Source organism: Streptomyces sp. NPDC001700 (assembly GCF_053596435.1).
On sequence record NZ_JBSFGE010000016.1, the window covers coordinates 1 to 200476 of the forward strand.

Below are 200476 nucleotides of genomic sequence, written 5' to 3' on the forward strand. Positions count from 1 at the left end.
TGCACAAGGGCGTGCTGCTCGCCCATCATCTGGGGCGGCGGATGGACGCGGGACGGCTGCGGCCGGAGCAGGTCAGCTTCGGCAAGCTGAACAACGTGCGCGAGGCGATCGAGATCTGCCGTACGGCCCGGACGATCCTGGGGGCCAACGGGATCTCCCTGGAATACCCGGTGATGCGGCACGCGACGAATCTGGAATCGGTGCTCACCTACGAGGGCACCGTCGAAATGCACCAACTGGTCCTCGGCAAGGCGCTCACCGGACTGGATGCCTTCCGGTGAGACGGCCTTGCCGGACTCAGCTCTGGTTGAAGAACCCGCCGATGCCGCGGGTGGACTCCCCGCTGACGATCTGGTAGTCGGCGGGGGTGAGGAGGAAGACGCGGTTGGCGACGCGCTCGATGGAGCCGCGGAGCCCGAACGTCAGTCCGGCGGCGAAATCCACCACGCGCTTGGCGTCGGCGGGTTCCATGGTCGTCAGGTTGACGATGACCGGGATGCCCTCCCGGAACATCTCACCGATTCCGCGGGCGTCCCGGAAGCCGTCCGGGGTGACCGTCGCGATCCGCGTGCCCTGGTCCTGTGCGGCCTGGTCGGCCACCCGCACCCGCGGGTCGGTCACCCAGGCGTCGCCGGGCTCGGGTCCCTCGGCGTAGTCGTCGTCGTAGTAGCGCTCGTCATCGCTGTCGTCGACGAGGCCAAGCCAAGCGCTCGCCTTGCGCACCGATCCCATGGACGCCTCCTCTCCTCTTAACGGTGTGTACTGTCCGCCCCTCTATGGTCGTCCATGATGCGGATGGTGTGCCACGTGGATTGCGGCCGCACAGCGGATTTGTGACGTTACCGGTGCACAACGTTTGGCGCCATATCAGGGTTGCACCTGATGAAGGGGGCTGACGGTGCGCTGGGTAGACTCCGCAGGCCGGACGGGTGACACCGGGGACGTACGGGTGAACGGGGACAGTTTTGTTTGGCATTATCCGGCCTTGTCGGCACCGGCTGTCGCAAAACCTGCGGACGGAATGGATGGCGCATCTGTGCGGGTTGTGCCTCGCGCTGCGCGGTGACCACGGTCAGTTTGCCCGCGTGGCCACGAACTATGACGGACTCGTCATATCCGTTCTGGTGGAGGCTCAGGCCGGTCGCTCCGAGGGCTGGCGGCGCACCGCCGGGCCGTGTCCGCTGCGCGGGATGCGCACCGCGTCGGTCGCCCGGGGCGAGGGGGCGCGGCTCGCGGCGACCGTCTCGCTGGTGCTGGCCTCCGCGAAGGTACGGGACCATGTGGCGGACGGGGACGGGGCGTTGGCCCGCCGGCCGGTCGCCGCGGCGGCCCGCCGGGTGGCCGGGCGATGGGACCGGGCGGGGGCCCGCAGCGGTGCCGAGGTCGGCTTCGACACGGCCGTACTGCTGGACGCGGTCGGGCGGCAGCAGGAGATAGAGGAGCTGGCCGGGACCGGTACCTCGCTGCTGACGATCACCGAGCCGACCGAGACCGCGACCGCCGCGGCCTTCGGACACACCGCCGTACTGGCCGGAAAGCCCGGCAACCGGGCGCCGCTGGAGGAGGCGGGACGGCTCTTCGGCAGGCTCGCGCATCTGCTGGACGCGGTCGAGGACCTGGTCGAGGACGCCGATACGGGTGCCTGGAACCCGATCGCGGCCACCGGGGCGGACCTCAGCGAGGTGCGGCGGCTGTGCGACGACGCGGCGCACGGGGTGCGGCTGGCCCTCAAGGACGTCGAATTCGCCGGTAAGGGGTCGGGCAGGCTGGCCCACGTGCTGCTGGCGCATGAGCTGCCGCGCGCGGTGGACCGGGCGTTCGGCACCACGAGCTGTACCCACACCGGGCAGGCCACGGACACCCCCGAGTCGTCCCAGGGCGCGCCGCCGCCGCAGTCGCCGTGGGTCACCCCGCCGGGGCCGGGCGGTCCCGGCGGCACGCCGCCCGAGCCGCCGGACCGGGGCAGGCGGCGCGGGCTGATGGCCGGGTGCGCGGTTTGGGCCGGGCTCTTCTGCACCTGCCAGGTGTGCTGCCGGGACCCGTACCACGACCCGTGGTCGGGGGAGCCGCGCGAGGGCTGGTGCCAGAAGTGCGATGACTGCTCGGACTGTTGTGAGTCGTGTGACTGCTGCTGCAACTGTGGTGAATGCTGCGGCAACTGCTGTGACGGGTGTGACTGCGGCTGCGATTGCGGCTGCTAGCCGACGCCCCGAAACAGACGGTGCTGAATCAGGCGGTGCTGAAACAGGTCGTGCCGAGGGGAGGGGTGGAGCGCTGAAGCGTGTGTGAGGGCGCGTGACGACGCGGACGTAACGGCCACACCGGCACGGCCGGTGGGCAGGCGAAGCCTCAAGAGCCCGAGGGGCAGCGGAGGCGGGCTGAGTTAGCCCGAACAGGACGACGACCACACCCGACCGAAGTCGATGTGGTCGCGCGTGACCAGTCGCTGCCATGAGTACATGGGGTAAGTGGAGCAGCCTTCCGCTTCCGCGTCAACCGCCGTGGGACGCGCCGCTCACATTCCGGACGGCCTTGACAACGGGCCGTGGAGAAGCCGTAGCCTCAGCGTCACGCCGTGCTGAGGGGCCCGGCTTTACGTGTGTGTGAAGGCAATGCGTGTGTTCACTTACGAACTCACGGAGCCTACGCATGTCCGCCACCCCGGACCTCCCTCCCCCATCGCCGCACGCCGTCGTCATCGTCGGCGCGGGCCCGCGCGCCACCGGGCTCGTGGAGCGGATCGCGGCCAACGCGCCGGAACTGTATGGCGACGGCGCCCCGGTCACCCTCCACCTGGTCGACCCGCATCCGTCCGGCGGCGGCCGCGTCTGGCGCCCCGACCAGTCCCCGCTGCTGTGGATGAACTCCATGGCCGAGGACGTCACCATGTTCACCGACGAGTCGGTGGAACGGGACGGTCCGGTCCGCCCCGGCCCCTCCCTCGCCGAATGGGCCGACCGCGTCCGTAGCGGAACCCTGCCCGCCGCCGAACTGGCCGCTCTGCCACCGGAGATCGTCGCCGAGGCCACCGCGCTGACCGGCCGGAGCTTCGCCACCCGACGGCTGCAGAGCGCCTATCTGCGCTGGGTGTACGAGCGCTCGGTGGCCGCCCTGCCGCCCGGGATCACCGTGGAGGAACACCGGTGCCGCGCCGTACGGGTCACCGGACCGCGCGACGGACGCCAGCAGGTGTGGCTGGAAGGGCGCGCCACCCCGCTCGTCGGGGACGCCGTGGTCCTCGCCTTCGGCCATCTCGACGCCGAGCCCGACCCCGAGCAGCGGGCGCTGGCCGCGTTCGCCGCCGAACACCATCTCGTCCATCTGCCGCCCGAGTTCACCGCCGACAGCGACCTGAGCCGACTGCGGCCGGGCGATCCGGTCATCGTCCGTGGCTTCGGCCTCGCCTTCATCGACCTGATGGCGCTGCTCACCGAGGGGCGCGGCGGACGGTTCGACCGGGGGCCCGACGGAGCGCCGGTCTACCGGCCCTCCGGGCGCGAACCCGTGCTGTACGTCGGCTCGCGCCGGGGCGTCCCGTACCACGCCAAGATCGGCTACCAGCTGACCGGCGAACGGCCGCCCGTGCCCCGCTTCTTCGGCCCCGCCCAGGTCGACGCGCTGCTGCGGCGCTCCGCTCCGCCCGACTTCCGGCGCGACATCTGGCCACTGATCGACAAGGAACTCGGGTTCGCCCACTACCACCGGCTGTTCACCGTCCACCCGGAGCGCACGGCCGCCGACTGGAGCGACTTCGAGGAGACGTACGCCGCCAGCCCGCCCGGCAGCGCCGAACTGCGGGCCGTGGTGGCCGCCGCCGTCCCCGACCCGGCCGACCGGCTCGACCTCGACGCCCTCGACCGTCCGCTCGACGGGCTGCGCTTCCCCGGCCATGACGCCCTCCAGGAGGGGTTGCGCGGCTACATCGAGGCCGATCTCGCCCGCCGCCACGACCCCGCGCACAGCACCGACCTGGCCGTCTTCCTCGCCCTGCTCTCCGTCTACGGCCAGCTCACCCGGCTCGGGGACCTCGGCGACAGCGGCTGGTGGCACGGCTTCTTCAGCTATCTCGCCTCCGGTCCGCCCGGACCGCGCCTCGAACAGCTCCTCGCGCTGTCCCGCGCCGGGGTCGTCCGCTTCCTCGGCGCCGGGCTGACCGTGGAGACCGACCCGCGTCGCGGGGTGTTCCGGGCCCACAGCGCGAGCGCCCCCGGGAGCGGCGTCGAGACCCGCGCCCTGGTCGAGGCCCGGCTGCCGGAGCCGACCGTCGACCGCTCCCGCGATCCGCTGCTGCGCGCGCTCCACCGGGACGGCGCGGCCGCCACCGGCGCGGGGCTGCTCGCCGTCAGCCCGGACGACGCCCGCGTCCTGGACCGGGCCGGGCGCCCGCACCCGCGCCGCTTCGCGCTCGGCCCGCACACCGACGGCCGGTCGTCCGGTGCCTTCGCCCGGCCCCGTACCAACGCCCCCGCGTTCCGGCAGAACGACGCGACCGCGCGCGCCCTGCTGCTGAGCCTGCGCGAGCTGTCCTGTCGCGCCTCGCTCACCGTCTGAGCCTTTCGAAAAACCTCCCCGCTCCCTTTCGAAAAACCCGCTGCCCCTAAGGACACCCGTGTCTCTGACCTCCGACCCACCCCTCAGCAAAGCGCCCGAACGCGCCGACCCCGAGGACTACTCCGCGCTCAAGGTCGTGCCCGTACGCCACCCCTGGCGCTGGGTCGCCGTCGCCGTGACGGCCGTACTGGTCGCCCAGTTCGCCCACGGGCTGATCACCAACCCCGGCTGGGAATGGGACGTCTTCGCCGCGTTCTTCACCACCGAGACCATCCTCAAGGCCGTCTGGATCACCCTTCAGCTGACGTTCTACGGCACCGCGCTCGGCTTCGCCCTCGGTATCGTCCTCGCCTTCATGCGGCTCTCCAGGAGCCCGTTCCTGAAATCGGTCGCCTTCACCTACATCTGGGCGTTCCGCTCCATCCCGCTCATCGTCCAGCTGCTCTTCTGGTTCAACCTCACGTATCTCTACAAGAAGCTCGACTTCGGCATCCCGTTCGGGCCCGGCTTCTTCTCCTTCGACACCGCAGGACTGGTCGGCGCGATGAGCGCGGCCGTCCTCGGACTCGCCCTGCACCAGGCGGCGTACGCGGCCGAGATCGTGCGCGGCGGCGTCATCGCCGTCGACGCCGGACAGCTGGAGGCGGCCGCCGCCCTCGGCATACCCAGGCTGCGGCAACTGCGCCGCGTCGTACTGCCGCAGGCGATGCGCTCGATCCTGCCGAACGCCGCCAACGAGGTCATCTCCCTGTTCAAGGGCACCTCGATCGTCTCCGTCATGGCGATCGGCGAACTCTTCTACCAGGTGCAGGTCGTCTACGGGCGCAACGGCCGCGTCGTGCCGCTCCTGATGGTCGCGACCGTCTGGTACATCATCCTGACCACCCTGCTCTCGATCGCCCAGTACTACGTCGAGCGCCACTTCTCCAGGGGAGCCACCCGATGACCGCCATGGTCGACATCCGCTCCGTCCACAAGAGCTTCGGGCCGCTGGAGGTGCTGCGCGGCATCGACTTGGAGGTACGTACCGGAGAGGTGGCCGTCGTCCTCGGCCCGTCCGGCTCCGGCAAGTCCACGCTGCTGCGCACCATCAACCACCTGGAGAAGGTGGACAGCGGCTGGATCAGCGTCGCCGGTGCGCTGGTCGGCTACCGCCGGAAGAACGACAAGCTGTACGAGCTGCGCGAGCGCGACATCCTCAAACAGCGCACCCGGATCGGCTTCGTCTTCCAGAACTTCAACCTGTTCCCGCATCTGACCGTCCTGGAGAACATCACCGAGGCCCCGGTGTCCGCCCTCGGCCGCTCCAAGAAGCAGGCCGTGGAGACCGCAGAGACCCTGCTCGCCCGGGTCGGCCTCGGGGACAAGGCGTCCGCGTACCCCCGGCAGCTCTCCGGCGGGCAGCAGCAGCGGGTGGCCATCGCCCGCGCCCTCGCGCTGGAGCCGGAGCTGCTGCTGTTCGACGAGCCGACCTCGGCCCTCGACCCCGAGCTGGTCGGGGAGGTCCTCGACGTCATCAAGGACCTGGCCGACCAGGGCACCACGATGATCGTCGTCACCCATGAGATCGGCTTCGCCCGCGAGGTCGCCGACACCGTCGTCTTCATGGACGACGGCCGGATCGTCGAGCAGGGCCCGCCGTCCGAGGTGCTCGACCACCCGCGGCACGACCGCACCAAGGCGTTCCTCTCCAAGGTCCTGTGAACGGTCCTGTGAACCATCCCATGCGGAACCATCCCCTGCACGCAAGGAGCACCCCCGTGACCACCCGCCGCACCCTTCTCGCCGTCCTCGCCGCCACCGCCTCCTCGGGCCTGCTCGCGGCATGCGGCGACGGCGACGCCCAGCAGACGGTAGGGGCGAAGGGCAAGGGCGGCGGCCTCAACATCGGCCCCGACCAGCACCGCATCAGAGGCAAGAAGGTCGACGCGATCGCGGCCAAGGTGCCCGAGAAGATCCGCCGCCGTGGCACGCTGCGCCTCGGCGGCAGCGCCGACGCCTCGCCGCCGCTCGGCTTCTACGCGACCGACGACAAGACCCGGATCGGCGTCGAGATCGACCTCGCCACCCTGGTCGCCGACACCCTCGGGCTGAAGATCCACTTCGAGGCGGTCTCCTGGGAGAACCTCTTCGTCGGCCTGGACAGCTCCAAGTTCGACGCCGTCTTCTCCAATGTCACGGTCACCGAGGAGCGCAAGGAGAAGTACGACTTCGCGACCTACCGGCTGGACGACCTCGCCTTCGAGGCCACCAAGGGCACCAGCTGGCGGGTGAAGGGCCCGGCGGACGTCGCGGGCAAGACCATCGCGGTCTCCTCCGGCACCAATCAGGAGAAAATCCTGGTCGACTGGAGCAAGCAGAACCAGAAGGCGGGCCGCAAGCCCGTCGACATCAAGTACTTCCAGAAGGACACCGACTACTACCTCGCCCTCCAGTCCAAGCGCATCGACGCCTATCTCGGCCCCCAGCCCAGCGCCGCCTACCACGTCGCCTCGGCCGGTCAGACCCAGATCGTCGGCCATATCTCCGGCGGTGGAGACCAGATCCAGGGCAAGATCGCGGCCACCACCAAGAAGGGCAGCGGGCTGGTCGACGCGTACGCCGCCGCCATCGACCACATCATCGAGGACGGTTCGTACGCCCGGGTGCTGAAGCGGTGGGGGCTCTCCCGGGAGGCGGTGAAGAAGTCCGAGATCAACCCGCGCGGCCTGCCCACCAGCTGAACGCCCCCGACCGGTTCTGACCGGTTCTGAGCGCTCTGACCGGCTCTGACCCACGAAAGGCCCCTGACCATGGCCCCTCCCACCGGCCCGCTGCATCTGGCCGCCGCCATCGACGGCACGGACCAGTACACGGCGCCGTACTACATCGAGCTGGCGCGGCTCGCCGAGCGCGGTGTGCTCGACTTCGTCACCCTGGACGATACGTTCGGCCCGCCGGGGGACGGGCAGGGCAGGCTCGACGCGCTCGCCGTCCTCGCGCGCGTCGCGCCCGCCACCGAGCGCATCGGCCTGGTGCCGACCGTCACCACCACCCACACCGAGCCGTTCCATGTCTCGTCCGCCGTGGCCACCCTGGACTGGGTGAGCCGCGGCCGGGCGGGGTGGACCGTCGCGGTGTCGGCCACGGTGGCGGAGGCGCGGCTGGTGGGCCGCCGTCCGGCCGCACCCGCCCCCGAACTCTGGGCGGAGGCGGGCGAGGTGGCCGATGTGTCCGCCCGGCTGTGGGACAGCTGGGAGGACGACGCGGAGATACGCGACACCGCCACCGGCCGCTTCGTCGACCGCGACAAGCTGCACTACGTCGACTTCGAGGGCACCACCTTCCGGGTGCGCGGCCCGGCCATCGTGCCCCGGCCGCCCCAGGGCCACCCGGTGGTCGCCGTCGCCGCCACCGACCCGGCGACCTGGGACACCGCGGCCCGCCACGCCGATGTGGTCTCCGTACGGGCGACCGACGCGGGCGAGGCGGGGCGGATCCGGGACGAACTGCGGCGCCGCGCTGCGGAGTACGGCCGGGACCCGGACGCGCTCACCGTGCTCGCGTCGGTCGCGGTGGACCTGGGCGGCGGCGAAAGCGCGGCCGAACCCGGCCCGGCCCAGGGCTCGTTGACCGCCTGGGACGGCGCTCCGCCGCTGTACCGCGGAGGGCCGGTCGACCTCGCGGACCTGATCGCCGGATGGCACTCCGCCGGGGCGGTGGACGGCTTCCACATCACTCCCGTCGTCCCGCGCCGCGACCTGGAGCGGTTCGTCAACGGCACGGTCGCGCTGCTCCAGCACCGCGGGCTCTTCCGCACCTTCTATCCCGGTACGACGCTCCGCGAGCACCTGGGGCGGCCGCGCCCGGCCAACCGCTACGCCCGCGCGAGGGAGGACGCACGATGACCGACCACCAGCCCCGGCAGCTCCACCTCGCCGCGCACTTTCCCGGCGTCAACAACACCACGGTGTGGACTGATCCGGGGTCCGGAAGCCAGATCGAGTTCTCCTCCTTCGAGCAGCTGGCGCGCACCGCCGAGCGCGGTCTGTTCGACTTCTTCTTCCTCGCCGAGGGGCTGCGGCTGCGGGAGCACAACGGCCGCGTCCACGACCTCGACGTGGTCGGCAGGCCCGAGTCGATCACCGTGCTGAACGCGCTCGCGGCCGTCACCGACCGGCTGGGCCTGGCCGCCACCGTCAACGCGACCTTCAACGAGCCGTACGAACTCGCCCGCCGCCTCGCCTCGCTCGACCACCTCAGCGGGGGCCGCGCCGCCTGGAACGTCGTCACCTCATCCGACGCGTTCACCGGCGAGAACTTCCGGCGCGGCGGCTATCTCGACCGGGCCGACCGCTACACCCGGGCCGCCGAGTTCGTCGCCGCCGCGCGCGAGCTGTGGGACTCCTGGCCGGACGGCGGTGTGCCACGGCCGTTCGCCCACCGGGGCGAGCAGTTCGACATCGAGGGGCGGTTCGGCGTACCGCGCTTCCCGCAGGGCCATCCGGTGGTGATCCAGGCCGGAGACTCCGACGAGGGCCGGGAGTTCGCGGCCTCCGCCGCCGACATCATCTTCACCCGGCACGGCACCCTGGAGGCGGGCCGCGCCTTCTACGCCGACGTCAAGCGGCGGCTGGCGGCGTACGGCCGGGCGCCCGGCGATCTGAAGATCATGCCCGGGGTGACCTTCGTCCTCGGCGACACCGCGGCCGAGGCCCAGGAGAGGGCCGCCGAGATCCGGCGGCAGCAGGTCTCGCCACAGAACGCGATCCTCGCCCTGGAGCAGGTCTGGGGCGTGGACCTGTCCGGATACGACCCGGACGGGCCGCTTCCGGACATCGACCCGGACCCCGGCTCCCAGCTCGTCCAGGGCCGGGTGCGGCACGCCGATCCGCTGGAGATCGCCGCCAAGTGGCGGGCGCTGTCGGAGGAGAAGGGACTCTCCATCCGGCAGACCGTCATCGAGACGACCGGTCGGCAGTCGTTCATCGGCACTCCGGACGCGGTCGCCGGGGAGATGGCGCGATTCGTACGGGAGGAGGCCGCCGACGGCTTCATCCTGGTGCCGCATCTGACCCCCGGCGGGCTCGACGACTTCGTGGACCGGGTAGTTCCGCTGCTGCGGGAACGGGGCGTCTTCCGCACCGCGTACTCGGGCCGCACCCTCCGCGACCATCTGGGGCTTTCCCTCCCGGCCGCCCCGGAATAGGCGGTACCGGAGCGGTCGCCCGGTGGCGGGACCATCCGGTCGGCCGCCAAGTGGAACCCGGCCGCCGCTGTGCCCGTCCCACTGGGTGTCCGAGGGACGGGCGCATTGCCCCGGCGGCCGAAAGGTGCCGGGGCCATGTGGCGTGTGCCCGGTGGGTTTCCGAATTGTCCTCTTGCCCTTTGCCGCCGCGTCCGCGAATACTTCCGGGCAGCGCTTGTCAGGGGCACGTCGGAAAATTCCCGTCCGGTGTGCTCGCTGACTGCGCCTCACGGGCCTGCCCACCCAAGCAGACCCCCGATTCCCTCGGAGGAAGAGTTGAGGATCAAGCGCACTACCCCCCACGGCCCCCAGGCGAGACGCATCGCCCTCCTCGCCGCCACCTCGGCCCTCGTGGCCGGAACGGCGCTCGCGGCCCCCGCCGCCTACGCGGGGAACGACGCGGCCCGCACCTTCACCGCGGCCGAGGCCAAGGCGGCGGGTGACGCCGTGCTGAGCGCCGATGTCGCGGGCACCGCCTGGTATGTCGACAAGGCGACCAACACCCTGGTCGTCACCGCTGACAGCACCGTCTCCCAGGGCGAGATCGCCAAGATCAAGGACGCGGCGGGCAGCAGCGCCGACGCGATCGAGGTCAACCGCACCCCCGGCAAGATCAACAAGCTGCTCTCCGGCGGCGACGCGATCTACGCGAGTAGCTGGCGCTGCTCGCTCGGCTTCAACGTGCGCAACAGCAGCGGGGCGAACTACGCCGTGACCGCCGGACACTGCACCGACGGTGCGGGCACCTGGTGGTCGAACTCCGGCAAGACCACCGTCGTCGGCCCGACGTCCGGCTCCAGCTTCCCGACCAACGACTACGGTCTGGTCCGGTACAGCGGCACCGCCACCCCCGAGGGCACCGTCGGCAGCCAGGACATCACCCGGGCCGCCAACCCGACCGTCGGCCAGACGGTCACCCGGCGCGGCAGCACCACCGGCACCCACAGCGGCCGGGTCACCGCGCTGAACGCCACCGTCAACTACGGCGGCGGCGACATCGTGTACGGCATGATCCAGACCACCGTCTGCGCCGAGCCCGGCGACAGCGGCGGCCCCCTGTACTCCGGTTCCACCGCCCTCGGCCTCACCTCCGGCGGCAGCGGCAACTGCTCCTCCGGCGGCACCACGTTCTTCCAGCCGGTCGTCGAGGCGCTGAGCGCGTACGGCGTGAGCGTCTACTAGACCCCTACGCGTACCCGCACGAAGACACGTCTTTCGCACCACCTGACGCGCACCCCCGCCCGGGCTTCCGGGCGGGGGTGCGGAACTGCTGCCGCTTGTGTACGAGTGCGTTTTTGCAAGCATGAGTGAGCGCTGGTACCTAGCGGTCGCGACGTGTGTGGAGGGCCTCGGGTTCATGGGAACGGAAGTCTGTGTGTCGAATGGGTGACCTTTGTGGATGGGGGTCGTCGGACGGGGCGAGAGGTTCTTCGATGGCGGCCGGGGGCGAGAGGTTTGGGCGGGGTGCGGGAAGCGGCGACGCCATTTGTGGTGCCCGGTCCTTCCGGGGTGACTGTCCGGGCCCGGCTGCGCGTGTCGGAACGTGATGCGGCGGTGCTGGCCGAGGTGGGGGCGTTCCTCGGTGGACTGGCCGCACGTGATCTGGCGGTGCGTTCCCGGCAGGGTCTGGAGCACGGCGGTCAGAGTTGGGCGGTGCGGAAGCGGGAGCTGACCGGGGTCTCGTCGGCGAGGTGGGCGGGCAGCATTACCAAGGCGACCCATGACCAGTGGGCCTTGGCTCGGCGCGGGCAGGCAGCCGAGATGGCGTGGCTGCGCAAGCAGATCGCGTCACTCGAGGCGCGGCTGGCGCGTCCGCTGGGCGCGAAGGCGGACAAGCGGGAAGGCGTGCCGCGCGGGTACGGTTCGCGGGCCGAGTGGCACGCCAAGTCCCGCCGTAGGCACGCGCTGCGAGCCCGGCTGGCCGGGGTGGAGGCGGACTGGGCGGCGGGCCGCGTGCGGGTGGTGCGAGGCGGGAAGAAACTCGTGCACCTGCGCCAGCACTTGGATCAGGCCGGGCTGAGTGAGCAGGCGTGGCGGGGGCGGTGGCGGGCGGCGCGGATGTTCCTGGCCGCGGACGGCGAGTCCGGCAAACGTCTGGGCAACGAGACGATCCGCATCACCGCCACCGGCCAGCTCTCGATCAAACTCCCCGCGACGTTGGCCCGTTTGGCCAACGCTTCGCACGGGCGGTATGTGCTGGACGCGACCGTGGCGTTCCACCACCGGCGTGAGGAGTGGCGGGACCGGATCACGAACAACCGGGCGGTGGCCTACCGCATCCACCACGATGTGGCCCGGGGCCGCTGGTACGTGACCGCCTCCTGGCAGCGCGCTCTTGTTCCTGCGCTGCCGCTGGAAGCGGCGCTTTCCCGGGGTGTGGTCGCCGTCGACATGAACGACGATCACCTGGCCGCTTGGCGCCTGGACATCCACGGCAACCCGGTGGGCGATCCCCGCCGCTTCTTCTACGACCTGTCGGGGAGCGCCCAGCGCCGGGATGCGCAGATCCGGCACGCGCTCACCAGGCTGCTGCACCACACTCGCGCTACCGCGGCGGGGGCGATCGCTATCGAGGACCTGGACTTCACCGACGGCCGGTGCCGGGAGAAGTACGGCCGCAACAAACGCTTCCGGCGCCTGATCTCCCGCTTCCCTACCGCGAGGCTGAAGGCCCGGCTGGTGGCCATGGCCGCCGAGCAGGACATCGCCATCGTCGCGGTCGATCCGGCCTATACCTCCCGGTGGGGCGCCCAGCACTGGCAGCAGCCCCTCACCACCAGCAACCGCAAGGTTTCCCGGCACGATGCGGCCAGCATCGCGATCGGGCGACGCGCCCTCGGACACCCGATCCGGCGACGGACGGCACCGCCCCACGACGACCAGAGCGATCGCCGTGGGCATCGGACCGCCCAGGCCCGACCGGACACCCGACGGTGTGAGGAACCCCGCCCCCGCCCTCCCGGACCACGGACAAGATCCGTGCCGCCTGGCAGCGGAGCGAACGCGGGCGACCAGCGAGCCCAACACCGTTCGGGGCACGCGGCTGAGCATGGGTTCTGGAATCAGGACTCACTCCCGCTCAGTCTTTAGGAACGGTTCTCCGGGTTATCCACAGGTCTCCCGGGTCGGGCGGAGCGGGACTATCGTGGACATCGGTATCCCGGGTGGGGCATCGTTCGCGATTTGGACGGCAGGTGGCCGTGATGCTCGATGCACTCGTGACAGTGGTGGTGATCCTGGCCTGTGCCGGTGCCGTCTGCGCCATGGCGGCGGCCCGCGTGGTCAAGCAGTACGAGCGGGGGGTGGTCTTCCGGCTCGGAAGGCTCCGCTCGGATGTCCGGGGGCCCGGCTTCACCATGATCGCTCCGGCCTTCGACCGGCTCCGCAAGGTGAACATGCAGATCGTGACGATGCCCGTGCCCGCCCAGGAGGGCATCACCCGCGACAATGTGACCGTGCGGGTCGACGCGGTCGTCTACTTCAAGGTGGTGGACCCGGCCGAGGCGATCGTCGCGGTCGAGGACTACCGCTTCGCGGTCTCCCAGATGGCCCAGACCTCGCTGCGTTCGATCATCGGCAAGAGCGATCTGGACGATCTGCTCTCCAACCGGGAGAAGCTCAACCAGGGGCTGGAGCTGATGATCGACAGCCCGGCCATCGGCTGGGGCGTCCATATCGACCGCGTCGAGATCAAGGACGTGTCGCTGCCGGAGACCATGAAGCGGTCGATGGCCCGGCAGGCGGAGGCCGACCGGGAGCGCCGGGCCCGGGTGATCAACGCGGACGCGGAGCTGCAGGCGTCGAAGAAGCTCGCCGAGGCCGCCAAGCAGATGTCCGAGACCCCGTCCGCCCTTCAGCTGCGGCTGCTGCAGACGGTGATGGCGGTCGCCGCCGAGAAGAACTCCACGCTGGTCCTGCCCATACCGGTGGAGCTGCTGCGCTTCCTGGAGCGGGGCTACCAGCCCCCGGGTGCGGCCCGGCCGGACGGCGGCAGCGCCAAGGAGCAGGTGCCCGCCGAGCAGGAGGCCGCGCCCGCCGTGCAGGAGGCCGCGCCCGCTCCGGCCGTCCCCACGCTGACGGAGCGTGAACCGGAGCGTGCCGTGGAGCGGTGATCCGTCGGCCGTAAACCCCGTGCCCGCGTGCCCGATAGAGGTGCGCGGGCACCGTCATGTCCGGATATGAGGATCGACGCTCCATAAATTTCATGCAGATGACGTGAACGCGGTCTTGTGCGCCCCCGGCGGCGCTGGGAATACTCGGCGGCGCAATTTGGCATGGACGCGCTCCCGTACGGGCAGGCGCGCCCCGTGCCGTACGCCCTCCGGGCCGGGCACCCCACTGCCGACGGCCCAACCCCCCACTGGAGGACAGAGAGTTGAAGCACCGCCGCATACCCAAGCGCCGTGCAGCCATAGCCGGGACCGGAGCCGTGGCACTCGTCGCCGCCGCGCTCACCCTGCAGAACGCCAATGCCGCCCCCGCCGAGCCGCAGCCGCACACGCTCTCGGTGAACGCCGCGGGCAAGCTCGCGGGCACCCTCACGTCGGCGCTCAAGGGTGACACCGTCGGTTCGTACTACGACGCCAAGGCCAAGAAGCTCGTGGTCAACGTGGTGAACAAGGCCGCCGCCGAGCGGGTCGCCGACGCGGGCGCCGAGGCCAAGGTGGTCGAGCACACGCTGGCGCAGCTCAAGCAGGCGCGCATCACCCTGAAGGACAAGGCCACCATCCCCGGCACCTCGTGGTCGGTCGACCCCAGAGCCAACAAGGTCGTCGTCACCGCGGACAGCAGCGTCAAGGGCGGCCGGTTGGCCACGCTCAACAAGGTCGCCAAGAGCCTGGGCGACAAGGTCGAGGTGAAGCGCTCGGCTGGTAAGTTCTCCACCTTCCTCGCGGGCGGCGACGCCATCTGGGGCGGTGGCGGGCGCTGCTCGCTGGGGTTCAACGTGGTCAAGGGCGGCGAGCCGTACTTCCTGACCGCCGGTCACTGCACCGCGTCCATCGACAGCTGGTCCGACTCGCAGGGCGGTGACGAGATCGGGGCCAACGAGGGCAGTGAGTTCCCCGGTAACGACTACGGCCTGGTCAAGTACACCAAGGACGTCCCGCACCCGAGCGAGGTGAACCTCTACAACGGTGACACCCAGGCCATCTCCAAGGCCGGTGAGGCCACCGTCGGCCAGAAGGTGACCCGCAGCGGTTCCACCACCCAGGTGCACGACGGTGAGGTCACCGGCCTCGACGCGACCGTCAACTACCAGGAGGGCTCGGTCAGCGGGCTGATCCAGACCAACGTCTGCGCCGAGCCCGGCGACAGCGGCGGCGCGCTCTTCGCGGGCGACACCGCGCTCGGTCTGACCTCGGGCGGCAGCGGCGACTGCTCCTCGGGTGGCGAGACCTTCTTCCAGCCGGTGCCGGAGGCGCTGGAGGCGTACGGAGCCGAGATCGGCTGACCTGCTGACCTGCCGACCTGCCGCGACAGGGACAGGCCCCCGGACACCCGTGGACGGTGTCCGGGGGCCTTCGCGCGGCCGCTCAGAAGCAGCGGCTCAGAACTCGAAGACCTGGGTCAGGGCCGCGTTCTTGAGGCAGTTGTTGGCGAAGGTGTGCTCGTACGCCACCCGCTGACCGTCCCAGATCCCCTCCGCGGTGACGGTCACCGGCCGCCACTCCTTGGTGCACACCCGGCCGGACTCGGTGCCCTCGGTCAGGGTGGAGAACTCGCCGTTCACGGCGCGCAGTTCGGCGCAGGCCCGGGCGGGCGCCGGGTGGGTACCCGAGGGGGTGGGCTGACAGCTCACCGTCACCGCCCGCTGGACGGCCATCGAGGACGCGTCGGGTCCGTGGCCGATGCTGAGGACCAGCGCGGAGGGCGGATACAGGCTCTTCGGCGTCGCGGACTCGGCGTGTGCCGTGCCGCTGGCCCCCAGTCCGAGCGCGGCGCTCATGGCCAGCGCGGCGCCGAGGCCACCGATCGCCCCTGTCGTCTTCCGCATATCGAACACTCCCTTGCTCGTGCTTGCAGATACCGGACGGAGTTCTACGCCCCGCAAGTCGGGAACGCACGTTGATCGAGCACTTCCGGTCGCTACAAGTAGTCATTCGGTGGCTCATTGTCGCGTGTGCGGGGTGTGGCCCAGCGGAACGCCGCGTGTCGACCGGGTGCGTGCTGGTGTGCGGGCCGGGGGAGTGCGGTTGCCTCGCCGCGTTGTCGAACGACAGTTCAGGGCCGCTCAAATCGATTCAGAAATGCTCAGATGTGAGGCATGCCGAGAGTGTCGGGGTGCGAGTGGCGCCAGGGCGAGAACCTGCCAGGGCAAGCCGACCGTAAGGGGACGAAGTCGGTGGCTTTTCGGCTGCCTGATTCAGGTGAGGGGGAGTGTCAGTCCAGTGCGCCGGTGAGCGGGCCGGTGTTGCGGCCCCAGCCGTACGCGCGGTCGGCGCGCAGCCGCACCACCAGCCGCCGGTCGGCCACCATCGCGGCGCGAAACTCCTCCCAGTCCGGGTGGTCGCCCTGGATGGCGCGGTAGACCTCGACCAGCTCGTCGGCGGTGGCGTCGTGCGGATCGGTCGTCACGGGCGTCAGCTCGGCGTTGCCCTCGGCCACCAGATAGGAGAAGCGGTCGCCGCTGGTGACGTAGAAGCTCGCGCGCGGGTCGCGGCGCAGATTGCGGGTCTTGGCGCGGTCGTCGGTGACCGAGACGCGGATGAGGTGCTCGGCCGGGTCGTAGCTGTAGGCGACGTTGGACAGCTGGGGGCGGCCGTCGCGCTTGAGGGTGACCAGCGCGCCGGTGTGCTGTTCCCGCAGCAGGTCGAACAGGGTCGGCTCCGTCATGGTGATCAGGATACGGGCGCCGATGGCCGATTTCCCGGGATGCGACACGCGGAATGAAGGGGTGATTTGTTCGCTTATGGTGTATATGGAAACGCCGCGAGGGGCGCTCGGTGCCCGTTCGAGGTCACTCGCACGCTTGTTCGAGAATGGGGTTAAGGTGGGGGCCGGGGAGGACGACCAGAGCAGGACCGGCCAGGGGGTGTGAGCAGTGGGAGGTGCGGATGCCAGGCTTCACGCATCTGCACACCGCCTCCGGGTTCTCCATGCGGTACGGCGCCGCACACCCGGAGCGGCTGGCGGCGCGCGCCGCCGAGCGCGGCATGGACGCCATCGCGCTGACCGACCGCGACAGCCTCGCCGGAGCGGTGCGATTCGCCCGGGCGAGTGAGGCCGCGGGCGTCAGGCCGCTCTTCGGCGTGGATCTGGCCGTCCAGGCGGCACCCCCGGACCCGGGGCGCACGCACCGGCGGCGCACGCCCGTGCGCGGCGGGGCGTTCATCGACGAGTCCACGCCCCGGGCGGTCTTCCTCGCCCGGGACGGCGCCGCCGGGTGGGCCGCCCTGTGCGGGCTGGTCTCCGCCGCCCACGCCGGGCTCGGCCACCCCGGCACCGCCCGTACGAACGGCGACGGACCGCCCCTGCTGCACTGGCGCGACCTGGTCGACACCCCCGGGGCGCTCGCCCCCGTGACCCCGCTCCTCGGCCCGGACTCCGACGTCGGCCGCGCCCTGGCCGCCGGGCGCCCCGACCGGGCCGCCCGGCTGCTCGCCCCCTGGCGCGAGCTGTTCGGCGACGCGCTGCGCCTGGAGGCCGTATGGCACGGCCGCACCGGCACCGGGCCCGGCTCGCTGCGGCTGGCCGCCCGTACCGTCGGCTTCGCCGCCGACCAGGGCGTGCGGGCCGTCCTCAGCAACGCCGTCCGCTACGCCGACCCCGGCGAGGGCCCGGTCGCCGACGTCCTGGACTCCGCCCGCAGGCTCGTCCCCATCGACCCGCGCGACCCCGCCGCGCTCGACAGCGGTGAGCGCTGGCTCAAGGGCCCGCGCGATATGGCGCGCGCCGCCGAGCGGATCGCGGAGGCGGCCGGGCTGCGGCGGGACGGCGCGCACCGGCTGCTGGAGGAGACGGCGCGTACCGCCGCCGCGTGCCTGGTCGACCCCGAGGACCACATCGGCCTCGGCACCGTCCACTTCCCCGAACCGCGCCTGGTCGGCGCGGGGCGGCGGAGCGCCGAGCGGGTGCTCCGGTCGCGCTGCGCCGCCGCCATGGTGCTGCGGGGCTACGACCGCGACCGGGCACGCTGGGAGCGGCTGGAGGACGAGCTGCGCACCATCGAACGGCTCGGCTTCGCCTCGTACTTCCTCACCGTCGCCCGGGTCGTGGACGACACCCGGGCGCTCGGGGTGCGGGTGGCCGCCCGGGGCTCCGGCGCGGGCTCGTTCGTCAACCATCTGCTCGGCATCGCCCACGCCGACCCCGTGGCCTGCGGTCTGCTGATGGAGCGCTTCCTGTCGGTACGGCGGGCCGCGCTGCCCGACATCGACATCGACGTGGAGTCCGCGCGCCGCCTCGACGTCTACCGCGCGATCTTCGACCGCTTCGGGCCGGAGCGGGTCGCGACCGTCTCGATGCCCGAGACCTACCGGGTGCGGCACGCCGTACGGGACGTCGGCGCGGCCCTCGGCATGGACCCGGCCGAGGTGGACCGGCTCGCCAAGGCCTTCCCGCACATCCGCGCCCGCGACGCGCGGGCGGCGCTCGCCGAACTGCCCGAGCTGAAGGAGGTCGCGGCCGAGCAGGATCGTTTCGGCAAGCTCTGGGAGCTGGTCGAGGCGCTCGACGGCCTGCCCCGGGGCATCGCCATGCACCCCTGCGGGGTGCTGCTCTCGGACGCCGGGCTGCCGGGCCGTACGCCCATCGTGCCGACCAGCGGCGAGGGCTTCCCCATGTCGCAGTTCGACAAGGACGACGTCGAGGAGCTGGGGCTGCTCAAGCTCGACGTCCTCGGCGTACGGATGCAGTCCGCGATGGCGCACGCGGTCGCCGAGATCCGGCGGGCGACGGGTGAGACCGTGGACCTCGACGACCCCGCGCAGGTCCGGCCCGGCGACCCGGCGACCTACGACCTGATCCGCTCCACCGAGACGCTCGGCTGCTTCCAGATCGAATCGCCCGGCCAGCGCGATCTGCTCGGCCGCCTCCAGCCCACCTCCTTCCATGACCTCGTGGTCGACATATCGCTCTTCCGGCCGGGCCCGGTCGCCGCCGACATGGTGCGCCCCTTCATCGACGCCCGGCACGGCCGCCACCCCGCCCGCTATCCGCATCCGGACCTGACGGACGCGCTGCGCGAGACCCATGGGGTCGTCGTCTTCCACGAGCAGATCATCAAGATCCTGTCGATCATGACCGGATGCGAACGGGACCTCGCCGACGAGGCGCGCCGCGCCCTGTCCGACCCCGAACGGCAGGGCCGGGTGCGAGCCTGGTTCCACGCGGAGGCGGGCCTGCGGGGGTACTCGGCGGAGGTGCTGGGCCGTACCTGGGAGATCGTCGAGGCGTTCGGTTCGTACGGCTTCTGCAAGGCGCACGCGGTCGCCTTCGCGGTCCCGACGTACCAGTCCGCCTGGCTCAAGGCGCACCATCCGGCGGCCTTCTACGCGGGGCTGCTCACCCACGACCCCGGGATGTACCCGAAGCGGCTGCTGCTGGCGGACGCGCGGCGGCGGGGCGTACCGATCCTGCCGCTCGATGTGAACCGCTCGGGCTCCGACTATCGAATCGAACTGATGTCTGGGGGTCGTGATGGTGATGGTGATGGTGGTGTGGGGGTCCGGCTGGCGCTGAGCGACGTCCACGGCATCAGCGAGGCCGAGACGCGGCGGATCGCCGCCGGGCAGCCCTACTCCTCGCTCCAGGACCTGTGGCTGCGCGCCCACCCCGGGCGGCCGGTCGCCGAACGGCTGGCCCAGGTCGGGGCGTTGGACGCGTTCGGTACGGGCCGCCGCGATCTGCTGCTGCATATCGCCGAACTGCACCGGCAGCGGGGCGGGGCGCACGACGAGGGTCAGCTGCCGCTGGCCGAAACCGGCCCGCCCGCCCCCGCCGGGCTGCCCGACCTCGACGACGGCGAACGCCTCGGCGCCGAGCTGGGCATCCTCGGCATGGACGTCTCCCGCCATCTGATGGCCGACCACCGGGCCTTCCTGGACGAGCTGGGCGCGATGCCCGCGAAGCGGCTGCGGTCGGCCCGGCACGGTGAGACGGTGCTCGTCGCGGGCGCCAAGGCCGCCACCCAGACCCCGCCGATCCGCTCCGGCCGCCGGGTCATCTTCACCACCCTGGACGACGGTACGGGCCTGGTCGACTGCGCCTTCTTCGACGACAGCCACGCCGCCTGCGCGCACACCGTCTTCCACTCCTGGCTGCTGCTGGTGCGCGGGGTCGTCCAGCGCCGTGGGCCGCGCAGCCTCAGCGTCGTCGGATCGGCCGTCTGGAACCTCGCCGAACTGGCCCGGCTGCGCAGCGAAGGCGGTCTGGAGGCGGTCGCCGCCGAGCTGGCGGGCGCGGGCGCGGATTCGGCCTCGGGCGAGAGCGAGGCCGAGGCCGACTCCGGTCGCCGCATCCAGCTGTCCACCGGCTACGCCCTGCACCCCTGGGCCGACCTCCAGCCCGCGGGCGACCAGTCCGCCACCGGCCGCAAACTGTGGCACTCGAGCCCGGGGAGCGCGGGATGACGGCTGAGCACCCCCATGTGCTGTACGTGCGCTTCCAGGGCGACGGCGCGCTCGCCGAGGACGTCTATCAGGGGCTGCTCGCGCTGCTCGGCGAGGTGACGCCCGTCGTGGAGGCGCTGCCGCCCGATGCCGCGCTCGCCGATGTCCGGGGCGCGCTGCGGTACTTCGGGCGGGACGCGGCGGGGCTCGCGGAGATCGTACGGGTACGGGCGCTGGCCCGGTACGGCGTCGACTGCACCGTGGGCGTCGCCGCCAACCCCATGCTCGCCCGCATGGCCGCCCACGACACCCCGCCGAACACGCCCGGCACGGTCCGTACCGTGCCCGGTGACCCCGACGCCGTCGCCGGGTTCCTGGCCCGTAAGCCGCCCATCGCCCTGCCCGGGGTGGGCGCCGCGACGGCCAGGGCCCTGTGTGCGTACGGCCTCGACAGCACCGAGCGGATCGCCGCCGCGCCGCTGGGCACGCTGCAGCGGATCCTCGGTGCGGCGACCGCGCGCCGGGTGCACGCGTGGGCGCACGGCATCGATCCCGCGCCCGTCACCCCGAACGCCCCCGCCCGCGCCGTGGGCGCCGAGCACCGCTTCGACCGCGATGAGCTGGACCCGGTCCGGCGGCGCCGGGCGCTGCTGACGCTCGCCGACGGGCTCGGCATCCGGCTGCGGACGAGCGGGCAGATCGCGTCCCGGCTCAGCCTCACCGTCCGGTACGCGGACCGCTCCTCGACGACCCGTACCCGGACCCTGACCGAGCCGACCGCCCACACCCCGGTGCTGACCGCCGCCGCGTACGCGCTGCATGACGCGCTCGGGCTGCAGCGGGCCCGGGTGCGGTCCGTCGCGCTGCGGGCCGAGGGGCTGATGGGTGCCGAACTCGCCGCCCATCAGCTGTCCTTCGACGCCGAGGACGACAAGGCCCGCCGGGCGGAGGCCGCCGCCGACCGGGCGCGGGCCCGCTTCGGGGTGTCCGTGGTCCGGCCCGCCGGATTCCTGGACGTCGCGTAAGGCGTGGCGTTAGTCCTGGACGTCGCGTAAGGGCTGGGTGAACTTTTCTTCACCGGCACATGGCTGGAAGTCCCCGCTACTCACGCGTAATTTGATCCTCGCGCCACGCTTTTGTGATCCGGGTCACAGGGTGCGCCGTCAGTGCGACTCCATCCCCACCGCGAGGAGTTCATGTGATGCTGCCCTGGAGGCATATCCGTACCTTAGTGCCCGCCCTGGCCCTGGCGGTCGCGGCGGCGACCGCGGCCCCCGCCGCCGCGGCCGCCCGGTCGTCGCAGTCGTCGCAGGCCAGCAGCAGTGGCTGGAACGACTACTCCTGCAAGCCCTCCGCCCAGCACCCCCGGCCCGTCGTCCTCGTCCACGGCACCCTCGGCAACTCCGTCGACAACTGGCTCGGGTTCGCCCCGTATCTGGTCGACCGAGGCTACTGCGTCTTCTCCCTCGACTACGGCCAGCTCCCCGGCGTGCCCTTCTTCCACGGGCTCGGCCCCGTCGACCGGTCCGCCGGGCAGCTGTCGTCGTACGTCGACCGGGTGCTCGCCGCCACCGGGACCTCCGAGGTCGATCTGGTCGGCCACTCCCAGGGCGGGATGATGCCCCGCTACTACCTCAAGTTCCTCGGCGGCGCGGCGAAGGTGAACGCGCTGGTCGGCCTCGCCCCGTCCAACCACGGCACGACCCTGCTCGGGCTGACGAAGCTGCTGGACTTCTTCCCGGGGCTCGACGAGGCCATCGCCAAGGCGGCCCCGGGGCTGCGGGACCAGGTGGCCGGGTCGGACCTGCTGAACCGGCTCAACGCGGGCGGCGACACCGTGCCCGGGGTCCGGTACACCGTCATCGCCACCCGGTACGACGAGGTGGTCACGCCGTACCGCAGCCAGTTCCTGACCGGCCCGGACGTCAAGAACATCGTCCTCCAGGACCTGTGCGCCACCGATCTGTCCGAGCATCTGACCATCGCGATGACGGACCGGCTCGCCTTCCATGAAGCCGAGGGCGCCCTCGACCCGGCGCACGCCACCCCGACGACCTGCGCCTCGGACGACTGAGGCTGCCCATCGGGCCTATTCGGAGATCAGCTCGACCTCGACATTGCCCTTCGTCGCCTTCGAGTACGGGCACACCTGGTGCGCCTGCTCGACCAGCTTGCGGCCGGTCTCGTTCTCCAGGTCGCCCGGCAGCTCGACGCGCAGCGTCACCTTGAGGGCGAAGCCGCCGTCCGACTCGTCCTTGCCGATGCCGACCTCGGCGGTGACGGAGATGTCCTTGGTGTCCACCTTGGCCTGGCGGCCGACGAGGCCGAGGGCGCTCGCGAAGCAGGCGGCGTAGCCCGCGGCGAACAGCTGCTCCGGGTTGGTGCCCTCACCGTCGCCGCCGAGGGCGGGCGGCATGGCGAGGGGCAGGTCGAGGCGGCCGTCGGAGCTGACGGCGCGTCCGTCGCGGCCGTTCGCCGTGGCCACCGCGGTGTAGAGCGCGTCCATGAAGATCAATCCCTTTCGAGTCCCGGCGGCCGGGGGTTCCGGCCAGGTCCGGCAGTGGCCTCAGTAGAGCACACAATTAAATTGTGCACAACTAAGAGGTACGCTGGTCATATGTCATCTCAGCCCGACCCGCTTCCCGCGCAGAGCGGAGCCGTCACGGCGGACGATCCGCTCCGGCTCGACCTCCAGCTCTGCTTCGCCCTGCACGCCGCCTCGCGCGCGTTCGGCGGCGTCTACCGACGGGTGCTGCGCGAGACGGAGCTGACGTACCCGCAGTACCTGGCGCTGCTGGTGCTGTGGGAGCACGGCGAGATGCCGGTCAAGCAGCTGGGCGAGTTCCTGCGACTGGACTCGGGTACCCTCTCGCCGCTGCTCAAGCGCATGCAGTCGGCCGGACTCGTCACACGCGAGCGCAGCGCGCACGACGAGCGCTCGGTGACGGTCCGGCTGACGGCGGAGGGCGAGGCGCTCAAGGAACAGGCCCGCGAGGTCCCCCTGAAGGTGATCCGGTCGACCGGCCTGGACCACAAGGAACTGGCCGATCTGCGGTCGCAGGTGCAGCGGCTCACGGCCGCGCTCGACGCGGCACTGGCCGACGAGGAGGGCGCCGAGAGCGGTTGAGCGGTGTCGCGTGCGTGGAAGGTGTCAGGCATGACCGAATCTCATCGCCGCGTGGGTGCCCGCCACGCCCGTAAGTCCGCCATCGAGCTGGTCGAGACCTTCCTCGACCCCGGCAGTCGGCGCGGCTGGGACCAGCCGGTCGAGATCACCACGGCCGACCCCGACTACCGGGCCGACCTGGAGCGGGCCCGCGAGCGCACCGGGCTCGACGAGTCGGTGATCACGGGTGAGGGGCGCATCGAGGGGCGCCGGGTCGCCTATGTGGCCTGCGAGTTCCGCTTCCTCGCCGGTTCGATCGGGGTCGCGGCGGGGGAGCGGCTGGTGCGGGCCGTCGAGCGCGCCACGGCGGAACGGCTCCCGCTGCTGGCCGCCCCGGCGTCGGGCGGGACCCGGATGCAGGAGGGCACGGTCGCGTTCCTCCAGATGGTGAAGGTGGCGGCGGCGATAACCGATCACAAGGCCGCGGGCCTGCCGTATCTGGTGCACGTACGCCACCCCACCACCGGCGGCGTCCTCGCCTCCTGGGGCTCACTGGGCCATGTCACCGCCGCCGAACCGGGCGCCCTCATCGGCTTCATGGGCCCCCGGGTGCACGAGGCCCTGTACGGCGAGGAGTTCCCGGCGGGCGTCCAGGTCGCCGAGAACCTGATGAACCACGGCCTGATCGACGCGGTGCTCCCGACGAGCCGCCTCGCGGAGGTCGCGGCGCGGGTGCTGCGGGTCCTGTGCGGCGACCAGGACGCGTCGGCTGGGGTCGGTTTCCGGCCAGGCGCCGAGGCTGGTGAGTCCGCCGAGCCCGGCGGCGCCGTGCAGCTCGGGGGTGGCGGGGCCACGGCGGTCGGGCCCTCGACCGAGGAGTCGATCCGGGCCTCGCGGCGGGAGGATCGGCCCGGGGTGCGGGATCTGCTGCGGGTCGCCGCGGAGGACGTGAGTCCGCTCAGTGGGACCGGCGCCGGGGAGCACGACCCCGGGCTGTTGCTCGCCCTCGCCCGGGTCGGCGGGGTGCCCTGTGTGGTGCTCGGGCACAACCGGCGCGGGCGCCGCGGCGGCGAGCGTACGTCGACTGAGCCCGCGTCGACCGAGCCCGCGTCCACCGACCGCGCGTCGGCCGAGGGGCAGCCGCTGGGGCCCGCCGGGCTGCGTACCGCGCGGCGCGGCATGCACATCGCGGCCGAGCTGGGGCTGCCGCTGCTCACCGTCATCGACACCGCGGGCGCGGCGCTCAGCCGCGAGGCCGAGGAGGGCGGGCTGGCGGGGGAGATCGCCCGGTGCCTCGCGGACATGGTGACGCTGCCCGCGCCCACCCTCTGCCTGCTGCTCGGCCAGGGCGCGGGCGGGGTCGCGCTCGCGCTGCTGCCCGCCGACCGGGTCGTGGCGGCGCGGCACGCCTGGCTGTCGCCGCTGCCGCCCGAGGGCGCGTCGGCCATCCTCCACCGGACCACGGACCGGGCGTACGAGGTCGCCGACCGGCAGGGGGTGCGCTCCGCCGACCTCCTGGCCAGCGGAATCGTCGATAGAGTGGTGGAGGAGGACGGGGAGGAGAGCGACGGCTTCCTCGAACGCCTCGGGCACATCCTCGGCGCCGAACTCGCCGCCCTCCGCGCCCAGGACCCCGCCGAGCGGATGGCCGCCCGCCGGGCGCGGCACCGCCGGATCGGGCTGCCGAGCTGACGGCGTGGACGGCGTTGACGGCGTAACAGGGCCAAACGGGCGGCCCGGCCAGCCGAATTGGCAGTCTTAGGTATACCTAACCTAATCTCGGCTCGTGAACGAGAATGATCTCGGCACGGCACCCCGGCCGTTCTCCACCCCTGCCCCTGCCCACTCCGCGCGAATCCACTTTCTCGCCCTCAACCCCACCGACTCCGTCACCGAAGGCTTCCTCCCCGCCGCCGCCCGCCTCGGACTGCCCGTCACCCTCCTCACGGACCAGCCCGAGGCGCACGAGCGCGCGTACGCCCGCTACGCGGCCCTCGGCGGGCGGCTCCCCGCCGCGCTTGACGTCGCCCCCTGCGACGTACGGGACTTCCGCGAGGTCATCAGCCGGATCGCCGCCGCCCCGGACACCCCAGCGCCCCGGGCCGTCTTCACCAACAGCGACCACCTCCAGACGCAGGCCGCTCTCGCCGCCGCGTACTTCGGCCTCCCCGGCAAGGACTGGCGCGCCGCCCTCCGCGCCAAGAACAAGGCCGAGCTGCGCCGCGCCCTCGCCGCGGCCGGTGCCGACACGGTGTGGTCCACCGAACTCGGCACCGGCGACGACCCGTCCACCCTCGCCGACCTCGACGCGCCCTTCCCCTGCGTCGTCAAGCCGCGCGAGGGCGTGGCCAGCGAGGACGTCGTCCTCGTCGCCGACGCCGCCGAACTCGTCCGCAGCTGCCACGAGATACGCGCCCACCGGCCCGGCGCGGCGCTGGTGATCGAGGAGTACCTGCACGGCGAACTGCGCACCCTCGAAACCCTCGGCGACGGCCACACCCTCCACGTCCTCGGCGCCTTCCGCACCGACGTCTCGCCGCCCCCGCACTTCATCGAGGAACGGCTGCACCTGCTGCCCGCCCCGCCCCCGCAGCCCCACACCGGCCAGGTGCTGGCCCAACTCCGGGCGCTGGGAGTAGGATTCGGCGCTTGCCATACCGAATACGTCGTCCAGGGCGACCGGGCCCGCCTCATCGAGGTCAACTACCGCGCCATCGGCGACCAGTGCGACCTGGTGCTCGCGGAACTCCTCGGCATCCCGCTCTTCGAGCACATTCTCCGTACCCACCTCGGCGAACCGCTCCCGGCCGACCTCGGCGCCCGCACGGATGGGCGGGTCCGCATGGAGTACGTCATGGCCGACCGCCCGGGCCGCCTCGTCGCCGCCCCGGCGGCGAGCGTGACCGAACGCGACGGCGTACGGCTCGACTACCGCCCGCTGCGCGAGATCGGCGAGGACCACCCCCTCTACCGCACCAACCGCGACTTCCTCGGCGTCCTGCGCGCGACCGGCACCGACCAGGGCCGGATCGACGCGGCCGTGACGGAGTTCCTGGCGGCCCACCGGTGGGAGATCGCGTCATGAGCCGCGCGGAAGGGGAGGAGGCCGAGGAGGAACTCCTCGGCCGGGTGCTCGACACCCTGCTCCGGGAGGACGCGTACCACGTGCGCGGCCGCGCCCGCACCGTGCGCCGCGCCGACGGCGACTGGCTGCGCATCGCGCTGAGGGAGGGCGGAAACGTGCTGCTGCCGGTGGAACCGGAAGGCTTCCAGTGCGAGATCCGCGCCCGCAGGCCGGTGACCCTGGAACACGAACCGCCACCCCCGACCGGGGTTTCCACCCCCGGACACGGAGCTGCGACGCCCCCCGCGCCACACCACGCCGTCGCCCAGCCCGGACCAGCCCACCCCGACGCCGGGTCCGTTCCGCACCGTGCCGTCTCCGAAGCCGGGTCGGCCACCGTGGTCCGGGGGCTCGGCGCCGTCCTCGGGCGGCTGCGGGGAGCGGTGGCGGAGGAGGACCGGGAGCTGTACGACGTCTTCGTGGGGGAGTGCCACCGGGCGCTGGACGCCACGCGGCTGCACGACCGGGTCCGGCCCGGCGTCGTGCGGGGGCTGGCCGTGCGGTACGGGGAGAGCGGGCGGTGGGCCGGGATGGCCGGGGCCGTCGCGTACGACACGCTGGCCGCCTTCCGCGACCACCCCGTCTACCCGACCAGCCGTGGCCGGTCCGTGTTCACCGAGGACGCCCTGCGCGCCCACGCGCCCGAGTTCGCGCCCGGCTTCGGCTTGCGCTGGCTGGCCCTCCCGCGCGCGGCGGTCGGCGGGGATCCGGAGCGGCTGCCCGCGTGGTGGCCGAGCCCCGGGGAGCTGGGGCTGCCCGCGCGGCTCGACGCCGACCACCTCGCGTTCCCCGTCCATCCGCTCACCGTCGGCCGCTCCCTCACCGACGCCCTCGACGCGACCGGGCTCCGGCCACGGGCGCAGCTCGCCGAGGGGCCGTGGCTGGACGTGCGGCCCACGCTGTCGATGCGGACCGTCGCCGTCGACGACGACCCGCTCACCCACCTCAAGCTGCCGCTCACCACCGCCACCCTGGGGATGCGCAACCGGCGGACCGTCAAGCCGGGCACGCTCGTCGACGGCGAGGTGGCGCAGCGCCTGGTGGAGGAGGTGATCTCGCGCGAGCCCCGGTTCAAGGACACCGTGCTGCTGGCCGACGAGACCACCCATCTCCACGCCGGGCACGAGCTGCTGGCCACCCTCGTCCGCCGCTATCCGCCGGGTCTGGAGAACGCCCAGGTCGTGCCGGTGGCCGGGCTGCTGGCCCGGACCCCGGACGGCAGGCTCGTGGCGGACGTGCTCGCCGAGCGGCACTACGGCGGGGACCTGCTCGCGCTGTTCGACGCGTACCTCACCCTCCTCTTCGACTTCCACACCACCCTCTTCGCCTACGGCATCGCGCTGGAGTCGCATCAGCAGAACACCTCCCTCGTCTTCGACGGCACCGGCGGCCCGGCCACCCCCCGCCTGCGGCTGCTCATCAAGGACCACGACGGCCCGCGCGTCCACGCGATACGGCTCGCCGCGATGATCGGCGGGGGCGACGCCGCGGACCTGTGCGGATTCGACGACCGCCGCATCCTGACCGGCGGCGACGGCCCGGTGGCGGACGTGTTCACCACCATCACCGTCCATCTGTGCGCCGCCGCGCCCGCCTTCGAGCTGGCCGCCCTCGGCCGCGCCCCCCTGGACGCCCTGCTGCGGCGGCTGCGCGACCGGCTCGGCGAGGCCGTCGAACGGACCGGCGCGGTGTACCCCGGGCGGGCCGCCGCCGTGCTGCGCGCCCGGGTGCTGGGCGCGGACCGGCTGCCGGTCAAGGCGATGGTGAGCGCGGGCACGCTGTTCACCAAGGCCCGGTCGGGCGCCGCCGACGTCAACAAGCACTACGTGACCGGGCCCAACTACCTTCTGCGGGGGCGCGGCAGATGACGGCCGCGACCTCCCTCTCCCTCTTATCCCGCCACATTTCTCCTCTCCGCACCCGCTGGAGCCGCTCCATGCCTACGACCTCCTCGCCCTCCTCGGCCGTCTCGCCGGTCTCGCCGGAAGCGCCCGCCACGGCGCCGGTTTCCGCCGACCACGCGACCGCCCACACCCTGCTCAACTGTCTGCTGCGCGAGGTATCGGGCCCGGAACACCAGACCGTCGTGGCCGACGGCCGGCTGCGGCTGCGGCTGCCCCGCAGCGGGGTGCTGCTGCGGGTGGGGCTGCGCCGTACGTCGCTGATCGGCGCGCACCGGTTCACCGGACCGGTCAGCGAACAGCGCGACGGCGGCTGGGCGGAGGTCTCCTGGCGCGGCCTGGCCGAGCGCGTCCAGCGGGAACTCCAGCTGCGCACGGGGGTCCGCAACGACGAGTTCCTGGCGCAGGTCGCCTCCAGCCACGCGGGCATGACGGCCGCCCTCCAGGAGCGCGAGAAGGCCACGGCGAAGCCCGCCCCCGACGCCTATCTGGCCTCCGAACAGTCCCTCTTCTTCGGCCACCGCTTCCACCCCACCCCCAAGGCCCGCACCGGAAGCCCCGCCTCCTGGTCGCTGTTCGCGCCCGAGGCCGGTGCCCGCTTCCCGCTGCACCACCTCGCCGTGCGCCGGGAGTACGTACGGGAGGAGACCGCGCACCCCGGGGCGCTGGCGGCCCTCGACCGCCAGCGGCCGGTGCCCGACGGCTACCGGCTGCTGCCCGCCCACCCCTGGCAGTACGCCATGCTCCGCGAGCACCGGGTGCTGCGGGCCGCGCTCGACCGGGGCGACGTCCTCGACCTGGGGCCCGGCGGGCCGGACTTCGCGCCGACCGCCTCGGTCCGCACGCTCTACGACGGCCGGGACTTCCTCAAGTTCAGCCTGAACGTGCGCATCACCAACTGCCTCCGCAAGAACGCTGACTACGAGCTGTCCGGCGCCATCGCCCTCACCCGGCTGCTGGAGCCGGTCGCCGCCGACCTCGCCGCCCGCTTCCCCGGCGCCGACCTGCTGCGCGAACCCGGCTACCGCACCCTCGACCTCGCCGACCGCCATCTCTCCGAGGGCTTCGGCGTGATCGTCCGCGAGGGGCTGGCCGCCCGGCTGCGGCCGGGGCTGACCGGGCTGCTGGCGGCGGCCGTCGCCGACGAGTACCCGACGAGCGGCGCCCAGCTCTCCCATCTCCTCGGCGGCACCGGGCCCGAGCACGCGCTCGCCTGGTGGCAGGCGTATCTCGACCTCCTCGTACCGCCCGTGCTGGCCGCCTACTTCGACCACGGCGTGGTCCTCGAACCCCACCTCCAGAACGTGGTCGTCGGCGTGGACACCACCGGCACCCCGCGCCAGGTGCTCTTCCGTGACCTGGAGGGCACCAAGCTGGTGCCCGGCCACCACACCGCCGCGCTCGCCGCGCTGCCCGAGGCGGTGGCCCGCCCCATGACGTACGAGCGGGAGCGCGGCTGGGACCGGGTGGTGTACTGCCTGCTGGTCAACCACCTCGCCGAGATGGTCGCCGCCCTCGCCGACCGCCACCCCCGCCTGGAGCCCGACCTGTGGTCGGCGGTCCGCCGCGTCCTCGTCGAACGCTCCGCCGCCCACGACGACCCGCCCGCGCTGCGCGCCCTGGTGGCGGGCGTCCCGCTGCCCGCCAAGGCCAACCTGCTGACGCGCTGGGGCCGCAAGGCCGACCGCGACGCCGGTTACGTCCGTATCGCCAGCCCGCTCGCCTCCGACCTGCTGTCCGAGGCGGCCCGTGTCATCGCCCCCGGGAGCGCCCGTTGAACAACGCATACCTCACCCCCTCGGCCGCCGCCCTCGCCGAGCGGCTGACCGGGGACGGCCTCCCCGCGTACGTCTACGACCTCACCGCCCTCGCCGCCCACGCCCAGGAGATACGGGCCGCCCTCCCGCCGCGCGTCGAGCTGTACTACGCGGCGAAGGCCAACCCGGAACCCCCGGTCCTGCGCGCGCTCGCCCCGTACGTCACCGGCTACGAGGTCGCCTCGGGCGGCGAGCTGGCGCACGTCCGCGAGGCCGTCCCAGAGCGCCCGCTCGCGTTCGGCGGACCGGGCAAGACGGAGGCGGAGCTGCGGCGGGCGCTGGCGCTGGGGGTGGAGCGGTTCCACGTGGAGAGCGAGCACGAACTACGCCTCCTCTCCTCCCTCGCCGACCGCCCCGTGGACGTCCTGCTCCGCGTCAACCTCCCCCTGACCGACGAGGCGCTGGGCGGCGCGGCGCTCGCCATGGGCGGCCGCCCCAGCCCCTTCGGCCTCGACCCCGAGCGGGTCGAGCACTGCCTGCCGCTGTTCACCCCGGACGGCCCGCTCCGCCTGCGCGGCATCCACGCCCACCTGGCGAGCGGCCTGGACGCCCCGGCCCAGACCGCCGTGGCCGCGCGGATCGCCGCGTGGACGAGCGAGCTGTCGGACCGTCACGGCCTCGGCCTGACCGAGGTCAACGTCGGCGGCGGCATGGGCGTGGACTACACCCGCCCCGACACCCGCTTCGACTGGAAGGCGTACGGCGCGGGCCTGGCCGACGTCGCCGACCGGCACCCCGGACTGACCCTGCGGATCGAACCGGGCCGGGCGCTGACCGCGTACTGCGGCTGGTACGTCACGGAGGTGCTGGACCTCAAGCACAGCCGGGGCGAGGCGTTCGCGGTGCTCCGCGGCGGCACCCACCACCTGCGCACCCCGGCCGCCAAACAGCACGACCACCCCTTCCAGACGCTCCCCACCACCGATTGGCCCCACCCCTGGCCCCGCCCCGCCGCCCGCGACGAACCGGTCACCCTGGTCGGCCAGCTGTGCACCCCCAAGGACATCCTGGCCCGCGCCGTCCCGCTCACGGAACTGCGCGCGGGCGACCGCGTCGCCTTCGCGCTGGCGGGCGCGTACGCCTGGAACATCTCGCACCACGACTTCCTCATGCACCCGGAGCCGGGCTTCCACTACCTCGGGGAGTGATCAGGCCCCGGGCCCGTGCTGTGGCGGACCACCAGTTCGGTGGGGATGGTCACGCGGACGCCGGGCTCCGGGGAGCGGTCGAGCTGGTCGAGGGTCAGGGTCAGGCAGCGGCGGCCGATCTCGGTGAAGTCGGTGCGGACCGTGGTGAGCGGCGGGAGCAGATGGGCGGCTTCGGGGATGTCGTCGTAGCCGACCACGCTGACGTCCTCGGGGACCCGGCGGCCCGCCTCGTGGAGGGCGCGCAGGACGCCGACGGCCATCTGGTCGTTGGAGACGAACAGCGCGGTGAGGCCGGGCTGCCGGGCGATACGGCGGCCCAGGTCGTAGCCGGAGTCCGCGCTCCAGTCGCCGAGGAGCGGTTCGTGGACCTCGGCGCCCGCGTCCGCGAGGGCGGCGCGCCAGCCGTCGACGCGGGCCTCGGCGGCGATCCAGCCGGTGGGGCCCGCGATGTGGCGGACGGTGCGGTGGCCGAGGCCGAGGAGGTGCGCGGTGGCCTGGCGGGCGCCGGAGGCGGAGTCGCCCGCGACGACGGGGATGTGCGCGCCGAAGCTCTTGTCCAGGGTGACCATGGGGACGCGGTGGCCCGCCTCGACCGCCTCCACCAGGGCTTCGCCGACCGAGCGCTGGGGTGCGATGGCGATGATGCCGTCCGCGCCCTGGCCGAGCAGGCGGTCCACCGCGCCGGTGACGGCGGCCTGGTCGGCGGCGGTGAGGGCGATCGTGCTGACGAGGTATCCGGCCTCCTGGGCGGCCTCGTTGATCCCGGCGAGGGTGGCGGCCGGGCCGAAGCGGGCCGCGTCGAAGGAGATCACGCCGAGGGTGCGGCTGCGGCCGCTGGCCAGGGTGCGGGCGCTGGCCGTGGGGCGGTAGCCCAGCTCGCGCATGGCGGCGCGGACGCGTTCGCGGGTCTCGGCGCGGACCCGGGGGTGGTCGTTGAGGACGCGGGAGACGGTCTGGTCGGAGACGCCCGCGAGCCGGGCGACGTCCGCCATCACCACACCGCCGCCGGTGGTGGGGCGGCGTCGGCGGGTGGGGGTGCGGGATGGCTCCGCCATGCGGTCTCGGTTCCTTTCGGGGCGAGCCCCGGGGCGCGGTGCGGTCCGCGCCCCGGGGCTCCGGGCCTTGGGGGTCAGTCCTGCGCGGTCCAGCCCAGGTCCGGTTCGCCGACCAGGCGGGCCACCCGGGTCGTCGCCGACTGTAGCTCCAGCAGGGTCAGCTCGTTCTCGCCCGCCTTCAGCACCGGCGACGGGACGTACAGCCGCCGCTGCGGGCCGCGCGACCAGTAGCGGCCCAGGTTGAAGCCGTTGACCCAGGCCAGGCCCTTGGTCCAGCCCGGCAGGTCGAGATACGCGTCGGCGGGCGTCTCCACCGTGAACGTGCCGCGGTGGAAGCCCGGGCCCGCGACGGGGGTGTCCGTGGTGCGGAAGGGGAGTTCGGGCAGCCGGTCCAGGGGGAGGCGGTGGCAGGTCCAGTTCTCCAGCGGATCACCGTCGAGGGTGACGGGGCCGGTGATGCCCTTGGGGTCGCCGATGCGGACGCCGTAGTTGGCGCGGCCCATGTTCTCGACCAGGACGTCCAGCCGGGCGCCGTATTCGGGGCTGCGCACATGGATGCTGTCCTCGTGGCGCTCGCGCTCGATGACACCGGCCGGGGCGCCGTTCACGAACACCTGCGCCCGGTCACCGACCCCGCCCGTGAAGTGCAGCACGTGGTCACCGATGACGGGCAGTTCGGCGCCGTAGAGGACGAACCCGTACGACTGGCCGAGCGCTTCCATGGTGGGCGGGTCGGTGAAGTGCTCGGCCGGGGCCAGGAATTCGGCGCTGACCAGGGCGTTCGCCGAGGCGGTCAGCCGGACCTCGGTCGGCGGCAGCTTGGGCGACGGCTCCGGAAGGGGCTCGTCCGGTACGGCCGCGTGGCGGGCGATGACCTCGCGGAACGCCGCGTACTTGGGGCCCGGGTCGCCGCACTCGGTCAGCACCGCGTCGTAGTCGTAGGAGGTGACGGCGGGCGCGTAGGCGTGATCGTGGTTCGCGCCGCTGGTGAAAGCGAAGTTGGTGCCGCCGTGGAACATGTAGATGTTCACCGACGCGCCCGCCGACAGCAGCGCGTCCAGATCGGCGGCCGCGTCGTCCGCCGCCCGCGTGTGGTGCGGCTCGCCCCAGTGGTCGAACCAGCCGATCCAGAACTCCGCGCACATCAGCGGCCCGCTCTCCTGATGCGCGCGCAGCACCTCCAGCGCGTCGCCGACCCGGCCGCCGAAGGTGCCGGTGGCGAGCACCCCGGGCAGGCTCCCGGCGGCCAGCTTCGCCCGGTCGGCCTGGTCGCAGGTGAACAGCAGCTCCTCGACGCCGCGCTTGCGCAGGGCGTCGGCCAGATGGGCGAGGTAGGCGGTGTCGTCGCCGTACGCGCCGTACTCGTTCTCCACCTGCACCGCGATGACCGGACCGCCGGACTCCGCCATATACGGGGCCAGCGGCGGCAGCAGCAGATCGAGGTACGCGTCCACGGCGCCGGTGAACCGCGGATCGCTGCTGCGCTGCCGGATCCGCCGGTCCGAGGTCAGCCAGGAGGGCAGCCCGCCGCCCTCCCACTCGGCGCAGATGTACGGGCCGGGGCGCAGCAGGACGTACAGCCCCTCGGCCTGGGCGAGTTCCAGGAAGCGGGGGAGGTCGAGCAGGCCGTCGAGGTCGAGCGGGCCGTCCGGGGTGGGCTGGTGCAGATTCCAGGGGACGTACGTCTCGACCGTGTTGAGCCCCAGCAGCCGGGCCTTGCGCAGCCGGTCGGCCCACTGGTCGGGGTGGGTGCGGAAGTAGTGGATGCCGCCGGAGAGGATCCGGAAGGGCTTGCCGTGGAGCAGGAAGCCGTCACTGCTGAGTGTCAGGGCGGGCATGGGCCGATGTCCTTTCGACCGCACGGGCGGGAGCGGGTGCGGTGGGGGAGGTGTTCGTAGGGGATACGGACGAGGACGTAGCGCGGATCAGCCAGATGGTGGTGATCAGGCAGACGGCCGAGACACCGCCCAGGATGAGCGGTACGGAGCGGATGCCCGCCCACTCGATCGCCTTGCCGAGCACGGGCCCCGCGGCCACCCCGCCGATCATCGAGGCGGCGATCACCAGCGCCCCGGCCCGGCGGGCCCGTGGCGCGGCCTGACCCAGCCAGGGCAGACCGGTCGGGAAGATCGGCGCGATGAACAGGCCGACGCCCGCGTACGCGTACGGGGCCACGGCCGGGATCGTGGCGAGCAGCAGGCAGACGGTCATGCCCGCACAGCTGACCGCGATGATCGCCGGGGCGGACCAGCGCAGCGCGAGCGGAACGGCCAGGAAGCGGCCGACGGTCATCATCAGCCAGTACACGGAGGTCGCGGAGGCGGCGGCGGTCGCGCCGTACCCGACGGTCTCCAGATGGGTGGGCTCCCAGCCCCCGACCCCGGCCTCGACGCCCACGTGGAGGACGTAGAGCAGCACGAACGCGCCGAGGACGGTGGCCAGGCTGCGGTTACGGGCCCCCTTGTCGTTGCTCTGCGGCTTGGCGTGGTCATGTGCCGGGGCCTCGTTCCGCACCCCGGTCAGACACAGCACCAGCGGCAGCGTGAGCACGGCGAAACCCAGGAACACCGCGGGGTAGTGCTCCGCCCCGACCAGGCCGATGAGGGCCGGGCCGAGGATCGCGCCGATGCCGAAATGGGCGTTGAGGACGTTGAGCATGGCGGCGCTGCGCCGCCCGAAGCCGACCGCGAACAGCTGGTTGAGCCCGTAGTCGATACCGCCGAAGCCGAGCCCCGCGATCAGCGCCATGACGAGGGCGAGCGGCCAGTTGGGGGCGAGCGCGAACCCGGCCGCGCCGCCCGCCATGAGCAGATACGAGCCGCCGAGCACCGTACGGTTGCCGACCCGGCCGAAGAGCCGGTCGAAGCCGAGGACGCCCGCGACACCGCCGACGAAGTGCGCGCTCAGGCCCAGCCCGGCGGCCGAGGGCGACAGCCCGTGCGCGTCGCGGAAGGCGGGGATCGCCGGGCCGTACAGGGCCTGCAGCGCGCCGATGAGGATGAAGCCGACGCAGGACGCGACCACCGCGGCGCGGCTGAACAGCGGTGACGCGGCGTCGGGTGGGGAGGGATCCGGACTCTGGCCTACGTGCTGGTCCACGTTGTCGACGTTGTCCACCAGGCGAGTGTTACCGCTAACATTTCCGCCGTCAAGACACCGCCGGGCCGACGATCAGGCTCCGTTACGCCGCGCCCCACCCCACGACGAGATCCACGACATACGGCTCGTTGAGCACCCCGTCCGGGAACAGCGCCAGCAGCTCCGCCCGCTCCGCGTCCAGCACCGCCTCGGCCTCCCCGGCGTCCATCACCGCCAGATAGGAGTGGCTGCCGAGGGAGCGCAGCTGGTCCTCGACGGTGATGGCGCGCGACCAGCGCACCCTGCGGCCCGTCGTCCGCACCCCGAACGGCGCGAGCCGCCCGGCCACCGTGCTCGGGAAGCCGGGAGGCCGATAGGCCGGGCAGCGGGCGGCGAGCCGCTCGTCCTGCCGCGCCATCCAGGGGACGTCGAGATCCGGCTGGTTCCACCACATCGCGAGCGCCCCGCCGGGGCGCAGCACCCGCAACGCCTCGGGGACGGAGCGCCGGGGATCGGTCCAGTGCCAGGACTGGGCGTACGTGATGAGGTCGGCGGCCCTGTCGCGGAAGGGCAGGGCGTCGGCGTCGCCCCGGACGAGCCGGACGTCCGGCACGGAGGCGCGCAGCTGCGCCGCCATGCCCGCGCCCGGCTCCACGGCGGTGACGCGCGCGCCGCGCTCGGCCAGCAGCCGCGAGGCGATGCCCGTGCCCGCGCCCACGTCCAGCACCTCCGCCCCGGCCAGCGGGCGGCCCGTGACCTCCTCCACCGCCTCGAACAGCGGGGCAGGATACCCGGGCCGGGCGGCCGCGTACTGCGCGGCGACGGCGTTGAAGGAGGAGGCGAGGGCGGCGTGCGGTGGTGAGGCCATGCGCCCATGGTCGTCCGGGAACCCGGCGTTGTCAGCGCCTGTGGATAACCGGGTCGGACGGGAGCGGGCGTTGTCAGTGGCGGATGCGACGATTCGCGTCATGTGCGCTGAGGGAGCAACCGCCGGTCACGGAACCGCCGGTCACGGAACCGCCTCCGTCCGGGATGCCGACTACTGGGACGCCGCCGCGGCCGGGTTCGACGACGAGCCCGACCACGGGCTGCGCGATCCGGCCGTGCGGGAGGCATGGGCCGGGCGGCTGCGGGACTGGCTGCCCGGGCGGCCCTGCGATGTGCTCGACCTCGGCTGCGGCACGGGCAGCCTGGCCCGCCTCGCGGCCGAGCAGGGCCACCGGGTGACGGGCGTCGACCGCTCGCCGCGCATGGTCGAGCACGCCCGCGCCAAGCTCGCCGGTACGGACGCCACCGTGCTCGTCGGGGACGCGGCGGCGCCGCCGGTGGGGGAGGGCTGCTTCGACGTCGTCCTAGCTCGCCATCTGCTGTGGCTGCTGCCCGGCCAGGAGGCGGTGTTGCGGCGCTGGGCGCGGCTGTTGCGCCCGGGCGGGACGCTGGTGCTGATCGAGGGGCGCTGGGGCGAGTCGGATCCGGTCGGGCTGGCGGCGGGCGACCTGCTGAGCATGGTCGAGCCGCTGGCGTCCCGTACGTATGTCGAACAGCTGGCGGCGGACGCGGCGCTCTGGGGGCGTCCGGTGCGCGACGAGCGCTACGTACTGCGCGCGACCCTCGCCCCGCCCCGCCGCCACGCCGAGATCGTCGACGTCCATCTCCTGCTGCGGCGCGGCGCAGAGATCCTGCTCGCCCGCCGCGCGGGCACGGGCTACGCGGACGGCCTGCTGCACGCCCCGTCCGGCCACGTGGAGGACGGCGAGGACGTACGGACCGCGATGCTCCGTGAGACGGCGGAGGAGATCGGCATCCGGCTCGCCCCGGACGAGGTGCGGGTGGCGCTCGTCATGCAGCACAAGTCACCCACGGGCTCGGCCCGTACGGGCTGGTTCTTCGAGGCGCGGCTGCCGGACGGCGCCCCGCAGCCGGTGAACCGCGAGCCGGACAAGTGCTCGGAGATCGGCTGGTTCGCCCTGGACGCCCTGCCGGACGACATGGTGGCGTACTGCAGGGCGGGCGTGGAGGCATACCGCGCCGGGGAGCGCTTCGCCACGCACTGGCACGAGCCGGGGGACGACATCGCGTTCACCCCGGACGGCCCGGACCGCCTGGTGGCGCTGGAGGCGTCGGGGTGACGGCTGACCCGCGTCAGTGGCGCAGCTCGCGCACGTAACGCCACTCCACGGAGGCCAAGCCGTAGCCCAGCCCCGCGTTGATCGCCAGCATCGGGCCGTTCTCGCTGTCGTTGCCCGTGAATGCCTCGGCGCATCCCGCCGCGCGCGCCCGGTGCAGCGAATCGGTCTTGGCCAGCTTGGCCAGGCCCCGGCCCCGGTAGGCGCGCAGCGTGCCGGTCATGCCCGACCAGTAGCGCCCCCGGCCGTCCGTATGGGCGAGGCTGAACGCCGCGACCTGGCCGTCCACGACGGCCAGCGAGGTCAGTTCGTGGTCCAGCGAGGGATGGTCCCAGGTCCGGGCCAGCCACTCGGCGTAGGGCATGCCGCCCTCCACCACATCGCCCGGCTCGTCCTCCATCACGTCGACGTCCGTCTCATACAGCGGGCGCGGATCACCGGCGAGGTCCGCCGCGGACCGCAGCGCCACGCCGTCCGGCAGGGCGTCCGCGTCCAGCGGCGGCAGGGCCGCGGTCGCGAGGTCCAGCCGCAGGATGCGGCACGACCGGCTGCGCCGGTAGCCGCGGTGCTCGGCGAAGGCGACGCAGGCGGGCTCGTCCATGGTCCACGCGAACACCTTGGCGGCGCCCAGCCCCGCCGCGTACTCCTCCGCCGCGGTCACCAGCGCCGAACCGGCGCCCCGGCCCCGCGCGTCGGCGCGTACCGAGGTGTTGGCGCAGGCCACGCCAGGACCGTCGCCGTCCTCGCCCGGGAAGAGGCCCACTTCGCACGCGCCCACCACCCGGCCGTCCGCCTCCGCGACCAGCAGCCGGTGGCGGCGGGCCTCCGGCGCGCTCGCCACCTCCCAGGCCACGGTCCGGTCCGTGGTGACCAGATGCGGGTAGGCGGAGCGACGCGCCTCCACGACGGCGGCCGCGTCGGCGGCCCGGAAATCGCGCACGGTCATGGTCATGGACGCGCAGATTACGGCTTGGTGCACTCGGCCCGCCTCCGAATTTCCGGCGGTGATTTCCGGCCGGGCCCGGAGCGGCACACAATGGGTGCGACAAACCGTGCCCGTACCCCCTGGAGCCCCACGTGGCCTTGCAGATCACCGTCGACCCCGATGTGGCGACCGCGCCCTTCGAACAGATCCGCGCGCAGATCGCCGAGCAGGCGCGCTCCGGCCAGGTGCCCGTGGGGTACAAGCTGCCCACCGTGCGCGGCTTCGCCGAGGAGCTGGGGCTGGCGGCGAACACCGTCGCCAAGGCGTACCGGGCGCTGGAGGCGGACGGGGTGGTCGAGACGCGTGGCCGCCACGGCACGTTCGTCGCGGCGGCCGGGGACGCGGCCGGGCGGCAGGCCGCCGAGGCGGCGCAGACGTACGCCCAGCGGGCGCGGCGGCTCGGGCTGGACCGCGCGGCGGCGCTCGCCGCCATCGAGGACGCGCTGCGTGCGGCGTATGACGGGGAGGCGCTGTGAGCAGCCGTATCGCCCTGGTGCGACGGCCGAGCCCACGGCTGGCCGACGGGCTCGTCACGCACATCGACCGCAAGCCGGTCGACGCCGCGCTCGCGCTGCGGCAGTGGGAGGCGTACGTCACCGCCCTGCGGACCCACGGCTGGGAGACGGTGGAGGCGGATCCGGTCGACGCGTGCCCGGACGGGGTCTTCGTCGAGGACACGATGGTCGTCTACCGGAATGTCGCGCTGATCGCGCGCCCCGGCGCCGCGTCCCGCCGCCCCGAGACCGAGGCCGCCGAGGCGGCCGTGACGGCGCTCGGCTGTTCCATCAACCGGGTGCGGGAGCCGGGGACGCTGGACGGCGGCGATGTGCTGAAGATCGGCGACACGGTGTACGTGGGGCGCGGCGGCCGGACGAACGGCGAGGGCGTGCGGCAGCTGCGGGCCGCCTTCGAGCCGCTGGGCGCGCGGGTGGTGGCCGTGCCGGTCAGCACGGTGCTGCACCTGAAGTCGGCGGTCACGGCGCTGCCGGACGGGACCGTGATCGGATACCCGCCGCTGGTCGACGACCCGGCCGTCTTCCCGCGCTTTCTGCCGGTGCCCGAGGAGTCCGGGGCCCATGTGGTACTGCTGGGCGGCGGCAGGCTGCTGATGGCGGCGAGCGCGCCGCGCAGCGCGGCGCTCTTCGCCGACCTCGGATATGAGCCGGTGCTGGTGGACATCGGCGAGTTCGAGAAGATGGAGGGCTGCGTCACCTGTCTGTCGGTGCGGCTGCGGGAGCTGTACGGCTAGCGAGGGCGTGTCAGAGGTACAGGCCCGCGTCCGTCTCGCCCGGCTGGATGGGCACCGAGGCGGGGCGGGTGCCACGGCGCAGGGCGAACAGCTCCGCGAGCGTCGCGCCGTCCCGGCCGAGGCCCTCCTCCGTACCGAGCCAGTTGGCCGCCTCCGCGCGGTTCAGCTTGCCGACCTCGATACGGGCGAGACAGCGGCCGGGGCGGACCACCGCCGGGTGCAGCCGCTCCAGGTCCTCGTTGGTGGTCACCCCGACCAGGACGTTGCGCCCCTGGCCCAGCAGACCGTCCGTCAGGTTGAGCAGCCGGGACAGCGCCTGGCCCGCCGTGTGCTTGGCCTCGCCGCGGATCAGCTCGTCGCAGTCCTCCAGGAGCAGCAGCCGCCAGCGGCCCTTGGCGGAGCCGTCGTCCTCGCCGATGGCGATGTCCATCAGATAGCCGACGTCGGTGAACAGCCGCTCCGGGTCCAGGACGCAGTCCACCTGGCACCAGTCGCGCCAGGAGCGGGCGAGGGTGCGCAGCGCGGAGGTCTTGCCGGTGCCGGGCGGGCCGTGCAGCAGCAGGAGGCGGCCCGCGATGTCGTCCGGGGTGACCTTCATCAGCCCGTCCATGGCCTCGGCGACCGGCGCGGTGTAGTTGTCGCGGATCTCCTCCCAGGTCCCGGCCGCGATCTGGCGGGTGGTGCGGTGCGGGCCGCGGCGCGGCGAGACGTACCAGAAGCCCATGGACACGTTCTCCGGCTGGGGGTCGGGCTCGTCCTCCGCACCGTCGACCGCCTGCCGCAGCACCCTTTCGGCGAGGTCGTCCTCGATCGCGGTCACGGTCACGTCCGCGCCCCGGTTCCACCGGGACACCAGGAGGGTCCAGCCGTCGCCCTCGGCGAGCGTGGCGCTGCGGTCGTCGTCGCGGGCCGCGCGCAGCACGGTCGCGGCGGGCGGCAGCAGCGTGGCGCCCGACTTCACCCGGTCGACGGAGTGGCTGCGGGCATACGGCTGCTCTCCGGTCGCGAACCGGCCGAGGAAGAGCGCGTCGACGACATCCGACGGCGAATCGCTGTCATCGACGTTCAGCCGGATCGGAAGGGACTGTTCGGCGGGTGTAGCGGGCAGGGTCTGCCTCCTGAGAAAGCGGTCCGGTGCGGCGATCGGCGCACCCGGCCCCATGATCCAGCACGAGGGGCGTCGGCGCACCGGGGTTTACGGCCGTTTACCGAGCTGTTCCGAAGAAGCCCACCGGAATGGGGGCGTTCAGGGATACTCTTACCCTTTGTGTGACGTCAAGGACGGAAACGGGGCGGGGCGCGGGTGGGATCCAGGGTGGGAATGCCGGTGGGATCGCGGGCGGGGTTACCAGGAGCGCGGCGGTGGCGGATCACCACGCTGCTCGCCATCGGCATGGGCACGCTGGCCCTGCTGCTGACCACCTGCACGGTCTGGCCGGGTGACAGCGCGGGGCGGCCGGGGGCATCGGCCTCGGCCCGGGAGCGAGCGGCGTCGGCCGGTCTCGGCTGGGGCTTCACCCACACCCAGTACAGCGCCGACCGTGGCACCGACAGCGCCAGGAAGACCGCCGAGTCGCTGCTGTCCGACCACCCGATGCCGCAGAACCAGCACATCATGGGGTGGGGCGCGGGCAACCCCGAGCCGTCCCCGGGCCGCTACGACTTCGCGGACCTGGACCGGCGCGTCGCCCTGATGCGCGAGACCGGCACCGAGCCCGTCCTCACGCTGTGCTGTGCGCCCGACTGGATGAAGGGCGGCGACCCGGGGGACACCGACTGGTCGCAGGACGCCCTGGAGACCGCGCCGACCCCCGACCACTACAAGGACTTCGCGAAGCTCGCCGGGAAGGTCGCCGACCGCTACCCCGAGGTGCGCCACTTCATCGTCTGGAACGAGTTCAAGGGCTTCTTCGACGAGTCCAAGAACCGCTGGAACTACGAGGGCTACACCAAGCTCTACAACCTCGTCTACGAAGAGCTGAAGAAGCGGAACCCGAAGAACCTGGTCGGCGGGCCCTATGTGGTCGCCGACAGCGACCCGCCGGGCGCGGCGGGCGGCGACGACACGGTGAGCGGCCCGTGGGGCTCCCTCGACCGGCGCTCCGCCGACGCCATCACGTACTGGAACGAGCACAAGACGGGCGCCGACTTCGTCGTGGTCGACGGCTCCAGCTACACCCGCGAGGGCGACCGGCTGATCCCGGACGCGTTCCGTGCCACCGAGAAGTTCGAGGACGTCACCCGCTGGCTCGACGGGCTCACCAAGCTGCCGGTGTGGTGGGCCGAGTGGTATGTGGAACCGGCCGCCGACACCAGCGGGGAGAGCACCGGCGGCAGCTGGAGCGAGGCGCACCGCGTCGCCGTCCAGGCCACCGCGCTGACCCGGCTGGCCCGTGGCGGCGCCGCCACCGCCTTCTACTGGAACCCGGAGACGACCGGTGCCTCCTGCCCCGGCTGTCTGTGGCGCCCCACCGAACTGGACGACGGCGGCGCCGCGCTGCCCATGATGGAGCTGCTGAGCCGCTTCGGCCGCGAGTTCCCGCCGGGCACCCGCTTCCGCTCGGTGGACATCGCCGCCGACGACCGGCCCAACGTCCAGGTCCTCGCCGACGACGACGCGACGCTGGTGGTCAACACCCTGGACCGGTCGATCAAGGCGAAGGTCGACGGCCGGTCGTTCGACCTGGACGCGTACGAGGTGCGCTGGTTCAAGCGGTGACGGGCGTCTCACACCATCGTCAGGAACCGCTGCGCCAGCGACGCCAGCACCACCACCAGCAGGGGAGCCGCGAACCAGTACGACGCCTGCAGCAGGCGCAGCCGCCGCACGCTCGGCCGCACCGCCACCCGCACCACCTCGCGCGCCGCGAGCAGCACCATCAGCACCACCGCCGCCAGCGCGCCGGTCACCGACCACGGCGTCCAGGTGATCTGCGGCCCGGCCGGGCCCGGCGTCGGCTCCGGCACCGCACCGCGCGGCGGCGACGCCAGCTCGTACAGCGACGCGTCCTCGTTCGACAGCACCCGGCGCAGCTCCGGGCGGTGGTCCAGGGAGCGCAGCAGCCGCTCCTGCCAGCGCGCCCCGTAACCGGAGTCCATCTGCAGCGAGATGGACTGGCCGCGGCCCACCATCAGATACGAACGCGGCCCGGCGTCCCGCAGCGCCGTCACCAGCCCGCCCACCAGCACCGGGTCACGCGGCGCGAGCGTGGGTTCGTACGCGACCCGCTCCATGTCCCGCGCGCCCCACGGCATCGCGGGGGTGACGCTGTTGACGGGGTCGTCGCTCATCCACAGCACCCGCGCGGTCGGCTTGTCGTGCGCGTAGAGGTACTCCATGGCCGCGACCTCGCCGGGCCGCACCCGCTCGAACGCCTCGTTGCCCCAGCGGGCGACCAGGAAGCCGGACATCAGCGTCAGCCCCGCCACCAGGGCCGCGAGCGGCGCCAGGCCACGGCGGTCCGGCCGCACCCGAGGGAAGATCGCCAGCGCACCGAGCACACAGGCACCCGGCAGCGCGAACATGAAGACGCGCAGCGCCATCTCACCGCCGTAGGACTGCATGCCGAAGCCCAGGAACGGCACGAAGGTCAGCACCAGCAGCGCCCGCTCGGTGAAGCCCGCCGCACGCCGCCGCAACACTCCCCAGCAGGCGAACGCCAGCACCCCGCCCGCCAGCGCCACCCGTACGTACAGCACCAGCTTGTGCACACTGCTGCCGCCCTCGATCCGGCCGGAGACGGACGACGACACATTGCCGCCCACCCCGCCGACCCCGCCGAACAGCTCGTCCCAGTGGCCCGACCAGTACGGCTCCGCCAGGAAGCCGATCCAGACGACCACCATCACCCCGCACAGCAGCGGCAGCCCGTACAGATCGGAACGCCGCACCAGGACCAGCGCGGTCACCACCCCGAGCATCACGAACGGGGTCAGCTGATGCGCCGCAACCGACGCCGCGAAGAACGTGATCAGCAGCCCGAGCAGCGCCGCGCGCTGCCCGCGCGTCGCTTCCGCCACCTCCGCCTCACCGGGCCTGCGCTTAGCCCCCAGCACCCGGGGCTCGCGGAACCACACCAGCAGCACGGCGACGAACACCAGATAGAAGAGGTACGTGAACCCCTGCGGCGAGAAGTAGTCCTGCCCCACCCAGCCGCTCAAGCCGAACAGCCACACCGCCGTCCACTTGGCCCGCCAGCTCGCCCGCACCGCGCGCATCAGCACCATCAGGGGGGCGAGGTAGAGCAGCTGGATGACCGTCGGCCACCAGCGCAGCAGCGCGGAGAAGTCCCGTACGCCGCACGCCTCGGCGAGGAACGCGGCCCCGGCGAAGAAGCCCGGCCAGCTCCAGCGCGCGTCGAGGTCGGGCACGGCGTCGCCGGTCCGGCCGATGTAGTCCAGGAACCCCAGATGCTGCCAGGCGGTCGGGAACCTCGGATGGGTCTCCAGCACGCCGGGCACGGCGTGCAGCGAGACGACGGTGGCCAGCAGGGTGACCGCGAGGAGCGCACGGCGCTGTCGGCCGAGCCCGAGCGCACCGGCGAACACGGCCACGAGCAGCGCGGCCCCCACCAGCGTCGGCACCGGCAGCACCGAGACAAGCCCGAGCCCGCCCATCCGGTCCAGGTCGGCGTCGTCCAGACCGAACAGCGGCAGCCAGTAGAGGACGAGCCCGGCGGCCAGGGCCGCCCAGAGGACGGCCGTCACGGCCTGCGGCCGGGACGTGCGCGTATCGCGCGGCGGCGGCGCTGCGGTGGTGGTGTCAGGCATGGGCATGGAAGGCACGGGCATGGAAGGCACGGGCTTCTCGGTTGGCGGGGGCGTTGGCGGGGGCGTTGTAGGTGGCGCTTCGGGCTGCGGGCCGTACCGCGCGTCGGGGCGGCGCTCCGGGTGGTCGAAGTCCATCCGGACGCCCAGCACCAGCGTGTCCGCGTCCAGCGCCGCGCGCAGCGCCCAGCGGGTGCCGTAGCGGGGATCGTGGGTGCCACGAGGCCGCCTGGCGCGACGGTCGCCGTCCACCGCCAGATCCGCCAGATCGCCGTCGGGCGCGGTGCCGCGCTCCCACACCGGGGTCGGGCCGGGCGGCGGCGGAATCCGGGCCGGAGCGGGGGCCGGAGCCGGGGCCGCGGGCTGGGCCTTGACCACCCGGTACAGCTTCACCGACGCGATCGAGGCGATCACCGCAAGGCTGGAGATCTCCGCGATCCCCGCCCCCACCAGCCCCATCCGCGGCAGCAGCAGCAACGTCAGCCCCAGCACCAGCACACACAACAGCCCCTGGAGATACGCCAGCCCCGAGGTGCGGCTCTGCGCCCGCAGCACCGCGAAGTACACCTCGATGACGACCCGCAGCGCCGCGCCCACCGCGAACCAGCGCAGCAGCGGCGCCGCCGCGTCCGCGTAGCCCGCCCCGAACACGCCCAGGATCCTCGGCGCGAAGACGAACAGCCCGAGGCAGACCGGCACCATGATGCGCGCCATCCGGCGCAGCGCCGCCCGGCAGTTCTCGGCGAGCCGGGCCGGGTCGTGCGCGCCCTCGACGGTCAGCGACGCGCCCATGTTGATGGCGAGCAGATTGACCGTGCCGCCGATGGTGGTGGCGATGTAGAAGTACGCGTTGTCGGCCGAGCTGACCTGCGAGGCGACGATGACCGGCACCGCGTACACCACGGCCAGCGAGAACAGCGACCCCGTGTAGTCCCCGGCGAGGAAGCGGCCCATCTCCCGGTACGACGCGGGCCGCGCCCGGTCCTTCGTCGTCTTCGCGTGCCGTGGCACCAGCCGCCGGAAGACCAGCCAGCCCAGCGGCAGAACGGACAGCGCGATGGAGATCACCCACGAGACGAACACCCCGGCGGTCGGGATCGTGGACGCGAGCGCGAAGAGCAGCAGGAGCTTCGCCGCCAGGAACACCGTATTGCCCACCGGCACCCAGAGCGCGCTGCGCAGCCCGGTGAGCACCCCGTCCTGCAGGGTCAGCAGCGACCAGCCGACGACCGCCACGACGAAGCCGACGCCGTGCACCGGGCCCTGCAGGAAGCGGTACGAGGGGCCCCAGAGGTCCAGCGTGAGCAGGAAGACCACGGCGGCGCACGCTACGACCACAGAACTGCCCGCGTACGTGACGCCCACCAGCCGCCCCGTCGTCCGACCGGCGACCGGGATGAACCGGGCCAGGGCGCCGGTCAGCGTCACCGCGGTGAGCCCCGCGAGGAGCTTCATCGCGGCGATGGCCGCCGAGCCCTGGCCGACCGCGTCGTCCGCGTAGTAGCGGGCCGCGACCAGCCAGAAGCCGAGGCCGAGGACGGCCGAGATGCCCGTGTTGAGCATCAGCGCATAGGCGTTGCGGAACAGCTGGCTGCCGCCGCCGGAGCCGGTCGTCGGCGGCTGCTCGGTGGCCCCGGTGGCCTCTGCGGCCCCTGCGGCCCCTGCGGCCTCGGTCCGGGTGGTCGTGTCGGACACGGGCTCAGCGCACCTTCCCTAAAAGCTGGCGTGATCTGCGGACGAGGGCATAGCCCTTGGTGAGCGCCCGGTCCCGGGCGAAGGCACGGCCCACGGCCCGGCCGTGGACCAGCCGCTCGAACTCCTCGATACGGGTGGTGCGGGCGACCGTCACCCGCCGCAGCGCATATGGTCCCTGGCGGCGGTCCGCCAGCGCGTTGCCCACCGCGAGCGACACCCCGAACCCGGCCTCCCGCACCACCTGCCGGACCCGGCGGTCGGAGTAGCCGTAGGGGTACGCGAACGACACCGGCGGACGGCCCAGCTCGGCCGCGATGATGTCCCGGCAGCGCACCACCTCGAAGCGGAGCCGCTCGTCCGCGAGCTGATCGAGCTGCGGATGGGTGTGGCTGTGCCCGCCGATCTCCACCCCGGACGCGGCGAGTTCGCGCACCTGCCCCCAGTCGAGCATCAGGTCGAGCGCGCCGTCGGTCTCGTACCGGCCGCGCAGCCACCCCGTCGAGGCGAACAGGGTGGCCGCGAAGCCGTGCCGGTCGAGGACGGGGAGGGCGTGCCGGTGCACGCCCTCGTAGCCGTCGTCGAAGGTGATCAGCACGGGGTCCGGCGGCAGCTCCGGGCCCCCGCGCCAGGCCTGGGCGAGCCGTTCGCTGGTCACCGGGGTGAAGCCGGACGCGCCGAGCAGCTCCATCTGCTCGGCGAACGCCTCCGGTGAGACCGACAGCGCGTGCGTCGCCCGCGCGGGGGAGTGGGCCACGGCGTGGTACATCAGTATCGGCACCGGTCGTGTCGTCACGGGGACGGTCATGCCGCCCCCTCGCGTCTCGACTCGGTCGGTCCCTTGTCGGTACGGGCGCCGGGCCCCGAAGCGCCGGATGGCTCAGCGTCGGACGCCGAGGGGCCCGGTACCGCCGCGATCGTGAAGCGGGCGCCGCCCGCCCGGCGGGCCCGGGCGGTGCCGATCAGATAGCCGCCCGCCGCGGCCGCCACACCGGCCACGATCGCGCCCGCGCGACCGGCCCCGCCCGCCCGGCCGAGCAGCGCGTCCCGCACCCCCCGGGCGACACCCGCGGGCAGCACCCGAGTGGTGTAGCGGCGCTCGGTCGCCAGCCCGGCCTGGGCCCCCACGCTGCGGGCGACCAGGGCCTTCGACAGCCCCTCGGCATACGCCCGGCTGCGGAAGTAGCCGAACCGCTCCCGCGCGGCGGGCACCTTGTGGTGGATCACCGCGCGGTCGTCGATCAGCAGCACCGCGTCCGGCCGGGCGCGGGTCAGCCGGATGCACAGCTCGGTCTCCTCGCAGCCCAGCGGCCGCTTGTCGCCGTCCCGCCCGATGCCGCTCGCGAAGCCGCCGACCGCGTCGAACGCCTCCCTGCGGAACGAGGCGTTCCCGCCGAGTACGTTGCGCACCCGGACCCGGCCGGGCGGCAGCCCCCGGTACGTACACCCCACGACCCAGTCGAACTCCTCCGGGAACCAGGCCGGGCGGCGCCGGGACGCCCACACCGGTTCGGTGCGCCCGCCGACCGCCAGCACGCGCGGATCGGCGTACCCGGCGGCGAAGTGGCGCAGCCAGTCCCGCTCGGCGACCGCGTCGTCGTCGAGGAACGCGATCACCTCGCCGGTGGACGCGGCGATGCCGGTGTTACGGCCCGCGGACAGGCCGCGGGGGCCCGCGTTGGCGAGCACCCGCACCTCCTCCTGCCGGTAGTGGTCCCGGAGCCGCCGCAGCAGCGCCGGGTTGTGGTCCACCACGAGCAGCGTCTCCTCGGCGGGCCGCGACTGGTCGCGCACCGAGGCCACCGCGGCGAGGATGTCGTCCCAGCGGTCCTCGGTGTAGACGCAGATCACCACCGAGATCGCTGGTCGCGGTCGGGCGAGCGTCAAGACACCTCCCCGCGGACCGCCGGGGGCGCCACGGCCGGGCGGCCGGGCCGCCGGACGCCGCGCTCGCGCAGGATCACCTTGAGCACCCGCAGCCCGTCGCGGACGGCCCGCAGATTGCTGGCGCCGTGGATGCGCTCGTACTCATGGCTGGGGATCTCCTGGACCCGCAGCCCGGCCTTGACCACCCGGATGTTCATCAGCGTCTCCACCTCGAACCCGGCGCAGTCCAGCGCGATCTCGTCCAGGCAGCGGCGCCAGAAGGCGTTGTAGCCGTAGCACAGGTCGGTGTAGCGGGCGCCGAACTTGCGGTTGACGATCGTGGTGAGCGCGCGGTTGCCGAGCTTGCGGATCGGCGTCATGTCGTCCGTGCCGCCGCCGTTGGCGAAGCGCGACCCCTTGGCGAAGTCGGCGCCCGACACCAGCGCGGACACATAGCTGACGATCTCGGACCCGTCGGCGGAGCCGTCCGCGTCCACCATGACCACGATTTCCCCGGTGCAGGCGGCGAATCCGGTGATCAGCGCGTTCCCCTTGCCCTTGCCGCGCTGCGGGACCACCTTCACGTCCGGCCACAGTTCACGGGCCACCCGGACCGTGTCATCCGTGGAATTGCCGTCCACCAGGACGACTTCATGAATCCAGTCCGGAAGGGTCTTGAAGACGTACGGAAGATTCTCGGCCTCGTTCATCGCCGGAATCACGACGCTCACCGGCGGCGCGATCGCGAGATGCGAGGTGATGGGCCGGTATCGGGATGATCCGGCGGACGGTGCGATGTCGGTCGTGGCCGGTCGCACAAAAGAACTCATGACGATGTTTCCCTCTCGTCCGGTGGACCACCGTCCCCACGGCGGTCCTTTGGTGTATCCGGTTCGAAAGGGGGGTCCTCATCCGCGCATGACGACATGGACGTATCGGCACACCGTGCAGAGCAGATGAGCTGGCTGTTACTGGCCTCGCGGCCCGCGCCCCGGCCGTCTCCTCACAACAGGCAGGAAAAACCGGACGCGGCACCCCCCTACCGCGTCCCGCTCGGAATCCATCGCGGCGCTCGAGCCCTCCCCTTGAGCCGCGTTGAATGATGGTCCGATGCGGGTTGAGTAACGACGGTATTGCTGCTGCTACATCTCTGGAGCCTCTTGACCCTAGGGCAAGACGGCGGTGGCGACACCTCTTTCAGAAACGTTGCCCGTCATTTCTCTTTCCCTTTCTTCCCGGCCGCTCGCACACTCCCCATGCGTTTCAGTAGCCGGTCGGCCGGACCGAAAAGCTCCGGCCGGGAAAGCACCGTGTTCCGCAGCGCCCGCACCGGGGCACGCCGTGCCCGATGCCCCAGCGCCACCGGGTGGCGGCGCATCACCCACCCCTCCGACACGCTGAGATCGCGTGTCTTCAGGGAGTCCTTGTACTGCTTCTCACCGCGCCCGAGATCCAGATAGTCCACGCCCTGGGCGGCGGCTCCCTCCGCCATCCGCAGGTGCAACACCAGACCGGGCGAGAATTTGGCGAAGTCCGGGTCGTACGCGGGAAACCAGCACGCCAGGACGCGATCCGAGCGCAGCCCGAAATGCGCGGCGACCGGCCGCCCGCCCGCGTACAACACCGACAGCATCCCCGCGAAGGAGTCACCCCGGGTGTGGAACAGCTGCCGCAGCAGCCGGATGATCCACGGATGGGCGAAGCGGTCGCTCCGCCCGGTCCTGCGGTACTGCGCGGACTTCCACCCCATCAGCGTGCGCAGCACGGCCGGGTCGCGCTCGTCATGGACGTACGACACCTCGCCGACATCCCGGCCCAGCTTGCGCTCCTTGGCCAGCGTCGAGCGCATGAACTTCGGCGAGCGGGAGCGCAGTTGGGCGAGATACGCCTCGTACCCCCGGTCGACGTCGATCACCGGGGAGCCGTACGCGCCCCGCGCCGCCATCTCGAACGGCTTCTGGCCCTCCACCAGGTGGTCGAACTCCCACACCGCCAGCCCGCAGGCCCGCAGCAGCTCCCGCGCGTCCCACTGGAACCCCGGGCGGTGCACAAGACCCTGCGCGTCCGACAGGCCGAGGCCGATCGCCCGGCCCACCCCGAACCGGGTCCGCTGGAACGGGAAGAAGCCCACCGGCTCGCCGTCCTCACGCAGGACCGCGATCCGCACCCCGCGTCGGCAGTGGCCGAGCGCGAGCGCGAACTCGGGGGACAGGAAGGGGTTCGCCAGCTGCGGCGCGCCCTGCAGATGCGCCTGGGTCTGCATGGCCGTCCAGATCGCCCGGTCCGCGGCGGTCAGCTCGCCCGGCCGGTACACACGGATGTCCACGGGTCAGCAGCCCCCGCCATCTTTGAGGGCCCGGGGTCGTTTTTCGCCGGAGCGCCGGGCGCGCGTGAGGAGCGCCGGGGTCAGTATCAGCAGGCTCAGCAGCCCCACGGCGGCCACTCCGCCGCGCACCGACCAGACGTGCAGCGCGAGCATCGTCTGCGCCACCAGCAGATCGAGGGCGAGCGCGCCCGCCACCCCCAGCACCGCGCGGGCCGCTGCGTCGAGCCCGCGCAGGGCGCTGCCGAGCGCCGCGGCGGGCGCCGCCAGAAGGAAGAACAGAGTGAACGGCGCGCGCAGCGGCGAGTCGAAGTCCGCCAGCGTGAGCGCGGCGCCGATGGCCGCGATGCCGACGGCCGCCCCCGCGGCCACCGGCACTAGTTCGGCGCGTGCCGATCTGTTGTCAGTGTTGGTCTGCATTGGCGACTTTGCCCCCCGAAGCGCCGGATGCCGGGCTTCAATGTCGCGCAGGGCGCCAAGGCCCGTCAAGACGGGAAAAGTGTGCGAACGAACCATGCGAGAGCGCGTGGTTGAGCGCCCACCAAGGGTTTTGCGCGCTCCGCGCGCCAGGCGCGCGCCGGAGGATGCGTGCAGGATTCACCCTTTTGAGTGATCGAAAGATTTTGGACAGCTACACGCATAGATCATGATTCTGGGCGGCATGACATAGCCATGTCATGCCGCCGATATATGCACGGTGGCGTGATTGACGGTTTCGAACGTGATTGCCCCGCTTCGGGGTGATTGCGCCTCACATCGGCACAGGAGTGATCCTGCTAGGGAGATTCGAATGAAACTGTCCAGACTCACGGCGACCTTAGGCGCGTTCGTCGTCGGCGCCGTCCTCGCCCTCACCGGGGCCGGTGCCGCCCACGCCACCGGGCAGAGCGCCGGGCCCGCCTATGTGGCGCTCGGTGACTCCTACTCATCCGGGGTCGGCGCGGGCAGCTACGACAGCGCCAGCGGTTCCTGCAAACGCAGCACCAAGGCGTACCCCGCGCTCTGGGCCGCCGCCCACTCCCCCTCCAGCTTCGCCTTCACCGCCTGCTCGGGCGCCAAGACCGGTGATGTGCTCAGCGGTCAGCTCGGCCCGCTCAACTCCGGCACCGGACTCGTCAGCATCAGCATCGGCGGCAACGACGCCGGTTTCGCCAGCGTGATGACCACCTGCGCGCTGTCCGGCGAGAGCGGCTGTCTCACCGCCGTCGCCAACGCCCGTACGTACGCCGAGAACACCCTGCCCGGCAAGCTCGACCAGGTGTACGACGCCATCAGCGCCAAGGCCCCGTCCGCCCATGTCGTGGTCCTGGGCTACCCGCGCTTCTACAAGCTGAAGGGCTCCTGTCTGCTGGGCCTCAGCGAGGCCTCGCGCGCGGCCATCAACAACGCGGCCGACCTCCTCAACTCCGTCACCGCCAAGCGCGCCGCCGACCACGGTTTCGCCTTCGGTGACGTCACCCCGACCTTCACCGGCCATGAGATCTGCTCCGGCAGCGCCTGGCTGAACAGCGTCACCTTCCCCATCGAGGATTCCTACCACCCGACCGCCGCCGGTCAGTCCGGTGGCTATCTCCCGGTGTTCACCTCAGCTGCTTGATCGGTTCCGTTCCCCGAGGCTTCCACGCAGAGGAGGAGGCCCCGTCCGTCGGGGCCTCCTCGCACGTCGTGGTGAAGTCGACGCGCGAGGACGTGGCGGATGTGGCGCCCTTCTGGCCCCTGGTCTCCACGGCGATCCAGTCCTTGTGCGCGCCGCCCGGCTGATAGGACAACTCGGTGTGGCGCACCGTCTCGGACGTGGTGCCGTCGCCGAAGTCCGCCCACTTCCAGCCGCCGTCCACGACCTTGCCGCTGCCGGTGATCCAGCGGTATTCGACCCTCGCGGGGGCGCGGTTCACGGAGAGCGTCGCGGAGAAGGCCGGTGCCTCGCCGGTCGGGGGCGGGCACGCTCCCCGGTAGTCGGCGCGCTCTGCCTTGATGACGACGGTGACGGTGAGGTCGGGCGCGGTGGTGCTGGTGGTCGTGCTCGCGGGGCGGGAGGCCTCGCCGTCCCCGCTGCCCTTGGTGGCATCCGTGGCCTCCGTACGGTGCGTGCCGGTGGCGGTCGTACGGCCGCCGCTGCCACCGCCGCTCTTGTCGTCCTGGCCGTCGTCGTTCAGCAGCGCCCACGTCAACCCGCTCAGCGCCAGGACGCCCAGCAGCGCCCCGGCCGCGATCGCCGCCACCGCGCGGCGGGGGTGCGGCGGCGGTGGCTGGTCGTCGGCGGGTCCGGGGCCGGGCCCGGGGGATGGGGTGGCCGACGGCTCCGCCGCCACCGGGGGAGGGGGCGTGGCGGTCGTGCCCGATCCCGGCCGTACGTCGCCGGGCGCGCCGCCCGCGGCCACCAGCCGCAGCTGCCGTTCCGCCTCCGCCGCCGTCGTCCGCCGCCGTGGATCCTTGTGGAGCAGCCCCTCCAGTACGGGCCTCAGCGGCCCGGCCCAGCGGGGCGGCGGTAACGGCGCGTCCACCACGGCCCGTAGCGTCGACAGCGGCGTGTCCTGCCGGAACGGCGAGAAGCCCTCGACCGCCGCGTACAGCGTCACGCCCAGCGACCACAGATCCGCCTCCGGGCCCGGCGGCGCGCCGAGCGCCCGTTCCGGGGCGAGGAATTCCGGCGAGCCGACCAGTTCCCCGGTCAGCGTCAGCTCCGTCGCGTCGCCCTCCACCATGGCGATCCCGAAGTCGGAGAGCACCACATGGCCGTCGTTCGCGAGCAGTACGTTGCCGGGCTTGACGTCCCGGTGCAGGACGCCCACCGCGTGCGCGGCCCGCAGCGCCGCCAGCACCTCGGCGCCGACGAACGCGGCGCGCGCGGGCGGTACCGAACCCTCCGCCTCCAGTACGTCCGCGAAGGACAGCCCGCGCACCAGCTCCATGACGATCCATGGGCGGCCGCCCTCCATCGCCACGTCGTACACGGTGACCACGTTGCGGTGCGAGACCCGTGCCGCCGCCCGGCCCTCCCGCTCAAGGCGGGCGAAGAGCCGGTCGACCTCGCGGGCGGCGAGCCCGGACGGAGCCAGCACCTCCTTGATGGCGACTTCGCGGCCCAGCGCCTCGTCGTACGCCCGCCACACCACGCCCATGCCGCCGCGGCCCAGCTCGCCGAGGAGGCGGTAACGCCCCCCGGCCAGCCGCTCACCCCGCCCGCCGAAACCCTCTTCGCTCATGGCCGAGCCCTCCCCCCAACCGAGCAATTCGGGCTGAATTTACCTCAACCGAGCGTTGTTGCCGCCCCCCTGAGCACCAATCCGCAGCCGAGGACGAGGACGACGGCGGCCGTACCGAACGGCGACGCGCGGTGCAGCACCCCCAGGACCTTGTGGCCCCGGCCCGCCCGCTCCCGGCGGGCCATGAGCCGCTCGGCGGCCTCCTGGCCCACGCGTACCGCCGTGAACCCGGCCGCCGTGAGGGTCAGCGCCAGCCCGAGCCCGTACGCGATCACCAGCACGACCCCGAACCAGGCCTGGCCGAGCGCGGCGGCGCCGACGAGCACGACGACGGCGGAGGGGCTGGGGACCATGCCGCCCGCGAAGCCCATCAGGAGGGTGCCGCGGAGGGTGGGGCGGAGTTCGTGGGTGTGGGTGTGGCCGTCTCCGTGGTCGTGGGTGTGCGTGTGCGTGTGGCTGTGCCCATGCCCATGCCCATGATCGTGACCGTGATCATGGGCGTGGTGCTGATGCTGATGGGCCTTCACATGCCGATGCCTGCGTACGGCCTTGCGCAGTAGCCCCGCGCCCGTCAGCGCGACCAGCGCGCCGCTCGCGATGCCCAGCCAGGAGATCACCGAGGGCGCGGCCGCCGAACCCGCCGTGACCAGCAGCCCCAGGGCGAACACCCCCATCGTGTGGGTGACCGTCACCGACGCGCCCAGCGCCAGCACATCGCGCATCGCGCTGCGCCCGCCCGCCGCGGCGGCCGCCGCCATCATCGTCTTCCCGTGGCCCGGGGCGAGCGCGTGCATCGCGCCCAGAAGGACCGCGATGCCGAAGGCGGTCATCGCGAAGCCGAAGGTGATGTCGTGCCGCGCCACCATCGAGGTGAGCGCCTGCGTCCAGCGGTCCGCGCCGCGCGGCAGCACCGACGAGCCGACCGCGTCGTCCCGGTCGGACGCTGCGGTGGCGGCGAGCGCGGGGCCGCCCGGCTCGACCCGGAGGGTGGCGGCGCGCTGGTCGAGCGGCGAGGACAGCTGGCCCTTGGGGTAGCTGACCAGCCGGTGGGAGACCGAGCGGGCGGGGACGGTCGAGTCGGCGAGCGTCATCCGGTCGCCCTGGGCCGTCAGCTCACGCCAGCCGGGACCGGCGCCGACGTCGTGGGGGCGGTAGGTGATGGCCGCCTCGCGCGCCTGCGCCAGGTCGGCGGTCAGACGGCAGTCCACGCGCAGGGTCGGCAACCCGGCCTGCCCGGGCCGGTTGCGGGCCGTGCTGCTTTTGACGCGTACGGCGGTCTTACGGCCGTCCACGGTCAGCCGCGCCTTGTCCGCGGCGGTCGCGCAACGGGTCTCGGCCCAGGTGCTCAACTCGCTCCGGGAGAGGGTGTCGTCGCCGTTCCGGTCGATCTGGGCCTTCGCCTGCGCGGACGGGATCTCGGCCAGGTCCTCGACGTGGTCGACGCGGACGGCGTCCTGCGCGATGACGATGCCGTCGTAGCGGTTGACGGTGAAGTTGCCGAGGGGGTGGGCCTCAGCGGTCCCGGCGGGCAGCATCACCGCCGCCACGGCCCCCAACAGCACCCCGGCAGCCACCACCCGCCGCCGCAACCGCCGCCGCGCCGCCACATCCCGAGGATGCCCGGAGCGGGTGCGCTGCCGCGTGGCTGCGGGCCGGTGGGTGGTTTTGTTCCCCCACCCCGCCCCTCCCCGAACCCGGGACTCCGCCCCGGCCACGGCCGGGTGGCTCGGCGCGGGGTGCGCGGTGCGCGCTGCCCCAGGCTGCGTCGGAAGCTTCACCCCGGCTCCCGCCGCGCGCTGCGCCTTGGCTTCCGCCGGGAGTTCCGTCTCGGGTGCGGCTGGGTGGTTCGGTGTGGGGTGCGCGGTGCGTTCTGCCCCGGGCTGTGCTGGGAGCTTGGCCCCGGCTCCCGCTGTGTGCTGCGCTGCGGGCTCCGCCTCGGCTTCCGCCGGGAGTTCTGCCCCGGGCTGTGCCGGGTGGTTCGTCTCCGGCTGCGCCGTGCGCTCCGCCTTGGCCTCCGCCGTGTGCTCTGCTGGAGTTCCCGTCGTGTGCTGCGCCTCGGCCCCTGCTCGGGGTTGCGCCCCAGACCCCGCCGCGCGCTGCGCCTTGGCCCCTGCTCGGGGTTGTGCTCCGGCCCCCGCTGGGTGCTGCGCTCCGGGCGCTGCCGGGGGGTTCGCCTCGTGCTTCGCGGGGCGCTTTGCCTCGGGGCCTGTGGGGCGGTCCGCCCCGGGCCTCGCGCGGTGCTGCGTTGCGGGTTCTGCCGGGGACTGCTCCCCGGACCTCGACGGGTGGTTCGCCTCGGGGATGGGGTTGGCCGGGGCGTCGGCGGGCTTCCCGGCCGGGAGGCAGGGGCGGAGCGCCGGTGGGGGTTCGGGGGCGGAGCCCGCGTGGGGGGCCGGGGGCTTGCCCTCGGGGCGGGTAGGGGCGGGGTGGGGAGAGGTCATCGGGCACCGCCCAGTTGCTTCAGGGTCTCCTTGGCGTCGCGCGCGCCGGTGGGGGAGAAGCCCGGGTTGAGGTCGAGGGCGGCCGAGAGATGGTCGCGGGCGGACTTCTCGTCGCCCAGGGACTTCTCGATCATGCCGCGGTGGTAGAGGAACGCCGCGTTGCGGTAGCCCGGTTCGGCGGCGCGCTTGGCGGCGGTGAGGGCCTCGCGGTCCTTGCCGTTGCGGTGGAGGGCCCAGGCCAGGGCGTCGGCGGTGTGGACGGTCTCGCGGCGGTCCCATTCGGCGCGGGCGGCCTTCAGGGCCTCCTTGACGTCGCCGTGGTCGGCCGCGACGAGGGCGCTGTCGAGGTCGGTGGCCACGCCGTTCGCGCGGGCCAGGGTGATCCAGGTGTCGACGACCGCGTACTGCTGCTTGGCCTTCTTGGCGTCGCCGCGCGCCTCGTACGCCTCGCCCAGCGCCGCCAGTTGCGCGGGCAGCGGGGAGCGCCGTACGACCGCTTCCAGGTCGCGCACACCGGCCGCCGTACGCCCCTGGGCGACCGCCGTGCGGCCGCGGTACTCCAGGGCCGGGAGGTAGCCGGGTACGGCGCGCAGGGCCGTGCCGAAGGCCTGCCGCGCGGTGTCGTACCGGCCCTGACCGAAGGCGAGTTGGCCGAGGGAGGTGGAGACGTAGGCGATGTCGCTGGGCGAGGTCGCGGACTCCCGCGCGCTGTCCAGGACCCGGCGCGCCCCCTTCGTGTCGCCCCGCAGCTCCATGACGTAGGCGAGCCGGGTGAAGACGGGGATGCCGGGCCGCACCGTGTCGGCGTGCTCGGCGGCGGAGAGGGCGTCCTTGTAGCGGCCCAGCTCCACCAGGGCGTCGATGCGGACGGCCATGGCCGACTGGCTGTAGGAGTTCACCTTCAGCGCCTTGTCGGCGTCCCGCAGCGCGCTCGTGAAGTCGTGCCGCGCGGCGGCGAGGGAGGCTCGCCCGGCGAGCGCCTCGTCGTTGTCGCGCGGCTGGACGGCGAGCGAGCGGGCGAAGGTCTTCTCCGCCTGCGGATAGCGGGTGGGGTCTCCGGTGCTGCGGGCCTGTTCGATGTAGGCGGCCCCCAGCCCGGACCAGCCCGAGGCGTCCTTCGGCTGGGCGCGCAGATGCTTCTGCAGGGCGCTGATCCGCCCGGCGAGACCGTCGGCCGAGACCTGCTGGAGCGAGGCAGGCGCCCCGGCGGCGCGCAGCGTCACCGGTTCGGCGGGCCGCTCGGCGGGCGTTCCGCTGAGTACGGACGAGGCGGCGGTCAGACCCACCGCGAGGGTGCAGACGACGGCCGCCGTGCGGACCGTGCGGGGGAGGGGTGGCCGGAGAGCCATGGGTGACAGCTGCCTTTCGCCATAACGGCCGTAACGGTGGAAAGGGGGGCGCGGGCCCGCACGGCTCGGAGCGTGGGGGGTACGAGGGGCGGGACCGCGCCCGCGGGGTGGTGCGAGAGGAGACGGGCGCGGGTCAGTGCCTGCGCGCGCGGGCGGTGGCCGGACGCCGCGACTTGCGCAGCCAGAGGAGCCCGAGGCCCACCAGCAGGACGGCGCCGCCGCCACCCGCCGCGGACCCGGCGAGCAGCATGGTGTCCTCCGAGGAGCCACCGGTGCCGTTGCCACCCTCCAGCAGGGACGAACCGGCGCTCTTGGAGACGGCCTTGGCGTCCGAACCGGAGCTGGGCAGCGCGAGGAACGGGAAGGCGCCGTAGAACTCCTGGTCGTTCTTGTCGACCGCGTCGCCCAGGTCGTTCTTCTTGCCGAGGAGTTCGCCCTCGACGGCCTGCAGCGAGATGTCCAGGACGTCATCGAGCGGACGCCGCCCGTTCGGGAACCCGGCGTTGTCACCGTCGAGCACACCGAGCCGCTTGGGGTTCTTGGCGGGCTCGATGGAGGTGTTCAGGCGCAGCATCTCGGAGGGGCGGACGTGCGGCGGCTGGTTGAGCTTCGGCACACCGGTCAGGAAGACCTGAACGAGGTCGTCACGCGGGGTGTCGGGGGCCTCGATCTTGTAGATCTGCTCGATCAGCTCGGGCAGCTCCGGCTCCGTGACGGACTTCAGGAACTGGCCGTCGTCCCACGGGGCCGAGGCGTTGAACCTGTCCTTGTCCTTGCGCGGCAGGACCACCTCGTTGACCAGCGGGTTGCCGAGCCGGGAGACCTGGGCCCAGTCACCGCGCGCGGTCTTGCGGTGGACCGTGGACCACACGCCGATCACCGGCTGCTCCTTGGACTCGACCAGCGCGCTGGTCGGCACCTGGAGGGCCAGGGACTGGACGTTGTACCCCTTGAGGGTGTCGTTGCCGATCTCGGACATGTCGCCGCCGTAGAGCAGGTCGAAGACCCGCAGATCGGCGAAGAACGGGTCGTCGGCCTGACCGGCGAAGCTGGTCGAGCCGCCGCTGTAGCCGATCTCCTGCACCGCCTGGTCGCGGAGCTTCTTGTAGTCGGGCATGGACGCCTTGCCGACGTTCGACGGGGCGACCGGGAGGTCGTTGGCGAGCTTGGCCCGGTCCACGGCCCGCTGGTTCTTGAGCTTGAAGACCTCAAGGTCGTAGCTCTGGGTGAAGTTGAGGTCCGGGTCGTCGAGCGATTCGACCGGGCCGGTGTTGTAGAGGAACGTGTCCCCGTTCTTCACATGGTCCTCGAACGTCCACCGGAAGAGCAGATCGCCCTGACCGTCGCCGTCGTTGTCGACGTGCAGGTCGTACCGGGCGTCCGTGCCGAACTTGTAGAAGTTCGGGCCGCCGGCCGGGTCCTGGAACGGCAGGAAGTTCGTGACCAGGGTGGTCGTGTCCGACTTGTCGGGGCTCTGGAACGCGTACACGTCCGTCGCGTCGTACTGCGGCTGCCCCGAGATCAGTGGCGCCTCGCGGTGGCTGGAAGCCTCGGCCGTCTGCGGCTGCAGCGCCGCGACGCCGGCGGCCGTGAGCGCGCCCGCCGCCAGCGAGCAGCAGACGAGCCCTGCCAGGCTCCTGGTGATTGCGGTCATCGTGTCGGTCCTTCGCACCTTGCCGGATGTTCCTTCATGCGGCTATTCGGGGCGGAGGGCCGAATGGCTTGGCGCGTTCTGTAATTTGTCACGAATCGCAAAGGGGCTCCCACCGGGGCCGATCTTCACTGTATGGGCGTCAACGCCCTTGACGTGGTGGTGAATCAGCGACCTGGGATGCGCGGGTGACGGTTCGGGGAGGTAGGGTTACTCTGCCCGGGGCGGGTGCCCTCGTACGGGTGGGGAGTGACATGGAGCAGATAACAGTACGTAGCAGGCCTCGAGTGCCTGCCATTCATTGCGGGAGCGGTGCGTCCAGCGCGCGCCTCGACCGCCATCTCGCGGTGCTGGGCGGTCCGGCCGTCCCCGAGCGGGAGGCCGAGAGCGCGACCGTGCTGATGCAGGAGCTGATCGCACGCGATCACGCACGCGCGAAGAACAGCCGGGGCGCCCGGGTGTCGCTGTTCGCGCCGCTGCGCCGACTGCGGCGCTCGCTGTTCGGCAACCACGCCTGACCCACCGCGCCTGGACCGCCCCGCCAGGCGCGTCACGCCCGCGCACGCTCGCGCCCGCATCCCGGGCAGGCACCGGACGAACCGGCCCCGCTCCCGCCGGTGAGTCCGCGCTGTGAGGACACCCGCGGCCGCCGTGTGCGACACGGCGCGCCGCCGTCCTACCGGGACACACCGCGCCACAGCGCCGCCGCAGATCACGCGGTAGATCACGCCGCAACTCACGCCGTAGATCTCAGCGCTTCTCACAGCAGCGCGAACTGCCCTTCCGGCCCCTCCTCCTGGTGATCCAGCACCGACGCCGGGCGCCGCGCCGCGGCGGGCACCGGCAGCACCCCGGCGGCGCGCAGCTCCTCCGGGCCGACCACCGGCCCTCCGGCCACCCGGTCCGCCAGCGCCTGCCGCGCCGGGCGCAGCTCGGCCAGCAGCGCCAGCACGGTGATCAGCTCCAGCAGCTCCGACGTCCAGGCCCGCGGCCATCCGGCCGGTGCTCCGACCGCCTCCAGCGTGCCCGGCTCGGCAGGCGCCGTACGCCGCTCGAACCACGCCTCCAGCACCCGCACCCCGCCCGCATGGGCCTCCCACGCCGCCCGGGGTACGGGGGAGATGCGCCCCTCGCCCAGCAGCAGGGCCGCCTCGTCCGGGTCGTAACCGATCGTGTCCGGCAGCCCCCGCTCGGGCAGCGGGGCGCGCACATACGGGCGCTGGCCACCCGGCATGCGCGGGCGCTCACCACTGTGCGCCCCGCGCGTATGCAGCCACAGCGCACGGCGGCCCAGCTCCACGCCCGTCTCCCAGGTCTCGGGATCGGCGGTCAGCGGTACGGCGCACGGCGCGCCCCGGTGCGCGGCGGCGGCCCAGGCGAGGAAGTCCTCGGCGGTGACGGGGTGGCCGAGCGATGCGCCGAGGTGGGCGAGGAGCCCCGGCGCGAGATTGGGCTCGCGCCCGCCGGGGCGGCGGTAGAACGGGCGGATCAGCCCGGGGCGCCCGGCCGGGGAGTGGCCGTCCGGCAGCAGCGCCGAGAAGGTGAGCACCGGGTCGGGGCCGGGCCCGCCCGCCTCCACCACATGGATCTGCCGGTCGTCCGCGACCCGCCACAGCTCCGGGCGGGCGGCGTCGATCACACGGTGATCCGGTATCAGCCACTGCTGGTCGAACGGCCCGTGCGCGATCCGCACCGGCTCCGGACACGGGCCGTCCTCGCGGGCCAGCCGGGCGGTCGAGGTGGCCTGGCCGGGCAGCTGCGGTACGGAGGTGTGCAGCGTACGGGCCCGGCTCGGCCGGAACAGCGCCGCCCGCTCGGCCTCGTCCCCCGCACCCACCAGCCGCGCCCAGCGCGCCCGCAGCGCCCCCGCGTCCGGCCCCGCGACCCAGCCCCGCCCGAACCGTGGCGGCCGCACGGACCAGGGCATGAGATCCGCCAGCAGCGCTGCGTCTCGGGTAGCCGTCACCCTGCCGCCTTTCACCCGGCACGTACGTCGGTCAGCCCGGGCATCGTAGCTGTGTCCTCGGGGTGGTCAGTCGGCGTCCACCGTCACCGAGAACGAGAAGCGGTCGCCCCGGTAGTGGATGCGGGCCACGTCGACCACCCGGCCCGTGTCGTCGTACGTCACCCCCGTGTAGTGGAGGATCGGGCTCAGCAGCGGGATCTGGAGCAGGCGGGCGGTCTCCGGGTCGGCCAGGCGCGCTTCCACCGTGTCGGTGATGCGGCTGATCCGTACCCCCACCGCGTCCCGCAGCACCTTCGTCATCGGCCAGCGCGCCAGATCGGCGAGGTCGATACGGGCGGCCAGCTCCGGGCGGACCAGGTTCTCGGCCCAGTTGGTGGGCTCGTCGGAGCGATCGTCCCGGCGCAGCCGACGGTACGAGGCGGCCTCCTCCAGGCCGGGGAAGTACCCGGCCAGCTCCGCCGGGACCGGCGCCGGGCCGTGCTCCAGCACCGTGGTCCGCTCGCCGGACTGCTGGGCCACGATGGCGTCCACCGAGCCCAGCAGCCGCACCGGCGTGCCGCGCCGCGCGCTCGGCTCGATGAAGGTGCCGCGCCGCCGGTGGCGGCTGATCAGGCCCTCCGACTCCAGCTCCTTCAGCGCCTGCCGCATCGTGAGGACACTGACGCCGTAGTGCTCGGCGAGCCGGTCCTCGGTCGGCAGCCGCAGCGGCTCATCGGGCCCACGGCCGAGTATGGAGGCGCGCAGCGACTGCGAGACCTGGTACCAGAGCGGCAGCTTGCGGTTCAGGGCGAGGGAGTCGGGGGCGAAGGTGGTCACAACGCGGTTCTCCGGTCACGGACGGTCTTGAGCATCAGGCGCGGAAGTGGCGCTCCAGACCCTGCCACACCGTGTCATAGCCGCTCTGGAGCCGGTCGGACTCCATCGCCTGCCGGGTGGCCGTCACCGGCCAGCGCGTCTCGAACATGAACGCCAGCCCGTCGTCCAGCTTCCGGGGCGTCAGCTCGGCCGCGCTCGCCGCCTCGAAGGTGTCGTGGTCGGGGCCGTGCGCCGACATCATGTTGTGCAGCGAGCCGCCGCCCGGGACGAAGCCGCCCGGACCGGCCGTCTTGGCGTCGTACGCGCCCTCGATCAGGCCCATGTACTCGCTCATCACATTGCGGTGGAAGTACGGCGGCCGGAAGGTGTCCTCGCCGACCAGCCAGCGCGGCGCGAACACCACGAAGTCGACGCCCGCGAGCCCCGGGGTGTCGGACGGCGAGGTGAGCACCGTGAAGATGGACGGGTCGGGGTGGTCGTAGCTGATGGTGCCCATGACGTTGAAACGGCGCAGGTCGTATACGAACGGCACATGGTTGCCGTGCCAGGCGACCACGTCGAGCGGGGAGTGGTCGTACGTCGCGGACCAGAGGTTGCCGCAGAACTTGTTGACCACCTCCACCGGGCGCTCCACGTCCTCGTACGCCGCGACGGGGGCCAGGAAGTCGCGGGCGTTGGCCAGCCCGTTGGCGCCGATCGGGCCGAGGTCGGGGAGGACGAAGGGGCGGCCGTAGTTCTCGCACACGTAGCCGCGCACGCACGCGTCCAGCGGCTCGACCCGGAACCGCACCCCGCGCGGGATGAGCGCGATGTGGCCCGGCTCGGCGCGCAGCAGCCCCAGCTCGGTGTGGATCAGCAGCCCGCCGCGCTCGGGGACGATCAGCAGCTCGCCGTCCGCGTCGCTGAAGACCCGGTCGGTCATCGGCGCGTTGGCCACGTACAGGTGGATGGCCATGCCGGTGCGCTGGGTGGCGTCGCCGTTGCCGCCGAGTGTCCACAGGCCGGACAGGAAGTCGGTGGGCCCGGCGGGCTCGGGCAGCGGGTCCCAGCGCAGCCGGTTGGGGTCCGGGACGGAGCCGGTGAAGGGCGCGCCGCTCAGGGTGCCGTTGCCGACCCGGACGAACGGCGGGTGCGCGGCCGAGGGGCGGATGCGATACAGCCAGGAGCGGCGGTTGTGGGCGCGCGGCTCGGTGAAGGCGGTGCCGCTCAGCTGCTCCGCGTACAGCCCGAGGGGGGCGCGTTGGGGTGAATTGCGGCCGACGGGCAGTGCGCCGGGGACCGCCTCGCTGCTGTGCTCATTGCCGAACCCGGAGGTGTAGGCCAGCCCTTCGGCGGCCTTGCGCGCTCGCTCGATCCCCGTGCCCTCGCCCATGGCGTGCTCCCGACGCTCCGACGAATCCTCTGTCCTACGATAGGAATCGAAGACGGGCCACGTCAATGATCGGGCAGGATGGTGGCGTGCCCATACCGCCTCTCCGCCGCCCCCCGGTCCAGCGCCGCAGCGCCGAACGCCTCGGCCGGATCCTCGACGCCTGCGCCGAGCTGCTCGACGAGATGAGCTATGAGCAGCTGAGTACCCGCGCCGTGGCCGAGCGCGCCCAGGTGCCCATCGGCTCCGTCTACCGCTTCTTCTCCAACAAACGGGCGATGGCCGAGGCCCTGGCCCACCGCAACCTCGACGAGTACGCCACGCGCATCACCCGGCGGCTGGCCCTGGCCGGGGCGGACGGCAGCGACTGGCGCGCGGCGATGGACATCGTCGTGGACGAGTACCTGGAGATGAAGCGCGGCGCGCCGGGCTTCGCGCTCGTCGAGTTCGGCATGCCCGTCCCCGCGACCGGCCTGCCCGACCAGCCCAACCACCTGGTGGCCGACCGCCTCCGCGCCCTCCTCGCCGAGCCGCTGGGCATCGACGGCACCGCCGAGGCCGACGAGCGGCTGCGGGTCGCCTTCCTGCTCGCGGTCGAGACGGCGGACGCGCTGCTGCGGCTCGCCTTCCGGGTGCACCCGGAGGGGGATCCGGCGGTCGTCGCCGAGACGAAGGAGCTGCTGCGGGCGTATCTGGCGCGCGTGCTGGATTAACGGCCCGCGCGACCGGTACCCCGGCGGCATACCCGTCGGTATGGTGAGGCGTCGTCGCAGCCGTACCGTCCCCGGGAGGGACCGATGAGCCGTACCGCACTGCGTATCTGCCCACTGTGCGAGGCCACTTGTGGGCTCACCCTGACCATCGAGGACGGCGCGGTCACCCGGGCGCGCGGCGATGCCGAGGACGTGTTCAGCCGGGGGTTCATCTGCCCCAAGGGCGCCTCGTTCGGGGAGCTGGACGGCGACCCCGACCGGCTGCGGGGACCCCTCGTACGACGGGACGGGCAGCTGCGGGAAGCGTCGTGGGACGAGGCGTTCGACGCCGTCGCGGAGGGGTTCGGGACGGTCCTCCGGGAGTACGGACCGCAGGCCACCGGGGTCGTCCTCGGCAACCCCACGGTGCACACCGTGGCCGGGGCGCTCTCCGTGCCGGTGCTGCTCGGCGCCCTCCGGACCCGCAACGTGTTCACCGCGAGCACCCTCGACCAGATGCCCAAGCACGTCTCCAGCGGGCTGATGTACGGGGACGCCTTCGCCATCCCGGTGCCCGATCTGGACCGTACGGACCACCTCCTCATCCTCGGCGCCAACCCGCTCGACTCCAACGGCAGCCTCTGCACCGCCCCCGACTTCCCCGGCCGCCTGCGCGCCCTGCGGCGGCGCGGCGGCAAGCTGGTGGTCATCGACCCGCGGCGCACCCGCACCGCCAAGGTGGCCGACCGGCATGTGGCCATCCGGCCCGGCACGGACGCGCTGCTGCTGTTCGCGATGGTGTGGGTGCTCTTCGACGAGGGGCTGGTGGACCCCGGGGCGCTCGGCGCGCACCTCAGCGGCATCGAGGAGGTGAAGGCCCTGGCCGAGGGCTTCACCCCGGAGGCGGTGGCCGACGCGTGCGACGTGCCCGCGGCCGAGATCCGCACCCTGGCCCGCGAATTCGCCGCCGCGCCCCGGGCCGTGGCGTACGGGCGCGTCGGCTCCAGCACGGTCGAGTTCGGCACGCTCACCAACTGGCTGGTCGATGTGCTGGGCGCGCTCACCGGCAATCTCGACCGGCCCGGCGGCATGATGTTCCCGCTCTCCGCGACCGGCGGATGGAAGCGCCCGGCGGCGCCCGGAAAGGGGTTCGCGCTGGGCCGCTGGCACAGCAGGGTCAGCGGCCACCCGGAGGCCAAGGGCGAGCTGCCCGCCGTCGCGCTCGCCGAGGAGATCGAGACGCCCGGCGACGGGCGGATACGGGCGGTGCTGGCGATCGCGGGGAACCCCGTACTGTCCGCGCCGGACGGCGACCGGCTCGACCGGGCCCTGGCCGGGCTCGACTTCATGGTCAGCGTCGACCCGTATCTGAACGAGACCTCGCGCCACGCCCATGTCGTGCTGCCGCCGCCCCCGCCCAGCCAGAGCCCGCACTTCGACTACGCCTTCAACGGCTTCGCCATCCGCAACCAGGTCCGCTACACCCGCCCGGCGGTCCCGCTCGGCCCCGGCCGGATGGCCGAGACCGAGATCCTGGCCCGGGTGGTGCTGTGCCTGAGCGGTCAGCACGGCGCCGACCCGGCGGCGGTGGACGCCATGGTGATCGATGCGACGCTCGGCAAGGCCGTCGCCGACCCCACCGCACCGGTCTACGGGCGCGTCGCCGCCGAACTCGCCACCCAGCTGACCGGGGACACCGGCGCCGAACGGCGGCTGGACATGATGCTGCGCCTCGGCCCGTACGGCGAGGGCTTCGGCGCCGACCCCGACGGCCTCACCCTGGACCGGGTGCTCGCTCATCCGCACGGCATCGACCTCGGCCCGCTGGGCCCCCGGGTCCCCGCGCTGCTGAAGACCCGCAGCGGCACGGTGGAGCTGTGCCCGGAGCCGATCGCCGCCGATGTGGGGCGGCTGCGCCGGGCGCTGGACGAGCGGCCCGGTGAACTGCTGCTGATCGGCCGCCGCCATCTGCGCTCCAACAACAGCTGGATGCACAACGTCCCGGCGCTGATGGGCGGCAGCAACCGCTGCACGCTCCAGGTGCACCCGCGGGACGCGGCGCGGCTCGGGCTGGCGGACGGCGGGCTCGCCCGGGTCACCGGCGACGGGGGCGAGCTTCAGGTGCCGGTGGAGGTGACGGACACGGTGCGCACCGGAGTGGTGAGCCTGCCGCACGGCTGGGGCCATGCCCGCCCCGGCACCCGGCTCACGGTCGCGCAGTCCGACCCGGGGGTCAACGTCAACCAGCTCATCGACGGCTCCCGGCTGGACCCGCTGTCCGGTACGGCGGTGCTCAACGGATGTCCGGTGCGGGTGACGGCCCTTCCGCTCACCGTGACCATGGCCGCCCAACCGGACTGACCTGGGGTTTTGCGCTTATTGCTCACACGTCAAGACCTTGTTAACGCTGAGTTGCGGCACCTAGCGTCGCCTCGACCGCCAAATCTGGGGGAGTTCAAAGGCGAACGTGAGGTAGCCACATGCTGACAATCCTCGGTTTCGTCATGATCGCTACATTCCTTGTTTTGATCATGATGAAGAAGATGTCCCCGATGGGTGCGCTGGTGCTCATCCCGGCGCTCTTCTGCGTCCTCGTCGGGAAGGGGGCGCACCTCGGGGACTACGTCCTCGACGGCGTCGGCGATCTGGCGCCTACCGCGGCCATGCTGATGTTCGCGATCATCTACTTCGGGGTGATGATCGACGTCGGTCTGTTCGACCCGATCGTCCGGGCCATCCTGCGGTTCTGCAAGGCGGACCCGATGCGGGTCGTGGTCGGCACCGCGGTGCTCGCGGCGATCGTCTCGCTCGACGGTGACGGCTCCACCACCTTCATGATCACGGTGTCGGCGATGGTGCCGCTCTACCGGAAGCTGAAGATGAGCCTGGTGATCATGACCGGTGTCGCCGCGATGGCCAACGGTGTCATGAACACGCTGCCCTGGGGCGGTCCCACCGCCCGCGCCGCCGCCGCGCTCAAGGTCGACGCGAGCGACATCTTCGTCCCGATGATCCCCGCCCTCGCGGTCGGTCTGCTCTTCGTCTTCGCCCTCTCGTACGGTCTCGGACTGCGCGAGCGCAAGCGCCTCGGCGTGCTCACCATCGACGAGGTCACCGCGGGCGACCCGGAGACGGTGCTGGTCGGCGCGGGTGGCGGCAGCGGCAAGGGCGTCAGCCTGGGCAAGCCGGGCAAGGGCACCGGCGGCGCCGGTGGCGGTACGGACGCGGAGGCCCCCACGGGCGGCCCGGCGGCGAGCGGCCCGGCCGAGGACGACGAGTTCAAGGGCCTCGACCCGAACCGCGCCACCCTGCGCCCCAAGCTCTACTGGTTCAACGCGGCGCTCACCATCGCCCTGCTGGCCCTGATGATCACCGAGACGCTGGACATCCCGGTCCTCTTCCTGCTGGCCGCAGCCATCGCGCTCACCGTGAACTTCCCGCACATGGCCGACCAGAAGGCCCGGATCGCCGCCCACTCCGAGAACGTCGTCAACGTCTCCGGCATGGTCTTCGCCGCGGCCGTCTTCACCGGTGTCCTCACCGGCACCGGCATGGTCGAGCACATGGCCCGCTGGCTGGTCGACGGCGTCCCCGAGGCCATGGGCCCGCAGATGGGCCTGGTCACCGGCATTCTGTCGATCCCGCTCACGTACTTCATGTCCAACGACGGCTTCTACTTCGGCATCGTGCCGATCCTCGCCGAGGCCGGTCACGCCCATGGCGTCTCCGCGCTGGAGATCGCCCGCGCCTCGCTCGTCGGCCAGGCCCTGCACATGTCGAGCCCGCTCGTCCCCGCCGTCTATGTGCTCGTCGGCATGGCCAAGGTCGAATTCGGCGACCACACCAAGTTCACGGTGAAGTGGGCGGTGCTCACCTCCCTGGTGGTGCTCGCCGCGGGAATCGCGTTCGGCATCATCTGACCGTGACGACTTCGGAGCCCGGTAGGGGCTGGCTGCTGCGCCTGGTCATCGCCTTCTCCTTCGCGCAGGGGGCGGTGAGCATGGCCAGACCGGCCGTCTCCTACCGGGCTCTCGCGCTGGGCGCCGACGCCCGCGCGGTCGGCGTGATCGCGGGCATCTACGCGCTGCTGCCGCTGTTCGCCGCCGTACCGCTCGGGCGGCGCACCGACCACGGCCGGTGCGCTCCGCTGCTGCCGGTCGGCGTGGTGCTCATCGCCGCCGGATGCGGGCTCAGCGGGACGGCGGACTCGCTGCCGGAGATGGCCGCGTGGAGTGGGGTGATGGGACTTGGTCATCTGTCATTCGTCATCGGTGCGCAGTCACTCGTCGCCCGGCAGAGCGCCCCGGCCGACCAGGACCGCAACTTCGGTCACTTCACCGTCGGCGCCTCGCTCGGCCAGCTCATCGGACCGATCGCCGCCGGACAGCTCGTCTCCGGCCATGACGGCGCGCTGGCCCGCACCAGCGCCGCCGCGCTCTTCGTCGCCGCCGCCGTCGCGGCCTGTTCGGTCACCTCGCTGTGGCGGATCGAGCACCGCCCGGCCGATGGGCCGGTGAAGGAGCGATCCCCCTCCCGGCGGGTGCCGGTGTTCGGCATCCTGCGCACCCGCGGGGTCGCCTCCGGGATCTTCATCAGCCTCGCCGTGCTCTCCGCCACCGACATCCTCACCGCCTATCTGCCCGTCGTCGGCGAACAGCGCGCCATCTCGCCCGCCGTCGTCGGCGTGCTGCTCAGCCTGCGCGCCGCCGCCACCGTCGCCTGCCGCCTGGTGATGACCCCGATGATCCGGCTGATGGGCCGTACCGTGCTGATGGCCGTCAGCTGTCTGGGCGCCGGGCTGCTGTGCGCGGCCGTCGCCCTGCCGCTGCCCGCCTGGGCGCTCGGCGTACTGCTCGCCGCGCTCGGCTTCTGCCTCGGCGTCGGCCAGCCGCTGTCGATGAGTACGGTCGTCCAGGCCGCGCCCGACGAGGCGCGCAGCACGGCCCTCGCGCTGCGGCTCACCGGCAACCGCCTCGGCCAGGTCGCCGCCCCCGCCTCGGCCGGACTGCTCGCCGGGGTCGCGGGCACCGCCGCGCCCTTCGTGATGCTCGGCGTGCTGCTGCTCGCCTCGGCGGCGATAGCCGTACGGCCTCTCCGGCGCACCCCCGGTGACGCGGCCGTTCCGGCCCCGCGCGCACCCGAGGTGACGCGGCACGGACCCGGGGCGGAGCGGAGCGCGGTTTCGGGGAGGTACGGGCCGGGGGAGGAAACACCGGCCCGCACCGACCCCGAGGAGCCCACGCCATGACCCGCGCCGCCGTCCTTCCCGCCATCGGCAGTCCGCTCCGCGTCCAGGACATCGAGATCCCCGACCCGGGACCCGGACAGGTGCGGGTGCGGCTCGCCGCGGCCGGGGTGTGCCACTCGGATCTGTCGCTGTCCAACGGAACGCTCCGCCAGCCCGTCCCCGCCGTCCTCGGCCACGAGGGATCGGGCACCGTGACGGCGGTCGGCGACGGTGTGAGCGGGATCGCCCCGGGCGACGCCGCCGTCCTCAACTGGGCCCCGTCCTGCGGTACCTGCCACTACTGCGGCCTCGGCGAGCCCTGGCTGTGCGCCAGGGCCGGGGATGCCGCGACCGCCCCGTACGCCACGCTCGCCGCCGACGGCAGTGCGCTGTACCCGGGTCTTGGCACCGCCGCGTTCGCCGAGGAGACCGTCGTACCGGCGCACGCCGTGCTCCCGCTGCCGGACGGCGTCCCGCTCACCGACGCCGCGCTGCTGGGGTGCGCGGTGCTCACCGGCTACGGCGCCGTCCACCACAGCGCCCAGGTGCGCCCCGGCGAGTCCGTCGCCGTCTTCGGCATCGGCGGGGTGGGCCTCGCCGTGCTCCAGTCGGCGCGCATCGCGGGCGCCGGGACGATCGTCGCGGTGGACGTGTCACCCGGGAAGGAGGAGCTGGCCCGCGCGGCGGGCGCGACCGAGTTCGTCCTGAGCGGCGAAGGCGACCCCGCCAAGCGCATCCGCGCCCTCACCGGCGGCCACGGCGCCGACGCCGCCGTCGAATGCGTCGGCCGGGCCGACACCATCCGCACCGCCTGGTCCGCCACCCGCCGAGGCGGCCGGACGACCGTCCTCGGCATCGGCGGCAAGGATCAGCCGGTCACCTTCTCGGCGCTGGAGCTGTTCTACTTCGGCCGCACCCTCTCCGGCTGCGTCTACGGCAACAGCGACCCGGCCCGCGACCTCCCCGTCCTCGCCGAGCACATCCGCGCGGGACGGTTCGACCTGTCGGCGATGGTGACCGAGCGGATCGGCCTGGACGGCATCCCGGCCGCCTTCGACGCGATGCTCGCGGGCCGCGGCGGCCGGGCGCTGGTGGTCTTCTAAGCTTCGATCCCGTTCGTCACCATGGCCAGCCACGGCTGGTACGCCTTCCCGAACGGTTCGGCGCCGCCCTTGACCGCCTCCATCAGCCACTGCCCCGCCGCCTCCGCCCGCGCGATGACCTCGGCCGGATACCCGTACTTCACCTGGTGCTCCGCGAACTCGTCCTCGTCCACCAGCAGCGTCGCCCCGTCGGCCCGCTTCCGGAGCACGTCCAGATCCAGGTCGACCATCTCGACCTCGTCCGGCGAGACCCACTCCACCGGAGTGGTGATGTCGCAGTACACCTCGGTCGAGCGCGGCGGCGCGTTGAACACCGCGGTCCACCACGTCCCGCGCGGGAAGAGGATCACATGGGCGCACTCGATGGTCACCTCGGGGCCGTGCCCCTTGCGCATCACCGAGTCGGCGGGCAGCCCCAGCCACACCCCGTGCTCGTCCTCACCCAGTCTGCGCATGCGCAGATTCCAGTGCAGAGTGCCGTCGTACTTCCGGTAGTTGACCTGGACCTGAGATGGCATGGCAGCGATCCTAACGTTCGGCCGGAGACGGGTCCTAAGCGCTTGCTCACCCTGCGTGTAGGGTGTGCGCCATGGACGTGGAGCGGAAGAACGCCGGGGGCCGGGCCGAGGCGTGGGGAGACATTACGCCGGACGCTGCCCGGCGGCTGGTGAGCGCCGCCGTGCACGCCTTCGCGGAACGCGGCTATCACGCCACCACCACGCGGGACATCGCCGGACGCGCCGGGATGAGTCCGGCCGCGCTCTACATCCACTACAAGACCAAGGAAGAGCTGCTCTACCAGATCAGCAAGGTCGGCCACCGGCTCGCGCTGGACATCCTGGAGGAGGCGCGGGACGGGGACGGGGTCCCCGCCGAGCGGCTCGCCACGGCGGTGCGCGGCTTCGTGCGGTGGCACGCCGAGCACCACACGACCGCGCGAGTGGTGCAGTACGAGCTGGGTGCGCTCGGCGAGGAGCACCACGCCGAGGTCATCGCGATCCGGCGGGACACGGACGCGGCGGTGCGCTCGATCATCGAGGACGGCGTGCGGGCGGGCGACTTCGACGTGGCGGACGTACGGGGCACCACGGTCGCGGTGCTGTCGCTGTGCATCGACGTCGCCCGCTGGTTCAACGCCCGGGGGCGCAGCACGCCCGACGAGGTCGGCGACCTCTACGCCGGGCTGGTGCTGCGCATGGTCGGCGCGGAAGGCGCGGGCTCCTAGCGGAGGCCCGGGCTCCTAGGGAAGGCCCGGGCTCCTAGAGGTAGAAGCGGGAGACCGATTCCGCCACGCACGCCGGTTTGTCGCTGCCCTCGCGCTCGACGGTGACCGTGAGCGTCAGCTGGATCCCGTCCTTCACCTCGGCCACCTCGGCGATGCGGCCCGTGGCGCGCAGCCGGGAGCCGACCGGGACGGGGGAGGGGAAGCGGACCTTGTTCGAGCCGTAGTTGACGCCCATCCGTACGCCCTCGACGCCCAGCAGCTGCGGGCTGAAGTGCGGCAGCAGGGACAGGGTCAGATAGCCGTGGGCGATGGTCGTGCCGAAGGGGCCCGCGGCGGCCTTCTCGGGGTCGACGTGGATCCACTGGTGGTCGCCGGTCGCCTCGGCGAACAGGTCGATCCGCTTCTGGTCGATCTCCAGCCAGTCGGTGGGGCCGAGTTCCTCGCCGACCGCGGCTCGCAGTTCCTCGGGCGAGGTGAAGATCCTGGGCTCTGCCATGTGTACTGCCTCCCGGGCGACGCGCGATGCGGCTAAGCGACTGCTCAGCATGCTCGGGTGGCCCGGGTCCTGTCAACGTTCCCGGGGTGCGCGCCCTCCGTTAAGCCCTTCCGTGGAGCCGTGCCGTTCGGGCGCGCCCGCCGCTCCCGGCGAGCGCGCCCCCGGCCCGGGGCCGGGCCTCAGGCCGCCGCGTACCGCGTCGTCACGCAGCCGGTGCGCCGGGAGGCCGACAGCGCCTCGGTGGTGAGCAGCGGGACCGGCACCACGATGCCGCAGTCCTCGCAGACCGGTCCGGCCACGGGATAGCGGTCCAGTTCCTCGCGCCAGACCAGCCGGTCCTGGGCGCAGACCGGGCAGGCCGATCCGGGTCCCGCTTCCATGGCCACGATCAGCCGCCGCAGCACGTCGGCGAGGCGGCCGTCGGGATAGGTCGAGGGAGATTCGCACGGCATGATGTCGCAGCCGCCCCAGGTGTGCAGGTGCCAGTCGTCGACGGCGCTGGGCTGCCGGATGCCGTGGTGTTTCTCCAGCCTGCGCCGGGCGGCGAAGTCCGCCTCGTACGCGAGCCACAGGGTGCGGGCCTCCTCGAGTTCCTCAAGTGCCGTGATCAAACGTGTGGGTTCAGGACGACGGTCCTCCGGGAGGATCCCGGTCCTGGTGCACAGATGGTGCCAGGTCGCCCGGTGCCCGTACGGCGCGAACCGTTCCAGGCATTTGCGCAGCGATGTGCGCCGGGCGGTGACGTGTCTGCGTGGATTGCGAACCTCTCGTGCGAGTGCTCTGAAACCGGCCACTTCTTACCACCTCCGCGTTGTGCGGACCCGACTCGTTGTCGAATGGACGTAACGCAGCGCGATCCGGATCCATCGTGTTTCCAGAAAGTCGCGAGGCAATCGGAAGAAGGAAGTTGACGGCCGCTCATCTTCCGGGGTTGTTGTACCGCCGGTAACCTCGCTCTCAACTGCATCCGGGAGGAGCGGATATGCGTTTAAGAACCGGCAGGCTCACCCGTGTCGCGGTCGCCGCGGCCGCGGTATTGGCGCTCGGCGCCACGTTCGCGGCCCCGCTGCCGCAAGAGGCCCAAGCGGCACCCGCCGCCGAGGCCGCCACCGACTACTGCGGGGGGCAGTGCTCCGACATCCTGCCCCCCGGTGCGACCGGCAACGCGACCCTGGCCGACATCCTCGCCAACCGGGTGTTCGGCACCCGCCCCGCGCACAGCGCCGACCAGCTCGGCCCGTACAACAACCTGGCCCAGGGCTATCCGTCGCTCACCGACGACAAGCTGAACACCTTCTTCAACGACTCGTCGTTCGGGGTCCCCGCGGACCAGGTCGAGTCGGTCACCAAGCCCCGCGACGACGTCACGATCACCCGGGACAAGAAGACCGGCGTCCCGCACATCCAGGGCACCACCCGCGAGGGCACCGAGTTCGGCGCCGGATACGCCGCCGCCCAGGACCGGCTGTGGCTGATGGATCTCTTCCGCCATGTGGGACGCGGCGAGCTGACCTCCTTCGCCGGGGGCGCCCCCTCCAACCAGGGCCTGGAACAGGACTTCTTCCGCCAGGCGCCGTATGCCGAGGCGGACTATCAGGCGCAGATCGACTACATCCTGGCCACCGGCGGCGAGCGCGGAAAGCAGGCGCTGGCCGATGCCCAGGCGTATGTCGACGGGATCAACGCCTACGCCAAGAAGGCGAAGGACGCCCGCAATTTCCCCGGCGAGTACGTGCTCACCGGGCATATCGACGCGATCACCAACGCCGGTGAGATCCAGCCCTTCAAGCTCACCGACCTGATAGCCCTGGCCTCCGTCGTCGGCGCGCTCTTCGGCAACGGCGGGGGCGGCGAGGTGGAGGGCGCGCTGTCGATGCTGGCCGCCCAGCAGAAGTACGGCATCGAAGAGGGCGCCAAGGTGTGGGAGTCCTTCCGGCAGCGCAACGACCCGGAGGCCGTACTGACCGTCCGCGACGGCAAGGGCTTCCCGTACGCGGACAAGCCCGCCTCACCCAAGGGCACCGCCATGCCCGACCCCGGCTCCGTCAGCCCCGAACAGCTCGTCTACGACCGCGAGGGCGGCGCCACCGCCGCCGGTGCCAAGGCCCGCACCACGGTCAAGGCGCCCGCCAAGCTCGACAAGCTGCGCGGCATCTACGACGACGGGGTGCTGCCCCGCGATCTGCTCAGCCGCAAGAAGGGCATGTCCAACGCGCTCGTGGTGTCCGGCAAGTACACCGCCAGCGGCCACCCGGTCGCCGTCTTCGGCCCGCAGACCGGCTACTTCGCCCCGCAGCTGCTGATGCTCCAGGAACTCCAGGGCCCCGGGATCAGCGCCCGTGGCGCCTCCTTCGCGGGCGTCGGCATGTACGTCCAGCTCGGGCGCGGCCAGGACTACGCGTGGAGCGCCACCACCTCCGCCCAGGACGTCACCGACACCTACGCGGTCGAACTGTGCTCACCGGACGGCTCCACGCCCTCCAAGGACGCCACGTACTACCGCTACCACGGCGACTGCCTGCCCATGGACAAGCTGGAGCGGCGCAACGCCTGGAAGCCCACCGTCGCCGACTCCACTGCCGCCGGTTCCTACCGGATGCAGGTGTACCGCACCAAGTACGGCCTGGTGACCCATCGCGCCACGGTCGGCGGCAAACCCGTCGCCTACACCTCGCTGCGCGCCACCTACCGCCATGAGGCCGACTCGATCGTCGGCTTCCAGATGCTCAACGACCCGGGCTACGTGACCGACGCGAAGTCCTTCCAGAGCGCCGCCCAGCACATCAACTACACCTTCAACTGGTTCTACGCCGACTCCAAGCAGGCCGCCTACTACAACAGCGGGCTCAACCTGCGGCGCGCCGACGGCGTCGATCCTTCGCTGCCGGTCAAGGCCGAACCGGCCTACGAGTGGCGGGACTTCGACCCGGCGCACAACACCGCCGCGTACACCCCGCCCGCCGAACACCCCCAGTCCATCGACCAGGATTACTACATCAGCTGGAACAACAAGCTCGCCAAGGACTACAGCGCGGCGGGCTTCGGCAACGGCTCCGTGCACCGTGGCGATCTCCTGGACGACCGGGTGCGCGCCCTGGTCGACAAGGGCGGGGTGACCCGCGCCGCGCTCACCCGGGCGATGGCCGAGGCCGCCGTCACCGACCTGCGCGGCGAGGACGTACTGCCCGAGCTGCTGAAGGTGCTGCGCAGCAAGCCGATAGACGACCCGGCGGTGGCCTCCGCCGTACAGCGGCTGGACTCCTGGGAGGCGGCGGGCTCACAGCGCCGCGAGACCGGCGCGGGCTCGAAGACCTACGGGCACGCGGACGCGGTGCGCATCATGGACGCGTGGTGGCCGCTGCTGGTCGAGGCCGAGTTCAAACCGGGCCTCGGCGACGAGCTGTACGACGCGCTGCGCACCAACCTGAGCGTGGACGAGTCGCCCTCGGCGGGCCACGGGCCGACCGGTTCGCACGCCGGATCGTCGTTCCAGTACGGCTGGTGGTCCTACGTCGACAAGGATCTGCGCGCGATCCTCGGCGAGGACGTCAAGGGCCCGCTCGCCAAGCGGTACTGCGGCGGCGGCGACCTGAGCGCCTGCCGTGACACCCTGCTCAGCAGCCTCAAGCAGGCCGCCGCCAAGCCCGCCACCGAGGTCTACCCCGGCGACGAGAACTGCGCGGCGGGCGACCAGTGGTGCGCCGACTCCATCATCCAGCGCACGGTCGGCGGACTGACCCACGACAAGATCAGCTGGCAGAACCGTCCCACGTACCAGCAAGTGGTGGAGTTCGCGCGGCACCGCTGAGCGCGTCCTTCCGGTATTTCCCGTTGTTTCCGTCGTGAATTCCGGAATAGCCCCGCCGGGCCCTCCCGTCGGGCCGCCGGACAGGAAATGCGCTGCACTATGCTCGGAATGGTCAGGGGAGCGTTTTCTTGTACGGGGGAGCAGCAGACCGGAATGTCCTCAAGCGATCGGTGGCAGTACCCCGCGGCGCTGCTGGACACCACGATGGATCAACTGCGCACACTGCTCGCGGTCCACGAGACCGGTACGGCGCTCGGCGCCGCCCGGCTGCTGGGCCGCGAGCAGTCCAGCGTTCAGAAACAGCTCGACACGATGAACCGGAACTTCGGCACCCTCTGCGGAGAACCGCTCGTCCTCAAACGCGGCCGCAGCCGGAATGTGCTCTTCACCGCCACCGGGGAGAGCCTCGCCGAACTCGCCCGTGGCACGCTGCGCGGCTGGCAGGAGGAACTGCGCGACTGCCGCCGACGGCTCGGCGGCCGCCTGGCCGTCGGCTCCACCCGCTACACCCTCGGCTTTCTGCTGAACGCGGTGGAACTGGTCACCGAGGACTTCGGGCGCCGCGGCGTCGAGCTGAAGGTCGAACACGTCCGCACCAGGGACCTGCTCGACCGGCTCGGCTCCAAGGAACTCGACCTGGTCTGCGGCAGCGTGCTGACGGGCGGAAGCGAGAACCGGGGGCTGGACGGGCTCGAGGTGATGGAGTGGCGGCGCAGCGGCCTGTCCCTGGTCACCAACCTGGGCGCCGGGGAACTGCCCGGACCGTCCGTCGCGGTGAGCGCCCTGCCCGGGGTGCCGCTCGCGGTCTCCGCGGACGGCCTCATCCCCGGCTTCCTGCGCGGCTGGTTCGGCGGCCGCTACCGCCAGGAGCTGGACATCGCGGCCGAGATCGACACCGTGCAGTACGGCCTCGAACTGCTTTCCTCTGGCGTGCTGAACGGCGGGGTGCTGGTGACCCAGGGCATCGGCGACGCGGTGGCCGACGGGCGGCTGCGGACCGGCGCCGGGCTGCGCACCCTGGAGCTGGCCGACGACCTCGCCCCGGAGCTGGACGTGCTCGTCGGGGTCTTCGTACGGGCCGGGGAGCGCGCCGCGCAGGACGACGACCACCCGCTCAACGTGCTGTGGAACGCCCTCGCGGGGGAGAACGCCCGCTGGCGCCGGGTCATCGGCGACCAGCGCCCCCGGACCCCGCGCGACCGGTAGCCCCCGGAGCCCGCGCGACCGGTAGCCCGGCTCCGTGCGGTCGATGGCCGCTCCGTACGGTCGCCCCGACATCATCCGCCAGTCAGCCCCGCGCCCTCTTCCCTTCAACATACCGACTGGTTAGTCTGCCGGTGCGGCCGGGCCGATCCGGGCCGACGGCCGCGCCGCATCCGAGGAGCGTCTCAATCGTGGATACCGTGCGTGGAGCGCGAGTTGTCGTCACCGGGGCGGGCGGCGGCATCGGCGCCGCCCTGGCCCGCCGCTTCGCCGCCGAGGGCGCCCAGGTCGTGGTCAACGACCTCGACGCGGCCCGGGCGGAGGCCGTCGCCGCCGAGATCGGCGGCACCGCCGTCCCCGGCGACGCCTCCGAGGTGGTGCCGGACGCCCGGGACGCGCTCGGCGGCACCATCGACATCTTCTGCGCCAACGCGGGCGTCGGCCACGGCGGCGGCCCCGAGGCCGACGAAGCGCTGTGGGCCGAGTCCTGGGACGTCAATGTGATGGCCCATGTCCGGGCCGCCCGCGCGCTGCTCCCCGACTGGCTGGAGCGCGGGGAGGGCCGTTTCGTCTCCACCGTGTCCGCCGCCGGGCTGCTCACCATGGTCGGCTCGGGGCCGTACAGCGTCTCCAAGCACGCGGCGCTCGCCTTCGCCGAATGGCTCTCGGCCACCTACCGCCACCGAGGCATCCAGGTGCACGCCGTCTGCCCGCAGGGCGTGCGCACCAGCATGCTGGAGGACAGCGGAGCCGCCGGGGAGCTGGTGCTCCAGCCCACCGCGATCGAACCGGAGGAGGTCGCCGACGTGGTACTGAAGGGCATCGCCGAGAACCGGTTCCTGATCCTGCCGCACCCCGAGGTGTCCGACTTCTACGTCGCCCGCGCCACCGACACCGACCGCTGGCTGCGGGGCATGAACCGGGTGCAGCGCACCCTCGAAGAGACCGAAGAGAGGCCGCCCCGATGACGTCGTACCAGGACCAGCCGTGGCTCGCCCAGCTCACCGCGAAGCAGCGTGAGCCGATCACCCCGCGCCCCAGCGTGCTGCACGCCTTCCGGGAGGCCGTGCGCGACGCCCCGGACCACCCCGCGATCGCCTACTTCGACGGCCGGGTCACCTACCGGGAGCTGGACGAGCTGTCGGACGGGCTGGCGGGCCACCTCGCCGGACGCGGCTTCGCCCCCGGCGACCGGCTCGCGATCATGCTGCAGAACACCCCGCACTTCGTGATCGCGCTGCTCGGCGCGTGGAAGGCGGGCGGGGCCGTGGTCCCGGTCAACCCCATGTACAAGGGCGGCGAACTCACCCACATCCTGACCGACGCCGAGGTCACCGCGCTGGTGTGCGCCCGCACCGGCTGGGAGGCGTACATACGGGAGACGGCCGCGGGCACCCCGGTGCGCATCGCGCTCACCGCCGACGCGTACGACTTCCAGACCCGGAACGACGAGCGGGTGCTGCGCGACGAGCACGTCCCGGCCCCCGAGGACACCGACGACCTCCTCGCGGTCGCCCGCGCCGGTGCCCGGCCGCCCGCCGTCCATGAGCCCGCGCCCGGCGACACCGCGCTGATCAGCTATACGTCCGGCACCAGCGGCACGCCCAAGGGCGCCATCAACACCCATGGCAACGTGTCCTACAACGCCGACCGGCAGCATCTCCTCCACGAGCTGCCCCCGGGCTCGGCGATCTTCGCGCTGGCGCCGCTGTTCCACATCACCGGCATGGTCTGCGAGCTGGGCGCGAGCCTCGCCGGGGCGGGCACGCTCGCGCTGGCGTACCGCTTCGAGACCGGCGTCGTGCTGGACGCGTTCGCCGAGCACCGGCCCGCGTACACCGTCGGCCCCTCCACCGCCTTCATGGCGCTGATGGCCCATCCGCAGGCCACCCGCGACCACTTCTCGTCCTTCCGGATCATCTCCTCCGGCGGCGCCCCGCTGCCGCCCGCGCTGGTCGACCGCTTCGAGGCGGCCCTCGGCCCGTATCTGCACAACGGTTACGGACTCACCGAGTGCACCGCTCCCTGCGCCAGCGTCCCGCCCGGCGTACGGGCCCCCGTCGACCCGAAGTCCGGCACCCTCGCGGTCGGTGTGCCCGGTGCGGACACCGTCGTACGGATCGCCGGTGACGACGGCCAGGACCTGCCGTTCGGCGAGCCCGGCGAGATCGTGGTGAGCGGCCCCATGGTCGTCCCCGGCTACTGGCGCCGCCCCGACGCCACCGAGGCCGGAATGCCCGGGGGCGAACTGCGCACCGGGGACATCGGCTTCATGGACGAGGACGGCTGGCTGTATGTCGTCGACCGCAAGAAGGACATGATCAACGCCTCCGGGTTCAAGGTGTGGCCGCGCGAGGTCGAGGACGTGCTCTACACTCACCCCGCCGTCCGAGAGGCGGCCGTCGTCGGCAAGCCGCACCCCTACCGGGGCGAAACGGTCAAGGCGTACGTGAGCCTGCGGCCCGGGGCCGAGGTGACGCCGGATGAGCTGGCCGCGTACTGCGCGGACCGGCTCGCCGCGTACAAGTACCCGCGGGAGGTCGACATCCTGCCCGAGCTGCCGAAGACGACCAGTGGGAAGATCCTCCGACGAGAACTGCGAGGATGAGAACGGAAGAGAAGCGGGTGGCGACCATGGCCAGAACGACGAACGGTGACGGACAGCCGGTGCCGAGGCGGCTGCTGGCCGCCGCCACCCGCCTCTTCGCGGAGCGCGGGTTCGACCGGACGTCCGTCCAGGAGATCGTCGAGGCGGCGGGGGTCACCAAGGGAGCCCTGTACCACTACTTCGGCTCCAAGGACGATCTGCTCCACGAGATCTACAGCCGGGTGCTCCGCCTCCAGCAGGAACGGCTCGACGCCTTCGCGGACGCGGACGCACCCGTCGAGCGGCGGCTGCGGGACGCGGCGGCCGACGTCGTCGTGACCACCATCGAGAACCTCGACGACACCACGATCTTCTTCCGGTCGATGCACCATCTGAGCCCGGAGAAGTACAAGCAGGTGCGCGCCGAGCGGCGCCGCTACCACGAGCGGTTCCGCGCGCTCGTGGAGGAGGGCCAGCGCACCGGGGTGTTCGCCGCCGACACTCCGGCGGACCTGGTGGTCGACTACCACTTCGGCTCGGTGCACCACCTGGGCACCTGGTACCGCCCCGGCGGCCCCCTGGCCCCCCAACAGGTGGCAGACCACCTGGCCGACCTCCTGCTCCGCGCGCTGCGGCCGTAACACTCGGGGCTCCGCCCCGGACCCCGCACGCCCTCCGGGCGTGTGTCCTCAATCGCCGGACGGGCTGGATTTTCCAGCCCGTCCGGCGATTGAGGACCGGGGTCCGGGGCGGAGCCCCGGTTCGGGAAGGGGCGGGGTGGGGAAAAACCCCGCCCGGCCCCGATCTACAGGTACCGCTTCAGCTCACGCCGCGCCAGCGACCGCTGATGCACCTCATCCGGCCCATCGGCCAGCCGCAGCGTACGCGCCGCCGCCCACAGCTCCGCCAGCGGAAAGTCCTGGCTCACCCCACCCGCACCGTGCAACTGCACCGCCTGGTCCAGGATGTCCACCACGGTCCGCGGCGTGGCGATCTTGATGGCCTGGATCTCGGTGTGCGCCTCCCGGTTCCCCACCGTGTCCATCATCCAGGCCGTCTTCAGCACCAGCAGCCGCAGCTGCTCAACGGCCACCCGCGCGTCCGCGATCCACTCGTGGACCTGCCCCTGCTGGGCGAGCGCCTTGCCGAACGCCTGCCGCCCCACCGCCCGTCGGCACATCAGCTCGATCGCCCGCTCGGCCATGCCGATCAGCCGCATGCAGTGGTGGATACGGCCGGGGCCCAGCCGGGCCTGGGCGATGGCGAAGCCGCCGCCCTCCTCGCCGATGAGGTTCGCGGCCGGGACCCGGGCGCCGTGGAAGACGACCTCGGCGTGGCCGCCGTGGTAGTGGTCCTCGTAGCCGTACACCTTCATCGCCCGCCGCACCTCGACCCCGGGCGTATCGCGCGGCACCAGCACCATGGACTGCTGGCGGCGCACATCCGCGCCGTCCGGGTCGGTCTTGCCCATCACGATGAAGATCTTGCAGTCGGGGTTCATCGCCCCGGAGATGTACCACTTGCGCCCGGTGATGACGTAGTCGTCGCCGTCCCGCTCGATGCGGGTCTCGATATTGGTCGCGTCGGACGAGGCCACCTCGGGCTCGGTCATCGCGAAGGCCGACCGGATCTCGCCCGCGAGCAGCGGCTCCAGCCACCGCTTGCGCTGCTCCTCGCTGCCGAACTGGGTGAGCACCTCCATGTTGCCGGTGTCCGGCGCGGCGCAGTTGAGGGCGGTGGGGGCGAGCTGGGGGCTGCGGCCGGTGATCTCGGCGAGCGGGGCGTACTGGAGGTTGGTCAGCCCGGCCCCGTACGCGGAGTCGGGCAGGAACAGGTTCCACAGCCCCTGCTTACGGGCTTCCGCCTTCAGCTCCTCCACGATCGCCGGGGTGTCCCAGGGCGAGCCGAGCTTGTCGCGCTGCTCCCCGGCGACCTCCTCGGCCGGGTAGACGTGCTCGTCCATGAAGGTCAGCAGTTTGGCGCGGAGTTCTTCGGTGCGGGCGTCGAATGCGAAGTCCATGAGGTGTCTCAGCTCTCCTGGAGGGTGGTGAGGCCGTTTTCGATGAAGGCCGGGACGATCGCGCCGATGCGGTCGAAGCCCGCGCCCAGGGTCTGTCCGAGGGTGAAGCGGTAGTGGATGCCCTCCAAGATCACCGCGAGCTTGAAGTAGGCGAAGGCGGTGTACCAGGCGATGCCGCTGACGTCCCGGCCCGAGCCCTCGGCGTACCGCCGGACCAGCTCGTCGGTGCCGGGGTGGCCGGGGGCGCCCTGGGTGGAGGAGATGGGCGCGTCGTCGAGGGTCGGATGTTCGCTGTACATCACGATCAGACCGAGGTCGGTCAGGGGATCGCCGAGCGTGGACATCTCCCAGTCGAGAATCGCCTTGATCCGGTCGTCGGCGCCCACGAGGACGTTGTCCAGGCGGTAGTCGCCGTGCACCACGGTGGGCGCGGGGGAGGCGGGCAGCGCCTTGGCGAGCTGGGCGTGCAGCTCGTCGATGCCGGGCAGTTCACGGCTGCGCGAGGCCTCCAGCTGCTTGCCCCAGCGCCGCAGCTGCCGCTCCAGGAAGCCCTCCGGCCGCCCGAAGTCGCCGAGCCCGACCGCGCCGGGGTCGACGGAGTGCAGCGCGACGAGCGTGTCCACCAGGGACAGCACCACGCCCCGGGTGCGCTCCGGGCCGATGACGGCCAGCTGCTCGGCCGTACGGTACGGAGTGCCCTCCACGTGCTCCATGACGTAGAACGGCGCCCCGGCCACCTCCTCGTCCTCGCACAGCAGCACCGGCTCCGGCACCGGCACGCTGGTCGGGTGCAGCGCGCTGATCACCCGGTGCTCGCGCCGCATGTCGTGGGCGGTGGCCAGCACATGCCCCAGCGGCGGACGGCGGACCACCCAGCGGGAGGTGCCGTCGGTGACGGCGTAGGTGAGATTCGACCGGCCGCCCTCGATCAGCTCCGCGCCGAGCGGGCCGCCCACCAGCCCCGGGCGCTCGCGGTCGAGATGGGCGCGGAGCCGCGTCAGGTCCAGTCCTGGTGGATTGCCTGCGTTCATCGAATCTCTTCTTCCCTGGGAGGCGGGCGGCGGATGGGGTCACTCCATGTCCACCTCATGATGCCGACCAGTCGGTATGCCGTCCAGTGTCCGACCCCCACGGGTTCCCTCCCGCCCGGGCTGGATTTGCGGTGGCGGTTCGTGAGCAGGAGCGTCGTAGGGGGAAACCGGGGGAGTGGGGGCAACGACACCAGGAACCGCGAGGAGCAGCCACCATGAAGGCCATCAGCTACCGCCGCTACGGCGGCCCCGAGGTCCTCGAATTCGGCGAGGTCCGGGACCCCAAGGTCGGGCCCGACTCGGTGCTGGTCAGGGTCAGGGCCGCCGCCGTGAACCCCGTCGACTGGAAGGCGCAGGCGGGCTATCTCGACCCCGTCCTGGACGCCGTCTTCCCGGTCATCCCCGGCTGGGACGTCGCCGGGGTGGTGGAGCGGACCGGACCGGCGGTGACCGGGTTCCAGGAGGGGGACGAGGTGATCGGGTACGTACGCGAGGACTTCCTGTCCCGGGGCACCTGCGCCGAGTACGTGGCCGCGCCGGTGCGCACGCTCGCCCGCAAGCCGCGCAACCTCACCTTCGAGCAGGCGGCGGGCATCCCGCTGGCGGGGCTGACGGCCTACCAGACGTTGGTCGGCGCGCTGCGGGTCGGCGAGGGCGACACGGTGCTGGTGCACGCGGCCGCCGGGGGCGTCGGCTCGATGGCGGTGCAGCTGGCCCGGCACCTGGGCGCCCGGGTCATCGGGACGGCCGGTGAGCACAACCACGACTACCTGCGGACGCTGGGCGCCGAGCCGATCGTGTACGGGGAGGGGCTCGCCAAGCGGGTGCGGGCGCTCGCCCCCGATGGGGTGCGGGCCGCGTTCGACCTGGTCGGCGGCGACGCCCTCACCGCCTCCGAGGAGGTGCTCGCCCCCGGCGGACGGCTGGCCTCCATCGCCGACCCGGCGGTTCTCGGCCTCGGCGGCCACTATGTCTTCGTACGCCCCGACCCCGACGACCTCCAGGACCTGACCGACCTCGCCGAACGCGGCGCGCTGGGCGTCGAGGTGTCGGCGACGTACCCGCTGGAGCGGACGGCGGAGGCGCAGCAGCGCAGCGCGGAGGGCCACACCCGGGGCAAGATCGTCATCACGGTCGGCGAGTGAGCCGAAGGGGCGCGCCGCTGTCGAAAGGGAGACGCGCGCAGGGAGCGAGGTACGAGCGACCGAGCACGTCGACCGTCGACAGGGGCTTTTGCGCCCCGGAGGCGAACCGAGCCCCAAAAAGGGTGGACTAACGCAGCATCGCCGCGCCGCACACCGCCGCTCCCAGCACACACCCCACCGCCGCCACCGCCGCGCGCGGCGTCAGGAGGGGCGGGCGCGGGGCGTGCAGGTGGCGGACGCGGTGGTGGGCCACGGCCGAGAAGGCCAGCCAGGACAGGACGACCAGCGAAAGGGCGAGCACCGGCAGCGGCCCGAGGCCCGCGTGCAGGGTCTGGCGCCCGGCGAGCGAGGCGGTCACGGCGCAGGCCAGCGTCGTACGCCGCCACGCCAGCCGGGTGCGCTCCGGCTGGAGCCCGGGGTCCCGTACCGGCTCGGTCACCCGTCCCACCCCACGGCGACGACGATCACCATCAGCAGCGCGACCACCCCGACGGCGAGGCCCAGCATCGCCGGGAACCGCGACACCGGCAGATCCTCGCCGCGCCGCATGGCCCGCTCGCAGCGGATCCAGTGGTTGATGGCGCGCAGGGCGCACACCGCGCCGCCCGCGAGCAGGGTGAGCGCGAGGGCCAGCCGCAGCGGGCGGCCGGTGTCCGGCAGGAACTGGTCGACCGCGAAACCCCCGCCCACCAGGGCCATCGCGGTGCGCAGCCAGGCCAGGAAGGTGCGCTCGTTGGCGAGCGAGAAGCGGTAGTCGGGGGTGTCGCCCTCCTCGCGGAGCCGTTCGGGCGCGAACCACAGCCGGGCGCTGGCCACGGCGTCCGCGAGTCTGCCTCGGGTCACGGGGAGGGCCTCTCGCGGCGCCAGTCCAGCAGCCGCCGGTACGCTTCCGCGCCGTCCGGCACCCACTCCCATTCGGTGAGCCGCCGCCCCAACTCCTCCTCGGTGAGGAAGGCGTGCCAGGCGATCTCGTCTTCCTGCGGGGCGACCGGGAGGTCGCAGCGGACCTCGTAGACCCGGCTCCACCAGGTGTGTTCGGGCGTGTCGTAGAGGAAGGAGAACAGCGGTACGGGCGCGGGGAGCCCGTGGACCCCCAACTCCTCCTCCGCCTCCCGCAGCGCCGCCTCGTCGTAGCTCTCGCCCGCCGCGACGACCCCGCCGACGAACATGTCGTACAGCGAGGGGAAGACCAGCTTCCGGTCGGTGCGGCGGTGGACGAAGACGCGGTCCTCGGCGTCGCGTACGAGGATGAAGGCGCAGCGGTGGCGCAGCCGGTGGGCGGTGGCGTCACCGCGGCGGGCCTGGCTGATCACCCGGTCCTGCTCGTCCACGATGTCCAGCAGTTCGTCGGCGGAAAGCGGCTCCTGATCAGGCATACGGCCATACAAGCAGATGGCGCCGCCGTCAGCGCGAGGGGCCACCGCCGTGGGGGCCGCCGTAGCCGCCCTGCCCGCCCTGCCCGCCGTACGGGCCGCCGCCGGGGTAGCCGCCGTTCCCCTGGCCCTGGCCCTGGCCGTTCCCCCAGCGCCCCTGACCCTGGCCGCCAGCGGGCGGCTGTTCGGCCTGCTGCCGGGCCTGCTGCTGGCGGGCCTGCTCGGCCCAGCGCTTCCAGGCCTCGGCCCGCTTCTGCCACTGCTCGGCCCGCTCCGGCCAGGACGGGGCCGGGTCGGAGCGCTGACCGGACGACGGGGTGCGGGACTCGGCGGCGGGGGCGGCCGGGGCCTGCGTGGCCGGTTTCGCGGCGGGCGCTGGGGCCGCGGGCTCCGTGGTGCGCGAGCCGCGCAGCGGCTTGTCGCCGACGGCCGACTCGGCGAGCGCGGCGGTCTTCGGCTCGGGCGCGTCGGGCGTGGCGGCCGAGGAGTCGCGCCCCGGGGCGGCCTGCGCCTCGCGCGCGTCCTTGCCCATGAGCATGAAGAGCGCGGTGGCCGCGCCGGTGGCGGACAGCAGGATCGCCCCGGCGGCCGCCTTGCGCCGCGGGTCGATGCCACGGCGGCGGGCGCGGGCGTGCCGGGGGCCGATGACCTCGCCCTGGAGGATGTGCGGGGTGACGGCGTCGCCCGCCTCGAGGGGCTGGGGGCCGGGGGTGACAAGTGTCGGATTCACGATGCGCTTGTCCGCCGGATACGGCGGCCCGGATTGCTCAACGGAGCGGTCAGCCATGGTCGTTGATGATGCCGGTTTGGCCGAACCCTGTCCAATAATGATGGGGGATTGTTCCCATTTGCTGCACAAGAGAGTTATAGCCTGAGGATGACGGTGTCCGGAAAGCGCTCTCCCCCTGGGTTTCCGACCAGTTGACGCCGTACTGACCGGTAGGCAGGATCGCACCCGACGACACTGTCGACCGGCTGACGAGGACGGGATACCACCAACCATGGCGTACGACGCGGATGTGATCGTGGTCGGGGCGGGCCTGGCGGGGCTCGCGGCCACCGCCGAACTGGCCGACGCGGGCCGCAAGGTCATCCTGCTCGACCAGGAGCCCGAGCAGTCGCTCGGCGGCCAGGCCCACTGGTCCTTCGGCGGCCTCTTCCTCGTCGACTCGCCCGAACAGCGGCGGCTGCGCGTCCGCGACAGCCGCGACCTCGCCTGGCAGGACTGGCTGGGCACGGCCGGTTTTGACCGCGACGAGGACCACTGGCCGCGCCGCTGGGCCGAGGCGTACGTGGACTTCGCGGCGGGCGAGAAGCGGTCCTGGCTGCACGCCCAGGGGCTGCGGCTGTTCCCCCTCGTCGGCTGGGCCGAGCGCGGCGGCTACGACGCGACCGGCCACGGCAACTCCGTACCCCGCTTCCACATCACCTGGGGCACCGGGCCCGGCGTCGTCGCCCCCTTCGAGCGCCGGGTGCGCGCCGCGGCCGCCCGTGGCCTGGTCGACCTGCGCTTCCGGCACCGGGTCACCGGGCTCTCGCGGAGCGCGGGCGCCGTCGACACCGTCACCGGCGAGGTGCTGGAGCCGAGCCGCGCCGAGCGGGGCACGGCCAGCAGCCGCGAGGTGACCGGCTCCTTCGAGCTGCGCGCCCAAGCCGTGATCATCACCTCCGGCGGCATCGGCGGCAACCACGACCTCGTACGCGCCAACTGGCCCGAGCGGCTGGGCACCCCGCCCGAGCGGATGATCTCCGGCGTCCCCGCGCACGTGGACGGCAAGATGCTCGGCGTCGCGGAGGCCGCCGGTGGCCACCTCATCAACCGCGACCGGATGTGGCACTACACCGAGGGCATCGAGAACTGGAACCCGATCTGGCCCCGGCACGGCATCCGCATCCTGCCCGGCCCCTCGTCGCTCTGGTTCGACGCGCGCGGACGGCGGCTCCCGGTCCCGCTGTTCCCCGGCTTCGACACCCTGGGCACCCTCGAACACATCATGCGGACCGGGTACGACTACACGTGGTTCGTCCTCACCCGGAAGATCATCGAGAAGGAGTTCGCGCTCTCCGGCTCCGAGCAGAACCCGGATCTGACGGGCAAGAGCGTCCGCGATGTGCTGGGGCGCGGGCGGGCCGGGGCGCCGGGTCCGGTCCAGGCGTTCATGGACCACGGCGCGGACTTCGTCGTCGAGCGCTCGCTGCCCGCCCTGGTGCGGCGGATGAACGAACTGACCAAGGACCCGCTCATCGACGAGGCCGAGCTGCGCCGCGAGATCGTCGCCCGGGACCGCGAGATCGCCAACCCGTACACCAAGGATCTCCAGGTCACCGCCCTGCGCGGAACCCGTAAGTACATCGCCGACCGGCTCATCCGCACCGCCGCCCCGCACCGCATCCTCGACCCCAAGGCGGGCCCGCTGATCGCCGTGCGGCTGAACATCCTCACCCGCAAGACCCTGGGCGGGCTGGAGACGGATCTGTCGTCGCGGGTGCTGACCGAGGGCGGGGAGCCGCTGCCGGGCGTCTACGCGGCGGGCGAGGCGGCGGGTTTCGGCGGCGGGGGCGTGCACGGCTACCGCTCGCTGGAGGGCACCTTCCTCGGCGGCTGCCTCTTCTCGGGACGGACGGCGGGCCGCGCGGCGGCCAGGGCGGTGTCGTAGCCCCGGGCGCGTTCACATCTGACGGAAGTCTGACGAAAAGCCACAGACGATGGCGCGCCACGCCGCCCGGTGGTCTCATCAGCACATGGACGCAACCCCCGGTGACGGTGACGGCGGCGACGACCACGGCGCACCCGTCGGCCGCCGCATCCTCCTCGGCATGCTCGGCCTCGGCGCGGCTGGTATGGCCGTCGCCCCCTGGGCGCAGCGCGGGCTGGAGAAGACGCTCGGCGCGGTGTCCGACAAGGACCCCACCGGGGTGACCGGGCTGCTGCCCAACGGCGGCGGTTTCCGGTACTACTCGGTGACGTCCTCCGTGCCGCACAAGGACGCCGCGAACTACCGCCTCACCGTCGGCGGGCTCGTCGACAAGCCCGCCGACTACCGGCTCGCCGAACTGCGCGCGCTCCCGCAGGCCCGGCTCGTCCGGGACGTCCAGTGCGTCACCGGGTGGCGGGTGCCGAAGACGCCGTTCGAGGGGGTGCGGCTGTCCACGCTGCTGGACGCCGCCGGGGTGAGCCCGCGCGCCAAGGCCGTCCGGTTCACCTGCTTCGACGGCGCGTACTCGGAGAGCCTCACGCTCGACCAGGCGCGCCGCCCGGACGTGCTGGTGGCGCTGCGGATGCGGGACAAGCCGCTGGGCCACGCGCACGGTGGCCCGGTCCGGCTCTATGTCGCGCCCATGTACTTCTACAAGTCGGCGAAGTGGCTCTCCGGTATCACCGTCACCGACGAGGTGCGCCCCGGCTACTGGGAGGACCGGGGGTACGACGTGGACGCCTGGGTCGGCAAGTCGAACGGACGCGACGATGCCCCCACTGTCTGAATCCCCCCTGCCTGAGAAGTCCCAGGTCGCCCCGGCCGCCGCCCGCCGGGTGCGCCGCTTCACCCCCGCCGAGCGCTGGATCCACCGCACGACGGCCGCCCTCCTGGGCGTGTGCGTCGTGAGCGCGGCCTGTCTGTACGTACCCGAGCTGGCCCAACTCGTCGGCCGCCGCCTGCTCGTGGTCACCGTCCACGAGTGGACCGGCATCCTGACGCCCGTACCGGCCCTCCTCGGCCTCGCCTCCCGTGCCTTCCGGTCCGACCTGGGCCGCCTCAACCGCTTCGGGCCGCACGACCGCCGCTGGCTTCGGGCCGCGCTGCGCCGCGACCACAGTCCCGCGGAGCGCCCGGCGGGCAAGTTCAACGCGGGCCAGAAGGTGTACGCCGCCTGGACAGCGGGCGCGGTGCTGGTGATGGCGGTCACCGGATCGCTGATGTGGTTCACCGGGCTCGCCCCGCTGATGTGGCGCACCAGCGCCACGTTCATCCATGACTGGCTGGCGCTGGCCGTCGGCATCGTGGTGATCGGGCACATCGGCAAGGCGCTCGCGGACCCGGAGGCGCGGCGCGGGATGCGCACCGGGCGGGTCGACCCGCGGTGGGCCGCCCGCCAGCATCCGCTGTGGCGCACGGAGGACGACGGCGGCGACAACGACGGCGGCGACAACGACGGCGGCGACAACGACGGCGGCGACAACGACGGCGGCGACAACGACGACCGGGGACACCCCGCACGCGGCGTCCGCTGAACCGTCGGCACTCGGTGCCATGATGCCTCGCATGCGCGAAAAAGGTCCAAAAAAGTCGGTTATGCGGCGATTGGTGACGATCGCCGCATGCAGTGTCGTGGCGATGGTGCCGCTCTGCGGATGCCAGATGTTCGACTCCCCGCGGCGGGACGGGCTCTGGGTGAACCCGGACGGCCCGGCCGCCCGGCATGTCCGTGCGCGGGAGGAAGAGGGGAAGAACGGAGGAAAGAACAACGACGCCGAGCTGATCCGGCGGATCGCGCAGCGGCCGGTCGCCGAATGGCTCGGCCCGCAGCCCCCTCGCGAACGGGTGCGCTTCATCACCGAATCCGCGGCCCGGACCGGCACCACCCCGGTGCTGGTCGCCTACAACATCCCGCACCGGGACTGCGGCGGGCACTCGGCGGGCGGCGCGGCGAACGGCGCGGCCTACCGGAGGTGGATCGAGCAGGTCGCCCTCGGCATCGGCGACCGCAAGGCGATCGTCGTGCTGGAGCCCGACGCGGTGGCGCAGGTCGTCGACCGCTGTGTGCCCCGCCGCGTGGTCGGCCCCCGGCTGGCGATGCTGCGCGACGCGGTGGCCGCGTTCGCCGCGCTGCCCCACGTACGGGTGTATCTGGACGCCGGGCACGCGGGCTGGATCAAGAACCCCGCCCGGCTGATGCTGCCGCTGCTCAAGAGCGGCATCGAGCAGGCGAACGGCTTCTCCCTGAACGTCGCCAACTTCCAGCGCACCGGCCGCACCAAGCGGTACGGCCACCGGCTGTCCCGCGCGGTCGGCGGAGCGCACTTCGTCATCGACACCAGCCGCAACGGCAACGGCCCGCTGCGGCGCGGGGGCAAGGCCCGGCACGGCGCCCGGCCGGGGGAGGCCTGGTGCAACCCGCCGGGGCGGGCGCTGGGCGAGCCGCCGAGCACCCGCACGGGCGATCGGCTGGTGGACGCGTATCTGTGGATCAAGCGGCCCGGCGAATCCGACGGGACGTGCAACGGCGGGCCCCCGGCGGGCCGCTGGTGGCCCGAGTACGCGCTCGGCCTGGCCCGGAACGCCGACGGCCCGGGCCGTGACGCACACGGTCCGGGCCGCCACTGAGGCGCGTCGGGTATCGGTATCACAGCGCGCACACCGCGTCCTGGTCCTTCGCCGGGGCGCACGGTCCCTCGCTGTCCGCGCGCGCGGTCGGTACGGCCGGCGCCGCCACCGGGCGGCGCCGGCCCCGCAGTACCCCGCCGTACCAGATGGCCACCGGCGCCAGGCACAGCGCGAGCGCGAGGACGGCCCAGGTGCGCATCGCCGCGTGCGTATGGCCGAGGAAGAACGAGGCCGCGAGCGAGGTGCCGAAGAGCCCGCCCCACAGCAGATGGATACGGAACGTGGAGAGCCGGTCCGGGCTGGACGAGTCGCCCTTGGGCGTGACCACGAACCGGCTCTTGCGCCGCAGCACCGCGTCGAACAGCGACTTGACGTAGATCGGCGCGGACAGGGCCGAGAGCGCCATCCCGGCGAGTCCGCCCGACCCCTCGGGTTCGTGCGGGGAGACATTGTGGCGGCGGTTCCAGATGTACAGCCCGATCTGCAGCATGGCGGCGTCGCTGTAGAGCATCATCCACAGCTCGGCCGGGATGTCGAGCCCGGCCGCGCCCAGCATCAGGAAGAGCGTGCAGGACAGCGCGGAGAGCACCCAGTTGACGGCGGTCATCGGGTAGTACGTGATGAGCAGCGTGTAGTTGAGCAGCTTCCCCGGGGACAGCGTGAACGGGGCCTTCCAGAACTGCTTGAGCACCGTCTCGTAGGTGCCCCGGCTCCACCGCATCTGCTGGGTGAAGAAGTCCGTCCACGAACTGGGGCCCTCGCCGACCGCGAGCACGTCCGGGGTGTAGACCGAGCGCCACTTCCTGCCGGTGGCCGGGTTGCGGTGGCGGTGCAGCTCGAAGCCGGTGGCCATGTCTTCGGTGATCGAGTCGTACAGTCCGCCGATGGTGCGCAGCGCGCTGATCCGCACCGCGTTGTTGGTGCCCACGAACATCGGGCTCCCATAGGCGTTCCCGGCCCGCTGGATCAGCGCGTGGAACAGGAACTGCTGGCTCTCGGCGGCCTTCGTGACGGCGCCGTCGTAGTTTCCGTACACCTGCGGTCCCACGACGAACGAGACATCCGGATCACGGAAGTAACCCAGCATGCGCTCCAGGAAGTTCGGCAGCGGCACATGGTCGGTGTCCACACACGCCATGAATTCATAATCGTCGCCGTGCGCGTCCAGCCAGGCGTTGTAATTGCCGTGCTTCGTCCGCGCCCGGAAAGCGCCCTTCGGCTGGTTCCACTTCTCGATTCCCTTGCGCGAGAAGTGCCGTACGCCGAGCCGCGCGCACAGGTCCTTGACCTCCGCGTCGTCCCCCTCGTCCAGCAGCCAGACGTCCATCGTCCCCTGGTGCCGGATGCGCACCGCGCCCTCCAGCGTCGCCCGGACCATCGCGATCGGCTCCTTGCCGGGCACGAAACTGGTCAGGAACGCCACCCGGGTGCCGCGCTCGGCCGTCACCGGCACCGGATCCCGCGCCACCAGCGTCGCGTGCGCGTTGGAGACGACCGTGACCAGCCGGAACGTCTCGATCAGCGCGATCGAGACCAGCATCGCGACATCCGCCGCGGTCTCCCACGCCGTCACATAGTCGCGCCGCGCCCAGTGGTCGGGCTGCAGCAGCCAGAACAGCAGCAGCGCCGAGCACACCGGCGCCCCGCACAGCAGCAGCGCCGCCCGGAACCGGTGCGGCTCCTGCGCCAGCAGACTGCGGCTGCGCACCCGGTACGGGCGGCCTGCGGGCGGCTCCGTCAGCGGGCCCGCCAGCTCGCTGTACCGCTTGTACTCGTACACCCCGGCCGGGCGGGGGTGCGCGGCATCCGGGGCGGGGCGCGCGTGCGGGGGTGCGGCGGCGTGCCCGGCGGTGCGCGCGGCGGGGGCGGCGGGGGCGGCTCCCCGGCGCGCATGGGGTGCGTCTCTCGAATTTCTGACGGGGGTCTGTGCAGACATGGGCACTCCCGCGGGCTGTCTTGAACCGAATATCGCGCCGCGATGACCCGGACGGACCACATTCGTCATGTCATCGCGCGAGATGAGAAGGTAACAATCGGATGTGGCGGTATCGCGCACATCGGATTTTCGGCGCGCCCCTGGCGATAGGCCGCGAAAGAGCCACCCTGACGGCCCATCAGCGCGCGTCTTACGTGATTTACATCCCGGCCTCTGGCAAGGTCGGATATCGCGTGAAAGACGGACACCACGCGAAACCACGGCGGAACAACGGAGGATGGGGCGGGGTCGCCCGATGAGAGTCCTGCACATCATCTCCCGCCTCGGCGCGGGCGGCGCCGAGCAGCAACTGCGGCTGCTGCTGCGCCACGTACCGGTGCGCTGCGACGTGGTCGTCCTCGCCGCACCGGGCAGAACCGCCCACGGCATCCGCGCCGACGGCATCCCGGTCACACAGCTGCCCCTGGACGGCCGCGCGGGCGAGCTGCGGGCGCTGCCCGCCCTCGTGCGCACCATCCGCTCCGGCGGCTACGACCTGGTGCACACCCATCTCTACCGGGCCTGTGTCTACGGCCGGATCGCCGCCCGGCTGGCGGGCGTACGGGCCGTCATCGCCACCGAACACGCCTTGGGCGAGCGCACCGTCGACGGCCGCCCCCTGAACCCCGCCGTCCGCGCCCGCTATCTGGCCGCCGAACGGCTGGGCTCGGCGACCGTCGCCGTCTCGGCCGCCGTCGCCGACCGGCTGCGCGACTGGGGCGTGCCCAACCACCGCATCCATCTGGTGCCCAACGGCATCGACGCCCGCCACTTCCGCTTCACCCCCGCCGCCCGCACCGCCGCCCGCGCCCGCCTGGCCATCCCCGAACACGCCTTCGTCGTCGGCGCGGTCGGCCGCCTGGTCCCCGCCAAGCGGTTCGACACGGCGGTACGGGCCGTAGCCAACGTCCCCGGCGCCCGGCTGCTGCTGGTCGGCGAGGGCCCCGAGCGCCCCGCCCTGGAGGACCTGGCCGCCCGGCTCGGCGCCGCCGATCGCGTCCGGCTGCTGGGCGAGCGGGACGGCGCCGTCGCCTCGCCCGACGACCGGCCCGCCGGGCTGCCGGGGCTGCTGGCCGCCATGGACGTACTGGTCTCGCCGTCCGCCGAGGAGGCGTTCGGACTCGCCGCGCTGGAAGCCCTCGCGTCCGGACTGCCGGTGCTGCACACCGCCTGCCCGGCCCTCGACGAACTGCCCGCCGAGGCCGCCCCCGCCGCCCGCCGCATCGCCCCCGGCGCGGCCCCCCTCGCCGACGCCCTGCGCCGCCAACTGGCCACGGGCCCCCGCCGGTACCCGGTGCCGGACGCGGTCGAGCGCTACGACATCGCCCGCGGCGTCCGCCGTCTCATGGACCTCTACGACCGCACCACCACCTGCGGCCCGGACGGCTGCCTGCGCGGCCCCGCAGCCGGAATGCGCCCAGTACGCGGCGGAGAACACGGCGCGACCACGGGCTGAGCCCGGCGTCTCCGTACGGACCGCCGGTCAGCTCGCGGTCGGCGCGGGACCGTGGGCGCGGTGGTCGCGGGGGCTGATGCCGCGTTCGCGCTTGAACGCCGTGGACAGCGCGAACGCGCTGCCGTACCCCACCCGCCGGGCCACCGCCGCCAGCGTCGCGTCCGGCTCGCGCAGCAGATCGGCGGCGAGGGCCAGCCGCCAGCCGGTCAGATACGCCATCGGCGGCTCGCCCACCAGCGCGGTGAAGCGGCGGGCCAGCGCCGCCCGCGAGACGCCCGCCTTCGCGGCCAGCCCCGCCACCGTCCACGGATGCGCCGGGTGGTTCTGCAGCAGCCGCAGCGCATGGCCCACCACCGGATCGCCCAGCGCCCGGTACCAGGCCGGGGCCCGCGCCTCCGGCCGGGCGAACCAGGCCCGCAGCACGGCGATCAGCAGCAGGTCCAGCAGCCGGTCCAGCACCGCCGACTGCCCCGCCTCGTCCCTCACGATCTCCTCACCGAGCCAGGGCATCAGCGGGCAGTCCCACACCTCGCCGTCCAGCACCAGCAGCGGCGGCAGCGCATTCAGCAGCCGCCCGCTGATCTCCCCGTCCAACAGGTAGGTGCCGATGAGCAGCGTCGTCGAGCCGTCCGCGCTGTTGCCCCAGGTGCGCACGCCCAGCGCCATCGCCTCGGCCAGATCCCGGCCGTCCGCCGTGCGGCACTCCTCGTCCGGCAGGATCCACGCGTGCGGCGCGGTGTCCGGAGAGTCCGCCACGGTGTACGGGTCCGGGCCGCGCACGACCGCCACGTCCCCCGGACCCAGCCGCCGTGGCGCGCCTTCGCCCGGCACCACCCACGCCTCGCCGCGCGCCACCGTCATCAGACACAGCGGGGCCCGGTCCTCGATCCGCACCGACCACGGCGGCTCCATCACGGCCCGCAGCAGGAAGGCATCCCGGGCCCGGGGCCCGTCCAGCAGGTTCGCCAGCGCGTCCATGCCGCACAGCGTAGACGCGCGCTTATGCGGATGAGCCTCTCGGCCATGGCCCGTCTCACCGCAGCCCAGTTGACTGTCCGTATGACCACAACCGAGAACACCACACTGGTACTCGGCGGCACCGGCAAGACCGGCCGCCGGATCGCCGAGCGGCTGACCGCCGCCGGGCGGCCGGTCCGTATCGGCTCCCGCACCGGCGAGCCGCGCTTCGACTGGGAGGACCGCACCACCTGGGCGCCCGCGCTGCGCGGCACCGGCGCCGCGTACCTCGCGTACTACCCCGACATCGCCGACCCGGGCGCCGCCGCCACCCTCCGGGACTTCGCAGAACAGGCCGTCCGCGGCGGCACCCGGCGGCTGGTGCTGCTCTCCGCGCGCGGCATGGACGCGACGCTGCCCGCCGAGCGGGCCATGGCGGTGGACGGCGCCGAGTGGACGGTCCTCCGGGCCAGCTGGTTCTTCCAGAACTTCAGCGAGGGCATCCTGCGGGACGGCGTGCTCGGCGGCGAGATCGTCTTCCCCGCCGGGGACGTGGAGGAGCCCTTCATCGACGCCGACGACATCGCGGACGTCGCGGTCGCGGCCCTGACCGGAGACGGGCACGCGGGGCGGATCCACGACCTCACCGGCCCCCGGCTGCTGACCTTCGCCGAGGTGGCCGGGGAGATCGCCCGCGCGACCGGACGCGAGGTGCGCTACACACCGGTCTCCGTCGAGGAGTACGGGGCGATGCTGAGCGGTTACGGGCTCTCCGACGACCTCGTCGCCTTCCTGGCCGAGCTGTTCGGCGCGCTCCTGGACGGCCGTAACGCACAGCTGACGGACGGCGTCCACCGAGCGCTGGGCCGCCCGCCGCGCGACATCGCCGACTTCGCGCGGGAGGCCGCGGCGATCAGTCTGTAGAGATCAGCTGGCGGCGAGCAGCTTGTCGAGGGTGATCGGCAGATCGCGCACCCGCACACCGGTCGCGTGGTGCACCGCGTTGGCGATGGCCGCGGCCGTGCCGACGATGCACACCTCGCCGACCCCCTTGGCGCCCATCACATTGGTGTGCGGGTCCGCCGCGTCCACCCAGTGCGCCTCGACCGCGTGCACATCGGCGTTGGCGGCGATGTGGTACTGGGCGAAGTCCTGGTTGACCACATGGCCGAAGCGCGGGTCCAGCACGCTGTGTTCGTACAGCGCCATCGACATGCCCTGCGTCATGCCGCCCAGCAGCTGCGAGCGGGCGGTTCTCGGGTTGATGACCCGGCCCACGTCGAACATCCCGAGCAGCCGGGGCACCCGGATCTCCCCGGTGTCCGCGTCCACCCGGACCTCGGCGAACTGCGCGCCGAAGCTGTGCATCGCGTAGCGCTCGGCGGCGGGGTTCGCGGGCATGTCGGCGGTGACCTCCAGGCCGTCCGGCGGGATCACACCGCCGTGTTCGGTCTCCAGGAGCGTCCCCAGCTGGGTGGCGGCCTCCGCGATCGACGAACCCCAGCTGTTGATGCCGGAGGAGAAACCGGCGGGGGAGGCGCTGGGCAGGGTGGTGTCCCCGATGCGCAGCTCCACCCGCTCGACCGGCACGCCGAGCGCGTCCGCCGCGATCTGGGTGAGCGCGGTCCAGGTGCCGGTGCCGAGGTCGGCGGCGGCGATCAGCACCGTGCAGTGCCCGTCCGGCGCGATCCGGACCGTCGCCGCGTTCCCCGGGAGGCGCGGCGAGGGGTACGTGGAGACGGCCACCCCGGTCCCGATCAGCCAGCGCCCCTTGCGGCGCGCCCGGGGCGTCGGATCGCGGCGCTCCCATCCGGCCCGGCGGGCGCCCTCGCGCAGACAGGCCACCAGATGGCGGCTGGAGAACGGCAGCCCCGACTCCGGGTGGACCTCCGGCTCGTTGCGGATACGGAACTCCACCGGGTCCATGCCGCACGCGATCGCCATCTCGTCCATCGCCGACTCCAGCGCGAACATGCCCTGCGCCTCGCCCGGCGCCCGCATGATCGTCGGCACCGGGATGTCCAGCGGGGCCAGCCGGTGGGTGGTGCGCCGGTGCGGGGCGGCGTACAGCAGCCGGGTGCAGACGGCGGTCTGGTCGGCGTACCCCTTGGCGCGGGCGGTCTGCTCGACCACGTCATGGGTGATGGCGGTGAGCCTGCCCTCGGTGTCGGCGCCCAGCCGGATGCGCTGGATCGACGCCGGGCGGAAGCCCACCAGCGCGAACATCTGCTGGCGGGTCAGCGTGAACTTCACCGGTCTGCGCACGGTCCGCGCCGCCATCGCGGCGAGCACCGCGTAGCTGTGCGGATAGACCTTCGAGCCGAAGCCGCCGCCGACATGCGGGGACACCACCCGCACCCGGCCCGGTTCGAGCCCCAGAGTGGCGGCGATCAGATCGCGGCTCATGGTGGCGCCCTGCGTGGAGCAGTACACCAGCAGCTCGCCGTCGGTCCAGGTGACCACGGCGGTGTGCGGCTCCATCGGATTGTTGTGGTGCATCGGCGTGGTGTACGTGGCGTCCAGCGTGGTGTGCGCACCGGCCAGCGCCGCGTCGGGGTCGCCGAGAACGCTGTCGGCGGGGGAGCCGTCCTGGAGTTCGCCACCGCCCTGGCCGAACTGGGCCGCGTCCAGCGGCTTGTAGAGGTCGTCGCGGTCCTCGCGCAGCGCGGTGTCCGGCGGGCGCTGCTCGTACGTGAACCGCACCAGGCCCGCCGCGTACCGGGCCGTCTCCGGGGTCTCCGCGACCACCGCGCCGGTGAACTGCCCGCGCCAGGCGACCTCGTCGGACTGCAGCACCGCCAGCTCCGGATCGTCGGGGATGGTCAGCCGTGGCGCGGTGAGATGGGTGAGCACGGCCAGCACCCCCGGCTCGGCCTCCGCGGCGGACGTGTCCACCCCGGTGATCCGCCCGGCGGCGATGGTGGACTGCAGCGGATGGAGATAGGCGGGGTGCTCGACGGGCCACTCGAAGGCGTAGGTGGCGGTGCCGGTGACCTTCAGCGCGCCGTCCACCCGGCGCAGCGGCGTGCCGACCGCCCGGGGCCGTTCCCTGACCTCCTCGCTGGCCTTGCTCATCGGGCCACCTCCAGCAGATCGAGCAGCGTGGCGACGAGGGTGTTGCGGGCGAGCGCCACCTTGAAGGCGTTGCCCGGCAGCGGGTCCGCCTGGGCCAGTTCGGCCGCGGCGGCGTCCCGGAAGCTGTCCCACGTCGCGGGCGCGCCGCGCAGCGACTCCTCGGCCTTCCACGCCCGCCACGGCTTGTGCGCGACTCCGCCCAGCGCGATGCGTACGTCCCGTACGGTCCCGCCGTCCGCGACGTCCAGCGCGGCGGCGACCGACACCAGCGCGAACGCGTACGAGGCGCGGTCGCGCACCTTGCGGTAGCGGGAGGTGGTGGCGAAGTCGGGCGGCGGCAGCTCCACGGCCGTGATCAGCTCCCCGCGCCGCAGCACCGTGTCCTGCTCGGGGGAGTCGCCGGGCAGCCGGTGCAGCTCGGTCAGCGGGACGCGCCGCTCGCCGTCCGGGGTCTGGCCCTGTACGCCCTGGACACAGACCACCGCGTCGAGCGCGGCCAGCGCGACCGCCATGTCGGAGGGGTGGGTGGCCACACAGGAGGGCGAGGCGCCGAGGATCGCCATATCGCGCTGATGGCCCTCCAGCGCCGAACAGCCCGACCCCGGCGCGCGCTTGTTGCACGGGGTGGTCACGTTCTGGAAGTACGGGCAGCGGGTGCGCTGCAGCAGGTTCCCGCCGGTGGTGGCGAGGTTGCGCAGCTGGCCCGAGGCGCCCGCCAGCACGGCCTGCGAGAGCACCGGATAGCGCCGCCGGACCCGGCGGTCGGCGGCCAGATCGCTGCCCGTGACGGCGGCGCCGATGCGCAGGGCCCCGTCCGGCAGCTCCTCGATCCGGTCGGAGGTGAGCCGCCGGACGTCGATCAGGACCTCGGGGGTCGCGACCTCCAGCCGCATCAGGTCCACCAGGTTCGTCCCACCGGCCAGATACGCCGCCCCGGGCTCCTCGGCCAGCGCGGTCACGGCTGCCGACACGGTGTCGGCATGCTCGTAGCGGAAGGGTTTCATCGGCGCCCCTCCTGATGGCGTGCGGCCTCGTCCCGGTGCGCTACGTCGGCGATGGCCGGGACGATGTTGGCGTACGCGGCGCAGCGGCACAGGTTGCCGCTCATGCGCTCGGCGATCTCCTCGTCGTCCAGCACCACATCGGCGGCGTTCGGATCCTTGGCCACGGCGCTCGGCCAGCCCTCCGCCGCCTCGCGCAGCATGCCGACCGCCGAGCAGATCTGGCCGGGGGTGCAGTAGCCGCACTGGAAGGCGTCATGGGCGATGAACGAGCGCTGCAGCGGATGCAGACCGTCGCCCTCCCCGGCACGAGACCGGCGGCCGTGACGATGTCGGCGCCCTGGTGGGCCACCGCCAGCGCCAGACAGGCCAGCGCGCGGCGGCCGTCGAGCAGGATCGTGCAGGCGCCGCACTGGCCATGGTCACAGCCCTTCTTGGGGCTGGTGTTCCCCAGCCGCTCGCGGAGGGCGTCCAGCAGCGTCGTACGGGTGTCGACGGTGAGCCGGTGCTCCGTACCGTCCACCCGGAGCGTGATCTCCACGTCCATGCTTCACATCATCGGACATATGTGCACTGATCGCCCGTTCTAGGTCATACGAACGGCCTTCGGCCAGGTGCACGAGATCGCCGACGGCGCGGTGGGCTCAGCTGACCGTCCCGCCGCGCCATCGGCGCCACCGGCTCCGCGCGCCGCTCAGGACCGCTCGGCGCCGCCGTCGACGGACGACAGCACGCCGTCCAGATGCGGCAGGTAGTGGTCCATCCGCTCCCGCTTGGTCAGCAGGTACGGCAGGTTCTCCTCGCACGGCTGGATCAGCAGCGGAACCTGCTCGCTGATCTTGATGCCGTGGCGCAGCAGCGCCTCCCGCTTGCGCGGGTTGTTGGAGAGCAGCCGTATGGAGCGCACCCCGAGGTCGTGCAGCATCTCCGCCGCCACCTGGTAGTCGCGGGCGTCGTCCGGGAGGCCGAGGGCGAGGTTGGCCTCAACCGTGTCGAGCCCTTCCGCCTGCAGCTGCATCGCCTGGAGCTTGGCCAGCAGGCCGATGCCCCGGCCCTCGTGGCCGCGGAGGTAGACGAGGATGCCCCGCCCCTCGCTCACGATGGCGCGCAGCGCCGCGGAGAGTTGGTCGCCGCATTCGCAGTGCCGGGAGCCGAACGCGTCTCCCGTCAGGCACTCGGAATGCACGCGCGTCAGTGCGTCCTCGCCCTTGACGTCGCCGTATACCAGCGCGATCTGTTCGTCTCCGCGATTGTGGTCCTGGTAGCCGAAAGCGAGGAAATCGCCGTGCACGGTGGACAGCCGGAGATTCACCACTCGTTCGACATCCGATCGACGTGCGCTGTCGACCAACACGCTATCACTTGCTGTCATGTTGCAACCCTATCTGGTAAACGCCGGGTGGCGTAGGGGAAAATGGCAAAGTCGGCCGGGTGATTGGCCGCGCATCCCGTAGCACGAAGAACGAAAGGCCCGAAGAACATGAGCGATTCGGAAACGCCGGACCAGTGGGCCTCGGGGCTCCTGCCGCCGACGACCACCGAGGAGGTGCGGGACCTGCGGGCCGGCGTCGCCGTCCTGCCCATCGGCAGCTTCGAGCAACACGGCGCGTATCTCCCGCTGGTGACGGACACGGTCATCGCCTGCACCATCGCCAGAGAGATCGCCGCGGCGTATCCGGTCCAACTCCTCCCGCCCGTCACGGTGTCGTGCTCGCACGAGCACGCGGACTGGCCGGGCACCGTCTCCATATCCGCCGCGACCCTGTACGCCGTGGTGCGCGACATCGCAGGATCGCTGCGCCGCTCCGGTATCGGCTCGCTGATTCTGGTGAACGGACACGGCGGAAATTACGTCCTGCGCAACATTGTTCAGGAATCCGCCGGGACCGGTACCCGCATGGCCCTTTTCCCGGGCTCGGCCGACTGGGACACGGCCCGCACCAGGGCCGGTGTCCAGACCCCGTCGTACAGCGATATGCACGCGGGGGAAGTGGAGACCTCCATCCTGCTGCATGCCCATCCCGAACTCGTCCGTCCCGGTTATGAAACCTCCGATTGTCTCGCCGACGACCGGAAGCATCTGCTGACTCTCGGTATGGCCGAGTACACCGAGTCCGGTGTCATCGGCCGCCCTTCCCTGGCATCCGCCGGGAAGGGAAAGGAGCTTCTCGCCGCACTCACCGAATCCTTCGCCGAGTATCTAAATTTGGTCGGCGACCGGCAGAAAGTGTGCGACCGGCAGGAAGCGGGGGAGACGCGATGACGACCCTGGATACGGCACAGGCCTGGGAGCGGCTGCTCTCCGTACGGACCGTGGCCGAGGCCCGGGCCGCCGGGCTGACGCGCGGCGCGGACGGCGCGGTGCGCTGGCGGCAGGACGCCACCGAGGAGGCGGACGAACTCGCCGACCGCTATCTGCCGCTCTGCCTGGCCGGGCCCCGGCTGACGATCGCCCAGCTCGGCCAGAGCCTCGACGGGTTCATCGCGACCCGCACCGGCGACGCCGACTACGTCACCGGCGAGGAGGACCGGTGCCATCTGCACCGGCTGCGCGCCCTCACCGACGCCGTGGTCGTCGGGGCCGGGACCGCCATCGCGGACGACCCCCAGCTCACCGTGCGCGCCTGCGCCGGACCGCATCCGGTGCGCGTCGTCCTCGATCCGCACGGCCGGGTACCTCACCATCGCCGGGTCTTCACCGACGGCTCAGCGCCGACCCTGTGGGCGGTGGGAGCGGACGCCCGGGACGGGCGGCCGGCGCCGGACGGAGTTGACGTACTGACCCTGCCGGACCGTGCCGCGTTCGCGCCGCAGCGCCTGGTGGAGGCGCTTGCGGCGCGCGGACTTGGCCGGGTGCTGATCGAGGGCGGCGGCGTCACGGTGTCGCGCTTTCTGCATGACGGCGCGCTGCACCGCCTCTATGTCACCGTGGCACCGGTTCTGCTCGGCGACGGCATCCCGGGGCTCCGCTTCGACGGCACCCCCGTCATGCGCGACGCCCTGCGGCCCCGGACCCGCCGGGCCCGCCTCGGCGAGGACACCCTCTTCGAGCTGGACCTGGGGACGCCGCAGCCCGACGGCCCACTGACCGACCAGCACACCGAGACCGGGCAGGCTCGCGGCGAAGGTGAGCACCCCGTACACGACGGAGACCGTCAGCCCCTGGGCGGCACCCAGGCCCGCGGTGCCGAAGGCCCAGGCGGTGACGCCCTCGCGGGGACCCCAGCCGCCGACGTTCAGCGGCAGCGCCATGGCGAGCAGGGCCAGCACCATGATGGGCACCAGCTCGGCCGCCGGGGCGGTTGATCCCGCCGCCCGCGCGGCCAGCAGGAACGTTCCGAGATAGCCCGCCAGCACCACGGCGGACGAGAACACGACCCCCGGCCAGCTCGCGCGGGCCAGCAGCCCGAGCCGCGCCTCGGTGAGCGCGGCGCGCAGCGCCCGGCGCCCCCGCGAGGTGCCGGGCCTGCGGCGCAGCCGTACGACGGCCACGGCCCCGAGCCCGCACACCGCGATCAGCGCGGGTGCGGCGCCGGGCGTCGTGGCCACGGCGTGGAGCGCCTGGCGGGCCTCCGCGAGAACGAGCGAGGGCCGGGCGAAGAGAACCGCCACGCCGACCATCACCAGCACCACCTGACCCGCCGTCCGCTCCAGCACCACCGCGCGCACGCCCCGGGCGACATCGCCCTCGGTGCGCCCGTGCCGTACCGCGCGGTGCACATCGCCGAGGACGCCGCCGGGCAGCGCCGCGTTGAGGAACTGCGAGCGGTAGTAGTCGGCGACGGCCTGGCGCAGGGGCAGCCGGATGCGCAGCGCCCGCGCCACCACGCACCAGCGCCAGGCGCTGAACACGGTGGTCAGCAGGCCGAGTCCGAGCGCGGCCAGCAGCGTGAGGCCGTCGATGCGGCGCAGCCCGTCCAGGAAGGCGCCGGTGCCCATCTGCCACAGCAGCACCGCGATGATGGCCGCCCCGGCGAGGGTGCCGAGCCGCGCCCGGATCGTCGCGCTCATGACACTCCGCCCGTCGGTCCGGCGCTCACCGGACGCGGCAGTGCCAGCAGGTCGTCGTGGTGCACCACCACCCGCAGCCCGCCCGCCTCGCACTCCGCCAGCCTGCGCCGCAGATACGTCTCGGCGCGCGGCTTCAGCTCCGGCCGGTGCTCCACCGCCGCGCCCACCCAGCCCCGCAGCCACTCCGCCGCCAGCGCCGACTCCCCGGCGCCCAGCAGCCAGGGGCTGCCGTGCGTCCGTACCGTCGCACCGTGCCGGGCGAAGGCCTCGGACGCCACCGTGACCGCGTCCGGACCCAGCAGACCGGAGCGCCGCTGATGGGCGTTGAACGCCTCCGCGATCTCCGCGTCCAGCGGGTCCTCCGGGGTCAGATCGACCCGTCCCGCCACCGACAGCGCCAGCAGCACCGGACAACCGGCCCCGGCACTCGCCGCGGCCAGCCCCTCCACTTCCTCGGCGGTGAGCACGTCCAGCAGCGCGGAGGCCGTCACCAGCGAGGCACCGGCCAGATCGGCCGCGGTCAGCGAGCCCAGGTCACCACGGCGCGTGCGCACCGTGACCGGGCTGCCGTCGGCGGCCGTACGCGGCGCCCGCTCGGCCGCCAGCTCCAGCAGAGCCGGGTCGTGGTCGTGCAGAACCCACTGCTGCGGGCCGTCCAGCCGGGGCGCCAGCCACCGGCCCAGGGAGCCGGTGCCGCAGCCGAGGTCATGGATCACCCGCTCGGTGCCCTCGGGCGCCTCGGCGAACCGGGCCCGCAGCGGCACCACGAGTTCGGGCGCGCGGGCGAGAGCGTCCGCGCCCTCGCGCAACTCCAGCCACTCGGGTGCGTACTGAGGCGTATCGGTGGTGGTCACGCGGCCCTCCGGGGTTCGCGGCGAAGTCGTTCCAGCGCACCGGCCAGATCCCGGACGGTCGTCTGCCAGCCGTCCAGCGCGGTGCGGCGGCCGCGGGCGGCCGTGATCAGCCGGCGGCGTACATCGGGGTCGCCCAGCCAGCGGCGCAGCGCCGCCCTGAGCGCGGCCGGGTCGTCCGGGGCGACGAGCAGGCCCGGCACACTGCCCTCGGGCGCGTGCCCGAGCGCCTCCGGAACCCCGCCCACGGCGGTGGCCAGCACCGGGACGCCGTGCGCCAGCGCCTCGGTCACCACCATCCCGTAGGTCTCGGCGTACGAGGCGAGCACCAGCAGATCGGCACCGGCGAAGCTCGCCTCCAGCTCCGCGCCTTGGCGTGGCCCGGTGAGCCGTACCCGGTCGCCGAGGCCGGTCGCCGCGATCAGCTCGCGGACCCGTTCCACATAGCCGGGGTCCTGGCCGAGACCGCCGACGCACTCCAGCGTCCACGGCAGATCGGTGACCTCGGCCAGCGCCTCCACCAGCCGGTGCTGGCCCTTGCGCGGCGTCACCGAGGCGACGCACAGCAGCCGGGTGCCCTCGTCCGTGCCGGACGCCTGCGACGCCACATCGGCGCCGGGCGCGGCCACATGGACCCGGCCCGGGTCCAGCCCGTGGTGCGCCACGAGCCGCCGGGCCGCCCAGCCGCTGGTGGCCACGACGGCGGGCATCGCGGCCAGCGTCTTGCGCTCCAGCGCGTCCAGGTCCGCCGCCCGGCCGGGGGCCAGCCCCGTCTCCTCACCCAGCGGCAGATGCACCAGCACCGCGAGCCGCAGCCGCTCCGCCTCGGGAACGACGAGATAGGGGAGCGCGCAGGCGACGAGGCCGTCGAGGAGGACGATGCTGCCGTCCGCCAGCTCGGCCAGCAGCCGGGACAGTTCCGCGCGCGTCGCGGGCCCGGGCTGCGGCCAGCTGCCCGCGATCGTGTGCTCGTGGACGTCCCAGCCGATGCCGGGCAGCTCCCGGCAGATCCGCCGGTCGTACGTATTACCGCCGCTCGGCGCGGCCGGGTCGTCCACCCCGCCGGGCATCACGACATGCACCCGGCGCGCCGGCGGCGGGGCGGCACCGCCGCCGAAACTCATCAGGCTCCCGGGGCTCTCCAGATGGGCGGTCACACGTCACGCTCGTAACTCGCCCAGGCGACATGCGACTCATGCAGGGTCACCTGAATCCCGGCCAGGCCGCGCGCGCCCTCGCCGAGCGCCCCGGCGTGCACCCGCTCCGCGAGCCGGTCGGCGATGACCTTGGCCAGGAACTCGGTGGAGGTGTTGATCCCCTTGAAGGCGGGCTCGTCATCGAGGTTGCGGTAGTTGAGGTCGCCGACGACCGAGGACAGTTCCTGGGTGGCCAGTCCGATGTCGACGACGATGTTGTCGTCGTCCAGCGCGGCGCGCCGGAAGGTGGCGTCCACCAGAAACGTGGCTCCGTGCAGACGCTGCGCGGGTCCGAAGACCTCTCCGCTGAAGCTGTGGGCGACCATCAGGTGATCGCGGACGGTGATGCTGAACAACGGCCCTCCCGGTCCGGCGGCACATCTCGGCTACTAGTACGGCCGATGCCTTCCCCATGTTCAGCCGCAGCTCAGCCTTGTTCAGACGGGTTTACGCAGACCCCTCCAGATGGCCTTACGCAGACCCCTAGTACCGCACCCGGTGGCACAGCCCCGGCAGCTCACCGGTGGCGATCCGGGCCATCACCCCCGGCAGTTCCTCGAACGCGCACTCCCCGGTGACCAGCGCGTCCAGCGCGGGATCGGCGAGCAGTTCCAGCGCGACCGCCAGCCGGTCCGCGTAGCCGCGGCGGCCGCTCCGGGCGGCCGGGGACACCGTCCCCACCTGACTGCTGCGCACGGTCAGCCGCCGGGAGTGGAACGCCTCGCCCAGCGGCACGCTGATCCGGCGGTCGCCGTACCAGCTCAGCTCGATGACCGTGCCCTCCGGAGCGAGGAGTTCCAGGGAGCGCGCGAGGCCTGCCTCGCTCGCGCTGGCGTGCACCACCAGATCGCGGTCGCCCTCCGCCTCCTCCGGCAGCGCGAAGTCGACGCCGAGCGCCTTGGCGATCTCGGCGCGCGCCGGGTCGGCGTCCACCAACTGCACCCGTACGGCCGGATAGCGGGCCAGCAGCGCGGCGACCGACGCCCCGACCATCCCCGCCCCGACCACCGCGATCCGGTCGCCGAGCAGCGGCGCCGCGTCCCACACGGCGTTCACCGCGGTCTCCACCGTCCCGGCCAGCACCGCCCGCTCGGCGGGCACGCCCTCCGGTACGGGGGTCACGGCTCCCGCCGGGACCACGTACCGCGTCTGATGCGGGAACAGACAGAAGACCGTACGGCCCGCCAGCTCCTGCGGCCCCTCCTCGACCACCCCCACATTGAGGTAGCCGTACTTCACCGGCCCGGGGAAGTCGCCCTCCTGGAACGGCGCCCGCATCGCGCCGTACTGGCTCTGAGGCACCCCGCCCCGGAACACCAGCGCCTCCGTGCCACGGCTCACACCGGAGCACAGCGTCCGCACCACCACCTCACCCTCCGCGGGCTCGGGCAGCACCACATCCCGTATCCCGCCGTGACCGGGGGAGTTGAGCCAGAAAGCACGGGCGGCGCGCTCCATGAGCGTCCTCCATAAGGATCGAGCGGAAACTCCGCGCGGAAACAATGGGCCGCATCTCGCGCTGAACAAACGGGAGACGCGCCACGTACGGGACATCATCAAGCCGCGCACACGCTACGCGGCGCCATTCGACACTGTCACACAGCCGGAGGGGTGCCCGGTGGCCCTGAACACCACATACAACGCGAGGCTGTTGCGGCAGGAGACTGCGGCGGGAGCGGGCGTACAGCTCCTCCTGCTCACGCTTCTGGGCGCCTCGCTCGGCCTGGGTCCCGCAGGCTGGCTCACCGGCCTCGTCTTCGCGGCCGTCACCTGGGCCGTACTGACCCGCGCCGTCTCCCGCTCCTGGCTGTCCTCCTTCGGGCCCGCCAACCGCGTCACCCTGGCCCGCGCCACCCTCGTCGGAGGCGTGACCGCGCTGGTCGCCGACTCCTTCACGAGCCCGCCCCGGGTCGCGGTCCTCACCGCGCTCACCGCGGTGGCCCTGATCCTCGACGCGGTCGACGGCCAGGTGGCGCGCCGCACCGGCTCCTCCTCGGCGCTGGGCGCCCGGTTCGACATGGAGGTCGACGCCATCCTCATCCTGGTGCTCAGCGTCTACGTCGCCACCGCGCTGGGCCCCTGGGTGCTGCTGATCGGCGGCATGCGCTACGCCTTCGTCGCCGCCGCCCGCTTCCTCCCCTGGATGAACGCGCCGCTCCCGCACAGCATGGCCCGCAAGACGGTGGCCGCCCTCCAGGGCGTCGCCCTCCTCCTGGCCGCCACCGGCCTCCTCCCGGCCCCCGCTACCCTCGGCGTGGTCCTGCTGGCCCTGACCTCGCTGGTCTGGTCCTTCGCCCGGGACATCGGATGGCTGTGGACCACCGGTAAGGCCACCCGCGCCGAGCAGCGCCCCGCTGCCGTAGCCCGTGTAACCCGCCTGGCCCGCCCGGTCCCCCGAGTAACCCCCGAAGACGCCCCCCTCCCGGCCCGCAGCGCGTAGGAAGCGGGCCGACGCGGCGTCAGGGGGCAGCAAGGTCGCCGATCGGTTTGCACAGCAACTGACCACATCACATTCACTTGCACTCGTCAGCTGATCCCTGCATGCACCTAAATGGCTACTCGGACATCAATTTTGGTTATCCAAGGGCAACGCCATGCCCGGGAAGCCGCCCGATCTTACAGTCCTGAGTGACCGGTTCATCATCAAAGGGGGGCTTGGCGTGATCGATTCGGCCCGTGACGTATACGAGCAGTGAGTGCCGCCTTGAGCTGGGCAATCACGCCGGATGGGCTCGATCAGCGGCGGGTGGTCCAGATCGTCACCACGCGCCGCGCGAAGGAGAGATGGCGTGGGTCGGGTTACCAGGTGACCCGGAATCTGGTGCTCACGGCCGCGCATGTGGTGTGCGACGCGACAACGGTTCAGGTGCGCTTTCTCACCGAGAATCGCGGGACGTGGAAAACGCGGGAGCTGTACGCCACGCCGGTCTGGACGAACGCCGACTCGGATATCGCGTTGATCAGCATCGCGGACGACGTGAGCGCCGACGGACCGGCCGCCGCCGAGGTTTCGTGGTTGCGGTTCGCCCGTATCGAGCTGCCGATGGACTGCGAAGCGCTGGGATTCCCAAGGTTCAGGCTGCGCGTGAGTACCGCGTCGTCGGATAGCGGTGTGAATGTGTCGTACCGGGACTCCCACCATGCGCGCGGTGAAGCCGCCCCGCTGTCGAACTATTTCGAGGGCAGTCTGGAGATCACCCTGAAGGCTTCCCCGGAGCGCGATCCCGAGCAGGGCCGTTCGCCTTGGGAGGGCATGTCGGGAGCCCCGGTGTGGAGCGGCGGGTACGTGATCGGGGTCATCACCAAGCATCATTCCTCCGACGGGCTCAGCACGCTCGCGGCAAGCCCGGTGGACCGCTGGTATGAACAGCTGACACCGGACGAGATCAACGAACTGAGCTGTCTGATCGGTCTGCCGCCCCGTCCTGACCAGCTTGAGCGTCTTCCTCGTTCGTCGCCGCTGGGCGCGCCGGAGTTGCGGGAGGCATCCGAGCTACTGGCGGCCCGGGTCACCACGCAATGGGGGAAGGAGGAGCGACGGCGGAATGTGCACGACCCGTTCCCGCTCCCCGTACGCTTCCGGAACGCGGACACGTGCTTGATCGATCACTGGTCCAAGATCCGCGATGCCCCGCCCGGGACGGCTCCGGGGCCGCTCGCACTGGCCGGCCGCCTCGACCAGATCGTGCGGGTATACCGGTCCGTCCCGTCCCGTCGGCTGGTGGTGCTCGGCGCGGCCGGGTCGGGCAAGACGATCCTGGCCCTGCGCTTCGTCCTCGACTGGCTGGAGGCCGACCGCTCCCCCGATCGCCCCGTGCCGGTGATCTTCAGTCTGGGGTCATGGGACCCGACCGCCATTTCGCTGCGCGACTGGATGTGTCACCAACTGGTGCGTGACTACGGCCTCGCGGCTCCCACCGCGCAGGGAGGGAATCTGGCCGGCGCCCTGGTCGACACGGGCCGGATCCTGCCCGTTCTGGACGGGTTCGACGAGATCGCCGGCGGCCTGCGGTACGCGGCGCTCAAAGAGCTCGATCGCACGACCACATCGCTGCTCCTCACCAGCCGCCCCGGGGAATACGCCGAGGCCGTGATGGAGAGCCGTCCGCTCCCCAAAGCCGCCGTAGTCGAACTGGATGACCTCACCGTGGAGGACATCGCTGTCTACCTGCCCCTCACCAGCCGTCCGGGCGAAGGCGGCGGCGGGCACAACACCAGGTGGGAACCCGTCCTGGCCGAGCTGCGCAAGCAGCGGCGCGGCCCGGGTGCGGAGAACGTCGCCACGGTCCTCACCACCCCGCTGATGGTCGCCCTGGCCCGCACCGTCTACAGCGACGCCTCTGGGCGCGAACCGGAAGCACTCCTGAACACCGGCACGTTCGCAACCCCCGAAGCCCTGCAGAAGCATCTCCTGGCCGCGTTCACCCCGGCCGCCTACGAGCCTTCGCCGACCGACAGTGACAGCGATGCCGACCGTGGCCGCTGGCGCCACTGGGACCCCGACCGTGCCCAGCACTGGCTCGGCTACCTCGCCGCGCACCTGGACCGACTCGGCAGAGAGAGCACGGGCGTTCCCGCACGTGATCTCGCCTGGTGGCAACTGGGCACCACCATGCGCCGCTCTTCCCGCATGCTCGTGATCGGGTTCCTGGCCGCGCTGGCCCTCGGCGTGACGACCGCGATCGGAAACGTGCCCGCGAACCTGATCGCGACATCGCACCCGCTCGAGTTCGCGCTCGTGCGGGGGCTGGTGGTCGGGCTCCTGCACGGGCTCGTGAACGGGCTGTTCTTCGGGGCCGTGTACGGGTTCGTCTCCCGGGGGGCGGCAGAGCCGTCGCGCGTACGGATACAGGTCTTCGGCAGGACCGGAGGGAGGCGTGCGAGCTTCCTCCCCCGATTCAAGCTCGGGCTCATGTGCGGGGCTTTGGGCGCGCTCGTGATTCTGTTCCTGGACAGGGTCGTGGTCGAGTCGCTGGGGCTCGCGGACGGTCTCGATGGCGGGCTCATGGGGGCCCTGGTGTTCGGGCCCGGGCTCGCGCTCGGGGTCGGACTGGTGCTCGGACTCATGGCGTGGCTGGAAGTTCCCATCGATATCAGATCGGGCGTCAGCTCTTCTGACCTGTTGAGTCAAGATCGCAGAAACGTGATCTTCTATTTGCTTGTGTGGGCGCTCGTGTTCGGAACAGGGGCCGGATTTGCCAACGGGCTCAAGGACGGGCCTGTGTGGGGGCTTCTGGTCGGGATCGCGTTCGGGATCGAAGCCGCGTTCGGGGGCGGGCTCGCGTACGGACTCAGTTTCACCGCTTGGGGGCAGTGGGTGGCCCTCGGGCGTATGTGGCTGCCCCTCACAGGGCGATTACCATGGCGACTGGTCGCTTTCCTCGATGACGCGTGCGAACGAGATGTCTTGCGCCAGGCCGGTGCGGTCTACCAATTCCGTCACGCTCAACTCCAGGACCACCTGACCCAGGACTTTCTGGGAGACCGCGACCACACTTATTGACGGGTATGTAAAATCCACAAAGACATTCACATACTCTGACGGGGGTCAGGATGAGAATCGGCGAGCGAATCCAGAGCCTGCGCGAGCGGCGCGGGTTAGGACATTCCGTCCCGAGCGGCCCACCGCTTCGCAATCTCGTTCAAACGGCGATGGCTTTAGCGATTGCGGGCGGCATCGTGGGATTCCCAGGAGCCGGACCCGCCGCCGCGGACCCGGTGTCACGCACGCTGCGGTACAAGTGCTCAGCTCAGGGTTTCGAGATCCAGCCTGTCAAGGTGAGGATCGACGCGCATTTCCCCAAGTCGGTCGTGGCCGACGACCCCACCCCGGAAATCGCCGTCAGGGCGAGGGTGCTGGTGAACGCGGGCATGACGAAGATGCTGCGCGGAATCCGCGTGAAGACCATCGAGGGTGAGGTGGCGGCGAAGGGCCACGTGGCCGTCGCCCCGGAGGGCGACACCGACGTCACAGTGCGGGTCCCGGTGAACGCCAACATCCCGGCGTCCGGGGCGTTCTGGGTCCAGGCGCCCGGCTCCACGCCGTCACTCACATTCAAGCAGCCGGGTCGCGCGAAGGTCACCATCGGCGACCTTGTCGCGCACCTCACCCCGAAGAACGCGAAGGGCGACGCATTCCTGGGCCGGATCAACGCGCGGTGCGAGCTGAAGCCCAACCAGAACAACGTCATCGGATCGTTCCGCATCACTGAGACCAAGGGGACGACCGGCCCGTCCACTTCCGGGACCGCGGGTTCCGGGGTCGCGGGTTCTGGGACCGCGGGTTCCGGGGTCGCGGGCACGACCGATACGGACCCCTCCGGCAGATTGGCAGCCGATGAGCCCGCGTTAGGCGCCACCGCGCCGAAGGCGAAGGGTGCGCTCCCCCATGCCGGAGCCGTCGCCAGCCCGTGGCTACTCGGCAGTGCCGGCGTACTGCTGGCCGCCGGTACAGCCGCGATCTTCGCCGCACGCCGAATCCGCATGGGTGGCGGCGCCGGCGATGCCACCGCGACCTGACACTGACGGCGGAGCATAACCTGTTGGCGGACTTCGGTGGCCACTGCTACTTTTCCGGAGGCCGTGCGAGAGAACGAGGAGGTGGTACCCGTGAACACAGTATCGACATGGGTGCTCCCCTCAGGGGTCACGGTCGGGCGATAGGCAGGTCGTCCGGGAGCGCCGTTCACGAGCGCTCCCGAAAGGCATGACCATGCGATTCACTTCCGAACAGCGCCTCGACGACGGCGTCGTCGAGCGCGAATTCACCCTCGGCGAGATCCCCGGCATCCTGTGGACGCCCGGATCCGGATCCGGACCGGCGCCGCTGATCCTGCTCGGCCACCCCGGCGGACTGCGCACGATGTACCCCCGACTGGTGGCCCGGGCCCGGCACTCCGCGGCGGACGGCTTCGCCACGGCCACCATCGAGCTACCCGGAAGCGGTGACCGGCCCCGTTCCGCCGCCGCCGAGCAGGCCCGCGCCGACCTGCGCCGGGCGCTGGAGGCCGGCGAGCCGGTCGCCGAGGAGACCGTGGACCGGCTCGTCCTCCCGCTGGTCGACAAGGCGGTCCCGGAATGGCGGGCCGCCCTGGACGCCCTCCTTTCGCTGCCCGGGATCGGCGGCCCGGTCGGGTACTCGGGGGGAGTGATCTCCATCGGGATCCGGTTGGCGGTGGTCGAGCCGCGCATCTCGGCCGCCGTTCTGTTCGCCGGGAGTTTCGTGCCGCGCGCCCTGTTCGAGGAGGCACGGCAGGTCACCATTCCGCTGCACGTCCTGCTCCAGTGGGACGACGAAGGGAACGACCGGCATCAGGCCCTGGACCTGTTCGACGCCTTCGGCTCCAGGGAGAAGACGCTGAACGCCAACATGGGCGGGCACACCGGCGTCCCGCAGTCCGCGGGGGACGCCGCGGCCCGGTTCTTCACCCGGCATCTGAGCTAGCCGCCGATCGCATCCGGTAGGGACCCGAACAACGACAAATCCCCACGGTTGACGAGCAACCGTGGGGATTTGGTACGTGTCCGAGGGGGGACTTGAACCCCCACGCCCGATAAAGGGCACTAGCACCTCAAGCTAGCGCGTCTGCCATTCCGCCACCCGGACTAGGTGTCTGCCGTCCGGCCTGCGGCCGTTCCGACGTGGAAAACCATAGCAAACATCCGGGAGTGCTCGATCACGTGAGGTCGGGGGCGGGGAGTGTGCGAGGGGGCACGCGGTGTGTACGGGATATGACAGCCCTATTGCGGCCTTGGGCTGCGGCGTCGGTAGGTGGAGGATGGCGGGATAGCCCCGCGGCGGGCCGGTCCGGGTGGACCCGCCCCGGGGGCAGGGAATGATGAGGAGGCAGCGTGAGTGAGTCGCAAGCGGGCGGGACGAAAGCCGGAACGGTCAGCGGCGAGGACGAGGTCGTCGATCTGTGCCGTGATCTGATCCGGATCGATACCAGTAACTACGGCCCCGACCACTCAGGACCCGGTGAGCGGGCCGCCGCCGAGTACGTCGCCGAGAAGCTCGCCGAGGTGGGGCTCGAACCGCAGATCTTCGAGTCGCGCAAGGGCCGCGCCTCGACGGTGGCCCGCATCGAGGGCGAGGACCCGTCCCGGCCCGCGCTGCTCATCCACGGCCACACCGACGTCGTACCGGCCAACGCCGAGGACTGGACCCACCACCCCTTCTCCGGCGAGATCGCGGACGACTGCGTCTGGGGCCGGGGCGCGGTGGACATGAAGGACATGGACGCCATGACGCTCGCCGTCGTACGGGAGCGGCTGCGCACCGGCCGCAAGCCCCCGCGCGACATCGTGCTCGCGTTCCTCGCCGACGAGGAGGCGGGCGGCGTGTTCGGGGCGCGGCACCTGGTCAACAATCACCCGGACCTCTTCGAGGGCGTGACGGAGGCGATCGGCGAGGTCGGCGGCTTCTCCTTCACGGTCAACGAGGACCTGCGGCTGTATCTGATCGAGACCGCCCAGAAGGGCATGCACTGGATGCGGCTCACGGTGGACGGCACCGCGGGCCACGGCTCCATGACCAACAACGACAACGCCATCACCGAGCTGTCGGAGGCGGTCGGGCGGCTCGGGCGGCACAAGTTCCCGATCCGGGTGACCAAGACCGTACGGTCCTTCCTGGACGAGCTGTCCGACGCGCTCGGCACCCCGCTCGACCCGGACAACATGGACGAGACGCTGGCCAAGCTCGGCGGGATCGCGAAGCTCATCGGGGCGACGCTGCAGAACACCGCCGCGCCGACCATGCTCGGCGCCGGGTACAAGGTCAACGTCATCCCCGGGCAGGCGACGGCCCATGTGGACGGCCGCTTCCTGCCGGGCCTGGAGGACGAGTTCCTGGCCGACCTCGACCGGATCCTCGGCCCGAAGGTCAAGCGCGAGGACGTGCACGCGGACAAGGCCCTGGAGACGACCTTCGACGGGGCGCTGGTCGAGGCCATGCAGACGGCGCTCAAGGCCGAGGACCCGATCGCGCGCGCCGTGCCGTACTGCCTCTCCGGCGGTACGGACGCCAAGTCCTTCGACGACCTCGGCATCCGCTGCTTCGGCTTCGCGCCGCTGAAGCTGCCCCCGGAGCTGGACTTCGCCGGGATGTTCCACGGCGTGGACGAGCGGGTTCCGGTGGACGGGCTGAAGTTCGGCGTACGGGTCCTGGACCGCTTCCTCGACGGGTGCTGAGGCCTGCCTGAATGGCCTAATCGTTCACACATACTGAATGGATCACAAAAGGGTGAATGGTGTCGTAGCTTGATAGCTTGATTGCTCCCTCCTCGTTACATGGGGTGTGCGGCTCGTGACCGAGCCGCGAAGCCGAAAAGGGGGCGGGACGATGAACCCCGGCCTTCGGCGACTACCGCATCGATCACGTGACGTTGAGTCACGGTCCACCGGAACGTGATCCCGGCGGCCCGGAGTGCGTGCCACGCGCTCCGGGGCCGTCCGGGCATGGGGGTTCGGGCGAACACCGCCCGCACGCGTTCCGGCCGGGCCACCGGCAGGGGAGACGAAGAGTTATGCGACAGGTTGCGAAAAAGGGCCTGATCACCGTAGCGGCGGCGAGTGGCGTTCTGGCCGTGACCGCGGGCTACGCACAAGCCGATTCGGGGGCGAACGGCAGCGCCGGGTACTCACCCGGGGTGGTGTCGGGCAACAACATCCAGGCTCCGGTGCATGTGCCGGTGACCCTGTGCGGAAACACGGTGAACGTCCTCGGGTTCCTCAACGACGCGCAGTGCGGCGGCGGGGCGTCGCAGGCGGGCTCCGGCTCGGGCGGCTCGGGCAGTTCGTCCAGCACGTCCGGCACCTCCAGCTCCCAGGCGGGTAGCTCCTCCGCCGAGGGCGGCACCGAGTCCTCGCCGGGGATCGCCTCCGGCAACAACATCCAGGCCCCGGTGCACGTCCCGGTCAACGTGTGCGGGAACGGCATCGGGGTGATCGCGGCGGGGAACAGCAGCTCGGGCGGCTGCGGCGTGGTCGAGGCCGTACCGAACAACCCGGGGAATCCCGGGAACCCCGGCAATCCGGGAAACCCCGGTAACCCTGGCAACCCGGGGAACCCTGGTAACCCCGGAAACCCTGGCAACCCCGGTAACCCGGGTGAGCCCGGCACCCCGGGCAACCCCGGGAACCCTGGTCAGCCCGGTAACCCTGGCAACCCCGGCAACCCCGGTCAGCCGAACAACCCGGGAGATGACACCCCCGGCGACAACGGTGACAACGGCGACGGCGGCGGCAACGGGAACGGGCAGCACCAGAACGGATCCCACGGCGCCGACCCGGCCGCGAACCTCGGCGGTTCCCACCTCACGGGCAGCGAGCAGCTCGCTCACACCGGTGCCGGACCGGTGGAACTGGCCATTCCGGCCGCCGCGGGCATGCTGCTCGCCGGTACGGTGCTCTACCGCCGGGCGCGCACCGCGCGGCGCTGACCCACACCCGGTCCCCGGGCGCCTGACCTGGTCTGATGGTCCGGTCTGAGCCGGTCCGATCCGGTCCGATCACTGCGGGCCCCGCCTTGTGCGGGGCCCGCAGCGCGTCACCAGGTAGCGCGGAGCTGGCGGATGATACGACGTCGCAGCCGCACTCTTCGGCTGCCGTCGGGGTTGAGTCTTAGTCGATCCAACTCCCAGTGTCCGTATTCGGCATGGTCCGTGAGCAGGCGGGTAGCGGCGTTGCGGGACACCCCGCGTGGCACGTACACGTCGCAGAATTCGTATTCCGGCATCGCATCTATTGTGCGGGAACTGCCCTGGTACGGATAGCGTCTGCACTATGTCTGATGCTGCGCAGCCATCCGCTGCCGAGGTACGCGCCGCCGCTGAAGCGGTGAAAGCCGCACTGGACCGTCACCTCGACGCCGTCGAGCGCCGGTCAGGGGAAGGCGACCCGGCCGTCTACGCCGCATTCAACGAACTGGCGGCGGCAGCCGAGGTGTACGACGAGCTGCTCTACGACACCTACGACGAAGTGACGCCCTTCGAGATCCCGGGCGACGACAGCCTGCCCGCCTATGCGGGTCCGGATGAACCCAGCGCGCTCAGTGTGCTGATCCGCCGGGACTACGCGGTGGTCGAACCGCAGCGGCTGCTGTCGCAGGCCCAGCGCATCGTCGACCTTGATCCGGACCTCGACACCGGCAACGGCCGCCTGGGCGGTGGGGCGGCTGGTTCCGGTGCCGGTGCCGGGGAAAGCGTCCATGCCGCGCTCGGCGTGGTGTTCGGTGAGTTCGAGCCGGACGAGATCGCCTCCCGGCACAAGGAGTTCGGCCTGGAGGAGGGCGACTCGACCCTCTGGGTCGCGGCCGTCGAGGAGCCCGCCGAACCGGGCGAGTGGCTGTCCGCCCCGTTCGACCAGGCCGATCCGGAGCAGATCGTGTGCCGCTTCGACGTCAGCTCGGTCTTCGATGAGGAGCTGGACGACGAGGACGAGGACGACCTCGAGGTGCTGGGCCCGGGGACCTGACCCGGCCGCACCCCGGTCCCTCCGGCCGCGCCCCGCGGCCGGAGGCCGTACCCACGAAGCCCCCCGTCCCCGCGCGCCCGGCCCGCCGCCCCGGCGACGACTGGGGCCGCACCCGGCCCCCGGGGTTCCATCCGGGAGATGCCCCGCGAGGAAGCCCGTCGCCTTGCAACCGCACGCCTTCCCGGCTGCCGCTGGGAGGCGCGCCCTCTCGCCGCGTTGCCGGGCTCGCCCGAGGAGGCCCGTCCCCGGATTCCGTCCGGGAGGTGCTCCGCGAGGCCGCCTGGCCGCCATGAGGTCGCACGCTCTCCCGGCTATGGCTGGGAGCCGCACCCGGCTCGCCCGTGGAGACCCCCAGGCTCCGTCCGAGCGGTGCCTCGCGAGGGCGTCCCTTCCGCCATGCGATCGCACCGCCCCGGCTCGCCTGAGGAGGCCCCCCCCGGGGCTCCGTCCGGGAAGTGCCTCGCGAGGATGCCCGGTCGCCAGTGATCGCACGCTCTCCTGGCTACGGCTGGGAGCCGCACCCGGCCCGCCCGTGGAGGCTCGCCCCGGGACCTCGTCCGGGAGGTGCCTCGCGAGGGCGGCCCACCACCTTGCGGTCGCATGTTCCCGCCCGCTGCCGCGGTGAGGCGCACCCGGGGCGCCCGAGGAGGTCCGTCCCCGGGTTCCGCCCCGGAGATGCGTCGCAAGGGCGCTCCTTCGCCTTGCGGGCGCCCGGCACCCGCCCCCGTCACCCCGTCGTGGGCGGGATCTGGCCCTGGAGCAGGGACCGCAGGCGCGTGGTGCGGTCCTTGAAGGGGATCTCCGCGACCGCCCGCGGCAGCGCCGCCTCCACGCCGTGCACCACGGACAGATGCCGCTCGCCCCGGCTGAAGGCGGTGTAGACCCAGGCCCGGGTCAGCCCGGCGCCCGCGTCGCCCGGCAGCACCACGACCGCCGCGGGCCAGCGCATTCCGGCCGCCTGATGGGCGGTGAGGGCCCAGCCGTGCCGTACCAGGTCGCCGACCTGCTCACGCGGCACCACGACCGGCGCACCCGCGCAGTCCAGCCGCAGCCCCTCCGCGTCCGCCGAGACCACGGTGCCCGGGAGGGCACGGCCCGGCGCCGGGGTGTAGGCGACGCGGTCGCCGGGGTCGAAACCGGCGAACCGGCCGGGGCCGGGGTTCAGCCGCTCCTTCAGCGCGGCGTTGAGCGCCCGCGTACCGGCCGCGCCACCATGGCCCGGCGTGATCACCTGCGTCTGCTCCGACGGCACGCCGATCGCGCGCGGCACCGAGTCCGCGACCAGCTGCACCGTGCGGTGCACCGCCTCGCCCGCGTCGCGCGCGGGGACGATCACGACCTCCTTGCCCGGCGCCTCCACCTGGTTCAGCTCACCGATGCCGATGCCCGAGACCAGCTCGCCGATCGGCCCCGGGTCGGGCGTACGGGAGACCACCTGCGGGCAGCGGCGGGCCGCCAGCAGATCCGCGAACACCCGGCCGGGCCCGGCCGACCACAGAACGCCCGGGTCCCCGCTCAGCACGAGCCGGGCGCCGTCCGGCAGGGACTCGACGAGCATCGCCGCCGTCTCCACGTCCAGCTGGGGCGCGTCCAGTACGGCGAGCAGGTCGAGCGCCAGCGCGCCCTCCTCGTCGCGCCCCGGGCCCTCGCCGCCGGAGAGCAGCCCGGCGACGGTCACGGCCGCGTCGGCGCCGACCTCCTCGGCCAGCCGCCGCCTGCCGTCCTCGCTGTGCGCGGCGGCGCAGACCCGCAGCCCCATCGACCGCGCGGCGGCGACCAGCGCCGCCGGTTCGGCGCGGGCCGCCTCGCCGCCGCTGTGCGCGACCAGGCCGTGCGCCGCGACGGTACGGATCAGCTCTGCGGCGGACGGGGACGGCGCGGCGGTGGCGGCCGCGCCCCAGTCCGGCGCGGGCTTGTGCACATCGGCGAAGGTGCTGATCAGCCGCGCGAACCCGTCCGCCAGGCTCTCCTCCGCGAGCGCGTACCGGTCGAGGCCGAGCAGCACCCGGACCGGCTGCTCGGCGTCCTCCTCGTCGTCGGACGCGGCGGACGCGGCGGGTGCGGGCGGCTGGGCGCCCGGGGGCGACTCCAGGGCGTCCTGGAAGACCAGTACGCCGCCGCCCGCGATGGCCGACCGCAGCGCCTCGTCCGGGTCCGGTACGGACACCTTGGCGAGGGCGGCGCGCAGCGCGGAGGACTCCAGCGCGGTGTGCCCTTCGAGGGCGGCGCGCTCCAGCAGCCAGCCGGTGAGCGCCTGCGAACGGCGCTCGTCGCCCGGCTCGCAGTCCGGGCCCAGCAGGGCGCGGGCGAACCCATCGGCCTGGTCGGGGCGCACCCCGGGGACGGCCAGCAGCTGCCAGGGATCCTCGCGCAGCGCCTCGGCGGCGCGCTCGCCAAGTGTCTCGGCGACCGATACGGCCAGCGCCTCGGGCGCTCCGCCCGCCGCCAGCACCTCCCGGACTCCGGCCACCCCCGCCGCCGCGGGCCGCGCCGGTGGCGGGACGGGAGCGGCGGCACGGGCCGGTTCACGCGGGGGAGCGGCGGCGGGCTGCGGCCGTGCGGGGGCTGGTCGGGGCTCGTTGAAGAACGAGGCCGCCGACCGCTCCCCGCTCTCCACGGCCCGCACGGCGGCAGCCAAAGCCTCAGCCGCCGCCGACCGCCCACCCCCCGCCGCCCCAGGGCTCCCGCCGGATGCGTCGGCCCCCGACATGTCCCGCGCGGCGGGCCGCTTGGCCCCCTGCGCGGCGTCGCCCCCCGACGGCTCCACCCCGGCGGCAGCGCCGCCCGAGGCCGGTGCACCGGTTCCGGGTGCTGCCTGCTCGGGCGCCTGCCCGGCGGCGTCTGCCGGAGCCGGGCGCACGGTGGCCCTGGCCCCGGTCTCGGCGTGCGCGTCGGCCCCGGCCGGGCCGGGCTGCTCGGGGTCCCCCGAGGCGGCGGCTGATGCCGGTGCGGCCGGTGTACCGGCTCCAGCGGACGCCTGCCCGGGGGCGCTTGCCGGTGCCGGGTGCTCCGGTGCGGCGTTGCCCGTTCCCGTCGGCTCGGCACTGATAGCGGTCTCGGCGTCCGTGTCCGCCCTCGGGGCGGCGCTTCCGGCGCCGGGCTGCCTGGCTTCTGCGGCAGCGCCGCCCGAGGCCGGTGCACCGGCTCCGGGTGCTGGCCGCTCGGGGTCTGCCGGGGGAGCGGTCGACGTCGCCGCGTCCGGCGATTCGGCTCCGGCGGCCGCCTGCACGGCGGCGTCTGTCGGAGCCGGGCCCGGCGCGGTGGCACCGGCCCCGGTCTCGGCGTGTGCGTCGGTCCCGGCCGGGGCGGGCGCGGGGCTCTCGGGGGTGGCGGCACCGGCGGCGGGGTGTTGCGAGTCTGCCGGGGTGCTCTCGCCGGGCTCTGCCTCGGGCCCGTCGCCCGGCCCGTGGGCTGACGCCTCAGCGGGGGCCGGGGCCCCGGCCCCATCCGGCTCCGGCGCGGCGGCGGGCGCGGCGTCCGCGCTCGCCCCGGTGGCCTCCTCGGGCGGGGGGTCGCCGGCGAGGTGGTCGGTTGTCACAGCGTGCTCCAGTCCTGATCGGGATAGCGGTGCACGGGCGCCGACACATCGTCGAGCGCCTGGCAGATCTCGTCCGGAAGACTAAGGGCCTCCACCGACAGCGCCGCGCGCAACTGCTGGGCGTTGCGCGCGCCCACGATGGGCGCGGTCACGCCCGGGCGGTCGCGCACCCAGGCGAGCGCGACGTGCAGCGCGCTGGTGGCCAGGCCGTCGGCCGCGATGGCGACGGCGTCGACGATCCGGCTCGCCTCCTCGTCGAGGTACGGGGCGACGAAGGCGGCGAGCTCGGAGGCGCCACGGGAGTCGGAGGGGGTCATGTGGCGGTACTTTCCGGTCAGTACGCCACGCCCCAGCGGCGAGGACGGCAGCAGGCCGATGCCCAGGTCCAGGGCGGCCGGAAGCACCTCGCGCTCGATGCCGCGCTGGAGCAGCGAATACTCCATCTGGGTGCTGGCGAGCCGGGTGTGGGACCCGGAGGAGGCCAGCTGCCAGGTGGCGGCTTTGGCGAGCTGCCAGCCGCAGAAGTTGGACACGCCGACATACCGCGCCCGCCCGCTGCTGACGGCTATGTCCAGCGCCTGCAAGGTCTCCTCTAGCGGGGTGACGGGGTCGAAGGCGTGCACCTGCCACAGGTCGACATGGTCCGTGCCCAGCCGCTCAAGCGAGGCGTCGAGCGCCGCCAGGAGGTGGCCGCGCGAGCCGTCGAAGCGGCGGTACGGGTCGGGGACGCTGCCCGCCTTGGTGGCGATCTGCAGATCGCGGCGCGGCACCAGCCCCTCCAACAGCCGCCCCAGCACATACTCCGCCTCCCCGTCCGCGTACACATCGGCGGTGTCGATCAGCGTCCCGCCCGCCTCCCAGAACGCCTTGAGCTGGTCCGCCGCCTCGTGTTCTCCGGTGTCCCGCCCCCAGGTGAGCGTGCCGAGCCCGAGCCGGGATACGCGCAGGCCGGTGCGGCCCAGGTGCCTTAGCTCCATGTACGTCGCTCCATGAACATCGAGATTACTGGCCGGAAAGCGGACCGTGTCAGCCTGTGGATAACCCACCATCAGCCCTCGGTGGATCACCCACGAGCTGCCCCCGGCCTACCCCGGACCCACCCCTGACGTACCGGGGTTCCGCGCGCTAGAGTCCCCGGAACAGCGACGTTACTGATCAGTAAGAGGTGTGGCATGGGTATGCGGCTCGGAATCAACCTCGGCTACTGGGGCGCCGGGATGGACGCGGACAACCTCGCGGTCGCCCGCGAGGCCGACCGGCTCGGCTACTCGGTCTGCTGGGCCGCGGAGGCGTACGGATCGGATGCGGCCACCGTGCTCTCGTGGGTCGCCGCGCAGACCGAGCGCATCGACGTCGGCTCGGCCATCTTCCAGATCCCGGCCCGTACGCCCGCGATGACGGCGATGACCGCCGCCACCCTCGACTCCCTCTCCGGCGGCCGGTTCCGCCTCGGCCTCGGCGTCTCGGGGCCGCAGGTCTCGGAGGGCTGGTACGGCGTGCGGTTCGACAAGCCGCTGGCCCGCACCCGCGAGTACGTGGAGATCATCCGTAAGGCGATGTCCCGCGAGCGGCTGACCCACGAGGGGGCCAACTGGACGCTGCCGCTGCCCGGCGGCCCCGGCAAGCCGCTCAAGCTCACCGTGCACCCGGTGCGCGAGTACATCCCGCTCTACATCGCGGCCATCGGCCCCAAGAACCTGGAGCAGACCGGCGAGATCGCCGATGGCGCGCTGGTCATCTTCTTCGCCCCCGAGCACGCCGAGGCGACCACTGTCGGCTCGCTGCGCGCGGGCCGGGAGAAGGCGGGCAAGACCCTCGACGGCTTCGACCTGGTGCCCACCGTCCCGCTCGCGATCGGCGAGGACGTCCACGCCCTCGCCGACCAGTTCCGCCCGTACACCGCGCTCTACGTGGGCGGCATGGGCAGCGCCAAGCAGAACTTCTACAACAAGCTCGCGCAGCGCATGGGGTACGAGAAGGAGGCCGCCGAGATCCAGGAGAAGTACCTGGCCGGGGACAAGCAGGGCGCCGCCGCCGCCATCCCGCACGAGCTGATCGACTCCACCACGCTGCTCGGCCCGGTCGAGCGCGTCGCCGACCGTATGAAGGCGTACGCCGAGGCCGGTGTCACCACCCTGTCGCTCACCCCGGCGGGCTTCACGCTGGAGGAGCGGGTGGCCGGGCTGCGGGCCGGTGTCGAGGCGCTGGAGCGCGCCGGGCTCGCGTAGCCGACGCGCGGAGCCGATGCGTACGGGGAGGTTCCGCGGCCGTGGTGGGGGCTCGGGGGTCTTCCCCGCCACGGCCGTCACGGAGCACAACGCCTCCGGTGCCCCGGGGTTACGCGCCCGGCGGGACCCTCCGTATTCGCTCGTGATTCCCTCGTACGGATGAGCCGGACGTCCCACCTGTTGCCACTTCCGATACCCGGCATTTGACTCATTTCACGGAGGTGGCCATCGTGCTCTCGGCGAAAAGCGTCTTCCAGGAGATCCTCGGCAACGACGAGTCGTTCCGGCTGTTCTGCTCCATCGCCGCCAGCGGCGAGGCGCAGGGCGGCTGGGAGAACGGCCGGATCGCCGCGCTCGTGCCCGACACCCAGCGCGCCCTCGCCCCCAAGATCACCCGCCATGGCGCGGACGAGGACAAGCACGGCCGGATCTTCAACGCCCTGCTCCGCAAGCGCGGCCTGGAGCCGGTCGAGGTGCCGCGCGAGGCGGACTACACCATGCTGCTGGAGGCCCGCGGCGTCGGCCTCGCCCACGAGAAGCTGCGCCGCGACGAGCCGCTCACCGAGCACGACATCGTGATCTACCTCGCCCACAGCCGGGTCACCGAGCAGCGCGCCGCCGCGCAGATGGCCATGTTGTGCGGCTGCTTCGGCGACCATCCGGAGGTCGGCCGGGCGGTCACGATGATCTCCAAGGACGAGGAGAGCCACCTCGCCTACTGCCACGAGGAGTTGCTGCGGCTGGCCGCCGCCGGGTACGGCCGGACCATCCAGCGCGCGCTGCGCGAGTGCGCGCTCGTCGAGATGGAGGTCCACCGGTGCGTCAGCCTCGCCGTGATGCGGCACATGGGGCGCATCCTCGGCTGGTCGCAGCGGAAGTCCGCGGTGCTGACGGCGGGCGTCAAGGCCGGGTACGGGTACGAGCGGCTGGGCGGCTGGCGCCGCATGGCGACGCTGCGGATGCCCGAGCGGCGGGACGCGCTGGGCGGCGGCGGTACGGAGACGGCCACCCCGGAGGAGCCCGAGTTCGCCTGAGCCCCGCCTCGGCCTCAGCTCAGGCGTGCGGGCCGTTCAGAGCCAGCCGCGGCGCTTGAACATCCGGTACAGCAGTCCGATCACTCCGGCCATCAGCCCCACCACGGCCGGGTAGCCCCATGGCTGCCGCAGCTCCCACATGTGCTCGAAGTTCATGCCGTAGATACCGGCGATCAGCGTCGGCACCGCCGCCATCGCCGCCCACGCCGAGATCTTCCGCATGTCGTCGTTCTGCCGCACCCCCATCTGCGCCAGATGGGCCGAGAGGATGTCCGACAGCAGCCGGTCCAGGCCCTCCACATGCTCGTTCACCCGGGTCAGATGGTCATGGACGTCCCGGAAGAACGGCCGCGACCCCTCGTGTACGAACGGCACCCCGGCGCCCGCGAGCCGGGTCATCGGCTCCGCCAACGGGCCCGTGGCGCGCCGGAATTCGAGCACCTCGCGCTTGAAGGCGTAGATCCGGCCCGCCGTGTTGTGGCCACCGTTCCCGTCCGGCGCGAAGACCTCCGTCTCCAGGCTGTCCAGGTCCTCGTGGAGCCCGTCCGCGACATCCAGGTAGTGGTCCACGACCGCGTCGGCGACCGCGTACATCACCGCCGTCGGCCCGTGCGCCAGCACCTCGGGGGTGTGCTCCAGCCGCTCCCGTACCGCGCTCAAGGGGTTGGCCTCGCCGTGCCGTACGGTCACCACGAAGGAGTCACCGACGAACACCATCAGCTCACCGGCGGTGACGGTCCCGGCCTTCTCCTCGTACTGGACCGGCTTGAGCACGAGGAACAGCGAGTCGTCATAGATCTCCAGCTTCGGCCGCTGGTGCGCGGTCAGCGCGTCCTCAACGGCCAGCGGGTGCAGCCCGAATTCGCTGGTGACCAGCCCGAACTCCTTCTCCGTCGGCTCGTGCAGCCCGATCCAGAGGAACGAGTCCCCGGCCGCGCGCGCCTGGTCGAGGGCGTCGGAGAAGTCGGCGGGGCCCTCGGTGCGGCACCCGTCCTGGTAGATGGCACAATCCACGATCACGCGGGGCATTCTGCCTCGCCCGGGTAAGAAAGCGCACAGGGGGACGTCACAAGACGGCCGAAGACGGGCGCATACCCACCCTGAGCGGGCCCGGAGGGGTCGTAGGGTGGCAGGCATGCCCACGCTGATCCTCGTCCGGCACGGCCGGTCCACCGCGAACACGGCAGGCGTCCTCGCGGGCTGGACGCCCGGTGTCGCCCTCGACGAGCGCGGCGCCGCGCAGGCCGCGGAACTGCCCGGGCGGCTCGCCCGGCTGCCGCTCGCCGCCGCCGTCACCAGCCCGCTCCAGCGCTGCCAGGAGACCCTCGCGCCGCTGCTCGCCGCCCGCCCCGAACTGCCGACGCACACCGAGGAGCGGATCGGGGAGTGCCACTACGGCGACTGGTCGGGCCGCAAACTCGCCGAGCTGAGCGATGAACCACTGATGAACATCGTCCAGCAGCATCCGTCCGCCGCCGCGTTCCCCGGGGGCGAGTCCATGCGCGCCATGCAGGCACGCGCGGTCGACGCGGTGCGCGACTGGAACGCCCGCATCGAGGCGGAGCACGGCGCCGACGCGCTCTATCTCATGTGCTCGCACGGCGACATCATCAAGGCGATCGTCGCGGACGCGCTCGGTCTCCACCTCGACCTCTTCCAGCGCATCTCGGTCGAGCCCTGCTCGGTCACCGCGATCCGCTACACCCCCGCCAGGCCCTTCGTCGTACGGCTGGGGGACACCGGCGACTTCGCGGGGCTCGCGCCCCGGGAGGACGCCCCGGCCGACCGCGGCGGGGACGCGGCGGTGGGCGGCGACGCGGGGGCACCATGATCTCCGAGCGCAGTAGGGTGGTGCCGCGGCGCGGCCGCGCCGCCACAGCCGCGACCGGGCGGTCGTGACCCCCGGCAGCCCCGCCGGAACCACCCGCCGCAGCAGTCAACCAGCCGACCAGTCGACGTAAATGGAGCAGGACGTTGTCCCGTCAGGTGTTCCTCTATGACCCGCCGGACCGCTTTATCGCCGGTACGGTCGGGCTGCCTGGCCGCCGTACCTTCTTCCTGCAGGCGTCCGCGGGTGGCCGGACCACCAGCGTGGCACTGGAGAAGACCCAGGTCGCGGCGCTGGCCGAGCGGATAGACGAGCTGCTCGACGAGGTGGTGCGGCGCACCGGCGGCAACGCCCCGGTACCGGCCGTCGCCCCCTCCGATCTCAGCGACACCGCACCCCTCGACGCCCCCGTGGAAGAGGAATTCCGCGTCGGCACCATGGCCCTCGCCTGGGACGGCGAGGAACAGCGCATGATCGTCGAGGCGCAGGCGCTCGTCGAGCTGGAGGCGGAGTCCGAGGAGGACCTCGCCGAGGCCGAGGAACGGCTTCTGCAGGACGACGTGAACGGGCCGCCCATGCTGCGGGTGCGGCTCACCGGCACCCAGGCCCGCGCCTTCGCCAAGCGGGCGCTGGACGTCGTCAACGCCGGCCGGCCGCCCTGCCCGCTGTGCAGCCTGCCGCTCGACCCGGAAGGACACGTATGTCCGCGCCAGAACGGATACCGCCGCGAAGCCTGACGCCCCCGGAGCCGTCCGAGCTGCTGGCCCTGGGCGAGCTGACGGTGCGCGGCCGGGTCCGGGAGGCGTCCAACGCGGTGCTGTACTGCACGGTCGAGTACGAGGGCCACAGCGCCCCCTGTGTCTACAAGCCGGTCGCCGGGGAGCGGCCGCTGTGGGACTTCCCGGACGGCACGCTCGCCCAGCGCGAGGTCGCGGCGTACGAGATCTCCGAGGCGACCGGGTGGGGTCTGGTCCCGCCCACCGTGCTGCGCGACGGGCCGTACGGGCAGGGCATGTGCCAGCTGTGGGTCGAGGTCGCGGATGATGGCTCCGGCGATGCCGGTGACTCCGACGAGCCCGAGCTGCTCGCGCTCGTCGAGGGCGACGAGCCGGGGCCCGGCTGGAAGGCGGTCGGCTTCGCGGAGGTGGGCGAGGGCCGCACCGCGCTGCTGGTGCACGCCGATGACGTACGGCTGCGGCAGCTGGCCGTACTCGACGCGGTGATCAACAACGGCGACCGCAAGGGCGGCCATCTGCTGCCCGCCGCGGGCGGTCGGCTCTATGCGATTGATCACGGTGTGACCTTCAATGCCGAGGACAAGCTGCGCACCCTGCTGTGGGGATGGGCGGGGGAGGCCCTGCCGGACGACGCGCTGGACGTGCTGCGCGGGCTGGCGGACCAGCTCGCCGACGACGGGCCGCTCCGCGCCCGGCTGGCGAAGCTGATCACCGGCGCCGAGATCGAGGCGCTGCGGGCCCGGGTGGCGGCGCTGCTGCGGACCGGGGTGCACCCCGCGCCCAGCGGTCAGTGGCCCGCCATTCCGTGGCCGCCGGTCTGAGCCGACCGCTGCGGAAGGGTGGCTAAGCAGCTCACGGGCGACAACGCAAGACCGCCTATCCGGCCAACAAACGGTCAGCAGGGCCGGTCCGGTTCGTATCCGGAACCGGCATCCGGTTACGCTCATTGCATGTATGCCTGGCCCGCTTCCGAGGTTCCCGCCCTGCCTGGCAGTGGCCGCGACCTCAGGATCCACGACACCGCGACCGGGGGACCGATCGCCCTCACCCCCGGCCCCGTCGCCCGCATCTACGTCTGCGGCATCACGCCGTACGACGCGACCCACATGGGTCATGCGGCGACCTACAACGCGTTCGACCTCGTTCAGCGCGTGTGGCTCGACACCAAGCGCCAGGTCCATTACGTCCAGAACGTCACGGACATCGACGATCCGCTGCTGGAGCGGGCCGTGGCGAACGGCGACGACTGGACGGCCCTCGCCGAGCGCGAGACCGCCCTCTTCCGCGAGGACATGACGGCCCTGCGGATGCTGCCCCCGCGCCACTACATCGGTGCCGTCGAGTCCATACCGGGGATCATGCCGCTCGTGGAGCGGCTGCGGGACGCGGGCGCGGCGTACGAGGTCGAGGGCGACATCTACTTCTCCGTGGAGTCGGACCCCGCCTTCGGCTCGGTCAGCCGCCTCGACGCCGAGGCCATGCGGCTGCTGTCCGCCGAGCGCGGCGGCGACCCGGAGCGCCCGGGCAAGAAGAACCCGCTGGACCCGATGCTGTGGGTGACCGCCCGTGAGGGCGAGCCGAGTTGGGACGGCGGCTCGCTCGGCCCCGGCCGCCCCGGCTGGCACATCGAGTGCGTCGCCATCGCCCTCGACCACCTCGGCATGGGCTTCGACGTCCAGGGCGGCGGCTCCGATCTCGCCTTCCCGCACCACGAGATGGGCGCCTCGCACGCCCAGGTCCTCACCGGCGAGCGGCCGTTCGCGCAGTCGTACGTGCACGCCGGGATGGTCGGGCTGAACGGCGAGAAGATGTCCAAGTCCAAGGGCAACCTGGTCTTCGTCTCCGCGCTGCGGCGCGACGGCGTCGACCCGGCGGCCATCCGGCTCGCCCTGCTGGCCCACCACTACCGCTCCGACTGGGAGTGGACCGACGGCGTCCTGCGGGACGCCGAGGCCCGCCTCGCCCGCTGGCGCGCCGCCGTCTCGCGGCCGGACGGCCCGTCGGCGGACGCGCTGGTGGAGGAGATGCGCGAGGCCCTGGCGAACGACCTCGACTCCCCGACGGCCCTCGCGGCCGTCGACCGCTGGGCGGCCGCGCAGTCCTCGACCGGCGGCGAGGACGAGGGCGCGCCGGGCCTGGTGTCACGCGCGGTGGACGCCCTCCTGGGCGTAGCCCTGTAGGGACGCCCGCCCACCTCGAACCCGAGGCTGTCGCCCCGGCCCCCGCTACCCGGGGGCCGGGGCGACATGGCTGAGGGGGCGCCGCTGGGCGTGGTGCCGGAGGGCTTTCCCCAGCCCCGCCCCTTCCCGAAACCGGAGGCTCCGCCCCCGGACCCCCGCCCCCGCTTGGGGCTGCGTCCCCGGCGCCCCGTTCGGGCCCCCGGGCCAGGGCCGCATGTTGGACCCGTTGTGGGCAATCGTTCCGCGGAGGGGGCACCTCCCAGCGGTAGCTGGGGGAGGAACGGGTGGGCACAACCCGGCCACCGGGCCGCGGTCGGCGGCGAGAGCTCAGGGGGCTGCGGACCGCTCCCGCCGCGCGTACCCGCCGGGCGGACCGCAGGATCGGTCCGCCCGGCGGGTACGCGCAGCGGGCTCAGCCCTGGTCGTCCGGGCGGTCCTCCGCGTCGGTGCTCTCCGCGTCCTCGGCGCCCGCGCCGGACTCGCCGCTCCCGCCAGGGGCCTCGCCGCCCTCGTCGTCCTTCGCGGACGGTTTTCGGGGGCGGGGGTGGGCACTTCCGGGGTCGCGGAGGTACGGGCCGTCGGCCACCCCGCCGGTGCCCGTCTCCGTCGCATGACCCCCCGGCGCCCCCGGCGACCCATCACGCCGCCGCAGATAGCGCTCGAACTCGCGCGCGATCGCCTCGCCCGACGCCTCCGGCAGTTCCGCCGTGTCCCGGGCCTCCTCCAGCGACTGGACGTACTCGGCGACCTCGCTGTCCTCCGAGGCCAGTTGGTCCACGCCGAGCTGCCACGCGCGCGCGTCCTCGGTCAGTTCGCCGAGCGGGATGCGGACGCCGATCAGGTCTTCCAGGCGGTTCAGCAGGGCCAGGGTCGCCTTCGGGTTCGGCGGCTGGGAGACGTAGTGCGGGACGGCCGCCCACAGGCTCACCGCGGGGACCCCGGCGTGGGTGCAGGCCTCCTGGAGGATGCCGACGATGCCGGTCGGCCCCTCGTAGCGGGTCTCCTCCAGGTCGAGGCTGCGGGCCAGGTCCGGGTCGGAGGTGACACCGCTGACCGGCACCGGCCGGGTGTGCGGGGTGTCGCCGAGCAGTGCCCCGAGGACGACGACCATCTCGACGCCCAACTCATGGGCGTAACCGAGGATCTCGTTGCAGAACGACCGCCACCGCATACTCGGCTCGATCCCGCGCACCAGCACCAGGTCGCGGGTCTTCTCGCCGCCCTCCGCGCGGACCACGGAGAGCCGGGTGGTCGGCCAGGTGATCTTTCGGACCCCGTTGTCCAGAGCGACGGTGGGCCGGTTCACCTGGAAGTCGTAGTAGTCCTCGGCGTCGAGAGCGGCGAAGACGTCGCCCTTCCACTCCCGGTCCAGGTGCCCGACCGCGGTGGAGGCGGCATCTCCGGCGTCGTTCCAGCCCTCGAAGGCACAGATCATGACCGGGTCGATCAGCTCGGGAACCCCCTCAAGCTCGATCACCCAGCGCCTCCTTCCGACCGGGGCGGACGGCTTCGTACCGCCTCCGGCTGCAGTTCGTTTACGTGCGCCCCAAGCCTACGGCTTCAAGGGGGCCCCGCCGCAGCCCCCGTACAGCAACCCACAGTGATTCATCCGACCTGTTTCCCGAAAGTTGCGGTACACCTCTGGACGAGACCCCCAAGCCAGCGCTATACATCGGATCACCGCTAAAGGTCCGATGTTCTATCGCGCGTCGTTCAGGGAGCCCCCATTGAGTTTGCGCCCGACCGTCACTGAGTTCGAGGTCCATGACATCCGGTTTCCCACCTCGGAGCAGCTCGACGGCTCGGACGCGATGAATCCGGACCCCGACTACTCCGCTGCGTATGTGGTGCTCCGTACGGACGCCGATGACACCTCCGGAGCCGAAGGACACGGCTTCGTCTTCACCATCGGCCGCGGCAACGACGTGACCGCCGCCGCCATCCGCTCCCTGCGCCCGCAGGTCGTCGGCCGCCCCGCCCCGCTCACCGCGGCCGGGCTGGCCGATCTCTACCGCGACCTCACCCACGACTCGCAGCTGCGCTGGCTCGGCCCCGAGAAGGGCGTCATGCATATGGCGGCCGGTTCGGTGGTCAACGCCGCCTGGGACCTCGCCGCCCGGCACGCGGGCAAGCCGCTGTGGCAGTTCCTGGCCGACATGTCGCCCGAGGAACTGGCCGACCTCGTCGACTACCGCTACCTCAGCGACGCCCTCACCCGCGACGAAGCGCTGCGGATCCTGCGCGCCGCCGAGCCCGGCCGCGCCGAGCGCGCCGCGCGGCTGCGCGAGCGCGGCTATCCCGCCTACACCACCTCGGCGGGCTGGCTCGGCTACTCCGACGACAAAATGATCAAGCTGGCCCAGGAGGCGGTCGCCGACGGCTTCGGCCAGATCAAGCTCAAGGTGGGCGGCGACCTCGACGAGGACCTCAGAAGGATGCGGCTGGCCCGCGAGGCGGTCGGCCCGGACATCCGGATCGCCGTCGACGCCAACCAGCGCTGGGACGTCGCGGAGGCGCTGCGCTGGATGCGCGCCCTGGCGCCGTACGACCCGCACTGGATCGAGGAGCCGACCAGCCCGGACGACGTCCTCGGCCACGCCGCCATCCGCGCCGGACAGCCGGTCAAGGTCGCCACCGGTGAGCATGTCGCCAACCGCGTCATCTTCAAACAGCTCCTCCAGGCCGAAGCCGTCGACTTCGTGCAGATCGACGCCGCGCGCGTCGCCGGGGTCAACGAGAACCTGGCGATCCTGCTGCTCGCCGCCAAGTACGGAGTGCCGGTGTGCCCGCACGCGGGCGGCGTGGGCCTGTGCGAACTGGTGCAGCATCTGGCCATGTTCGACTTCGTGGCCGTTTCGGGCAGCTGGGACGACCGGGTCATCGAGTACGTCGACCACCTCCACGAACACTTCGCCGACCCGGCGGTGGTCGAGGCGGGCCGGTACCGCACACCGCTCGCCCCCGGCTTCTCCGCCCGGATGCTGCCCGAGTCGATCGCCGCCTACCGCTACCCGGACGGGCCCGAATGGCAGGCCCGCAACGCCGCACCACAGCACGCCGCACCCCGGAACGCACGACTGGAGGAGACCTCTTGAGCCCCACCGGCGACTTCGAAGGGCTGGCCGCGCTCGTCACCGGCGGCGCCTCGGGCATCGGCGCCGCCATCGCCGCCACGCTGCGCGACCGCGGTGCGCGGGTCGCCGTACTCGACCGGGACCCGACGGGCGCCCCGGCCGGGACCCTGCCGGTCAAGACCGACGTCACCTCCGACGAGGGCGTACGGGCCGCGGTGGACGCGGTGGTGGCCGAATTCGGCGCCCTGCACACCGTCGTCGGCAACGCGGGCATCGGCGCGATCGGCACCGTCGAGGACAACTCCGACGAGGAGTGGCAGCGGCTGCTGGACGTCAACGTGCTGGGCCTGGTGCGCACCGCGCGCGCCGCGCTGCCGCATCTGCGCGCCGCTGCGGCCGACCGGCCCGGCGCCGTCTCCATCACCCACACCTGCTCGATCGCCGCCACCGCGGGACTGCCGCAGCGCGCCGCGTACAGCGCCAGCAAGGGCGCGGTGCTGTCGCTGACCCTCGCCATGGCCGCCGACCACGTACGCGAGGGCATCCGCGTCAACTGCGTCAACCCCGGCACCGTCGACACCCCGTGGGTCGGGCGGCTGCTCGGCCAGGCCGCCGATCCGGCGGCCGAACGCGCCGCCCTGGAGGCCCGTCAGCCGACCGGGCGGCTGGTGTCCGCCGAGGAGGTCGCCGCGGCCGTCGCGTATCTGGCGAGTCCGGCCGCCGCGGCCGTCACCGGCACCGCGCTGGCCGTCGACGGCGGGATGCAGGGCCTGCGCCTGCGCCCCGCCACCTGAGCACCGCGTCGTACGCACCGCCACCCGAGCACCACGCCGTACGCACCGCCCGCCGCGCACAGGACCGTACCGCCGCACGACGTACCGTCGCGCCCGCACCACGCACCGCACCCGCACCGCCGCACCTCGTAACCGCACGCCCGCACCACGCACGTCGCACAACTCGACTTAGGACGGGACTCGATGACGAGACTCCGCACCACCGGAGCCGCGGCCTGCGCCGTGCTGCTCGCCGTCGCCGGGCTGGCCGGCTGCAACCGTGAGAGCAACGGCGCCAGCGGCGGCAAGGTCGGTATCGACATGCCGCGCACCGACACCGACTTCTGGAACTCCTACCAGCAGTACCTGGAGAAGGGCATCGACAAGGGCACGGTCTCCGCGCTCCCCCTGTCCAACTCGCAGAACGACATCTCCAAGCTCGTCTCCAACGTCCAGGCCTTCACCGACCAGGGCGCCAAGGCGATCGTCATGGCCCCCCAGGACACCGGGGCCGTCTCCTCCACGCTGGAGCAGCTGGAGGAGAAGAAGATCCCCGTCATCAGCGTGGACACCCGCCCCGACGCCGGGAAGATCTACATGGTGGTGCGGGCCGACAACCGGGCGTACGGCACCAAGGCGTGCGAATACCTCGGCCGGCAGCTGGGCGGCAAGGGCCGGGTCGCCGAACTCCAGGGCGACCTCAGCTCCATCAACGGCCGGGACCGCTCGCAGGCGTTCGCCTCGTGCATGAAGAAGAAGTACCCCGGCATCAAGGTGCACGAGCTGCCCACCGACTGGAAGGGCGACGTCGCCTCCGCGAAGCTGCAGAGCCTGCTGGCCCAGCACCGCAAGCTCGACGGCATCTACATGCAGGCCGGCGGCGCGTTCCTGCAGTCCACCCTGGCGCTGCTGGAGCAGAAGAAGCTGCTCAAGCCCGCGGGCTCGGCGGGGCACATCACCATCATCTCCAACGACGGCATACCGGAGGAGCTGGACGCGATCCGCGCCGGAAAGATCGACGCGACCCTCTCCCAGCCCGCCGACCTCTACGCCAAGTGGGCGCTGAACTACGCCAAGGCGGCGCTTGAGGACAAGACGTATCGGCCCGGCCCGACCGATCACGGCTCGGAGATCGTGAAGATCGAGAACGGCCTGGAGGACCAGCTTCCGGCGCCGCTCGTCACCAAGAAGAACGTCGACGACCCGAAGCTGTGGGCCAACCAGCTCGAAAAGAAGTAGCGATGGCAGCGGCAGCAGAGCCCACCGTGGTCCGGGCGGAGGGCATCGTCAAACGCTTCGGACCGACCGTCGCCCTGGACCACGCCCACCTGGCCGTGCGCCCCGGGGAGGCGCACGCCCTCGTCGGACGCAACGGGGCGGGCAAGTCCACGCTGGTGTCCGTCCTCACCGGTATGGAACGCCCAGACGAGGGCGAGGTGACCTTCTCCGGCGAACCCGCCCCCGGCTACGGCGACACCGCGGCCTGGCAGCGCCGGGTCGCCTGCGTCTACCAGAAGTCGATGGTGGTCCCGCATCTGACGGTCGCCGAGAACCTCTACCTCGGCCGCTTCCAGGGCACCGGGCGCATCCGCTGGCGCGCGCTGCGCGAGGACGCGCGGGCGCTGCTGGGGGAGTACGGGGTGGACGTGGACCCCCAGACCCGGGCGAAGGACCTCGGCGTCGAGCAGCGGCAGTTCGTGGAGATCGCCCGCGCGCTGTCCTTCGGCGCCCGGCTGATCGTCCTCGACGAGCCCACCGCGCAGCTCGACGCGGGCGGCATCGACCGGCTCTTCACCAAGCTGCTCGAACTGCGCCGCCAGGGCGTCGCCTTCCTGTTCATCTCGCACCACCTGCAGGAGGTCTACGACCTCTGCGACACCGTCACCGTCTTCCGCGACGCCCGCCATGTGCTGACCGCCCCGGTCGCCGACCTCCCCAAGGAGGACCTGGTCGCGGCGATGACGGGTGACGGCGAGGCCGCCGCCGAGGCCCGGGCCGCCGTCCACGCGCCCGTCACCGTGCGCAAGGCCGACCCCGGGAGCGAGCCGGTGCTGCGCACCGAAGGGCTCACCCTGGAGGACGAGTTCGCGCCGCTGGACCTGGTGGTGCGGCCGGGCGAGGTGCTGGGCCTGGCCGGGGCGACCGCCAGCGGCAACACGGCGATCGGCGAGACTCTGGTGGGCCTGCGGCAACCGGGCGGTGGCCGGGTCTGCGTACGGGGCAGGCCGGTGCGTCCCGGCAGCGTGCCGCACGCCATCGACGCGGGCATCGGCTACGTCCCGGAGGACCGCCACGACCAGGGTCTCGTCCTGGGCCGCAGCGTGGCCGAGAACGCCACGCTGACCGTCACCGACCAGCTCGGGCCGTACGGGACGGTGCTGCCGTCCCGGACCCGCGCGTTCGCCCAGCGCATGATCACCTCGCTCGACATCAAGACCTCGGGCCCTTCGCAGCCCGTCTCGGGCCTGTCCGGCGGCAATCAGCAGAAGGTCGTCATCGCGCGGGCGCTGGCCCGCGAACCGAGCGTGCTGGTCGCCATCCGGCCGACCGCCGGGGTGGACGTGAAGTCCAAGGACGCGCTGCTCGGCGTCGTACGGGATGTCGCGGCGGCCGGGAGCGGCGCGCTGATCGTCTCCGACGAGCTGGACGACCTGCGGGTCTGCGACCGGGTCCTGGCGTTCTTCCACGGGCGGGTCGTCGCCGAGTTCGGCAGCGGCTGGAGCGACCGCCAGCTGGTCGCCGCGATGGAAGGCATCACGGAACCGGGCACGACGGGCACGGACGGCACCACGCACGGCACGGCCGGTGGAACCGAAGACCGCACAGGAGGACCACAGACATGATCGGTACCGCACGGCAGCAGCCCGCCGAGGCGGTGGCGGACGGACCGGCGGGGGCCCGGGGGCGTCCGCGGATCGACATCGCCCGCTGGCGCGATCTGTCCCTGGTCCCGGTGATCTTCGTCCTGGGCGTGATCGGCTTCATCGTCTCGCCCGCCTTCCTCACCGAGGACAACCTGATCGGCGTCGTCCAGCAGTCCACCGAGCTGGGGCTGCTGGTGCTGGGCGAGGCGCTGATCCTGATCAGCGGCCGGATGGACCTCTCCCTGGAGTCCACCATCGCGGTGGCGCCCGTGATCGCCCTGTGGCTGGTGCTGCCGTCCCACGGCGCCCGCTTCGAAGGGCTCGGGCTGCTGCCCGTATGGACCGCGATCCCGCTGTGCCTGGCGGTCGGCGCGCTGATCGGGGCGGCCAACGGCTTCCTGATGCTCAAGCTGCGCGTCAACGGCTTCATCGCGACCCTGGGCATGCTCACCATGCTGCGCGGGCTCCAGGTCGGCATCGCCGAGGGCCAGTCCATCGTCAACGTCCCCGAGTCCTTCCGTTACCTCGGCAAGGCCGACTGGCTGGGCGCGCCCGCCGCCGTATGGCTGTGCCTGGGCCTGTACGCGCTCGGCGGCCTGGCGCTCGGCTATCTGCGGCACGGCCGCTCCCTGTACGCGATCGGCGGCAACCCCGAGGCGGCGCGCGCCGCCGGTATCCGCGTCGACCGCGTCACCTGGATCGTGCTCGCCGTCGGCGGGCTGCTGGCGGCCTTCGCCGGAATCCTCTACACCGGCCACTACGGCTCGGTCGCCGCGACCCAGGGCAACGGCTGGATCTTCCAGGTGTTCGCCGCCGCGGTCATCGGCGGCATCAGCCTCAAGGGCGGCCGCGGCACGCTCTTCGGAGCCCTCACGGGTGTGCTTACGCTGCAATTGGTCGTCAATGTGATGACTCTCGGCGGCGTGCCGCCACTGTGGAACCAGTTCATCAACGGCTCCATCATCATCGTCGCGCTGATCATCTCCCGCTACGCGAGCGGCGAGAAGCAGGACTGAGCCGCGGCACCGAGAACAGGAAACAGAGGCGAGAAGTCATGGCGCAGCTACCGCGCGGACCGCGCGAACTGGGGCGCTCGGGCGTCCACGTACCACCCCTCGGGCTCGGCTGCGCCCCGCTGGCGAATCTGTACGCCGCCGTGCCCGAGGAACGCGCCCTGGCGACCGTCGAGGCCGCCCTGGAACTCGGCTGCACCTACCTCGACACCGCGCCGCACTATGGCGTCGGGCTGTCCGAGGAGCGGCTGGGGCGCGCGCTCGCGGGGCGCGAGCGCGGCTCGTACACGCTCTCCACCAAGGTCGGGCGGCGGCTGCGGGACCGGGCGCCCGGCGAAGCCGTCCAGGCGGACGGCTTCGCGGACACCCCCGACCGCGTCCGCGAGTGGGACTTCACCCGGGACGGCATCCGGGCCTCCCTGGAGTCCTCCCTCGAACGCCTCGGGGTCGACGCCCTCGACATCGTCTACGTCCACGACCCGGAGAACCACATCCGCGAGGTGTACGAGACGGCCTTCCCGGCGCTCGCTGAACTGCGCGACCAGAAGCTCGTCCGGGCCATCGGCTTCGGCATGAACTACAGCGACATCCTCGCCCGCTTCGTCGCCGACCTCGACGTGGACGTCGTGCTGTGCGCCGGGCGCTGGACCCTGCTGGAGCGCACCGCGTACGACGACCTGCTGCCGGTGTGCGAGCGGCGCGGCACGTCGGTCGTGGTCGGCGGCGTCTACAACTCCGGCCTGCTCGCCGACCCCCGCCCCGGCGCGCGCTACAACTACGAGGAGGCGCCCCCCGAGATCGCCGAGCGGGCCCGGCGGCTCGCCGCCGTCTGCGCCGAGTTCGGGGTGCCGCTGCGGGCGGCCGCCCTCCGCTTCCCCTTCGGCCACCCGGCCGTCGCGTCGGCGGTCGTCGGCGCCGCCGGGCCCGACGAAGTGCGGGACAACGCCGAGATGTTCGGCTACGACATCCCCGACGAGCTGTGGCACGCGCTGGTCAGGCGCGGCCTGCTGGACGACGACATCCCGCTGCCGGTCTGAGGAGAGCCTGTGTCGCGCCGAATCGACGCCCACCACCACCTGTGGGACCTGTCCCGCCGACCGCAGCCGTGGATGGACGGCCCCTGGGCCGACCCCATCAACCGCACGTACACCCCGGCGGACCTCATCCCCCACCTCGACGAGCACGGCATCGACGCCACCGTCATCGTCCAGTCCAGCTCCTCGTACGACGAGACCCGCGAACTCCTCGCCCTGGCGGGCGCCTCCGACCGCGTCGCGGGCGTCGTCGGCTGGGCCGACCTCACCGACCCCGGCCTGCCCGACGTGCTCGCCGCCCTGGCGGCTGGCCCCGGCGGGGACCGGCTGGTGGGCCTGCGCCACCAGGTGCAGGACGAGCCGGACCCGGACTGGCTGGCCCGCCCCGACGTACGCCGAGGCCTCACCGCCACGGCCGCCGCGGGCTTCGTCTACGACCTGCTGGTCACCCCGCGCGAACTCCCCGCCGCGATCACCGCGGCGCGGGAGCTGCCGGAGGCGCGCTTCGTCCTCGACCACGCGGCCAAGCCCCCCATCGCGACCGGAGCCCGCGCCCCCTGGACGACTCTCCTGACCGACCTGGCCGCCCTCCCCAACATCGACTGCAAGCTCTCGGGCCTGGTGACCGAGGCCGACTGGGAGTCCTGGAAACCGGACCAGATCCTGCCCTACGCCCGCCACGTCCTGGACACCTTCGGCCCTGCCCGGGTCCTGTTCGGCTCGGACTGGCCCGTATGCGAACTGGCCGCCCCGTACGAGGACGTCGTAACCCTCGCGACCCAGGCCACCGCCCACCTGACCCCCGACGAACGCGCGTCAGTCTTCGGCAACACGGCCGCCCGCGCCTACACCCTGCCCACGCAGCCAGCCCCCTGAGCCCGCCGAGCAGCAGCGGCAACCCCCCTGGCGGTTTCCCCACCCCGCCCCTTCCCGAACCGGGGCTCTGCCCCGTCCCCCGGTCCTCAAGCGCCGGACGGGCTGGGGTGTGGGGGTTGTCCGGCGGTCCCGAGGCCCCACCTCTCCGTCGCTGGCGGTTTTCCCACTCGGTCCGTTCCCGTTTCGGGGCTCTGCCCTGTGCCCCGGTCTTCAAGTGCCGGATGGGCTGGGGTGTGGGGCTCGTCCGGCAAATCCCAGCCCCCGGCCCGGACGTCCCCACGTCCCAGCCCCCGGCGCCTGCGGCCGCCCAGCCACGGCCGGTCGCGTCTCACCACCAGCCTCGGCCGGCAAAATCCAGCCCCTCCGGCGCTTGAGGAGCGGGGGACGGGGCAGAGCCCCGGTTCGGGAAGGGGCGGGGTGGGGAAAGGCCCCGTCAGAGCGTCGACCGCAGCCACTGCTCCACGCTCGCCACATGCACCGTCGCCCAAGACCGCGCCGCCTCCGCGTCACGGTCACGGAGGGCGGACAGGATCGCGCGGTGTTCGTGGAGGGTGCGGCTCACCGCGTCCTCCTGGGTGAGGCCGCGCCAGACGCGGGCGCGCGTCGTGGGCCCGGACAGGCCGTCCAGGAGGGAGCACAGCACCGAGTTGCCCGACGCGGCCACGATCCCCCGGTGGAATTCGAGGTCGCAGGCGACCAGCTCCTCCACCGACGGCGTCTGCCCCAGCGCGTCCAGCTGCGCGCCGAGCGCGTCCAGCTGGGCATCGCTGATCCGGGTGCAGGCCTGCGCCGTGGCCGCGGGCTCCAGGATGCGCCGTACCGCCAGGAACTCCAGGACGGTGTCGTCCCGGTGGAAGTCCACGACGAAGCTCAGCGCCTCCAGCAGCAGCTGGGGATCGAGGCTGGTGACGTACGTACCGTCGCCCTGCCGCACATCGAGGATGCGGATCAGGGACAGCGCGCGCACGGCCTCGCGCAGCGAATTGCGGGACAGGCCCAGATCCGCGGCCAGCTCGCTCTCCTTGGGAAGCCGGTCACCCGGGCGCAGCGCACCCGAGACGATCATGCCCTTGATTTTTTCGATCGCCTCGTCGGTGACCGCCATGATGGACCTCCGGGTCAAACATCCGATGTATGGGTCCATTATGACGCGCGCGGACCGGCGGCGTCTTCGGGGGACGCCGCCGGTCCGTTATCGGTCCTCGCCGCGTGGGCTCAGAAGGTGAAGGGGCCCGGGGACTGGGCGGTGGTGGCGGTGCAGTTCACCGTGATCAGGCCGAAGACCACCAGCTTCAGCGACTTGGCCTCCAGCACGTCACCCGCGGCCACGGTGCCCTTGAGCGGGCCGGTGGTCACGTCGGCGCCGGTCTTGATGGCCGGGTTGGCGTTGCCGGTGAACGTCGTCGTGCCGGAGCCGTTCTTCGACAGCGTCAGGGTCGAACTGACCGCGCCCGCCGGAATGTCGATCGGCGCCTTGACGGCCGCCGAGGACAGAGTGATCGTCGCGGCGGTGCCGCTCTGCGTGGCGGTCAGCGTCGCCAGGCCGGAACCGTACGTTCCACAGTCGGCCGTCAGGGTCGCGGTGGTCGGGGTGACCGCGACCGCGCTCGGCGCCAGCGTGAGCGCGCCGGCGGCCAGTGCTGCTGCTCCCATTGCCGTGCCGATCCCGAGCTTGATGCGTCTCATGGGGGACTGCCTTCCGGGTGGGGGAAGTGAGCGGTGGGCTTGTGGGGGGTACGTCCGCGCTTCCTGACTGTCCGTCACGCGTGGACGGAAAGCTATTGATACGCGTGCCGCCGAAGAAGGCAAGAGTGATTCCGCGAATTTTTAACTGACGAGTAAGTTCGCGCCCCGCGTACAGCCCCCGCGCACACCCCGCACAAAAGGGCGGCCGGGTGAGAAGAAACGTGTCTTCTCACCCGGCCGTCCGCGCATCGACCAAACAGCAGCCCTCAGCCCCGCTTGGCCAGCAGCTCCTCGACCCGCCCCCGGATACCGTCGTCGTCCAGCCCGCGGATCGTCAGCGTCGTACGGCGCCGCAGCACGTCGTCCGCCGTCTGCGCCCACTCGTGGTCCCGGGCGTAGACGACCTGCGCCCAGATCTCCGGCGCGTCCGGGTGGATCCGCTCGGCGAGCGCCGCGTCACCGCTCGCCAGCCGCGCGATGTCGAAGGAGAGCGAACCGTAGTGGGTCGCCAGATGGCGCGCGGTGTCCGCGGCCATGCGCGGGCCCGGCGTACCGCCGTCCACCAGCAGCCGGTGGGCGACCGCGTGCGGATTGGCGAGCCCGGGCAGCGGCATGTGCTTGGGCAGCTGCCCGATCGGCTCCATGTCGTCCGCGAGCGGACGCCCCGGCAGCTGAGCGAGCTTGCTCATCACGGTGCGGCCGATGTGGCGGAAGGTCGTCCACTTGCCGCCGGCTATGGAGAGCATTCCGCCCTTGCCCTCGGTGACGACCGTCTCCCGCTTGGCCTTGGCGGTGTCGCCGGGACCGCCCGGCAGCACCCGCAGCCCCGCGAACGAGTACGTGATCAGGTCGCGGGAGAGCTGCTGGCCGCGGATGGAGAAGGCGGCCTCGTCCAGGATCTGGGTGACGTCCGCGTCGTTGACCGCGACATCGGCCGGGTCGCCCTCGTACGGCTCGTCGGTCGTGCCCAGCAGCAGCATGTCCTCCCAGGGGAGGGCGAAGGTGATGCGGTACTTGTCGATGGGCGTCGCCAGCGCCGCCCGCCACGGGGAGGTCCGCTTGAGGACCAGGTGCGCGCCCTTGGAGAGCCGGATGGACGGAGCCGCGCCCGGGTCCTCCATCCGCCGCAGGTGATCCACCCAGGGGCCGGTGGCGTTGAGCACCAGCCGGGCGTTCACGCCGAACTCGGTGCCGTCCGTGCGGTCCCTCAGCTCCGCCCCGGTGACCCGGCCGTCCGTCTTGCGCAGCCCGGTGACCTCGGCGTGGTTGAGCACGGTGGCGCCCGCGTCGGCCGCCCCCCGGACCGTCATCAGGGCCATGCGGCTGTCGTTCATCTGCCCGTCGCCGTACACGGCGACCGCCCGCAGCCCCTCGGTGCGCAGCTCCGGGACGTCCCGCGCGGCCTTCTCGGCGTTGATCACATGGCCGACGCCGTCGCGGAACGCGGACAGCGCCGAGTACGCGAAGACACCCGCGCCCAGCTTGGCCGCGCCGTGCGGGCCGCCCTTGTAGACCGGCAGGTAGAAGGTGAGCGGGTTGGACAGGTGCGGCGCGACGCTGCGCGAGACGGCGCGCCGCTCGAAGTGGTTCTCGGCGACGAGCTTGACCGCGCCGGTCTGGAGGTAGCGCAGGCCGCCGTGGAGCAGCTTGGAGGAGGCGGAGGAGGTGGCGCCGGCGAAGTCGCCGGCGTCCACCATGGCCACCCGCAGTCCGGACTGCGCGGCGTGCCAGGCAGTGGTGATGCCCAGGATGCCGCCGCCGATCACCAGGAGGTCGTACGAAGCCTTGGACAGCTGTTCCCGGGTTTCGGCGCGGGTCGGGTACGAACCGGCAGCCGGGTGCGTCCCGAGGGAAGGAACGCTCTGCAGGGGGGTCATTGAGATTACTCCTCGTCCTCGATCCAGCCCATGGTCCGCTGCACGGCCTTGAGCCAGCTCTTGTACTCGCGGTCCCGTACGTCCGCTTCCATACGGGGGGTCCACTCGGCGGCCCGGCGCCAGTTGGCGCGCAGCGCGTCGGTGTCCGGCCAGAAGCCGACGGCCAGACCGGCGGCGTAGGCGGCGCCGAGGCAGGTGGTCTCGGCGACCATCGGGCGCACCACGGGTGCGTCGAGGGCGTCCGAGAGGGTCTGCATCAGCAGGTTGTTGGAGGTCATTCCGCCGTCGACCTTGAGCGCGGTCAGCTCGACGCCGGAGTCCTTGGTCATCGCGTCGACGATCTCGCGGGTCTGCCAGGCGGTGGCCTCCAGCACGGCCCGCGCGATGTGCGCCTTGGTGACGTAACGGGTCAGCCCCGCGATCACGCCGCGCGCGTCGTCGCGCCAGTACGGGGCGAACAGCCCGGAGAACGCGGGCACGAAGTACGCGCCGCCGTTGTCCTCCACCGAGCTGGCCAGGGTCTCGATCTCGGCGGCGCTGTTGATCAGCCCCATCTGGTCCCGCATCCACTGCACCAGCGAACCGGTGACTGCGATGGAGCCCTCCAGGGCGTACACCGGCTTCTGGTCGCCGATCCGGTAGCCGACGGTGGTCAGCAGGCCGTTGTACGAGTTGACCGGCTTGTCACCGGTGTTCATCAGCAGGAAGGTGCCGGTGCCGTACGTGGACTTGGCCTCGCCCTCGGCGAAACAGGTCTGGCCGAACAGCGCCGCCTGCTGGTCGCCCAGCGCGGAGGCGACGGGCACGCCCTGGAGGATGCCGTCGGCGCTGCGCCCGTAGACCTCGGCGGACGAGCGGATCTTCGGCAGCAGCGCGGCCGGGATGTTCATCGACGTCAGGATCTTGGGATCCCAGTCGAGGGTGTGCAGGTTCATCAGCATGGTGCGGGAGGCGTTGGTGACGTCGGTGACGTGCACCCCGCCGTTGACCCCGCCGGTCAGGTTCCAGATGACCCAGGAGTCCATGGTGCCGAAGAGGATGTCCCCGGCCTCGGCGCGCTCCCGCAGCCCCTCGACGTTGTCGAGCAGCCAGCGGATCTTGGGCCCGGCGAAGTAGGACGCCAGGGGGAGACCCGTCTCGCGGCGGAAGCGGTCCTGGCCGACGTTGCGGCCCAGCTCCCGGCAGAGGGCGTCGGTGCGGGTGTCCTGCCAGACCAGCGCGTTGTGCACCGGCTCACCGGTGTTCTTGTCCCACAGCAGGGTGGTCTCGCGCTGGTTGGTGATGCCGATCGCCTTGACGTCGGCGGAGGTGATCTCGGCCTTGGTGATCGCGCCGGTCACGACCTCTTGCACGTTCTGCCAGATCTCGGCCGCGTTGTGTTCGACCCAGCCCGGCTTGGGGAAAATCTGTTCGTGCTCCTTCTGGTCGACCGAGACGATGCGCCCGTCCCGGTCGAACACGATGCAGCGGCTGGACGTGGTGCCCTGGTCGATGGCGGCGATGAACGGACCGTGTCCGTGGGAGGAGGCGCTCGTGGTGTGGGTGTCGGTCATGGTGGGTTGCTCTCCTGCGAGTCCGATGGGGTGGGGGCTAGGCGAAGGCGATCTCGTAGATGCCGCCGGCGATGGCTCCGCCGAGGAGCGGGCCGACGACCGGGATCCAGGAGTAGCCCCAGTCCGACCCGCCCTTGTTGGGCAGCGGCAGGAGGGCGTGCACGATGCGCGGTCCCAGGTCACGTACCGGGTTGATGGCGTAGCCGGTCGGGCCGCCGAGCGAGAGGCCGATGCCGACCACGACCAGCGCCGTGATCAGGACGCCGATCACGCCCAGACCCTTGCCCTCGCCGTTCAGGCCCTGGGTGAGGATGGCGAGGACCAGCACGGTGGTGGCGATGACCTCGGTGGCCAGGTTCTGAACGGTGTTCCGGATCTCCGGGCCGGTGGAGAAGACCCCCAGCACCGGGCCCGCGTCGCCCGCCTGCGCGGCGTCGGCCTTCTTCGTGTCCTGGGCGCCAGGACCGCCGACCAGCTCGCGGTCGGTGAGATGCGCCTGGAAGTGGCCCACGTACGCGATCCAGACCAGCACCGCGCCGATGATGGCGCCGGTGATCTGCGCGAGGAAGTAGATCGGGACGTCGCCCCACTCGATGCCGCCCTTGATGGCGAGACCGAGCGTGACCGCCGGGTTGAGGTGCGCGCCGGAGAGCGGCGCCGATATGTACGCGCCCGTGAGGACGGCGAAACCCCACCCGAAGGTGATGGCCACCCATCCGGCGTCGAACGCCTTGGATCGCTTCAAGAGAACGCCTGCGACGACACCACAGCCGAGCAGGGTGAGCACGGCGGTACCGATGGTCTCGCCGATGAAGATGTCGGAGCTGGACACCCGCGACTCCTTTGTCCTTCGTCCAGGGGAAGGCGAACCCCCGGTCCCGCCGGGGATCCGCGCCCTCGTGGGAGGGCGTTGGTCGGCCCGCGGCGAGTCCACCATAGCGAATATTGTCGTCAGGTGTTCGACAATGCCGACCGATGAACGGCAGTTTTCTTCACGGCGAATGCCCCGTCAAGGGTCGGGTGGAGGAAAACTCTGGAGGATGTGAAACCGTGATGAATGACCATAGACCTGGCCAAAGGTCCTGGTCAGAACGGACGATCAGCCTCCAGGCCAGGCCAGGCCCAGGTCGGGCGCGGTCCGGGCCGAGTCCGGCTCGGGGCCGGTGCCGGGGCCCCGTCAGAAGCGCCCGGCGCCAAGGTCGCGGGAGACCGCCCGCGCGCAGTCCCGTACGGCGGCGATCAGCTCGGAGCGAAGCTCCCCGTCGTCGCACACCCGCTCCACCGCGCCCGTGATCCCCACCGCGCCCACCGGCAGCCGCCGCCGGTCGTGCACCGGGGCCGCGACCGAGGCGACGCCCTCCCAGGTCTCCTCCACATCGGCGCCCCAGCCGCGCGCCCGGGTGAGCGCGAGGACGCCCTCGAAGGCGTCCTCCTCGGTCACCGTGCGCTTGGTGAACGGCTCCCGGTCGCCCTCGGCCGCCTCGCTGTGCGCCACCGGGTCGTACGCGGACAGCACCTTGCCCAGGGCGGTGGAGTGCAGCGGCTGCATGGCGCCGACCTCCAGCACCTGGCGGCTGTCGTCCGGCCGGAAGACGTGGTGGACGATGAGCACGCCCTGCTGGTGCAGGACGCCGAGGTAGACGCTCTCGCCGCTGGAGCGGGCCAAGTCGTCCGTCCACACCAGGGCGCGGGCGCGCAGCTCGTGGACGTCCAGATAGCTGTTGCCCAGCCGCAGCAGCTCGGCGCCCAGCTGATAGCGGCCCGAGTTCTCGTCCTGCTCGACGAACCCCTCCTGCTGGAGGGTGCGCAGGATGCCGTGGGCGGTCCCCTTGGCGAGTCCGAGGGTGGAGGCGATGTCGGACAGTCCCAGCCGTCGCTCGCCCCCGGCGAGCAGGCGTAGCATCGCGGCAGCCCGCTCCAACGACTGGATGTTCCGTGCCATCGCCAACCTCCTGACTGCGGTTCGACAATGCTGAACACTATCGGTCCATGTCGACTCCGCGGTACACACAGCCAAACGTAAATGATCACCAGGCCGCCGCGGCTGACCGGAGGATGTTCGTCCGGCTGATGGGACGCCCGCCTCTCCGCGGCCCTTGGCAGCTAGGCTGGCCTGGTGCGCCTTCTGAAGTGAGGGCGCAAAGCCGACAGCCGTCGCACTCCAGGGAGCACATCCATGGCCTCGCACACGTCATCGTCCGCATCCGCCGCCCGAGTCGACGCCCTCCGCGAGGCACTTGCCTCCCGCGTAGTGGTCGCCGATGGTGCGATGGGCACGATGCTCCAGGCGCAGGACCCCACTCTTGATGACTTCCAGCAGCTCGAGGGCTGCAACGAGATCCTGAACATCACCCGCCCCGACATCGTCCGCTCGGTCCACGAGGAGTACTTCGCGGCGGGCGTGGACTGCGTCGAGACGAACACCTTCGGCGCCAACCACGCGGCGCTGGGCGAGTACGACATCCCCGAGCGGGTCTTCGAGCTGTCCGAGGCGGGCGTCCGGATCGCCCGCGAGGTGGCGGACGAGTTCACCGCCTCGACCGGGCAGCAGCGCTGGGTGCTCGGCTCGATGGGCCCCGGCACCAAGCTGCCGACGCTCGGCCACGCCCCGTACACCACGCTGCGCGACGCCTACCAGCAGAACGCCGAGGGCATGATCGCCGGTGGCGCGGACGCCCTCCTGGTCGAGACCACCCAGGACCTGCTGCAGACCAAGGCCTCGATCCTCGGCGCCCGCCGCGCCCTGGACGCCACCGGCGCCAACCTCCCGGTGATCTGCTCGGTCACCGTCGAGACCACCGGCACCATGCTGCTGGGCTCCGAGATCGGCGCGGCGCTGACCGCCCTGGAGCCGCTCGGCATCGACATGATCGGCCTCAACTGCGCGACCGGCCCCGCCGAGATGAGCGAGCACCTGCGCTACCTCGCCCGCCACGCGCGCGTCCCCCTGTCCTGCATGCCGAACGCGGGACTCCCGGTGCTCGGCAAGGACGGCGCCCACTACCCGCTCACCCCGGGCGAGCTGGCCGACGCCCAGGAGACCTTCGTCCGCGAGTACGGGATGTCCCTGGTCGGCGGCTGCTGCGGCACCACGCCCGAGCATCTGCGCCAGCTCGTCGAGCGCGTCCGCGACCTGACCCCGACCCCGCGCGACCCGCGTCCCGAGCCGGGCGCGGCCTCGCTGTACCAGACGGTGCCGTTCCGCCAGGACACCTCGTACCTGGCCATCGGTGAGCGGACGAACGCCAACGGGTCGAAGAAGTTCCGCGAGGCCATGCTGGACGGCCGCTGGGACGACTGCGTGGAGCTGGCCCGCGAGCAGATCCGCGAGGGCGCCCACCTCCTCGACCTGTGCGTCGACTACGTCGGCCGCGACGGCGTCGCCGACATGCAGGAGCTGGCCGGACGCTTCGCCACCGCGTCCACCCTGCCGATCGTGCTGGACTCCACCGAGGTGGACGTCATCCAGGCCGGTCTGGAGAAGCTCGGCGGCCGCGCGGTCATCAACTCGGTCAACTACGAGGACGGCGACGGCCCCGAGTCCCGCTTCGCCAAGGTCACCAAGCTCGCCCGCGAGCACGGCGCCGCGCTGATCGCGCTGACCATCGATGAGGAGGGGCAGGCGCGTACGCCGGAGAACAAGGTCGAGATCGCTCAGCGGATCATCGCCGACCTCACCGGCAACTGGGGCATCCACGAGTCGGACATCCTCATCGACACCCTGACCTTCACCATCTGCACCGGTCAGGAGGAGTCCCGCAAGGACGGCATCGCCACCATCGAGGCGATCCGCGAGCTGAAGCGCCGCCATCCGGACGTGCAGACCACGCTGGGCCTGTCGAACATCTCCTTCGGCCTCAACCCGGCCGCCCGCATCCTGCTCAACTCCGTCTTCCTGGACGAGTGCGTCAAGGCCGGTCTTGACTCGGCGATCGTGCACGCGAGCAAGATCCTGCCGATCGCGCGCTTTGACGAGGAGCAGGTCACCACGGCCCTCGACCTGATCTACGACCGCCGCGCCGAGGGCTACGACCCGCTGCAGAAGCTGATGGCGCTCTTCGAGGGCGCCACCGCGAAGTCCCTCAAGGCGGGCAAGGCCGAGGAACTGCTGGCCCTTCCGCTGGACGAGCGTCTCCAGCGGCGCGTCATCGACGGCGAGCGCAAGGGCCTGGAAGCCGACCTCGACGAAGCCCTCACCGAGCGGCCCGCCCTCGACATCGTCAACCAGACGCTGCTGGAGGGCATGAAGGTCGTCGGCGAACTCTTCGGCTCCGGCCAGATGCAGCTGCCGTTCGTCCTCCAGTCCGCCGAGGTGATGAAGACCGCGGTGGCCCACCTGGAGCCGCACATGGAGAAGACGGACGACGACGGCAAGGGCACCATCGTGCTCGCCACCGTCCGCGGCGACGTCCACGACATCGGCAAGAACCTTGTCGACATCATCCTGTCCAACAACGGCTACAACGTGGTCAACCTCGGCATCAAGCAGCCGGTCTCCGCGATCCTGGAGGCCGCCCAGGAGCACCGCGCCGACGTCATCGGCATGTCCGGCCTGCTGGTGAAGTCCACGGTGATCATGAAGGAGAACCTGGAAGAGCTGAACCAGCGCAGCATGGCCGCCGACTACCCCGTCATCCTCGGCGGCGCCGCCCTCACCCGCGCCTACGTCGAACAGGACCTCCACGAGATCTACGAGGGCGAGGTCCGCTACGCCCGCGACGCCTTCGAGGGGCTGCGCCTCATGGACGCACTGATCGCCGTCAAGCGCGGCGTCCCCGGCGCCGAGCTGCCCGCCCTCAAGCAGCGCCGGGTGCCCAAGCGGGACACGGTGGTGAGCGAGCCGGAGCCGGAGGGTCCGTCCCGCTCCGACGTCGCCATCGACAACCCGCTGCCCACCCCGCCGTTCTGGGGCACCCGTGTCGTCAAGGGCATCCAGCAGGTCGACTACGCCTCCTGGCTGGACGAGGGCGCGCTGTTCAAGGGGCAGTGGGGGCTCAAGGAGGCCCGCAAGGGCGACGGCCCGAGCTACGCGGAGCTGGTGGAGTCCGAGGGACGGCCGCGGCTGCGCGGCTGGCTGGACAAGCTGCGTACGGAGAACCTGCTGGAGGCCGCCGTGGTCTACGGCTACTTCCCCTGCGTCTCCAAGGGCGACGACCTCGTGCTGCTGAACGAGGACGGCAGCGAGCTGACCCGCTTCACCTTCCCGCGCCAGCGGCGCGGCCGCCGCCTGTGCCTGGCCGACTTCTTCCGGCCCGAGGAGTCGGGCGAGACCGATGTGGTCGGCCTCCAGGTCGTCACCGTCGGCTCGAAGATCGGCGAGGCGACCGCCGAACTGTTCGCCGCCGACTCCTACCGCGACTACCTGGAGCTGCACGGGCTGTCCGTACAGCTCGCCGAGGCGCTGGCCGAGTACTGGCACGCCCGGGTCCGGTCCGAGCTGGGCTTCGCCGGGGAGGACCCCGGCGACATCGAGGACATGTTCGCGCTGAAGTACCGCGGCGCCCGCTTCTCGCTCGGCTACGGTGCCTGCCCCAACCTGGAGGACCGCGCGAAGATCGCCGATCTGCTGCAGCCCGAGCGGATCGGGGTGAAGCTCTCCGAGGAGTTCCAGCTGCACCCCGAGCAGTCGACCGACGCGATCGTCATCCATCACCCGGAGGCGAAGTACTTCAACGCCCGGTAATCGGTGGGCGCCCGCCAGAGGCGCCGCGACGCGCCGCGTCGTAGACTGGTCGATCCGGTAGAGGCCGGTCGTCTTCCACATCGTGGAAGGGGGCCGGCCTTCGTGCCCCGTATCCGGAGGTGTTTGGATGACCAGCAGCATCCCCGCCGTCGACACCCGTACGGCCGAAGGCTCCGCCCTGCAGGCGGTCCTGCTCGACATGGACGGCACCCTGGTGGACACCGAGGACATCTGGTGGGACGCGGAAGTGTCCATCTTCGCCGAGCTGGGCCACGCCCTCGCCGAGGAGTACCGCGAGGTGGTGGTCGGCGGCCCGATGGCCCGCAGCGCCTCGTTCCTCATCGAGGCCACCGGCGCCGACATCGCGCTCGCCGAGCTGTCCGGCCTGCTGAACAGCCGTTTCACCGAGCTGCTGGACGGCACCGTGCCCATGCTGCCCGGCGCGCGCCGGCTGCTGACCGAACTGGGCGCGCACGGAGTGCCGACCGCCCTGGTCTCCGCCTCGCACCGGCGGGTGATGGACCGGCTGCTGCGGTCGATCGGACGTGAGAACTTCGCGCTGACGGTCGCGGGCGACGAGATCGGCCGTACCAAGCCGCACCCCGACCCGTATCTGTTCGCCGCCGCGGGGCTGGCCGCCGACCCGGCGCGGTGCGTGGTCATCGAGGACACCGCGACCGGCGTACGGGCCGCCGAGGCGGCCGGGTGCCGGGTGGTGGCGGTGCCGTCCGTCGTGCCGATCGAGCCCGCGGCGGGCCGCACCATCGTCGGATCGCTGGAAGAAGTCGATCTTCCATTTCTGCGCGGACTGGTCACAGGAATGCACTGATCGCGTACTCAGCGTATTTCTGAAAATTGCAGTCTGAATAACGCGCTCCCCGTTTTTGTGTGGCGGCAGCGGCATTTCGGGCGTGATGTTTATCACTGCATATGCCGTCGACAGATGAGGTGGGTATCTGCTGCGCGTCCCGTTTGGTGTGATGTGGGCGAGCCCTTGTGTCCGGATTGGTGACATCCCGTACGATACGCGACCGCGTTCGGATATCGGGCGGACCTTTCGCGTTATCGGTGCGTGATATCGCCTCAACTTCGTTGTGTCTGAGCATGGCTGGCGCCTCGGACTAATCTCGTCGCGAGTGGTTGATCGATCGCAGGGAGACTCCCGACAATGAAGCGCAAGTCGCTCGCGCTGCCGGCCGTGGCGGGCCTACTGACGTCAGCGCTCACCGCGTGCGGTGGATCCGACGGCTCGGGCGCTGAGGGTGGCGCCATCGTGCTGGGGAGCACCGACCGGATCGAGGCCTCGAAGGCCGCGCCCGCCCCGCTGGACCCCGCCCAGGCATACGACTTCGCCTCGTGGAGCGTGCTGCACAACAGCCTCCAGACGCTGATGCGGCTGCCCCGCTCGGGAACCGAGCCGATACCGGACGCCGCGCAGAAGTGCGGCTTCCAGGACCGGCAGAGCGAGCAGTACCGCTGCACCCTGCGCAGCGGTCTTGAGTTCTCCAACGGGCACGCCCTCACCTCCGAGGACGTCAAGTTCTCCCTCGACCGGATGCTGCGGATCAAGGACCGCAACGGCCCGGTCTCCCTGCTCTCGAACGTGGACAAGGTCGAGACCCCGACCGCCCGCGAGGTCGTCATCCACCTGCGCGCGCCCGACGCGACCTTCCCGTCCAAGCTCACCACCCCGGCCGCGGCCATCCTGGACAGCGAGGTCTACCGGGGGAACGCGCTGCGCAAGGGGTTCGACCTGGTGGGCTCGGGCCCATACCAGGCGAAGACCGAGGTGCGCGACGACCGGCTGGTGAAGGTGGTCTTCACCCGGAACCCGAACTACCAGGGCGATGTGAAGCCGGACAACGACAAGGTCGAGATGCGGTTCTTCGACTCCGCCTCGGCCATGGAGAAGGCGCTCACCAAGGGCGACATCGACGCGGTGCACCGCGGCTTCTCGCCCGGCCAGATCGACAAGCTCAACAAGGGCGAGGTCAAGGGCGTCCGGCTCTTCGAGTCCTCCGGCCAGGGCATCCGCTACCTCGTCTTCGACACCGACAACCCGTCGGTCAAGGCCAAGGCCGTCCGGCAGGCCATCGCCCATCTGGTGGACCGGCAGGCGCTGGTACGCGACGTCTACAAGCGGACCGCCGAGCCCCTTTACTCGCTGATCCCGAACAACGTCGCCTCGCACACCAACTCGTTCTACAACGAGTACGGCGATCCTGACCCGGACGCCGCCCGCAGCGCCCTGCAGGGTGCGGGGATCAGCACCCCGGTGAAGCTGACCCTGACGTACACCACCGACCACTACGGTCCGGAGACCGCCCAGGAGTTCAAGGAGCTGCAGGGCCAGCTCAACCGCAGCGGCCTCTTCAAGGTCAAGATCAAGGGCGTCCGCTGGACCGAGTTCCGCCCCAACCTCCCCAAGCGCGCGTACGCCGCCTACGGCATGGGGTGGCTGCCGGACTTCCCGGACCCGGACAACTACATCGCGCCCTTCCTGACCAAGGACAACTTCCTCAACTCGCCGTACCGCAACAGCGCCGTGCAGGACGAGCTGATCCCGCGGACCCGGCAGGAGAGCCAGCGCACCCGCACGGCCGGAGACTTCCAGGCCATCCAGAACACCGTCGCCGACGATGTGCCCTATCTGCCGCTGTGGCAGGGGAACACCTATGTGGCGGCCCGAGAGAACATCACCGGGGCCGAATACGCGTTCGACTCCTCGACCATGCTGCAGCTTTGGGAGCTGGGCCGAGGCGCCGGCAGCTGACACAACGCCAGACGGGGGCCGGATAAAGAGACGACGAAACTGTGAGGAAACCACCCGTGAGGAAACGTGATCAGTGGCTGGCAGCTCCCCTTGGAGCTGGAATCGCCGCCGCCCTGCTCACCGGCTGTGGGAGCGAGGACGGGGACACCGCGGGCAGCGGTGAGCACGTCGTCATGGGCATGTCGGACGAAGTCCTGGCCACCGACCCCGCATCCGGTTACGACCCGGGCTCCTGGCTGTTGTTCAACAACGTGTTCCAGTCGCTGCTGAGCTTCCCCAAGGGCGGCACCACCCCGCAGCCCGAGGCGGCGGAGAAGTGCGGCTTCAAGGACAACTCCAGCCAGGTGTTCACCTGCACCCTGCGGAACGACCTGAAGTTCTCCAACGGACATCCGCTGACCTCCGAGGACGTCAAGTTCTCGTTCGAGCGCACCATGCGGATCAACGACGAGAACGGCCCGGCGGTGATGCTCACCAGCATCGGGAGCATCAAGACCCCGGACGAGCGGACCGTCGTCTTCAACCTGAAGACCCCGGACGCCACGTTCCCGCAGAAGATCGCCTCCGGCGCCGGGTCCATCGTGGACCACGCCGAATACCCGGCCGACAAGCTGCGCACCGACAACAAGGCGATCGGCTCCGGCGTCTACAAGCTGGACTCCTTCAGCAAGAAGGAGGCCGACTTCTCGGTCAACGGCTCGTACAAGGGCCCCGCCGAGGCCCAGAACACCGGGATGACCCTGAAGTTCTTCGAGGGCCGCCAGCAGGAGCTGAAGGACGCCGTCCAGAACGGCGACGTCGACCTGGCCTACCGCGGACTGGCCATGAAGGACCTGGCCGACCTCCAGGCCGAGTCGCTCAGCGGCGGCAAGAACCTGAACGTCGTCGAGGGAACCGGCGCCGAGGTCCAGCACCTGGTCTTCAACATGAAGGACCCGGTGGCCGGAAAGCTCGGCGTCCGCAAGGCCATGGCGTACCTCCTCGACCGCTCCACCCTGGTCCGGGACGTCTACAAGCGCACCGCCGAGCCGCTGTACTCGGTCGTCCCCGCCGGGATCACCGGCCACAACACGGCCTTCTTCGACAAGTACGGCGACCGGCCGCAGCCCGGGAAGGCCGAGCAGGCGCTGCGCGACGAGGGCATCACCGGCAAGGTCAAGCTGACCCTGTGGGGCACCCCGATCCGCTACGGCCCCGGCACCATGCCGGGTCTGAACGAGATCGCCAAGCAGCTCAACGCCAGCGGGCTGTTCGACGTGGACGTGAAGAGCACCGACGTCGCCACCTACGAGAAGGGCGTGGCCGCGGGCGACTACCCCGTCTACGTCAAGGGCTGGGTGCCCGACTACCCGGACCCGGACAACTTCGTCGCCCCGTTCTTCGGCGCCGGCAACGTCCTGGCGAACAACTACACCCAGGCCCAGCTCACCGGGCAGCTCATCCCGGCCACCGCGGGCCAGCCCAGCCGCACGGCCACGGTCGGCGACTTCAAGAAGATCCAGGACCTGGTCGCCGACGACGTGCCGATGCTGCCGCTGTGGCAGGGCAAGCAGTACGCGGTGGCCCAGGAGTCCATCTCCGGACTGCAGTGGACCCTGGACGCCTCCACGGTCTTCCGCTTCTGGGAGATCAAGAAGTCGCCCACGGACTGACGATCCGCGGGCCGACCCCTCACGGACTGACGCCCGTAACCGCTCCGGCGCGCGCCTCCTGGCTACTGCGCGCCGGGGCGGACCAGCCCGCTCTCGTACGCGTACACCGCGGCCTGCACCCGGTCCCGCAGCCCCAGCTTGGTCAGCACATGGCCCACATGCGTCTTGACCGTCGTCTCGCTGACGAACAGATCCGCCGCGATCTCCGCGTTCGACAGCCCCCGGGCCACCAGCTTGAGCACCTCCACCTCGCGCTCGGTGAGCGTGTGCAGCGTGTCCGGAACCGGCTCCTCACCCGACGGCAGATGCCCCGCGTACTTGTCGAGCAGCCGCCGCGTGATGCTCGGCGCCAGCATGGCCTCGCCCGCCGCCACCACCCGGATGGCCTGCACCAGCTCGGTGGCCGGCGCGTCCTTCAGCAGAAAGCCGCTGGCCCCGGCGCGCAGCGCCTCCACCACGTACTCATCGAGGTCGAAGGTGGTCAGCACCAGCACCTTCGCCGGGCCGTCCCGCCCGGGACCGGTGATCTGCCGGGTCGCCTCCACCCCGTCCATCCGCGGCATCCGGATGTCCATCAGCACCACGTCGGGCTGGAGCGCCCGCACCTGGTCGAGGGCCTGCAGACCGTCCCCGGCCTCGCCGACGACCGCCAGATCCTGCTCCGCCTCCAAAATCATCCGGAAGCCGGTGCGCAGCAGCGGCTGGTCGTCGACCAATAGGACGCGGATCGCCACGGAATCTCCTTCGCTAGACCGCGTCCATTCTGCCGGAGCCGTCGCCCCCGGAGGGAGCCGGGGACGGAGCCGGGGACTGGGCCGGGATGACGGGCAGCGGATACGGCGGGGGAGTGCCACCGAATTCCGGACAGCGCTCCTGGTGGTCGCACCAGCCGCACAGCTTGGTCCGGCGCGGCAGGAAGTCCCCCGACTCCGTCGCCAGCCGGATCGCCTCCCACAGGGCCAGCACCTTGCGCTCCACCCCGAGCAGATCCCGCTCCACCGGGTCGTACGTCAGCACATCGCCGCTGCCCAGATAGACCAGCTGCAGCCGCCGAGGCACCGTGCCGCGCAGCCGCCACAGCACCAGGGCGTAGAACTTCATCTGGAAGAGCGCCTCGCCCGAGTACTGCGGCGCGGGCGCCTTGCCCGTCTTGTAGTCGACGATCCGCACATCCCCGGTCGGCGCGATGTCCACCCGGTCGATGATCCCGCGCAGCGTCAGCCCCGACTCCAGCGCGGTCTCCACGAACAGCTCCCGCTCGGCGGGCTCCAGCCGGGTCGGGTCCTCCAGCGAGAACCACCCCTCGACCAGCCGCTCGGCCCCCGCCAGCCACTCGGCCAGCCGCTCCGGGGACTCCGCGCCGTCCTCCTCCCGGAATAGCTCCGCCAGCTCCGGCTTGGCCGCCAGCAGCCGCTCCCACTCGCCCGGCACCATCGCCCGTGCGCGCGGCGCGGTGCGCTCGGCGGCGGGCGCGTCGAACAGCCGCTCCAGCACCGCGTGCACCACCGTGCCCCGGGTCGCGGCCGCGCTGGGCTTCTCCGGCAGTTTGTCGATCACCCGGAAGCGGTACAGCAAGGGGCACCGCATGAAGTCCGCCGCCCGGGATGGCGAGAGCGACGCGGCGCGGCCGGACTGCGGTGCCCCATCCGCCTGTTCGGGCTGCCCTGAGGTGATTCCCATGGCGACGACCCTACGACCCGCCACCGACAGCCGGACGCATACCATCGACGTCCGAGCCCCTCGCACTGCATGATCGTGGGGACCGTATCAAAACAGGGTGCGACGGACGCATCCGACGAGGGGACACCGTGGACAACAGCGGGCAGCGGCAGTCCGGCGACGGGGGAGCGGACCGCACGACCGAGCCCGAGGCGGACAAGCCGCGCCGACCACGCGAGGTGGGCGGCGGCATCCTCATGGGGCGCCCCTTCGGCGTACCCGTCTATGTCTCGCCCAGCTGGTTCCTCGTGGCGGCCCTCATCACCTGGGTCTTCGGCGGCCAGCTGGAGCGGGTGCTGCCGGAGCTGGGCGCCACCCGGTATCTGGTGTCGCTCTTCTTCGCGGTCGCCTTCTACGCCTCCGTCCTGGTGCACGAGCTGGCCCACACCGTGGCCGCGCTGCGCTTCAAGCTGCCGGTGCGCCGGATCCAGCTGCAGTTCTTCGGCGGCGTCTCGGAGATCGAGAAGGAGTCCGAGACCCCCGGCCGGGAGTTCGTCCTCGCCTTCGTCGGCCCGCTGCTCTCCCTGATCCTCTCCGGGGTCTTCTACGTCGGGATGCTGTTCGTGCGGCCCGACTCGGTGCCCGGAGTGCTGCTCGCCGGGCTGATGATCTCCAACCTCATCGTGGCCGCGTTCAACCTGCTGCCCGGCCTGCCGCTGGACGGCGGGCGGATGCTGCGCGCCGTCGTCTGGAAGGTCAGCGGCAAGCCCATGGCCGGAACCGTCGCCGCCGCCTGGACCGGCCGGGCGCTCGCCGTCGCCGTCCTGGTGGGGCTGCCCTGGCTCACCCAGGCGGGCGGCCTCGGCGGGGAGCCCAAGGACTTCGGCAGCGTCGACTCGCTCACCGACGCGCTGCTCGCCGCCATACTGGCCGCGATCATCTGGACCGGGGCGGGCAACAGCCTGCGGATGGCCCGGCTGCGGGAGCGCCTGCCGGACCTGCGCGCCCGTACGCTCACCCGGCGCGCCGTGCCCGTCGCGTCCGACACCCCGCTGTCCGAGGCGCTGCGGCGGGCCAACGAGGCGGGGGCGCGCGCCCTGGTCGTGGTGGACGGCCACGGCGCCCCGACCGCCGTGGTGCGGGAGGCGGCCATCGTGGGCGTCCCGGAGCACCGGCGCCCCTGGGTCGCGGTCAGCGGCCTCGCCCAGGACCTCAAGGACGGCATGCGGGTCTCCGCCGAGCTGACCGGCGAGGAGCTGCTGGACACCCTGCGCGCCACCCCCGCGACCGAGTACCTGGTGGTGGAGGAGACGGGCGAGATCTACGGCGTGCTCTCCACGGCGGACGTCGAGCGCGCCTTCGTCAACGCCATGGCACGCACTCCGACGGCCTGACACCAGGGCTGCCGGACGGGCCGCCGAGGCCCGCCGTCCCGGGCAGGCTCCCGGTCCCGGTAGGCTGTTCACATGTCCGAACCGACCGGTGCCGCCCGCCGTCGCGGGCCCTTCCAAGTCGGGGACCAGGTCCAGCTCACCGACCCCAAGGGACGCCACTACACGTTCACGCTCGAAGCCGGGAAGAATTTCCACACCCACAAGGGTTCCTTCCCCCATGACGAGCTGATCGGCGCCCCCGAGGGAACTGTCGTGCGCACCACGGGAAACGTCGCGTATCTCGCGCTGCGTCCCCTGCTCCCCGACTATGTCCTGTCCATGCCACGCGGTGCCGCTGTGGTCTACCCCAAGGACGCGGGGCAGATCCTGGCGATGGCCGACATCTTCCCCGGCGCCCGTGTCGTCGAGGCGGGCGTCGGCTCCGGGTCGCTCTCCACCTTCCTGCTGCGGGCCATCGGCGACCAGGGCATGCTGCACTCCTATGAGCGCCGGTCCGACTTCGCCGACATCGCCTCGCAGAACGTCGAGCGCTACTTCGGGGCCCCGCACCCCGCCTGGCAGCTGACCGTCGGCGACCTCCAGGACAACCTGTCCGACACCGACGTCGACCGCGTCATCCTGGACATGCTCGCCCCCTGGGAGTGCCTGGAGGCCGTCTCCAAGGCGCTCGTGCCCGGCGGCATCCTGTGCGCCTACGTCGCCACCACCACCCAGCTCGCCCGCACCGTGGAGTCCATCCGCGAGCACGGCACCTTCAACGAGCCGTCGGCCTGGGAGACCATGGTCCGCACCTGGCACGTCGAAGGCCTGGCGGTCCGCCCCGACCACCGCATGATCGGCCACACCGGCTTCCTGCTCACCGCCCGCCGCCTCGCGGACGGCGTGGAGCCGCCGCTCCGCCGCCGCCGTCCCGCCAAGGGCGCGTACGGCGACGACTACCCGGGCTACGGCAGCGGGAAGGACACCTCGGCCGACCGCGGCTGACGCCTCCCACTGACGCCCCTCGTATCAACGACTCGGCGCGGCCACCGACTTCCCCCGTGCGGGGCGGTGGCCGCGCCGGTGTGAGATGTGGCACGATGCGGAGCACCCCCTCCGCCGCAGCCATCTCATGGAGTCATCCCGCGTGCAGCCTCTGGGCCCGGATCTCGCGCACACTCGTCCCCGTCCGGTGCACTGGATCGCGACCGCGGCCGCCGTGGCCGCCGTCGTCGCCGGAGCGTCGGCCTTCCAGCCCGCCGACGCCAAGGCCAGCGCGGCCCCCACCACCCTCTCCGCGCCCAGCGGCGATCTGCCGCTCGCGAAGGCGAAGGCCCCCGACCCGCGGGCCGCGCACTATCCGATGGACTGCGGCCGGGCCGAGGTCGGCGTCGTGGACCGCGCCTCGGGAGATCTGGACGGCGACGGACGGCCGGAAACGGTCGCCGTGGTGCGCTGCGAGACCGCGGCCGGAAACCCGCCCAGCGGGGTCTACGTCCTCGCGCAGCCGTCCCGCCCGGGTGCGGCCCCCCAGATCGTGGCGACCTTCGTCGACCCGAAGGAGGGGATGAGCATCCAGGATTTCGCGGTGCGCGGAACGAAGGTTTCGGCCACTTTGCTGGGCTACTCGTCGACGAAGGTCCCGCGGTGCTGTCCCGATCTGCAGCGCAAGGTCAACTGGCAGTGGCGGGACGGCGAGTTCGTACTGAAGGCACTGCCCGTGCCGGGGAGTGTCTGACCGCTCACGCAGCGTCCCGCGCGGGTCCTCCGCCGCGCGGCGCCCGGGCGCTACTCGGCGTCCGGGCCGTACACCTCGACCTGGTCCGCGGCGCGCCGCACATGGATGCAGTCGCCCGGGCATTCCTTGGCCGAATCCACCACCTCGGTGAGCAGTGGCAGCGGCACCTTGGTGGTCGCGCCCTTGTCCTGCAGAAGCTCGTCGTCGGCGCTCTTGACGTAGGCTAGACCGTCGATGTCGAGTTCGAAGACCTCGGGCGCGTACTGGGCACAGATCCCATCCCCCGTGCACAGGTCCTGGTCAATCCAGACTTCAAGATCGCCGAGCTCCTCGTTCCGCACGGTGCGTCGCCTGCCGTTCCCTCGATACGCGATTCAACATTGACTAAATATCGCCAGCACTGGCGGGTGTTGACCGGGTCGACGATACAACCGCTCGCTTTCCGATGTTGTTGGGTGGGTATTCACCTGGCGTGAGGGAGTGCGCAAGGGTGAAGATCGGACACACGCCGACCGGGTTTGTGATCTAGGGGTTTCAACCCGCACCGGCCCAGGTAGGGTCAGGAAGCGTCCAGCTCCCCTTGGAGGAGGTGAGGACCGTGGCAGCCCACGACGACGACATCAACCGCGGCATCCGGCCGGGGCGGGGGTCTGATGACCCCGCCGGTCAGGTTGCCTATCTCGAGCAGGAAATCGCCGTCCTGCGCCGCAAGCTCGCCGACTCTCCGCGTCACACGAGGATTCTCGAAGAGCGGATCGTCGAGCTGCAGACCAATCTGGCGGGAGTCTCCGCCCAGAACGAGCGGCTCGCGAACACCCTCCGTGAGGCCCGCGACCAGATCGTGGCCCTCAAGGAGGAGGTCGACCGGCTCGCCCAGCCGCCGGCCGGTTTCGGTGCCTTTCTGCAGGCGAACGAGGACGGCACAGCCGACATCTTCACCGGAGGCCGTAAACTCCGCGTGAATGTCAGCCCAAGCGTCGAGCTCGATGACCTCCAGAAGGGCCAGGAGGTCATGCTCAACGAGGCGCTCAACGTGGTCGAGGCCATGGAGTTCGAGCGCGCCGGGGACATCGTCACCCTCAAGGAGGTCCTTGAGGACGGCGAGCGGGCCCTGGTCATCGGGCACACCGACGAGGAGCGCGTGGTGCGGCTCGCCGAGCCGCTGCTGGAAACCACCATCCGCCCCGGTGACGCCCTGCTGCTGGAGCCCCGCTCCGGCTACGTCTACGAGGTCGTGCCGAAGAGCGAGGTCGAGGAACTCGTCCTCGAAGAGGTTCCGGACATCGACTACACCAAGATCGGCGGCCTGGGGAACCAGATCGAGCTGATCCGGGACGCGGTCGAGCTTCCGTACCTCTACCCCGACCTGTTCAAGGAGCACGAACTGCGGCCGCCCAAGGGCGTGCTGCTGTACGGCCCGCCCGGTTGCGGCAAGACGCTGATCGCGAAGGCCGTCGCCAACTCCCTTGCCAAGAAGGTCGCCGAAGTCACCGGCAAGCCCGCGGGGAAGAGCTTCTTCCTCAACATCAAGGGCCCCGAGCTGCTCAACAAGTACGTCGGTGAGACCGAGCGGCACATCCGGCTGGTCTTCCAGCGGGCCCGGGAGAAGGCCAGCGAGGGCACTCCGGTCATCGTCTTCTTCGACGAGATGGACTCCCTGTTCCGCACCCGCGGCTCCGGAGTCAGCTCGGACGTGGAGAACACCATCGTCCCCCAGCTGCTCTCCGAGATCGACGGTGTCGAGGGCCTGGAGAACGTCATCGTCATCGGCGCCTCGAACCGCGAGGACATGATCGACCCGGCCATCCTGCGCCCCGGCCGCCTCGATGTGAAGATCAAGATCGAGCGTCCGGACGCCGAGGCCGCCAAGGACATCTTCTCGAAGTACCTGACCGCCACCCTGCCGGTCCACACGGACGACCTCGCCGAGCACAGCGGCTCGGCCAAGGCAGCCGTCGCCGGCATGATTCAGTCGGTCGTCGAGCAGATGTACGCGGAATCCGAGGAGAACCGCTTCCTGGAGGTCACCTACGCCAATGGTGACAAGGAAGTCCTCTACTTCAAGGACTTCAACTCCGGCGCCATGATCCAGAACATTGTGGACCGGGCGAAGAAGATGGCCATCAAGGCATTCCTCGACCACAACCAGAAGGGCCTCAGGGTCTCCCATCTGCTCGCCGCGTGCGTGGACGAGTTCAAGGAGAACGAGGACCTGCCCAACACCACGAACCCGGATGACTGGGCCCGCATCTCCGGTAAGAAGGGCGAGCGGATCGTCTTCATCCGTACCCTGGTCACCGGAAAGCAGGGCGCGGACACGGGACGCTCCATCGACACGGTGGCCAACACCGGTCAGTACCTGTAAGACCGCTGTCCGGCTGCGGATGTCCTGGACGGGGCATCCGCAGCCGGATGCGCTTTTCGGACGGCATTCATCGTATGAGTCCTACGAGCCGCGCAGCGGTACTTGAGCGTCGGCCCCGGCTTGGGGCGGCGTCGGGCTAGGAGGGCCGCATGACCGTACGGCGCGTAATGGGTATCGAGACGGAGTACGGGATCTCCGTCCCGGGGCACCCGAACGCCAATGCCATGCTCACCTCATCCCAGGTCGTCAACGCCTACGCGGCGGCGATGCACCGGGCGCGCCGCGCCCGCTGGGACTTCGAGGAGGAGAACCCGCTGCGGGACGCCCGCGGCTTCGACCTCGCGCGTGAGTCCGCGGACGCCAGTCAGCTCACGGACGAGGACATCGGCCTGGCCAACGTCATCCTCACCAACGGTGCACGGCTCTACGTCGACCACGCGCATCCCGAGTACTCCGCCCCCGAGGTCACCAACCCGCGGGACGCGGTGCTCTGGGACAAGGCGGGCGAGCGCATCATGGCCGAGGCCGCGAGGCGCGCCGCCGAGCTGCCCGGCGCCCAGCCGATCCACCTGTACAAGAACAACACCGACAACAAGGGCGCGTCCTACGGCACGCACGAGAACTACCTGATGAAGCGGGAGACCCCCTTCTCGGACATCGTGCGCCATCTGACGCCGTTCTTCGTCTCCCGCCAGGTCGTCACCGGCGCGGGCCGCGTCGGCATCGGCCAGGACGGGCACGAGCACGGCTTCCAGATCAGCCAGCGGGCGGACTACTTCGAGGTCGAGGTCGGTCTGGAGACCACCCTCAAGCGGCCCATCATCAACACCCGCGACGAGCCGCACGCCGACGCCGAGAAGTACCGCCGCCTGCATGTGATCATCGGCGACGCCAACCTCTCCGAGCTGTCGACCTACCTCAAGCTCGGCACCACCGCGCTGGTGCTGTCGATGATCGAGGACGGCTTCATCGCCGTCGACCTGGCCGTCGACCAGCCGGTCCGCACGCTGCACCAGGTCTCGCACGACCCGACGCTGCAGCGCCTGATCACGCTGCGCAGCGGCCGTACGCTGACCGCCGTACAGCTCCAGATGGAGTACTTCGAGCTGGCCCGCAAGTACGTCGAGGACCGCTTCGGAGCCGACGCGGACGACCAGACCCGGGACGTGCTGACCCGCTGGGAGGACGTGCTCAACCGGCTGGAGCGCGATCCGATGTCCCTGTCCGGCGAGCTGGACTGGGTGGCCAAGCGCGAGCTGCTGGAGGGCTACCGCAGGCGCGACGGCCTGGAGTGGGACGCCGCCCGGCTCCATCTGGTCGACCTGCAGTACGCCGACGTACGGCCCGAGAAGGGCCTGTACAACCGGCTGGCGGCGCGCGGCAAGATGAAGCGGCTGCTGGACGACTCCGACGTGGCACGGGCCCAGAACAAGCCCCCGGAGGACACCCGCGCCTACTTCCGCGGCCGCTGCCTGGAGCAGTACGCGGACGACGTGGCCGCGGCCTCCTGGGACTCGGTGATCTTCGACCTCCCGGGCCGTGACTCTCTGCAGCGGGTCCCCACGCTGGAGCCGCTGCGGGGCACCCGCAACCACGTCAAGGAGCTGCTGGACCGCTGCCGCACGGCCGAGGACCTGGTCCGGGTGCTGTCCGGAGGCTGAAATGGGCTCCGACCGGGAATCATGGTGGTGGCCTCCACGCGTTGTAGCGAGTGGGAGGCCGATGTCGGACCCTGCTTGTAGGGTCTGATCTTGAGACCGATCGAATCAGCGGGCGAACCGAGCGGGGTGAGGGACATGGCGACCAAGGACACCGGCGGCGGTCAGCAGAAGGCGTCGCGCCAGACCGAGGAGGTCGAGGAGCAGGCGCAGGACGCACAGGCCGCGGAGGATCTCAAGGAGCGGCAGGAAAAGCTCTCCGACGACGTCGACTCCGTGCTGGACGAGATCGACGACGTCCTCGAGGAGAACGCGGAGGACTTCGTGCGGTCCTTCGTGCAAAAGGGCGGAGAGTAAGGCGCGTCCCCCTCCGTCCTGTGTCCTCATCGAGAGGACGCAGGACGGATGACTTCCATGGCCAGGGGTAAGGTCCGAGCAGTATTTCAAGATCTGGTGGAAGGAATCGTGTGGAAGCCAACACTCGAAGCACAGGGCGTCTGCCGGCTGCCTTCCTGACGCCCGGCTCCTCGTCGTTCATGGACTTCCTCGGAACGCATCAGCCCGAGCTGCTGCCGGGCGCCCGCCCGCTGCCCCCGGTGCAGGGCGCCATCGAGGCACCGCATGGCACGACGATCGTGGCGGCGACGTTCGCAGGCGGGGTCGCGCTCGCCGGTGACCGGCGCGCGACCATGGGGAACGTCATCGCGCAGCGCGACATCGAGAAGGTCTTCCCGGCGGACGAGTACTCGGCCGTCGGTATCGCGGGCACGGCCGGTCTCGCCGTGGAGATGGTCAAGCTGTTCCAGCTGGAGCTGGAGCACTTCGAGAAGGTCGAGGGCACCGTCCTCTCGCTGGAGGGCAAGGCCAACCGGCTCTCGACCATGATCCGCGGCAATCTCGGCATGGCGATGCAGGGCCTCGCCGTCGTCCCGCTCTTCGCGGGTTACGACGTCGACCGCGGGAAGGGCCGCATCTTCTCCTACGACGTGACCGGCGGGCGCTCGGAGGAGCGCGGCTTCGCGGCCACCGGCTCCGGCTCGACGTTCGCCCGCGGCGCGCTCAAGAAGCTCTACCGCGAGGACCTGACGGAAGAGCAGGCCGGCACCGCCGTGATCCAGGCGCTGTACGACGCCGCGGACGACGACTCCGCGACCGGCGGCCCCGATCTGGCCCGGCGCATTTATCCCATCGTCACGGTCATCACCGAGGACGGTTTCAGGAAGTTCTCCGAGGCAGAGGTGGCCGACATCGTCCGCGCCATCCACGAGCGGCGGCTCGAAGAGCCGGACGGCCCGCGCGCCGCCCTGCTCTGAGGGGACGGTTGACCCGGAATGTATTCGCCAATGACAGAAAGGGACGGATAGCCGGTGACGACGCCGTTCTATGTATCGCCCCAGCAGGCCATGGCCGACCGCGCGGAATACGCCCGCAAGGGCATCGCGCGCGGCCGCAGCGTGGTAGTGCTGCAGTATTCCGACGGCATCCTCTTCGTCGCCGAGAATCCGTCCCGTGCCCTGCACAAGGTCAGCGAGATCTATGACCGGATCGCCTTCGCGGCGGTCGGCAAGTACAACGAATTCGAGAACCTGCGCATCGGCGGCGTCCGGTACGCCGATCTGCGCGGCTATACCTACGACCGGGACGATGTCACGGCCCGCGGGCTCGCCAACGTCTACGCGCAGACGCTGGGCACGATCTTCTCCAGCGCCGCCGAGAAGCCGTACGAGGTCGAGCTGATCGTCGCCGAGACCGGGGAGAGCCCCGCCGACGACCAGATCTACCGGCTGCCGCACGACGGCTCCATCGTGGACGAGCACGGCTCGGTCGCCGTCGGTGGCAACGCCGACCAGATCAGCACCTATCTCGACCAGCGCCACCGGGACGGCATGACGCTGGCCGAAGCCCTCAAGCTGGCCGTCGACTCGCTGTCCCGGGACAACAACGGCGGCGAGCGCAGCCTCACCGCCGAGCAGCTGGAGGTCGCGGTCCTGGACCGCAAGCGGCCTCAGGCCCGGAAGTTCAAGCGCGTCCTGGGCGGGCAGCTGACCCGTCTCCTGGAGGGTTCCGGGGCCGCGGCGGAGGCCGACGCCGAGTCGGAGTCCGACGAGTCCGGCGACTCCGCGGAGTCGGGCGAGGAGTAGCCACCGGCCTGGTGGGGGTGGCCCGGCCGGGCCACCCCCACCAGGCGTCAGCGCCTATCCGGCCGGTGGTGCAGGGGCGCTGGAGTCCCGTACGACCAGCTCCACCGGCAGCGTCGTGTCCCCGGCCGGTTCCCCGTCCAGGACCGCCATCAGCGCCCGCATGCCCTCCGCCCCGACCGCCTGCGCGGGCAGCGTCACGGTGGTCAGCTCCGGCTCGACCGCCGTGGCCAGCGCCAGGTCGTCGAAGCCGGTGACCGACACGTCCTCCGGCACCCGCAGCCCCAGCCGCCGGACGGCCTTGCACGCGCCCGCGGCGAGGACGTCGTCGTCGCACACCAGCGCCGTGGGCCGGGGCCCGGGCCCGGTGAGCGCCCGCAGCGCCGCCCGCCGCCCCTCCTCGACGCTCAGCGCCGCGGACTCGGTGTGCAGCGCGGTGCCGGGCACCGCGCCCACCGCCCCGGCCAGCGCCCGGGCGCGCACCTGGAACGTCCAGGAGTCCACCGCCGCCGCCACATGGGCGATCCGGCGGTGCCCCAGGCCCAGCAGGTGCTCCGCCGCCCGCCGCATGCCGTCGCCGATGTCCAGGTTGACCGTGGCCGCCGCGGCGGCGGCCGGGTCGTCGGGGTCGCTGTCGAGCATCACCAGCGGCAGCCCGCCGCCGCGCACCGCGGCCAGCGCGTCGGCGGCCATCGAGGAGGCGATCACGCCGTCCAGCGAGGCCCGCGCCGAGTCGAAGGGGTCACGGGCCGGGCCGACGCCCTCGGGGGACGGGTAGAGCACCACGCCGAAGCCGTGGTCGGCGGCGACCCGGGCGGCGCCGGTGTAGACCTGCGCGAAGAACTCGTTGGTCAGGGCCGGGACGACGAGCAGCACGGTCCGGGTGCGGCCCAGCCGCAGGCTGCGCGCCGCCAGGTTCGGCCGGTAGCCCAGCTCGCGCGCCGCGGCCCGCACGGTGCCCGCCGTGCGCTCCGACACCCGCCCGCGCCACTTGTCGCCGAGCACGAGGGAGACGGTCGCCTGGGACACCCCGGCGCGCCGTGCCACGTCCCGGCTGGTGACCCGTGCGGTAGCCGCGGGAGGTCCGGTCCCCTGTGCCACATCGCCTCCGCTCCGTGCGTCCCTGCGGTCCGCCCGCCACGGGTGGACCCGGGGCAGGCCGCCATGGTACGTATAACGACGCGTCGTTATACGTAAAACTCGATCCATCACCCACGATTCATGACCCACGATTCAGGACATCAGGAGGGGCAGCCATGGCGGCCGGTTACGGGGAACTGCTGCGCACCCGCCACGCGGCGCGGCTGCTCACCGGCACGCTGATCGGCAGGCTCCCGAACGCCACCGCCGCGCTCGCCGTGGTGCTCTTCGCCCGCGCCGAGGGCGGAAGTTACGCGCTGGCCGGGGCGCTCTCGGCCGTCTACGGGGTGGCCACCGCCGTCGGGCAGCCGCTGCTGGGCCGGGCGGTGGACCACTGGGGCCAGCCGCGCGTGATGCTCCCGGCCGCCGTGGTGTCCGCGCTCGGGATGGCCCTGTTCGCCGTCGTGGGCCTCGACCCGCTGCCGGTGGCGTACGCCGCGATGCTCGTCGCGGGGCTGTTCACGCCCCCGCTGGAGGGCGGCCTGCGGGCCCTGTGGCCGGACGTGCTGCGCCGCCCGGACCAGGTGCACGCGGCGTACGCGCTGGACGCCGTGGCCCAGGAGGTGATGTTCGCCGTCGGCCCGCTGCTGGTCACCCTGCTGGTCGCCGGATGGTCCGAGGCGGCCGCGCTACTGGTCATCAACGCGATGGGGATCCTGGGCGCGCTGTCCGTCGTGGTGTCCGCGCCGTCCCGGCGGTGGCGCTCCGCGCCGCGCGAGGCGCACTGGCTGGGCGCGCTGCGCTCCTCCGGGATGCTGGTGCTGATCGGCTCGTTCTTCTTCGTCGGCACCGCGCTCGGCGCGATCGCCGTGGCCGCCGTCGCGTACGCCGACGAGCACGGCGGCGGCCTGGTCTCCAGCTATCTGCTCTCCGCGCTCGGCGCGGGCGCGCTGGTCGGCGGCGTCGTCTACGGGGCCCGCCCGTGGGCCGGTGCGCCCGAGCGGCGGCTGCGGCTGCTGGTGGCCGCCCTCGCGGCCGGCTATCTGCCGCTCGCCCTGGTGCCGGGTGTCCCCGCGATGACGGCCCTCGCGGGCGTGGCGGGGGTGTTCCTGGCCCCGGCGCTCGCGTGCGCCTTCGTCGTCATCGACCGGCACGCCCCGGCCGGTACGGTCACCGAGGCGTTCTCCTGGCTGGTGACCACCTTCGGGGTGGGCAGCTCGGTCGGCGCGGCCGCCGCCGGACCCGCCGTGGAGCTGGGCGGTGTGGCCCTGGGATTCGCCGTCCCGGGGGCCGCCGGAGCGGCCGCGCTGGCCGTCCTGCTGGCCGCCCGGAGGTACCTGAAGGAGGCACCGCGGAGAACGCCGGATGGACGCCATCCGGAAAATGATCGCAGCCATGCCGCCGAACCCGGTTTCAGAGCAGGCCATCAGGCGTAATGTTCAGGCATGGACCGCCGCATTTTCGGGCTGGAGAACGAGTACGGCGTCACGTGCACATTCAGGGGACAGCGCCGGTTGTCTCCTGACGAAGTGGCGCGGTACCTCTTCCGCCGTGTCGTCTCGTGGGGCCGCAGCAGCAATGTCTTCCTGCGCAACGGCGCCCGCCTCTATCTCGACGTGGGTTCGCACCCGGAATACGCCACACCCGAGTGCGACAACGTGACCGAGCTGGTCACCCACGACAAGTCCGGCGAGCGCATTCTCGAAGGTCTGCTCGTCGACGCCGAACGCCGCCTGCACGAGGAGGGAATCGCGGGCGACGTCTATCTCTTCAAGAACAACACCGACTCGGCGGGCAACTCCTACGGCTGCCACGAGAACTATCTGGTGGCCCGGCACGGGGAGTTCTCCCGGCTCGCCGACATTCTCATCCCGTTCCTGGTGACGCGGCAGCTGCTGTGCGGGGCGGGCAAGGTGCTGCAGACCCCGCGTGGCGCGGTCTACTGCGTCAGCCAGCGCGCCGAGCACATCTGGGAGGGCGTCAGCTCCGCGACGACCCGCTCCCGGCCGATCATCAACACCCGCGACGAACCGCACGCCGACGCCGAGCGCTACCGGCGGCTGCACGTCATCGTGGGCGACTCCAACATGTCCGAGACCACGATGCTGCTCAAGGTCGGCGCCACCGACCTGGTGCTCCGCATGATCGAGGCGGGCACCGTGATGCGCGACCTGACCCTGGAGAACCCGATCCGGGCGATCCGCGAGGTCAGCCACGACATCACCGGGCAGCGCAAGGTGCGGCTCGCCAGCGGGCGCGAGGCGTCCGCCCTGGAGGTGCAGCAGGAGTACTACGAGAAGGCCGTCGACTTCTGCGAGCGCCGGGGCATCCGCACCGGCACCGTCGAGCGGGTGCTGGAGCTGTGGGGCCGCACCCTGGAGGCGATCCGGGACGAGGACCTGGACCGGATCGGCACCGAGATCGACTGGGTGATGAAGTACCGGCTCATCGAGCGGTACCGGGCGAAGAACAACATCACCATGTCCCATCCGCGCATCGCCCAGATGGACCTCGCCTACCACGACATCCACCGCCGCCGGGGGCTCTACTACCTGCTGGAGAAGCGTGGCCAGGCCGCCCGGGTGTGCAACGACCTGAAGATCTTCGAGGGCAAGTCGGTGCCCCCGCAGACCACTCGCGCCCGGCTGCGCGGTGACTTCATCCGCCGCGCCCAGGAGCAGCGCCGCGACTTCACCGTGGACTGGGTGCACCTCAAGCTCAATGACCAGGCGCAGCGCACCGTGCTGTGCAAGGACCCGTTCCGTTCGGTCGATGACCGGGTGGAGAAACTCATCGCTGGTATGTAGGCCGCCGTGTAGGCCACTTGGCTGAGTCGGCGTACGGCTTATGCATGACGCGGGCCCCGTGCGTTTCTCGGACGGGGCCCGCGTCACGCCGTAAAGTGGCGCGCATTGGCCATCGCAAGATCTACCTAACGAGGACTCCGTGCGCCGACGCTCCGTACTCCTTGCCGTGCCCGCGGGCCTGCTCACGCTCGCGGGCTGCGGTGACGACAAGTCAGGATCCGACAAGGCCAAGCCCTCCAAGGAGCCGACCGGAGGCCCCTCACCGGCCCCCAGCGGGAAGATCGTGAACGGACCGGTGCCGGAGATCACCGGCGGCGAGAAGTTCGGCGAGAAGCCGAAGGTCGCCAAGGGCAGCGGGAAGCCGTCCTCCGACCTCGCGGTCAAGACGGTGATCAAGGGGGATGGGGCGAAGACGGCCAAGGGCGACTACGTCCAGGTGAACTACCTCGCCCAGATCTGGAACACCGGCAAGGTCGTGGACAACACCTACGACAAGAAGCAGACCGCCGCCTTCCCGATCGGCAAGGGCCAGGTGCTCCCGGGCTGGGACCAGGGGCTGGTGGGCCGCACCGTCGGCAGCCGGCTGGAGCTGGCCGTCCCCCCGGCGTACGCGTACGGCAAGCAGGGCCAGCCGCAGGCGGGCATCAAGGGCACGGACACCCTGGTGTTCGTCATCGACATCGAGGACGCCTTCAACGCCAAGAGCTCGGCCAAGGGCAAGAAGGTGGCGCAGAGCAACATCGACATGCCCAAGGTGTCCGACAACACCGACGGCAAGGCGCCCACCATCACCATCCCCAAGAAGGACGCGCCCAAGAAGCTCGTCTCCGAGTACGTCATCGAGGGCGACGGCCCCGAGGCCACGGCGAAGGACGCGCTGCTCGTCCAGTACAAGGGCGTGCTGTGGGACGGCGGCAAGGAGTTCGACTCCACGTACAAGCGCGGTGAGCTGGCCCAGTTCTCGCTGCAGCAGGTCGTCAAGGGCTGGTCGCAGGGGCTCGCGGGCAAGAAGGCCGGCAGCCGGGTGCTGATCGTGGTGCCCCCGGACCTGGGTTACGGGAAGAAGGCCCAGAAGGGCATCCCCGCCAACTCCACCCTGGTCTTCACGGTCGACATCCTGGCCGTTCTGTAGTTCGTCGGTTCTGTAGGGTGTGCGGGTTGCCCACAACGTAACGAGGAGCAATTTCGTGAGCATCGACAAGCCTGAGGTCGACTTCCCGGGCGGCGAGCCGCCGAAGGACCTGGAGATCAAGGATCTCTGGGAGGGCGACGGTCCCGTGGCCCAGGCCGGGAACGACATCGCCGTCCACTACGTGGGCGTGGCCTTCTCCAGCGGTGAGGAGTTCGACGCGAGCTACAACCGCGGCGGCCCGATGCGCATCAAGCTCGGCGTCGGCCAGGTCATCCCCGGCTGGGACCAGGGTCTGCAGGGTATGAAGGTCGGCGGCCGCCGCCAGCTGATCATCCCGCCGCACCTGGCCTACGGCGACCGTGGCGCCGGCGGTGGCCGGATCAAGCCGGGCGAGTCGCTGATCTTCGTCTGCGACCTGATCTCCGCCTGAGACTCGCGCGCGGCGTGTGCCGAGGGTCCCCGTCCACAGGCGGGGGCCCTCGGCTTTTGCGGTGGCTGCCCGGAGCGGTACGGTCACGGTCGTAAGGTCAAGAAGAAAGGGCGTCGATGGCGATTGCCAAGGCCGAGCGGCTGATGAACCTGGCGCTGTGCCTGCTGGGAACCCGGCGTCCGCTGACCAAGCGTGAGTTGCGGGGCTCCATAGAGGCGTACCTGCAGTCCGACGCCGCCCATGACGACGCGTTCAACCGCATGTTCGAGCGCGACAAGGACGATCTGCGCGAACTCGGCCTGGTCATCGAGACGGTGGAGGGCCTTGAGGGCGAAGTCGGCTATCTCGCCCGCCGGGACAGCAACCGCCTCCCCCCGATCACCCTGGACGCCGCCGAGGCCGCCGCGCTCGGCCTCGCCGCCAAGGTCTGGCAGCAGGCCCGGCTCGCGGGCGCCGCGAGCGGCGCGCTGCAGAAGCTGCGCGCCGCCGGGATGCCGGTCGCCGAGGATCCGTACGACACCCAGCCGCAGAGCGCGCTGCAGCCGCACATCCCGGTCCACGAGGCCGCCTTCGAGCCGCTGATGCTGGCCTGCCGCGACCGCCGCCCGGTCGTCTTCGACTACCGCAAGTCCAACGCCGCCCGCCCCGAGCAGCGCCAGGTCGAGCCCTGGACGCTGGAGTGCTGGCGCGGCCACTGGTATCTCGCCGGGTGGGACCGCGACCGGTCCGCCGAGCGCGTCTTCCGGCTCTCCCGGATCACCGGCCGGGTGCGGCTGCGCTCCGGCGCGTACACCGCCGAGGTGCCCGACCACTCCACCGTGCGGGAGACCGTGGAGGCCTGGGCGGGGGAGACCGCCACCGGCACGGCGCGGATCAGGGTGCGCGCCGGGCACGGCTATCCGCTGCGGGCGAAGGCGCTCTCCACTCACGCCGGGGACGACGGCTGGGACGAGCTGGAGATTCCGTACGGGCACGGACTGGACGCCTGGCTGGTGGAATTCGGCCCGGACGTGATCGTCATGGGCCCCGGCGAGCTGCGGGCGGACGTCGTGGAGCGGCTGCGCGCCGTGGCCAAGGGCTGAGGGGACGGAACGACTTCATCATGGCCGGAAACGCCATTGACCAGACCCGCCGGATGCTGTCGCTGGTGACGTATCTGCGGGAGCGCCCGGGCGCGCGCGTCGCCGAGGTCGCCCGCGCCTTCGGCATCAGCGAGGACGAGCTGATCTCCGACCTCGATGTGCTGCCGCTGTGCGGCACCAGCTTCCGCGGCGGCGACCTGCTGGACATCGACACCGACGGCGAGCGCATCTGGTGGCACAACCCCGACGATGTCGCCGAGCCGCTGCGGCTGGCCGCCGACGAGGCCACCGCGCTGCTCGTCGCCGCCCGCGCCGTCGCCACCCTGCCCGGGCTGCGCGAGAGCGACCGGGAGGCGCTGCTGCGGGCCACCGCCAAGCTGGAGGCCGCGGCAGGCGAGGTGGCGGGCGCCAGCTCCCGGCTCTCGGTGACCTTCGAGTCCGAGGGCGGTGTCTTCGCCGACGTCGACCGGGCCATCTCCGAGCGTCGCAGGCTGTGGCTGCGCTACTACTCGCCCGCGCGGGACGAGGTCACCGAGCGCGAGGTCGACCCGATCCGGCTGTTCGCCGTCGGCCACACCTATATGGAGGCGTGGTGCCGGCTGTCGGAGGCCCGCCGTACCTTCCGGCTCGACCGGGTCGTGGAGATCAAGCTGCTGGACGAGGCGTCCGACCCGCCCCCGATCGAGCTGCGGGACCTCTCCGATCCGTCCACCGGGCTGGTGCAGACCGGCGCCGAGGACCCCGAGGTGGTTGTCGAGGTCGGCCCCGGCGGGCGCTGGGTCGCCGAGTACTACCCGCATGAGAGCGCGGAGGAGCTGCCCGACGGGGCGCTGCGCATCACGCTGCGCGCCCCCGACCCCGGCAGCTTGCGGCGGCTGGCGCTGCGGCTCGGCCGGGACGGCCGGATCGTCGCGCCGCAGGGGCTCGCGGACAGCGCTCGGGACGCGGCGCGGCAAGCGCTCGCGGCCTATGGCGAATGAAGGCCTTCGGCGAATGATGGCTTGCGGTGAGTGAAGGGAAGCGCACAGTGACCGCTGGGGGGAATCCCGCCTCGGTGATCTTCAAGGCCGCCTGCCCGGAGTGCCGGGGCCGGTTCGAGCTGGCAGCCGGTGCGCTGCGGCTGGCGATCGGGGCCAGTGACCGCACCACGTTCTACTCCTTCACCTGTCCCGACTGCGGCAGCGCGGTGCGCAAGCCCGCGGGGGAGCGGATCGTGGAGCTGCTCACCGGCGGCGGGGTGCGCACCCTGCGGCTGCACTCGACGGTCTGATCAGCGGGCCGACCGGCGCGGGGCCGCCGCGGCGGCCCCGATAGGCTCGCCCCATGCTCTGGCCGATGCTCGCCCTCGCCCTCGCTTTCTGCGGAATCGCCGTCCTCGCCGTGCTCTCCGTACGGGTCTTCGCGGAGGTGCGCAGACTGGCCCGGCAGGTGTCGGACAGCTCCGCGCGGATCACCCGGGCCGCGGAGGACCTGGAGCGGGCCACGGAACCGCTGAGTGCGCAGGTGGGGGCGGTGCGCCGGGACGAGGGCGGGGCCCGCGGCCACTGATCGACGGCGCTCTGCTGAGTCACAGCGAAGCGGGGTACGCTGGCTGGTCGTGGCCCTGGAATCGAGGCGGAGGGCCGCAACCAGGCGTCTGCATGGGGATTGCCCTGCATTTACCCCTGCGCGCTACGATCGCAGACAGCACGGCTGCCGGACTTTTGTCCGAACGGTCGGCAGCCCCACCCCAGCCGCCTCGGTGAGAAGGTAGACGAATATGTTCGGAAGGCTCGGCGCTACCGAGATCATCCTTATCCTTGTCGTCGTTCTGCTGCTGTTCGGCGCGAAGAAGCTCCCCGACATGGCGCGCTCGCTGGGTAAGTCCGCCCGCATCCTCAAGAGCGAGGCCAAGGCGATGAAGTCGGACGGTAAGCAGGACGAGAACGCCCCGGCCGACCCGCCGAACCCGGGCCAGGACCAGAGCGCGCACCGCACCATCCAGGCGGCTCCGGGCGACGTCACCAGCTCCCGTCCGGTGGCCGAACCGAGCGACACCACCAAGCGCTGACCCGGGCCCACTTGGAGGCGGGGCCGACGGCCGCCGTCCGACGCACGAGATGAGGACGTGGGTTGCTCAAGTCTGCCCGCAACAAGAAGGAGAAGGACCCTGAGGGGCGGATGCCCCTCGCGGACCACCTGCGCGAGTTGCGCAACCGGTTGATGAAATCGGTCTTGGCGATCTGCGTGATCACCATCGTGGCGATGTTCGTCTACCAGGACATCATCGACTTCCTGATGAAGCCGGTCCTGGATTCCGTCGGCTGTCCGGGCGGGACGCGGATGTCCCAGATCTCCGCGAACAGCGAACACGTCGGAAAGCGGTGCGCGGAGTTCACCGTGAACGGTCTGCTGTCGCCGTTCACGATCATGCTGAAGGTCTCCTTCACCACCGGTCTGGTTCTCGCCACCCCGGTCTGGCTGTACCAGCTGTGGGCGTTCCTCGCGCCCGGTCTGCACCGCAGCGAGAAGAAGTACTCGCTCTTCTTCGTCGGCCTCGGCGTGCCGCTGTTCGTCGGCGGTGCCTTCTTCGCGTACAAGATCCTGCCGAAAAGCGCCGAGGTCCTCCTCGACTTCACGCCGGGCGGGGCCAGCAACCTGCTCCCGCTGGACGACTTCCTCGATCTGCTCACCCGCATGATCGTCGTCTTCGGTCTGGCGTTCGAGCTGCCGCTGCTGCTGATCCTGCTGAACTTCACCGGCATCCTCAGCGGCCGCCGGATGTTCGGCTGGTGGCGGGGCATGATCATGGGCATCACGGTCTTCGGCGCCGTGGCCACCCCCAGCACCGACCCGATCGGCATGTTCGCCCTGGCCGGGCCCGTCACCGTGCTGTACTTCGGCGCGGTCGCCATCGCCCTCCTCAACGACCGGCGCAGGGCGCGGCGCCGGGCCGCCGACCCCGACTTCGGGCTGGACGACGACGAGGCGTCGAGCCTGGATCTGACGCCGGAGGCCGTCGAGGGGACCGAGCGCGTCGCCGCGGGCGAGCTGTCCTCGGCGGACGACCCCGTGCGGCGCAACGGCTACGACGACGTCACGTAGGCGGGTCACCGACGACCGGATGACCGGGGCCCGCCGGGGTCCCGGTCCCCATCCCGCCGTAAAGATCGCGTGCGTTGTCGGAGGTGGCCGGTAGTCTCGTACATACGATGACCGACGAGCTGACTCCCGCCGAGCGCTATGCGGCCGCCCGAGTCCGGGCCGCCGAGCAGGCCACCGCGCTGGCCCCCTTCCGCGAGATGTACGCCTTCGCACTGGACCCGTTCCAGATCGAGGCGTGCCAGGCCCTCGAAGCAGGAAAGGGTGTGCTGGTCGCCGCCCCCACCGGCTCTGGCAAGACCATCGTGGGCGAGTTCGCCGTCCACCTGGCGCTCACCCAGGGCCGCAAGTGCTTCTACACCACGCCCATCAAGGCGCTGTCGAACCAGAAATACGCCGACCTCGTCAAGCGCTACGGCGCCGACAAGGTCGGCCTGCTCACCGGGGACAACAGCGTCAACTCCGATGCCCCGGTGGTCGTCATGACCACCGAGGTGCTGCGCAACATGCTCTACGCGGGCTCCCAGTCGCTGCTCGGCCTCGGCTATGTGGTGATGGACGAGGTGCACTACCTCTCCGACCGCTTCCGCGGCGCCGTCTGGGAAGAGGTCATCATCCACCTCCCCGAGTCGGTGACGCTCGTATCACTGTCCGCGACGGTCTCCAACGCCGAGGAGTTCGGCGACTGGCTGGACACCGTGCGCGGCGACACCGAGGTGATCGTCTCCGAGCACCGCCCGGTGCCGCTGTGGCAGCACGTGCTGGCGGGGCGCCGGATGTACGACCTCTTCGAGGAGAAGACCGGGCGGGACGGTGATCAGTCCGCCCGCCGCGAGGTCAATCCCGACCTGGTCCGGCTGGCCCGGATGGAGAACAGCCGCCCCGCCTTCGGCCGCGACAAGCGCCGGGGGCGGAACAACATGCGGGAGGCCGACCGGGAGCGCGAGCGCCGTCAGCGCAGCCGGATCTGGACCCCGGGCAGAGCCGAGGTCATCGACCGGCTCGACGCCGAGGGCCTGTTGCCCGCCATCACCTTCATCTTCAGCCGGGCCGGGTGCGAATCGGCCGTCCAGCAGTGCCTGTACGCGGGGCTGCGGCTCAACGACGACGCGGCGCGCGCCCAGGTGCGGTCGATAGTCGAGGAGCGCACCGCGGGCATCCCCGACGAAGACCTGCATGTGCTGGGGTATTTCGAGTGGCTGGAGGGGCTCGAGCGGGGCATCGCGGCCCACCACGCCGGGATGCTGCCCACCTTCAAGGAGGTCGTCGAGGAGCTGTTCGTCCGCGGCCTGGTCAAGGCGGTCTTCGCCACCGAGACCCTGGCGCTGGGCATCAACATGCCCGCCCGCTCGGTGGTGTTGGAGAAGCTCGTCAAGTGGAACGGGGAGCAGCACGCCGACATCACCCCCGGTGAGTACACCCAGCTGACCGGGCGGGCCGGGCGGCGCGGCATCGACGTCGAGGGCCACGCGGTGGTGCTGTGGCAGCGCGCCATGGACCCGGCCGCCCTCGCGGGCCTGGCCGGGACGCGCACGTATCCGCTGCGCTCGTCCTTCAAGCCCTCGTACAACATGGCGGTCAACCTGGTCTCCCAGTTCGGCCGGCACCGCTCGCGCGAGCTGCTGGAGACCTCGTTCGCCCAGTTCCAGGCGGACAAGGCGGTCGTCGGGATCTCCCGTCAGGTGCAGCGCAACGAGGAGGGGTTGGAGGGCTACCGCGCCTCCATGACCTGCCACCTCGGCGACTTCGACGAGTACGCGCGGCTGCGCCGCGATCTGAAGGACCGCGAGACCGAGATCGCCCGGCAGGGCGCCGCGCAGCGCCGCGCGGCCGCCGCGGTGGCGCTGGAGAAGCTCCGCCCGGGCGATGTCATCCACGTGCCCACCGGCAAGTTCGCCGGGCTCGCCCTGGTGCTGGACCCGGGGCTGGCCGCCGGGCGCTCCAACGGCCACCGCGGCTTCGAGCACCAGGACGGGCCGCGTCCGCTGGTGCTCACCGCCGAGCGCCAGGTCAAGCGGCTGGCCTCGATCGACTTCCCGGTGCCGGTCGAGCCGCTGGACCGGATGCGGATCCCGAAGTCGTTCAACCCGCGCAGCCCGCAGTCCCGCCGGGACCTGGCCTCCGCGCTGCGCACCAAGGCCGGGCACCACGACGCGCGGCGGCACCGCAAGGAGCGCTCGCGGGCGGCCGACGATACCGAGATCGCCCGGCTGCGCGCCGAGATCCGCGCCCACCCCTGCCACGGCTGCTCCGACCGCGAGGACCACGCCCGCTGGGGCGAGCGCTACCACCGGCTGCTGCGCGACACCCGCCAGCTGGAGCGGCGCATCGAGGGGCGGACGAACACCATCGCCCGCACCTTCGACCGGATCTGCGCGCTGCTGACCGAGCTGGACTATCTGCGCGATGACGAGGTCACGGATGTCGGCAGGCGGCTGGCTCGGCTCTACGGCGAGCTGGACCTGCTGGCCAGCGAATGCCTGCGGGACGGTGTGTGGGAGGGGCTGGCCCCCGCCGAGCTGGCGGCGTGCGCCTCGGCGCTGGTGTACGAGTCCCGGGCGGCGGACGACGCGCTGCCGCCCAAGCTGCCCACCGGCCCCGCCAAGGAGGCGCTGGGCGAGATGGTCCGTATCTGGGGCCGACTGGACGCCCTGGAGGAGGAGCACAAGATCAACCAGGCGGAGGGGGTCGGCCAGCGCGAGCCGGACCTGGGCTTCGCCTGGGCCGCCTACCGCTGGGCGTCCGGCCACGGGCTGGACGAGGTGCTGCGGGAAGTGGACATGCCCGCCGGTGACTTCGTGCGCTGGTGCAAGCAGCTGATCGACGTGCTGGGTCAGATCGCGGCGGCGGCTCCGGACGGCGCCGTGGCACGCAACGCCCGCAAGGCGGTCGACGGGCTGCTGCGCGGGGTCGTGGCGTACTCGTCCGTCGGCTGAGGCCGGTCACGACGGGTCGTAGGTGAACGGCAGGGCGTTGCTGTTTCCGGCCGGGGTGTGGGCCACGACGCTCACCACCCCGGGCGGCCCGCCCGGAGTGGTGGCGACGACCTGGGTGTCCGAGACCGCGAAGAACGAGGCGGGGACGGAGCCGAAGGTCACCGCGTCGGTGTAGGTGAGGTCGCTGCCGACGAGCACCACCGACTCGCCCCCGGTGTCCAGGCCGTTCGGCGGGTTGAGGCTGGTGAGGACCGGGGCGCCGAGATACGTGTAGTGCGGGTTCCCGGTCCCCGTCGAGCTGGTGCCGCCGGGCGTGGTGACGGTGACCTGGATGGCGCCGGTCCCGGCCGGGGCGGTGACGGTCAGCTGGCTGTCGGAGATCACGTTGATGGCGGTGGCCGGGGTTCCCCCGAAGTCGACGGCGGTGGTGAGGGTCAGACCGCTGCCGAAGACGGTGACGGTGTTGCCGCCGGTGGCCGGGCCGAGGTGGGTGGACAGATCGGTGACGACCGGCGCGGTGATGTAGAAGTACGGCAGCGCGTTGCTGGTACCGCCCGGCGTGGTGACGCTGACGTTGACCACGGACGGCGGCCCGGCGGGCGCGGTGACGGTGATCTGGGTGGCGGTGTTGGTGAGGATGGCCGCCGCGTTGATCCCGAACATGACGGAGGTCGCGCCGGTGAGGTTGGTGCCGTTCAGGGTGACGGTGTTGCCGCCGGAGGTGGGCCCCGAGGTCGGGCTGAGGCTGGTGAGGGTGGGTGCGGGGGTGGCGGCGTAGGTGTAGCCGAGGGCGTTGCTGGTGCCGCCGGGGGTGGTGACGGTGACGCCCACGCTGCCGGTGCCCGGTGGGGCGGTGACGGTGATCTGGGTGGGGGTGTTGGTGAGGATCGCGGCGGGGCTGGGCCCGAACATGACCGTGGTCGCGCCGGTGAGGTTGGCGCCGTTCAGGGTGACGGTGTTGCCGCCGGAGGTGGGTCCCGAGGTCGGGCTGAGGCTGGTGAGGACGGGGGCCGCGACGGTGGTGTAGGTGAAGAACACGTTCTGGGTGCTGGTCCCCGACGGCCCGGTGACCGTGACCTTGACCGTGCCGGTCCCCGCGGGCGTCCTGGCCGTGATCTGCGTGCTGTTCACGACGACCATGTTCGTGGCCAGGTTGGGGCCGAACCTGACCGCGGTGGCGCCGGTGAAGCCGGAGCCGGTGATGGTGACGGGGGTTCCTCCCGCCGGTGCGCCTTGGGCGGGGCTGACGCTGGTCACGATGGGGGCCATGAGGGTGTTCTCCTATCCGTACCTCGACGGCCGCGCCCTGGCCGGAGGTGGTCGGCCAGGGCGCGGGGGACGAACGTGCGTGACGCTGTCGGTGCGCGGTCGTCTCCGGCCGTCAGGTGACGGTGAAGGCCTGGTCGTTGGAGTCCCCGCCGCAGGTGTGGACCGTGATGGTCCCGGCGCCGGTGGCGAGCCCGCCGGGCACGATGGCCACGAGCTGGTCGTCGCCGATGGGGGTGAAGACCGCGGTGGCGGTGTCATCGGCGCTGTCGGTGAAGGTGACGGTGTCGACGCCGATGAAGGACGTTCCGTTGACGACGATGCTGTCGCCCGCCGTACCCGACGTGGGCGCCACGGAGGTGATGGCCGGGGCGAGGTAGTAGTCGACCATGGTGGTGCCCGAGGTGCTGGTGCCCCCCGCGGTGGTGATGGTCACCGCCTGGGTCGACACGTCGGCGACCTGCCCCGGGTTGGCCGGTGCGGTGAAGGTGACCTGGTTGGTCTGGGTGGGGGTGACCGCGACGTTGCCGACGCTGCCCACCGCGACCTGCGTCCCGGTCAGGAAGTTGGTGCCGAACAGTGTCGCCGCGCCACCGGTGGCGGCGGGCAGACAGGTGACGCTCATCCCGGTGGTGGTCGGGTTGGCGATGACGAAGAACGGCAGTGCGTTGCTGGTGGCGCCGGTGTTGCTGGACACGCTGACGGCGACCTGGCCGGAGCACGGCGCCGTGTTGGGCACGACGAAGGTGACCTGGGTGGCGGTGACGCCGGTCGGGGTGACCGCTGTGGAGCCGAAGTTCACGCGGGTGGTGGTGGCCATCGCGGTGCCGTTGATCTGGACGGTGTCCCCGGGTTTGCCTTGGTTGGTGGTGGTCGTCGTGTCCACCAGCGAAGTGATGGTTGCCATGATCTTTCTCCTTCGATGTGCCGCCTCGCCGGGGGCGCGGAGAGCAGCCCGATGGCTGACGTGCTCCGCTGCCGCGGAGGACGTCCCGGTGGGCGGGAAGGCGCGGTGAAAGACCCGTGGCCTCGGGGCCGGCTCCTGGGGGCGGGTCTTCGGGGTGAAGCGACTCGGCGCCGTCAACGCGGGGCGCCGTCAATCTCGCTGCTTCCGATTTAACCCATCGGGTGACGGAGCCGGAAGGTGGAACTGGAGCGACCGGGAATTCATGTGTAAGTAGGGTTAAATCCTGTTAGCGGCTTTTATGTGCCGTCGTACGCCCCTCGCGGACGCCAGAAGAGAAGCGGGCGGGTGGGCGGCCTCGGCCGTCCACCCGCCCGCCGTAGCAGCGTCGCGGTCTCGCGCGGTGTCCTACGCCGCGGCCTCCTCGGGCCGCGCCCCCTCCTGCTCGGCCTCCACCTGCTGGTTCCACTCCCGCTTCGAGGCCTGCCAGCCGTCCTCGTTGTGGCCGCGCCGCCAGTAGCCGGAGATGGACAGCCACTCGCGCGGCACCTCGCGCTCCACCCGCAGATAGCGGCGGATCTCCTTCACGAAGCCCGCCTCGCCGTGCACGAACGCGTGGATCTGACCGGCCGGGAAGTCCAGCCCGCGGACGGCCGCCACCAGCGCCTCGCCGACCGGCGCGCTGCCCCGGTGCAGCCACACCACCTTGACCCCCTCGGGCACGGCCAGTTTGTGCTCCTCCTCCGGGCCCTCGACCTCGATGAAGGCGTGCACCGGAGCGCCGCCCGCGCCCTGCGGCCGGTGGGCCAGCCGCTCCAGCGCGGCGGCGATCGCGGGCAGCGCGCTCTCGTCACCGGCGAGCAGATGCCAGCCGGCGTCCTCGTGCGGGGCGTAGGCGCCGCCGGGCCCCTGGAGGTAGATCTCCTCGCCCGGTCGCACCCGCGCCGCCCACGGCCCGGCCAGGCCCTCGTCGCCGTGGACCACGAAGTCGAGGGTCAGCTCGCGGGCCGCCGGGTCCCAGGCCCGCACCGTGTACGTACGGGTGACCGGCCACTGCTCGCGCGGCAGCTCCTCGCGGATCCGCTCCAGGTCCAGCGGCTGCGGATACGTGGCGCCCGCGGCGGGGAACAGCAGCTTGACGTAGTGGTCGGTCCATTCGCCGGCGCTGAATTCGGCGAGGCCGTCGCCACCGAGCACCACCCGCACCATGTGCGGGGTCAGCCGGTCGGTGCGCACCACCTGTGCCCGGTGCGGCCGCGGACGTTTACGGGCCGGACGTTCCGCCATGGCGGCCTCCTTGATCGACAATGGTTAGGTAAAGCTAACCTAACACCTTATCCCTCAAGGGTGGAGAGCACTCGCCTCAAGGATCCCCCTAGTCCCCAGCGCTCCGCGAGCGCGTCCACCGCACGCGGGTCGCGCGGCGCCCGCGGTACGGCGGCGTCGAACGGGGGCAGCGGGACGTCCGAGGCGACGCGGACCACCTTAGGGGCGACCGCGAGATACGGCCGCGCCTCGTCCAGCCGCTTGCGCTGGGTGGGGGTCAGTTTGGAGCCGGGGTCGTCGACCGCGGCCATGATCCCGGCCAGATCGCCATGGGCGGCCAGCAGCTTGGCGGCGGTCTTCTCGCCGACCCCGGGCACCCCCGGCAGCCCGTCGCTCGGGTCGCCGCGCAGCAGCGCCAGGTCCGCGTACCCGCCGCCGTCCACTCCGTACTTCTCGCGCAGCAGGGCCTCGTCCACTAGCTGCAGCGTGCCGACGCCCTTGACCGGGTAGAGCACCCGCGCCCGGCGCTCGTCGCTGACCAGCTGGAAGAGGTCGCGGTCGCCGGTGACGATGTCGACCGGTCCGGCCGCGCGCCCGGCGAGCGTGCCGATCACGTCGTCCGCCTCGTAGCCCGCCGAGCCCACCCGGGCGATACCGATCGCGTCCAGTACCGCGTCGATCACCGGGACCTGCGGGGAGAGGGTGTCCGGAACCTCCTCCTGGTCGACGCCTGCCCCCTCCGGGGCCTCCTCGGCGACCCGGTGCGCCTTGTACGTGGGGATCAGTTCGACGCGCCAGGCGGGTCGCCAGTCGAAGTCCATACAGGCCACCAGATCGTCCGGGTGGTGGTCCTGGACGAGCCGGGCGATGAAGTCGAGCAGCCCCCGTACGGCGTTCACCGGAGTGCCGTCCGGAGCCCTGACCGAATCAGGCACCCCGAAGTAGGCGCGGAAGTACAGAGAGGCGGTGTCAAGAAGCATCAAACGTCGGGTCACATCTCGATGATGCCGCACTCCACTGACACTGCCGGACTGGGAATGTGAGCTGGATCACCGTATGGTTTACGCCATAAGGAGCGGGGCAGGCGCGCAGCCGGAGCGAAGCACTTGCGCAGTCAACTATTGCGTAGGGCATGCGGTCCGGTGCCGTGCTGTTCCACGACCTGCCGGCGGGGGTGGCGGGTCGTTTTTTGGTGCGATCTGAGAGGTATATGTGTCCAAACTGCGAGCTGAAGGCCTCTACAAGGTCTTCGGCAGAAGACCCGATGAGGCGGTAGCCGACCTCGAGGGCGGTGCGGACCGCGAGAAATTGCGAGCGGAGGGCACGACGGCCGCGGTCGTCGACGCCTCCTTCGCGGTCGAGGCGGGCCAGACCTTCGTCGTCATGGGTCTGTCCGGGTCCGGGAAGTCCACGTTGCTGCGCATGCTGAACGGGCTGCTGGAGCCGACCGCCGGACGCGTCCTCTTCGACGACGACGACCTCACCGCGCTCACCCCCCGCGAACTGCGCCAGGTGCGCTCCCACAAGATCAGCATGGTCTTCCAGCACTTCGCCCTCTTCCCGCACCGCAACGTGCTGGAGAACGCCGGGTACGGCCTGGAGGTCCAGGGCATACCGGCCGAGGAGCGCGAGAAGCGCGCCACCGAGGCCCTGGAGATGGTCGGCCTGGCCGGCTGGGAGAAGTCCTGGCCCGACGAGCTGTCCGGCGGTATGCAGCAGCGCGTGGGCCTCGCCCGCGCCCTGGCCACCGACGCCGACGTGCTGCTGATGGACGAGTCCTTCAGCGCGCTCGACCCGCTGATCCGCCGCGATATGCAGGACCAGCTGGTCCAGCTGCAGAAGCGGCTCAAGAAGACCATCGTCTTCATCACCCACGACCTCAACGAGGCCATGCGCCTCGGCGACCGCATCGCCGTCATGCGCGACGGCCGGATCGTCCAGATCGGCACCGCCGAGGACATCCTGGTCACCCCGGCCAACGACTACGTCGCCTCGTTCACCCAGGACGTCGACCGGTCCCGGGTGCTCACCGCCGGGGCGATCATGTCCGACCCGGCTGAGGTGCTGGGCACCACCACCGACGACGGTACGACGCTCCGTACCGAGCAGGACGTGCTGGACGCCGCCCCCGCCACCGTCCCCACCAACACCCCGATCGCCGAGCTGTTCACCCCCTGCTCGCGCAGCGGCACCGCGGTCGCGGTGACCAACGGTGACGGCACTCTCGTCGGCGTCGTCGGCCGGGGGCGGCTGCTCGCCGTCCTCGGCGACGGGGACACCGGGGGTGACGGCGCGACGCCGCCGTCCCCGGGCACCCCGGACGCCCCCGAGTCCGCGAAGAAGGTGATCACCGGTGCCTAGGCTCGAACTCGGCGACTGGATCAATTCCGGCGTCAACTGGCTCCGTGACAACCTGAGCTGGCTCTTCGACTTCATCTCCTCCGTCGTGCAGGGCATGTACGACGGAGTGAACTCGGTGCTCAGCGCGCCCGAGCCGCTGCTGCTCGCGGGCATCCTCGCGGTGCTCGCCTGGTGGCTGCGCGGGCTCCTGCCCGCCGTCCTCGCCTTCCTCGGCTTCGCGCTCATCGATTCGATCGAGCTGTGGGGCGAGGCGATGAACACCCTCGCACTGGTGCTGGTCGCCGGTGTGATCACCATCGTGTTCGCGGTGCCGCTCGGCATCTGGGCGTCCCGTAACCGCGGCGTGAGCGCGGCGATCCGCCCGGTGCTGGACTTCATGCAGACGATGCCCGCCTTCGTCTACCTGATCCCCGGCATCTTCTTCTTCGGCCTCGGGGTCGTCCCCGGTGTCGTCGCGACCGTCATCTTCTCGATGCCCCCGGGCGTCCGCATGACGGAGCTGGGCATCCGCCAGGTCGACGCCGAGCTGGTCGAGGCGGCCGACGCCTTCGGTACCCATCCGCGCCGCACCCTGATGCGCGTCCAGCTGCCGCTGGCCCTGCCCACCATCATGGCGGGCATCAACCAGGTGATCATGCTGGCGCTGTCCATGGTGGTCATCGCCGGTATGGTCGGCGCCGAGGGCCTGGGATCCACGGTCTTCCAGGCGATCAGCTCCGTCGACGTGGCCATGGGCTTCGAAGGCGGTATCGCGGTCGTCATCCTGGCCATGTACCTGGACCGGATGACCAGCGCGCTCAATCAGCGCGTCTCCCCGCTCGCCCGCCGCGCGCTGGCCAAGGAGCGGGCCAAGGCGCTCAGCGGTTCGCGGGTGCTCCACTGGCGGCCCGCGACCTCGGTCGCCATGGTCGGCGTGGTCGTCCTGGCCCTGGTCGCCGGTGGCATGAAGATGTTCGCCAGCGACGACACCGGCCCCACGGTCTCCGCCAATGTCGGCAAGGGCCAGTCGGTCAACCTCGGCTACATCAACTGGGACGAGGGCGTCGCCTCCACCTTCCTGTGGAAGGAGCTGCTGGAGCAGCGCGGCTTCAAGCCCAAGGTGCAGTCGTACGACGTCGGCGCCCTGTGGACCGGTATGGCCGCGGGCAACATCGACCTGCAGACCGACGCCTGGCTGCCCGCCACCCACGCCACGTACTGGGCGAAGTACAAGGACAAGCTGGAAAACCTCGGCTCCTGGTACGACAAGACCTCGCTGGAGGTCGCGGTCCCGTCGTACGTCAAGGGCGTGAAGTCCCTCGACGACCTCAAGACCAAGTCCGGCACCTTCAAGAAGAAGATCATCGGCATCGAGCCCGGCGCCGGTGAGATGAAGCTGATGCAGGACAAGGTCATGCCGGGCTACGGCCTGGACAAGGACTATCAGCTGGTCAAGGGCTCCACCGCGGCGATGCTGTCCCAGCTGGACCGCTCGTACGCGAAGAAGGAGCCGATCGCGGTCACCCTGTGGTCCCCGCACTGGGCGTACAACAAGTACAAGCTCACCAAGCTGAAGGACCCCAAGGGCGCCTTCGGCAAGGGCGACCACATCGACACGATCGCGCGCAAGGGCTTCGCGAAGAAGAACCCGCAGATCGCGAAGTGGATGAAGGACTTCAAGCTGAGCGAGAAGCAGCTCACCAGCCTGGAGGCGGCCATCCAGGACGCCGGTAAGGGCAAGGAGCAGCAGGGCGTGCGCGCCTGGCTGAAGGACAACCCCGGCATCGCGAACAAGCTCGCCCCGGTGCCCGGCGGCGCCGACCAGAAGGGCAAGGACGCGGGCGCCGCGCCGAAGATCGGCTACTTCCCGTGGGACGAGGACATCGCCACCACGTACCTGTGGAAGAACGTCCTGGAGAAGCGCGGCTACAAGCCGTCGATCAAGCAGTACGACGTCGGGTCCATGTTCACCGGGATGAGCACCGGGCAGATCGACGTCGAGTTCGACGGGTGGCTACCGGTCGCGCAGAAGCAGTACTGGGACAGATACAAGAAGAACCTGGTCGATGTCGGAGCGTGGTACGACAAGACCTCGCTTGAGATCGCCGTCCCGTCGTACGTCAAGGACGTGAAGTCCCTGGCCGACCTCAAGGGGAAGTCCGACCTCTTCGGGGGCAAGATCGTCGGCATCGAACCGGGCACCGGCGAGATGAAGATCCTCAAGAGCAAGGTGCTGAAGCAGTACGGCCTGGACAAGGAGTACAAGGTCACCGACGGCTCCTCCCCGGCGATGCTGGCGGAGCTGGAGCGCTCGTACGCCAAGAAGGAGCCGGTGGCCGTCGTCCTGTGGACCCCGCACTGGGCGTACAGCAAGTACAAGCTCACCAAGCTCGCGGACCCGGACAAGGCCTTCGGGGCCAACAACCAGCTCCACACCCTCGCCAATAAGTCCTTCCCGAAGAAGTTCCCCGAGTTCAACGGGTGGCTGAAGAAGTGGCACATGACCGAGAAGGAGCTGGCCACGCTGGAGCAGGCCGTGCAGGACGCGGGCAAGGGCAACGAGGAGGAGGGCGTCCAGAAGTGGATCGACGCCAACCCCGGCATCGTCGACAAGATGGCGCCGGTCACCCCCTGATCCCCGTTCCCTCCTTGCGGTAACGCCATCCGCCGCCGCGGACCGGAGCCCCTTTCGCTCCGGTCCGCGGCGGCGGCCGTATGTCCGCCCCGCGCGCGTACGGTGGGGCGATGAGGTCTTCCGCCGCCGTACGCAGCGTGGTGTCCCTGGTGCCCTCGCTCACCGAGTCCGTCGCCGCCACCGCGCCCGGCCTGCTGACCGGGGTGACCGACTGGTGCAGCCATCCGCCCGGGCTGCGCGCGGAGCGCGTCGGCGGCACCAAGAACCCGGACACCGCCCGGATCGCGGCCCTCGCCCCGGACCTCGTCCTCGCCAACGAGGAGGAGAACCGCGCCCCCGACCTCGCCGCGCTGCGCGCCGCCGGGCTCGAGGTGATGGTGACCGAGGTACGGACGCTGGAGCAGGCGTTCGCCGAGCTGGACCGGGTCTTGGTGCGCGGCTGCGGGCTGCCCCGGCCCGGCTGGCTGGACGAGGCCGAGGCCGCCTGGGCGGACGTACGGGCGGGCCGGGCGGCCGGGGCGGAGCGGCGGGCGGTGGTGCCGGTGTGGCGGCGGCCGTGGATGGTGCTGGGCCGGGACACCTTCGCCGGGGATCTGCTGTCCCGGCTGGGCGTACGGCACCTGTACGCGGACCACCCCGAGCGCTACCCGCGCATCCCCATCGACGAGCTGACGGGGCGCGGGGCGGAGCTGGTGGTGCTGCCGGACGAGCCGTACCGCTTCACGGCCGACGACGGTCCCGAGGCGTTCCCCGGGCTGCCCGCCGCGCTCGTCAGCGGCCGCCATCTGACCTGGTACGGCCCCTCGCTGGCGGAGGCGCCCGCAGTCCTCGGGGCGGCGCTGGCGGGGGCGCGGTGAGGATGGGGCTCAGGGCGTGAGCAGCGTGCCGCGCGCCAGGCCGAGCGCCGTGCGCGCCGCGACCAGCGCCCACGCCGCCACCAGGGCGCCGTACAGCACCACCGCCAGCCAGCCGAACGCGTGCAGACCGGTGTGCCGGGACAGCGCCGCCGCCCCCGTGACACACGTGCCCACGGGGAAGGTGAACCCCCACCAGGTCATCGCGAACGGCATCCCGCGCCGTGCCGCCCGCACCACCAGTGCTCCCGCCGACGCCAGCCACAGCAGCGCGAACCCCATCACCGGCACCCCGTACACCACCGAGGCGAACCGGGCGGCGGCCTCCGGCACCCCCGCCGTGTACGCCACGGCGTCGGCCATCCCGCCCGCGGCCGTCGTGGACTGCCCGAGCGGGCCCAGCACCAGGAACAGCGCGGGCGTCAGCGCCGCCGGGAGCGGACCGTGGCGGACCAGCCGCTCGAAGATCAGCGGCAGCATCAGGAACGTCCCCAGCAGGCTCGCCCCCGCCAGCGCCACGCATCCCAGCAGCAGCGCCTCCCGCCCCTGCCCGGGCGGCAGATGCGGCACCAGCGCCGGACCGGTCGCCGCCGACACCATCGGCGCCACGACCGGCAGCAGCCACACCGGGGACGCGTCCCCGGGGCCGATCCGGTGCCGTACGACCATCAGCGCCGGGATCCCGGCCGCCATCAGCAGCGCGGTGAGCGTTCCGGCCGTCCACAGGACCGCGTCCACGGCCACCGCCGCCCGTACGCCGATCACCTCCGCGCCCACGGACAGCGTCGCCGCGCCGACCGCCGACAGCGCCATGGGCAGGCAGCCGTGGAAGGGCGCGACCGCCGGGTCGAGGAGATCGGCGCGCGCCCGGTCGCGATGGAGCGCCCAGTGCGCCGCGCGGGCGGCCAGTACGGCGACGAGCAGCAGTGCCGACAGCACCCACACCGCCCGGCAGACCCCGCGCAGCCCCGGGATGTGCACCGGCAGCCCGGCGCCCGCGGTGGCCACGATCGCGGTGCCCATCACCGTGGCGTACCAGTTGGGGCCGAGGTGGCGTACGGACGGCCGGGGGCGGCGAGCGCGTATGACGGCGGCAGCAGGAAGGGGCGGGGCGGGCGCGGCGGTGACCATGGACGCAGCCTCGCCCGCCGCCGCGTCACCCACCAGGCCCCTTCGTTCTATGAGGGCATAAGCTGACTTTATGAGCGAGCGGAAGAGCCTTACGGCCGGTGACGACGGCCCGGTGCCGTCCCCGCTCGCCCACCGCGTCCCCGACCTCGGCGCGCTGGAGCTGCTGCTCGCCGTCGCCCGGCTCGGCAGCCTCGGCCGGGCAGCCCGGGAGCTGGGCATCACCCAGCCCGCCGCGAGCAGCCGGATCCGGGCGATGGAACGGCGGCTGGGCGTCGCGCTCGTGGACCGCTCGCCGCGCGGCTCCCGGCTCACCGCGCCCGGGGCGCTCGTCACGGACTGGGCGCGGCGCGTGGTGGAGGCGGCCGAGGCGTTCGACGCGGGCGTCCACGCGCTGCGCGACCGCCGCGACTCCCGGCTGCGGGTCGCCGCCAGCATGACGATCGCCGAGTATCTGCTGCCCGGCTGGCTGATCGCGCTGCGCGCCCTGCGCCCCGACACCGCCGTCTCGCTCCTGGCCGGGAACACGGCGGCGGTCGCCGGGCGGCTGCTGGACGGCGAGGCGGACATCGGTTTCGTCGAGGGCCTGGACACCCCGAGCGGGCTGGACGGCGCGGTCATCGGCCATGACCGCCTCACGGTGGTCACCGCCCCCGGCCACCCCTGGGCCCGCCGCCGCACCCCACCGGCCGCCGCCGAACTCGCCGCCACCCCGCTCATCCTCCGGGAGCGCGGCTCCGGCACCCGGCAGGTGCTGGACGCCGCCCTCGCGGCCCACGGCGGCCTGGCCGCGCCGCTGCTGGAGCTGGCCTCCACGACCGCCGTCAAGGCGGCGGTGGTGAGCGGCGCGGGCCCCGCGGTGCTCAGCCGCCTGGCCGTCCGCGAGGAAGTGGCGGCCCGCCGCCTGGTGGAGATCGCGGTCCCCGACATCCCCCTGCGCCGAGATCTGCGCGCCGTCTGGCCGTCCGGCCCCCACCCCACCGGCCCGGCCCGCGACCTGCTCGGCCTGACCCGGCCCTCACCGTCCGACTCGGCCTGACCCGGCCCGCACCGTCCGAGCCGGGCCGCCGTGCTTGAGCGTGCTCAGCTGTGCTGCTCGCAGCATCCGTCGCGCCGCAGCTGCCGCCCCACCTCCAGCCAGTGGTCCGCCGACCGCCCGTGCGCCGCCATCGCACCGGCGGGCGCCGGGAACGCCTCGACGAGCCGCCGCTGTTCGTACGGCACGCCGCCCCGCAGCACCGAGACCGTCCGTACCATCGCGTCGAAGTCGGTGAAGGGATCGCCGTCCACGACCGTCAGGTCCGCCAGCTTGCCGACCTCCAGGGTGCCCAGGTCCCGTTCGGCGCCGAACGCCCGCGCCGGGAGGACCGTCACCGTACGCAGCGCCTCCGCGGGCGACAGCCCGTACCGGTGCAGCGCCCGCAGCGTCACATGCAGATGGAGCCCCACCGGCACCAGCGGCTGGTCCGTCCCCAGGGCGACCACCCCGCCACCGGCCAGGATCCGCCGGTATATGCCGATCTCGGTGCGCAGGGTCGCCAGCTGGGCGCCGGTCGGCGGCGTCCCGGCGAGCTGCCGCACCAGCGCGGTGTCCCACGGCGGCATCAGCCGGGTGACCCGCTCGTCCTCGGCGAGCGCCGGGTCCGCGCCGACCAGCGGCTGTGCGGTGAACGGGGTGGCCACCAGCCGGAAGTCGCAGGCCGTGTAGATCTCCTCCAGGTCCTGGAACGCCCGTCCGGTCGCCGTCGTCGCATGCCCGTACTCCAGCCGCTGGGTGGCCTGGAGATGGGTCGTCAGATCCTGACCGAGCTGAATGCCGGGCGTGCACAGATGGCTGCCGGAGCGCACCCCGAGCTTTTCGTGGGCGAAGCGGGCGGCCTCCGCCATGATCCAGCCGGGCGCGCGGACGTACGTCTTGACGAAGTCCCAGTCGAGCGCCTCGGCGCGGTCCAGCGAGCGCCGCAGCCCGTCCCGGGTGCGGTGCGCCCGGCCCATGCTGTACGCCACCCGCGGCCCGTCCAGCAGCTCGCCGGTGGCCAGCAGCCGAGGCCCGGCCAGCGCGCCCGCCGCGACGGCCTCCCGCAGCCGCGCCTGCTCGTACGCGAAGCCACCGAACGAGACGGCGGTGGTGATGCCGTACGCGAGCTGCAGCGCGGTCTGGCGGCCGCCGTACGACGATTGCCAGGGGTGGGTGTGGGCGTCCCACAGCCCGGGGACGACGGTACGGGCCGAGGCGTCGATACGGCGCTTCGCGGGCCGCCCGCCACGGTGCGCCTCGACGGCGGCGATCCGGCCGCCGCGCACCACGATGTCGACGTCCTCGCGGACCGTGCCCCCGCCGCCCGTGCCGTCCCAGAACCTCCCGGCGTGCACCACGGTGTCGGCCGGGCGCGGCCGCCGGTGGTCGAGCGGGACCCGTACTGTACGGGCGTCGCCGCTCGCGACGTCCAGCAGCCGCAGCTTGCCCGCCGACAGATACAGGACGCTGCCCGAGTCCGCCGACCAGGACGGATGGTCGGCCGCCTCGTCGGTCACCCGGCGCGGGGCGCCGTCCGGGCTGCCGTCCGGCCGGACCGGCAGCAGCCACAGCGCGGACTCGACGATGACCGCCATATGACGGCCGTCCGGGGACCACACCGGGCCGGAGTCGTAGCGGTCGGTGAGGGAGGTGTGCTCCGCGACGGCGTGCAGTGTCGCGGCGCCGCTCGTCGTATCGACGACCCGGATGAGGTTGTAGCCCTCGCGGAATCTCTGGTTCAGCCGGTTGCGGTCGCACAGCGCGACGTACCGGCCGTCCGGCGACCAGCTCGGCCGCCCGGGCAGCCCGCCCGCCCCGAGCGGCGCGGCCAGCACCCGTTCCGTACCGGCGCCGAGGTCCCGTACGACGAGGTTTCCCGACATGTCGATACAGGCGAGCCGTTCGCCGTCGGGGGAGAGCGCGGGGTGCACCCGGCCGCCCGACGCGAGCACCGTCTCCTTCCCGGAGGCGAGGTCCCGGCGGCGCACGGCGAGCAGCCCGTCGCGGTCGTCGGCGTACACCAGGGCACGCCCGTCGCGCGTCCAGGAGGGGGCGAGCAGATACCGGGTGGCGTCCGCCCGTACGACCCGGCGCGGGGCGCGGCCGCCCGAGGTGTCCGCGATCCAGAGGGAGTTGAGCGCGGCGAAGGCCACCTTGCGGCCGTCGGGCGACAGCGCGGGCAGATGCAGTCCGCGCACCGGACGCGCCGCGCCGCCCTCGAAGTCGTACCGCTTGACGGTGTACCGGGGGCGGTCGACCGGCAGGGTGGCGGCGAACGGGATCTCCTCGCCTTTCGCCGGGGTGTCCTGCGCCTGGGCACCCTTCGCCGGGGCGTCCTGCGCCGGGGCGTCCGGGCGCACCAGCCGGAAGTGCCCGTCCACCGTCAGCAGCAGCTCCTCGCGCTCCTCGCGCGAGACCCACCGAGGCGGCACCGGCTGCACATCGCCCTCGACCGCGACCTTCGCGCCGTCCACGACCAGCGTGCAGGACGCCTCCGGCGCGGGCGTGGTGCGCAGATAGGCGAGCCTGCCGCCCGCCGACACGGACGGCGTCATCACCTGGGCGCCGATGGTCGCGTCGGCGCGCTCGACGGTCACCGGACCGGTGCCGTCCGCCCGTACGGAGGCCACCGTACGGGCGTCCAGCGCGGTCCCGGCGAGCGCACCGCGCACGAACAGCACGCGCGCGCCGTCCGGGGACCAGGTCGGGTCGAAGTCCTCCCAGGCGCCGCCCTGGAGCGGCCCGTCCTGGCCCGGCAGCCCGGTCAGCCGGGTCAGCTCGCCGCTGGCCACGTCCAGCACCCACACCCGGTACGGGCTGCCCGCCACCGGGTCGCCGCCGCGCTCGGAGGCGAAGGCGATCCGGGTGCCGTCGGGCGACCAGGCCGGACCACGGTCGTCCCACGGGCCGTCGGTGCGCTGCCGCAGACCGGAGCCGTCGGGGCGCAGCGTCCAGATGTGGAAGCCGCCGCCCCGGTACGCGCATACGGCCAGCAGCTTCCCGTCGGGGGAGTGGACCGGACGGGTCGGCTCCAGATCGGGCGGGGTGAGCGCGACGGCGTCGCCGCCCTCACGGGGGACGGACCACAGCACGTTCTGGACCTCGGCGATCAGCCGGTCGCCGGTGGGGGAGAGGGACGCGGCGCCGTTGGTGGCGGCGGTGAAGGAGAGCGAGACCCGCCGCGCCTCCGTCTGCGCCCGGGCCGCAGCCTCGGCCACCGCCTCGGCGGGCAGCGCGGCCGTGGCGGCGACGGCGGTGCCCACGGCGGCGGCGGCTTGCAGCAGGCGCCGCCGGGAGAGTTCGGACGGAGGCTGATTCTCCGGGGCCGCGTCAGATGCTTCGAATGTAACCAACAGTCCTCCTGGGGCGGGGAGTTGCACGGTTCAGGAGTTGCGAGTGGTACGGAAAGCGCCTGATCGTTACACACGGCCCGCGTCCCGCAACACCCCGTCAGCACACCTGTGCATGCCCTTGGCATGGCGGCCCGGCGGGGGAAGAGTGGGTTTCGCCTCATCCCATCGGCCCAGGAGACGGATACGCATGCGAGCTGGCGGCATCACCCACCGCACGGACCACCTGACCGCCCCGGACGGCGCGCGTGTCGCGACGTACACGTGGCAGCCGGAGGCGGGCCCCGTGCGCGCGGTCGTCCAGATCGCCCACGGCGCGGCCGAACACGCCCGGCGGTACGACCGCTTCGCCCGCTTCCTGGGCGGGCACGGCTACGCGGTCGTCGCCTCGGACCACCGCGGCCACGGGGCGACGGCGGAGTCCACCGGCGGCCTCGGGGTGGTCGCTACCGCTGGCGCTTCTGCTGGCGCTTCTGTTGGCGCTTCCGCTGGTGATGAGGGCGATGCCTGGCGGGCCATCGTCGCGGACCTGCGCGCCATCGGCGCCCGCGCCCGCGCCGACCACCCCGGAGCGCCACTGGTGCTGCTCGGCCACAGCATGGGCTCCATGCTGGCCCGCGACTGCGCCCAGGAGTACGGCGGGGAACTGGCCGGGCTGATCCTCTCCGGCACCTTCCGCTCGCTCCCGGGGGCGGAGATCGAGGGCGCGTTGGCGGCCATCGAGCAGGAGATCGCGGAACGCGGCCCCACCGCGCTGTCCACCTTCGTCCCCACGCTCTTCGCCTCGTTCAACGACCCGTACGAGTTCGGCACGGGCTTCGAATGGCTCTCCCGGGACCAGGCCGAGGTCGCCGCCTACGCGGCCGACGACCACTGCGGCTTCCCCTTCAGCACCGGCCTCTCCCTGGCCTGGCTGCGCGCCGTCCGCAAGATCAATGACCCGCGCCACCAGGCCCGCATCCCGGCCGAGCTGCCGGTCCACCTGGCGGTGGGCACCGAGGACCCCTGCAACCAGCGGATGACCCTGGTCTACGAACTCCTCGAAGACTTCCGCTACGGCGGCACCCGGAACCTGAGCTGGAAGGGCTACCAGGGCGCCCGGCACGAGATCCTCAACGAGACCAACCGCGACGAGGTCCAGCAGGACCTCCTGGAGTGGCTGGAGAAGCACATCCCCTGAGCATGAGGACGGTCCTGACGGCGACGGTGGTGGGTGCCGTGCCACCCACCACCGCTGCGAATCCGCTCGCGCAACGCCTGCCCGAACTGCCGAGACCCTGCCTGCCGCCACCGGAATCGACCAGGACGGCACCGTGCTGGTCGAGGCGGACGACGGCAACAGCCGGGTGCCTATCGCCGCCGAGGGACGACGGCGATGCAGCCTCGTCTGCCCGCCCCCGAAGCCGCCTCCCCGCACGACCCGGCGCCCGCAACCTCCTCGACTACAAAACGCGACACTCGCGAACACTCCGTAATCGCCGGGCTGCCCCGGAGTCCTGCCCAGGGGTGGAGGCGAGCACCCCCTGAGGTGCGGTATTGTTCTTCATGCGCGCCCGGCAAGGGAGAAACCCCGAGCCGGACAAGCACCGGGACGTGGCGCAGTTTGGTAGCGCACTTGACTGGGGGTCAAGGGGTCGCAGGTTCAAATCCTGTCGTCCCGACCAGCGTTTTCGCAGGTCGGAGGTCGTTTCCTCGAAGTGAGGAAGCGACCTTTCTGACGTTTTGTCGGCTTGTGGTCGCAAGGTGGTCGCATGCGCCCGAGCGTTTCGGGGCCGGGCTTTTGCAACTCGTGGCTTCTGCGGGCCGCCTGATGATGGTCACCTGGTTGTGTCGTTTCGGGATGTGGTCGCAGTGTGGTCGCGGGGCCGGTATGGGCCGTGGGGGAGTGGTCGGCCGGGCGGCCTGGGTGAGGGTCTTGTCGATGGCGTCAACGGCTTCGCGTGCTGCTTGCGCGGTGAGGTGGCTGTAGATGTTCGCGGTGGTGGACAGTGTCGAGTGGCGCAGGGTTTTCGAGACCACGGTCAGCGGGACGCCGGCGTTGATCGAGATGGTGGCCGCGAGGTGGCGGAGGTCGTGAAGTGTGGTGCGGGGGACGCGGGCTTCTCGGCACAGTAGATGGAAGCGGTTGAGTGCGTATTGCGGGTGGAGTGGCCTGCCGTCGGGGCGGTGGAAGACGAAATCGCCCCGGAGCCCTTGCATCGTCGAGGCGCACTTCTCCCGGGCACGGTGGCGGAGGGCGATGGCGACGCGGTCGGAGATGGCGACCCAGTTCTTGCTGCCTCGGGTCTTGGGTGTGGTCAGCGCGAGCTGGTTGTTGTCGACGGCGGAGAGCGTGCGGCGTATATAGAGGACGCGCTCATCGAGGTGGACGTCCTCCCATCGCAGTCCGAGAGCTTCTCCCTTGCGGATGCCGGTGCCGATCAGCAGCTCGACCAGGTCGGCCATGAGCGGGTCGACTGTATGGCTGTACTGGAGGAAGGTGAGGGCTTCCTGGACGGTCCAGGTGTGGCGTTCGGCTGCTGCGGGGCGGGGGATGATCGTGGGCCGGGCGGGGTTGCGGTCGAGGCGGTGGTGTTTGACGGCCTCACCGAGGGCGCTGGAGAGGGTGGCCAGGATCCGGTGAACGGTGACCGGCCCGCGGCCGTGGGCGAACTGGTTCCGGACGAAGGCGGCGATGTGTGCGTAGCCGAGGTCGTCAAGCTTGATGTGTCCGAGGGCGGGGATGAGGTCGGCCTGGACATAGGCGCGGTAGCGGGCCATGGTGGTCGGCTTCAGCGTCATGGCCTTGGCCTGGAGCCAGGCGGTCAGGTAGTCGCCCACCGTTTGGTTCGGATCGGCGAAGAACCCGTTGCCGTCGCTGGCGACCAGCCGCTCCAGGGCGTCCGAGGCATCGTGCTGGGTGGGGAAGCCGCCGCGGCGAACGGTGCGACGGCGATGGGCGGGGGAGGGAAGGTCGACGGCAAAGGTCCAGGTGCCGTGATCAGACTCGCCGGGGAGCCGTGGGCAGCGTGAGCCGAGCTGCTTGTCCTGCTGGTCCCGGCAGCCGCACCGGCGGTAGACGCGCCCGCGAGCGGTGGCGGAGCGCATGGTGATCGCTTCCAAAACTTGCACATTGAACCGCTACGTCCATTGTCGCGCACGGCCTGGGTAATCCTGCGACCACATGCGACCACAATGGCATCTGTAGTCCTCCTGACCTGCGGCGATCCCTTGGTGGGGCGACAAGTGCGGTAGCGCGGCACTTGGCGTGTGCGCGGACGACCAACACGAAATAGTGTGCCAAGCATGCCATCGAGGGGGGCTGAGTGAGGCTGACGGCTTCCTCGGGCGGATTCCGGAAGCTGCCGGAATCGCTCGCTGCCCGTATGGTCGGGCGCATTCACGCATGTGACACTCTGGCCGCATGATGTGGAACGGTGATGAGTACCAGTCGCGGTTCGACCGCATCGCCGCCGGTGGAGGGGATGTCCACGGTGAGGCGGCGCTGGTCCGTTCCTTCCGGCCCACCACGGTCCTCGATGTGGGTTGCGGTACCGGCCGGGTGGCCATCGAGCTGGCCCGTCACGGGATCGACGTGGCGGGTGTGGACACCGATGAGTCGATGCTCGCCACCGCTCGGCAGCTGGCCCCGGAGATCCGCTGGTACCTGCGGGATCTGATCAACCTTGACCTGGGGTTGTCATTCGATGTCGTGGTGCTGGCGGGCAACGTCCCTCTGTTCACCCCACCGGGGACGGAACCGGCCCTGGTGGCTGGGGCGGCGGCCCACGTGCGTCCGGCCGGGCGTCTCGTCGCGGGTTTCGCCCTGGACCGCGGTTACACCCTGGACGACTACGACGCGCACTGCCGTGCGGTGGGACTCACCATTGAAGCCCGGTACGCGACGTGGGCTCGCGACCCTTACAGCGACGGGAAGTATGCCGTTTCCGTGCATAGCAAGCCCTGATGTCCTGTGCGCTCGGAAACTCGTCGTTCCTGGCCAGGCGGCGTATCGGTACTAGTGCCGCATCAATCAACGTTCGCCCTGTAGTGCCGCGCTATTTTGAAGGACGTGGCCCCAAAGGGGGAGAAAGCCACGCCAACTCCGAAGGCCGGACGCTCCATTGCTACCGAAACGGTCATGAGGTCAGCGGTTGCCGTCCGTGGAGCCAGCGGAGGTGGGGCCGAGGACTGTGGGACTGGCGATGGTGTGCGTGGTGAGGTTTTCGCCGTCCTGGGTCGCTTAGCGGGCTCCCGCAGGGGCGCGGAGCTGTTCGGCCAGCCGCTCGAGTTCGGCCGCCGTGGCAGGCGAGGGGTCGTTGAGTCCGCTGTGCACGGCCGTCGGGCTCTTCAGGAAGCGCCGAAGCACGGCCACAAGGAGCCCTTGCGGCAGAGCCCGCAACGCGGCGAACGCGCGGGGTACCGGCGGCGTCTCCATCGCGGCGAGGTTTTGCCGCATGAGGTGGAGCATGCCGCGTACCGCGTCCGGGGCGTCGGCCAGCGCTACCGGGCCGCCCGCCGCGTGTACCGCCTGGCCGAGCGGGACCTCGAACGCGGCGTGCGTCCTGAGCCAGGCATCCATCTGCGGCTCGGCCTTGGCGTTGATCCCGGCAGTACGGAACGTCTCCACGATCCGTACCAGTCGCGGGGTGGTACGGCCGTCGGGCTCGCCGATCGGCATCGCGACCCGGCGGGTGATGAAATTGGTCTTGGGGTAGCGGACCACGTCGCCGTCCATCGTGCCGCCAGTCGCGGGGAAGCCGAGCAGCACCCGCTCGTGGGTGATCACCGCACCCAGCGTCTCCGGGCCGGCTGCCCAGTTGAGCAGGAACAGCACGTCACCTTGGACACCAGCGAGTGATTCCAGCACTGCATCCACCTGGTGGGTGCGGACGAAGACGGTGATCAGGTCGTACCCGCCGTCCGGGTGCTCTATCACCGGTACCGGCACCCGCCTGACCGGGCCGTCCTCCTCGGCGAGCTGCACTCCCTGCCGGCGCAGGGCGGTCAGGCGCTCGCCCCGGGCGAGGAGCGAGACGTCGTGGCCGGCCTCATGCATGCGGGCGGCGAACAGGCTGCCGCAAACCCCGGCGCCGTACACGAGCAGCTTCATGACAGCCCTCTTTCACACGGTAGCTTGATTCGTACGTTCGTTTCATTCAAACATATGTATAGTCCCTCGTGTGGCGACCCCAGACACCCGCACCCAGATCCTCGACGCGGCCGAGCACCTCTTCGCCGAGCACGGATACCGCGGCACCTCAGTCCGCGCGATCACCAAACTCGCCGGAGCGAACCTGGCCGCCGTCGGCTACCACTTCGGCTCGAAGGCAGAGCTGATGGCGGCAGTCGCCCGCCGCGTGGTCGAGCCCATCACCGCTGCCCAGTGCGCCGGGCTCGACAAAATGCTCGCCCGGACCCCCGACCCATCGGTCAGCGAACTGGTGGAGGCATTCGCGGGGCCGCTGTTCGACGAGATACCGGCCGGCGGCGAGGGCGGCGCCCGGACGTCCCGGCTGATCGTGACGATCCTCAGTGACCCGGCCGAGGAGGCACGCAGTTGGACCGGCCCGGCCGAGGACTCGGTCCGCGAGCGCTACTTTGCAGCCTTCGCGCGCGTACTGCCCGGCCTTTCCCCGGAGGAGCTGTGGTTCCGGATTCGGGGGATCTTTGCCGTGACGGCCGTCGACCGCCTCCAGGTCCACCAGCAGCCCTCCCCTGGCTGCGTGTCCCCGGTAGCGGGCGAGGCGGCCCGGCGATGGGCGATCACGTTCCTGACGGCAGCGATGAGTGCGCCACCGATCCGGCCCTGACGACCAAGACAGAGGCTGGCGGCGCGGGTCAGGCGGCATTCGTCCTGTGGACGAGGGCAGTGAGGCGCTTGTCGGCGGCGTTCTTGTTCCGCCAGATGATGTATCGGCGGATCATACTGCCCTGGGCCTTGTGGGTCCGGTGGTCGGTGCCGTCGAGGGCGAAGGGCGGTGAACTGGGCCTCGATCCTGTTCAGCCAGGAGCTGTTGGTCGGGGTGTAGACGATCTCGGCGTTATTGGCAGCCGCCCACGCGCCGACCCGCTGGCAGCGCTTGGTCGTCAAGTGCGGCGAGTAGTTGTCACAGACGATCGCGATGCGTACGTCCGCCGGGTGCAGCGAGCGCAGGTAGCGGCAGAATTCCAGGAACTTGCTACGGTTCTTGGTCTTCTTGATGTGGCCGTAGAGCTGGTTTTTGCCCAGGTCGTAGGCTGCGAAAAGGTGGCGCACGCCGTGCGGGCGGGTGTAGGTGGCCCGGCGGCGCGGTCGAGGTTCGCGGCCGGGGTCCTTGCCCTTGCCGCCGGGTTCAGTCCACTGGCGTCCGGGATGGGGCTGGAGGTTGTGCGGCGAGGTGGACGTCGTCCCAGTGCAGGCCGAGGGCTTGGCCTTTGCGGAGGCCGGTGCCGATGAGGAATTCGATCAGGTCGGCGAAGTCCGGATCGTTGGCGTGGTAGTGACGCAGGAAGCGGATCGCCTGGGCCGGTCCAGATGGTGCGCTCGCCGGAGGCCGGGCGGGGGATGACGGTGGGCCGGACGACGTTGGTGGGGAGTCGGTGCTGGCGGACGGCGTCGCCGATGGCGCTGGAGAGGGTGGCGAGGATGTGCCACACGGTGGGGCGTCCGCGGCCGGCGGCGAGCTGGGCCTTGTACGTAGTGGTGGATGTGTTCGTAGGCGAGCTCGTCCAGGCGGATCGGGCCGAGGGCCGGGATCAGGTCGTGGTGGATGTAGTCGCGGTAGCGGACCCATGTGGTGGCCTTGAGCCGCAGCCGTTTGGCCGCGAGCCACTGGACCAGGTAGTCGGAGACGGTCTGGTTCGGATCGGCACTGACGCCGATCCAGCGTCCGGCACGGTAGCGATGCAGGGCGGTGCGGGCGTCGTTCTCGGGCGGGGCCGCGTGGCCGAGGCTCCACATGGCGCCGCGGAAGGGGCGGGTGGTCGATCAGTATGACGCTCGCGCCACGGGCGGCCACCAGTGGCCGCGGTGGCCGCTCCGGTGATGCCGCTGCCGACGATGCTGGTGTCGGTGCTGGAGAGCAGGGACACTGTCGGCGTTCTTCCGTCGGGGTGCTGGGGCGGGGCGGTGGTCAGGATTGGGCGCGGGCGTCCAGGCGGCGCAGTTCGGTCTCGTCGACGGTGAAGCCGAGGCCCGGGCCTTCGGGGACGGCGATGTGGCCGTCGACGACTTCGACCTGCTGGTCGGTGATCTGCTGGCGGTACTTGAGGGGGCCCATCAGGTAGGAGGGGTAGGCGAGGTGGGGGAGGGCGGCGGCCAGGTGCAGGCCCATGGCGGTGGCGATGCCCATCTCGATGACGCTTCCGACCATCAGGCCCATGCCGCTCGCGTGGGCTATCTGTGCGGCCTGGAGGGCGGCGGTGGGGCCGCCGAGCTTGGAGTGGCCGAGGTTGAGGACGGTGGCGGAGCCTTCGCGTATGACCGCGGTGGCGTCGGCGACGGTGCGGACGGCCTCGTCGGCGGCGATGTCCACCTGGAGCCTGCCGACCAGGTCGTGCTGGTAGGAGGCCGCGGCCGGGGGGAGCGGCTGTTCCAGCAGACTCAGCCCGATTTCCGACACGCGCGGCAGTGCCCGGACGAGGTCGCTGGGTGTCCACATCGCGTTGATGTCGACGAACAATCCGATGTCCGGGCCGACGGCCTCGCGCACGGCCTGGAGCCGGTCGAGGTCGGCGTCGAGGTCGCCGCGGCCCGCGTACAGCTTCAGCCACCGATAGGTTTCGGCCTGCTCACCCGCGACGTCGGCCATCTTGCCGGAGTCCTCGTCCCAGCCGACCGATCCGTGCACTTCGGTCCGGTCGCGGAAGGCGCCGCCGAGCAGGGTGTGCACCGGCACGCCGAGGGCCCCGCCGACGAGGTCCAGCAGGGCGGTGTCCGCGGCCGTCGTGGTGAAGGGCGCGGACTTCAGGACACGCCCCAGGTCCCGCAGGAGGGGCTGGCGGTGCTCCGGGTCGCGGCCGACGAGGACCGGTGCCACCCGTTCCTCCACGAGTTCGACGATGGACTTCTGGGTCTCGCTGGTGAAGGCCGGGACCGGGCAGGCTTCGCCGTAGCCGACCGGGCCCTCGTCGGTGCGGATGATCACTACGACGTTCGGTGAGGTGGTGCGGTCGGTGGTGCCGAACCGGAACGTCGACTTGAACGACGCGGCGACGGGGATTGCTTCAACGGACTGGATCTTCATGAGCGTACGGATGCTCCTGCACAGTGGGGATCAGATGGTCGTTGCCAGGGCGTCGGGAACGGTGGGTTTCACGGTGTCGTGGACGCCGGACGAGGCACACCCGCCGGGGTACGGATCTGGTGGCCGGCGCGGCCGTGCCCGCACCAGCGGTTGGTCAGTGCCTGCCGGTCGCCTTGGCGTCCGCCGTGGTCACGCCGCCCGTCGCCCAGTGAGTGTCGGGCACTTCGCGCAGCAGGATCCGGACGCGTTCCTCCGGGACGCCCAGGGCACGCGTGGTGGCCGAGGTCAGTTCGCTCACCAGGGCGCGCAGTTGGTCGTCCGTACGTCCGGGGCTGAGTGAGACGTCGATGATGGGCATGTGCGTGTTCCTTCCTTGGAAGTCCCGCGTCGCGGGTGTGGTGATGGGCTCGCGCCCGCATGGCACGCCGGTTCCCGGGTCCGCCGGTCGCCGGTTCAGGAGGCGTGGCGCAGGGAAACCCCGGCGGTCTCCTCCAGCTGCCGGACCGCGAGGAGTTGACCGCCGTCGCCGTAGGTGAGGAGTGCACGGCTGTGGATCTGTTCGACGAGCGCGGACACCTCCAGTGGTACGCCGACGCTGCGGCCGAGGTCGACGGCGAGGCGGAGGTCCTTGAGGACCAGCGCGAGGCGGAAGTACTCCTTGTAGTCGCCGGCGAAGAGGTTCCGGGCCGCGTCGTTCTCCAGGAACGCGCTGCTCGCGCCGCTGTGTGTGAGGGCCTGATGCAGGACGCCGAGGTCGACGCCGGCCTTCGTGCCCAGGGCGAGCACTTCGGCTCCGGCCATCACGTGCAGGAAGAAGCCGAGGTTGAGGCAGAGCTTGACGGTGTAGCCGGTGCCCTGCCCGCCGACATGGATGATCCGCTCCGGGTCACCCATCGCGGACAGTACGTCGAAGGCCCGGTCGTAGTCGTGGCGTTCGCCGCCGACGAAGAACTGGAGAGTGCCGGCCTGAGCACCCGGTACACCGCCGGTGACCGGCGCGTCCAGGGCCGTCCACCCTGCGTCGGGGTGCGC

At 71.9% G+C, this 200476-nt stretch carries 164 protein-coding genes, 2 tRNA genes and 4 pseudogenes; 98 read left to right on the forward strand and 72 right to left on the reverse strand.

Going from position 1 to position 200476, the window contains the following annotated elements:
• On the forward strand, positions 1-281 hold a 281-nt coding region (locus ACWC5C_RS27200; protein WP_450879455.1), incomplete at its 5' end, for an acyl-CoA dehydrogenase family protein.
• A 16-nt stretch (positions 282-297) separates the two neighbouring features.
• On the opposite strand, the gene ACWC5C_RS27205 is transcribed toward ACWC5C_RS27200, so the two are convergent.
• A complete protein-coding gene (locus tag ACWC5C_RS27205; protein ID WP_450879457.1) occupies positions 298-732 on the reverse strand; it encodes a cell division protein SepF in 435 nt (144 codons plus the stop codon).
• A 233-nt stretch (positions 733-965) separates the two neighbouring features.
• Here ACWC5C_RS27205 and ACWC5C_RS27210 point away from each other — a divergent pair, with 233 nt between their 5' ends.
• From ACWC5C_RS27210 to ACWC5C_RS27260, 11 genes are all read left to right on the forward strand, one after another.
• Positions 966-2201, forward strand: coding sequence for a DUF5685 family protein (locus ACWC5C_RS27210; protein WP_450879459.1), 1236 nt, complete (start codon positions 966-968; stop codon positions 2199-2201).
• Between the two features lie 448 nt (positions 2202-2649).
• Entirely contained in the window at positions 2650-4551 is a 1902-nt protein-coding gene (locus tag ACWC5C_RS27215; RefSeq protein ID WP_450879461.1) for an FAD/NAD(P)-binding protein, read from the forward strand.
• Between the two features lie 58 nt (positions 4552-4609).
• Positions 4610-5497 (forward strand): amino acid ABC transporter permease, encoded by an 888-nt coding sequence (locus tag ACWC5C_RS27220; RefSeq protein ID WP_450879463.1) that lies wholly within the window; start codon positions 4610-4612, stop codon positions 5495-5497.
• A gap of 5 nt (positions 5498-5502) precedes the next feature.
• On the forward strand, positions 5503-6255 hold the full coding sequence (locus ACWC5C_RS27225) for an amino acid ABC transporter ATP-binding protein (protein WP_450879717.1): 753 nt from the start codon (positions 5503-5505) through the stop codon (positions 6253-6255).
• A 56-nt stretch (positions 6256-6311) separates the two neighbouring features.
• Positions 6312-7274, forward strand: a complete 963-nt coding sequence (locus tag ACWC5C_RS27230) for an ABC transporter substrate-binding protein (RefSeq protein ID WP_450879465.1) — start codon at positions 6312-6314, stop codon at positions 7272-7274.
• 69 nt (positions 7275-7343) lie between these two features.
• A complete protein-coding gene (locus ACWC5C_RS27235; protein WP_450879467.1) occupies positions 7344-8438 on the forward strand; it encodes an LLM class flavin-dependent oxidoreductase in 1095 nt (364 codons plus the stop codon).
• Entirely contained in the window at positions 8435-9739 is a 1305-nt protein-coding gene (locus ACWC5C_RS27240; RefSeq protein WP_450879469.1) for an NtaA/DmoA family FMN-dependent monooxygenase, read from the forward strand. Before ACWC5C_RS27235 ends, ACWC5C_RS27240 begins: the two co-directional genes overlap by 4 nt.
• Positions 9740-10054: 315 nt before the next feature.
• Complete coding sequence (locus tag ACWC5C_RS27245) at positions 10055-10960, forward strand: S1 family peptidase (RefSeq protein ID WP_450879471.1); 906 nt, start codon at positions 10055-10057, stop codon at positions 10958-10960.
• Between the two features lie 351 nt (positions 10961-11311).
• A complete protein-coding gene (locus tag ACWC5C_RS27250; protein WP_450879473.1) occupies positions 11312-12868 on the forward strand; it encodes an IS200/IS605 family accessory protein TnpB-related protein in 1557 nt (518 codons plus the stop codon).
• 113 nt (positions 12869-12981) lie between these two features.
• A complete protein-coding gene (locus tag ACWC5C_RS27255; RefSeq protein ID WP_450879475.1) occupies positions 12982-13890 on the forward strand; it encodes a slipin family protein in 909 nt (302 codons plus the stop codon).
• Positions 13891-14153: 263 nt separating this feature from the next.
• Complete coding sequence (locus tag ACWC5C_RS27260) at positions 14154-15230, forward strand: S1 family peptidase (protein WP_450879477.1); 1077 nt, start codon at positions 14154-14156, stop codon at positions 15228-15230.
• A 96-nt stretch (positions 15231-15326) separates the two neighbouring features.
• Here ACWC5C_RS27260 and ACWC5C_RS27265 read toward each other — a convergent pair whose 3' ends face one another.
• Both ACWC5C_RS27265 and ACWC5C_RS27270 read right to left on the reverse strand, forming a co-directional pair.
• Positions 15327-15773: a subtilase-type protease inhibitor gene (locus ACWC5C_RS27265; RefSeq protein ID WP_450879479.1), complete on the reverse strand. Its 447-nt coding sequence runs from the start codon at positions 15771-15773 to the stop codon at positions 15327-15329.
• Between the two features lie 386 nt (positions 15774-16159).
• The gene (locus tag ACWC5C_RS27270) at positions 16160-16612 is read right to left on the reverse strand and encodes a PPOX class F420-dependent oxidoreductase (RefSeq protein ID WP_450879481.1); all 453 of its coding nucleotides are present in this window, start codon (positions 16610-16612) and stop codon (positions 16160-16162) included.
• A gap of 221 nt (positions 16613-16833) precedes the next feature.
• Here ACWC5C_RS27270 and ACWC5C_RS27275 point away from each other — a divergent pair, with 221 nt between their 5' ends.
• The 3 genes from ACWC5C_RS27275 to ACWC5C_RS27285 all read left to right on the forward strand — a co-directional run bounded on the left by ACWC5C_RS27275 (position 16834) and on the right by ACWC5C_RS27285 (position 22402).
• The gene (locus ACWC5C_RS27275; RefSeq protein WP_450879483.1) at positions 16834-20349 is read left to right on the forward strand and encodes a DNA polymerase III subunit alpha; all 3516 of its coding nucleotides are present in this window, start codon (positions 16834-16836) and stop codon (positions 20347-20349) included.
• On the forward strand, positions 20346-21353 hold the full coding sequence (locus ACWC5C_RS27280) for a DNA polymerase Y family protein (protein WP_450879485.1): 1008 nt from the start codon (positions 20346-20348) through the stop codon (positions 21351-21353). Before ACWC5C_RS27275 ends, ACWC5C_RS27280 begins: the two co-directional genes overlap by 4 nt.
• Positions 21354-21529: 176 nt before the next feature.
• On the forward strand, positions 21530-22402 hold the full coding sequence (locus ACWC5C_RS27285) for an esterase/lipase family protein (protein ID WP_450879487.1): 873 nt from the start codon (positions 21530-21532) through the stop codon (positions 22400-22402).
• 15 nt (positions 22403-22417) lie between these two features.
• On the opposite strand, the gene ACWC5C_RS27290 is transcribed toward ACWC5C_RS27285, so the two are convergent.
• Positions 22418-22834, reverse strand: coding sequence for an organic hydroperoxide resistance protein (locus ACWC5C_RS27290; RefSeq protein ID WP_450879489.1), 417 nt, complete (start codon positions 22832-22834; stop codon positions 22418-22420).
• A gap of 111 nt (positions 22835-22945) precedes the next feature.
• On the opposite strand from ACWC5C_RS27290, the gene ACWC5C_RS27295 reads away from it, so the two are divergent.
• From ACWC5C_RS27295 to ACWC5C_RS27320, 6 genes are all read left to right on the forward strand, one after another.
• On the forward strand, positions 22946-23455 hold the full coding sequence (locus tag ACWC5C_RS27295; protein ID WP_450879491.1) for a MarR family winged helix-turn-helix transcriptional regulator: 510 nt from the start codon (positions 22946-22948) through the stop codon (positions 23453-23455).
• Positions 23456-23485: 30 nt separating this feature from the next.
• The gene (locus ACWC5C_RS27300; RefSeq protein ID WP_450879493.1) at positions 23486-25126 is read left to right on the forward strand and encodes a carboxyl transferase domain-containing protein; all 1641 of its coding nucleotides are present in this window, start codon (positions 23486-23488) and stop codon (positions 25124-25126) included.
• 163 nt (positions 25127-25289) lie between these two features.
• Positions 25290-26519: an ATP-grasp domain-containing protein gene (locus ACWC5C_RS27305; protein WP_450879719.1), complete on the forward strand. Its 1230-nt coding sequence runs from the start codon at positions 25290-25292 to the stop codon at positions 26517-26519.
• Positions 26516-28426, forward strand: coding sequence for an IucA/IucC family protein (locus ACWC5C_RS27310; RefSeq protein ID WP_450879495.1), 1911 nt, complete (start codon positions 26516-26518; stop codon positions 28424-28426). The genes ACWC5C_RS27305 and ACWC5C_RS27310 overlap by 4 nt, the downstream gene beginning before the upstream one ends.
• A 68-nt stretch (positions 28427-28494) precedes the next feature.
• Positions 28495-30237, forward strand: coding sequence for an IucA/IucC family protein (locus ACWC5C_RS27315; protein ID WP_450879497.1), 1743 nt, complete (start codon positions 28495-28497; stop codon positions 30235-30237).
• Positions 30234-31424 (forward strand): type III PLP-dependent enzyme, encoded by a 1191-nt coding sequence (locus ACWC5C_RS27320; RefSeq protein ID WP_450879499.1) that lies wholly within the window; start codon positions 30234-30236, stop codon positions 31422-31424. Before ACWC5C_RS27315 ends, ACWC5C_RS27320 begins: the two co-directional genes overlap by 4 nt.
• Here ACWC5C_RS27320 and ACWC5C_RS27325 read toward each other — a convergent pair.
• From ACWC5C_RS27325 to ACWC5C_RS27340, 4 genes are all read right to left on the reverse strand, one after another.
• Complete coding sequence (locus tag ACWC5C_RS27325; RefSeq protein ID WP_450879501.1) at positions 31409-32479, reverse strand: LacI family DNA-binding transcriptional regulator; 1071 nt, start codon at positions 32477-32479, stop codon at positions 31409-31411. The genes ACWC5C_RS27320 and ACWC5C_RS27325 overlap by 16 nt on opposite strands.
• 74 nt (positions 32480-32553) lie before the next feature.
• On the reverse strand, positions 32554-34317 hold the full coding sequence (locus tag ACWC5C_RS27330) for a glycoside hydrolase family 35 protein (protein WP_450879503.1): 1764 nt from the start codon (positions 34315-34317) through the stop codon (positions 32554-32556).
• The gene (locus ACWC5C_RS27335) at positions 34292-35521 is read right to left on the reverse strand and encodes an MFS transporter (protein ID WP_450879721.1); all 1230 of its coding nucleotides are present in this window, start codon (positions 35519-35521) and stop codon (positions 34292-34294) included. The genes ACWC5C_RS27330 and ACWC5C_RS27335 overlap by 26 nt, the downstream gene beginning before the upstream one ends.
• 139 nt (positions 35522-35660) lie before the next feature.
• Complete coding sequence (locus ACWC5C_RS27340; protein ID WP_450879505.1) at positions 35661-36425, reverse strand: class I SAM-dependent methyltransferase; 765 nt, start codon at positions 36423-36425, stop codon at positions 35661-35663.
• A 100-nt stretch (positions 36426-36525) separates the two neighbouring features.
• On the opposite strand from ACWC5C_RS27340, the gene ACWC5C_RS27345 reads away from it, so the two are divergent.
• Positions 36526-37686: a methyltransferase domain-containing protein gene (locus tag ACWC5C_RS27345; RefSeq protein WP_450879507.1), complete on the forward strand. Its 1161-nt coding sequence runs from the start codon at positions 36526-36528 to the stop codon at positions 37684-37686.
• A gap of 13 nt (positions 37687-37699) precedes the next feature.
• Here the strand turns inward: ACWC5C_RS27345 and ACWC5C_RS27350 are convergent, their stop codons facing one another.
• Positions 37700-38635, reverse strand: a complete 936-nt coding sequence (locus tag ACWC5C_RS27350) for a GNAT family N-acetyltransferase (RefSeq protein WP_450879509.1) — start codon at positions 38633-38635, stop codon at positions 37700-37702.
• Positions 38636-38760: 125 nt separating this feature from the next.
• Here ACWC5C_RS27350 and ACWC5C_RS27355 point away from each other — a divergent pair, with 125 nt between their 5' ends.
• A complete protein-coding gene (locus tag ACWC5C_RS27355; RefSeq protein WP_450879511.1) occupies positions 38761-39144 on the forward strand; it encodes a GntR family transcriptional regulator in 384 nt (127 codons plus the stop codon).
• Positions 39141-39917: a dimethylargininase gene (gene ddaH / locus ACWC5C_RS27360; protein ID WP_450879513.1), complete on the forward strand. Its 777-nt coding sequence runs from the start codon at positions 39141-39143 to the stop codon at positions 39915-39917. Before ACWC5C_RS27355 ends, ddaH begins: the two co-directional genes overlap by 4 nt.
• A 10-nt stretch (positions 39918-39927) precedes the next feature.
• Here the strand turns inward: ddaH and ACWC5C_RS27365 are convergent, their stop codons facing one another.
• A complete protein-coding gene (locus ACWC5C_RS27365) occupies positions 39928-41079 on the reverse strand; it encodes a DUF5925 domain-containing protein (RefSeq protein ID WP_450879515.1) in 1152 nt (383 codons plus the stop codon).
• Positions 41080-41238: 159 nt separating this feature from the next.
• On the opposite strand from ACWC5C_RS27365, the gene ACWC5C_RS27370 reads away from it, so the two are divergent.
• Positions 41239-42636 carry a xylan 1,4-beta-xylosidase gene (locus tag ACWC5C_RS27370; protein ID WP_450879517.1) on the forward strand — a complete coding sequence of 466 codons (1398 nt, stop codon included), beginning with the start codon at positions 41239-41241 and terminating at the stop codon, positions 42634-42636.
• Positions 42637-42644: 8 nt separating this feature from the next.
• Here ACWC5C_RS27370 and ACWC5C_RS27375 read toward each other — a convergent pair whose 3' ends face one another.
• From ACWC5C_RS27375 to ACWC5C_RS27400, 6 genes are all read right to left on the reverse strand, one after another.
• Positions 42645-46379 carry a lipopolysaccharide biosynthesis protein gene (locus ACWC5C_RS27375; RefSeq protein ID WP_450879519.1) on the reverse strand — a complete coding sequence of 1245 codons (3735 nt, stop codon included), beginning with the start codon at positions 46377-46379 and terminating at the stop codon, positions 42645-42647.
• A 4-nt stretch (positions 46380-46383) separates the two neighbouring features.
• A complete protein-coding gene (locus tag ACWC5C_RS27380; RefSeq protein ID WP_450879521.1) occupies positions 46384-47184 on the reverse strand; it encodes a polysaccharide deacetylase family protein in 801 nt (266 codons plus the stop codon).
• Entirely contained in the window at positions 47181-48263 is a 1083-nt protein-coding gene (locus ACWC5C_RS27385; protein ID WP_450879523.1) for a glycosyltransferase family 2 protein, read from the reverse strand. The genes ACWC5C_RS27380 and ACWC5C_RS27385 overlap by 4 nt, the downstream gene beginning before the upstream one ends.
• Positions 48260-49072 carry a glycosyltransferase family 2 protein gene (locus ACWC5C_RS27390; protein ID WP_450879525.1) on the reverse strand — a complete coding sequence of 271 codons (813 nt, stop codon included), beginning with the start codon at positions 49070-49072 and terminating at the stop codon, positions 48260-48262. The genes ACWC5C_RS27385 and ACWC5C_RS27390 overlap by 4 nt, the downstream gene beginning before the upstream one ends.
• 383 nt (positions 49073-49455) lie before the next feature.
• A complete protein-coding gene (locus ACWC5C_RS27395; RefSeq protein ID WP_450879527.1) occupies positions 49456-50568 on the reverse strand; it encodes a GNAT family N-acetyltransferase in 1113 nt (370 codons plus the stop codon).
• Between the two features lie 3 nt (positions 50569-50571).
• A complete protein-coding gene (locus ACWC5C_RS27400) occupies positions 50572-50985 on the reverse strand; it encodes a hypothetical protein (protein ID WP_450879529.1) in 414 nt (137 codons plus the stop codon).
• A gap of 370 nt (positions 50986-51355) precedes the next feature.
• Here ACWC5C_RS27400 and ACWC5C_RS27405 point away from each other — a divergent pair, with 370 nt between their 5' ends.
• Positions 51356-52162, forward strand: coding sequence for an SGNH/GDSL hydrolase family protein (locus ACWC5C_RS27405; protein WP_450879531.1), 807 nt, complete (start codon positions 51356-51358; stop codon positions 52160-52162).
• Here the strand turns inward: ACWC5C_RS27405 and ACWC5C_RS27410 are convergent.
• The 4 genes from ACWC5C_RS27410 to ACWC5C_RS27425 form a co-directional block, all read right to left on the reverse strand.
• Positions 52146-53771, reverse strand: coding sequence for a serine/threonine-protein kinase (locus ACWC5C_RS27410; RefSeq protein WP_450879533.1), 1626 nt, complete (start codon positions 53769-53771; stop codon positions 52146-52148). The genes ACWC5C_RS27405 and ACWC5C_RS27410 overlap by 17 nt on opposite strands.
• A 44-nt stretch (positions 53772-53815) precedes the next feature.
• Positions 53816-55306 (reverse strand): HoxN/HupN/NixA family nickel/cobalt transporter, encoded by a 1491-nt coding sequence (locus ACWC5C_RS27415; RefSeq protein ID WP_450879723.1) that lies wholly within the window; start codon positions 55304-55306, stop codon positions 53816-53818.
• A 902-nt stretch (positions 55307-56208) separates the two neighbouring features.
• The gene (locus tag ACWC5C_RS27420; RefSeq protein WP_450879535.1) at positions 56209-57561 is read right to left on the reverse strand and encodes a tetratricopeptide repeat protein; all 1353 of its coding nucleotides are present in this window, start codon (positions 57559-57561) and stop codon (positions 56209-56211) included.
• A gap of 133 nt (positions 57562-57694) precedes the next feature.
• A complete protein-coding gene (locus ACWC5C_RS27425; RefSeq protein WP_450879537.1) occupies positions 57695-59215 on the reverse strand; it encodes a DUF4331 domain-containing protein in 1521 nt (506 codons plus the stop codon).
• A gap of 251 nt (positions 59216-59466) precedes the next feature.
• On the opposite strand from ACWC5C_RS27425, the gene ACWC5C_RS27430 reads away from it, so the two are divergent.
• A complete protein-coding gene (locus tag ACWC5C_RS27430; RefSeq protein WP_385442032.1) occupies positions 59467-59730 on the forward strand; it encodes a hypothetical protein in 264 nt (87 codons plus the stop codon).
• A 242-nt stretch (positions 59731-59972) separates the two neighbouring features.
• Here the strand turns inward: ACWC5C_RS27430 and ACWC5C_RS27435 are convergent, their stop codons facing one another.
• From ACWC5C_RS27435 to hmgA, 3 genes are all read right to left on the reverse strand, one after another.
• Positions 59973-61139, reverse strand: coding sequence for a type ISP restriction/modification enzyme (locus ACWC5C_RS27435; RefSeq protein WP_450879725.1), 1167 nt, complete (start codon positions 61137-61139; stop codon positions 59973-59975).
• 105 nt (positions 61140-61244) lie between these two features.
• Entirely contained in the window at positions 61245-61994 is a 750-nt protein-coding gene (locus ACWC5C_RS27440) for a GntR family transcriptional regulator (RefSeq protein ID WP_385442029.1), read from the reverse strand.
• A 34-nt stretch (positions 61995-62028) separates the two neighbouring features.
• Positions 62029-63366, reverse strand: coding sequence for a homogentisate 1,2-dioxygenase (gene hmgA, locus ACWC5C_RS27445; protein WP_450879539.1), 1338 nt, complete (start codon positions 63364-63366; stop codon positions 62029-62031).
• Positions 63367-63431: 65 nt separating this feature from the next.
• Between hmgA and ACWC5C_RS27450 the strand changes: the two genes are divergently transcribed.
• From ACWC5C_RS27450 to ACWC5C_RS27470, 5 genes are all read left to right on the forward strand, one after another.
• The gene (locus ACWC5C_RS27450) at positions 63432-64076 is read left to right on the forward strand and encodes a TetR family transcriptional regulator (protein WP_450879541.1); all 645 of its coding nucleotides are present in this window, start codon (positions 63432-63434) and stop codon (positions 64074-64076) included.
• Between the two features lie 84 nt (positions 64077-64160).
• A complete protein-coding gene (locus tag ACWC5C_RS27455) occupies positions 64161-66416 on the forward strand; it encodes a molybdopterin oxidoreductase family protein (RefSeq protein WP_450879543.1) in 2256 nt (751 codons plus the stop codon).
• Between the two features lie 119 nt (positions 66417-66535).
• Positions 66536-67975 (forward strand): CitMHS family transporter, encoded by a 1440-nt coding sequence (locus ACWC5C_RS27460; protein WP_450879545.1) that lies wholly within the window; start codon positions 66536-66538, stop codon positions 67973-67975.
• Positions 67976-67977: 2 nt separating this feature from the next.
• Positions 67978-69303 (forward strand): MFS transporter, encoded by a 1326-nt coding sequence (locus ACWC5C_RS27465; protein ID WP_450879547.1) that lies wholly within the window; start codon positions 67978-67980, stop codon positions 69301-69303.
• The gene (locus ACWC5C_RS27470) at positions 69300-70385 is read left to right on the forward strand and encodes a Zn-dependent alcohol dehydrogenase (RefSeq protein WP_450879549.1); all 1086 of its coding nucleotides are present in this window, start codon (positions 69300-69302) and stop codon (positions 70383-70385) included. The genes ACWC5C_RS27465 and ACWC5C_RS27470 overlap by 4 nt, the downstream gene beginning before the upstream one ends.
• Here ACWC5C_RS27470 and ACWC5C_RS27475 read toward each other — a convergent pair.
• On the reverse strand, positions 70382-70903 hold the full coding sequence (locus ACWC5C_RS27475; protein ID WP_450879551.1) for a DUF402 domain-containing protein: 522 nt from the start codon (positions 70901-70903) through the stop codon (positions 70382-70384). The two genes, ACWC5C_RS27470 and ACWC5C_RS27475, sit on opposite strands and share 4 nt — an antisense overlap.
• 71 nt (positions 70904-70974) lie before the next feature.
• Between ACWC5C_RS27475 and ACWC5C_RS27480 the strand changes: the two genes are divergently transcribed.
• On the forward strand, positions 70975-71610 hold the full coding sequence (locus tag ACWC5C_RS27480; RefSeq protein WP_450879553.1) for a TetR/AcrR family transcriptional regulator: 636 nt from the start codon (positions 70975-70977) through the stop codon (positions 71608-71610).
• 34 nt (positions 71611-71644) lie between these two features.
• On the opposite strand, the gene ACWC5C_RS27485 is transcribed toward ACWC5C_RS27480, so the two are convergent.
• Both ACWC5C_RS27485 and ACWC5C_RS27490 read right to left on the reverse strand, forming a co-directional pair.
• Entirely contained in the window at positions 71645-72106 is a 462-nt protein-coding gene (locus tag ACWC5C_RS27485; protein WP_450879555.1) for a MaoC family dehydratase, read from the reverse strand.
• 179 nt (positions 72107-72285) lie between these two features.
• Entirely contained in the window at positions 72286-72900 is a 615-nt protein-coding gene (locus ACWC5C_RS27490; protein ID WP_385442006.1) for a hypothetical protein, read from the reverse strand.
• Positions 72901-73088: 188 nt separating this feature from the next.
• Here ACWC5C_RS27490 and ACWC5C_RS27495 point away from each other — a divergent pair, with 188 nt between their 5' ends.
• From ACWC5C_RS27495 to ACWC5C_RS27515, 5 genes are all read left to right on the forward strand, one after another.
• The gene (locus ACWC5C_RS27495; protein ID WP_450879557.1) at positions 73089-75914 is read left to right on the forward strand and encodes a penicillin acylase family protein; all 2826 of its coding nucleotides are present in this window, start codon (positions 73089-73091) and stop codon (positions 75912-75914) included.
• Between the two features lie 153 nt (positions 75915-76067).
• A complete protein-coding gene (locus ACWC5C_RS27500) occupies positions 76068-77120 on the forward strand; it encodes a LysR family transcriptional regulator (RefSeq protein ID WP_450879559.1) in 1053 nt (350 codons plus the stop codon).
• Positions 77121-77308: 188 nt separating this feature from the next.
• Positions 77309-78085, forward strand: coding sequence for an SDR family oxidoreductase (locus ACWC5C_RS27505; RefSeq protein ID WP_450879561.1), 777 nt, complete (start codon positions 77309-77311; stop codon positions 78083-78085).
• The gene (locus ACWC5C_RS27510) at positions 78082-79725 is read left to right on the forward strand and encodes an AMP-binding protein (protein WP_450879563.1); all 1644 of its coding nucleotides are present in this window, start codon (positions 78082-78084) and stop codon (positions 79723-79725) included. The genes ACWC5C_RS27505 and ACWC5C_RS27510 overlap by 4 nt, the downstream gene beginning before the upstream one ends.
• Positions 79726-79751: 26 nt before the next feature.
• Complete coding sequence (locus tag ACWC5C_RS27515) at positions 79752-80345, forward strand: TetR/AcrR family transcriptional regulator (RefSeq protein ID WP_450879565.1); 594 nt, start codon at positions 79752-79754, stop codon at positions 80343-80345.
• Positions 80346-80509: 164 nt separating this feature from the next.
• Here ACWC5C_RS27515 and ACWC5C_RS27520 read toward each other — a convergent pair whose 3' ends face one another.
• A complete protein-coding gene (locus ACWC5C_RS27520) occupies positions 80510-81724 on the reverse strand; it encodes an acyl-CoA dehydrogenase family protein (protein WP_450879567.1) in 1215 nt (404 codons plus the stop codon).
• A gap of 8 nt (positions 81725-81732) precedes the next feature.
• Complete coding sequence (locus ACWC5C_RS27525) at positions 81733-82755, reverse strand: phosphotransferase family protein (protein ID WP_450879569.1); 1023 nt, start codon at positions 82753-82755, stop codon at positions 81733-81735.
• A gap of 215 nt (positions 82756-82970) precedes the next feature.
• Here ACWC5C_RS27525 and ACWC5C_RS27530 point away from each other — a divergent pair, with 215 nt between their 5' ends.
• Positions 82971-83900: an NADP-dependent oxidoreductase gene (locus ACWC5C_RS27530; protein ID WP_450879571.1), complete on the forward strand. Its 930-nt coding sequence runs from the start codon at positions 82971-82973 to the stop codon at positions 83898-83900.
• Positions 83901-84027: 127 nt separating this feature from the next.
• On the opposite strand, the gene ACWC5C_RS27535 is transcribed toward ACWC5C_RS27530, so the two are convergent.
• From ACWC5C_RS27535 to ACWC5C_RS27550, 4 genes are read right to left on the reverse strand one after another with little or no spacing between them, the layout of a single operon-like run.
• Entirely contained in the window at positions 84028-84348 is a 321-nt protein-coding gene (locus ACWC5C_RS27535; protein ID WP_450879573.1) for a DUF202 domain-containing protein, read from the reverse strand.
• A complete protein-coding gene (locus tag ACWC5C_RS27540) occupies positions 84336-84743 on the reverse strand; it encodes a YidH family protein (RefSeq protein WP_450879575.1) in 408 nt (135 codons plus the stop codon). Before ACWC5C_RS27540 ends, ACWC5C_RS27535 begins: the two co-directional genes overlap by 13 nt.
• Positions 84740-85276 (reverse strand): NUDIX hydrolase, encoded by a 537-nt coding sequence (locus ACWC5C_RS27545; RefSeq protein ID WP_450879577.1) that lies wholly within the window; start codon positions 85274-85276, stop codon positions 84740-84742. Before ACWC5C_RS27545 ends, ACWC5C_RS27540 begins: the two co-directional genes overlap by 4 nt.
• Before the next feature lie 28 nt (positions 85277-85304).
• Positions 85305-86060, reverse strand: a complete 756-nt coding sequence (locus ACWC5C_RS27550) for a hypothetical protein (RefSeq protein ID WP_450879579.1) — start codon at positions 86058-86060, stop codon at positions 85305-85307.
• A gap of 214 nt (positions 86061-86274) precedes the next feature.
• On the opposite strand from ACWC5C_RS27550, the gene ACWC5C_RS27555 reads away from it, so the two are divergent.
• From ACWC5C_RS27555 to ACWC5C_RS27570, 4 genes are all read left to right on the forward strand, one after another.
• The gene (locus tag ACWC5C_RS27555; RefSeq protein WP_450879581.1) at positions 86275-87930 is read left to right on the forward strand and encodes an FAD-binding dehydrogenase; all 1656 of its coding nucleotides are present in this window, start codon (positions 86275-86277) and stop codon (positions 87928-87930) included.
• An 85-nt stretch (positions 87931-88015) separates the two neighbouring features.
• The gene (locus ACWC5C_RS27560) at positions 88016-88756 is read left to right on the forward strand and encodes a molybdopterin-dependent oxidoreductase (RefSeq protein WP_450879583.1); all 741 of its coding nucleotides are present in this window, start codon (positions 88016-88018) and stop codon (positions 88754-88756) included.
• Entirely contained in the window at positions 88740-89504 is a 765-nt protein-coding gene (locus ACWC5C_RS27565) for a cytochrome b/b6 domain-containing protein (protein ID WP_450879585.1), read from the forward strand. The genes ACWC5C_RS27560 and ACWC5C_RS27565 overlap by 17 nt, the downstream gene beginning before the upstream one ends.
• Positions 89505-89535: 31 nt before the next feature.
• Positions 89536-90597 (forward strand): glycoside hydrolase family 6 protein, encoded by a 1062-nt coding sequence (locus ACWC5C_RS27570; protein ID WP_450879587.1) that lies wholly within the window; start codon positions 89536-89538, stop codon positions 90595-90597.
• Positions 90598-90616: 19 nt separating this feature from the next.
• On the opposite strand, the gene ACWC5C_RS27575 is transcribed toward ACWC5C_RS27570, so the two are convergent.
• Positions 90617-92533, reverse strand: a complete 1917-nt coding sequence (locus ACWC5C_RS27575) for a glycosyltransferase family 2 protein (RefSeq protein ID WP_450879589.1) — start codon at positions 92531-92533, stop codon at positions 90617-90619.
• Between the two features lie 295 nt (positions 92534-92828).
• Between ACWC5C_RS27575 and ACWC5C_RS27580 the strand changes: the two genes are divergently transcribed.
• Positions 92829-94028, forward strand: a complete 1200-nt coding sequence (locus ACWC5C_RS27580) for a glycosyltransferase (RefSeq protein ID WP_450879591.1) — start codon at positions 92829-92831, stop codon at positions 94026-94028.
• 27 nt (positions 94029-94055) lie between these two features.
• On the opposite strand, the gene ACWC5C_RS27585 is transcribed toward ACWC5C_RS27580, so the two are convergent.
• Positions 94056-95006: an AraC family transcriptional regulator gene (locus ACWC5C_RS27585; protein ID WP_450879593.1), complete on the reverse strand. Its 951-nt coding sequence runs from the start codon at positions 95004-95006 to the stop codon at positions 94056-94058.
• 81 nt (positions 95007-95087) lie between these two features.
• On the opposite strand from ACWC5C_RS27585, the gene ACWC5C_RS27590 reads away from it, so the two are divergent.
• On the forward strand, positions 95088-95909 hold the full coding sequence (locus ACWC5C_RS27590; protein ID WP_450879595.1) for an NmrA family transcriptional regulator: 822 nt from the start codon (positions 95088-95090) through the stop codon (positions 95907-95909).
• A 3-nt stretch (positions 95910-95912) separates the two neighbouring features.
• Here ACWC5C_RS27590 and ACWC5C_RS27595 read toward each other — a convergent pair whose 3' ends face one another.
• From ACWC5C_RS27595 to ribA, 4 genes and pseudogenes are all read right to left on the reverse strand, one after another.
• Positions 95913-98060 (reverse strand): xanthine dehydrogenase family protein molybdopterin-binding subunit, encoded by a 2148-nt coding sequence (locus ACWC5C_RS27595; RefSeq protein ID WP_450879597.1) that lies wholly within the window; start codon positions 98058-98060, stop codon positions 95913-95915.
• Positions 98057-99064 (reverse strand): FAD binding domain-containing protein, encoded by a 1008-nt coding sequence (locus ACWC5C_RS27600; RefSeq protein WP_450879599.1) that lies wholly within the window; start codon positions 99062-99064, stop codon positions 98057-98059. Before ACWC5C_RS27600 ends, ACWC5C_RS27595 begins: the two co-directional genes overlap by 4 nt.
• Positions 99061-99608, reverse strand: a pseudogene (locus ACWC5C_RS27605) (2Fe-2S iron-sulfur cluster-binding protein). Before ACWC5C_RS27605 ends, ACWC5C_RS27600 begins: the two are co-directional and overlap by 4 nt.
• Positions 99609-99755: 147 nt before the next feature.
• The gene (gene ribA / locus ACWC5C_RS27610; RefSeq protein WP_385445656.1) at positions 99756-100433 is read right to left on the reverse strand and encodes a GTP cyclohydrolase II; all 678 of its coding nucleotides are present in this window, start codon (positions 100431-100433) and stop codon (positions 99756-99758) included.
• Between the two features lie 108 nt (positions 100434-100541).
• Here ribA and ACWC5C_RS27615 point away from each other — a divergent pair, with 108 nt between their 5' ends.
• Both ACWC5C_RS27615 and ACWC5C_RS27620 read left to right on the forward strand, forming a co-directional pair.
• Complete coding sequence (locus ACWC5C_RS27615; protein ID WP_450879601.1) at positions 100542-101324, forward strand: creatininase family protein; 783 nt, start codon at positions 100542-100544, stop codon at positions 101322-101324.
• Positions 101321-101962, forward strand: a pseudogene (locus ACWC5C_RS27620) (RibD family protein); the annotation flags it as partial. The gene ACWC5C_RS27615 and the pseudogene ACWC5C_RS27620, both read left to right, overlap by 4 nt.
• 270 nt (positions 101963-102232) lie before the next feature.
• On the opposite strand, the pseudogene ACWC5C_RS27625 reads toward ACWC5C_RS27620, so the two are convergent.
• The 5 genes and pseudogenes from ACWC5C_RS27625 to ACWC5C_RS27645 form a co-directional block, all read right to left on the reverse strand.
• Positions 102233-103072 (reverse strand): annotated as a pseudogene (locus tag ACWC5C_RS27625) (lysylphosphatidylglycerol synthase transmembrane domain-containing protein); the annotation flags it as partial.
• Entirely contained in the window at positions 103069-103926 is an 858-nt protein-coding gene (locus ACWC5C_RS27630; RefSeq protein WP_450879603.1) for a methyltransferase domain-containing protein, read from the reverse strand. The gene ACWC5C_RS27630 and the pseudogene ACWC5C_RS27625, both read right to left, overlap by 4 nt.
• Complete coding sequence (locus ACWC5C_RS27635; RefSeq protein ID WP_450879727.1) at positions 103923-105047, reverse strand: glycosyltransferase family 4 protein; 1125 nt, start codon at positions 105045-105047, stop codon at positions 103923-103925. The genes ACWC5C_RS27630 and ACWC5C_RS27635 overlap by 4 nt, the downstream gene beginning before the upstream one ends.
• 29 nt (positions 105048-105076) lie before the next feature.
• Complete coding sequence (locus ACWC5C_RS27640; protein ID WP_450879605.1) at positions 105077-105475, reverse strand: 6-pyruvoyl trahydropterin synthase family protein; 399 nt, start codon at positions 105473-105475, stop codon at positions 105077-105079.
• A gap of 127 nt (positions 105476-105602) precedes the next feature.
• The gene (locus ACWC5C_RS27645; protein WP_450879607.1) at positions 105603-106577 is read right to left on the reverse strand and encodes a zinc-dependent alcohol dehydrogenase; all 975 of its coding nucleotides are present in this window, start codon (positions 106575-106577) and stop codon (positions 105603-105605) included.
• Between the two features lie 160 nt (positions 106578-106737).
• Here ACWC5C_RS27645 and ACWC5C_RS27650 point away from each other — a divergent pair, with 160 nt between their 5' ends.
• From ACWC5C_RS27650 to ACWC5C_RS27665, 4 genes are all read left to right on the forward strand, one after another.
• The gene (locus ACWC5C_RS27650) at positions 106738-107559 is read left to right on the forward strand and encodes a CDP-alcohol phosphatidyltransferase family protein (protein WP_450879609.1); all 822 of its coding nucleotides are present in this window, start codon (positions 106738-106740) and stop codon (positions 107557-107559) included.
• Positions 107560-107823: 264 nt separating this feature from the next.
• Complete coding sequence (locus ACWC5C_RS27655; RefSeq protein WP_450879611.1) at positions 107824-110622, forward strand: NACHT domain-containing protein; 2799 nt, start codon at positions 107824-107826, stop codon at positions 110620-110622.
• 149 nt (positions 110623-110771) lie between these two features.
• Positions 110772-111638 (forward strand): DUF6801 domain-containing protein, encoded by an 867-nt coding sequence (locus ACWC5C_RS27660; protein ID WP_450879729.1) that lies wholly within the window; start codon positions 110772-110774, stop codon positions 111636-111638.
• A 193-nt stretch (positions 111639-111831) separates the two neighbouring features.
• Complete coding sequence (locus tag ACWC5C_RS27665) at positions 111832-112563, forward strand: dienelactone hydrolase family protein (protein WP_450879613.1); 732 nt, start codon at positions 111832-111834, stop codon at positions 112561-112563.
• 77 nt (positions 112564-112640) lie between these two features.
• On the opposite strand, the gene ACWC5C_RS27670 is transcribed toward ACWC5C_RS27665, so the two are convergent.
• Positions 112641-112725: transfer RNA gene (locus ACWC5C_RS27670), tRNA-Leu, on the reverse strand.
• A gap of 245 nt (positions 112726-112970) precedes the next feature.
• Between ACWC5C_RS27670 and ACWC5C_RS27675 the strand changes: the two genes are divergently transcribed.
• Entirely contained in the window at positions 112971-114311 is a 1341-nt protein-coding gene (locus ACWC5C_RS27675) for a M20/M25/M40 family metallo-hydrolase (protein ID WP_450879615.1), read from the forward strand.
• A gap of 335 nt (positions 114312-114646) precedes the next feature.
• A complete protein-coding gene (locus tag ACWC5C_RS27680) occupies positions 114647-115561 on the forward strand; it encodes a chaplin (protein WP_450879617.1) in 915 nt (304 codons plus the stop codon).
• A gap of 107 nt (positions 115562-115668) precedes the next feature.
• Here ACWC5C_RS27680 and ACWC5C_RS27685 read toward each other — a convergent pair whose 3' ends face one another.
• Positions 115669-115857 carry a DUF5703 family protein gene (locus ACWC5C_RS27685; protein WP_079038522.1) on the reverse strand — a complete coding sequence of 63 codons (189 nt, stop codon included), beginning with the start codon at positions 115855-115857 and terminating at the stop codon, positions 115669-115671.
• A 47-nt stretch (positions 115858-115904) separates the two neighbouring features.
• Between ACWC5C_RS27685 and ACWC5C_RS27690 the strand changes: the two genes are divergently transcribed.
• The gene (locus ACWC5C_RS27690; protein ID WP_450879619.1) at positions 115905-116594 is read left to right on the forward strand and encodes a hypothetical protein; all 690 of its coding nucleotides are present in this window, start codon (positions 115905-115907) and stop codon (positions 116592-116594) included.
• 727 nt (positions 116595-117321) lie between these two features.
• Here ACWC5C_RS27690 and ACWC5C_RS27695 read toward each other — a convergent pair.
• The gene (locus ACWC5C_RS27695) at positions 117322-120132 is read right to left on the reverse strand and encodes a helix-hairpin-helix domain-containing protein (protein ID WP_450879621.1); all 2811 of its coding nucleotides are present in this window, start codon (positions 120130-120132) and stop codon (positions 117322-117324) included.
• The gene (locus ACWC5C_RS27700) at positions 120129-121109 is read right to left on the reverse strand and encodes an aldo/keto reductase (RefSeq protein WP_450879623.1); all 981 of its coding nucleotides are present in this window, start codon (positions 121107-121109) and stop codon (positions 120129-120131) included. Before ACWC5C_RS27700 ends, ACWC5C_RS27695 begins: the two co-directional genes overlap by 4 nt.
• Positions 121110-121310: 201 nt before the next feature.
• Between ACWC5C_RS27700 and ACWC5C_RS27705 the strand changes: the two genes are divergently transcribed.
• Positions 121311-122360, forward strand: a complete 1050-nt coding sequence (locus tag ACWC5C_RS27705; RefSeq protein ID WP_385445254.1) for an LLM class F420-dependent oxidoreductase — start codon at positions 121311-121313, stop codon at positions 122358-122360.
• Between the two features lie 230 nt (positions 122361-122590).
• Positions 122591-123394, forward strand: a complete 804-nt coding sequence (locus tag ACWC5C_RS27710) for a ferritin-like domain-containing protein (RefSeq protein WP_450879731.1) — start codon at positions 122591-122593, stop codon at positions 123392-123394.
• 36 nt (positions 123395-123430) lie between these two features.
• Here the strand turns inward: ACWC5C_RS27710 and ACWC5C_RS27715 are convergent, their stop codons facing one another.
• The gene (locus ACWC5C_RS27715; RefSeq protein ID WP_385445258.1) at positions 123431-124423 is read right to left on the reverse strand and encodes a magnesium and cobalt transport protein CorA; all 993 of its coding nucleotides are present in this window, start codon (positions 124421-124423) and stop codon (positions 123431-123433) included.
• A gap of 106 nt (positions 124424-124529) precedes the next feature.
• On the opposite strand from ACWC5C_RS27715, the gene ACWC5C_RS27720 reads away from it, so the two are divergent.
• The 4 genes from ACWC5C_RS27720 (at position 124530) to mshC (ending at position 128139) form a co-directional block, all read left to right on the forward strand.
• Positions 124530-125225, forward strand: a complete 696-nt coding sequence (locus tag ACWC5C_RS27720) for a histidine phosphatase family protein (RefSeq protein WP_450879625.1) — start codon at positions 124530-124532, stop codon at positions 125223-125225.
• 143 nt (positions 125226-125368) lie between these two features.
• Positions 125369-125959 carry a DUF3090 domain-containing protein gene (locus ACWC5C_RS27725; RefSeq protein ID WP_385445262.1) on the forward strand — a complete coding sequence of 197 codons (591 nt, stop codon included), beginning with the start codon at positions 125369-125371 and terminating at the stop codon, positions 125957-125959.
• Entirely contained in the window at positions 125923-126780 is an 858-nt protein-coding gene (locus ACWC5C_RS27730; RefSeq protein WP_450879627.1) for an SCO1664 family protein, read from the forward strand. Before ACWC5C_RS27725 ends, ACWC5C_RS27730 begins: the two co-directional genes overlap by 37 nt.
• A gap of 129 nt (positions 126781-126909) precedes the next feature.
• Positions 126910-128139, forward strand: a complete 1230-nt coding sequence (mshC, locus tag ACWC5C_RS27735) for a cysteine--1-D-myo-inosityl 2-amino-2-deoxy-alpha-D-glucopyranoside ligase (RefSeq protein ID WP_450879629.1) — start codon at positions 126910-126912, stop codon at positions 128137-128139.
• 412 nt (positions 128140-128551) lie between these two features.
• On the opposite strand, the gene ACWC5C_RS27740 is transcribed toward mshC, so the two are convergent.
• Positions 128552-129616 carry a PAC2 family protein gene (locus ACWC5C_RS27740; protein WP_450879631.1) on the reverse strand — a complete coding sequence of 355 codons (1065 nt, stop codon included), beginning with the start codon at positions 129614-129616 and terminating at the stop codon, positions 128552-128554.
• Positions 129617-129872: 256 nt separating this feature from the next.
• On the opposite strand from ACWC5C_RS27740, the gene ACWC5C_RS27745 reads away from it, so the two are divergent.
• The 7 genes from ACWC5C_RS27745 (at position 129873) to ACWC5C_RS27775 (ending at position 137773) form a co-directional block, all read left to right on the forward strand.
• Positions 129873-131234 (forward strand): enolase C-terminal domain-like protein, encoded by a 1362-nt coding sequence (locus tag ACWC5C_RS27745; RefSeq protein ID WP_450879733.1) that lies wholly within the window; start codon positions 129873-129875, stop codon positions 131232-131234.
• Complete coding sequence (locus tag ACWC5C_RS27750) at positions 131231-132007, forward strand: SDR family NAD(P)-dependent oxidoreductase (RefSeq protein WP_450879633.1); 777 nt, start codon at positions 131231-131233, stop codon at positions 132005-132007. Before ACWC5C_RS27745 ends, ACWC5C_RS27750 begins: the two co-directional genes overlap by 4 nt.
• Before the next feature lie 183 nt (positions 132008-132190).
• A complete protein-coding gene (locus ACWC5C_RS27755; RefSeq protein WP_450879635.1) occupies positions 132191-133225 on the forward strand; it encodes a sugar ABC transporter substrate-binding protein in 1035 nt (344 codons plus the stop codon).
• A gap of 2 nt (positions 133226-133227) precedes the next feature.
• Complete coding sequence (locus ACWC5C_RS27760; RefSeq protein ID WP_450879637.1) at positions 133228-134829, forward strand: sugar ABC transporter ATP-binding protein; 1602 nt, start codon at positions 133228-133230, stop codon at positions 134827-134829.
• Positions 134826-135866, forward strand: coding sequence for an ABC transporter permease (locus ACWC5C_RS27765; RefSeq protein WP_450879639.1), 1041 nt, complete (start codon positions 134826-134828; stop codon positions 135864-135866). Before ACWC5C_RS27760 ends, ACWC5C_RS27765 begins: the two co-directional genes overlap by 4 nt.
• Before the next feature lie 38 nt (positions 135867-135904).
• Positions 135905-136900: an aldo/keto reductase gene (locus ACWC5C_RS27770; protein ID WP_450879641.1), complete on the forward strand. Its 996-nt coding sequence runs from the start codon at positions 135905-135907 to the stop codon at positions 136898-136900.
• Positions 136901-136909: 9 nt separating this feature from the next.
• Complete coding sequence (locus tag ACWC5C_RS27775; RefSeq protein ID WP_450879643.1) at positions 136910-137773, forward strand: amidohydrolase family protein; 864 nt, start codon at positions 136910-136912, stop codon at positions 137771-137773.
• 433 nt (positions 137774-138206) lie between these two features.
• Here ACWC5C_RS27775 and ACWC5C_RS27780 read toward each other — a convergent pair whose 3' ends face one another.
• The 6 genes from ACWC5C_RS27780 to ACWC5C_RS27805 all read right to left on the reverse strand — a co-directional run bounded on the left by ACWC5C_RS27780 (position 138207) and on the right by ACWC5C_RS27805 (position 144831).
• The gene (locus tag ACWC5C_RS27780) at positions 138207-138878 is read right to left on the reverse strand and encodes a FadR/GntR family transcriptional regulator (protein WP_385445287.1); all 672 of its coding nucleotides are present in this window, start codon (positions 138876-138878) and stop codon (positions 138207-138209) included.
• Between the two features lie 110 nt (positions 138879-138988).
• Positions 138989-139459: a hypothetical protein gene (locus ACWC5C_RS27785; protein ID WP_385445288.1), complete on the reverse strand. Its 471-nt coding sequence runs from the start codon at positions 139457-139459 to the stop codon at positions 138989-138991.
• A gap of 266 nt (positions 139460-139725) precedes the next feature.
• Positions 139726-141336: an FAD-dependent oxidoreductase gene (locus ACWC5C_RS27790; RefSeq protein ID WP_450879645.1), complete on the reverse strand. Its 1611-nt coding sequence runs from the start codon at positions 141334-141336 to the stop codon at positions 139726-139728.
• Between the two features lie 5 nt (positions 141337-141341).
• On the reverse strand, positions 141342-142889 hold the full coding sequence (glpK, locus tag ACWC5C_RS27795; RefSeq protein ID WP_450879647.1) for a glycerol kinase GlpK: 1548 nt from the start codon (positions 142887-142889) through the stop codon (positions 141342-141344).
• A gap of 37 nt (positions 142890-142926) precedes the next feature.
• Positions 142927-143721, reverse strand: a complete 795-nt coding sequence (locus ACWC5C_RS27800; protein ID WP_450879649.1) for an MIP/aquaporin family protein — start codon at positions 143719-143721, stop codon at positions 142927-142929.
• A gap of 345 nt (positions 143722-144066) precedes the next feature.
• The gene (locus tag ACWC5C_RS27805; RefSeq protein ID WP_450879650.1) at positions 144067-144831 is read right to left on the reverse strand and encodes an IclR family transcriptional regulator; all 765 of its coding nucleotides are present in this window, start codon (positions 144829-144831) and stop codon (positions 144067-144069) included.
• A gap of 234 nt (positions 144832-145065) precedes the next feature.
• Between ACWC5C_RS27805 and metH the strand changes: the two genes are divergently transcribed.
• The 4 genes from metH to ACWC5C_RS27825 all read left to right on the forward strand — a co-directional run bounded on the left by metH (position 145066) and on the right by ACWC5C_RS27825 (position 152997).
• On the forward strand, positions 145066-148572 hold the full coding sequence (gene metH, locus ACWC5C_RS27810) for a methionine synthase (RefSeq protein WP_450879652.1): 3507 nt from the start codon (positions 145066-145068) through the stop codon (positions 148570-148572).
• 127 nt (positions 148573-148699) lie between these two features.
• Positions 148700-149401 carry an HAD family hydrolase gene (locus ACWC5C_RS27815; protein WP_450879654.1) on the forward strand — a complete coding sequence of 234 codons (702 nt, stop codon included), beginning with the start codon at positions 148700-148702 and terminating at the stop codon, positions 149399-149401.
• 339 nt (positions 149402-149740) lie between these two features.
• Positions 149741-151345, forward strand: a complete 1605-nt coding sequence (locus ACWC5C_RS27820) for an ABC transporter substrate-binding protein (RefSeq protein WP_450879656.1) — start codon at positions 149741-149743, stop codon at positions 151343-151345.
• 56 nt (positions 151346-151401) lie between these two features.
• On the forward strand, positions 151402-152997 hold the full coding sequence (locus ACWC5C_RS27825) for an ABC transporter substrate-binding protein (protein ID WP_450879658.1): 1596 nt from the start codon (positions 151402-151404) through the stop codon (positions 152995-152997).
• A gap of 62 nt (positions 152998-153059) precedes the next feature.
• Here the strand turns inward: ACWC5C_RS27825 and ACWC5C_RS27830 are convergent, their stop codons facing one another.
• Both ACWC5C_RS27830 and ACWC5C_RS27835 read right to left on the reverse strand, forming a co-directional pair.
• Entirely contained in the window at positions 153060-153731 is a 672-nt protein-coding gene (locus tag ACWC5C_RS27830) for a response regulator (protein WP_009719179.1), read from the reverse strand.
• A gap of 13 nt (positions 153732-153744) precedes the next feature.
• Positions 153745-154677 carry a RecB family exonuclease gene (locus ACWC5C_RS27835; RefSeq protein WP_385445305.1) on the reverse strand — a complete coding sequence of 311 codons (933 nt, stop codon included), beginning with the start codon at positions 154675-154677 and terminating at the stop codon, positions 153745-153747.
• A gap of 128 nt (positions 154678-154805) precedes the next feature.
• Between ACWC5C_RS27835 and ACWC5C_RS27840 the strand changes: the two genes are divergently transcribed.
• The 3 genes from ACWC5C_RS27840 to ACWC5C_RS27850 all read left to right on the forward strand — a co-directional run bounded on the left by ACWC5C_RS27840 (position 154806) and on the right by ACWC5C_RS27850 (position 157767).
• Positions 154806-156050 (forward strand): site-2 protease family protein, encoded by a 1245-nt coding sequence (locus tag ACWC5C_RS27840; RefSeq protein WP_450879660.1) that lies wholly within the window; start codon positions 154806-154808, stop codon positions 156048-156050.
• Between the two features lie 72 nt (positions 156051-156122).
• Positions 156123-157034 (forward strand): tRNA (adenine-N1)-methyltransferase, encoded by a 912-nt coding sequence (locus ACWC5C_RS27845; RefSeq protein ID WP_450879662.1) that lies wholly within the window; start codon positions 156123-156125, stop codon positions 157032-157034.
• Between the two features lie 127 nt (positions 157035-157161).
• Complete coding sequence (locus tag ACWC5C_RS27850; protein ID WP_450879664.1) at positions 157162-157767, forward strand: hypothetical protein; 606 nt, start codon at positions 157162-157164, stop codon at positions 157765-157767.
• A 50-nt stretch (positions 157768-157817) separates the two neighbouring features.
• Here the strand turns inward: ACWC5C_RS27850 and ACWC5C_RS27855 are convergent, their stop codons facing one another.
• Entirely contained in the window at positions 157818-158108 is a 291-nt protein-coding gene (locus ACWC5C_RS27855) for a ferredoxin (RefSeq protein ID WP_009719184.1), read from the reverse strand.
• A gap of 257 nt (positions 158109-158365) precedes the next feature.
• Between ACWC5C_RS27855 and arc the strand changes: the two genes are divergently transcribed.
• The 5 genes from arc to prcA all read left to right on the forward strand — a co-directional run bounded on the left by arc (position 158366) and on the right by prcA (position 163931).
• Positions 158366-160132 carry a proteasome ATPase gene (gene arc, locus ACWC5C_RS27860; protein WP_385445313.1) on the forward strand — a complete coding sequence of 589 codons (1767 nt, stop codon included), beginning with the start codon at positions 158366-158368 and terminating at the stop codon, positions 160130-160132.
• Positions 160133-160281: 149 nt separating this feature from the next.
• On the forward strand, positions 160282-161793 hold the full coding sequence (gene dop, locus ACWC5C_RS27865; protein ID WP_450879666.1) for a depupylase/deamidase Dop: 1512 nt from the start codon (positions 160282-160284) through the stop codon (positions 161791-161793).
• A 135-nt stretch (positions 161794-161928) separates the two neighbouring features.
• Entirely contained in the window at positions 161929-162147 is a 219-nt protein-coding gene (locus ACWC5C_RS27870) for a ubiquitin-like protein Pup (RefSeq protein WP_123101079.1), read from the forward strand.
• A gap of 110 nt (positions 162148-162257) precedes the next feature.
• On the forward strand, positions 162258-163103 hold the full coding sequence (gene prcB / locus ACWC5C_RS27875; protein WP_450879669.1) for a proteasome subunit beta: 846 nt from the start codon (positions 162258-162260) through the stop codon (positions 163101-163103).
• Between the two features lie 54 nt (positions 163104-163157).
• Positions 163158-163931 (forward strand): proteasome subunit alpha, encoded by a 774-nt coding sequence (gene prcA, locus ACWC5C_RS27880; protein WP_385445318.1) that lies wholly within the window; start codon positions 163158-163160, stop codon positions 163929-163931.
• Between the two features lie 54 nt (positions 163932-163985).
• On the opposite strand, the gene ACWC5C_RS27885 is transcribed toward prcA, so the two are convergent.
• On the reverse strand, positions 163986-164975 hold the full coding sequence (locus tag ACWC5C_RS27885) for a LacI family DNA-binding transcriptional regulator (RefSeq protein ID WP_450879671.1): 990 nt from the start codon (positions 164973-164975) through the stop codon (positions 163986-163988).
• Between the two features lie 209 nt (positions 164976-165184).
• Here ACWC5C_RS27885 and ACWC5C_RS27890 point away from each other — a divergent pair, with 209 nt between their 5' ends.
• The 11 genes from ACWC5C_RS27890 (at position 165185) to ACWC5C_RS27940 (ending at position 176476) form a co-directional block, all read left to right on the forward strand.
• A complete protein-coding gene (locus ACWC5C_RS27890) occupies positions 165185-166444 on the forward strand; it encodes an MFS transporter (RefSeq protein WP_450879673.1) in 1260 nt (419 codons plus the stop codon).
• Between the two features lie 9 nt (positions 166445-166453).
• Positions 166454-167815, forward strand: a complete 1362-nt coding sequence (gene pafA / locus ACWC5C_RS27895) for a Pup--protein ligase (RefSeq protein ID WP_385445323.1) — start codon at positions 166454-166456, stop codon at positions 167813-167815.
• Between the two features lie 139 nt (positions 167816-167954).
• The gene (locus ACWC5C_RS27900) at positions 167955-168947 is read left to right on the forward strand and encodes an FKBP-type peptidyl-prolyl cis-trans isomerase (RefSeq protein ID WP_385445324.1); all 993 of its coding nucleotides are present in this window, start codon (positions 167955-167957) and stop codon (positions 168945-168947) included.
• A 55-nt stretch (positions 168948-169002) separates the two neighbouring features.
• The gene (locus ACWC5C_RS27905) at positions 169003-169377 is read left to right on the forward strand and encodes an FKBP-type peptidyl-prolyl cis-trans isomerase (protein ID WP_450879676.1); all 375 of its coding nucleotides are present in this window, start codon (positions 169003-169005) and stop codon (positions 169375-169377) included.
• A gap of 116 nt (positions 169378-169493) precedes the next feature.
• A complete protein-coding gene (locus ACWC5C_RS27910) occupies positions 169494-170459 on the forward strand; it encodes a helix-turn-helix transcriptional regulator (protein WP_450879678.1) in 966 nt (321 codons plus the stop codon).
• Between the two features lie 20 nt (positions 170460-170479).
• Positions 170480-171439 (forward strand): helix-turn-helix transcriptional regulator, encoded by a 960-nt coding sequence (locus ACWC5C_RS27915; protein WP_385445328.1) that lies wholly within the window; start codon positions 170480-170482, stop codon positions 171437-171439.
• 47 nt (positions 171440-171486) lie between these two features.
• Positions 171487-171729, forward strand: a complete 243-nt coding sequence (locus tag ACWC5C_RS27920; protein ID WP_385445329.1) for a hypothetical protein — start codon at positions 171487-171489, stop codon at positions 171727-171729.
• Between the two features lie 53 nt (positions 171730-171782).
• Complete coding sequence (locus ACWC5C_RS27925; RefSeq protein ID WP_385445331.1) at positions 171783-172007, forward strand: hypothetical protein; 225 nt, start codon at positions 171783-171785, stop codon at positions 172005-172007.
• Between the two features lie 211 nt (positions 172008-172218).
• A complete protein-coding gene (tatA, locus tag ACWC5C_RS27930; RefSeq protein ID WP_385445333.1) occupies positions 172219-172509 on the forward strand; it encodes a Sec-independent protein translocase subunit TatA in 291 nt (96 codons plus the stop codon).
• A 62-nt stretch (positions 172510-172571) separates the two neighbouring features.
• Complete coding sequence (gene tatC, locus ACWC5C_RS27935) at positions 172572-173543, forward strand: twin-arginine translocase subunit TatC (RefSeq protein WP_385445335.1); 972 nt, start codon at positions 172572-172574, stop codon at positions 173541-173543.
• Between the two features lie 107 nt (positions 173544-173650).
• The gene (locus tag ACWC5C_RS27940) at positions 173651-176476 is read left to right on the forward strand and encodes a DEAD/DEAH box helicase (RefSeq protein WP_450879681.1); all 2826 of its coding nucleotides are present in this window, start codon (positions 173651-173653) and stop codon (positions 176474-176476) included.
• Positions 176477-176482: 6 nt separating this feature from the next.
• On the opposite strand, the gene ACWC5C_RS27945 is transcribed toward ACWC5C_RS27940, so the two are convergent.
• The 4 genes from ACWC5C_RS27945 to ACWC5C_RS27960 all read right to left on the reverse strand — a co-directional run bounded on the left by ACWC5C_RS27945 (position 176483) and on the right by ACWC5C_RS27960 (position 180892).
• Positions 176483-177745, reverse strand: a complete 1263-nt coding sequence (locus ACWC5C_RS27945) for an IPT/TIG domain-containing protein (RefSeq protein ID WP_450879683.1) — start codon at positions 177743-177745, stop codon at positions 176483-176485.
• Between the two features lie 112 nt (positions 177746-177857).
• Entirely contained in the window at positions 177858-178649 is a 792-nt protein-coding gene (locus ACWC5C_RS27950; RefSeq protein WP_450879685.1) for an IPT/TIG domain-containing protein, read from the reverse strand.
• Positions 178650-179054: 405 nt separating this feature from the next.
• The gene (locus ACWC5C_RS27955) at positions 179055-179933 is read right to left on the reverse strand and encodes a siderophore-interacting protein (RefSeq protein WP_450879687.1); all 879 of its coding nucleotides are present in this window, start codon (positions 179931-179933) and stop codon (positions 179055-179057) included.
• 47 nt (positions 179934-179980) lie between these two features.
• Entirely contained in the window at positions 179981-180892 is a 912-nt protein-coding gene (locus ACWC5C_RS27960) for a 5'-3' exonuclease (protein WP_450879735.1), read from the reverse strand.
• A gap of 232 nt (positions 180893-181124) precedes the next feature.
• On the opposite strand from ACWC5C_RS27960, the gene ACWC5C_RS27965 reads away from it, so the two are divergent.
• From ACWC5C_RS27965 to ACWC5C_RS27975, 3 genes are all read left to right on the forward strand, one after another.
• A complete protein-coding gene (locus ACWC5C_RS27965; protein WP_450879689.1) occupies positions 181125-182273 on the forward strand; it encodes a quaternary amine ABC transporter ATP-binding protein in 1149 nt (382 codons plus the stop codon).
• Positions 182266-184887 carry an ABC transporter permease/substrate binding protein gene (locus tag ACWC5C_RS27970; protein WP_450879691.1) on the forward strand — a complete coding sequence of 874 codons (2622 nt, stop codon included), beginning with the start codon at positions 182266-182268 and terminating at the stop codon, positions 184885-184887. The genes ACWC5C_RS27965 and ACWC5C_RS27970 overlap by 8 nt, the downstream gene beginning before the upstream one ends.
• Before the next feature lie 110 nt (positions 184888-184997).
• On the forward strand, positions 184998-185744 hold the full coding sequence (locus tag ACWC5C_RS27975; protein ID WP_450879693.1) for a helical backbone metal receptor: 747 nt from the start codon (positions 184998-185000) through the stop codon (positions 185742-185744).
• Between the two features lie 9 nt (positions 185745-185753).
• On the opposite strand, the gene ACWC5C_RS27980 is transcribed toward ACWC5C_RS27975, so the two are convergent.
• The gene (locus ACWC5C_RS27980; protein ID WP_450879737.1) at positions 185754-186872 is read right to left on the reverse strand and encodes a TDT family transporter; all 1119 of its coding nucleotides are present in this window, start codon (positions 186870-186872) and stop codon (positions 185754-185756) included.
• Positions 186873-186942: 70 nt separating this feature from the next.
• Between ACWC5C_RS27980 and ACWC5C_RS27985 the strand changes: the two genes are divergently transcribed.
• Entirely contained in the window at positions 186943-187908 is a 966-nt protein-coding gene (locus tag ACWC5C_RS27985) for a LysR family transcriptional regulator (protein ID WP_450879695.1), read from the forward strand.
• A gap of 44 nt (positions 187909-187952) precedes the next feature.
• Here ACWC5C_RS27985 and ACWC5C_RS27990 read toward each other — a convergent pair whose 3' ends face one another.
• Complete coding sequence (locus ACWC5C_RS27990; protein ID WP_450879697.1) at positions 187953-191240, reverse strand: amidohydrolase family protein; 3288 nt, start codon at positions 191238-191240, stop codon at positions 187953-187955.
• Between the two features lie 187 nt (positions 191241-191427).
• On the opposite strand from ACWC5C_RS27990, the gene ACWC5C_RS27995 reads away from it, so the two are divergent.
• Together ACWC5C_RS27995 and ACWC5C_RS28000 are read left to right on the forward strand one after the other, a co-directional pair.
• Positions 191428-192417: an alpha/beta fold hydrolase gene (locus ACWC5C_RS27995; protein ID WP_450879699.1), complete on the forward strand. Its 990-nt coding sequence runs from the start codon at positions 191428-191430 to the stop codon at positions 192415-192417.
• A 407-nt stretch (positions 192418-192824) separates the two neighbouring features.
• Positions 192825-192901: transfer RNA gene (locus ACWC5C_RS28000), tRNA-Pro, on the forward strand.
• Here ACWC5C_RS28000 and ACWC5C_RS28005 read toward each other — a convergent pair.
• Entirely contained in the window at positions 192864-194339 is a 1476-nt protein-coding gene (locus tag ACWC5C_RS28005; RefSeq protein WP_450879701.1) for a tyrosine-type recombinase/integrase, read from the reverse strand. The two genes, ACWC5C_RS28000 and ACWC5C_RS28005, sit on opposite strands and share 38 nt — an antisense overlap.
• Positions 194340-194640: 301 nt before the next feature.
• Here ACWC5C_RS28005 and ACWC5C_RS28010 point away from each other — a divergent pair, with 301 nt between their 5' ends.
• Positions 194641-195183: a class I SAM-dependent methyltransferase gene (locus ACWC5C_RS28010; RefSeq protein WP_450879703.1), complete on the forward strand. Its 543-nt coding sequence runs from the start codon at positions 194641-194643 to the stop codon at positions 195181-195183.
• Positions 195184-195459: 276 nt separating this feature from the next.
• On the opposite strand, the gene ACWC5C_RS28015 is transcribed toward ACWC5C_RS28010, so the two are convergent.
• Complete coding sequence (locus tag ACWC5C_RS28015; protein ID WP_450879705.1) at positions 195460-196329, reverse strand: ketopantoate reductase family protein; 870 nt, start codon at positions 196327-196329, stop codon at positions 195460-195462.
• 70 nt (positions 196330-196399) lie between these two features.
• On the opposite strand from ACWC5C_RS28015, the gene ACWC5C_RS28020 reads away from it, so the two are divergent.
• Positions 196400-197029, forward strand: a complete 630-nt coding sequence (locus tag ACWC5C_RS28020; protein ID WP_450879707.1) for a TetR/AcrR family transcriptional regulator — start codon at positions 196400-196402, stop codon at positions 197027-197029.
• A 28-nt stretch (positions 197030-197057) separates the two neighbouring features.
• Here the strand turns inward: ACWC5C_RS28020 and ACWC5C_RS28025 are convergent.
• From ACWC5C_RS28025 to ACWC5C_RS28045, 5 genes and pseudogenes are all read right to left on the reverse strand, one after another.
• Positions 197058-197592: pseudogene (locus ACWC5C_RS28025) on the reverse strand (transposase); the annotation flags it as partial.
• A gap of 72 nt (positions 197593-197664) precedes the next feature.
• Positions 197665-198159: an N-terminal phage integrase SAM-like domain-containing protein gene (locus ACWC5C_RS28030; protein WP_450879709.1), complete on the reverse strand. Its 495-nt coding sequence runs from the start codon at positions 198157-198159 to the stop codon at positions 197665-197667.
• Positions 198160-198331: 172 nt separating this feature from the next.
• The gene (locus ACWC5C_RS28035; protein WP_450879711.1) at positions 198332-199444 is read right to left on the reverse strand and encodes a mandelate racemase/muconate lactonizing enzyme family protein; all 1113 of its coding nucleotides are present in this window, start codon (positions 199442-199444) and stop codon (positions 198332-198334) included.
• Positions 199445-199598: 154 nt separating this feature from the next.
• Positions 199599-199868, reverse strand: a complete 270-nt coding sequence (locus tag ACWC5C_RS28040; protein WP_450879713.1) for a tautomerase family protein — start codon at positions 199866-199868, stop codon at positions 199599-199601.
• Positions 199869-199897: 29 nt separating this feature from the next.
• Positions 199898-200476: NAD(P)-dependent oxidoreductase (locus ACWC5C_RS28045; RefSeq protein WP_450879715.1), on the reverse strand; the 579-nt coding region annotated here is incomplete at its 5' end.

Excerpts from the sequence above, each read along its gene's own strand:
- ACWC5C_RS27205 (WP_450879457.1), bottom strand. The coding sequence starts at position 732 with ATGGGATCGGTGCGCAAGGCGAGCGCTTGGCTTGGCCTCGTCGACGAC.
- ACWC5C_RS27215 (WP_450879461.1), top strand. The coding sequence starts at position 2,650 with ATGTCCGCCACCCCGGACCTCCCTCCCCCATCGCCGCACGCCGTCGTC.
- ACWC5C_RS27225 (WP_450879717.1), top strand. The coding sequence starts at position 5,503 with ATGGTCGACATCCGCTCCGTCCACAAGAGCTTCGGGCCGCTGGAGGTG.
- ACWC5C_RS27235 (WP_450879467.1), top strand. The coding sequence starts at position 7,344 with ATGGCCCCTCCCACCGGCCCGCTGCATCTGGCCGCCGCCATCGACGGC.
- ACWC5C_RS27240 (WP_450879469.1), top strand. The coding sequence starts at position 8,435 with ATGACCGACCACCAGCCCCGGCAGCTCCACCTCGCCGCGCACTTTCCC.
- ACWC5C_RS27255 (WP_450879475.1), top strand. The coding sequence starts at position 12,982 with ATGCTCGATGCACTCGTGACAGTGGTGGTGATCCTGGCCTGTGCCGGT.
- ACWC5C_RS27265 (WP_450879479.1), bottom strand. The coding sequence starts at position 15,773 with ATGCGGAAGACGACAGGGGCGATCGGTGGCCTCGGCGCCGCGCTGGCC.
- ACWC5C_RS27270 (WP_450879481.1), bottom strand. The coding sequence starts at position 16,612 with ATGACGGAGCCGACCCTGTTCGACCTGCTGCGGGAACAGCACACCGGC.
- ACWC5C_RS27275 (WP_450879483.1), top strand. The coding sequence starts at position 16,834 with ATGCCAGGCTTCACGCATCTGCACACCGCCTCCGGGTTCTCCATGCGG.
- ACWC5C_RS27280 (WP_450879485.1), top strand. The coding sequence starts at position 20,346 with ATGACGGCTGAGCACCCCCATGTGCTGTACGTGCGCTTCCAGGGCGAC.
- ACWC5C_RS27285 (WP_450879487.1), top strand. The coding sequence starts at position 21,530 with ATGCTGCCCTGGAGGCATATCCGTACCTTAGTGCCCGCCCTGGCCCTG.
- ACWC5C_RS27290 (WP_450879489.1), bottom strand. The coding sequence starts at position 22,834 with ATGGACGCGCTCTACACCGCGGTGGCCACGGCGAACGGCCGCGACGGA.
- ACWC5C_RS27295 (WP_450879491.1), top strand. The coding sequence starts at position 22,946 with ATGTCATCTCAGCCCGACCCGCTTCCCGCGCAGAGCGGAGCCGTCACG.
- ACWC5C_RS27300 (WP_450879493.1), top strand. The coding sequence starts at position 23,486 with ATGACCGAATCTCATCGCCGCGTGGGTGCCCGCCACGCCCGTAAGTCC.
- ACWC5C_RS27310 (WP_450879495.1), top strand. The coding sequence starts at position 26,516 with ATGAGCCGCGCGGAAGGGGAGGAGGCCGAGGAGGAACTCCTCGGCCGG.
- ACWC5C_RS27315 (WP_450879497.1), top strand. The coding sequence starts at position 28,495 with ATGCCTACGACCTCCTCGCCCTCCTCGGCCGTCTCGCCGGTCTCGCCG.
- ACWC5C_RS27325 (WP_450879501.1), bottom strand. The coding sequence starts at position 32,479 with ATGGCGGAGCCATCCCGCACCCCCACCCGCCGACGCCGCCCCACCACC.
- ACWC5C_RS27330 (WP_450879503.1), bottom strand. The coding sequence starts at position 34,317 with ATGCCCGCCCTGACACTCAGCAGTGACGGCTTCCTGCTCCACGGCAAG.
- ACWC5C_RS27340 (WP_450879505.1), bottom strand. The coding sequence starts at position 36,425 with ATGGCCTCACCACCGCACGCCGCCCTCGCCTCCTCCTTCAACGCCGTC.
- ACWC5C_RS27345 (WP_450879507.1), top strand. The coding sequence starts at position 36,526 with ATGTGCGCTGAGGGAGCAACCGCCGGTCACGGAACCGCCGGTCACGGA.
- ACWC5C_RS27350 (WP_450879509.1), bottom strand. The coding sequence starts at position 38,635 with ATGACCATGACCGTGCGCGATTTCCGGGCCGCCGACGCGGCCGCCGTC.
- ACWC5C_RS27365 (WP_450879515.1), bottom strand. The coding sequence starts at position 41,079 with ATGGGGCCGGGTGCGCCGATCGCCGCACCGGACCGCTTTCTCAGGAGG.
- ACWC5C_RS27370 (WP_450879517.1), top strand. The coding sequence starts at position 41,239 with ATGCCGGTGGGATCGCGGGCGGGGTTACCAGGAGCGCGGCGGTGGCGG.
- ACWC5C_RS27380 (WP_450879521.1), bottom strand. The coding sequence starts at position 47,184 with ATGACCGTCCCCGTGACGACACGACCGGTGCCGATACTGATGTACCAC.
- ACWC5C_RS27390 (WP_450879525.1), bottom strand. The coding sequence starts at position 49,072 with ATGAGTTCTTTTGTGCGACCGGCCACGACCGACATCGCACCGTCCGCC.
- ACWC5C_RS27400 (WP_450879529.1), bottom strand. The coding sequence starts at position 50,985 with ATGCAGACCAACACTGACAACAGATCGGCACGCGCCGAACTAGTGCCG.
- ACWC5C_RS27405 (WP_450879531.1), top strand. The coding sequence starts at position 51,356 with ATGAAACTGTCCAGACTCACGGCGACCTTAGGCGCGTTCGTCGTCGGC.
- ACWC5C_RS27410 (WP_450879533.1), bottom strand. The coding sequence starts at position 53,771 with ATGAGCGAAGAGGGTTTCGGCGGGCGGGGTGAGCGGCTGGCCGGGGGG.
- ACWC5C_RS27415 (WP_450879723.1), bottom strand. The coding sequence starts at position 55,306 with ATGCTGCCCGCCGGGACCGCTGAGGCCCACCCCCTCGGCAACTTCACC.
- ACWC5C_RS27420 (WP_450879535.1), bottom strand. The coding sequence starts at position 57,561 with ATGGCTCTCCGGCCACCCCTCCCCCGCACGGTCCGCACGGCGGCCGTC.
- ACWC5C_RS27425 (WP_450879537.1), bottom strand. The coding sequence starts at position 59,215 with ATGACCGCAATCACCAGGAGCCTGGCAGGGCTCGTCTGCTGCTCGCTG.
- ACWC5C_RS27430 (WP_385442032.1), top strand. The coding sequence starts at position 59,467 with ATGGAGCAGATAACAGTACGTAGCAGGCCTCGAGTGCCTGCCATTCAT.
- ACWC5C_RS27435 (WP_450879725.1), bottom strand. The coding sequence starts at position 61,139 with ATGCCCTGGTCCGTGCGGCCGCCACGGTTCGGGCGGGGCTGGGTCGCG.
- hmgA (WP_450879539.1), bottom strand. The coding sequence starts at position 63,366 with ATGGGCGAGGGCACGGGGATCGAGCGAGCGCGCAAGGCCGCCGAAGGG.
- ACWC5C_RS27450 (WP_450879541.1), top strand. The coding sequence starts at position 63,432 with ATGATCGGGCAGGATGGTGGCGTGCCCATACCGCCTCTCCGCCGCCCC.
- ACWC5C_RS27455 (WP_450879543.1), top strand. The coding sequence starts at position 64,161 with ATGAGCCGTACCGCACTGCGTATCTGCCCACTGTGCGAGGCCACTTGT.
- ACWC5C_RS27460 (WP_450879545.1), top strand. The coding sequence starts at position 66,536 with ATGCTGACAATCCTCGGTTTCGTCATGATCGCTACATTCCTTGTTTTG.
- ACWC5C_RS27470 (WP_450879549.1), top strand. The coding sequence starts at position 69,300 with ATGACCCGCGCCGCCGTCCTTCCCGCCATCGGCAGTCCGCTCCGCGTC.
- ACWC5C_RS27475 (WP_450879551.1), bottom strand. The coding sequence starts at position 70,903 with ATGCCATCTCAGGTCCAGGTCAACTACCGGAAGTACGACGGCACTCTG.
- ACWC5C_RS27480 (WP_450879553.1), top strand. The coding sequence starts at position 70,975 with ATGGACGTGGAGCGGAAGAACGCCGGGGGCCGGGCCGAGGCGTGGGGA.
- ACWC5C_RS27485 (WP_450879555.1), bottom strand. The coding sequence starts at position 72,106 with ATGGCAGAGCCCAGGATCTTCACCTCGCCCGAGGAACTGCGAGCCGCG.
- ACWC5C_RS27495 (WP_450879557.1), top strand. The coding sequence starts at position 73,089 with ATGCGTTTAAGAACCGGCAGGCTCACCCGTGTCGCGGTCGCCGCGGCC.
- ACWC5C_RS27500 (WP_450879559.1), top strand. The coding sequence starts at position 76,068 with ATGTCCTCAAGCGATCGGTGGCAGTACCCCGCGGCGCTGCTGGACACC.
- ACWC5C_RS27510 (WP_450879563.1), top strand. The coding sequence starts at position 78,082 with ATGACGTCGTACCAGGACCAGCCGTGGCTCGCCCAGCTCACCGCGAAG.
- ACWC5C_RS27515 (WP_450879565.1), top strand. The coding sequence starts at position 79,752 with ATGGCCAGAACGACGAACGGTGACGGACAGCCGGTGCCGAGGCGGCTG.
- ACWC5C_RS27520 (WP_450879567.1), bottom strand. The coding sequence starts at position 81,724 with ATGGACTTCGCATTCGACGCCCGCACCGAAGAACTCCGCGCCAAACTG.
- ACWC5C_RS27525 (WP_450879569.1), bottom strand. The coding sequence starts at position 82,755 with ATGAACGCAGGCAATCCACCAGGACTGGACCTGACGCGGCTCCGCGCC.
- ACWC5C_RS27530 (WP_450879571.1), top strand. The coding sequence starts at position 82,971 with ATGAAGGCCATCAGCTACCGCCGCTACGGCGGCCCCGAGGTCCTCGAA.
- ACWC5C_RS27545 (WP_450879577.1), bottom strand. The coding sequence starts at position 85,276 with ATGCCTGATCAGGAGCCGCTTTCCGCCGACGAACTGCTGGACATCGTG.
- ACWC5C_RS27550 (WP_450879579.1), bottom strand. The coding sequence starts at position 86,060 with ATGGCTGACCGCTCCGTTGAGCAATCCGGGCCGCCGTATCCGGCGGAC.
- ACWC5C_RS27555 (WP_450879581.1), top strand. The coding sequence starts at position 86,275 with ATGGCGTACGACGCGGATGTGATCGTGGTCGGGGCGGGCCTGGCGGGG.
- ACWC5C_RS27560 (WP_450879583.1), top strand. The coding sequence starts at position 88,016 with ATGGACGCAACCCCCGGTGACGGTGACGGCGGCGACGACCACGGCGCA.
- ACWC5C_RS27565 (WP_450879585.1), top strand. The coding sequence starts at position 88,740 with ATGCCCCCACTGTCTGAATCCCCCCTGCCTGAGAAGTCCCAGGTCGCC.
- ACWC5C_RS27570 (WP_450879587.1), top strand. The coding sequence starts at position 89,536 with ATGCGCGAAAAAGGTCCAAAAAAGTCGGTTATGCGGCGATTGGTGACG.
- ACWC5C_RS27575 (WP_450879589.1), bottom strand. The coding sequence starts at position 92,533 with ATGTCTGCACAGACCCCCGTCAGAAATTCGAGAGACGCACCCCATGCG.
- ACWC5C_RS27580 (WP_450879591.1), top strand. The coding sequence starts at position 92,829 with ATGAGAGTCCTGCACATCATCTCCCGCCTCGGCGCGGGCGGCGCCGAG.
- ACWC5C_RS27585 (WP_450879593.1), bottom strand. The coding sequence starts at position 95,006 with ATGGACGCGCTGGCGAACCTGCTGGACGGGCCCCGGGCCCGGGATGCC.
- ACWC5C_RS27590 (WP_450879595.1), top strand. The coding sequence starts at position 95,088 with ATGACCACAACCGAGAACACCACACTGGTACTCGGCGGCACCGGCAAG.
- ACWC5C_RS27595 (WP_450879597.1), bottom strand. The coding sequence starts at position 98,060 with ATGAGCAAGGCCAGCGAGGAGGTCAGGGAACGGCCCCGGGCGGTCGGC.
- ACWC5C_RS27600 (WP_450879599.1), bottom strand. The coding sequence starts at position 99,064 with ATGAAACCCTTCCGCTACGAGCATGCCGACACCGTGTCGGCAGCCGTG.
- ribA (WP_385445656.1), bottom strand. The coding sequence starts at position 100,433 with ATGACAGCAAGTGATAGCGTGTTGGTCGACAGCGCACGTCGATCGGAT.
- ACWC5C_RS27615 (WP_450879601.1), top strand. The coding sequence starts at position 100,542 with ATGAGCGATTCGGAAACGCCGGACCAGTGGGCCTCGGGGCTCCTGCCG.
- ACWC5C_RS27635 (WP_450879727.1), bottom strand. The coding sequence starts at position 105,047 with ATGAGTTTCGGCGGCGGTGCCGCCCCGCCGCCGGCGCGCCGGGTGCAT.
- ACWC5C_RS27645 (WP_450879607.1), bottom strand. The coding sequence starts at position 106,577 with ATGGAGCGCGCCGCCCGTGCTTTCTGGCTCAACTCCCCCGGTCACGGC.
- ACWC5C_RS27660 (WP_450879729.1), top strand. The coding sequence starts at position 110,772 with ATGGCTTTAGCGATTGCGGGCGGCATCGTGGGATTCCCAGGAGCCGGA.
- ACWC5C_RS27665 (WP_450879613.1), top strand. The coding sequence starts at position 111,832 with ATGCGATTCACTTCCGAACAGCGCCTCGACGACGGCGTCGTCGAGCGC.
- ACWC5C_RS27680 (WP_450879617.1), top strand. The coding sequence starts at position 114,647 with ATGCGACAGGTTGCGAAAAAGGGCCTGATCACCGTAGCGGCGGCGAGT.
- ACWC5C_RS27685 (WP_079038522.1), bottom strand. The coding sequence starts at position 115,857 with ATGCCGGAATACGAATTCTGCGACGTGTACGTGCCACGCGGGGTGTCC.
- ACWC5C_RS27690 (WP_450879619.1), top strand. The coding sequence starts at position 115,905 with ATGTCTGATGCTGCGCAGCCATCCGCTGCCGAGGTACGCGCCGCCGCT.
- ACWC5C_RS27700 (WP_450879623.1), bottom strand. The coding sequence starts at position 121,109 with ATGGAGCTAAGGCACCTGGGCCGCACCGGCCTGCGCGTATCCCGGCTC.
- ACWC5C_RS27705 (WP_385445254.1), top strand. The coding sequence starts at position 121,311 with ATGCGGCTCGGAATCAACCTCGGCTACTGGGGCGCCGGGATGGACGCG.
- ACWC5C_RS27715 (WP_385445258.1), bottom strand. The coding sequence starts at position 124,423 with ATGCCCCGCGTGATCGTGGATTGTGCCATCTACCAGGACGGGTGCCGC.
- ACWC5C_RS27720 (WP_450879625.1), top strand. The coding sequence starts at position 124,530 with ATGCCCACGCTGATCCTCGTCCGGCACGGCCGGTCCACCGCGAACACG.
- ACWC5C_RS27730 (WP_450879627.1), top strand. The coding sequence starts at position 125,923 with ATGTCCGCGCCAGAACGGATACCGCCGCGAAGCCTGACGCCCCCGGAG.
- mshC (WP_450879629.1), top strand. The coding sequence starts at position 126,910 with ATGTATGCCTGGCCCGCTTCCGAGGTTCCCGCCCTGCCTGGCAGTGGC.
- ACWC5C_RS27755 (WP_450879635.1), top strand. The coding sequence starts at position 132,191 with ATGACGAGACTCCGCACCACCGGAGCCGCGGCCTGCGCCGTGCTGCTC.
- ACWC5C_RS27760 (WP_450879637.1), top strand. The coding sequence starts at position 133,228 with ATGGCAGCGGCAGCAGAGCCCACCGTGGTCCGGGCGGAGGGCATCGTC.
- ACWC5C_RS27765 (WP_450879639.1), top strand. The coding sequence starts at position 134,826 with ATGATCGGTACCGCACGGCAGCAGCCCGCCGAGGCGGTGGCGGACGGA.
- ACWC5C_RS27770 (WP_450879641.1), top strand. The coding sequence starts at position 135,905 with ATGGCGCAGCTACCGCGCGGACCGCGCGAACTGGGGCGCTCGGGCGTC.
- ACWC5C_RS27780 (WP_385445287.1), bottom strand. The coding sequence starts at position 138,878 with ATGGCGGTCACCGACGAGGCGATCGAAAAAATCAAGGGCATGATCGTC.
- ACWC5C_RS27785 (WP_385445288.1), bottom strand. The coding sequence starts at position 139,459 with ATGAGACGCATCAAGCTCGGGATCGGCACGGCAATGGGAGCAGCAGCA.
- ACWC5C_RS27790 (WP_450879645.1), bottom strand. The coding sequence starts at position 141,336 with ATGACCCCCCTGCAGAGCGTTCCTTCCCTCGGGACGCACCCGGCTGCC.
- glpK (WP_450879647.1), bottom strand. The coding sequence starts at position 142,889 with ATGACCGACACCCACACCACGAGCGCCTCCTCCCACGGACACGGTCCG.
- ACWC5C_RS27805 (WP_450879650.1), bottom strand. The coding sequence starts at position 144,831 with ATGGCACGGAACATCCAGTCGTTGGAGCGGGCTGCCGCGATGCTACGC.
- metH (WP_450879652.1), top strand. The coding sequence starts at position 145,066 with ATGGCCTCGCACACGTCATCGTCCGCATCCGCCGCCCGAGTCGACGCC.
- ACWC5C_RS27815 (WP_450879654.1), top strand. The coding sequence starts at position 148,700 with ATGACCAGCAGCATCCCCGCCGTCGACACCCGTACGGCCGAAGGCTCC.
- ACWC5C_RS27820 (WP_450879656.1), top strand. The coding sequence starts at position 149,741 with ATGAAGCGCAAGTCGCTCGCGCTGCCGGCCGTGGCGGGCCTACTGACG.
- ACWC5C_RS27835 (WP_385445305.1), bottom strand. The coding sequence starts at position 154,677 with ATGGGAATCACCTCAGGGCAGCCCGAACAGGCGGATGGGGCACCGCAG.
- ACWC5C_RS27845 (WP_450879662.1), top strand. The coding sequence starts at position 156,123 with ATGTCCGAACCGACCGGTGCCGCCCGCCGTCGCGGGCCCTTCCAAGTC.
- ACWC5C_RS27850 (WP_450879664.1), top strand. The coding sequence starts at position 157,162 with ATGGAGTCATCCCGCGTGCAGCCTCTGGGCCCGGATCTCGCGCACACT.
- dop (WP_450879666.1), top strand. The coding sequence starts at position 160,282 with ATGACCGTACGGCGCGTAATGGGTATCGAGACGGAGTACGGGATCTCC.
- ACWC5C_RS27870 (WP_123101079.1), top strand. The coding sequence starts at position 161,929 with ATGGCGACCAAGGACACCGGCGGCGGTCAGCAGAAGGCGTCGCGCCAG.
- ACWC5C_RS27890 (WP_450879673.1), top strand. The coding sequence starts at position 165,185 with ATGGCGGCCGGTTACGGGGAACTGCTGCGCACCCGCCACGCGGCGCGG.
- pafA (WP_385445323.1), top strand. The coding sequence starts at position 166,454 with ATGGACCGCCGCATTTTCGGGCTGGAGAACGAGTACGGCGTCACGTGC.
- ACWC5C_RS27910 (WP_450879678.1), top strand. The coding sequence starts at position 169,494 with ATGGCGATTGCCAAGGCCGAGCGGCTGATGAACCTGGCGCTGTGCCTG.
- ACWC5C_RS27915 (WP_385445328.1), top strand. The coding sequence starts at position 170,480 with ATGGCCGGAAACGCCATTGACCAGACCCGCCGGATGCTGTCGCTGGTG.
- ACWC5C_RS27925 (WP_385445331.1), top strand. The coding sequence starts at position 171,783 with ATGCTCTGGCCGATGCTCGCCCTCGCCCTCGCTTTCTGCGGAATCGCC.
- tatA (WP_385445333.1), top strand. The coding sequence starts at position 172,219 with ATGTTCGGAAGGCTCGGCGCTACCGAGATCATCCTTATCCTTGTCGTC.
- ACWC5C_RS27940 (WP_450879681.1), top strand. The coding sequence starts at position 173,651 with ATGACCGACGAGCTGACTCCCGCCGAGCGCTATGCGGCCGCCCGAGTC.
- ACWC5C_RS27945 (WP_450879683.1), bottom strand. The coding sequence starts at position 177,745 with ATGGCCCCCATCGTGACCAGCGTCAGCCCCGCCCAAGGCGCACCGGCG.
- ACWC5C_RS27950 (WP_450879685.1), bottom strand. The coding sequence starts at position 178,649 with ATGGCAACCATCACTTCGCTGGTGGACACGACGACCACCACCAACCAA.
- ACWC5C_RS27955 (WP_450879687.1), bottom strand. The coding sequence starts at position 179,933 with ATGGCGGAACGTCCGGCCCGTAAACGTCCGCGGCCGCACCGGGCACAG.
- ACWC5C_RS27960 (WP_450879735.1), bottom strand. The coding sequence starts at position 180,892 with ATGCTTCTTGACACCGCCTCTCTGTACTTCCGCGCCTACTTCGGGGTG.
- ACWC5C_RS27975 (WP_450879693.1), top strand. The coding sequence starts at position 184,998 with ATGAGGTCTTCCGCCGCCGTACGCAGCGTGGTGTCCCTGGTGCCCTCG.
- ACWC5C_RS27980 (WP_450879737.1), bottom strand. The coding sequence starts at position 186,872 with ATGGTCACCGCCGCGCCCGCCCCGCCCCTTCCTGCTGCCGCCGTCATA.
- ACWC5C_RS27985 (WP_450879695.1), top strand. The coding sequence starts at position 186,943 with ATGAGCGAGCGGAAGAGCCTTACGGCCGGTGACGACGGCCCGGTGCCG.
- ACWC5C_RS27995 (WP_450879699.1), top strand. The coding sequence starts at position 191,428 with ATGCGAGCTGGCGGCATCACCCACCGCACGGACCACCTGACCGCCCCG.
- ACWC5C_RS28010 (WP_450879703.1), top strand. The coding sequence starts at position 194,641 with ATGATGTGGAACGGTGATGAGTACCAGTCGCGGTTCGACCGCATCGCC.
- ACWC5C_RS28015 (WP_450879705.1), bottom strand. The coding sequence starts at position 196,329 with ATGAAGCTGCTCGTGTACGGCGCCGGGGTTTGCGGCAGCCTGTTCGCC.
- ACWC5C_RS28030 (WP_450879709.1), bottom strand. The coding sequence starts at position 198,159 with ATGTGGAGCCTCGGCCACGCGGCCCCGCCCGAGAACGACGCCCGCACC.
- ACWC5C_RS28035 (WP_450879711.1), bottom strand. The coding sequence starts at position 199,444 with ATGAAGATCCAGTCCGTTGAAGCAATCCCCGTCGCCGCGTCGTTCAAG.